General features: G+C 61.4%; 210 protein-coding genes, 1 rRNA gene and 3 pseudogenes (1 of these 214 only partly in view). 102 read left to right on the top strand and 112 right to left on the bottom strand.

The genetic code is table 11. The features are described 5' to 3' along the window. The 11 genes from hemE to ACQKEK_RS15125 all read right to left on the bottom strand — a co-directional run. Nucleotides 1-532, bottom strand: the start of a protein-coding gene (hemE, locus tag ACQKEK_RS15175; RefSeq protein WP_127838322.1) for a uroporphyrinogen decarboxylase. It extends 533 nt beyond the left edge of the window; the window shows 532 of its 1,065 coding nt (coding positions 1-532); its start codon is at nt 530-532; its stop codon lies beyond the left edge, outside the window. 162 nt (nt 533-694) lie between these two features. Further along, on the bottom strand, nt 695-2,113 hold the full coding sequence (locus ACQKEK_RS15170; protein ID WP_046162902.1) for an FAD-dependent oxidoreductase: 1,419 nt from the start codon (nt 2,111-2,113) through the stop codon (nt 695-697). A 111-nt stretch (nt 2,114-2,224) separates the two neighbouring features. Next, nucleotides 2,225-6,673, bottom strand: coding sequence for a glutamate synthase large subunit (gltB, locus tag ACQKEK_RS15165; protein ID WP_499143638.1), 4,449 nt, complete (start codon nt 6,671-6,673; stop codon nt 2,225-2,227). Between the two features lie 171 nt (nt 6,674-6,844). After that, nucleotides 6,845-8,338 carry an AAA family ATPase gene (locus ACQKEK_RS15160; protein WP_499143637.1) on the bottom strand — a complete coding sequence of 498 codons (1,494 nt, stop codon included), beginning with the start codon at nt 8,336-8,338 and terminating at the stop codon, nt 6,845-6,847. A gap of 20 nt (nt 8,339-8,358) precedes the next feature. Next, nucleotides 8,359-9,450, bottom strand: a complete 1,092-nt coding sequence (gene aroB / locus ACQKEK_RS15155; RefSeq protein ID WP_499143636.1) for a 3-dehydroquinate synthase — start codon at nt 9,448-9,450, stop codon at nt 8,359-8,361. Nucleotides 9,451-9,473: 23 nt separating this feature from the next. Then, nucleotides 9,474-10,019 carry a shikimate kinase AroK gene (gene aroK, locus ACQKEK_RS15150; protein ID WP_499143635.1) on the bottom strand — a complete coding sequence of 182 codons (546 nt, stop codon included), beginning with the start codon at nt 10,017-10,019 and terminating at the stop codon, nt 9,474-9,476. An 8-nt stretch (nt 10,020-10,027) separates the two neighbouring features. After that, on the bottom strand, nt 10,028-12,145 hold the full coding sequence (locus ACQKEK_RS15145; protein WP_499143634.1) for a type IV pilus secretin PilQ: 2,118 nt from the start codon (nt 12,143-12,145) through the stop codon (nt 10,028-10,030). A 51-nt stretch (nt 12,146-12,196) separates the two neighbouring features. Beyond that, nucleotides 12,197-12,724: a type 4a pilus biogenesis lipoprotein PilP gene (gene pilP / locus ACQKEK_RS15140; protein WP_128120281.1), complete on the bottom strand. Its 528-nt coding sequence runs from the start codon at nt 12,722-12,724 to the stop codon at nt 12,197-12,199. Further along, nucleotides 12,721-13,344 carry a type 4a pilus biogenesis protein PilO gene (gene pilO / locus ACQKEK_RS15135; protein WP_046162909.1) on the bottom strand — a complete coding sequence of 208 codons (624 nt, stop codon included), beginning with the start codon at nt 13,342-13,344 and terminating at the stop codon, nt 12,721-12,723. Before pilO ends, pilP begins: the two co-directional genes overlap by 4 nt. Continuing rightward, nucleotides 13,341-13,913, bottom strand: coding sequence for a type 4a pilus biogenesis protein PilN (gene pilN / locus ACQKEK_RS15130; RefSeq protein ID WP_499143633.1), 573 nt, complete (start codon nt 13,911-13,913; stop codon nt 13,341-13,343). Before pilN ends, pilO begins: the two co-directional genes overlap by 4 nt. Then, nucleotides 13,913-14,977, bottom strand: a complete 1,065-nt coding sequence (locus tag ACQKEK_RS15125; protein ID WP_045430802.1) for a pilus assembly protein PilM — start codon at nt 14,975-14,977, stop codon at nt 13,913-13,915. Before ACQKEK_RS15125 ends, pilN begins: the two co-directional genes overlap by 1 nt. A 184-nt stretch (nt 14,978-15,161) precedes the next feature. Here ACQKEK_RS15125 and ACQKEK_RS15120 point away from each other — a divergent pair, with 184 nt between their 5' ends. Further along, entirely contained in the window at nt 15,162-17,615 is a 2,454-nt protein-coding gene (locus ACQKEK_RS15120) for a penicillin-binding protein 1A (RefSeq protein ID WP_499143632.1), read from the top strand. A gap of 132 nt (nt 17,616-17,747) precedes the next feature. Here ACQKEK_RS15120 and ACQKEK_RS15115 read toward each other — a convergent pair whose 3' ends face one another. From ACQKEK_RS15115 to rpmE, 3 genes are all read right to left on the bottom strand, one after another. Then, complete coding sequence (locus ACQKEK_RS15115; protein WP_128120278.1) at nt 17,748-19,016, bottom strand: malic enzyme-like NAD(P)-binding protein; 1,269 nt, start codon at nt 19,014-19,016, stop codon at nt 17,748-17,750. A 126-nt stretch (nt 19,017-19,142) separates the two neighbouring features. Continuing rightward, nucleotides 19,143-19,937 carry a thermonuclease family protein gene (locus ACQKEK_RS15110; RefSeq protein WP_499143631.1) on the bottom strand — a complete coding sequence of 265 codons (795 nt, stop codon included), beginning with the start codon at nt 19,935-19,937 and terminating at the stop codon, nt 19,143-19,145. A gap of 26 nt (nt 19,938-19,963) precedes the next feature. Beyond that, the gene (gene rpmE / locus ACQKEK_RS15105) at nt 19,964-20,176 is read right to left on the bottom strand and encodes a 50S ribosomal protein L31 (RefSeq protein ID WP_019341291.1); all 213 of its coding nucleotides are present in this window, start codon (nt 20,174-20,176) and stop codon (nt 19,964-19,966) included. A 204-nt stretch (nt 20,177-20,380) separates the two neighbouring features. Here rpmE and ACQKEK_RS15100 point away from each other — a divergent pair, with 204 nt between their 5' ends. The 3 genes from ACQKEK_RS15100 to ACQKEK_RS15090 all read left to right on the top strand — a co-directional run bounded on the left by ACQKEK_RS15100 (nt 20,381) and on the right by ACQKEK_RS15090 (nt 25,121). After that, a complete protein-coding gene (locus tag ACQKEK_RS15100; protein WP_499143630.1) occupies nt 20,381-22,603 on the top strand; it encodes a primosomal protein N' in 2,223 nt (740 codons plus the stop codon). Nucleotides 22,604-22,718: 115 nt separating this feature from the next. After that, nucleotides 22,719-24,461, top strand: a complete 1,743-nt coding sequence (gene argS, locus ACQKEK_RS15095; RefSeq protein ID WP_499143629.1) for an arginine--tRNA ligase — start codon at nt 22,719-22,721, stop codon at nt 24,459-24,461. Continuing rightward, nucleotides 24,462-25,121: an SPOR domain-containing protein gene (locus ACQKEK_RS15090; protein WP_499143628.1), complete on the top strand. Its 660-nt coding sequence runs from the start codon at nt 24,462-24,464 to the stop codon at nt 25,119-25,121. It abuts the gene before it with no gap. 84 nt (nt 25,122-25,205) lie between these two features. On the opposite strand, the gene ACQKEK_RS15085 is transcribed toward ACQKEK_RS15090, so the two are convergent. From ACQKEK_RS15085 to trxA, 4 genes are all read right to left on the bottom strand, one after another. Beyond that, nucleotides 25,206-26,177 (bottom strand): CDP-6-deoxy-delta-3,4-glucoseen reductase, encoded by a 972-nt coding sequence (locus ACQKEK_RS15085; RefSeq protein WP_499143627.1) that lies wholly within the window; start codon nt 26,175-26,177, stop codon nt 25,206-25,208. A 33-nt stretch (nt 26,178-26,210) separates the two neighbouring features. Further along, nucleotides 26,211-27,677 carry a 4-hydroxy-3-polyprenylbenzoate decarboxylase gene (ubiD, locus tag ACQKEK_RS15080; protein WP_128120273.1) on the bottom strand — a complete coding sequence of 489 codons (1,467 nt, stop codon included), beginning with the start codon at nt 27,675-27,677 and terminating at the stop codon, nt 26,211-26,213. A gap of 124 nt (nt 27,678-27,801) precedes the next feature. Beyond that, complete coding sequence (gene rho, locus ACQKEK_RS15075) at nt 27,802-29,061, bottom strand: transcription termination factor Rho (RefSeq protein ID WP_045430829.1); 1,260 nt, start codon at nt 29,059-29,061, stop codon at nt 27,802-27,804. 229 nt (nt 29,062-29,290) lie between these two features. Further along, nucleotides 29,291-29,617, bottom strand: a complete 327-nt coding sequence (gene trxA / locus ACQKEK_RS15070) for a thioredoxin TrxA (protein ID WP_019341284.1) — start codon at nt 29,615-29,617, stop codon at nt 29,291-29,293. A 200-nt stretch (nt 29,618-29,817) separates the two neighbouring features. On the opposite strand from trxA, the gene ppx reads away from it, so the two are divergent. Further along, nucleotides 29,818-31,320 (top strand): exopolyphosphatase, encoded by a 1,503-nt coding sequence (gene ppx, locus ACQKEK_RS15065; protein WP_499143626.1) that lies wholly within the window; start codon nt 29,818-29,820, stop codon nt 31,318-31,320. 46 nt (nt 31,321-31,366) lie between these two features. On the opposite strand, the gene ppk1 is transcribed toward ppx, so the two are convergent. Together ppk1 and hemB are read right to left on the bottom strand one after the other, a co-directional pair. Beyond that, nucleotides 31,367-33,571 (bottom strand): polyphosphate kinase 1, encoded by a 2,205-nt coding sequence (gene ppk1 / locus ACQKEK_RS15060; protein ID WP_499143625.1) that lies wholly within the window; start codon nt 33,569-33,571, stop codon nt 31,367-31,369. 19 nt (nt 33,572-33,590) lie between these two features. Then, entirely contained in the window at nt 33,591-34,604 is a 1,014-nt protein-coding gene (hemB, locus tag ACQKEK_RS15055; RefSeq protein WP_499143624.1) for a porphobilinogen synthase, read from the bottom strand. Nucleotides 34,605-34,919: 315 nt separating this feature from the next. On the opposite strand from hemB, the gene elbB reads away from it, so the two are divergent. Together elbB and ACQKEK_RS15045 are read left to right on the top strand one after the other, a co-directional pair. Then, nucleotides 34,920-35,582, top strand: a complete 663-nt coding sequence (gene elbB / locus ACQKEK_RS15050; protein ID WP_499143623.1) for an isoprenoid biosynthesis glyoxalase ElbB — start codon at nt 34,920-34,922, stop codon at nt 35,580-35,582. Between the two features lie 156 nt (nt 35,583-35,738). Continuing rightward, nucleotides 35,739-36,206 carry a thioesterase family protein gene (locus tag ACQKEK_RS15045; RefSeq protein WP_499143622.1) on the top strand — a complete coding sequence of 156 codons (468 nt, stop codon included), beginning with the start codon at nt 35,739-35,741 and terminating at the stop codon, nt 36,204-36,206. Between the two features lie 48 nt (nt 36,207-36,254). Here the strand turns inward: ACQKEK_RS15045 and ACQKEK_RS15040 are convergent, their stop codons facing one another. From ACQKEK_RS15040 to ACQKEK_RS15020, 5 genes are read right to left on the bottom strand one after another with little or no spacing between them, the layout of a single operon-like run. Continuing rightward, on the bottom strand, nt 36,255-36,734 hold the full coding sequence (locus ACQKEK_RS15040) for a YaiI/YqxD family protein (protein WP_499143621.1): 480 nt from the start codon (nt 36,732-36,734) through the stop codon (nt 36,255-36,257). Further along, on the bottom strand, nt 36,731-37,363 hold the full coding sequence (locus ACQKEK_RS15035; RefSeq protein ID WP_128120267.1) for a LysE family transporter: 633 nt from the start codon (nt 37,361-37,363) through the stop codon (nt 36,731-36,733). Before ACQKEK_RS15035 ends, ACQKEK_RS15040 begins: the two co-directional genes overlap by 4 nt. 52 nt (nt 37,364-37,415) lie before the next feature. Further along, on the bottom strand, nt 37,416-38,177 hold the full coding sequence (locus ACQKEK_RS15030) for a TerC family protein (RefSeq protein ID WP_128120266.1): 762 nt from the start codon (nt 38,175-38,177) through the stop codon (nt 37,416-37,418). A gap of 5 nt (nt 38,178-38,182) precedes the next feature. Then, nucleotides 38,183-38,764, bottom strand: coding sequence for a mechanosensitive ion channel family protein (locus ACQKEK_RS15025; RefSeq protein ID WP_128120265.1), 582 nt, complete (start codon nt 38,762-38,764; stop codon nt 38,183-38,185). Further along, complete coding sequence (locus ACQKEK_RS15020; protein WP_128120264.1) at nt 38,761-40,671, bottom strand: ATP-binding cassette domain-containing protein; 1,911 nt, start codon at nt 40,669-40,671, stop codon at nt 38,761-38,763. Before ACQKEK_RS15020 ends, ACQKEK_RS15025 begins: the two co-directional genes overlap by 4 nt. Before the next feature lie 68 nt (nt 40,672-40,739). On the opposite strand from ACQKEK_RS15020, the gene ACQKEK_RS15015 reads away from it, so the two are divergent. After that, a complete protein-coding gene (locus tag ACQKEK_RS15015) occupies nt 40,740-41,219 on the top strand; it encodes a TIGR02444 family protein (protein ID WP_499143620.1) in 480 nt (159 codons plus the stop codon). Here ACQKEK_RS15015 and ACQKEK_RS15010 read toward each other — a convergent pair. The 9 genes from ACQKEK_RS15010 to ACQKEK_RS14970 form a co-directional block, all read right to left on the bottom strand. Continuing rightward, nucleotides 41,192-41,977 carry an AlgP family protein gene (locus ACQKEK_RS15010; protein WP_499143619.1) on the bottom strand — a complete coding sequence of 262 codons (786 nt, stop codon included), beginning with the start codon at nt 41,975-41,977 and terminating at the stop codon, nt 41,192-41,194. The two genes, ACQKEK_RS15015 and ACQKEK_RS15010, sit on opposite strands and share 28 nt — an antisense overlap. Before the next feature lie 115 nt (nt 41,978-42,092). Continuing rightward, nucleotides 42,093-42,557 carry a sigma D regulator gene (rsd, locus tag ACQKEK_RS15005; RefSeq protein WP_499143618.1) on the bottom strand — a complete coding sequence of 155 codons (465 nt, stop codon included), beginning with the start codon at nt 42,555-42,557 and terminating at the stop codon, nt 42,093-42,095. Nucleotides 42,558-42,809: 252 nt separating this feature from the next. After that, nucleotides 42,810-43,301, bottom strand: coding sequence for a disulfide bond formation protein B (locus tag ACQKEK_RS15000; protein ID WP_045430867.1), 492 nt, complete (start codon nt 43,299-43,301; stop codon nt 42,810-42,812). A gap of 129 nt (nt 43,302-43,430) precedes the next feature. Continuing rightward, on the bottom strand, nt 43,431-44,669 hold the full coding sequence (locus tag ACQKEK_RS14995; RefSeq protein ID WP_499143617.1) for a heme biosynthesis HemY N-terminal domain-containing protein: 1,239 nt from the start codon (nt 44,667-44,669) through the stop codon (nt 43,431-43,433). Continuing rightward, the gene (locus ACQKEK_RS14990) at nt 44,666-45,943 is read right to left on the bottom strand and encodes a uroporphyrinogen-III C-methyltransferase (protein WP_499143616.1); all 1,278 of its coding nucleotides are present in this window, start codon (nt 45,941-45,943) and stop codon (nt 44,666-44,668) included. The genes ACQKEK_RS14995 and ACQKEK_RS14990 overlap by 4 nt, the downstream gene beginning before the upstream one ends. 16 nt (nt 45,944-45,959) lie before the next feature. Continuing rightward, nucleotides 45,960-46,730: a uroporphyrinogen-III synthase gene (locus ACQKEK_RS14985; protein WP_128120258.1), complete on the bottom strand. Its 771-nt coding sequence runs from the start codon at nt 46,728-46,730 to the stop codon at nt 45,960-45,962. After that, entirely contained in the window at nt 46,727-47,665 is a 939-nt protein-coding gene (hemC, locus tag ACQKEK_RS14980; protein ID WP_128120257.1) for a hydroxymethylbilane synthase, read from the bottom strand. Before hemC ends, ACQKEK_RS14985 begins: the two co-directional genes overlap by 4 nt. Nucleotides 47,666-47,799: 134 nt before the next feature. Next, nucleotides 47,800-48,546, bottom strand: coding sequence for a LytR/AlgR family response regulator transcription factor (locus ACQKEK_RS14975; protein ID WP_045430882.1), 747 nt, complete (start codon nt 48,544-48,546; stop codon nt 47,800-47,802). Further along, on the bottom strand, nt 48,543-49,625 hold the full coding sequence (locus ACQKEK_RS14970) for a sensor histidine kinase (RefSeq protein WP_128120256.1): 1,083 nt from the start codon (nt 49,623-49,625) through the stop codon (nt 48,543-48,545). Before ACQKEK_RS14970 ends, ACQKEK_RS14975 begins: the two co-directional genes overlap by 4 nt. Before the next feature lie 501 nt (nt 49,626-50,126). On the opposite strand from ACQKEK_RS14970, the pseudogene ACQKEK_RS14965 reads away from it, so the two are divergent. From ACQKEK_RS14965 to ACQKEK_RS14945, 5 genes and pseudogenes are all read left to right on the top strand, one after another. Beyond that, nucleotides 50,127-50,969, top strand: a pseudogene (locus tag ACQKEK_RS14965) (HAMP domain-containing protein); the annotation flags it as partial. Continuing rightward, complete coding sequence (locus tag ACQKEK_RS14960; RefSeq protein ID WP_499143686.1) at nt 50,943-51,827, top strand: methyl-accepting chemotaxis protein; 885 nt, start codon at nt 50,943-50,945, stop codon at nt 51,825-51,827. The pseudogene ACQKEK_RS14965 and the gene ACQKEK_RS14960, both read left to right, overlap by 27 nt. A gap of 98 nt (nt 51,828-51,925) precedes the next feature. Next, on the top strand, nt 51,926-53,320 hold the full coding sequence (gene argH / locus ACQKEK_RS14955) for an argininosuccinate lyase (RefSeq protein WP_128120254.1): 1,395 nt from the start codon (nt 51,926-51,928) through the stop codon (nt 53,318-53,320). 56 nt (nt 53,321-53,376) lie between these two features. Then, on the top strand, nt 53,377-53,859 hold the full coding sequence (locus ACQKEK_RS14950) for a GNAT family N-acetyltransferase (RefSeq protein WP_499143615.1): 483 nt from the start codon (nt 53,377-53,379) through the stop codon (nt 53,857-53,859). Nucleotides 53,860-53,930: 71 nt separating this feature from the next. Then, nucleotides 53,931-54,458 (top strand): hypothetical protein, encoded by a 528-nt coding sequence (locus ACQKEK_RS14945; RefSeq protein WP_128120252.1) that lies wholly within the window; start codon nt 53,931-53,933, stop codon nt 54,456-54,458. Here ACQKEK_RS14945 and ACQKEK_RS14940 read toward each other — a convergent pair whose 3' ends face one another. Continuing rightward, nucleotides 54,459-55,424 carry a magnesium transporter CorA family protein gene (locus ACQKEK_RS14940; RefSeq protein ID WP_216706991.1) on the bottom strand — a complete coding sequence of 322 codons (966 nt, stop codon included), beginning with the start codon at nt 55,422-55,424 and terminating at the stop codon, nt 54,459-54,461. A 155-nt stretch (nt 55,425-55,579) separates the two neighbouring features. Between ACQKEK_RS14940 and ACQKEK_RS14935 the strand changes: the two are divergent. The 3 genes and pseudogenes from ACQKEK_RS14935 to ACQKEK_RS14925 all read left to right on the top strand — a co-directional run. Then, nucleotides 55,580-55,837, top strand: a pseudogene (locus tag ACQKEK_RS14935) (hypothetical protein); the annotation flags it as partial. Nucleotides 55,838-55,915: 78 nt separating this feature from the next. After that, on the top strand, nt 55,916-56,161 hold the full coding sequence (locus ACQKEK_RS14930) for a TIGR02647 family protein (RefSeq protein ID WP_499143614.1): 246 nt from the start codon (nt 55,916-55,918) through the stop codon (nt 56,159-56,161). A 173-nt stretch (nt 56,162-56,334) separates the two neighbouring features. Beyond that, nucleotides 56,335-59,166 carry a class I adenylate cyclase gene (locus tag ACQKEK_RS14925; RefSeq protein WP_499143613.1) on the top strand — a complete coding sequence of 944 codons (2,832 nt, stop codon included), beginning with the start codon at nt 56,335-56,337 and terminating at the stop codon, nt 59,164-59,166. Between the two features lie 33 nt (nt 59,167-59,199). Here the strand turns inward: ACQKEK_RS14925 and rnk are convergent, their stop codons facing one another. Beyond that, nucleotides 59,200-59,607: a nucleoside diphosphate kinase regulator gene (gene rnk / locus ACQKEK_RS14920; RefSeq protein ID WP_128120249.1), complete on the bottom strand. Its 408-nt coding sequence runs from the start codon at nt 59,605-59,607 to the stop codon at nt 59,200-59,202. A 151-nt stretch (nt 59,608-59,758) separates the two neighbouring features. Beyond that, complete coding sequence (gene cyaY / locus ACQKEK_RS14915; RefSeq protein ID WP_128120248.1) at nt 59,759-60,091, bottom strand: iron donor protein CyaY; 333 nt, start codon at nt 60,089-60,091, stop codon at nt 59,759-59,761. Nucleotides 60,092-60,291: 200 nt separating this feature from the next. On the opposite strand from cyaY, the gene lptM reads away from it, so the two are divergent. The 6 genes from lptM (at nt 60,292) to ACQKEK_RS14885 (ending at nt 64,896) form a co-directional block, all read left to right on the top strand. Continuing rightward, a complete protein-coding gene (gene lptM, locus ACQKEK_RS14910; protein WP_019341253.1) occupies nt 60,292-60,432 on the top strand; it encodes an LPS translocon maturation chaperone LptM in 141 nt (46 codons plus the stop codon). Between the two features lie 10 nt (nt 60,433-60,442). Further along, nucleotides 60,443-61,690 carry a diaminopimelate decarboxylase gene (gene lysA / locus ACQKEK_RS14905; protein WP_499143612.1) on the top strand — a complete coding sequence of 416 codons (1,248 nt, stop codon included), beginning with the start codon at nt 60,443-60,445 and terminating at the stop codon, nt 61,688-61,690. A 10-nt stretch (nt 61,691-61,700) separates the two neighbouring features. Continuing rightward, on the top strand, nt 61,701-62,531 hold the full coding sequence (gene dapF / locus ACQKEK_RS14900; protein ID WP_499143611.1) for a diaminopimelate epimerase: 831 nt from the start codon (nt 61,701-61,703) through the stop codon (nt 62,529-62,531). After that, nucleotides 62,528-63,223, top strand: coding sequence for a DUF484 family protein (locus ACQKEK_RS14895; protein ID WP_499143610.1), 696 nt, complete (start codon nt 62,528-62,530; stop codon nt 63,221-63,223). Before dapF ends, ACQKEK_RS14895 begins: the two co-directional genes overlap by 4 nt. A gap of 81 nt (nt 63,224-63,304) precedes the next feature. Further along, complete coding sequence (gene xerC, locus ACQKEK_RS14890; protein WP_499143609.1) at nt 63,305-64,204, top strand: tyrosine recombinase XerC; 900 nt, start codon at nt 63,305-63,307, stop codon at nt 64,202-64,204. Then, nucleotides 64,201-64,896, top strand: coding sequence for an HAD family hydrolase (locus ACQKEK_RS14885; protein WP_499143608.1), 696 nt, complete (start codon nt 64,201-64,203; stop codon nt 64,894-64,896). The genes xerC and ACQKEK_RS14885 overlap by 4 nt, the downstream gene beginning before the upstream one ends. Before the next feature lie 110 nt (nt 64,897-65,006). Here the strand turns inward: ACQKEK_RS14885 and sutA are convergent, their stop codons facing one another. The 5 genes from sutA to glnK form a co-directional block, all read right to left on the bottom strand. Then, the gene (sutA, locus tag ACQKEK_RS14880; RefSeq protein WP_045430936.1) at nt 65,007-65,342 is read right to left on the bottom strand and encodes a dormancy-specific transcriptional regulator SutA; all 336 of its coding nucleotides are present in this window, start codon (nt 65,340-65,342) and stop codon (nt 65,007-65,009) included. A 73-nt stretch (nt 65,343-65,415) separates the two neighbouring features. Next, nucleotides 65,416-65,841, bottom strand: coding sequence for a secondary thiamine-phosphate synthase enzyme YjbQ (locus tag ACQKEK_RS14875; protein ID WP_064481346.1), 426 nt, complete (start codon nt 65,839-65,841; stop codon nt 65,416-65,418). Nucleotides 65,842-65,938: 97 nt separating this feature from the next. Beyond that, complete coding sequence (locus ACQKEK_RS14870; RefSeq protein WP_045430941.1) at nt 65,939-67,192, bottom strand: ammonium transporter; 1,254 nt, start codon at nt 67,190-67,192, stop codon at nt 65,939-65,941. Between the two features lie 81 nt (nt 67,193-67,273). Then, nucleotides 67,274-68,590 (bottom strand): ammonium transporter, encoded by a 1,317-nt coding sequence (locus ACQKEK_RS14865; RefSeq protein WP_499143607.1) that lies wholly within the window; start codon nt 68,588-68,590, stop codon nt 67,274-67,276. Nucleotides 68,591-68,715: 125 nt separating this feature from the next. Continuing rightward, complete coding sequence (glnK, locus tag ACQKEK_RS14860; protein ID WP_003096476.1) at nt 68,716-69,054, bottom strand: P-II family nitrogen regulator; 339 nt, start codon at nt 69,052-69,054, stop codon at nt 68,716-68,718. A gap of 395 nt (nt 69,055-69,449) precedes the next feature. Here glnK and ACQKEK_RS14855 point away from each other — a divergent pair, with 395 nt between their 5' ends. From ACQKEK_RS14855 to ACQKEK_RS14845, 3 genes are all read left to right on the top strand, one after another. Next, on the top strand, nt 69,450-69,713 hold the full coding sequence (locus ACQKEK_RS14855; protein WP_499143606.1) for an accessory factor UbiK family protein: 264 nt from the start codon (nt 69,450-69,452) through the stop codon (nt 69,711-69,713). 33 nt (nt 69,714-69,746) lie between these two features. Next, complete coding sequence (locus ACQKEK_RS14850; RefSeq protein WP_499143605.1) at nt 69,747-71,246, top strand: YifB family Mg chelatase-like AAA ATPase; 1,500 nt, start codon at nt 69,747-69,749, stop codon at nt 71,244-71,246. Between the two features lie 224 nt (nt 71,247-71,470). Next, nucleotides 71,471-73,441 carry a BCCT family transporter gene (locus tag ACQKEK_RS14845; RefSeq protein ID WP_046162946.1) on the top strand — a complete coding sequence of 657 codons (1,971 nt, stop codon included), beginning with the start codon at nt 71,471-71,473 and terminating at the stop codon, nt 73,439-73,441. Nucleotides 73,442-73,478: 37 nt separating this feature from the next. Here ACQKEK_RS14845 and ACQKEK_RS14840 read toward each other — a convergent pair whose 3' ends face one another. Beyond that, nucleotides 73,479-75,119, bottom strand: coding sequence for a putative bifunctional diguanylate cyclase/phosphodiesterase (locus tag ACQKEK_RS14840; protein WP_499143685.1), 1,641 nt, complete (start codon nt 75,117-75,119; stop codon nt 73,479-73,481). Between the two features lie 265 nt (nt 75,120-75,384). On the opposite strand from ACQKEK_RS14840, the gene rep reads away from it, so the two are divergent. Beyond that, nucleotides 75,385-77,394: a DNA helicase Rep gene (rep, locus tag ACQKEK_RS14835; protein ID WP_128120239.1), complete on the top strand. Its 2,010-nt coding sequence runs from the start codon at nt 75,385-75,387 to the stop codon at nt 77,392-77,394. A gap of 340 nt (nt 77,395-77,734) precedes the next feature. Here rep and ACQKEK_RS14830 read toward each other — a convergent pair whose 3' ends face one another. The 5 genes from ACQKEK_RS14830 to gap all read right to left on the bottom strand — a co-directional run bounded on the left by ACQKEK_RS14830 (nt 77,735) and on the right by gap (nt 83,467). Beyond that, a complete protein-coding gene (locus ACQKEK_RS14830; protein WP_499143604.1) occupies nt 77,735-78,499 on the bottom strand; it encodes an IclR family transcriptional regulator in 765 nt (254 codons plus the stop codon). A gap of 240 nt (nt 78,500-78,739) precedes the next feature. Continuing rightward, nucleotides 78,740-80,242 (bottom strand): CoA-acylating methylmalonate-semialdehyde dehydrogenase, encoded by a 1,503-nt coding sequence (locus ACQKEK_RS14825; protein WP_499143603.1) that lies wholly within the window; start codon nt 80,240-80,242, stop codon nt 78,740-78,742. Nucleotides 80,243-80,245: 3 nt separating this feature from the next. Then, nucleotides 80,246-81,412: an iron-containing alcohol dehydrogenase gene (locus ACQKEK_RS14820; RefSeq protein ID WP_499143602.1), complete on the bottom strand. Its 1,167-nt coding sequence runs from the start codon at nt 81,410-81,412 to the stop codon at nt 80,246-80,248. 414 nt (nt 81,413-81,826) lie between these two features. After that, entirely contained in the window at nt 81,827-82,435 is a 609-nt protein-coding gene (locus tag ACQKEK_RS14815; protein WP_499143601.1) for a cyclodeaminase/cyclohydrolase family protein, read from the bottom strand. 12 nt (nt 82,436-82,447) lie between these two features. After that, a complete protein-coding gene (gap, locus tag ACQKEK_RS14810; RefSeq protein ID WP_499143600.1) occupies nt 82,448-83,467 on the bottom strand; it encodes a type I glyceraldehyde-3-phosphate dehydrogenase in 1,020 nt (339 codons plus the stop codon). A 176-nt stretch (nt 83,468-83,643) separates the two neighbouring features. Between gap and ACQKEK_RS14805 the strand changes: the two genes are divergently transcribed. The 4 genes from ACQKEK_RS14805 to ACQKEK_RS14790 all read left to right on the top strand — a co-directional run bounded on the left by ACQKEK_RS14805 (nt 83,644) and on the right by ACQKEK_RS14790 (nt 88,160). Then, nucleotides 83,644-85,179, top strand: a complete 1,536-nt coding sequence (locus ACQKEK_RS14805; protein WP_499143599.1) for an alpha-amylase family glycosyl hydrolase — start codon at nt 83,644-83,646, stop codon at nt 85,177-85,179. A 2-nt stretch (nt 85,180-85,181) separates the two neighbouring features. Continuing rightward, nucleotides 85,182-86,801 carry an alpha-amylase family protein gene (locus ACQKEK_RS14800; RefSeq protein ID WP_499143598.1) on the top strand — a complete coding sequence of 540 codons (1,620 nt, stop codon included), beginning with the start codon at nt 85,182-85,184 and terminating at the stop codon, nt 86,799-86,801. 5 nt (nt 86,802-86,806) lie between these two features. Continuing rightward, complete coding sequence (locus ACQKEK_RS14795; protein WP_499143597.1) at nt 86,807-87,397, top strand: 3-keto-disaccharide hydrolase; 591 nt, start codon at nt 86,807-86,809, stop codon at nt 87,395-87,397. 190 nt (nt 87,398-87,587) lie between these two features. Further along, the gene (locus ACQKEK_RS14790; protein WP_045431064.1) at nt 87,588-88,160 is read left to right on the top strand and encodes a xanthine phosphoribosyltransferase; all 573 of its coding nucleotides are present in this window, start codon (nt 87,588-87,590) and stop codon (nt 88,158-88,160) included. 24 nt (nt 88,161-88,184) lie between these two features. On the opposite strand, the gene ACQKEK_RS14785 is transcribed toward ACQKEK_RS14790, so the two are convergent. From ACQKEK_RS14785 to dadA, 5 genes are all read right to left on the bottom strand, one after another. Beyond that, nucleotides 88,185-88,703 (bottom strand): cupin domain-containing protein, encoded by a 519-nt coding sequence (locus ACQKEK_RS14785; protein ID WP_499143596.1) that lies wholly within the window; start codon nt 88,701-88,703, stop codon nt 88,185-88,187. Nucleotides 88,704-88,847: 144 nt separating this feature from the next. Continuing rightward, nucleotides 88,848-89,270: a c-type cytochrome gene (locus ACQKEK_RS14780; protein ID WP_499143595.1), complete on the bottom strand. Its 423-nt coding sequence runs from the start codon at nt 89,268-89,270 to the stop codon at nt 88,848-88,850. 163 nt (nt 89,271-89,433) lie between these two features. Further along, nucleotides 89,434-89,982, bottom strand: a complete 549-nt coding sequence (locus ACQKEK_RS14775) for a cupin domain-containing protein (RefSeq protein ID WP_046162958.1) — start codon at nt 89,980-89,982, stop codon at nt 89,434-89,436. A gap of 110 nt (nt 89,983-90,092) precedes the next feature. After that, nucleotides 90,093-90,449 carry a RidA family protein gene (locus ACQKEK_RS14770; protein ID WP_045431075.1) on the bottom strand — a complete coding sequence of 119 codons (357 nt, stop codon included), beginning with the start codon at nt 90,447-90,449 and terminating at the stop codon, nt 90,093-90,095. Next, nucleotides 90,424-91,722, bottom strand: coding sequence for a D-amino acid dehydrogenase (gene dadA, locus ACQKEK_RS14765; protein WP_499143594.1), 1,299 nt, complete (start codon nt 91,720-91,722; stop codon nt 90,424-90,426). Before dadA ends, ACQKEK_RS14770 begins: the two co-directional genes overlap by 26 nt. 147 nt (nt 91,723-91,869) lie before the next feature. Here dadA and ACQKEK_RS14760 point away from each other — a divergent pair, with 147 nt between their 5' ends. From ACQKEK_RS14760 to ACQKEK_RS14745, 4 genes are all read left to right on the top strand, one after another. Continuing rightward, nucleotides 91,870-92,358 carry an Lrp/AsnC ligand binding domain-containing protein gene (locus ACQKEK_RS14760; RefSeq protein ID WP_045431082.1) on the top strand — a complete coding sequence of 163 codons (489 nt, stop codon included), beginning with the start codon at nt 91,870-91,872 and terminating at the stop codon, nt 92,356-92,358. A 198-nt stretch (nt 92,359-92,556) separates the two neighbouring features. Beyond that, nucleotides 92,557-93,867, top strand: a complete 1,311-nt coding sequence (locus ACQKEK_RS14755; protein ID WP_499143593.1) for an NAD(P)/FAD-dependent oxidoreductase — start codon at nt 92,557-92,559, stop codon at nt 93,865-93,867. Nucleotides 93,868-93,927: 60 nt separating this feature from the next. Continuing rightward, complete coding sequence (locus ACQKEK_RS14750) at nt 93,928-95,478, top strand: phospholipase D family protein (protein ID WP_499143592.1); 1,551 nt, start codon at nt 93,928-93,930, stop codon at nt 95,476-95,478. 188 nt (nt 95,479-95,666) lie between these two features. Further along, nucleotides 95,667-96,416: a hypothetical protein gene (locus ACQKEK_RS14745; protein ID WP_499143591.1), complete on the top strand. Its 750-nt coding sequence runs from the start codon at nt 95,667-95,669 to the stop codon at nt 96,414-96,416. Nucleotides 96,417-96,427: 11 nt separating this feature from the next. Here ACQKEK_RS14745 and ACQKEK_RS14740 read toward each other — a convergent pair whose 3' ends face one another. From ACQKEK_RS14740 to ACQKEK_RS14730, 3 genes are all read right to left on the bottom strand, one after another. Continuing rightward, entirely contained in the window at nt 96,428-96,952 is a 525-nt protein-coding gene (locus ACQKEK_RS14740; protein WP_499143590.1) for an Mpo1 family 2-hydroxy fatty acid dioxygenase, read from the bottom strand. 117 nt (nt 96,953-97,069) lie between these two features. Then, nucleotides 97,070-98,287 (bottom strand): methyl-accepting chemotaxis protein, encoded by a 1,218-nt coding sequence (locus ACQKEK_RS14735; protein WP_499143684.1) that lies wholly within the window; start codon nt 98,285-98,287, stop codon nt 97,070-97,072. 559 nt (nt 98,288-98,846) lie between these two features. Further along, on the bottom strand, nt 98,847-100,364 hold the full coding sequence (locus ACQKEK_RS14730) for a 3-hydroxyacyl-CoA dehydrogenase (protein ID WP_499143589.1): 1,518 nt from the start codon (nt 100,362-100,364) through the stop codon (nt 98,847-98,849). Between the two features lie 140 nt (nt 100,365-100,504). On the opposite strand from ACQKEK_RS14730, the gene ACQKEK_RS14725 reads away from it, so the two are divergent. Both ACQKEK_RS14725 and ACQKEK_RS14720 read left to right on the top strand, forming a co-directional pair. Next, the gene (locus ACQKEK_RS14725) at nt 100,505-100,951 is read left to right on the top strand and encodes a PaaI family thioesterase (RefSeq protein ID WP_499137330.1); all 447 of its coding nucleotides are present in this window, start codon (nt 100,505-100,507) and stop codon (nt 100,949-100,951) included. Next, on the top strand, nt 100,952-102,292 hold the full coding sequence (locus ACQKEK_RS14720; RefSeq protein WP_128120222.1) for a hypothetical protein: 1,341 nt from the start codon (nt 100,952-100,954) through the stop codon (nt 102,290-102,292). An 11-nt stretch (nt 102,293-102,303) separates the two neighbouring features. Here ACQKEK_RS14720 and radC read toward each other — a convergent pair whose 3' ends face one another. Next, on the bottom strand, nt 102,304-102,978 hold the full coding sequence (radC, locus tag ACQKEK_RS14715) for a RadC family protein (RefSeq protein ID WP_499143588.1): 675 nt from the start codon (nt 102,976-102,978) through the stop codon (nt 102,304-102,306). 121 nt (nt 102,979-103,099) lie between these two features. On the opposite strand from radC, the gene coaBC reads away from it, so the two are divergent. The 4 genes from coaBC to argB all read left to right on the top strand — a co-directional run bounded on the left by coaBC (nt 103,100) and on the right by argB (nt 108,321). After that, nucleotides 103,100-104,308 carry a bifunctional phosphopantothenoylcysteine decarboxylase/phosphopantothenate--cysteine ligase CoaBC gene (gene coaBC / locus ACQKEK_RS14710; RefSeq protein ID WP_046162970.1) on the top strand — a complete coding sequence of 403 codons (1,209 nt, stop codon included), beginning with the start codon at nt 103,100-103,102 and terminating at the stop codon, nt 104,306-104,308. A 2-nt stretch (nt 104,309-104,310) separates the two neighbouring features. Beyond that, nucleotides 104,311-104,766: a dUTP diphosphatase gene (gene dut / locus ACQKEK_RS14705; RefSeq protein WP_128120220.1), complete on the top strand. Its 456-nt coding sequence runs from the start codon at nt 104,311-104,313 to the stop codon at nt 104,764-104,766. Nucleotides 104,767-105,999: 1,233 nt separating this feature from the next. Continuing rightward, a complete protein-coding gene (algC, locus tag ACQKEK_RS14700) occupies nt 106,000-107,391 on the top strand; it encodes a phosphomannomutase/phosphoglucomutase (protein ID WP_196766751.1) in 1,392 nt (463 codons plus the stop codon). 15 nt (nt 107,392-107,406) lie between these two features. After that, nucleotides 107,407-108,321 carry an acetylglutamate kinase gene (gene argB / locus ACQKEK_RS14695; RefSeq protein WP_128120219.1) on the top strand — a complete coding sequence of 305 codons (915 nt, stop codon included), beginning with the start codon at nt 107,407-107,409 and terminating at the stop codon, nt 108,319-108,321. A gap of 64 nt (nt 108,322-108,385) precedes the next feature. Here argB and ACQKEK_RS14690 read toward each other — a convergent pair whose 3' ends face one another. Next, complete coding sequence (locus tag ACQKEK_RS14690) at nt 108,386-108,970, bottom strand: DUF4124 domain-containing protein (protein ID WP_499143587.1); 585 nt, start codon at nt 108,968-108,970, stop codon at nt 108,386-108,388. 398 nt (nt 108,971-109,368) lie between these two features. Next, complete coding sequence (pyrE, locus tag ACQKEK_RS14685) at nt 109,369-110,010, bottom strand: orotate phosphoribosyltransferase (RefSeq protein WP_499143586.1); 642 nt, start codon at nt 110,008-110,010, stop codon at nt 109,369-109,371. Between the two features lie 84 nt (nt 110,011-110,094). Here pyrE and crc point away from each other — a divergent pair, with 84 nt between their 5' ends. Beyond that, nucleotides 110,095-110,874 (top strand): catabolite repression control protein Crc, encoded by a 780-nt coding sequence (gene crc, locus ACQKEK_RS14680; RefSeq protein ID WP_045431125.1) that lies wholly within the window; start codon nt 110,095-110,097, stop codon nt 110,872-110,874. A gap of 60 nt (nt 110,875-110,934) precedes the next feature. Here crc and ACQKEK_RS14675 read toward each other — a convergent pair whose 3' ends face one another. Further along, complete coding sequence (locus tag ACQKEK_RS14675; protein ID WP_499143585.1) at nt 110,935-111,303, bottom strand: DUF4870 domain-containing protein; 369 nt, start codon at nt 111,301-111,303, stop codon at nt 110,935-110,937. Nucleotides 111,304-111,319: 16 nt separating this feature from the next. Beyond that, a complete protein-coding gene (rph, locus tag ACQKEK_RS14670; protein ID WP_499143584.1) occupies nt 111,320-112,042 on the bottom strand; it encodes a ribonuclease PH in 723 nt (240 codons plus the stop codon). 215 nt (nt 112,043-112,257) lie between these two features. Here rph and ACQKEK_RS14665 point away from each other — a divergent pair, with 215 nt between their 5' ends. The 6 genes from ACQKEK_RS14665 (at nt 112,258) to ACQKEK_RS14640 (ending at nt 119,050) form a co-directional block, all read left to right on the top strand. Beyond that, entirely contained in the window at nt 112,258-113,121 is an 864-nt protein-coding gene (locus ACQKEK_RS14665; protein ID WP_499143583.1) for a YicC/YloC family endoribonuclease, read from the top strand. A gap of 71 nt (nt 113,122-113,192) precedes the next feature. After that, nucleotides 113,193-113,813: a guanylate kinase gene (gmk, locus tag ACQKEK_RS14660; RefSeq protein ID WP_045431134.1), complete on the top strand. Its 621-nt coding sequence runs from the start codon at nt 113,193-113,195 to the stop codon at nt 113,811-113,813. A gap of 196 nt (nt 113,814-114,009) precedes the next feature. Continuing rightward, nucleotides 114,010-114,273, top strand: a complete 264-nt coding sequence (gene rpoZ, locus ACQKEK_RS14655; RefSeq protein WP_045431137.1) for a DNA-directed RNA polymerase subunit omega — start codon at nt 114,010-114,012, stop codon at nt 114,271-114,273. A gap of 60 nt (nt 114,274-114,333) precedes the next feature. Further along, nucleotides 114,334-116,442 carry a bifunctional GTP diphosphokinase/guanosine-3',5'-bis pyrophosphate 3'-pyrophosphohydrolase gene (gene spoT, locus ACQKEK_RS14650; protein WP_128120215.1) on the top strand — a complete coding sequence of 703 codons (2,109 nt, stop codon included), beginning with the start codon at nt 114,334-114,336 and terminating at the stop codon, nt 116,440-116,442. Between the two features lie 84 nt (nt 116,443-116,526). Then, nucleotides 116,527-116,907, top strand: a complete 381-nt coding sequence (locus ACQKEK_RS14645; protein ID WP_045431142.1) for a RidA family protein — start codon at nt 116,527-116,529, stop codon at nt 116,905-116,907. 40 nt (nt 116,908-116,947) lie between these two features. Continuing rightward, entirely contained in the window at nt 116,948-119,050 is a 2,103-nt protein-coding gene (locus ACQKEK_RS14640) for a CHASE2 domain-containing protein (protein ID WP_499143582.1), read from the top strand. A gap of 6 nt (nt 119,051-119,056) precedes the next feature. Here ACQKEK_RS14640 and ACQKEK_RS14635 read toward each other — a convergent pair whose 3' ends face one another. Both ACQKEK_RS14635 and ACQKEK_RS14630 read right to left on the bottom strand, forming a co-directional pair. Then, nucleotides 119,057-119,647 carry an OmpA family protein gene (locus ACQKEK_RS14635; protein ID WP_499143581.1) on the bottom strand — a complete coding sequence of 197 codons (591 nt, stop codon included), beginning with the start codon at nt 119,645-119,647 and terminating at the stop codon, nt 119,057-119,059. A 5-nt stretch (nt 119,648-119,652) separates the two neighbouring features. Further along, nucleotides 119,653-120,126, bottom strand: coding sequence for a FecR family protein (locus ACQKEK_RS14630; RefSeq protein ID WP_499143580.1), 474 nt, complete (start codon nt 120,124-120,126; stop codon nt 119,653-119,655). Between the two features lie 116 nt (nt 120,127-120,242). Between ACQKEK_RS14630 and ACQKEK_RS14625 the strand changes: the two genes are divergently transcribed. Continuing rightward, complete coding sequence (locus ACQKEK_RS14625) at nt 120,243-122,336, top strand: HD domain-containing phosphohydrolase (protein WP_499143579.1); 2,094 nt, start codon at nt 120,243-120,245, stop codon at nt 122,334-122,336. A 17-nt stretch (nt 122,337-122,353) separates the two neighbouring features. Here the strand turns inward: ACQKEK_RS14625 and ACQKEK_RS14620 are convergent, their stop codons facing one another. After that, nucleotides 122,354-122,551: a hypothetical protein gene (locus tag ACQKEK_RS14620; RefSeq protein WP_128120209.1), complete on the bottom strand. Its 198-nt coding sequence runs from the start codon at nt 122,549-122,551 to the stop codon at nt 122,354-122,356. A 215-nt stretch (nt 122,552-122,766) separates the two neighbouring features. Between ACQKEK_RS14620 and ACQKEK_RS14615 the strand changes: the two genes are divergently transcribed. The 4 genes from ACQKEK_RS14615 to ACQKEK_RS14600 all read left to right on the top strand — a co-directional run bounded on the left by ACQKEK_RS14615 (nt 122,767) and on the right by ACQKEK_RS14600 (nt 129,057). Further along, on the top strand, nt 122,767-123,219 hold the full coding sequence (locus ACQKEK_RS14615) for a (2Fe-2S)-binding protein (protein ID WP_499143578.1): 453 nt from the start codon (nt 122,767-122,769) through the stop codon (nt 123,217-123,219). Between the two features lie 11 nt (nt 123,220-123,230). Then, complete coding sequence (locus tag ACQKEK_RS14610; RefSeq protein ID WP_499143577.1) at nt 123,231-125,429, top strand: xanthine dehydrogenase family protein molybdopterin-binding subunit; 2,199 nt, start codon at nt 123,231-123,233, stop codon at nt 125,427-125,429. A 10-nt stretch (nt 125,430-125,439) separates the two neighbouring features. Continuing rightward, nucleotides 125,440-126,681: a c-type cytochrome gene (locus ACQKEK_RS14605; RefSeq protein ID WP_499167643.1), complete on the top strand. Its 1,242-nt coding sequence runs from the start codon at nt 125,440-125,442 to the stop codon at nt 126,679-126,681. Nucleotides 126,682-127,089: 408 nt separating this feature from the next. Then, nucleotides 127,090-129,057 (top strand): AAA family ATPase, encoded by a 1,968-nt coding sequence (locus ACQKEK_RS14600; protein WP_499143575.1) that lies wholly within the window; start codon nt 127,090-127,092, stop codon nt 129,055-129,057. A 277-nt stretch (nt 129,058-129,334) separates the two neighbouring features. On the opposite strand, the gene ACQKEK_RS14595 is transcribed toward ACQKEK_RS14600, so the two are convergent. The 5 genes from ACQKEK_RS14595 to ACQKEK_RS14575 form a co-directional block, all read right to left on the bottom strand. Continuing rightward, nucleotides 129,335-129,952 carry a TPM domain-containing protein gene (locus ACQKEK_RS14595; protein ID WP_128120205.1) on the bottom strand — a complete coding sequence of 206 codons (618 nt, stop codon included), beginning with the start codon at nt 129,950-129,952 and terminating at the stop codon, nt 129,335-129,337. A gap of 93 nt (nt 129,953-130,045) precedes the next feature. Beyond that, nucleotides 130,046-130,804: a TPM domain-containing protein gene (locus tag ACQKEK_RS14590; RefSeq protein ID WP_128120204.1), complete on the bottom strand. Its 759-nt coding sequence runs from the start codon at nt 130,802-130,804 to the stop codon at nt 130,046-130,048. Beyond that, nucleotides 130,801-131,424: a LemA family protein gene (locus ACQKEK_RS14585; RefSeq protein ID WP_499143574.1), complete on the bottom strand. Its 624-nt coding sequence runs from the start codon at nt 131,422-131,424 to the stop codon at nt 130,801-130,803. The genes ACQKEK_RS14590 and ACQKEK_RS14585 overlap by 4 nt, the downstream gene beginning before the upstream one ends. A gap of 64 nt (nt 131,425-131,488) precedes the next feature. Further along, complete coding sequence (locus ACQKEK_RS14580) at nt 131,489-132,712, bottom strand: CaiB/BaiF CoA transferase family protein (RefSeq protein WP_499143573.1); 1,224 nt, start codon at nt 132,710-132,712, stop codon at nt 131,489-131,491. A 175-nt stretch (nt 132,713-132,887) separates the two neighbouring features. Then, nucleotides 132,888-134,069 carry an acyl-CoA dehydrogenase gene (locus tag ACQKEK_RS14575; protein WP_025240097.1) on the bottom strand — a complete coding sequence of 394 codons (1,182 nt, stop codon included), beginning with the start codon at nt 134,067-134,069 and terminating at the stop codon, nt 132,888-132,890. Nucleotides 134,070-134,253: 184 nt separating this feature from the next. Between ACQKEK_RS14575 and ACQKEK_RS14570 the strand changes: the two genes are divergently transcribed. The 3 genes from ACQKEK_RS14570 (at nt 134,254) to ACQKEK_RS14560 (ending at nt 137,556) form a co-directional block, all read left to right on the top strand. Further along, nucleotides 134,254-135,174 (top strand): LysR family transcriptional regulator, encoded by a 921-nt coding sequence (locus tag ACQKEK_RS14570; RefSeq protein WP_499143572.1) that lies wholly within the window; start codon nt 134,254-134,256, stop codon nt 135,172-135,174. A gap of 172 nt (nt 135,175-135,346) precedes the next feature. Continuing rightward, entirely contained in the window at nt 135,347-136,897 is a 1,551-nt protein-coding gene (locus tag ACQKEK_RS14565) for a T6SS phospholipase effector Tle1-like catalytic domain-containing protein (protein ID WP_499143571.1), read from the top strand. Beyond that, on the top strand, nt 136,894-137,556 hold the full coding sequence (locus ACQKEK_RS14560) for a DUF2931 family protein (RefSeq protein ID WP_499143570.1): 663 nt from the start codon (nt 136,894-136,896) through the stop codon (nt 137,554-137,556). Before ACQKEK_RS14565 ends, ACQKEK_RS14560 begins: the two co-directional genes overlap by 4 nt. Before the next feature lie 45 nt (nt 137,557-137,601). Here the strand turns inward: ACQKEK_RS14560 and ACQKEK_RS14555 are convergent, their stop codons facing one another. From ACQKEK_RS14555 to glcD, 10 genes are all read right to left on the bottom strand, one after another. Then, nucleotides 137,602-137,988: a helicase gene (locus tag ACQKEK_RS14555; RefSeq protein ID WP_499143569.1), complete on the bottom strand. Its 387-nt coding sequence runs from the start codon at nt 137,986-137,988 to the stop codon at nt 137,602-137,604. 136 nt (nt 137,989-138,124) lie between these two features. Next, complete coding sequence (locus ACQKEK_RS14550) at nt 138,125-138,397, bottom strand: HU family DNA-binding protein (RefSeq protein WP_045431184.1); 273 nt, start codon at nt 138,395-138,397, stop codon at nt 138,125-138,127. A gap of 153 nt (nt 138,398-138,550) precedes the next feature. Next, nucleotides 138,551-139,747, bottom strand: a complete 1,197-nt coding sequence (locus ACQKEK_RS14545; RefSeq protein WP_499143568.1) for an NAD(P)/FAD-dependent oxidoreductase — start codon at nt 139,745-139,747, stop codon at nt 138,551-138,553. Nucleotide 139,748: 1 nt separating this feature from the next. After that, complete coding sequence (locus ACQKEK_RS14540) at nt 139,749-139,916, bottom strand: rubredoxin (RefSeq protein WP_046162989.1); 168 nt, start codon at nt 139,914-139,916, stop codon at nt 139,749-139,751. Between the two features lie 160 nt (nt 139,917-140,076). Next, complete coding sequence (locus ACQKEK_RS14535) at nt 140,077-141,786, bottom strand: L-lactate permease (protein WP_499143567.1); 1,710 nt, start codon at nt 141,784-141,786, stop codon at nt 140,077-140,079. A 222-nt stretch (nt 141,787-142,008) separates the two neighbouring features. Further along, a complete protein-coding gene (locus ACQKEK_RS14530) occupies nt 142,009-144,189 on the bottom strand; it encodes a malate synthase G (protein WP_499143566.1) in 2,181 nt (726 codons plus the stop codon). An 18-nt stretch (nt 144,190-144,207) separates the two neighbouring features. Then, a complete protein-coding gene (locus ACQKEK_RS14525; RefSeq protein ID WP_045160358.1) occupies nt 144,208-144,612 on the bottom strand; it encodes a heme-binding protein in 405 nt (134 codons plus the stop codon). A 157-nt stretch (nt 144,613-144,769) separates the two neighbouring features. Continuing rightward, nucleotides 144,770-145,987 (bottom strand): glycolate oxidase subunit GlcF, encoded by a 1,218-nt coding sequence (gene glcF, locus ACQKEK_RS14520; protein WP_045431197.1) that lies wholly within the window; start codon nt 145,985-145,987, stop codon nt 144,770-144,772. An 8-nt stretch (nt 145,988-145,995) separates the two neighbouring features. Next, on the bottom strand, nt 145,996-147,054 hold the full coding sequence (gene glcE, locus ACQKEK_RS14515) for a glycolate oxidase subunit GlcE (protein WP_499143565.1): 1,059 nt from the start codon (nt 147,052-147,054) through the stop codon (nt 145,996-145,998). Then, entirely contained in the window at nt 147,054-148,553 is a 1,500-nt protein-coding gene (glcD, locus tag ACQKEK_RS14510; RefSeq protein ID WP_499143564.1) for a glycolate oxidase subunit GlcD, read from the bottom strand. The genes glcE and glcD overlap by 1 nt, the downstream gene beginning before the upstream one ends. 234 nt (nt 148,554-148,787) lie before the next feature. On the opposite strand from glcD, the gene glcC reads away from it, so the two are divergent. From glcC to ACQKEK_RS14470, 8 genes are all read left to right on the top strand, one after another. Next, nucleotides 148,788-149,558 carry a transcriptional regulator GlcC gene (gene glcC, locus ACQKEK_RS14505; protein WP_045431204.1) on the top strand — a complete coding sequence of 257 codons (771 nt, stop codon included), beginning with the start codon at nt 148,788-148,790 and terminating at the stop codon, nt 149,556-149,558. Between the two features lie 292 nt (nt 149,559-149,850). Beyond that, a complete protein-coding gene (locus ACQKEK_RS14500; protein WP_128120193.1) occupies nt 149,851-150,069 on the top strand; it encodes a hypothetical protein in 219 nt (72 codons plus the stop codon). Nucleotides 150,070-150,224: 155 nt separating this feature from the next. Further along, nucleotides 150,225-150,962 (top strand): hypothetical protein, encoded by a 738-nt coding sequence (locus ACQKEK_RS14495; RefSeq protein WP_499143563.1) that lies wholly within the window; start codon nt 150,225-150,227, stop codon nt 150,960-150,962. A 246-nt stretch (nt 150,963-151,208) separates the two neighbouring features. Beyond that, the gene (locus ACQKEK_RS14490; protein WP_499143562.1) at nt 151,209-151,748 is read left to right on the top strand and encodes a chorismate--pyruvate lyase family protein; all 540 of its coding nucleotides are present in this window, start codon (nt 151,209-151,211) and stop codon (nt 151,746-151,748) included. A gap of 50 nt (nt 151,749-151,798) precedes the next feature. Beyond that, nucleotides 151,799-152,695, top strand: a complete 897-nt coding sequence (ubiA, locus tag ACQKEK_RS14485) for a 4-hydroxybenzoate octaprenyltransferase (RefSeq protein ID WP_128120191.1) — start codon at nt 151,799-151,801, stop codon at nt 152,693-152,695. Nucleotides 152,696-152,858: 163 nt separating this feature from the next. Then, nucleotides 152,859-153,548 carry a phosphate regulon transcriptional regulator PhoB gene (phoB, locus tag ACQKEK_RS14480; protein WP_046162997.1) on the top strand — a complete coding sequence of 230 codons (690 nt, stop codon included), beginning with the start codon at nt 152,859-152,861 and terminating at the stop codon, nt 153,546-153,548. An 80-nt stretch (nt 153,549-153,628) separates the two neighbouring features. Beyond that, complete coding sequence (gene phoR, locus ACQKEK_RS14475) at nt 153,629-154,930, top strand: phosphate regulon sensor histidine kinase PhoR (RefSeq protein WP_499143561.1); 1,302 nt, start codon at nt 153,629-153,631, stop codon at nt 154,928-154,930. A gap of 99 nt (nt 154,931-155,029) precedes the next feature. Next, nucleotides 155,030-156,373, top strand: a complete 1,344-nt coding sequence (locus tag ACQKEK_RS14470; RefSeq protein ID WP_045431221.1) for a hemolysin family protein — start codon at nt 155,030-155,032, stop codon at nt 156,371-156,373. Between the two features lie 83 nt (nt 156,374-156,456). Here ACQKEK_RS14470 and ACQKEK_RS14465 read toward each other — a convergent pair whose 3' ends face one another. Beyond that, nucleotides 156,457-157,353 (bottom strand): peptidoglycan DD-metalloendopeptidase family protein, encoded by an 897-nt coding sequence (locus ACQKEK_RS14465; RefSeq protein ID WP_499143560.1) that lies wholly within the window; start codon nt 157,351-157,353, stop codon nt 156,457-156,459. 165 nt (nt 157,354-157,518) lie between these two features. Next, nucleotides 157,519-158,430: a response regulator gene (locus ACQKEK_RS14460; RefSeq protein ID WP_499143559.1), complete on the bottom strand. Its 912-nt coding sequence runs from the start codon at nt 158,428-158,430 to the stop codon at nt 157,519-157,521. A 183-nt stretch (nt 158,431-158,613) separates the two neighbouring features. On the opposite strand from ACQKEK_RS14460, the gene ACQKEK_RS14455 reads away from it, so the two are divergent. Further along, a complete protein-coding gene (locus tag ACQKEK_RS14455; RefSeq protein WP_499143558.1) occupies nt 158,614-159,408 on the top strand; it encodes a universal stress protein in 795 nt (264 codons plus the stop codon). Between the two features lie 181 nt (nt 159,409-159,589). Here the strand turns inward: ACQKEK_RS14455 and ACQKEK_RS14450 are convergent, their stop codons facing one another. Continuing rightward, nucleotides 159,590-160,363: a ParA family protein gene (locus ACQKEK_RS14450; protein ID WP_499143557.1), complete on the bottom strand. Its 774-nt coding sequence runs from the start codon at nt 160,361-160,363 to the stop codon at nt 159,590-159,592. 140 nt (nt 160,364-160,503) lie between these two features. On the opposite strand from ACQKEK_RS14450, the gene ACQKEK_RS14445 reads away from it, so the two are divergent. After that, nucleotides 160,504-161,568 carry a transporter substrate-binding domain-containing protein gene (locus ACQKEK_RS14445; protein ID WP_499143556.1) on the top strand — a complete coding sequence of 355 codons (1,065 nt, stop codon included), beginning with the start codon at nt 160,504-160,506 and terminating at the stop codon, nt 161,566-161,568. A gap of 36 nt (nt 161,569-161,604) precedes the next feature. On the opposite strand, the gene ACQKEK_RS14440 is transcribed toward ACQKEK_RS14445, so the two are convergent. From ACQKEK_RS14440 to ACQKEK_RS14430, 3 genes are all read right to left on the bottom strand, one after another. Continuing rightward, nucleotides 161,605-162,399, bottom strand: a complete 795-nt coding sequence (locus tag ACQKEK_RS14440) for a thymidylate synthase (protein ID WP_045431233.1) — start codon at nt 162,397-162,399, stop codon at nt 161,605-161,607. 106 nt (nt 162,400-162,505) lie between these two features. After that, nucleotides 162,506-163,306, bottom strand: coding sequence for a prolipoprotein diacylglyceryl transferase (gene lgt, locus ACQKEK_RS14435; protein ID WP_127838251.1), 801 nt, complete (start codon nt 163,304-163,306; stop codon nt 162,506-162,508). 10 nt (nt 163,307-163,316) lie between these two features. Beyond that, nucleotides 163,317-164,099 carry a sulfite exporter TauE/SafE family protein gene (locus ACQKEK_RS14430; RefSeq protein WP_499143555.1) on the bottom strand — a complete coding sequence of 261 codons (783 nt, stop codon included), beginning with the start codon at nt 164,097-164,099 and terminating at the stop codon, nt 163,317-163,319. A 125-nt stretch (nt 164,100-164,224) separates the two neighbouring features. Here ACQKEK_RS14430 and ACQKEK_RS14425 point away from each other — a divergent pair, with 125 nt between their 5' ends. Beyond that, nucleotides 164,225-165,004 (top strand): NRDE family protein, encoded by a 780-nt coding sequence (locus ACQKEK_RS14425; RefSeq protein ID WP_499143554.1) that lies wholly within the window; start codon nt 164,225-164,227, stop codon nt 165,002-165,004. Here ACQKEK_RS14425 and ptsP read toward each other — a convergent pair. Beyond that, entirely contained in the window at nt 165,001-167,274 is a 2,274-nt protein-coding gene (gene ptsP, locus ACQKEK_RS14420; protein WP_499143553.1) for a phosphoenolpyruvate--protein phosphotransferase, read from the bottom strand. The two genes, ACQKEK_RS14425 and ptsP, sit on opposite strands and share 4 nt — an antisense overlap. A gap of 19 nt (nt 167,275-167,293) precedes the next feature. Then, nucleotides 167,294-167,773, bottom strand: coding sequence for an RNA pyrophosphohydrolase (locus tag ACQKEK_RS14415; RefSeq protein ID WP_045432287.1), 480 nt, complete (start codon nt 167,771-167,773; stop codon nt 167,294-167,296). Between the two features lie 178 nt (nt 167,774-167,951). Between ACQKEK_RS14415 and ACQKEK_RS14410 the strand changes: the two genes are divergently transcribed. Then, nucleotides 167,952-168,605, top strand: a complete 654-nt coding sequence (locus ACQKEK_RS14410) for a histidinol-phosphatase (protein ID WP_499143552.1) — start codon at nt 167,952-167,954, stop codon at nt 168,603-168,605. Nucleotides 168,606-168,629: 24 nt separating this feature from the next. Here the strand turns inward: ACQKEK_RS14410 and ACQKEK_RS14405 are convergent, their stop codons facing one another. Beyond that, entirely contained in the window at nt 168,630-169,070 is a 441-nt protein-coding gene (locus ACQKEK_RS14405; RefSeq protein WP_128120182.1) for a DUF2269 family protein, read from the bottom strand. Nucleotides 169,071-169,091: 21 nt separating this feature from the next. Continuing rightward, on the bottom strand, nt 169,092-170,606 hold the full coding sequence (gene ilvA / locus ACQKEK_RS14400; RefSeq protein WP_499143551.1) for a threonine ammonia-lyase, biosynthetic: 1,515 nt from the start codon (nt 170,604-170,606) through the stop codon (nt 169,092-169,094). Between the two features lie 174 nt (nt 170,607-170,780). Here ilvA and rpiA point away from each other — a divergent pair, with 174 nt between their 5' ends. Then, nucleotides 170,781-171,452, top strand: a complete 672-nt coding sequence (rpiA, locus tag ACQKEK_RS14395) for a ribose-5-phosphate isomerase RpiA (RefSeq protein ID WP_127838246.1) — start codon at nt 170,781-170,783, stop codon at nt 171,450-171,452. Nucleotides 171,453-171,482: 30 nt separating this feature from the next. Here rpiA and ACQKEK_RS14390 read toward each other — a convergent pair whose 3' ends face one another. The 4 genes from ACQKEK_RS14390 to ACQKEK_RS14375 form a co-directional block, all read right to left on the bottom strand. After that, nucleotides 171,483-172,397, bottom strand: coding sequence for an SdiA-regulated domain-containing protein (locus ACQKEK_RS14390; RefSeq protein ID WP_499143550.1), 915 nt, complete (start codon nt 172,395-172,397; stop codon nt 171,483-171,485). Nucleotides 172,398-172,504: 107 nt separating this feature from the next. Then, the gene (locus tag ACQKEK_RS14385; protein WP_499143549.1) at nt 172,505-173,416 is read right to left on the bottom strand and encodes an SdiA-regulated domain-containing protein; all 912 of its coding nucleotides are present in this window, start codon (nt 173,414-173,416) and stop codon (nt 172,505-172,507) included. Between the two features lie 101 nt (nt 173,417-173,517). Then, the gene (locus ACQKEK_RS14380; RefSeq protein WP_046163012.1) at nt 173,518-174,183 is read right to left on the bottom strand and encodes a fumarylacetoacetate hydrolase family protein; all 666 of its coding nucleotides are present in this window, start codon (nt 174,181-174,183) and stop codon (nt 173,518-173,520) included. A 17-nt stretch (nt 174,184-174,200) separates the two neighbouring features. Next, nucleotides 174,201-175,595 (bottom strand): D-2-hydroxyglutarate dehydrogenase, encoded by a 1,395-nt coding sequence (locus ACQKEK_RS14375; RefSeq protein ID WP_045432291.1) that lies wholly within the window; start codon nt 175,593-175,595, stop codon nt 174,201-174,203. A 197-nt stretch (nt 175,596-175,792) separates the two neighbouring features. Between ACQKEK_RS14375 and serA the strand changes: the two genes are divergently transcribed. Continuing rightward, nucleotides 175,793-177,022, top strand: a complete 1,230-nt coding sequence (gene serA / locus ACQKEK_RS14370) for a phosphoglycerate dehydrogenase (RefSeq protein ID WP_128120179.1) — start codon at nt 175,793-175,795, stop codon at nt 177,020-177,022. An 84-nt stretch (nt 177,023-177,106) separates the two neighbouring features. Here the strand turns inward: serA and ACQKEK_RS14365 are convergent, their stop codons facing one another. The 3 genes from ACQKEK_RS14365 to ACQKEK_RS14355 all read right to left on the bottom strand — a co-directional run bounded on the left by ACQKEK_RS14365 (nt 177,107) and on the right by ACQKEK_RS14355 (nt 179,762). Continuing rightward, a complete protein-coding gene (locus ACQKEK_RS14365; protein WP_499143548.1) occupies nt 177,107-177,397 on the bottom strand; it encodes a hypothetical protein in 291 nt (96 codons plus the stop codon). Nucleotides 177,398-177,521: 124 nt separating this feature from the next. After that, entirely contained in the window at nt 177,522-177,854 is a 333-nt protein-coding gene (locus tag ACQKEK_RS14360) for a hypothetical protein (protein WP_052724748.1), read from the bottom strand. A gap of 207 nt (nt 177,855-178,061) precedes the next feature. Then, entirely contained in the window at nt 178,062-179,762 is a 1,701-nt protein-coding gene (locus ACQKEK_RS14355; protein WP_499143547.1) for an OPT/YSL family transporter, read from the bottom strand. Nucleotides 179,763-180,042: 280 nt separating this feature from the next. On the opposite strand from ACQKEK_RS14355, the gene ACQKEK_RS14350 reads away from it, so the two are divergent. The 5 genes from ACQKEK_RS14350 (at nt 180,043) to csgH (ending at nt 183,035) form a co-directional block, all read left to right on the top strand. Further along, nucleotides 180,043-180,627, top strand: a complete 585-nt coding sequence (locus ACQKEK_RS14350) for a helix-turn-helix transcriptional regulator (RefSeq protein ID WP_045432296.1) — start codon at nt 180,043-180,045, stop codon at nt 180,625-180,627. Further along, nucleotides 180,615-181,025 (top strand): CsgE family curli-type amyloid fiber assembly protein, encoded by a 411-nt coding sequence (locus tag ACQKEK_RS14345; protein ID WP_499143546.1) that lies wholly within the window; start codon nt 180,615-180,617, stop codon nt 181,023-181,025. The genes ACQKEK_RS14350 and ACQKEK_RS14345 overlap by 13 nt, the downstream gene beginning before the upstream one ends. A gap of 116 nt (nt 181,026-181,141) precedes the next feature. Then, nucleotides 181,142-181,627 carry a curli production assembly protein CsgB gene (locus tag ACQKEK_RS14340; RefSeq protein ID WP_499143545.1) on the top strand — a complete coding sequence of 162 codons (486 nt, stop codon included), beginning with the start codon at nt 181,142-181,144 and terminating at the stop codon, nt 181,625-181,627. A 31-nt stretch (nt 181,628-181,658) separates the two neighbouring features. Further along, nucleotides 181,659-182,588, top strand: a complete 930-nt coding sequence (locus tag ACQKEK_RS14335) for a hypothetical protein (RefSeq protein WP_499143544.1) — start codon at nt 181,659-181,661, stop codon at nt 182,586-182,588. Nucleotides 182,589-182,609: 21 nt separating this feature from the next. Further along, nucleotides 182,610-183,035 (top strand): curli-like amyloid fiber formation chaperone CsgH, encoded by a 426-nt coding sequence (gene csgH / locus ACQKEK_RS14330; RefSeq protein ID WP_499143543.1) that lies wholly within the window; start codon nt 182,610-182,612, stop codon nt 183,033-183,035. On the opposite strand, the gene ACQKEK_RS14325 is transcribed toward csgH, so the two are convergent. Beyond that, nucleotides 183,021-183,296: a hypothetical protein gene (locus tag ACQKEK_RS14325; protein ID WP_499143542.1), complete on the bottom strand. Its 276-nt coding sequence runs from the start codon at nt 183,294-183,296 to the stop codon at nt 183,021-183,023. The two genes, csgH and ACQKEK_RS14325, sit on opposite strands and share 15 nt — an antisense overlap. Nucleotides 183,297-183,386: 90 nt before the next feature. On the opposite strand from ACQKEK_RS14325, the gene ACQKEK_RS14320 reads away from it, so the two are divergent. From ACQKEK_RS14320 to ACQKEK_RS14285, 8 genes are all read left to right on the top strand, one after another. Then, nucleotides 183,387-184,397, top strand: a complete 1,011-nt coding sequence (locus tag ACQKEK_RS14320) for an SDR family oxidoreductase (protein WP_499143541.1) — start codon at nt 183,387-183,389, stop codon at nt 184,395-184,397. Nucleotides 184,398-184,533: 136 nt separating this feature from the next. Next, on the top strand, nt 184,534-185,139 hold the full coding sequence (locus ACQKEK_RS14315; protein ID WP_128121901.1) for an outer membrane protein: 606 nt from the start codon (nt 184,534-184,536) through the stop codon (nt 185,137-185,139). A gap of 69 nt (nt 185,140-185,208) precedes the next feature. Beyond that, complete coding sequence (locus ACQKEK_RS14310; protein ID WP_045431287.1) at nt 185,209-185,886, top strand: response regulator; 678 nt, start codon at nt 185,209-185,211, stop codon at nt 185,884-185,886. Then, nucleotides 185,883-187,280 (top strand): ATP-binding protein, encoded by a 1,398-nt coding sequence (locus ACQKEK_RS14305; RefSeq protein WP_499143540.1) that lies wholly within the window; start codon nt 185,883-185,885, stop codon nt 187,278-187,280. The genes ACQKEK_RS14310 and ACQKEK_RS14305 overlap by 4 nt, the downstream gene beginning before the upstream one ends. Before the next feature lie 85 nt (nt 187,281-187,365). Continuing rightward, nucleotides 187,366-187,809 (top strand): ketosteroid isomerase-related protein, encoded by a 444-nt coding sequence (locus ACQKEK_RS14300; RefSeq protein ID WP_499143539.1) that lies wholly within the window; start codon nt 187,366-187,368, stop codon nt 187,807-187,809. A gap of 106 nt (nt 187,810-187,915) precedes the next feature. Beyond that, the gene (locus ACQKEK_RS14295; RefSeq protein WP_499143538.1) at nt 187,916-188,569 is read left to right on the top strand and encodes a DUF2238 domain-containing protein; all 654 of its coding nucleotides are present in this window, start codon (nt 187,916-187,918) and stop codon (nt 188,567-188,569) included. Between the two features lie 181 nt (nt 188,570-188,750). Continuing rightward, nucleotides 188,751-189,146 carry a hypothetical protein gene (locus tag ACQKEK_RS14290; protein ID WP_499143537.1) on the top strand — a complete coding sequence of 132 codons (396 nt, stop codon included), beginning with the start codon at nt 188,751-188,753 and terminating at the stop codon, nt 189,144-189,146. Nucleotides 189,147-189,443: 297 nt separating this feature from the next. Then, on the top strand, nt 189,444-191,087 hold the full coding sequence (locus tag ACQKEK_RS14285) for a methyl-accepting chemotaxis protein (protein ID WP_499143536.1): 1,644 nt from the start codon (nt 189,444-189,446) through the stop codon (nt 191,085-191,087). Nucleotides 191,088-191,242: 155 nt separating this feature from the next. On the opposite strand, the gene ACQKEK_RS14280 is transcribed toward ACQKEK_RS14285, so the two are convergent. The 10 genes from ACQKEK_RS14280 to ACQKEK_RS14235 all read right to left on the bottom strand — a co-directional run bounded on the left by ACQKEK_RS14280 (nt 191,243) and on the right by ACQKEK_RS14235 (nt 201,493). After that, entirely contained in the window at nt 191,243-192,898 is a 1,656-nt protein-coding gene (locus ACQKEK_RS14280) for a complex I subunit 5 family protein (protein ID WP_499143535.1), read from the bottom strand. Beyond that, a complete protein-coding gene (locus ACQKEK_RS14275) occupies nt 192,895-194,391 on the bottom strand; it encodes a complex I subunit 5 family protein (protein ID WP_127838231.1) in 1,497 nt (498 codons plus the stop codon). The genes ACQKEK_RS14280 and ACQKEK_RS14275 overlap by 4 nt, the downstream gene beginning before the upstream one ends. Further along, entirely contained in the window at nt 194,388-195,812 is a 1,425-nt protein-coding gene (locus ACQKEK_RS14270) for a complex I subunit 5 family protein (RefSeq protein WP_499143534.1), read from the bottom strand. The genes ACQKEK_RS14275 and ACQKEK_RS14270 overlap by 4 nt, the downstream gene beginning before the upstream one ends. Continuing rightward, nucleotides 195,809-196,108 (bottom strand): NADH-quinone oxidoreductase subunit K, encoded by a 300-nt coding sequence (locus ACQKEK_RS14265; RefSeq protein ID WP_499143533.1) that lies wholly within the window; start codon nt 196,106-196,108, stop codon nt 195,809-195,811. Before ACQKEK_RS14265 ends, ACQKEK_RS14270 begins: the two co-directional genes overlap by 4 nt. After that, nucleotides 196,105-197,016 (bottom strand): hydrogenase subunit MbhD domain-containing protein, encoded by a 912-nt coding sequence (locus ACQKEK_RS14260; RefSeq protein ID WP_499143532.1) that lies wholly within the window; start codon nt 197,014-197,016, stop codon nt 196,105-196,107. Before ACQKEK_RS14260 ends, ACQKEK_RS14265 begins: the two co-directional genes overlap by 4 nt. Further along, a complete protein-coding gene (locus tag ACQKEK_RS14255) occupies nt 197,009-197,305 on the bottom strand; it encodes a cation:proton antiporter (RefSeq protein WP_045431315.1) in 297 nt (98 codons plus the stop codon). The genes ACQKEK_RS14260 and ACQKEK_RS14255 overlap by 8 nt, the downstream gene beginning before the upstream one ends. Continuing rightward, the gene (locus tag ACQKEK_RS14250) at nt 197,298-197,549 is read right to left on the bottom strand and encodes an MrpF/PhaF family protein (protein ID WP_025240033.1); all 252 of its coding nucleotides are present in this window, start codon (nt 197,547-197,549) and stop codon (nt 197,298-197,300) included. The genes ACQKEK_RS14255 and ACQKEK_RS14250 overlap by 8 nt, the downstream gene beginning before the upstream one ends. Continuing rightward, a complete protein-coding gene (locus ACQKEK_RS14245; RefSeq protein WP_064481283.1) occupies nt 197,549-198,040 on the bottom strand; it encodes a Na+/H+ antiporter subunit E in 492 nt (163 codons plus the stop codon). Before ACQKEK_RS14245 ends, ACQKEK_RS14250 begins: the two co-directional genes overlap by 1 nt. Before the next feature lie 83 nt (nt 198,041-198,123). Beyond that, a complete protein-coding gene (locus ACQKEK_RS14240) occupies nt 198,124-200,541 on the bottom strand; it encodes a glycoside hydrolase family 65 protein (RefSeq protein ID WP_499143531.1) in 2,418 nt (805 codons plus the stop codon). Beyond that, nucleotides 200,534-201,493, bottom strand: a complete 960-nt coding sequence (locus ACQKEK_RS14235; protein WP_499143530.1) for a PfkB family carbohydrate kinase — start codon at nt 201,491-201,493, stop codon at nt 200,534-200,536. The genes ACQKEK_RS14240 and ACQKEK_RS14235 overlap by 8 nt, the downstream gene beginning before the upstream one ends. A gap of 488 nt (nt 201,494-201,981) precedes the next feature. Here ACQKEK_RS14235 and ACQKEK_RS14230 point away from each other — a divergent pair, with 488 nt between their 5' ends. From ACQKEK_RS14230 to ACQKEK_RS14205, 6 genes are all read left to right on the top strand, one after another. Continuing rightward, nucleotides 201,982-202,650 carry a CsgG/HfaB family protein gene (locus tag ACQKEK_RS14230; RefSeq protein ID WP_046163034.1) on the top strand — a complete coding sequence of 223 codons (669 nt, stop codon included), beginning with the start codon at nt 201,982-201,984 and terminating at the stop codon, nt 202,648-202,650. A gap of 17 nt (nt 202,651-202,667) precedes the next feature. Beyond that, nucleotides 202,668-203,030, top strand: a complete 363-nt coding sequence (locus ACQKEK_RS14225) for a DUF4810 domain-containing protein (protein ID WP_046163035.1) — start codon at nt 202,668-202,670, stop codon at nt 203,028-203,030. 9 nt (nt 203,031-203,039) lie between these two features. Then, a complete protein-coding gene (locus ACQKEK_RS14220) occupies nt 203,040-203,717 on the top strand; it encodes a DUF799 domain-containing protein (protein ID WP_499143683.1) in 678 nt (225 codons plus the stop codon). A 243-nt stretch (nt 203,718-203,960) separates the two neighbouring features. After that, a complete protein-coding gene (locus ACQKEK_RS14215; protein ID WP_046163036.1) occupies nt 203,961-204,536 on the top strand; it encodes an antibiotic biosynthesis monooxygenase in 576 nt (191 codons plus the stop codon). A 228-nt stretch (nt 204,537-204,764) separates the two neighbouring features. Continuing rightward, nucleotides 204,765-205,841, top strand: a complete 1,077-nt coding sequence (locus tag ACQKEK_RS14210) for an ABC transporter substrate-binding protein (RefSeq protein ID WP_499143529.1) — start codon at nt 204,765-204,767, stop codon at nt 205,839-205,841. Next, the gene (locus ACQKEK_RS14205; RefSeq protein ID WP_499143528.1) at nt 205,828-208,200 is read left to right on the top strand and encodes a putative bifunctional diguanylate cyclase/phosphodiesterase; all 2,373 of its coding nucleotides are present in this window, start codon (nt 205,828-205,830) and stop codon (nt 208,198-208,200) included. The genes ACQKEK_RS14210 and ACQKEK_RS14205 overlap by 14 nt, the downstream gene beginning before the upstream one ends. 123 nt (nt 208,201-208,323) lie before the next feature. Here ACQKEK_RS14205 and ACQKEK_RS14200 read toward each other — a convergent pair whose 3' ends face one another. Both ACQKEK_RS14200 and ACQKEK_RS14195 read right to left on the bottom strand, forming a co-directional pair. Next, nucleotides 208,324-209,727, bottom strand: coding sequence for a sigma-54-dependent transcriptional regulator (locus ACQKEK_RS14200; protein ID WP_499143527.1), 1,404 nt, complete (start codon nt 209,725-209,727; stop codon nt 208,324-208,326). Then, nucleotides 209,714-211,201, bottom strand: a complete 1,488-nt coding sequence (locus ACQKEK_RS14195) for an ATP-binding protein (RefSeq protein WP_499143526.1) — start codon at nt 211,199-211,201, stop codon at nt 209,714-209,716. The genes ACQKEK_RS14200 and ACQKEK_RS14195 overlap by 14 nt, the downstream gene beginning before the upstream one ends. 151 nt (nt 211,202-211,352) lie before the next feature. Here ACQKEK_RS14195 and ACQKEK_RS14190 point away from each other — a divergent pair, with 151 nt between their 5' ends. After that, nucleotides 211,353-211,745 (top strand): DUF4168 domain-containing protein, encoded by a 393-nt coding sequence (locus tag ACQKEK_RS14190; protein WP_045431339.1) that lies wholly within the window; start codon nt 211,353-211,355, stop codon nt 211,743-211,745. 73 nt (nt 211,746-211,818) lie between these two features. Here the strand turns inward: ACQKEK_RS14190 and ACQKEK_RS14185 are convergent, their stop codons facing one another. Next, complete coding sequence (locus ACQKEK_RS14185) at nt 211,819-212,277, bottom strand: YehS family protein (RefSeq protein ID WP_128121886.1); 459 nt, start codon at nt 212,275-212,277, stop codon at nt 211,819-211,821. A 290-nt stretch (nt 212,278-212,567) separates the two neighbouring features. Here ACQKEK_RS14185 and ACQKEK_RS14180 point away from each other — a divergent pair, with 290 nt between their 5' ends. From ACQKEK_RS14180 to ACQKEK_RS14170, 3 genes are all read left to right on the top strand, one after another. Then, nucleotides 212,568-213,296: a carbonic anhydrase gene (locus ACQKEK_RS14180; RefSeq protein ID WP_499143525.1), complete on the top strand. Its 729-nt coding sequence runs from the start codon at nt 212,568-212,570 to the stop codon at nt 213,294-213,296. A gap of 164 nt (nt 213,297-213,460) precedes the next feature. Beyond that, entirely contained in the window at nt 213,461-215,080 is a 1,620-nt protein-coding gene (locus ACQKEK_RS14175; RefSeq protein ID WP_499143524.1) for an NAD(P)/FAD-dependent oxidoreductase, read from the top strand. A gap of 240 nt (nt 215,081-215,320) precedes the next feature. Then, nucleotides 215,321-218,137, top strand: coding sequence for an AsmA family protein (locus tag ACQKEK_RS14170; protein ID WP_499143523.1), 2,817 nt, complete (start codon nt 215,321-215,323; stop codon nt 218,135-218,137). 449 nt (nt 218,138-218,586) lie between these two features. Here ACQKEK_RS14170 and ACQKEK_RS14165 read toward each other — a convergent pair whose 3' ends face one another. Further along, nucleotides 218,587-219,555, bottom strand: coding sequence for a helix-turn-helix transcriptional regulator (locus tag ACQKEK_RS14165; protein WP_499143522.1), 969 nt, complete (start codon nt 219,553-219,555; stop codon nt 218,587-218,589). Nucleotides 219,556-219,727: 172 nt separating this feature from the next. Here ACQKEK_RS14165 and ACQKEK_RS14160 point away from each other — a divergent pair, with 172 nt between their 5' ends. The 10 genes and pseudogenes from ACQKEK_RS14160 (at nt 219,728) to ACQKEK_RS14115 (ending at nt 227,122) form a co-directional block, all read left to right on the top strand. Further along, nucleotides 219,728-221,866, top strand: a complete 2,139-nt coding sequence (locus ACQKEK_RS14160) for a TonB-dependent siderophore receptor (RefSeq protein ID WP_499143521.1) — start codon at nt 219,728-219,730, stop codon at nt 221,864-221,866. Between the two features lie 54 nt (nt 221,867-221,920). Further along, nucleotides 221,921-222,238, top strand: coding sequence for a DUF2218 domain-containing protein (locus tag ACQKEK_RS14155; RefSeq protein ID WP_499143520.1), 318 nt, complete (start codon nt 221,921-221,923; stop codon nt 222,236-222,238). Further along, nucleotides 222,235-223,185: an alpha/beta hydrolase gene (locus ACQKEK_RS14150; RefSeq protein WP_499143519.1), complete on the top strand. Its 951-nt coding sequence runs from the start codon at nt 222,235-222,237 to the stop codon at nt 223,183-223,185. Before ACQKEK_RS14155 ends, ACQKEK_RS14150 begins: the two co-directional genes overlap by 4 nt. 104 nt (nt 223,186-223,289) lie before the next feature. After that, a complete protein-coding gene (locus ACQKEK_RS14145; protein ID WP_499143518.1) occupies nt 223,290-223,736 on the top strand; it encodes a DUF2147 domain-containing protein in 447 nt (148 codons plus the stop codon). A gap of 79 nt (nt 223,737-223,815) precedes the next feature. Continuing rightward, nucleotides 223,816-224,862 (top strand): serine hydrolase domain-containing protein, encoded by a 1,047-nt coding sequence (locus ACQKEK_RS14140; protein ID WP_499143517.1) that lies wholly within the window; start codon nt 223,816-223,818, stop codon nt 224,860-224,862. Between the two features lie 258 nt (nt 224,863-225,120). Next, on the top strand, nt 225,121-225,516 hold the full coding sequence (gene tnpB / locus ACQKEK_RS14135) for an IS66 family insertion sequence element accessory protein TnpB (RefSeq protein WP_499143516.1): 396 nt from the start codon (nt 225,121-225,123) through the stop codon (nt 225,514-225,516). A gap of 20 nt (nt 225,517-225,536) precedes the next feature. Further along, the gene (locus ACQKEK_RS14130) at nt 225,537-225,755 is read left to right on the top strand and encodes a hypothetical protein (protein WP_499167639.1); all 219 of its coding nucleotides are present in this window, start codon (nt 225,537-225,539) and stop codon (nt 225,753-225,755) included. Then, nucleotides 225,731-225,889, top strand: coding sequence for a hypothetical protein (locus tag ACQKEK_RS14125; RefSeq protein ID WP_499143515.1), 159 nt, complete (start codon nt 225,731-225,733; stop codon nt 225,887-225,889). Before ACQKEK_RS14130 ends, ACQKEK_RS14125 begins: the two co-directional genes overlap by 25 nt. 123 nt (nt 225,890-226,012) lie before the next feature. After that, nucleotides 226,013-226,831, top strand: a pseudogene (gene tnpC / locus ACQKEK_RS14120) (IS66 family transposase); the annotation flags it as partial. 12 nt (nt 226,832-226,843) lie between these two features. Beyond that, on the top strand, nt 226,844-227,122 hold the full coding sequence (locus ACQKEK_RS14115) for a transposase domain-containing protein (RefSeq protein WP_499143682.1): 279 nt from the start codon (nt 226,844-226,846) through the stop codon (nt 227,120-227,122). A 123-nt stretch (nt 227,123-227,245) separates the two neighbouring features. Here ACQKEK_RS14115 and rrf read toward each other — a convergent pair. Beyond that, a 5S ribosomal RNA gene (gene rrf / locus ACQKEK_RS14110) occupies nt 227,246-227,319 on the bottom strand; the annotation flags it as partial.

Below are 227,319 nucleotides of genomic sequence, written 5' to 3'. Positions count from 1 at the left end.
TCGCTTGGGGATTTTCGTAGAGCATGGCTTTGGACTTGCGGAAGTCCTTCGACGAACCGCCCTCGACCATATAGGTTGCCAAGGTCCAAGGGCTTCCGGAAAAGCCGATCAGCGGTACGCGGCCGTTAAGCTCGCGGCGAATGGTGCGTACCGCGTCCATCACGTAACCCAGGTCTTTCTCGGGATCCGGAACCGGCAACGCTTCGATATCGGCCATGTTGCTGACGACTTTCTTGAACCGTGGCCCTTCGCCTGTCTCGAAGTACAGCCCCAGACCCATCGCGTCCGGCACGGTGAGGATGTCGGAGAACAGGATCGCCGCATCCAGCGGGTAGCGCTCGAGCGGCTGAAGGGTGACTTCACAGGCCAGTTCGGGATTCATGCACAGGCTCATGAAGTCGCCCGCCTTGCTGCGGCTAGCCCGGTATTCCGGGAGGTAGCGCCCGGCCTGTCGCATCATCCACACCGGGGTGACGTCGACAGGTTGCTTGAGCAAGGCGCGGAGAAAGCGATCATTCTTCAAGGCAGTCATGTCTGGGTTCCAGCGAAAAAGTGGCGGCATTGTCGCAAAGCAGAAAACAAAAGGCACGGCGAGCGCCGTGCCTTTTATCTATGGGCTTGATTCTGGTCAGGCTTTTCCGGCGTAGCGGCGCGCCCGTTCGGCGGGTCAGAGAAGCATGACCCGCCTTCCAAATCAAACTTCGAGATAGTCGAGGATGCCTTCTGCAGCCTGACGGCCTTCGAAGATCGCCGTCACCACCAGATCGGAGCCGCGCACCATATCGCCACCTGCAAAGATTTTTGGATTGCTGGTCTGGTGTTTGAACTGCCCCATCTCCGGTGCTACGACGCGGCCCTGGTTGTCGGTCTGGATGGCCTGCCCTTCGAACCAGTCGGCCGGGCTCGGACGGAAGCCGAACGCAATCACTACGGCATCGGCAGGCAGCACTTCCTCGGAACCGGGAATCGGCTCGGGGCTGCGACGGCCACGGGCATCCGGCGCGCCAAGACGCGTCTCGACGACCTTGACACCTTCAACTTTGCCTTCGCCGACAATGGCGATGGGTTGCCGGTTGAAGAGGAACTTAACGCCCTCCTCCTTGGCGTTCTTCACTTCCTTGCGCGAGCCTGGCATGTTCGCCGCGTCACGACGGTAAGCGCAGGTCACGCTCTTGGCGCCTTGGCGAATGGAGGTGCGGTTGCAGTCCATGGCCGTGTCGCCACCGCCCAGAACCACGACTCTCTTGCCTTTCATGTCGACGAAGTCTTCCGGCGACTTCTCGAACCCGAGGTTGCGGTTGACGTTCGCGATCAGGAAGTCCAGCGCATCGTGGACGCCAGGAAGGTCTTCACCGGGGAAGCCTCCCTTCATGTAGGTGTAGGTGCCCATGCCCATGAACACGGCGTCGTAGTCGGCGAGCAACTGGTCGATGGTCACGTCCTTGCCCACTTCGGTGTTCAGGCGGAACTCGATCCCCATCCCGGTGAAGATTTCACGGCGACGGCTGAGGACCGTCTTCTCCAGCTTGAACTCCGGAATACCAAAGGTCAGCAATCCGCCGATTTCCGGATTCTTGTCGAACACCACCGGGGCCACGCCGCTGCGCACCAGTACGTCAGCACAGCCCAGACCGGCAGGGCCAGCCCCGATGATGGCGACTTTTTTGCCGGTCGGCTTGACCTTGGACATGTCTGGACGCCAGCCCATGGCGAAGGCGGTGTCGGCGATGTACTTTTCCACCGAGCCAATGGTGACCGCGCCGAAACCGTCATTCAGCGTACAGGCACCCTCGCACAGGCGATCCTGCGGGCAGACGCGCCCGCAGACTTCCGGCAGGGTATTGGTCTGGTGCGCCAGTTCGGCCGCGGCGAGGATGTTGCCTTCCGAAACCAGCTTTAGCCAGTTGGGAATGTAGTTGTGAACCGGGCACTTCCACTCGCAGTAGGGGTTGCCGCAACCCAGGCAGCGGTGGGCCTGCTCGCAGGCCTGCTGCGGCTTGAACGGTTCATAGATCTCGACGAACTCTTTCTTGCGCTGTCGCAGCAGCTTTTTCTTCGGATCCTTGCGCCCGACTTCGATGAACTGGAAGTCGTTATTCAGACGTTCAGTCATTTCAAAACCTCTTAGCGGCAGCCGCAAGCCCAAGGCTGCAGACTGCGTGACAATCACGGAGCGGGGCAAGCCTCGGGCATCTTGCCGAGGCTTGCCGCTTGAACCTGCTTTTTATTGGGGGTTGGCCCGAGTGCTCGACAGCAGTGACGCCAGGTTGGCCGCCTTTGGCTTCACCAGCCAGAAACGACGCAGATAGTCGTCGAGGTTTTCCAGGAGTTTCGCGCCCCATGCGCTGCCGGTTTCGGCGACATATTCGCGCAGCACTTCCTGTAGATGGCTACGGTGGGCTTCCATGGCCTCACCTGTGATCCGCTGCAGGTTGACCAGCTCGTTGTTCACCCGGTCGACGAAGCTGTTGTCCATGTCCAGAACATAGGCGAAACCGCCGGTCATACCGGAGCCGAAGTTATAGCCGGTCTTGCCGAGGACACAGACAAAACCGCCGGTCATGTACTCACAGCAATGATCGCCGGTGCCTTCCACAACCGCATGGGCGCCAGAGTTACGCACGGCAAAACGCTCACCCGCGGTACCCGCAGCGAACAACTTGCCGCCCGTGGCGCCATACAGACAGGTATTGCCAACGATGGCCGAATGCTGCGATTCGAAAACGCTGCTCTTGGGCTGGGTAACCACTAGTTTGCCACCGGTCATGCCTTTACCGACGTAATCGTTGGCATCCCCTTCCAGATACAGATGCAAGCCGCCCGCGTTCCAGACGCCGAAGCTCTGACCGGCGGTGCCCTTGAAGCGGAAGGTGATCGGCGCGTCCTTCATGCCCTGGTTGCCATGCACCTGGGCGATCTCGCCGGAGACACGGGCGCCGATGGAGCGATCGCAATTGCAGATGTCCAGTTCGAACTCACCGCCGCTCTTGGCATCAATGGCAGCACGAGCGAGTTTGACCATTTCCTCGGCCAGCAACCCCTGATCGAACGGTGGGTTCTTCTCTACCTCACAGAACTGCGGCTTGTCGGCCGGAATGTGATCGCTGCCGAGCAACGGCGACAGATCCAGATGGTTCTGCTTGGCAGTTTCACCTGGCAGCAGCTCGAGCAGATCGGTACGCCCGATCAGTTCCTGCAGGGTGCGCACACCAAGCCGAGCCAGCCACTCGCGGGTTTCCTCGGCGACGAAGGTGAAGAAGTTGACCACCATGTCGACCGTGCCGATGAAATGGTCTTTGCGTAGCTGATCGTTCTGCGTGGCGATACCGGTGGCGCAGTTGTTCAGATGGCAAATACGCAGGTACTTGCAACCCAGCGCAATCATCGGGGCGGTGCCGAAACCGAAGCTCTCGGCGCCGAGAATAGCGGCTTTGACCACGTCCAGGCCGGTCTTCAGCCCGCCGTCGGTCTGTACGCGAACCTTACCCCGCAGGTCGTTGCCACGCAGGGTCTGGTGCGTTTCGGCCAGACCGAGTTCCCAGGGGGAGCCGGCATAACGAATGGAGGTCAACGGCGAGGCGCCTGTGCCACCGTCGTAGCCGGAGATGGTGATCAGGTCGGCGTAGGCCTTGGCAACGCCAGCGGCAATGGTGCCGACCCCAGGTTCGGCCACCAGCTTGACCGAAACCAGCGCCTTGGGATTGACCTGCTTGAGGTCGAAGATCAGCTGGGCCAGATCCTCGATCGAATAAATGTCGTGGTGCGGCGGTGGCGAAATAAGCGTGACGCCCGGCACCGCGTAACGCAGCTTGGCGATCAGGCCGTTGACCTTACCACCCGGCAGCTGGCCACCTTCGCCGGGCTTGGCACCCTGCGCGACTTTGATCTGCAGCACTTCGGCGTTGACCAGGTATTCAGGCGTGACACCGAAGCGGCCAGTGGCCACCTGTTTGATCTTCGAGCTGCGCTCGGTGCGATAACGCGCGGGATCTTCGCCGCCCTCACCGGAATTTGAGCGTGCGCCAATGCGATTCATCGCCGCGGCAATCGCCTCGTGCGCTTCCGGGGACAGCGCGCCGAGCGAAATGCCGGCGGAGTCGAAACGCTTGAGGATCTTCTCGAGCGGCTCGACTTCTTCAAGCGCCAGTGGCTGACCAGACACCTTCAGTTTGAGCAGGTCGCGCAGCATCGCGGCCGGACGCTGGTCGACCAGTGCGGTGTATTCCTTGAAGCGGCTGTAGTCACCTTCCTGCACGGCGACCTGCAACGCCGCTACGACGTCGGGGTTGTAGGCGTGGTATTCACCACCGTAGACGAACTTCAGCAAGCCGCCCTGCTGGATCGGCTTGCGTGCACTCCAGGCCTCGGTCGCTAGAGCCTTCTGCTCGGCTTCCAGATCAGCATACCGAGCGCCCTTGATACGGCTGGCGACCCCACGGAAACTGACATCGACAATCTCGTCCGCCAGACCCACGGCCTCGAACAGCTGGGCGCCACGGTACGAGGTGATGGTCGAGATGCCCATCTTCGAGATGATTTTCAGCAGGCCCTTGGAGATCCCCTTGCGATAGTGCTTGAACACCTCGTAGAGATCACCGAGCACTTCGCCAGTACGGATCAGGTCGCCAAGCACTTCGAACGCCAGGAACGGATAGACTGCAGTCGCACCGAAACCGATCAGAACGGCAAAATGATGTGGGTCGCGTGCAGTGGCGGTTTCCACCAGAATATTGCAGTCGCAGCGCAGGCCTGTTTCGATCAGGCGGTGGTGCACCGCACCTACGGCCAGCGATGCATGCACCGGCAGCTTGCCCGGCTGGATATTGCGGTCGCTGAGGATCAGCATGACCTTGCCGCTGCGCACGGCCTCTTCAGCTTGGTCAGCGATATTGCGAACCGCAGCTTCCAGGCCGAAGGACTCTTCGTAGTTGAGGTCGATCAGATGGCGCTCGAAACCTGGACGATCGAGTTCCATGATTGTCCGCCACTTGGCCGGAGAGATTACTGGCGTGGTCAGGATCGCGCGATTGGCATGATCGGCGGTTTCTTCGAAGACGTTACGCTCTGCGCCGAGGCAGGTTTCCAGTGACATCACGATCGACTCGCGCAGCGGGTCAATCGGCGGGTTGGTGACCTGCGCGAATTGCTGACGGAAGTAGTCGAACGGTGAGCGAACTCGGCGCGACAGCACGGCCATGGGGGTGTCGTCGCCCATGGAGCCGACAGCTTCCTGACCCTGCTCCGCAAGAGGACGCAGAACCTGATCACGCTCTTCGAAGGTGACCTGGAACATCTTCATGTATTGCTTAAGCTGGTCGGCATCGTAAAACGCCGAGCCATGGTCGTTATCGTCCAGGGTCGACTGGATACGCAACGCGTTCTGGCGTAACCAAGTCTTGTACGGATGCTGAGACTTCAGACGGTTATCGATGTCATCGGTATGCAATACCTGTCCGGTTTCGGTATCCACCGCCAGGATCTGCCCCGGCCCGACACGACCCTTGGCGATCACGTCTTCCGGCTTGTAATCCCAGACACCCACTTCGGAAGCCAGAGTGATGTAGCCGTTCGTTGTCGTAACCCAGCGCGCAGGGCGCAGACCATTGCGGTCGAGCAGGCAGATCGCATGGCGGCCATCGGTGAGCACTACGCCCGCAGGACCGTCCCAAGGCTCCATGTGCATGGAGTTGAATTCATAGAAGGCGCGCAGATCGGGATCCATCGTCTCGACGTTCTGCCAGGCCGGAGGAATGATCATGCGCAGGCCACGGAACAAATCCATACCGCCGGTGACCAACAGCTCCAGCATATTGTCCATGCTTGAGGAGTCGGAGCCCGTACGGTTGACCAGCGGATCGAGGGCTTCCAGGTCCGGAAGCAGCTCATTGGCAAACTTCAGTCGGCGCGCCTGCGCCCAGTTGCGGTTACCGGTGATGGTGTTGATCTCGCCGTTATGAGCGAGGAAACGGAACGGTTGAGCCAACGGCCATTGCGGCATCGTGTTGGTGGAGAAGCGCTGATGGAACACGCAGATGGCCGTGGCCAGACGCTCATCGCCGAGATCGGGATAGAACTGCGCCAGGTCCGCCGGCATCATCAAACCTTTGTAGATGATGTCTTTATCGGAGAGGCTGCAGACGTAGAATTCCTTGTCATCTGCGAGGGCAACTTCGGCACGGCGACGAGCGAAGAACAGCTTGATGCCGAAATCTCGCTCAGACAGGCCTTCCGCAGCGACGAATACCTGTTCGATGCGCGGCAGGCGCTCCAAGGCGAGACGGCCCAAAACGGTGGTATCGACTGGAACCTCACGCCAGCCAACCAGGGTCAGTCCCTGGGCAGCAATCTGTTCGTTGAGGCTGGTCCGGGCCGTTTCCGCCTTGGCCGCATCCTGGCTGAGGAAGATCATCCCGACGGCGTAATGCGCCGGCAGATCGGCATCGAAATGCTGCTTGGCCATGGCGCGAAGAAACGCGTCAGGCTTCTGCATCAGCAGGCCGCAACCATCGCCGGTCTTACCGTCAGCGTTGATGCCGCCCCGGTGAGTCATGCAGGTGAGTGATTGAATTGCGGTCTGAAGCAGGTGATGGCTTGCCTCGCCTTGCATGTGGGCGATCAGACCGAAGCCGCAGTTATCCTTGAACTCTTCAGGACGAAACAGACCTGCTCTCATAGGCACTCCACCAGCTAAATGCGTTGTAAATCAACCCCTTATTGACGGCGCACAGAATCGCCCCGTCATACACGTGGGCAAAAGGGGGAGCAGTTTACAAAGCCCGGTAGAGCGACACAATTTTATTTTTGCAAGCCCCAAAATGGGGCATTGCGCACTATTTTGGAGCGCTCACTGGCGAGTCGGCGATATTTCCTGTTGGACGCTCGTGAAACTCCGCACCCAGGGCTTACCAGCCTGCAGCGAGGGCGGCAATTTCTTGATGGCCTCCAACGCAGCATTGCGACTGGGGAAACTGCCGTAGGTCACAACATACAGAGGCCTACCCTCATGCTGCTTGACGAAATAACGGAAATCGTCACCTTGCTGTTTAACCAATGCCTCAGCGTTCGCTTGGGTCCGCGTACCCAGCACCTGAACCAAATAGTTGGTTTTGGGCTGGCTGGCGTACCAGTTCGCAGGGGCGGGAGGCGCATCCGCAACAACTTGACGCACAGGCTCCTGCGGCACCTCGGCTACACGATTGGGCTGAGCGGCTGGAGGCTCCACTGCCACCGGGGCGGCGATTTCTGCAGGCGCTTGGATAGTGTCGTCAGCCAGTTCCTTAACAGGCGCCGGCTCCTCGATAGCCTGTGTCGATGAATCATCCGCCTCGGCACTACCAGCAGCAGCAAGTGGCTCTCGGATAACCGGTTGAGCAGGCGGCACCGGGACGATCTCCGACGCCGTATCGGCCTCCTCGTCAAGCGCCTCGGTTACCGGGGCCGTCCCCAGCGGCAATGTGGTGGTAACAGGCGTTGCTGACGAGTCATTCGAGTCACGCATCAGCAAGGTGATCAAGACGATAAAAAAAACGACGACGACCAGCGCCAGCACGTGCTTCATGGGTAGCGGCAAACTCCATCCAGCCGACTTCCGACGCCCTTTCGACTGCTGCATCGCCTCAAGAAGCTCCTCTCTAGCGGTCTGGTTTATAGCCCCCGGCCAACCGCCGGAATCGACATGAATTCGCTCGACCTGCTCTTCAGTGAAACAATCCAGCCCAGACCCAGCCCCTTCGAGGCGCAGCGCGAGATACTCCCGAGTTTCATCTTGCTCGTACGGTTGAAGCGCAATCACATGGAAGCGCTCTTCACCTTCTACCAACGCCTCCAGACGCGCCACCAGCGCATGCTCACCGAAGAGAAAAACGTGCGGCCGCCCTTCAGGGCTACCCTGAGCGAGTCGCAGCAAGGTTTCGACGGCCGCCCCCGTAAGCCGTTCGGCATCATCGACCAGCAGATACACTTCCTGACCGGTCAACGCCAATTGAATAATCTGCGCCATGATCGAGTCGAAGTCGGCGCGCTGACTGCCAAGCGCTTGAGCGATCTGCTGCAAAAGAATGTTCGAATCGAGCGTTTCCTGGGGCGAGATGACCACGCTCTGAACCGCCTGCTTGTTGCTGCTGGCCACAAGGGCCTGACGCACCAGTGTTTTGCCGCTACCCTCGGGGCCCGTCACTACCAGCAGCAACTGGCTGTAGCGAGCAAGGTGATGCAACTGCCCAAGCACTGGCTTGCGCTGAGCTGGGAAGAACTTGAAGCCGGGTACGCGTGCAGCAAAGGGATCATGACTGAACCCGTAATGATTCAGATACGAATCGTCGGCAGACAAACTGGACATGGATATCTCTTAGGTTCTGACTATTGCGTAAGCGCGTCGTAGTTGACGCTCAATGTGGCCTCTAGCACCTCACGGGGGAAGTCGCCAGTCACCACGGCTTCGCCCAGGCGCTTGAGCAGCACCAATCGCAACTGGCCGTTAAGCACTTTCTTGTCGACTGCCATGTGCTTTAGGAAATCCTCAGCATTCATGTCGGCTGGAGGCACGACTGGCAAACCGGCACGCGACAGCAAGCGTACTGCGCGGTCTCGCTCAGCGGCACTAATCCACCCCAGCCGGCTCGACATTTCGAGGGCCATGACCGTGCCCGCCGAGACCGCCTCGCCGTGCAGCCATACTCCATAGCCCTGATGGGTCTCGATGGCATGGCCGAACGTATGACCAAGATTGAGCGTGGCACGAATGCCTGCCTCTCGCTCGTCCGCCCCAACCACCTTGGCCTTCGCCTCACAGGAACGTTTTATTGCCTCGGTAAGGGCGGCTTGATCCAACGCTCGAAGCCTGTCGACATTCTCCTCAAGCCAGCCGAGAAACGGCTCATCACAGATCAATCCGTATTTGATGACCTCGGCTAGTCCGGCGGACAACTCGCGCGCCGGCAGAGTGACCAAAGTGGAAGTGTCGATCAGCACTGCCTGCGGTTGGTAGAACGCACCGATCATGTTCTTGCCGAGCGGATGGTTGATACCCGTCTTGCCGCCCACCGAGGAATCGACTTGAGATAGCAGAGTTGTCGGAACCTGAATGAAGTCGACGCCTCGCTGGTAGCTGGCCGCTGCGAAACCGGCCATATCGCCGATCACGCCGCCACCCAGCGCGACGATCGTGGTGTTGCGATCATGCCTAGCCGAGAGCAACGCATCAAAGATCAACTGCAGGGTCTGCCAGTTCTTTTGCGCCTCTCCGTCGGGGAGCACGATCGGAGTCAGCCTGAACTCGCCGAGGCTGCGCGAAAGGCGCTCGAGATAGAGCGGCGCAACGGTGTCATTGGTAACGATTGCTACCTGCTTGCCACGGATATGGCGGGCCAACAGCTCACCCTGATCGATGAGCTGCGCACCAATCATGATCGGGTAGCTTCGCTCGCCGAGATCGACCTGTAGAGTTTGCATGGGGCCCCCATGATTAAAGGGGACTAGGATAGCGCAGATCGGCCCAAGCTTTCACGAGGCCCAGGAGACTGGAGCTGACTGAGGATCTCCTGCACCACTATGCGCGGAGGGCGCTCGTCCGTCTGAATAATGATGTCGGCAATTTCGCGATACAACGGGTCCCGCACAGCCATCAAACCGGTCAGCACCTCGCGGGGGTTCGAAGCTCGCAGCAACGGTCGATTGCGATCCCGGGAGGTACGGTCAAGCTGCTGATCGACCGAAGTGCACAGGTAGATAACGTGCCCCCCTGTGCGCAACACCTCGCGATTGTCCTTTCTAAGCACCGCACCGCCACCCGTTGCCAGCACGACCCCGTGCATTTGGCATAGCTCCTGAATGGCGACGTGTTCCCTCTCCCGAAAACCCTCCTCACCTTCAACATCGAATATCAGCGGAATGCTGGCACCGGTGCGCTGCTCGATCTCCTTGTCGGAGTCCCGAAAGGGGAGACGAAGCTCCTTGGCAAGCAGGCGTCCGATGGTGCTTTTTCCAGCCCCCATCGGACCCACGAGAATGATATTCGGCATCAACTATTTTAACGACTGGCTTGAATCGCCTGATTATTCATGATCCGTGGAGTTATGAATACCAGTAGCTCGGACTTTCTGTCCTGTACTAGATCACGGCGAAATACACGACCCACGAAGGGCAAATCACCTAGAAACGGAACCTTATCGACCGACTTGCTCTGCGTATTGGAGAACACACCACCAATGACAATCGTCTCCCCATCGGTCACCAACACCTTGGCATTGACCTCATTCTTGCGAATTGACGGGATACCGCCAGTGCTAGCGGCTTGAGAGAAGTCCGGCTCGTCCTTGGTGACCTTGACCTCCATGATGATGCGGTTGTCAGGAGTAATCTGCGGCGTGACCTCCAAGGACAACGCGGCCTCCTTGAAAGAGGTGCTGGTGGCGCCGCTGGAGCTTGCTTCCTGGTAAGGAACCTCAGAACCTTTAAGAATTTTGGCAGTTTCCTTATCAGCGGTAACGACTTTCGGCTGGGAAACCACCTCACCATTGCCCGTCTTTTCCATAGCTGAGAGCTGGAGGTCGAGGATGGCGTTGTTCGTGACAAAGCCTAGACCGATGCCAGATGTAGCACCGATGGCTCCCATATCAACGAATGGCAAGTTAAGCGGCGTCTCGCGTATACCCGGGTAGCGGCCGACCTGCCCCTCGTCCCCATCCTCTACGCCCAGTTTGCCGCCTTTGCCCCAAGCGTTCCACTTGTCGCCGGCCCAAAGATTTCCACCCCAACGAACACCGAGGCTCTTGTCATAATCGACATTAGCTTCGACGATCCGAGCCTCGATCATCACTTGGCGCACCGGAATGTCGAGCTGAGCAACGATACGGCGCAGCTCGTCAAGACGCTCCTGGGTCTGGTAGGCGATGATGTTGTTGGTGCGGTCGTCAACCGCAATCGAACCACGATCCTCGCTGTCGCCACCTTTATCGGTGACCGACTGGAATAAGCGCGCGATGTCTGAAGCCTTGGCATAGTTCACCTGTACGACCTCGCGACGCAGCGGTGCGAGTTCGGCGATCTGGCGCTGCGACTCCAACTCTTGACGCTCCCGCGCGGCAATCTCGTCTGCCGGCGCCACCAGCAGAACATTCCCCACCTGGCGCTTGTCGAGACCTTTGGTTTTCAGCACCAGGTCCAGCGCCTGATCCCAGGGTACGTTCTGCAAACGTAGAGTGATATTGCCCTGTACGGTATCGCTAGCCACTAGGTTTAGGTCAGTAAAATCTGCAATCAACTGCAGAACAGAACGAACGTCAATGTCCTGGAAATTCAGAGACAGCTTCTCACCGGAATAGGTGAAATGTTCGGCCTTGCGTTGCTCGGCATCTGCCTCGCTAAGCGGCTTGACGCTAATGGTCAGCTTGTCGTCGGTCTGGTACGCCAGGTAGTCGTATCGACCGCTGGGCTCGATAGCAATACTGGCGCCATCGGCCTTGCTGCTCGAATCGACAAACTTAACTGGCGTGGCAAAGTCTTGGACATCCAGCCGAACACGCAGCGATTCCGGCAACTGCGTCTTGGCGAAGGAAACTCGAATTTTACCGCCTTGCTCTTCAATACTTGGACTGATCGAAGGGTCAGACAAGGTGATGACTACATTGCCGGCCCCGTCGTCCCCACGGCGAAAATCGATATTGCTGATGGATTTTCCAATAGGCAAGGAAGCGTTTGGTGCGACCGGTTTCGTCGAGACCGCAGGAGCAGCTGAAGCAGCAGCTGAAGCAGCAGCTGGGGCACTAGCGGATTCGCCGAGCACAACGAACAGATTGTTGCCGTCAACACGGGTCGAGTACGGAACCAGAGAAGTGAGATTCACGATGAGTCGGGTCCGCCCCTGCGCCTCCACCACGGTCACGCTTCGCGCATTACCGACACCCAGCTCATGATTTTTCGACCCCAGCTTGCTGGATACGCCTGGCAGATCCAGAGCGATGCGGGCTGGCTGGTCGAGCGTATAGCCACGAGGAGTGGGAACCGGTTCGTCGAAAGCCAGCTTCAGCTCAACGCGGTCACCGGGCAACGATGCGACATCAAGAGAATTCAAATTTGCTGCCAGCAATGCAGGCGAAATGAGCGCTGCCAGCAACGACAAACCGAGACGAGTGAGAGTGGTATTCATAAAAGGCTTCCGTTGTGCAGACCGGTAAAGGTTTTCCATTTTTGCCATGACTCAAGAGCGCTCTTTCAAGGTCAGGCTACGCGGGCGCTCAAGCCACCCACCCTCTCCGTCCGGAACGATTTCAAGCACACCCACCTCGGCTTCGCTGATCTCAACGATACGGCCATGGTTGCGCCCCAGATAGTCACCGACCTTGACTCGGTGAACCCCGTCACCACCTTTGATCAAGGCGTAGTTACCTGCGCCATTGGCCAGCGTGCCAACCATGACGAAGTTTTCAATGTTGAATTCCTCAAGAAACTGCTTGATGCGGCTTTCATCGGGCTTTATGTCCTTTGTCCCTTTCTGCCGCTGAGTCAGATCAATCTTCATAGGCGGCTGGAAGGGATGGCGCAACGACGCCGCGCTGTAGGTAAACGCCTCGTACGGCAGAAACGCTGGAAGGGGCTCGATCGAACCTTTCGGCTTGGCACGCACTTCATTCATGTAACTGCGCAGATCTTCGAAATCGCCGCTAACACCGCACCCAGCCAGCACCACCATGCCCAGGCCCATCGCCACAAGTCGGGCTCCTTTCATTTCTGCAGCCCCTTGTCGTTATAGCGATAGGTCTTTGCCAGGATGCTCATGTGCAGCTTGGAAGACGAATCCTTACTGTTCGGCTTAATCTCGAAATCATGCAGAGTAACGATGCGTGGCAAGCTCGATACGCCGCTGACGAAAGTGGCGAGGTCGTGATAAGCGCCAACGACTTTGATCTGTATCGGCAACTCAATATAGAACTGCTGTGTCACTTCTGGCTGCAGCTTGATTTCTTCGAATTCGAGCCCGCTGCCCAGGCCAGTGCGGGTGATATCCTCAAGCAAACCCGGCACCTCGGTATCACTCGGCAACTGGCGCAGCAGAGCACCAAAAGACGCTTCCATCTCAAGCATCTGCGCCTTGTACGCCTCCAGGTTCGCCGCCTGAAATGCTTTCGTGGAGAACTGTTGCTTGAGCCTATCTTCCTCTGCCACTTGCTGGTCTAGGCTGGCCTGCAAATCACTGAGATAGAAGTAGTAACCACCGCCGAGAATCAGGGCCATCAGCAATATCGCAGCGATGACTTTTACCGCTGCGGGCCAGGACCCCAGGTTGTTCATGTCCAGATCAGACAGATCGACGCTACGGAGACTCTCCATCGAGCTAGCCAAACTCATGGTTTTTCTCCTTCGGCAGCAGCAGCCGGTTGTGTCTGTTGTACCGTTAACTGGAACACGTTCTCCTGGTCGACCGCCCCTGCGGTGACGGCCTTCACTTCGTTCAGGTTCGGTGCATCCAGCCAATCAGAGCCATCCAAATTACGCATCAGGTTAGAGACTCGGTTGTTTGACTCAGCGGCACCAACGATGGCGATGTTCTTCCCGGTCATCTTCAACCCGGTGAAGTAAACGCCATCGGGAAGCGTGCGAACCAGTTGGTCGAATACTCGACCGATGATCGGCCGATTACCCTGCAGGTCCTGGATGATCTTCATCCGCTCGAGCAGTTGTTGCCGACGCTCTCTCAACTCCTTGATTTCTGCGATTCGGGTATCCAGAACAGCAATTTCCTTGCGAACGAAATCATTACGCGCGTTCTGTTGCTCGATTGCATGGGTGAAGTACTGGTCTGCAAGAAACAATAAACCCACTGCCACAACGGCCACCCCGGCCAGCGACACCAGGAAACGCTGTTTACGCTCTTCGCGTAGCTGCTCGCGCCAAGGTAAAAGGTTAATCCGGGCCATCAGTCGAAACTCCTCAAGGCCAACCCACAAGCGATCATCAGGGACGGCGCATCACTGGCGAGAGCGCCAGCGTTGACCTTGCTGCTCAATGCCATATCGGCGAACGGGTTGGCGACTAAAGTCTGGGTTCCGATTTTCTGCTGAATCAGCCGATCCAACCCTGGGATCGATGCCGTGCCGCCTGCCAGGAGAATGTAATCCACATCGTGGAACTGCCCGGCCGCGAAGAAGAACTGCAGAGAGCGCGAAACCTGTTGAACGACCGCCTCCTTGAACGGCTGCAACACTTCGCTGTCGAAGTCGTCTGGGAGGCCTCCCTGTTTCTTGGCCAGGCCCGCCTCTTCCATTGACAACCCATAACGCCGTTGTATTTCCTCGGTGAGCTGACGACCACCGAACAGTTGTTCTCGCGTATAAATAGTACGGCCGTTGTGCAATACGCTAAGTGTGGTCATGGTCGCACCGATGTCGACGAGCGCGACGGTCAGCTCGTCATGTCCAGCACCCAACTGGGGCGCCAGCAAGCCATAGGAGCGCTCCAACGCATAGGCTTCGACATCAACGACCTTTGCCGTCAGCCCCGCCAAGGCGAGCGCCGCTTCACGTATTTCCACGTTTTCCTTGCGGCACGCTGCCAGTAACACTTCAACCCGACCAGGCGAACGAGGGGCAGGACCCTGCACCTCGAAGTCGATGGCGACCTCTTCGAGAGGGTAGGGAATGTACTGGTCAGCTTCGATCTTCAACTGGTTTTCCAGCTCTTCGTCGCTGAGCCCGGCTTCCATCTCGATGCTTTTAGTGATGACCGCCGAACCAGATACCGCTACAGCAGCCGACTTGACGCCAGTTTTTGCCTTGCCTAACAGTCGGGAAAGCGCCTGCCCCACGCCCTCCAGCTCAGCGATGTTTTTTTCAACCACAGCATTTGGCGGGAGTGGCTCAACCGCATAGGACTCAACCCGATACCGGGAACCTGAGCGGCTTAATTCCAGTAGCTTGACGGACGTCGAACTGATGTCGATCCCAAGCAGCGTGTTCGCTTTCTTAGTGAATAGCCCTAGCACGGCTGATTTCCTATCTCTATCCGCTACTTACGGATTAATTATGTATGTCAGCATTAGATAACAGCCTTGACAGAAGCGCAAATGGCTCCCCTACAGAAAAACCGCTTATAATGTGAACGGTTTTTCCTTTCGGCACCGTCTGCGGCATACACCTCATTCCCCATCCTGGATTCAACGAAACCCGATGCGTTTTCTGAAGTTTTTCCTATGGTCGTGCTTGGCTATTTTCTGCGGACTTTTGCTCAGTCTCAGTGGCGCGTTTCTCTATCTCAGCCCCAACCTGCCATCTGTCGACTCACTACGCAGCATACAGCTCCAGATTCCGCTGCGTGTCTACAGCCACGATGACAAGCTGATCGCCGAATATGGCGAAATGCGTCGTTCCCCTATCAGCTTCGATGAAATACCCAAGGATTTCATCGCCGCTTTGCTGTCGGCAGAAGACGATAACTTCGCGAATCATTATGGCGTCGATGTTTCCAGCCTGATGCGCGCTGCCACGCAATTATTGAAAACCGGCCATATTCAGACCGGCGGCAGCACCATCACCATGCAGGTGGCGAAGAATTACTTCCTTACCAGCGAGCGCAGCTTCTCGCGCAAGATCAATGAAATACTCCTCGCTCTTCAGATTGAACGAGAACTGAGCAAGGATGAGATTCTTGAGCTGTACGTTAACAAGATCTACCTAGGCAACCGCGCGTACGGAATAGAAGCTGCAGCGCAGGTGTACTACGGCAAATCAATCAGCGAGCTGAGCTTGGCGCAGATGGCGATGATAGCCGGCCTGCCCAAGGCACCTTCAGCCTTCAATCCGCTCGCTAACAAGGAACGCGCCAAGGAGCGACGGGACTGGATTCTCGGACGAATGTATCGCCTCGGAAAACTAGACGAGACCCGCTATCACCAAGCATTGGCTGAACTCGTCGATGCGTCCTATCATGGCTCCTCGCCCGAACTTGACGCACCTTATATTGCCGAAATGGCACGCGCCGAAATGGTCGGCCGCTTCGGCAGCGCTGCATACACTGACGGATTTCGCGTCTATACCACCGTCAGCAGCGAACGTCAGATCGCCGCCAACCAAGCCCTTACCCAGGGTCTGATCGAATACGACCAGCGCCACGGCTATCGTGGACCGGAAGCTCACCTGCCCGGAACCGATGAAGCAGACTGGCTGAGACAGCTCGGTGACTATCGCAGCCAGTCCGGGATGCACCCGGCAGTCGTCAGTAGTACCTCAAAAGAATCCGTCCAGGCGCTACTTCGAGACGGCAGCGAACACAGCATCGCCTGGGAAAGTATGAAGTGGGCCCGCCCATTCATTAATACCAACAGCCTGGGGCCACAACCGAAGGCACCGTCCGACGTGGTTAAACCGGGAGATGTCATTCGGATCCGTATTGTCGAAGGCGAAGCGCTATTCAGCCAGATACCCCAGGCACAGGGCGCACTGGTATCTCTTGATCCGCTTGATGGATCCATCGAAGCGCTGACCGGAGGGTTTTCCTTTGGGCAAAGCAATTACAACCGCGCCATTCAGGCCAAGCGCCAGCCCGGCTCGAGCTTCAAACCCTTCGTTTATAGCGCCGCACTGGATGCAGGGTTCACCCCTGCCACGCTTGTTAACGACGCCCCCATAGTATTCGTCGAAGAAGGCCTAGACCGCGTTTGGCGACCCAAGAACGACAACAACACCTTCCTCGGCCCGATCCGCTTGCGAGAGGCGCTGTACAAATCACGCAACCTAGTGTCGATTCGCCTGCTGCAAACACTCGGCATCCCGCAGACCATCGACTACATCACACGCTTTGGATTCAAGCCCGAAGACCTGCCAGCGAACTTGTCGCTTGCGCTTGGCACAGCAACCTTGACACCAATGGAAATCGCTACCGGCTGGACAGCATTTGCCAATGGCGGCTACAAGATAGAGCCCTATTTGATAGAGCGGATCGAGGAGAGGGACGGGAAGGTGATATTCAGCGCAGATCCTGTTCGCGTGCCAGAACGCAACACTGCTGATCCAACCTCTGTAGCCGCGCCCGAGGCGACAGTCATTGCCTACGCACAGAACGACTCGTTCATTGCAGACGACCGCTCAGAGCTGCCCCCCCAGCCCCCCAGGCACGCCGAACAGATCATTGATGATCGGACCGCTTACATCATGACCAGCATGCTGCAAGACGTCATCAAACGAGGCACAGGCAGAAAAGCCTTGGCGATGGGCCGCGGCGATATTGCGGGAAAGACCGGGACCACGAACGAATCAAAAGACAGCTGGTTCTCGGGCTATAACGCCGACATCGTCACCACCGTCTGGACCGGGTTCGATCAGCCTCAGAGTTTAGGTCGCCGTGAGTACGGCGGCACTGTGGCCCTGCCCATATGGATGAAATACATGAGCGCTGTGCTTGAGGGCAAACCTGAACATGCCCCCGCTGAGCCTGAAGGCATCCTGACCCTGCGCATCGACCCTGACAGCGGCCGCGCAGCGGCACCAGGGACACCAGATGCCTATTTCGAAATATTCCGAAGCGAAGATTCGCCGCCTGGCATGAACGATGAGCTGATGCAAGGCGCAACCATCCCCGGTAGTCCGCTACCAGCCAGCGAAACGGCACCTATGGATCTTTTCTAAAAGTCGAGTATTACGTGAGAGCGTAGCCGAGCTCCGCTGAGTGTTCTGCGGGATTTAGATGACAAAAAAAACCGGCCATTGGCCGGTTTTTTCTAACTACAGCCCCGTCAAAGCGGAGCCACAGACAACCATTCAACCACCGAAGACGTCGTCGACAGACTTAAGTGGGTAGTTCGAGGGGTAGGGCAGGGTCGCCACGCCACTTTCTATGGCAGCCTTGGCGACCGCATCGGAAACCAGCGTGATCAGACGCCGATCCATAGGCTTCGGAATGATGTACTCCCGACCGAACTCCAGACTGTCAACGCCATAGGCGGCCGCCACCTCGGCCGGCACCGGCAGCTTGGCAAGGTCACGCAGCGCCAGCGCGGCTGCTATCTTCATTTCCTCGTTGATGCGCTTGGCCCGGACATCCAGCGCACCGCGGAAAATGAACGGGAAGCCCAGCACGTTGTTGACCTGATTCGGATAATCCGAACGGCCGGTTGCCATGATTACATCGGAGCGCGTCGCGTGTGCCAGCTCCGGACTGATCTCAGGGTCCGGGTTGGAGCAGGCAAATACGACAGGATTAGCCGCCATACGTTTGAGACCTTCGGCACTCAGCAGATTGGCGCCTGACAGGCCCACGAAGACATCGGCACCGTCTAGCGCGTCATCCAGGGTGCGCTTGTCTGTCTCATGTGCAAACACTGCCTTGTACTGGTTTAGATCGTCACGACCCGCATGGATAACACCCTTGCGATCGATCATGAAGATGTTCTCGATTTTCGCGCCCATGCTAATTAGCAACTTCATGCAGGAAGTTGCAGCGGCGCCGGCGCCGAGGCAGACGATCTTTGCCTGTTCCAAAGACTTGCCGGCAATTTCCAGCGCATTGAGCATGCCTGCTGCAGTGACGATAGCCGTGCCGTGCTGATCGTCATGAAACACGGGAATGTCGCATTGTTCGATCAAGGTCCGTTCGATTTCGAAGCACTCAGGCGCCTTGATGTCCTCCAGATTTATCCCGCCAAAGGTGATGGAGATACGCTTGACCGTATCGATGAAGGCCTGCGGACTCTCCGCATCGACTTCGATATCAAACACATCAACCCCAGCGAATCGCTTGAACAGTACACCCTTGCCTTCCATAACCGGCTTGGATGCCAATGGCCCAAGGTTGCCAAGACCAAGAATCGCAGTGCCATCGGAAATCACCGCAACCAGATTGCCTTTGCCGGTGTAACGATAAGCCAACTCAGGATCTCGGGCGATCTCCCGGACCGGTTCCGCCACACCAGGACTGTAGGCCAGCGAAAGATCGCGAGCGGTGGACGTGGGCTTGGTCAGCTCGACGCTCAACTTTCCCGGACGGGGCTGGGAATGGTAGTCGAGAGCGGCAGTTTTCAGGTCAGTCATGGGGGCAATTCCGCTTATTTTACTGGGACAGACAGGTGGTCGAGGATACGCCAAGACCGAGCGCCGTCACAAGGGAACGGAAAACCTGACTGTCAAGGTCTGGCCGTACGACTTTTGGCGACGGCTTCAGGACAAAGGCATGAGCATCGACGGGTGGCTTAGCTTCAACAACCAACGCGCCCGCCGCGACCGATCACCACGACTCTTTCGGTCGATAACCCAGCCCCTGACCTCGACATCCTTGCCAGACACCCCCTTCAACGCATCATCGAAAGCGGCAACGACCTGAGGAGGGATCTGCACCACAAGCGAACCACCCAGTTCCAACCAAACACCTCCCCGGTTGGTCTCCATGCGCTCGACACGGGCCCTGACAATCGCAAATCCACCGCCACGCACGCGGTCCGCCGCGATCACAGGAGATTGCCGCCAAACCCCTTTGCCAGCAGAACGCGCCTGCAGCTCCGCCGCTCGCTGGCATTCGGCCAACAACACGTTCGGCGCGATGGCGACAAAGAAGCCCAATCCTTCGGCAAGTATTTGCGCTTCCAGATTTTCGCCATGTTTGTCGAAGGCGTGAGCAAGAACGCGTCCGTAGTGATCCCTGGATTGCCGACCAATCCTCATGCCGACATAACCATCATCGGTGCTCACCAACGATTGCAGCCGATTTCGTGCAGCCTCTGCAAACGGCTCGGCACTGCGCCCTTTACGGCCCATTTCGGTGGCATTCAACCCAATGAGTCGCACACTGCGACCATCGACCAGCCGCAGCGTATCGCCATCAATAACTGTCGCGACCTTCACGTGCGAGAGCGGCTCGCTGGCCGGGCAAAGCGCCGCGGCCTGCAAGCTGAAGAAGATAGAAACGAAAAAGGCGCCCCCCAGGGACGCCTTTTTCAGTTGCTCGGAGAATCTCATCGGATTCCCGTAGCGGCAACAGCTTGTTACTTGGCGCCAAACACACCAAAGCGCTGCTTGAAGCGGTCGATACGGCCGCCGGTATCCAGCACTTTCTGCTTACCGGTGTAGAACGGATGGCACTCGGAGCAAACGTCAATGCTCAGGTTCTTCGCCAGCGTAGAGCGAGTTTTGATGACGTTGCCGCAGCTGCAAGTGGCGTCGATTTCTACGTAATTAGGATGGATATCGGCTTTCATGGAAAAATCCTCGAGGACTTGTGCCGCCACCCGACCCTATGTCGAGTACCGCACGGAAGGGCGCGAATAATAACAGAGCAAGAAGGCGATGCAAGGGCTGCTGATCGGACAGATATTCGCCTAACCCCACAGCCCGAGACTACAGGCCAGCCTGCTACCCCGCCGGATCGTTTAAGATCGGCATTCGCCGCCAAGGACTTTCGTGTGCCCCGATCCATACTCCGCCTCGCGCTGCCCTCGCCATTGCGCAGACTCTTCGATTACCTCGCACCTGCTGGCGTCTCAAGCGCCGGACTGCAGCCGGGTATGCGCTTGCGCGTGCCGTTTGGCCGACGCGAAATCATCGGGATACTGGTAGAGGTCGTCAGTCACAGCGAAGTCCCCGACGCCAAGCTCAAACCGGCTCTGGAGTTGCTCGATGCGCGACCGCCCCTACCGTCACCGCTGTTCAAACTATGCCTGTGGACTGCCCAGTACTACCAGCACAGCCTCGGCGACACGCTCAGCTGGGCGCTGCCAGTCCTGCTGCGCCAGGGCGAACCCGCCGAGGCGAGACAGGAGCGCTTCTGGCATGTGGTCAACGGCGCGCGGCCCGAAGACCCGAGACTGAGCCGGGCGCCACGCCAACGTGAAGCACTGAAGACCATCGCTCAGCATCCTCACGGCGTAGCGCATGCCCTGCTTTCGCAGCTGCAGCTGAGCAAAGACAGCCTCGATTTGCTTTTGCAAAAAGGCCTGCTGCGCGTCGAGACCCGGCGCTGCCACCAGACTCCGCGGCACCAGGGCAGCTGGCTGCTGCAGGCGGAACTCCCACTTAACCAGCAGCAGCGCGCCGCCTTCGAAGCCATTCGCTCCGGCCTGGACGGTTTTCAGGCATACCTGCTCGCCGGCGTCACCGGGAGCGGCAAGACCGAGGTCTACCTGCAGCTGATCCATCAGGTGTTGGAGGCTGGCAAGCAGGCTCTGGTGCTGATTCCCGAGATCAACCTCGGGCCACAGACCCTGGCGCGCTTCGAAAAACGCTTCAATGCCCGCATCGCCCTGCTCCACTCCAATGTCAACGACCGCGAACGTTTAGATGCCTGGCTTGCGGCGCGGGACGGCGAGGCCGACATCATCATCGGCACCCGCTCAGCATTGTTTACCCCGATGAAAAACCCGGGATTGATCATTCTCGATGAAGAGCATGATGCCTCTTATAAACAGCAGGAAGGCCTGCGCTATCACGCACGCGACCTCGCCGTGGTCAGAGCGCGCCAAGAGAACGTCCCGATTTTGCTGGGGTCGGCGACGCCGTCGCTGGAAAGCCTGCACAACGCGCATAGCGGGCGCTACGGGCTATTGAAGCTGACCGAGCGTGCCGGAGGGGCCCAAGCGCCACGCTTCCTGCGCTTGGACATAAAGAGCCGCCCGCTCGACTCCGGTATTTCCGGCCCGTTGCAGCAGGCAATGGCGCAGACACTTGCCGCCGGACAGCAGGTGCTGGTGTTCCTCAACCGGCGCGGCTTCGCCCCCTCGCTGCTGTGCCACGATTGCGGTTGGATCGGCCAGTGTCCTCGCTGTGACGCCAGGATGACGCTGCATCAGCGCCATAACGAGCTGCGCTGCCACCACTGCGGGCATGCCGAACGCCCGCCGCATAGCTGTCCAGACTGCAACAAGCTCGACCTGAGGCCCGTAGGCGCGGGCACCGAGCGAGCGGAGGAGCGACTCGCAACGCTCTTTCCCGACTACCCGGTGCTGCGCATTGATCGTGACAGCACCTCTCGCAAAGGCTCGATGGAGCAGCTGTTGGCTACCATCAACCGTGGCGAGCCATGCGTGCTGGTGGGCACTCAAATGCTCGCTAAGGGCCACCACTTCCCGCGCGTGACCTTGGTCGCCATTCTTGATGCGGATGGTGGCTTGTTCTCGGCCGATTTCCGCGCCAGCGAACGAATGGCTCAGCTGATCGTGCAGGTTGCCGGCCGCGCTGGGCGGGCCGAGGAGCCCGGCAAAGTGATCATCCAGACCCACCTGGCTGACCACCCGCTGTTGGTTCAGCTGACCGAGCAGGGCTACTTCGCCTTCGCTGAACAGGCGCTGAGCGAGCGTCGCGCGGCTGGCTTGCCACCGTTCAGCCATCTTGCGCTGTTGCGGGCCGAGGCGGTGAAACCCGGCCAGGCCGAAGACTTCCTCGATCAAGCCTGTATCCAGGCCGAACAGCTGATAGCGCAACTCGGCCTGACGGGTGTCGAGCTGCTGGGACCAGTGCCCGCTCCGATGGAGCGACGAGCCGGGCGCTTTCGTGCGCAGCTACTGCTACAAGCTAACGCCCGCGCACCACTGCATAACCTGATGAACGCCTGGATGCCGCAGGTAGAGGCACTGCCGGGTAGCCGCACCGTGCGCTGGTCGTTGGATGTTGACCCAATCGACCTGTTCTGATGTTGGTCAATCGCACGACTCCAGCGCAACTAGCGCCTTAAGCCTTGAAGGTTCGGCCTCTGGACACCGATAATGCCCAGTTTTCGACCAAAGCCTTCGGCCGACCGAGCACATCATGAAAGACAGCATTCGCCATCTGATCCAGCAAGCCCTGGCCCGTCTCACCGCTGAAGGCGTGCTGCCGGAGGGGTCGAACCCGACCATTCAGGTGGAGAACACCCGCGACAAGACCCACGGCGACTTTGCCAGCAACGTCGCGATGATGCTGGCAAAGCCCGCAGGGATGAAGCCGCGCGATCTGGCGCAAAAGCTCATCGAAGCATTGCCAGCAGACCCCAGCGTCAGCAAGGTTGAGATCGCCGGCCCGGGCTTTCTCAATTTCTTCCAGAACAGCGCTGCGTTGGCGCAGCGGCTGGACGCCGCCCTTGCCGACCCTCATCTCAGCGTCAGCAAAACGGGCTCCAAGCAACGCGTTGTGGTCGACCTTTCCTCACCGAACCTGGCGAAGGAAATGCACGTCGGCCACCTGCGCTCGACCATCATCGGCGACGCCGTGGCGCGCGTGCTCGAGTTCCTCGGTGACGAGGTTATCCGGCAGAACCACGTCGGCGATTGGGGCACCCAGTTCGGCATGCTGCTGGCTTACGTGAAGGAACAACCGAAAGGTTTCGACTCACCGGAGCTGGCAGACCTGGAAGGCTTCTACCGCGCAGCGAAGCAACGGTTCGACGAATCGGCAGAGTTTGCCGAACGCGCGCGCAAGCTAGTCGTGGAGCTGCAAGCAGGCGATGCCGAATGCCTGCGGCTGTGGAAGCAATTCAATGAACTCTCACTCAGCCATGCGCAAGAAGTCTACGACCGCCTCAATGTCATGCTCACCCCGGACGACGTAAAAGGCGAAAGCGCCTACAACGCCGAACTTGCTGACATAGTCGCATCGCTCAAGGTCAAAGGACTGCTGAGTGAGAGCAATGGAGCCCAATGCGTCTTTCTCGATGAATTCAAGAACGCCGAAGGCAACCCGCTCCCGGTGATTGTGCAGAAAGCCGGTGGCGGCTACCTCTACGCCACCACTGACCTGGCCTCCATGCGCTACCGCAGTCAGCAGCTAAAGGCTGATCGCGCGCTGTATTTTGTCGATCAGCGCCAAGCGCTGCATTTCCAAATGACCTTCGAGGTGGCTCGGCGCGCCGGCTTCGTCCGCAGCGACATGCAGCTCGAGCACATGGGTTTCGGCACCATGAACGGCGCTGATGGCCGCCCCTTCAAGACCCGTGATGGGGGCACGGTGAAGCTGGTCGACCTGCTCGACGAAGCCGAACAGCGCGCCTATAGCTTGGTTAAAGGTAAGAACCCCGATCTTGACGAAGGGGAGCTGCGGCAAATCGCCCACGCTGTCGGCATCGGCGCGGTGAAATACGCAGACCTGTCCAAGCATCGCACCAGCGATTACAGCTTCAACTTTGAGCAAATGCTCAGCTTCGAGGGCAACACCGCCCCTTACCTGCTCTACGCCTACACCCGAGTGGCCAGCGTGTTTCGCAAGCTGGGTACCGGCATGGACGGACTCGGCGGCGAGATCAACCTGGAAGCCGAACAAGAGCAAGCGCTAGGCGCGAAGCTGGCTCAGTTCGCAGAGGTGCTTAACGGTGTCGGTGAGAAGGGTGTTCCCCACCTACTGTGCAGCTATCTCTATGATCTGGCGGGGCTGTTCTCCAGCTTCTACGAGCATTGCCCGATACTCACCGCTGAGAGCGAGACGGTTAAACAGAGCCGCCTGCGCCTCGCCGCCCTGACCGGCAAAACGCTGAAACAGGGCCTTGCCCTGCTTGGCCTGGAAACGCTGGAGCGGATGTAAGTGGCAGCCAGGAAAAAACCCGCCCCGAAACGTGGCGCGAGCCGCTACCAGGCCCCCGCCAAGAAGCCAGTACCTGGCTGGGTCTGGCTCCTGTGTGGCCTGGTTATTGGGGGTTTTATCGTGTTCCTGATGAACCTCGAACCCGGCGGCGAAGAGATCAAGCGCAGCAAGGACACAGCCAAGTCCAAGGAGCTGCCGAAGCGTTCGCCTCCCGCTACGGGCCAGCCAGCGAAACCGAAGTACGACTTCTATACGCTGCTGCCTGAGTCGGAAGTGATCCTACCGCCAGAAGCATCAAAGCCCGAACCGCCCAAGCCGGTTACACCGGAAGAGGCTGCCAAGATCGATGCAGCGCGTGCCGAAGCCGCTCTGAATGGCCAGGTACCACCGCCTCCGCCTACAGTAGCCAAGGCACCGGTGACTCAGTTTTTCTTGCAGGCCGGCTCATTCCGCAAGAAGCCGGAGGCGGAAAAGGTCAGAGCGCAGATCATTCTGCTCGGACAGGATGTCCGGGTGGAGAACGTGACCGTGCGTGACGAGGACTGGTATCGAGTGTTGGTCGGGCCATTTGCCGACCGGGAAAAACTTGGTCAGGCCCAGAAGGCGTTATCAGCGAGTGGCTACAACAACCTGCTACTTCAACAGCGCCAAGCGCGCTGAACCGAGCCTTTACTCAAGCGCAGGGGCGGTGTTGTAAACCGCGCCGCTCTGCTACTAACCGTTAGGACAGCGCGAACCTCTGCCCTAACGCTCCCGTGGCGCATAGGCGAAAACATCTGCACGCATCTGCTTCGCATCCATCCCGGCCTCCACCAACGCATCCAACGTACCGTAGACCATTGCGGGAGACCCGCTGGCGTAGACGTGAACCGGCTGCAGATCGGTGAAGTCCTCGCAGACTGCTTCATGCAACATGCCGCGCCGCCCCGCCCATTCACAAGCATCACTGACAATCTGATGCAGAAACAGATTGGGCATCTGTTGCCATTCCTGCCAATGCGTCAACTGATAGAAGTCTTCCGGGCGCCGCACCCCCCAATACAGATGCACCGGATAGGCGAAGCCCTCGGCTCGGCAATGCTCGATCAAACTGTGCATCTGCGCCATCCCGGTGCCTGCAGCAATCAACACCAACGGTCCCTCTGGCAGCTCGGCGAGGTGGGTATCGCCGAACGGCATCTGCACGCGAGCCGTCCCGGTGCGCCTGATTTGCTGCAGCAGGTCGATCGCTGAGGATTCACGCGCCAGCACATGGAGCTCCAGCTCACGTCCGCGTCCTGGCGCGGACGCTAGCGAAAAGGCGCTGTATTCGCCATCCTCCCGCTCCAGCAACAAGTACTGCCCAGCGTGGTAGCGCGGCAGTTTTCCGGCCGGCGTACGGAGTAGCAGGCGAAACACGTCGCCCCCCACCTCTTCACAGCTGACGAGCTGGCAACTCAGCGTACGCACCGGTAGCTCCCCCGGCGCGAGCACACCATCCCACAGCAGGACGCAATCTTCCTCTGGCTCAGCCAGGCAGGCGAAAACTTCGCCATGATCATGGCTTTCACCACGCTGACGCACCCGGCCGTCAACCAGCAGTGCAGCGCATATCAGGCAATTACCGTTGCGGCATGCTTGCGGACAGTCGTAGCCCAACCGGCGCGCGGCATCGAGGATCAACTCACCACGCTCGACGTCGAGCACTGCCCCGGAGGGTTGCAGGGTTACTTTCATCAATTCAAAACCTGAGTAAATGCGCGGCTGTCATCAGTCGATGCCAAGCTCGGTCCAGAGTTCGTCGACCCTACGCTTCACCGCCTCATCCTGCACGATGGCGCGCCCCCATTCACGAGTAGTCTCGCCGGGCCACTTATGAGTGGCATCGAGGCCCATCTTGCTGCCGAGACCGGACACCGGCGAGGCAAAGTCGAGATAGTCGATTGGTGTGTTCTCGATCAGCACCGTATCGCGTTTGGGATCCATGCGCGTGGTAATGGCCCAGATAACGTCATTCCAATCCCGAGCGTTGATATCGTCGTCGGTAACGATGACGAACTTTGTGTACATGAACTGCCGTAGAAAGCTCCATACGCCCAGCATCACGCGCTTGGCGTGGCCGGGGTATTGTTTTTTCATGGTTACCACCGCCATGCGATAGGAACAGCCTTCCGGCGGCAAATAGAAATCAGTGATCTCGGGAAACTGCTTCTGCAGGATCGGTACGAAAACCTCGTTGAGCGCGACACCAAGTATCGCCGGCTCATCTGGCGGTCGCCCAGTGTAGGTGCTGTGATAAATAGCGTCGCGACGTCGTGTGATGCGCTCCACGGTGAACACCGGGAACCGATCGACTTCGTTGTAGTAGCCGGTGTGATCACCGTACGGCCCTTCATCGGCCATCTCGCCAGGCTGTATGTAACCCTCCAGAACAATTTCGGCACCGGCCGGCACCTGCAAATCGCTGCCCCTGCATTTGACCAGCTCGGTACGGCTGCCGCGCAACAAGCCAGCAAAGGCATATTCGGAGAGCGAGTCCGGAACCGGTGTAACAGCGCCGAGGATCGTGGCCGGATCAGCGCCGAGTGCCACCGCCACTGGGTAGGGTCGGTCGGGGTACTTCTCGCACCACTCACGAAAGTCCAGCGCACCGCCTCGATGGCTGAGCCAGCGCATGATCACCTTGTTGCGACCAATCACCTGCTGACGATAGATACCGAGGTTCTGCCGCTCCTTGTTAGGGCCCTTGGTGATTGTCAGCCCCCAGGTGATCAGTGGCCCAGCATCGCCTGGCCAGCAGGTCTGAACCGGAAGCAGAGACAGATCAACATCGTCACCTTCGACGACCAGCTCCTGACAGGGCGCATCCTTGAGCACCTTGGGCGCCATGCTGATGACCTTCTTGTAGATCGGTAGCTTGCTCCAGGCATCCTTCAGCCCTTTGGGCGGCTCCGGCTCCTTGAGAAAGGCCAAGAGCTTGCCGATCTCACGTAGCTCGGACACTTCCTCTGCCCCCATACCCAGGGCAACGCGCTTGGGTGTGCCGAAGAGATTTCCGAGAACCGGCATATCGAAGCCGGTCGGATTCTCGAAGAGCAGCGCCGGCCCCTGCTTGCGCAGGGTTCGATCGCATATCTCGGTCATTTCCAGAACTGGAGAAACGGCGGCTGAAACGCGCTTGAGTTCACCGCGCTGTTCCAGGCCTCGGATAAAGTCGCGCAGATCGCGATACTGCATTGCTTGAGCCTCGCAGGGGCCGGCGGGTGTCCGGGCGGAAAGTGTAGCCTTGGCGCAGGTCGATACAAAACCTGCAGACAGACAAAGGCCGGGTTTCCCCGGCCTCGGCAGCAACGACCAAACCTTATTTGCGCTTCATTGACATGAAGAACTCTTCGTTGGTCTTGGTGTCCTTCAGCTTGTCGAGCAGAAACTCGATCGCAGCGCTTTCGTCCATCGGATGCAGCAGCTTGCGCAGAATCCAGATGCGCTGCAGCTCTTCCTCGCTGGTCAGCAATTCTTCGCGACGAGTCCCCGAGCGGTTGATGTTGATCGCGGGGAATACCCGCTTCTCGGCGATACGGCGATCAAGCTGCAACTCGAGGTTACCAGTGCCCTTGAACTCCTCGTAGATCACTTCATCCATCTTGGAGCCGGTTTCCACCAGTGCGGTGGCGATAATAGTCAGCGAACCGCCTTCCTCGATGTTCCGCGCGGCGCCGAAGAAACGCTTGGGCTTTTCCAGGGCATGGGCGTCGACACCGCCAGTCAGTACCTTGCCGGAGCTAGGAATCACCGTGTTATAGGCACGGGCCAGACGGGTAATGGAATCCAGCAGGATGACCACATCCTTCTTGTGCTCGACCAGGCGCTTGGCCTTCTCGATGACCATCTCAGCGACCTGCACGTGGCGGGTCGGTGGCTCGTCGAAGGTAGACGCGACCACTTCGCCGCGCACGGTGCGCTGCATTTCGGTCACTTCTTCCGGGCGCTCATCGATCAGCAGAACGATCAGGTGGCATTCGGGGTTGTTACGGGTGATGTTGCTCGCAATGTTCTGCAGCATGATCGTCTTGCCCGCTTTCGGCGGTGCGACGATCAGACCGCGCTGACCTTTACCGATCGGGGCGCAAAGGTCGATCACCCGGCCGGTGAGATCTTCCGTGGAGCCGTTACCGGCTTCCATCGTGAGTCGCTTGTTGGCGAACAGCGGAGTCAGGTTCTCGAACAGTATTTTGTTCTTCGCGTTTTCCGGGCGATCGAAGTTGATCGTATCAACCTTGAGCAGCGCGAAATAACGCTCGCCTTCTTTAGGCGGGCGAATCTTGCCGACGATCGTATCGCCGGTGCGCAAATTGAAGCGGCGGATCTGGCTCGGCGAGACATAGATGTCATCCGGGCCGGCGAGATAGGACGAATCCGCGGAGCGCAAGAAGCCGAAGCCGTCTTGCAGAATCTCCAGCACGCCATCACCGGAGATTTCCTCACCGCTTTTCGCGTGCTTTTTCAGCAGGGAGAAAATCACGTCCTGCTTGCGCGAACGGGCCATGTTGTCGATGCCCATCTGTTCGGCCATTTCCAGCAGTTCGGTGATGGGCTTTTGCTTAAGTTCGGTCAGATTCATAGAAAGAGTCAGAAGGGATGAAGAAAGCGATTAGCTTGAGAAGCCGCGCAGCAGGAGACGAACAGGTTCGTTGTGCTTTATCAGGCTGAAGTGCGTCGGCGACGGCATGCAGAGGGCGACGGAGAAGCGTCGCAGGGCCGAATTTAGCACCGTGCAGGCGAAGCGTCCACCCTGCAGTTATAAAAAACCCCCGCATTTGCGGGGGCTTTTTGAAAGCAGCAACCGTGAATCAGATATTGCTATCGAGGAACGCTGCCAGCTGCGATTTCGACAGAGCGCCCACCTTGGTGGCCTCGACATTGCCGTTCTTGAACAGCATCAGCGTCGGAATGCCGCGTACGCCGTACTTCGGCGGAGTTTCCTGGTTCTCGTCGATGTTCAGTTTGCAGACTTTGAGCTTGCCTTCGTATTCCTTGGCGATCTCATCGAGCACTGGAGCAATCATCTTGCACGGGCCACACCACTCGGCCCAGTAATCGACCAGAACAGGACCATCGGCCTGGAGCACGTCCTGCTCGAAGCTGCTGTCGCTGACATTGTTGATGTATTCGCTCATGGAGTTTCTCCAGGGTCAAAATCAGAAGTGACGCCATCATAGCCCGGCTTGGTTCGGATCGAAAGTCGCAGCCTGTCGCTTGGGCAATAGACCATGGAAGGCACAATGGATCGATGACGGCGCGCTATGGCGCAGCGCTGCGCGTTGGCGGATGAAGGCGATCATGTCAGGATGTCGGGGTTTTGCACAGAGACTGCCCCATGCGCCCAACAGCCGCCGAACCCTTTCCGATGATCGCCGCCCTTGATCTCGGCTCGAACAGCTTCCACATGGTGCTGGCCCGCACCAGCAACGGCGAGATGCGCATCCTCGAGCGACTCGGCGAAAAGGTCCAGCTGGCCGCCGGCATTGATGAGAGCAGACAGCTCGACGAAGCTGCCATGCAGCGCGGCCTGGACTGCATTCGCCGCTTCGCTCAGCTGGTCAATCATCTCCCCCAGGGCGCGGTGCGCGTGGTCGGCACCAATGCCCTGCGAGAGGCGCGCAACCGCGCCCAGTTCATTCGCCAAGCTGAGACGATCATCCAGCATCAGGTCGAGGTGATTTCCGGCCGAGAGGAAGCGCGACTCATCTACCTTGGCGTATCGCATACCTTTCCCGCATCTAGCGGCAAGCGGCTAGTCGTTGACATTGGCGGTGGCAGCACCGAATTCATCATCGGGGAAGGCTTCGATTCGCTGTTGCGTGAAAGCTTGCAAATGGGTTGCGTGAGCTTTACTCAGCGGTTTTTTCAGGACGGCAAAATTACGCCGGCCCGCTACGCGCAGGCCTATACCGCCGCGAGGCTGGAGCTGATGAGTGTCGAGCACGGCCTGCACCGGCTCGGCTGGCAGGATGCGGTGGGTGCGTCCGGCACCATTCGCGCCGTCGGTCTCGCGATCAAGAGCGCCGGGCTTAGCAACGGCGAAGTCACGGCCGATGGCATCGGCTGGCTCAAGCGCAAGCTGTTCAAGCTGGGCGATGTCGAAAAGCTCGACTTGGACGGTATCAAGCCGGACCGTAAGGGCATCTTCCCTGCGGGCTTGGCCATTCTCGAAGCGATCTTCGACGCCCTGGAGCTGACCAGCATGGCGCACTCCGAAGGCGCACTGCGCGAAGGCGTGCTCTACGATCTGATCGGCCGACACCACCAGGAAGACATCCGCGATCGCACACTGAGCTTTCTGATGGAGCGCTACCACGTCGACACTGACCAGGCCGCTCGGGTCGAAAGCAAGGCGCTGGAAGCCTTCGATCAGGTCGCTTCCGATTGGACATTAGATGAAGAATGGCTGCGAGAACTGCTCAGCTGGGCGGCGCGGATACATGAAGTCGGACTGGACATCGCGCACTACCACTACCATAAGCACGGCGCCTACTTGATCGAGCACTCCGACCTCCCCGGCTTCTCACGTCAGGATCAACAGATGCTGGCGTTGCTGGTTCGCGGCCACCGCCGCAATATACCCAAGCAGAAATTCGAGGAAATGAGCGAGGACGGCGTGAAGCTGACCAGACTCTGTGTATTGCTGCGCTTCGCGATTCTTTTCCACCACATCCGTGGGCCGCAGCAAGCGCCAGCGTTTCAGCTCAAGGCCGGCGATAACAGTCTGGACGTGGCTTTTCCTGAAGGCTGGCTGGCTCAAAACCCGCTGACACAAGCCGATTTTGCCCTGGAGGCGGATTGGCTCAAGCGGATCGACTTCACCTTCAGCGTGCGCTGAGTTTGGCAGCGGTGGACGAACCGCCGCCATCCCGATAACCGGACGTTTATCGCGCAGTCGGGCTTCCTAGACGCTCCAGCAACGTGTTCTGCACGTTGCGTGGATTCTGATTGCCGCTTGGGCTGTTACGCAGATAACTGCCGTCAGACTGCAGCACCCAGCTCTGAGTGTTGTCGGTCAGGAAGCCCTCCAGCTCCTTCTTCACCCGTGTCACCAGCTTCTTGCCCTCGACCGGGAAGCAGGTCTCGACCCGCCGATCCAGGTTGCGCTCCATCCAGTCGGCACTGGACAGGTAGAGCTTCTCATCACCGCCGTTGAGGAAATAGAACACTCGACTGTGCTCGAGGAAGCGGCCAATGATCGAGCGCACCTGAATGTTGTGTGAAACCCCGAGAATGCCTGGACGCAGGCAGCACATGCCGCGGACGATGAGATCGATGCGCACGCCGGTCTGGCTGGCCTTGTACAACGCCCGGATCATTTTCGCGTCGGTCAGCGAATTGACCTTGAGAATGATATGCGCCGGCTTGCCTTCGCTGGCGTGTTGCGTCTCCTGCGTGATCATGTCCAGCAACGCCTTCTTTAGGGTGAAGGGCGCGTGCAGCAGCTTTTTCATACGCATGGTCTTGCCCATGCCTATCAGCTGGCTGAACAACTTCGACACGTCCTCACAAAGCGCATCATCGGAAGTAAGCAGGCTGTAATCAGTGTAGAGCTTCGCATTGCCGGCATGGTAGTTGCCGGTACCCAGATGAGCGTAACGCCGAAGTTCACCATTCTCGCGTCGCAGGATCAGCATCATTTTGGCGTGCGTCTTATAGCCCACCACGCCATAGATCACCACGGCGCCGGCCTGCTGCAGGCGGCTGGCCAGCTGCAGATTGGATTCCTCATCGAAGCGCGCTCGTAGCTCGATCACCGCCGTAACCTCTTTGCCGTTACGCGCCGCTTCCACGAGGGCATCGACTATCTCGGAGTTGGCGCCTGAGCGGTACAGCGTCTGTTTGACGGCGAGAACGCAGGGATCCTTCGCCGCTTCGCGCAACAGATCGACCACCGGTGTGAACGACTCGTAGGGATGCAGCAGCAAGATGTCTTGCCGGCCAACGACATTGAAAATGTTTTCGCTGTTCTGCAACAACTTGGGAATTGCAGGCGTAAAAGGGGTGTATTGCAGTTCCGGGTGGCTTTCCAGCCCCGTGATACTGAACAGCCGAGTCAAGTTGACCGGCCCATTGACACGGTATAACTCGCTCTCGCTTAAAGTGAACTGCTTGAGTAAGAAGTCGGCCAGGTGCTTCGGACAGGTATCCACCACCTCTAGCCGTACCGCGTCGCCATAGCGGCGCGAAATCAGCTCGCCACGAAGCGCACGCGCCAAGTCTTCGACGTCCTCGGTATCGACCGATAGATCGGCATTACGCGTCAGACGGAACTGGTAACAACCCTTTACCTTCATGCCATGGAAAAGATCATCGGCGTGGGCATGAATCATCGAGGACAGGAACACATGGTTCGCCCCTGCCCCACCGACTTCTTCTGGCACCCGTATGACCCGCGGCAACAACCGAGGCGCCGGGATGATTGCCAACCCGGAATCACGGCCGAAGGCGTCGATACCTTCCAGCTCAACGATGAAGTTGAGGCTTTTATTGACCAGCAACGGGAACGGATGGGTGGGGTCCAGACCGATCGGCGTAATGATCGGAAGGATTTCGTCACGGAAGTAACGGCGCACCCAGGCCTTGATCTTGGTTGTCCAGTTTCGCCGACGAATGAAGCGCACCTGATGCTTGGCCAGTTCCGGCAGCACGATCTCGTTGAGGATCGAATACTGCCGGCTGACCTGCTCGTGGACCAGTTCGGAAATACGCGCCAGCGCCTGGTGCGGCTGCAGACCGTCTGCACCTGCCTGCTCACGCGCGAACGTGACTTGCTTCTTCAGCCCCGCAACGCGAATTTCGAAAAACTCATCGAGGTTGCTGGAAAAGATCAGCAGGAATTTGAGCCGTTCCAGTAGCGGATAGGACTCGTCCAGCGCCTGTTCCAACACGCGAATGTTGAATTGCAGCTGTGACAGCTCGCGGTGGATGTAGAGGCTGTTGTCGTCCAGATTCGGCGGGGGAGCCGGTGGCGCTGGCGCTTCCTCTGTCTTCTCTACCTCAGGCGCTGACGGGGCCATTTCCTCTAGGGGATGTACTTCAATGGCAGCAGCCTGCATTTCGCTTTCGCTAAGTCCCTGATTAGTCATCGATCTGCCTCGGGAGGGCTCATTGCCCCTGTTTTAATTGTTGTGCCGCCTGCTTGGCGAAATAGGTGAGGATGCCATCGGCACCTGCGCGCTTGAAGGCGGTCAGCGATTCGAGAATCACGGCATCGGTCAGCCAGCCGTTCTGAATTGCTGCCATGTGCATCGCATACTCGCCGCTGACCTGGTAGACGAAGGTCGGCACCCGAAAGGCATCGTTAACCCGCCAGAGAATGTCCAGATAGGGCATGCCCGGTTTGACCATGACCATGTCAGCGCCCTCTGAAAGGTCGGCGCCGACTTCGTGCAAGGCCTCGTCACCATTGGCCGGGTCCATCTGATAAGTGTTCTTGCTGCCCTTACCCAGATTCGCCGCCGAACCTACCGCATCGCGGAACGGCCCGTAGTAGGCACTGGCGTACTTGGCCGAATAAGCCATGATCCGCACATTGTGATGTTCAGCCACCTCCAGCGCCTCGCGTATCGCCTGGATGCGCCCATCCATCATGTCCGATGGCGCAACCACCTGCGCGCCCGCCTCAGCGTGGGACAGGGCCTGACGGACCAGCGCGTCGACCGTGACATCGTTTTGCACATAGCCATGCTCGTCAAGAATCCCGTCCTGGCCATGAGTGGTGAAGGGGTCCAGCGCAACGTCAGTGATGATGCCGAGCTCCGGGAAGCGCTCGCGCAGGGCCCGGGTGGCGCGCTGGGCGATGCCCTCAGGATTCCAGGCTTCCGCCGCATCGAGGGATTTCTTCTCCAGCGGCGTGACCGGGAACAGCGCCAACGCAGGAATACCCAGCGCGACCAGTTCCGCGGCTTCTTCCAACAACAAATCGATGGAAAGACGCTCCACGCCGGGCATCGACGGCACCTGCTCGCGGCGATTTTCGCCATCGAGAACAAACACGGGCAGGATCAGGTCATCCACGCTCAATCGATGCTCACGTACCAGTCGACGGGAAAAATCATCACGACGATTGCGGCGCAGCCGTGTAGCGGGGAACAAGCGATTGGCAGGAACGAAACTCACAACGAACTCCTGGCCCGCAGAACGGGCGAATATGACGTTTATAAGCCGACATCGTGACAGCTTGATGACATGCAATCAGCGCCGGCCCGAGATTGCGCTCATTGTCGCCACCAAGCGCGGGCACTGCCAGTGCTTTGAGCAGTGTATCGCCGAGCTGAAGTGCCTAGGCCAGACGCGCGCACAGTTGAACACCCGTCGCGATAAGGCATCCAACCCTTATCGCGATGGACTTACCTTGGGCTCCACCAAGGGCTAGCATCGAAGGCTGTCGCCTGGCGCAGTTGCCAGGCTGCTGAACTGACCAGGAGTATCTCAATGAACAGAAAAGTCGCCGTGATTCTTTCCGGCTGTGGCGTATACGACGGCTCGGAAATCTACGAGAGCGTGATCACGCTGTTGCGCCTGGATCAGCGTGGCGCCAAGGTCCAGTGCTTTGCGCCGAATATTGACCAGATGCATGTAATCAATCACCTAACCGGTGAAGAAATGCCGGAAAACCGCAACGTGCTGATCGAATCCGCGCGCTTGGCGCGGGGAGAGATTAAGGATCTTCGCGAAGCCAATGCCGAGGAGTTCGACGCGCTGATCGTGCCAGGCGGCTTTGGCGCTGCGAAAAACTTGTCCGACTTCGCCACCCAGGGCGCCAGCTGCAAGGTGCTTCCCGAAGTGTTAGCGCTGGCCCAAGCCTTTGCCGCGGCCGGCAAGCCGGTCGGCATGATGTGCATCGCGCCTACCATGGCGGCCCAGATCTTTGGCCGCGGCGTGGTCTGCACCCTGGGCAATGACGACGACCCGGCTGCAGCGGCGGCACGGGAGATGGGCGCCGAACATCAACCATGCGAAGTCACTGAGATTGTCGAGGACTCGCGGCATAACCTGGTGACCACTCCTGCCTATATGTTGGCCCAATCCATCAGCGACGCGGCTACGGGCATCTACAAGCTGGTCGATAGGGTGCTGGCCCTGACCGGCAAATAGCGCCTCGGCCAGCCTTGCCCCAGCTTTCAAGCCAAAGCGTGAGAGCTGAGGCATCGGCGTGGCGATACCGCCAATCTTACCGGCGCTCCCGCCGCGCCACTGGTCAATCCCCCCTCCCTCCGGCAGCTTAGTTCGCTCTGCTGGAGAGCCGCACGCATGAACGACCCGATCAATACCATCGAAGAACAACAACACGCGGTGCGCCAGCTGTTCGAGCGCATTCCGTTCAATGAATACCTGGGTATCGAACTGGATGAGGTGTCCCGCCAGCGCGTGGTGATGCACCTGCCAATGAAACGAGAGCTGGTCGGGAATTTCTTTCACGGCATTCTGCATGGCGGCGTGATCGCGTCGCTTCTCGACGTTGTCGGCGGCGCCATGGCTATGATCGGAGCCTTCGAGAAACATCAGCACCTGACCACCGAAGAGCGCGCCCTGCGCCTCTCGCGCCTCGGCACCATCGATCTGCGAATCGACTACCTACGCCCAGGACGCGGCAAACGCTTCAGTGCCGGCGCTACCTTATTGCGCTCCGGCAACAAGGTAGCGGTGGTTCGCTCCGAACTGCACAACGAAGAAGGGGTGCTGATCGCAGTAGGGACAGGCACCTATCTTTGCGGCTGATCCGAAGCGACCTTAAACGGAACAGCACCTCGCGCCAGTCGTGTTTGCTTAGCGGACGCCGGCTCGAGCCAGCTGCGTCAGCAGGCGGTCCAGCGCGTTGGCAAACGCTTGCCGATCACGGTCGCCGTAGGCACCCTGCCCACCGCCTACCTGACCCTGCTCACGCAAGTCAGTGAACAGGTTGCGCACCGCTAGACGATCGCCCATGTTGCGCTCGTCGAATTCACGACCGCGCGGATCGAGGGCCGCCACGCCTTTTTTCACCAGTCGATCGGCCAGCGGCACATCGCTGCAAATCACCAGTTCGCCAGGCTGCGCATGCTCGACCAGATAGTCATCTGCCGCGTCCGGGCCGCTCGGCACGACGATGAGACGAATACAGGTGAAGGCCGGCTTGATCTGGCTCTGGCCCGCCACTAGCAGCACCTCGAACTTGCGCTTCAGGGCGAACTTGATCAGCTGTTCTTTGGCTGCCTTGGGACAGGCATCAGCGTCAACCCATACCCGAAGCGGTGCAGCCCCCGTCATGCCACAGCCCGCCGCACCGTAGCCAGCAAAGCGGCAGCACCGGCGAACATAGCGGCGAAACTACGGTTGACCAGGCGCTGCTGACGCGGCGTGCGCAGCAAGCGCAAAACCCGGGAAGCCAATCCTGTATAGCCCGCCATGACGATCAGGTCGACCACCACCATCGTCGTTCCCATATGCAGGTACTGCAGTACCAGATCGCGCTGTGGATCGAGAAACTGCGGCAGCACAGCGAGAATGAACACAATGGCTTTAGGATTGCTGGCATTGACCAGAAAACCGCGGAACACCAAGGCTAACGGGCGGCCGATCGGTCGCGGCGCAGCGCTGTCGTCAAGCATCGATGGCACCGCCTGCCACTGCTTAAGCGCCAGCCACAACAGATAGATGACCCCGAACCATTTGATCAGGCTGAAGGCGAGCGACGAGGTCGCCAGCACCGCGCCGACACCGGCGGCCACTACGGCTATCTGCATCGCCAGCGCAATCTGCAAACCGATCGCGTTCCAATAACCGCGCCAGAAGCCGTACTGCAATCCACACGACATCGAGGCGATCGCACCCGCCCCTGGAGACAGGCTGATGACCCAACAGGCAACAAGAAAGGCAAGCCAGGTTTCGAGCGTCATGATTGATCCCCCAAGAAGCTGCGCCTGACAGGCGCAGCTTTCAGCACAGCCCTTAGTCCGGTATGTCTTTGCCGAGCTTGACCGGCTCCTTCAGCTTGCGATTCATCGCTTTGCGCATACGAATGTTGATCGCCTCAACCCCTAGCGAGAACGCCATGGCGAAGTACACGTAGCCCTTGGGCACATGCGCGCCGAAGGCTTCCGCCACCAGCAGGGTGCCGACCACAATCAGGAACGACAGCGCGAGGATTTTCAGCGTCGGATGCTTCTCGATGAAGTCGCTGATGGTGCCAGCGGCGAGCATCATTACCCCGACGGCAATCACGATTGCGGCCACCATCACCTGCACGTTGTCCACCAGGCCCACTGCGGTGATCACCGAGTCCAGCGAGAAGACGATATCGATCACTGCGATCTGCAGGATGATGCCAACGAAGCCTGCCTTGACCGCACCTCCCGTGGTGCCGCCCGACTCTTCTTCCCCTTCAACGCTATGCCAGATTTCCATGGTGCTCTTGAACAGCAGGAACAAGCCGCCGAAAAACAGGATCAGGTCACGCCCGGACACACCGTGCTCGAATACGGTGAACAAATCATTGGTCAGGCGCATGACCCAGGCGATCGATAGCAACAAGAGAATCCGCGTGCCCATTGCCAAGGCCAGGCCGAAGAAACGCGCCTTGGGTTGCTGTTCCTTCGGCAAACGCCCGACGAGGATGGAAATGAAGATAATGTTGTCGATACCCAGGACGATTTCCAGGGCGGTCAGGGTCAAAAAGGCGACCCATATTTCGGGGCTGCTAAGCCATTCCATGCGTGCTACTCGTGTGCGTTGTGATGAGGGGGCTGGATCTCGGTGCCACGCCAGCGGCGCAACACCTTCTGGAAGAACAGACTGTTAGGAACCTGAACGATTGCACCGGTTCCGCTATCGGCTGACTCCTCCAGCGTGGTGTAAAGCAGGTTTATGTCGATGACTCGGCCCTTGACGATGGGCTTGTCGAAACTCTCCACTAGTTCCACCATGTCGCCCAACCGAAACGGCCCAACGGTCATGATGAGCACAGCGCAGAGCAGGTTGGAGAGCACGCTCCAGATCGCAAAGAAGGCCACGGCTGCGACTGCCACGAACCCAGAGAAGGCGGTCCAAATGACGGTGGCCGAAACTCCGACGCGCTCGAGCACCATGATCAGCGCACCGCCAATAATGAACCAGCGAATCCCGCCACGCAGCGGCAAAAGCAGTTCAGGCGGAAGCGGATAGCGACTGCCGAGCCGTGAAAGCCCACGTACGACGAGCCGCTGAAGAATATAGGCGACCAGCAGAATCAACAGTATCTGCAATCCGAGCAGTAACTGATCGCTCCATCTTTGCGAAAAAATCAACCACCGCTCGCTCACAGGCTCGCCTCAAGTTGGCTTTGTAGAACTTCAAGCGATTCGAGCGCCTCCAGCCAAGCCTCTTCCAGTTCGCCTTCGCGCACCTTCAGTTCAGCCTGCTTGGCCAGCAGCTCGCGCAGCTCATCCTTGCGAGCCGACTCGTATACGTCTGAATCAGCGAGACGCGCCTCCAGCGGCGCGAGCTTTTCGTGAATATCAGCCAAAGACTTTTCGAGCTTTTCGGCTTGCCGTTTCAACGGAGCCAATTGCTGACGCAAGGTAGCCGCAGCCTGGCGGGCGGCGCGTTTATCAGTCTTTTCACCCGTGGCCTCCACTGGGCTCAGCGGCTGCTGGCGGGAACGGTAGTCGACCAGCCAGCGAGCGTAGTCCTCAAGGTCACCTTCGAACTCCACTACCCGGCCTTCTGCAACCAGCAGGAATTCATCGGTCGTGCTTTTCAGCAAGTGCCGGTCGTGGGACACGACGAGCACGGCCCCCTCGAAGTCCTGCAAGGCCAGCGTCAACGCCAGCCGCATCTCGAGATCGAGGTGGTTGGTCGGCTCGTCGAGCAGCAACAGATTGGGTTTGCCCCAGGCGATCAGCGCTAGCGCGAGCCTCGCCTTTTCACCGCCGGAGAAATTAAGGACCGGTTCATCGCAGCGATTGCCGCGGAAATCGAAACCCCCGAGAAAGTCACGCAGTACCTGCTCCCGCTCGCCAGGGGCGATACGCTGCAGATGTAATAGCGGGCTGGCCTTGGCGTCCAGAGCGTCTAGCTGATGCTGGGCAAAATAGCCGATGACAAGATTCTCGCCGCGCTGCAGGCGTCCACCCAAGGGCTGCAGCTCGTTGGCCAGCGTCTTGATCAGCGTAGATTTCCCCGCTCCGTTGGGGCCAAGCAAACCGATACGGGCGCCAGGCACCAGCTGCAGCTTGACCTTGTCCAGCACAATCTTGTCACCGTAACCAAGGCTTCCTTGTTCCAGATCCAGCAGCGGGCTGGAGACCTTATCCGCCTCGCGAAAAACGAAGTCGAACGGCGAATCGATATGCGCCGGGGCCAACTCCTCAAGCTTTTCCAGGGCCTTGATCCGGCTCTGCGCCTGTCGCGCTTTGCTCGCCTTGGCCTTGAAGCGCCGAATAAAGTCCTCCATGTGCTCGCGCTGTGCCTGTTGCTTTTCGAACGCCTGCTGCTGCTGCGCCAGGCGCTCGGCCCGGGCCCGTTCAAAGGCCGAATAGCCCCCGCGATAGAGCGTCAGCTTGCGCTGCTCGACATGCACCACATGACCGACCACCTCGTCGAGGAAGTCGCGATCATGGGAAATCAGCATCAGTGTGCCCGGATAGCTCTTAAGCCAGGCTTCCAGCCAGAGAATGGCATCCAGATCGAGGTGGTTGGTGGGTTCGTCGAGCAGCAACAGATCAGACGGACACATCAGCGCCTGCGCCAGATTCAGACGCATCCGCCAACCTCCCGAGAAGCTGCTTACTGGCAGATCCATTTGCTCATTGGCAAAACCCAGGCCGGCCAACAACTTGCGTGCCCGTGCGTCAGCGGTATAGCCGTCGGCGTTATCGAGCTCGGTATGCAAGCGAGCCAGTGCCCCGCCGTCAGAGGCTGCTTCAGCTTCGATCAACGCACCCTGAATACGGCGCAGCTCGGTATCGCCGTCCAGCACGTAATCGACCGCCAACCGATCGAGCGTATCGACCTCCTGGCGCATGTGTGCAATGCGCCAGTCGGGCGGCAGCTGGCAGTCGCCCTCGTCGGGGGTGAATTCGCCGCGTAGCAAGGCGAACAGGCTGGACTTACCGGCGCCATTGGCGCCAACCAGCCCGACCTTATGGCCAGGATGAAGGGTCAGCTCGGCGCCTTCCAGCAAACGCTGCGGGCCGCGCTGTAGAGTCAGGTTCTGAAGTCGGATCATAATGGCGGCGGAGTTTATCAGGTCGCCCGGAAATCCATCCGGCTGCTCATGAAAAAAACCAATTACAGATGAACAACGACGAACTCTGGAATTTTGCCCTCGCCTGTTACGCAGAGCCCGGCGTGGAAAAGGCGTGTCTTGAGTTGCAGGCGCTCGGGGTGGACGTTTGCTTGCTGCTCACCTGCGTCTGGTTGGAAATTCGGGGCGTCCACCAAAATGCGCAGCGATTGGAAGAACTGAAACAGCTCAGCAAGGACTGGCAGAGCACAGTGGTATTGCCCCTGCGAAATCTGCGTCAGGCTTGGCGTGAGCAGGCAGCCATCGACACCGAACTCGCCAGCTTGCGCCAGCGCGTCAAAACGCTGGAGCTAGACGCCGAACGAACTCAGCTCGATCGCCTGCAGCAGGCAACGCAGCATTGGTTGCGGGAGGACGGATCTAACAACTGGCTGAACCAGCTATGCACGGGGATCGACGGCGACCCCGATGCATTGCTGATCGTGCTGCGCCGTGCAGCTTCTCAGCTGGATGCAGGCGGGGCGGACTGATCCGCACTGCCGGCCTTGGTTGATGCGGGCTTGCGTGTGGCAGCAGGCTTGCGCGGTGCAGCGGGCTTGGCAGAGCTGGATGACTTGGTGGGAGCAGGTTTTGGCTTCGCACGGCTATTGGCAGGCCTAGCGGGCCGTTTCGGAGCGCCACTTTCGGCTGCGCCCAAGCCGCTGGGCGCATTAGCCGTGGAGGACTTGCTATCCGCAACTTTTGAGGCTGCTGTTCGGGCGCGGGTTGTGGCTGGCTTGCTCGCTGCCGGGCTCGAGCTGGTGGAAGATTGCTTGGCAGGAGCTGGCTTGGTTGACGATGGCGCAGCCTTGCGTTGCGCTGAAGCCGAACGTGACGGCGTGGCCTTGCTGCGCGATGCCAGTGCTTGCGCCGCAGCCTTTTCAACCTGAGCGACACCTTGCGCCAGGTTCAAGCTCTGCTCGGCGTCGCGTTTGAGGTCAGCCAGGTAACTCAAGGTCTCGTTCTGCCGTGACTGCAGCAAGGCAAGCATGTCATCCAGTTCGGCCAGTTTGGACCGAGCCTTGCTTTGCGCCTTCGACTTTCCAGCATTGCCGGCCTCGTCGAGCTTGGCGCGCGCTTTGATCAATTTTTCCTGCGTCTTGCCACGCTGCTTTTCAAGCTTGGCCAGGAGGATCTCTGCTTCCTTCTGTGCATCAGTGCAGGCTTTTTCCAGATGCACGACCAGACTTTTCGATAGCTGCTGAAGCAAGTGCAGCGGGGTAGTGACCGCGTTTTTCTTTGCTGGCATGGAAGCGCCTCCTGGCGGAAATGGTGCAGCCATACTAGACGGGCCGCAGCGATCCGCCAACCGATCAGCGAAGCGTGCTACAAGCGATCCTTCGCTCGCAGCTGACCGGCATCGGTCAGGCGGTAGCAGCAGGCTCTTTATGCGCGGTGTGCAGCACTTCGATCAGGCAGTCTTCAAGTTCGAAGCGCTCGTGCAGCAACTGGCCCAGACGCTTCAGCTCTTCTGGAAGACCGGGGCTTTCGAGACAGTCGCCTTTGTCGCACCGGTCATTGAAAGCAACCGCCACCTGGGTAATCGCCTCGATACGAGGATAAATCTGACGCGCCAGATCCAGCCCTCGCTTGTCACCAAAGGCTTCTGCTTCGTTAAGCAGTTGCTCGTAGATCTCGAAATGACCAGCCGACACATAGTCGAGCAAGATTTCGCAGAATTTTTGCAAGGCCGGGCGAGTAGCCGCTTCGGCACCCTCATGCAACCCTTCGAATGCGTTGATCAATGCATGGCGTTCCTGCAGCCAGCGGTCGATCAGCAGGTGCACACCTCCCCAGCGTTCCTGGGCGTTCCGACAGCTCTCGAGCATGATGACCTCACTTTCCCTAATCGATGATGCCTGTTGCGCCTTCCGAGACGGTTTTTTGTCTTGGGATATCGGCCTTGGGTGAGTGACAGCGAAATTGGCAGAAAACCGACGCCGCCAGGGCAGACTAAGCTGCGCGGAACGAAGCATCAAGCAGCAAGGATGAAATTCAACCGGCATCACTGAGCATGACCGCTTCGCCCTGCTCATTGACCATCAGGCGGGGCGATCATTCGCCCTGCCTCGACAAAAAGCCTAGTCGCGGCGCAGCAACTGCCAGAAACAGAACAGGGCCATTGCAATGAATGCGAGCAGCGTCCACTCCGGAATACTCATTCCGAGCAGTGTCCAGGTAACTTCGGCACACTCGGCGGTACCGTGAAGCACCAAGCGGGCAATTTCCTGGAACGGCAACGCATCCATCATGTATTCGAGACTGGGCAGGCAGCTCGGCAGCTGGTCGGCAGGCATGTTCTGCAGCCATATCTGGCGTATCGCCGTGCCCCCACCAGCAACGGCGAACAGCAATGCCATGACCGAATAAACACGGCGACCGGTCTTGCGTGGGCCATGCAGCGCAGCGACCAGACAGACCAGGCCGAAGCCGATAACGCAGATTCGCTGAACGATGCAAAGCGGGCAGGGAACCAGCCCGACAACGTGCTCGAGATACAGGGCAGCGACCATCATCAACGCGCAGCCGATGAAGGCCAGAAGAAACAGCGAACGTGGGCTGGCCAGGTTCATGGCAACTCCGCAGACAGGAAAAGTTCGCTACGGTAGTGCGGCAGGCGGCGAGCTGCAAGCCATACGCAAATCGCCGCGGCGGCGCGGGACGGGCGTCACTACCCGGGCTGCCGCGCCGACTGCCAACCGCTAACTGCTGCTGGTGGTTTGTATCCGGTTGGCGCTGGATTGATCGAGGAGCCCCAACCCTTCTTGGAACAGCCGGTTGCTGCGCTCGTTGTCCCCTAGCTGGGCCAGCAACCGGGCCAGCTCGGCGCAGGTTTCCGGACGGTGTTCGAAGCGCAGGCTGGCCTCAAGATAATCGCGTGCCTTGCCCCAAAGCGCGTTGCGCATGCTCAGCCGGCCAAGCGCAAGCAGCAGCTCTGCGTTCTCCGGATTAGCCTTGAGCCAGCCTTCAGCATTCGCCAGCTGACGCGCCGGGTCTTGACCGCGCACCCGGCCGTAGCGCTCGACCAAGCGATCATCGTACTGTCGCTTGAGCGCTGCGTAGAGCACCTCTTCGGCTTTAGCATCCGCCCCCAAGCGGGACAGACCGTCAGCGTAGGCCCGCACCAGCAGCGACTCACTGCGCAACCCCGACGGTACGGTTTGCCACTTCTGATTGAGGGCCTGCAACGCGTCCTCATTACTGGCTGCCGGGGCTTGACCACTTTGCTCAATCGCCGCTGTCCAAGCCAGCAATTCAAGCTCACTCAGGCGAGCCGGTGGCAACACGCGGTGCTTGCGCAGCTCGGGTAGCAAACTGCACAAAGCCGACCAGTCTTCGAGCTGAACGTACAGCTGCTGCAACAAGGTCAACACGTAGGGATGACGGGGATGGTCGCTGTGCAGCGCGTTGAGTGTTTCCCGCGCCTCGCCATATTGGCCCCTCGCAATTTGCAGCTGAGCGTGGGTCAGGCCAACCGCAAGGCCTGACTCGGGGTCGCGCTCCCTTGCTTTGCGGAGCAGCTCGTCGCTTTGCTCGTGCTCGCCCAGTTCATTGGCGGCACGTGCGGCGCCAAGGTAATGCACCAACGGCTGGTGGTCGTGCTCGGCAGCGGAGCGCAAATGACCCAAGGCTTGATTCCATTGTCCCTCGGCCAACTCGCGTAAACCGCTGCGTGATGCCTTGCTGACACGACGCTCACGGTGACGACGCGACCACGGATTGACCAGTGCGCCAGACGTGTGCAACAGACCGAGCAACCAGTGCACCACCATCGCCAACAACCAGAGGCATGCGATCAAACCAAGAAAGATCCAGAAGCTCGACTCGTAACGGAAGCGGTCATAGCTGATCAGGACATAGCCCGGGTCCTGTGCGATAGCCCAGCCGAGGAACCCGACAACCGCGATAAACAGGATCAGGACAAAGGCGAATCGCTTCATGCGCGCTGCCCCTCTTCCGCTGGCGGCTCATCGGAAGCTGGCTCATCGGCTGTCGGCTGGTCAGGTTCCGGGGTCGCTTTGTCTGTGGGCTGTGCTGGGCCGCTGTCAGCAGGCGACCCAGCGCTTTCGGACGACTCACGTTTCTGCACATAGGTCTGCAATGCGCGGAGCGCCGGTGAGAGGTCCGGCAGGCTGACCGACACTTGGCGCTTTTTCAGTTCTTCGATACGGTCGCGCAGCCCTCGGCTCTGACCGTTTTCCTCGCTGAAGTGATCCTTGATCAGCTGCCCCGCCTGATCCAACGATTGCTGGTAGACCTTTTCGTTGCCATTGAGCACGGCCCACTGCGCCTGCTCGATGGCCAGCGACAACGCCAACCGCACCTGCGCCAGGCTCTGACCGGCAAGCAGCGGCTTGGCGCTATTGCCAGCGTCGAAATCAATACGGACATAACGTGTCAGCTCATTTAGCCAACGCTGCCAGCCGCTATCGGCCTGGCCACCTGTGGCGCCTTGACCCTCCTCGAATTCAGGAGCCAGGCCGTTGAGCTGATTGGCCTGACCGCGCAACGCACCAAGCTGGAGAAACAATCCGGTCCGGTCCAGCTCCGGCAGACTGCGCAACGCTTCAAGCCCTTCGAGCAATTGCTGTCGAGCGGCGTACGCCCCCGGATCATCCTGTTTACGCAAGATAAGATCCGCCTCGGCGAGCAGCGATTCGGCGCTGTTCACGTCTTGCATCGCCGACAGACGCAACATCGCCATGCGCAACAGATGCTCGGCTTCAGCGAGGCGCCACTGCTCACGACTGGCCCCAAGGACCTGCTCGACACGCCCCGCCAGGCGCTGCTGATCGCTTTGCAGCTCTGTAAGCAAGCGGCGACGTTCCTCAAGCTGGTCGGCCGAGGGCAGTTGCTCGAGCTTGCCGAGGCGGCTGGCCAGTTGCTCGCTGCGCTCGCTCAACTGTCGGGTTTGTTCGCTCGTAGTCTGTGCCGACTGTTGCTGTTGCTGCTCCTGATCGGCCAGCTGCTGAGTCTGCCAGACGCTGTAGCCCCCTGCTGCCAGACCCGCCAAGCCGAACAGCAGGGCCAGACCGGCCAATCCTTTGCCGCTGCCACGCGCATCGGCGGAGGAACCGGCCGGCGTTTTCGGTGGTGGCGCCTTGGGCGCCTCTTTCGAATCCTTCTGCGGCTCTTTCTTCACAGGATTTTGAGCGGCGACAGAGTCGTTGCCCTTCGGTTGCTGCGGTGCCTTGTCGGAGTCTACTTCGCTCACGTTTCCATCCTTTGCATCAGGAAGCGGGCCCGGGATTGTCCCGTAGCGCCGCCAGCAAAGCCGCGGTTCCAGCACCACGGCAGTCCACGATTCTTTTGGCGCCCAACGCCTCGGCCATCTCGGCCACACGAGGGCTGGGTACGAACAAGGGTAGTTCACGCAGCGTTGACCAATCGAATCCTGCCAACTCGCGTAACGACTGCAAACCCTGCCCACTGCTGACCACCATGGCATTCAGCCGTTCCGAACGAACCAGTTCGATCAACATGTTGCATGGGTAATCAGGCAGGTATCTCCGGTACAGCTCGAGGCTGTCGACCTGAACGCCACGGCAGCGAAGCGTATCGGCAAGATATTCACGCCCCCCCTCTCCGCGCAGAATGAGCGCTTTCGGAGCTGCCACCTCGAGCGTCTCGGCCAGTCGCGGCAGCGCCAGCAGCGCTTCGCTATCGTCGCCACTGGCGGGCCAGGACACATCCAGGCCGTATTCTTCAAGAATGGCGCCAGTCGCTGCGCCCACGCTGAACCAAACTGGCCCAGCAGGGGGCACTCTCCAATAACGACTGAGCCGCTCCAGGCCCAAACGGGCAGCCGGTTTGCTCACCACCACCACGGCAGCATAACGATCCAGCTCCAGCATGACCTCGCGCTGTTCGGGCGTTTCGTCGAGTGCCTCGATAGCGAGCAGGGGCAGGCTGGCACTGTGGATGCCCTGACCCGCCAAGATGGCCGCCAGGGCGGCGCATTCTTCTGCGGGCCGCGTCAGCAAGAGACGCCAGCCGTTCACGCCTTGCCGGCCTCACCATAAATATCCTGAAGGATCTTGCCAGCGCCTTGCTGCAACAATTCTTCTGCGATGCGCACACCAAGCGCTTCGGCTTCGGCATTGGGCGCACGGCCTTCAGCGCGTAGGAGCAAGGCACCATCGGGCTGACCGACGAGCCCACGCAACCAAAGCTGATCGCCTTCGAGTACGGCATAACAGGCGATCGGCACCTGACAGCCCCCATTGAGGTGGCGGTTCAGGGCACGCTCGGCGCTCACGCGAATGGCGGTATGGGGATCGTTCATGCATTGAAGCAGCTGATGCAGCTCGGTATCGCCGGTCCGGCACTCGATCCCGACCGCGCCCTGACCGCCCGCGGGCAGGCTGTCCTCGACACTGATGCTGGCGCGGATGCGGTCACCGAAACCAAGACGGATCAGGCCGGCCGCCGCCAGGATGATTGCGTCGTACTCACCTGCGTCAAGCTTGGCCAGGCGAGTGTTGACGTTACCGCGCAGGAACTGGATCTTCAGATCGGGGCGGCGCGCCAGCAGCTGCGCCTGGCGCCGGAGACTGGAGGTGCCTACGATCGCGCCGGCAGGCAACGCATCAAAATTCTCATAGTGATTGGAGACGAACGCATCGCGCGGGTCTTCCCGCTCACAGATGCAATACAGGCCGAGCCCCTCGGGGAATTCCATGGGCACGTCCTTCATGGAGTGCACGGCGATATCCGCTTCGTTCTCCATCAGGGCTGTTTCCAGCTCTTTGACGAAAAGACCCTTGCCGCCGATCTTTGCCAGCGGTGCATCGAGCAGCTTGTCGCCCCGACTGACCATCGGCACCAGGCTCACCGTCACATGCGGATGAGCGGCTTCCAGGCGCGCCTTGACGTATTCGGCCTGCCACAGGGCCAGGGCACTCTTGCGGGTGGCGATGCGAATTTCGCGGGACATGAACAATTCCAGACAGATGAACTGCCGGCGATGATAACAGGCCAGGAACAGCGATCGGGTTGGCGGGGATCAAGGAAAGCCGTCCGGGGACGGTTGAGCTGGAACGGGCGCCGGTCCTTAGCGCCAGGCTCGAATCAGAGGTTTTGCATCAGCTTGCGAACGCCGGCGACATGGCGGCGGCTTACGGTAAGCGGCTCGCCCTCAAGCCCCTTGAGAAACAGCTGGAAATGTCCAAGTGGGGTGCGCTGCAATCGCTCGATACGGTCGCGATAGACCAGCGCATTGCGGTGAATGCGGACGAAACGCTCGCCGAACTCATCTTCGAGCGCCTTCAACGGCTCATCTAGCAGAACCTCGCCGCCCTCATGGCGCAGGGTGACGTATTTGTGGTCAGCGATGAAATAGATCACCTGAGGTAAGGGGATAAGTTCGATGCCCTTGCGGGTCCTTGCGCTGATATGGCTGCGCGGGCCGGTGCCGCTCACCGCCGCAGGACGCGTCAGCGCCGCGAGTTGAACACGATTGGGCCGCTCGGCTTTCTTCAACGCTTCGGCGAGGTGTTCGGGCCGTACCGGCTTGACCAGATAACCGACCGCGCTCACCTGGAAGGCGTCCAGCGCAAACTCGTCGTGGGCGGTGCAGAAAATTACCGCAGGGGGAGCGTCGCGCTCGCACAGCTTGGCTGCAACCTGGAGGCCATCAAGCCCCGGCATACGGATATCCAGCAACACAACATCGGGACGCAGTTCCTCGATCAGGGACAGCGCCTCTTCGCCATTGGAGGCGGAAGGTTCCAGGACACGATAGCCGTCAAGGTCACCTACCAGTCGGCTGAGGCGCTCGCGGGCTAGAGGTTCGTCATCGACAATCAGCACATTCATACAGTTCTGGCTTCCTGCTTTTGTGTCGCACACGGATAGCGTAGACAGGTGTAGTAACGGGCATTACGCCGCTCCACGCTGAGACTCGCCGCGGGACCGAAAAGTGCCGTTAGTCGTGCGTCTATATTGAGCAGCGCTTGCTGAGTCCCTCTAGATGGCAGTTTTGGCGCCGTCTCATCAAAGGGGTTACTAACCTGCAAATGGAACACGCCATCAGCATAGTACGCCGCCACGCTGACCACCCCGCCCTCGATTCTTGGCTGAATTCCGTGAATAAGCGCGTTTTCCAGAAGCGGCTGCAGGGTCAGCTGGGGAATCGGCAAATCATCCGGCACGGTATCGACCTGCCATTCAACTTTCAGCCGCTCGCCGAGCCGGTACTGCTCGATTGAAAGGTATCGGCGTGACAATTCCAGCTCTTCGCGCCAAGGCACCAGGGTGCCGGGGCGCGCCAGGCTGGCACGGAACAGATCGGACAGGTCGAGCACCGCTTGCTCGGCCTTGGCTGGATCGGTAACCACCAGGCTCGCGATGCTGTTCAGGCTGTTGAACAGGAAATGCGGTCGGATGCGCGCCTGCAATGACTCGATGCGAGCGCGAAGCTCGGCCTGCTCCTGCCGCCGCCATTGGCTCTGCAGATAGAAATAGCGCAGCAGCAGGCCGGACATGATCAGGCTGATCAATGCATGGCGCAGATACAGATTCACCTCGCCGACGCGCGTCAGCGGACCGCCAAGCTGATAGATATCGGCAACCGCCGTGCACGCCAGCGTCAGCCCGACCACCATCGCACAGCAAGCAAGCCCTGCCAGCCAAGCCGGCAATCGCGCCAGCAGCGGTCGCAGCTGACAAGTCAAACCGGCCGACAGCAACATTACCCACTGCACGAACAACGACGCCAGCGCCAGGCGCATCCAGTTGAAACCTGGTTGCATCGGCTCGGCGAGCACCAGCACGAGCACCATCAACTCGGCGAGTAGCACCAGGCCGAGCAACGCGTCGGGCTGGCAGAGCTCAGGCACGAAGAAGTCATCGACAGGGGCCGCCGGCCGCGTTCGATCGAGTTTATGTGTTCGCATCAATTGAGTTTCCGCGCCGCAGGAGCGCAAAGCAAGGCGAGCCCGGCAAGGCGGCCACTGCCGTTGCGCAGTGGGAGCCGAGTCTATCGACTTGGAACGTTGCAATGATGACGAACGGTCGCCAGTTCCACGCCTCGGCAGTCATGAATGCGGCTGTATCGGCCGATACAAGGTGTTCTACGAGCGATTCGTTTTGGCGCATGATGGCGCAATGCTTGCATCCCATTATCGACCCGCCAATTGTTTCCGCTGCCCCAGGAGTATTGAACCGTGCTGCTGCTTTCCTCTCTGCGTAGCCGCTTGCTACGCCCGGTATTCCTGACGCTGTGCGGCGCCGTTCTGGTGCAAGTACTGGTTGCTCTCGCATTGACCCGGGGCACCATCGACGGGCTCGAACAAGACATCGAGCAAAGCCTGGGCGAAGATTCGGCGCGCCTGCTGCAAGCGCTGCGCTCGGCAGATGCCGAAGTCAGGGGCGGGCTTACCAACCTGGCCGAACGCATGACCAGCGATCTGTCCCAGGGACTGACGCAGCAATTGACCGAAGAGCAGAATCAGCTGAAAGACGTGCTTGAGCGTCACCTCAAGCAGTCTGGAGACGACCTCGCCACACTGCTTGCCGGCGTTGCGCCAGCTGCGATCTGGGACAACGACGTACCGGCGCTGACCGAGTTCGTCAGAATGGCTCACCGCAACCCGGCGGTCGTCTTCGTCGTTTATTTCGATGCCAATGGCAACCAGCTCACCCGTCACTTGAACCGCCAGGACCCCCGAGTCAAAGCACTGCTGGACAAGGGCACCGGACGCACCGCGTTCGACAAGGTACTGTCCGCCGCCGACAACGACCCGACGCTTTATCTCGCCAAGACATCGATCAACCCCAAGGGGGCGGACATCGGCCAGGTGATCCTCGGCTTCTCCACCTCAGCGGTGAGCACGGAGCTGGCGGCGTTCGACAGCCGATTCCAGACACTGGTCGCCAGCGGAGCGAAGCTGGTGGAAGCCGGTCTCGCAACCACCGCCAGCGACAGCGCAAAAATCATGGCGTCAGGCCTGGCCGCGGCGACGGATGTGGCACAAAGCATCGAGTCCAATAGCCAGAAGGCAGTGGCGCGCTCTGCGTCGGCGCTGCTTTGGAAAATCAGCGTTGGCCTTGCCGTCATCGGAACACTGCTCCTGCTCGCTGTCACGCTAGTGCTCGGCCGCCAGGTACTGCGCCGGCTGGGCCTGCTCAGCAGCGCGCTGCGCGACCTTTCGGCCGGCCACGGCGACCTCACCCAGCGCGTGAAGATTCACAGCGCAGACGAGGTGGGCGAGATGGCTGACGCGGTCAATCTGTTCCTGGCCAAGCTCCAGCCGATCGTCCAGGAAGCACGCGCTATCGCCGTACAGACCGGGGCGGAAATCGACACACTGGGCAACCGCAGCCGCTCCGCTGCAGCCGCTGCCGAGCGCCAACGTGACGAGGTCGCCCGCAGCCTGCAAGCGTTGGCCGACATGACCCAGCACGCGCAGAATGAAAGCCGCGCCATGCAGACTGCACTTGATCAGGTTGCCTCGATTCGCAAGTCCGCGGTAGATAACGAGGCGATTTCCGAGCAGGTGGGCCGTACGATCGAAGCGCTTGGCAGTGGCGTACAGACAAGCGCCTCGGTGATCGAAAAACTGGCCAAGCAGAGCGAACAGATCGAGGTGGTACTGACCGTGATTAAGGGCATCGCCGAGCAAACGAATCTGCTTGCGCTGAACGCTGCCATCGAAGCCGCTCGCGCCGGGGAGAGTGGTCGTGGATTCGCTGTGGTGGCCGATGAAGTGCGAGCGCTCGCCAGCAAGACTCAGCAGTCCACCGGCGATATCCAGACGCATATCGAAAGCCTACAACAGGGTGCACGTGACGCCGTCTTGGCGATCAATACGGCTGGCAAGCAAGCCGAAAGCGGCGCGGCCTCACTAGGCAGTAGCCGCGAGCTACAGCGCGCCTTGCAGACTGCCGTCGAGCAAGTGCACCAGGTTGTAAGGGAGGCAACCAAAGGCGCAGAACACCAAGCCAGCACCGCAACGGCCGTGCGCGAGCGGGTCGAAGTCATCTTGACCGAAGCCGAACGATCCGCCGACGCGGTGACTGCAACCGCGGCCAGCGGTAAGGAACTGGGCGTGCTTGCGCAGAGGCTCGAAGCCAGTCTCGGCCAGTTCAAGGCCTGATAAAGCCGCTCGCTGCGGAGCGCCAGCACGGAAGCCGCGCGTAACCCTGTTATTATTCGGGCCCTCCAATTTGCCCATCCGATTCAGCGAGCGCATTCATGAGCACCGACAAGACCAACCAGTCCTGGGGCGGCCGATTCAGCGAGCCCGTCGACGCCTTCGTCGCCCGATTCACCGCCTCCGTCGAGTTCGACAAGCGCCTCTACCGCCACGACATCATGGGCTCGATCGCCCACGCGACGATGCTGGCCAAGGCCGGCGTGCTGACCGATGCCGAACGCGACCAGATCATCGCCAATCTGAAAGAAATCCAGAGCGAAATCGAAGCCGGCACCTTTGACTGGCGCGTCGATCTCGAAGACGTGCACATGAACATCGAAGCGCGCCTGACCGACCGTATCGGCGTCACCGGCAAGAAGCTGCACACCGGCCGCTCGCGCAACGACCAGGTCGCCACCGACATCCGCCTGTGGCTGCGCGATGAAATCGACCTGATCCTCGGCGAAATCACACGACTGCAAGAGGGCCTGCTGGGCCTGGCCGAAGCCGAAGCGGACACCATCATGCCCGGCTTCACGCACCTGCAGACCGCGCAGCCGGTGACCTTCGGCCATCACCTGTTGGCCTGGTTCGAGATGCTGTCGCGCGACTACGAGCGGCTGGTTGATTGCCGCAAGCGCACCAATCGCATGCCGCTGGGCTCGGCCGCGCTGGCCGGCACGACGTATCCCATTCAGCGCGAGATCACCTGCGAACTGCTGGGTTTCGAGGCCATCTCCGGTAACTCGCTGGACGGCGTCTCGGATCGCGACTTCGCTATCGAATTTTGCGCCGCCGCCTCGGTGGCGATGATGCACCTGTCGCGCTTCTCTGAAGAGCTGGTGCTCTGGACCAGCGCACAGTTCCAGTTCATCGACCTGCCGGACCGCTTCTGCACCGGTTCCTCGATCATGCCGCAGAAGAAGAATCCGGACGTGCCCGAGCTGGTGCGCGGCAAGACCGGCCGGGTATTCGGCGCGCTCGCCGGTTTGCTGGTGCTGATGAAGGGCCAGCCACTGGCCTACAACAAGGACAATCAGGAAGACAAGGAACCGTTGTTCGACGCCGCCGACACCCTGCGCGACTCGCTGCGCGCCTTTGCCGATATGGTTCCGGCGATCAAACCCAAACGCGAAATCATGCGTGAAGCCGCGCTGCGTGGTTTCTCCACAGCAACCGATCTGGCCGACTACTTGGTGCGCAAGGGCCTGCCCTTCCGTGATTGCCACGAGATCGTTGGCCATGCGGTGAAGTACGGACTGGAGAGCGGCAAGGACCTGGCTGAAATGAGCCTCGCCGAGCTGCGCCAATTCAGCGACCAGATCGGTGAGGACGTGTTCGCCGTGCTGACCCTGGAAGGGTCGGTGAATGCCCGCGATCACATCGGCGGTACGGCACCCAGGCAGGTTCGCGCAGCCGTTCAGCGCGGCCGTGAATTACTGGTCACTCGCTGAGCCAAGTCACTGGGCAGGCGCGAGGCGGCTCGTGCCTGTCAGACCGGAGAGTTTTCATGTCGTTGAACATTCGTCCCGCCAGCCGCGATGATGCCGCGCTGATCCTGCGCTTCGTCACCGAGCTGGCAATCTATGAGCGCGCCGAGCATGAAGTGAAAACCGATGTCGCGGGCATCGAGTCCAGCCTGTTCGCCGAAGATGCCAGCGCCAGTGCGCTGATCTGCGAGCGCGACGGCCAGCCGATCGGCTATGCGGTGTATTTCTTCAATTACTCGACATGGCTTGGCCGCAATGGCCTTTATCTCGAAGATCTTTACGTCACACCCGAGGCCCGGGGCACCGGTGCAGGCAAGGCGTTGCTCCAATATCTGGCGCGCTTGGCAGTGTCGCGTGGTTGCGGGCGCTTCGAGTGGTCGGTGTTGGACTGGAACGAACCGGCCATTCAGTTTTACGAATCACTGGGTGCGCGTCCCCAGGATGAATGGACCACCTATCGCCTGACCGGTGAAGCGCTACAGGCGTTGGCGGAGCAGGCCTGAGATTGACACGAGCGGGAACTCGACCGGTCGGATGGCGCCAAACGCCTTGACGCCCGAGATTGCTCCCTCTTATGCCCGACCTCAAAACGTTGCTGCTCAATCAGGACACCCAAGGTGCCGAAGTATTCGACTCACCTAAGGAGCGCCTGAACTTCTATCGCTCGGAAATCCACTTCGAGTCGACGCTGCTGGCCAGCCGCACCAGCGGCTACCTGTCTTCGCAGTCGTTTCTGATGATCGCCTTCGCCTCGTCCATGGCCAACACTAATCCAGACTGGGGAAGCCTGTTCAGGCTGGTGGTGCCGAGCGTCCTGGCGCTGCTTGGGCTGCTCACTTCGCTGCATGCAATCCCCGGCATTCGCGCGAGCTTCGACGTGATCGAGCGCTGGCATCGCAAGCAAGCCGAGCTGCTGCAGACCGAAGGCAATGTCGGCCTGCTGCCCAACCACGATTCCGCTCTGTTCGGTGAAGGCAATAGCCCGCCGGGCGGGAAGCGCTACAAACGTACACTGCTGTTCTCGCTGCGCACGCCCATCATTTTTGGCGCCGTATGGGCGCTATTGGGCGCGTTCTGCATCGTTCTGTATTTCTTCGGCTGATCAAAGCCAGTCGCGGAACTTGAACCAGGCGTAGGGGATGATGGCTGAAATCACCATCATCCCAAGGGCCATCGGATAGCCAAACGACCAACTGAGCTCGGGCATGCTCTCGAAGTTCATGCCATATACCGTGCCCACCAGCGTTGGCGGCAGGAACAGTACCGCCGCAATGGAAAACACCTTGATGATGGCGTTCTGTTCGATATTGATCAGGCCCAGCGTGGCGTCGAGCAGAAAAGCGATATCGCCCAACAGCCGCGCCTGATGCTCCCCGAGCGAACGCACGTCACGCTCCAGCGCCTTCAGCAGGCCCTTGGCGGCACCCTGCCTGGGCTCGTTAGCATGCAGGCGATAAAACGCCAACAAACGGGTTGAGCTGAACAAGCTTTCGCCCAGCTGCGACAGGAGCGAACGGTGCTGCCCAAGCTGCTGGATGATCTGCTGCAGGTCCGTGCGCTGCTCCTTTCGCACGTCGAAGATGCACCTGGATAAAGCCTGGAGCTCGACCTGAACGCTTTCCAGCACGTCGGCAATGCGATCAACCACAGCGTCCGCCAGGGCGAGAAAGATCTGATGACTGGAGGAATAGGTCGACGGCTGCCGAGAACTCTTCGTCTCGAACTGCCGGAACGCACTGAGCTCGGTATAGCGAACGGTCACCAGGCAACGCTTGGTCAGGACAAAGGTGACTTCGGCATTTTCCGGTCGCCGATCGGCGATCCCCATCACCACCGTTGTGGTCATGAAGATGGCGCCATCCTCATCGTAGAAGCGCGACGAGTCTTCGATTTCGGCGAGTTCTTCGCGGGTCGGAATGTCCAGCCCCAACGACGATTCGATAAAACGCTCTTCCTGCGAATCAGGCGACAGCAGATCGGCCCACAGCATATTGTCAGGGAGCGTCTGCAGATTTTCGGCAACGCGCCGCACCAGCGCGCCGTTTTCAAGACAGTGAAAGATGATCATTGCTGTAGTCGTGTTCTCGATAAGTCATAGTAAGAGTAGAAACCGACCCAAGCGAAGCGTTCAGCCGGCCTTTCCGCCTGAAGCCAGCTTGCCGGTAGTCACCTCAACACGCTATCGAGAACTTCCCTGACGAGAGTTGCGACATGAACGATGCCACGTCCGATGATGATGAAACCTTTGCCGAGGAAACGCTGATCCAGGCAATCGAAAACCAGCTTGAAGCCGGTGAACCCGCCGCTACCCAGGCTACGCTGAACAAACTGACACTGGTCGGCTACGAGCGCGACGAGATCCTCAAGCTGATGGCGCTCGTGCTCGCCAGGGAGATCCGGCAGATGCTCGAGCAAGACCGCCCGTTCGATATCGAAGGGTACGAAACGCAGCTGCGCAACCTACCCGACCTAGCCGAATAGTCTTAGACGGCGGCAGGCGCGCATGTAGCATCTACACTTCCGCAAACAGGGCCAACGCCCACCATCCGAGGAGCAGACATGTCCTACACCCCAGAAGTGGTAGCCGAGCTGGAAATTCTTCGCCTGTTCAACCTCGACAACTCACTCGAAGGCCTGAAAGTCCACCACGACGCCGGCGACACGGCGATCGCTGCCGCAAAGCGTCTGCATAGCAAAGGTCTGACAACCCTACCCGACGGCGGCTACCTGACGAGCCTTGGACGCGATGCCGCTGAGCATGCCCAAGTGCTGCTAACAATTCTCACTGAGCCCGTTCCGGCTTAAGCTTGAGGCGACCAAAGCCTAGCCGAGCACGCCATTTACCGGTTTGACCACCGCACAGGCGCTCGGCTATCACCCGTTTCTTGCAGCTGCGGCTTTCACTGACCCGTGCTAGTTTTCGCCTTTCGCCTCGATCAACATGTCGGACAACATCGTTTGCCTGAACCAATCGCCACATGACGCGCCACCAGGAAATCCGCCCAATCCTTGAAGAAGGAATCGATCGCAAGGTGCTCGCGGCGCTTCGTGCTCGCTTTATTTCATTGAATGCCGCACGCCTGGAACGCACCCGGCTCGTCATGTCGTCCCGCCAACAGGCGGTGCTCACACTGTTACCGCTGCTTTTCCACGTAAACCATCCGATTCTGCCGGGTTACGTTTCCAGCACTACACCAGCCGGACTGGCAGGGTTCGAGCCCGACGCCGAAACATTGGCTGAAGCTCAGCGCCTGAGCCGCTCGTTCACCTATAAGCCACTGCGCGGTAAGCCGCCGCAGCCGATTCTCGGCCTGTTTCTCATGGGCAGTCTTGGCACCGTTGCGCAGGACGACCAAAGCGACCTGGATGTCTGGGTTTGCCATGATCCGGACCTGTCTGCACAGCAACTCAGCGAACTGCAACGCAAATGCGAGCTGCTACAGGGATGGGCCGCGACTCAAGGCAGCGAGGCGCATTTTTTCCTGGTCGATCCGGTCCGCTTCACTCAGGGCGCCCGCGAAGCCAAGCTGACCTCCGATGATTGCGGGACCACTCAACACTATCTGCTGCTTGATGAGTTTTACCGCACCGCGATCTGGTTGGGCGGACGCACCCCGCTCTGGTGGCTGGTGCCCGATTACGAAGAGCACCGCTACCGCGACTACGTGCGCACGCTGCTGGACAAACGCTTCGTGCGCAGCGACGAGGTGCTGGATCTAGGCAGTCTCGCCAGCATCCCGCCCGGCGAATACCTCGGGGCCGGCTTGTGGCAGCTGTACAAGGCCATTGAGGCGCCCTACAAGTCGCTGTTCAAGCTGCTGCTGATCGAGGTCTACGCCAGCGAGCATCCTCAGGTGCGCTGCCTCAGCCTTGACTTCAAGCAAGCTGTCTATGCCAATCGATTCGATCTGGACGAGCTCGATCCCTACATCGTCGCCTACCGCAGGATCGAGCACTACCTCGACAGCCGCGGCGATCAGGAACGCCTCGCATTGCTGCGGCGCTGTCTATACCTGAAGGTCAACAAGCCCCTCAGCCAGCCCTTCAACGGCCGAAACAAAAGCTGGAAAAGGCGGTTGCTTGAGCGCCTGGTGGCGGAATGGAAATGGGATGATCGACAGTTTGCCCAACTCGACGCACGTAGCCAGTGGAAGGTTCGGCGAGTCGTCGAGGAACGCCGAGCACTGGTCAACGAACTGACCTACGGCTACCGATTCCTCAGTGAATTCGCCCGGCGCCTGCAGATCACCAGCAGCATCAACGGACGGGATTTCGGCGTGCTTGGCAGACGCCTGCATGCCGCGATCGAACGCAAGGCGGGCAAGGTTGAAGCCATCAACCTGGGCATCGCGCCCGACCTGGCAGAGCACAGCCTGACCCTCATGCAGGGCTATGACGCCGCGGACGATGTCTACTGGGCGCTTTACGAAGGCAACCTGAATGCCCAACAGCTCAGCAATTTTTCGCCGCTCAAGCGCTCCCGCGAGCTTGTTCCACTTTTAGCCTGGTGCCATCGCAACGGCATTATCGATACGGCCACGCATGTCGCCCTGCATCCCGGCGACAGCGGCCTGACGGAAGCCGAGCTGTTCGCGCTGTTGACCGATATCCGCCAGGCATTCCCAATGCCGCCTCAGGCTCTGGCTGACGAAGCGCTGTTGGTCGCGGCGAGCCCCGTCAAGGTCCTGCTGCTAGTCAACGTCGGTCTTGACCCGCTAAACCCACAGCAACCCCTATCGTTCGACGAGCTAACCGAATCGCTGCGGCATGCCGTTACCCGAGACAATCTGGTGCTGAGCGTCGACCAACTGACACTCAACAGCTGGAGCGAACTGATCGCGACGCGCTATGAAGGCACATCCCCGTTGCCGGACTGCCTGCGTGATTTCCTTCAAGAGCTGCCGATTCGTGGCGAGCGGCCCGATCTGCAAATACGCTGCTTCAGCCGAAATGCCGGCATGGCACTCGCGCGACGTATCAACACCGTTTTTACCGACGCCCAAACGTTGCTCGACGAGCCGGGTGAGAGCCGCTACCTGCTGCAGGTGCGCCAGCACTACCACCTGCTCGATCTGGTGAGCGGAAATGTCCGGCACATCACATTGAGCGACATGCCCGCACTGCTGGAACATCTCGGTGAGGCTCATCACAGCGTGCGGCCCATCCGCGTGGAGCGACACGCGCTCGAAGGGACCGACCTGCCGTTGATTCTTGGACAAGCCAGGGCACACTGCCTGCAAGTTTTCTATCGCGTTCAGAGAAGCCTGGCGGAAATCACCGTTCTGGATGAATTCAACGCGCTCTGGCGCCAGCAACAGCCCTATCGAGACGAGCAGAGTCTGCTGACACCCTTGCTGCGGTTTTTGCAGTCGGTGAGTTACCGGCGCAACACCCAGCTTCCATTCGAAGAGAGCCGGCTGGCAGCGATGGATATCCTGTTCTACCGGCTCATGACACCGGCAGCGGGCGAGACAGTGAACATCGAGCGGAGACCGCCGCCACGGGAAAACATCGGCGATCCTTACTATGACGTGCAGGCAATCGTCGAACACAGCGAACGAGGCCGCTCACGGGTGACCCTGTACTGCAACCATCAGGAGTTTTCGAGCCTGGAATATGGCGCCGAGCTGTTCGCCGCAGTCGCGCATTTCATTCTTGCGCAGCGACGCGGCGCCGAGCGCTACCCCTGTTATATAACCGACCTCGACATGTCCGGCCTGCACGGCACTGGCCGCGCCCAAACTGTTCAGCATCTGCGCTACAAAGCGCACCTGGAGGCGGCACTCAACCAGGCGCTGAAGTCACTCTGAACAGTAGTGCGAACGCGCTTCCTTCTAAACTTCTCAGAGATTGACGTCGCCCGCCGCTTCCGGCTGATATTCCACAGCCAGCAGGGTCAGCTTGAGCACCTTGCCGCTGGGCGTCGGCCAATCAATGTGCTGCCCCACCGTCATGCCTAACAGCGCTGTGCCTACCGGTGCCAGGACCGAGACAGTACCCTCCTTGCCGGCATCCTGAGGAAACACCAATGTCAGATGGTAGTCCTTGCCGACACCCTCCTCGCGACAATGGACGCGGGAATTCATAGACACCACGCCAGCGGGCAGCTCGCTGCGCTCGACCACCTGGGCGCGGGACAACTCTTCCTCGAGTGCCTCGGCGGCCGGACCGTAGTCAGCCAGGCCGTCAAGCAAACGCTCGAGCCGCTGGAGATCGGGTTGAGTGATGATGATGGGCGGTGCGCTGGTCATGGGTGCGGGTAAGCTCCTGGAAAATTAAACAGACAAAAAAACAAAACCCCGCCCGAAGGCGGGGTTATTTAACCTGCAACCGACCCTATCACAGCTCATTAAATAAGCAAGGGTGCCGGAATCATGGCTTGGGCCTGCCGCCCGCCACCCTTTACAGGTCTTCGAATTCCAGCGCCTCGCCGCCCTGCTCCTGAGTAACCCGGGACAAAAGCTCACCGAGACGCTCATCGTTGGCATCGCAGATCCACAACGAGCTGGACTCGTCATAGTCGAAATGAAAGCCACCGGAACGCGCCGCCACCCACAATTGGCGCAGCGGGGGCTGACGGCTGAAAATCAACTGGGTGCCATTCTCGAAACGCACGGTCAGCACGCCACCGGAATTCTCCAGGTCGACGTCCATTCCGCTGTGATCGAACACGTCCTCGATTTCCTCCTGCGCAGCGTCAACAAGATCGTGAAAGCGGGCTTCGCTCAGGCTCATGAATCGATTTCCTCGGTACGGGTTGCATGGCGGCAACGGGGCCGCCGACGATGCTGGCGAGCTTAGCAGGCCACCGCCGCGTCTAGCGAGCGGCTGTCCGGGCAGACTTCCAAGGTGGGACCGGCGAGCGCGGCCACATAGGCAATCCGACGGGTGCTGGGTATACTCCGGCCCATCGATTTTTCTAGGATTGCACCCCAATGAAGCGTCTGCTGCTTCCACTCATCGCACTGGCGGTTCTCGCTTCCGCGCTAACCGGCTGCGGCCAGAAAGGCCCGCTCTACCTTCCGGACGACGAGGCAACTGCCAAAGAACGTTCCAAAGACCGATTCGAACTGTAAGGAGGCATTCATGGAGGCCTTCTCGTACCGCGACGGTCAGCTCTTCGCGGAGGGCGTGGCGTTGCCCGCTCTCGCGCAACGCTTCGGCACCCCCACCTACGTCTATTCTCGGGCTCACATCGAGGCGCAGTACCGCGCCTATGCCGACGCGCTGCAAGGCATGCCGCATCTGGTCTGTTTTGCGGTCAAAGCAAACTCCAACCTTGGCGTGCTTAACGTACTGGCCCGCCTGGGTGCCGGCTTCGACATCGTTTCGCGTGGCGAACTGGAGCGCGTACTGGCGGCCGGTGGTCAGCCTGACCGCATCGTGTTCTCGGGCGTAGGCAAGACCCGCGACGACATGCGCCGCGCGCTGGAAGTCGGTGTGCACTGCTTCAACGTCGAGTCCACCGAGGAGCTCGAACGGCTGCAGCAGGTTGCCGCCGAGCTGGGCGCAGTGGCACCGGTTTCGCTACGGGTCAATCCGGACGTCGATGCCGGAACCCACCCGTACATCTCCACGGGCCTCAAGGAAAACAAGTTCGGCATCGCCATTGCCGACGCCGAGGAGGTCTATGCCCGCGCTCACGAGTTGAGCAACTTGGAGGTTGTTGGCGTCGATTGTCACATCGGCTCGCAGCTCACCACGCTGCCGCCGTTCCTCGATGCGCTCGACCGGCTACTGGCCTTGATCGACCGCCTCGCCGTTCGCGGCATCCGAATCAAACATCTGGATCTGGGCGGCGGGCTGGGGGTGCGCTATCGCGAGGAGCAGCCCCCTCTGGCCGGCGACTACATCCAGGCCGTGCGCAAGCGCATCGACGGACGCGACTTGGCGCTGGTGTTCGAGCCCGGCCGCTCGATCGTCGCCAACGCCGGCCTGCTGCTGACCCGTGTTGAATACCTCAAGCACACCGAGCACAAGGATTTCGCCATCGTCGATGCGGCGATGAACGACCTGATCCGCCCGGCGTTGTACCAAGCCTGGATGGATGTCGTACCGGTGCAGCCGCGCGAGGGCGAGGCGCGTCACTACGACATCGTCGGCCCGATCTGCGAAACCGGAGACTTTCTCGCTAAGGAGCGCCCGCTGGTGCTGGCTGAAGGTGACCTGTTGGCGGTCCGTTCCGCCGGTGCCTATGGTTTCGTCATGAGCTCGAACTACAACACCCGCGGCCGCGCAGCCGAGGTGCTGGTCGACGGCGACGAAGCCTACGAAGTGCGCCGCCGCGAAAGCGTGCAGGAGCTCTATGCCGGCGAAAGCCTGCTGCCTGCCTGAGGCCAAGACGATGCTTTTGCGTTTTACCAAGATGCACGGCCTGGGCAATGATTTCATGGTCATCGACCTGATCAGCCAGCACGCGCACATCCAACCCAAGCACGCCAAGCAATGGGGCGACCGGCATACCGGCGTTGGCTTCGATCAGCTGCTGCTGGTCGAGCCGCCGCACAACCCCGATGTGGATTTCCGCTATCGCATCTTCAACTCCGACGGATCGGAAGTGGAGCAATGCGGTAACGGTGCGCGCTGCTTTGCCCGCTTCGTGCTGGACAAGCGCCTGACCATGAAAAGGCAAATCCGCGTCGAGACCAAGGGCGGCATTATCGAGCTGATCGTGCGGCCCGACGGGCAGATCAGCGTCGACATGGGCCCGCCTCGCCTGATCCCGACTGAGATCCCCTTCCAGGCCGACCAACAAGCCTTGAGTTATCCGCTTCAGGTCGATGATCAGCAGCTGGACATCGCGGCCGTATCCATGGGCAACCCCCATGCAGTGCTGCGCGTAGAGGATGTCGATAACGCTCCGGTGCACCAGCTCGGGCCGAAGATCGAGCACCATTCGCGCTTTCCTCAGCGGGTCAATGCCGGTTTCATTCAGGTGGTCGATCGTCAGCACGCCAAGCTGCGTGTTTGGGAACGTGGCGCAGGCGAAACCCAGGCCTGCGGGACCGGCGCCTGCGCCGCGGCGGTCGCTGCCATCCAACAAGGCTGGATGGATTCTCCGGTGCAGCTCGATCTGCCAGGTGGCCGTCTGTCCATTGAATGGGCAGGCGCTGGACACCCCGTTATGATGACCGGCCCCGCTGTTCGCGTATTCGAAGGACAGGTTCGCCTATGACCGAGCAAAACCAGGACAAGCCACAGCTGCCCGACGCAGAAGCCGTCGCGGCCTATCTGCGAGCCCATCCGGAATTCTTTGTCGATCACGACGAGTTGATTCCCGAACTGCGCATCCCTCACCTGCCCGGCGGCGCCGTGTCGCTGGTCGAGCGGCAAGTTAAGCTGCTGCGCGAGCGCAACATCGAAATGCGCCATCGCTTGTCGCATCTGATGGACGTGGCCCGTGACAACGATCGGCTGTTCGACAAGACGCGCCGGCTGGTGCTCGATCTGCTGGATGCCAACAGCCTGGAAGAAGTCATCGGCGCGGTGGATGAAAGCCTGCGGCACGCGTTCCAGGTGCCCTTCGTGAGCCTGATCCTGTTCAGTGAAACGCCGCTGCCAGTCGGCCGCAGCGTCACCAGCGCCGAAGCCCAACAAGCCATCAGTGGGTTGCTTGGCAGCGGCAAGACAGTCTGTGGTGTCCTTCGACCGCACGAACTCGCCTTCCTCTTTGGAGAAGAAGAAAGTCGCAGCATCGGCTCAGCAGCGGTGGTCGCCCTGAACCAGCAGCAGGGCATCCTCGCGATTGGGAGCGAGGACCCACAGCACTATAAGAGCTCACTGGGCACCTTGTTCCTCGGCTACATCGCCGAAGTGCTAACGCGCGTACTGCCCTCCTATTCCACGCCGCTGCGCTCGGTGCGTTGAGAACACAGACCACCCGCTACGGGCCAAAACCTGAGTGCCAGGCCCAGCCTTAGGCGAGCCGGCACTCCTAGGAAGCCGCTCATGCAAACCGAACTAGACGCCTACTTCGAACACCTGCGCACCGAGCGACAGGTATCGCCGCATACCCTCGACGGCTATCGTCGCGACCTGGTCAAAGTGCTCTTCTTCTGCGAAAAGCAGCGGCTGGCCGAATGGGGGCAACTCAAAAGCCCGCACGTGCGTCAGCTTATTGCCGAGCAGCATCGCCACGGCCAGTCCGGACGCAGCCTCGCTCGGCTGTTGTCGTCGCTACGCGGGCTGTATCGGTACCTCAACCAGGAGGGCCGCTGCGCCCATGATCCGGCTGCCGGCATTTCCGCACCCAAGGGCGAGCGGCGCCTGCCGCGCTTACTAGATACCGACCGAGCCATGCAGCTACTCGATGGCGGCGTTGAAGACGATTTCATCGGCCATCGTGATCAGGCGATGCTGGAGCTGTTCTATTCCTCAGGGTTGCGCCTGGCCGAGCTGGTCGGGCTGAACCTCGACCAGCTGGACCTGCCCGCGGGACTGGTTCAGGTCCAAGGCAAGGGCAACAAGGCACGGGTGCTGCCCGTGGGCCGTAAAGCGCGCGAAGCCCTCGAAGCGTGGCTGCCAATGCGTGCGCTGAGCAATCCGCCGGATGGCGCCGTGTTCGTCAGCCAGCAGGGCCGCCGGCTGGGTCCGCGAGCGGTGCAGCTACGGGTGCGCCAGGCAGGCGTGCGTGAACTGGGTCAGCACTTACACCCGCACATGCTCAGGCACAGCTTTGCCAGTCACATGCTGGAGTCCTCCCAGGATCTGCGCTCGGTGCAGGAGCTGCTCGGCCATGCCGACATCGGTACCACCCAGATCTACACCCACCTGGACTTCCAGCACCTGGCCAAGGTCTATGACCAGGCGCACCCACGCGCCAAACGCAAGCAAGGCAGCGACCAATGAGCATTCGCCTGATCACCTTTGACCTCGACGACACGCTGTGGGATGTCGGCCCAGTCATCCACAGTGCAGAAAACACTCTGCGCGACTGGCTCGGCGAGCACGCACCTCGGCTGGGGGGCTTTCCAGTGGAATCGCTCGCCGCGATCCGCCGCATGCTGATCGAATCCGAACCAGCGCTGAAGCACCGCATCAGCGAGCTGCGTCGACGCATCCTTTTCCACGCCTTGCATGACGCCGGCTACCCGGAGGGCGAGGCAAGAGACCTTGCCGGCCGGGCGTTCGATGTCTTTCTCGAAGCGCGGCACGCCATCGACCTGTTTCCTGACGTTCACCCAACGCTGGAGCATCTGGCCAATCACTACACCCTCGGCGTGCTGACCAACGGCAACGCGGACGTCCGACGACTGGGGTTGGCCGACTATTTTCAGTTCACGCTGTGTGCAGAAGACCTGGGCATTGGCAAGCCGGACCCAAGGCCGTTTCAGGAAGCGCTCGAGCGAGCGGGCGTAGCCGCTGAACACGCGGTCCACATCGGTGACCATCCCGACGACGATATTGGCGGGGCGCAGCGCGCCGGCGTTCGTGCCATCTGGTTCAATCCGGGCGGAAAAGCCTGGCAGCACGAAGGCCAGCCCGACGCCGAGGCTCGCAGCCTGGCGGAGCTCCCCGCTCTGCTCGCACGGTGGCGATAGCCGCTTAACGACAGCGCAGATGCGACAAAGCCCAACACCACTGTGTTGGGCTTTGTTGCGGTCACGCCTTCGCGATTCGCGGGGGTTGTCCGATCCCGGTCACTGCGACCTTAGATAGGACGACTGCCGTATTTGCTGTCGGGCTTCTTGGGCGGATCCGCGACCACATTGGGCTCGACTTCCTGTACGCGTCCCCCGCGTGCCAGAAACTCTTCCATTGCCCGAGCCAACTCGTCACGTTCCTTCTGCTTGGCTTCCAGGCTCGGCAGCTCTTCTACCACAACCGCCTTGGCCTTCTTTTTACTGGTCGGCGCTGCACGGTCGCTGTCGGTGCTTTCGTCGTCGGCGCTGTTATCTGCTTCGCCGTCATCGGCAGCAGGCAGCTCCTCCCCTTCGTCCTCGTCGTTCGTGTCCAGATCGTCTTGTTCTAATTCTTCGTCGCTCATGTTCAACCTCGTACCTTGCCAAAGCGGAAGTTATAGCCCAGCGATGTGCTTTGTTCGCCATCGCCAAAAAAATTCAACTTGCCATCCCGTGCAACGTGGCCAGAACCTGCCTGGCGCCACCTTGATCCCGGTGCTCACCCAGGTAGATACCCTGCCAGGTCCCCAATGCCAGCCGCCCCTCGCTGACGGGCAAACTTACCTGGCAACCCAGCAGGCTCGCCTTGAAATGCGCCGGTAGATCGTCCGGTCCTTCGTAATCGTGTTCGTAGCCAGCTTGGCCCTGCGGTACCAGACGGTTGAAAAACCGTTCGAAATCGCGCCGGACTGCGCCGTCGGCATTCTCGTTAACCGTCAATGAAGCCGAGGTATGACGCAGCCACAGGTGTAACAGACCGGTCTCGCATTGTTGCAGTTCCGGCAGTTGTGCAAGCAGCTCGTCGGTTATCAGATGGAAGCCTCGCGGCCTCGGGCGCAGCGTGATGAGTGTCTGTCGCCACATTCTCAAAAACCCCTTCGGCTCCTGAACGCGCGCATTCTAGCGCGGCGCCAGAAAAAACAAAGGGCGCCCTGAGGCGCCCTTGTCGACAGCGGAGAAATCAACGCTTGTTGGTGAACTCGGGGTAGGCCTCGAGGCCGCACTCGACAACGTCGACGCCCTCGTACTCTTCCTCTTCGCTCACACGCAGCCCCATGACCGCTTTGAGGATGCCCCACACGATCAGGCTGGCAATGAACACCCAGGCAAAGATCGATACCAGGCCTAGCAATTGCGCGCCGAATGTCGCGTCCGCATTGGTCAGCGGCACCGCCAGCAGCCCCCACATACCCACAACGCCATGCACCGAAATGGCGCCGACCGGATCATCAAGCTTGAGTTTGTCCAGGCCAAGGATGCTGAACACGACCAGTACGCCGCCCACACCGCCGATCAATACGGACTGCAGCGCGCTCGGGGTTAAGGGTTCAGCGGTAATGGCAACCAGACCGGCAAGTGCGCCGTTGAGGACCATGGTCAGGTCGGACTTGCCGAACAGCAGACGGGCAGTGATCAATGCCGCGACCAGGCCACCAGCGGCCGCCATGTTGGTATTGGTGAACACCTGAGCGACGGCGTTGGCGTCTTCGATAGTGCTCATCTTCAGCTGCGAACCGCCGTTGAAGCCGAACCAGCCCATCCACAGGATGAACGCACCCAAAGTCGCCAGCGGCAGGTTGGCGCCAGGGATCGCATTGATCTGACCGTTCGGACCGTACTTGCCCTTACGCGGGCCCAGCAGCAGGACGCCTGCCAGGGCCGCCGAAGCACCAGCCATGTGCACCAGGCCAGAGCCGGCGAAGTCCAGGAAACCGGCAGCATCGAGGAAGCCGCCACCCCATTTCCAAAAACCCTGCACTGGGTAGATCACACCCGTCATTACCACCGCGAAGGCGATGAACGCCCAGAGCTTCATCCGCTCAGCCACCGCGCCGGAGACCACCGACATGCAGGTGGCGGCGAATACCACTTGGAAGAAGAAGTCGGCACGGGTCGAGTAGTACGGTGCGTCTTCACCACCAGCAGCAACCACGTCCACCGCGTTCTCATCACCGATCAGAAAGCCCAGGCTCGGCAGGATGCCGCCGTCCGGACTGGAGTACATGATGTAGTAACCGATCAGCAGGTACATGATCGACGCCACGGCGTAGAGCACGATATTTTTGGTCAGGATCTCGGCGGTGTTCTTCGCCCGAACCAGACCGGCTTCGAGCATGGAGAAACCGGCCGCCATCCACATCACCAGCGCACCGCAGATGAGGAAGTAGAAGGTATCGAGTCCGTACTGGACGGGTATCAAAGCTGTGCTATCCATTTTTTTATCACCTTTTGCCGAGCGCCTCGCAGCGCTGTTCGGTTAAGGCGCCCGGGTTGGCTCCGGGCGCACTCCGTGTGCTTACAGGTTGTAGCCGCGCTCGTTGTGCAGGCTGAGATCCAGGCCTATGGCTTCTTCTTCTTCGGTGACCCGCAGCCCCATCACCACATCGATCACCTTGAGGATCACGAAGGTGACGATCGCGGTGTAGACGACGGTGAAGAGCACGCCCTTGAACTGGATCCACAGCTGCAGTGCGATGTTTTCCACCTCACCAAAGCCGCCCAGTGCCGGGGCCGCGAACACGCCAGTCAGCAACGCACCCACGATGCCGCCGACTCCGTGCACGCCAAAAGCGTCCAGAGAGTCGTCGTAACCGAGCTTGCGTTTCAGGCTGGTGGCACAGAAGAAGCAGATGACGCCGGAGGCCAGACCGATAATCAGCGCGCCCATCGGGCCGACCGTACCGGCGGCGGGTGTGATGGCGACCAGACCGGCCACGACGCCCGAAGCAATGCCCAGGGCGCTGGGTTTGCCGTGAGTGAGCCACTCCGCGAACATCCAGCTCAGCGCAGCCGCAGCGGTTGCGATCTGGGTCACTAACATGGCCATTCCGGCTGTGCCGTTAGCAGCCAGCGAGGAGCCGGCGTTAAAACCGAACCAGCCGATCCAGAGCATCGCCGCGCCGACCAGGGTGAGGCCAAGGTTGTGCGGCGCCATCGGCGTGGTGGGGAAGCCTTTGCGCTTACCGAGCACGATGCACGCCACCAGGCCAGCGATACCGGCATTGATGTGCACCACAGTGCCACCCGCAAAATCAAGCACGCCCCAGTCCCACATCAGGCCGCCATCGCCGCCCCAGACCATGTGCGCGATCGGTGCGTAGACCAGCGTGAACCAGACGCCCATGAACACCAGCATCGCGGAGAACTTCATGCGCTCGGCGAACGCACCGACGATCAGCGCCGGGGTGATGATGGCGAAGGTCATCTGAAAGGTAATGAATACACTCTCCGGTACGGTACCGGTGAGGCTGTCAGGCGTCAGGCCGCTGAGGAAGGCGCGACCCAGGCCTCCAACGAAGGAATTGAGGTTGGTGACGCCTGCTTCCATGCCGGTGGTATCGAACGCCAGGCTGTAGCCGTAGACCATCCAGAGGATGCTCATCAGCCCGGTGATGGCGAAGCACTGCATCATCACCGACAAGATGTTCTTGGAGCGGACCATGCCGCCGTAGAACAGCGCCAGGCCCGGAATCGTCATGAACAGCACCAGCGCGGTGGCCGTAAGCATCCATGCCGTATCGCCGGAATCAAGCGTTGCCTCCTGCGCCATGGCGATGCCTGGGCTTATCAGAGACAAAAGGGCTCCTAGCCCTGCGAATTTTCGCAGAGTCATGGTTTTACTCCTGGGGCGTGGGGGTTCGTAGGCCTGCTAGGCAGGCAATCGCAAAATGCTCGGGCGGTGCGTGGCGACGTGTCGGGCGTTGCCGCCCGCTCAAACGCGCGCTACGCGTCGGGCCGTCAGATTGCGTCGGTATCGGTTTCGCCTGTGCGGATGCGAATGGCCTGTTCCAGATTCACGACGAAGATCTTGCCGTCGCCGATTTTTCCGGTGTTGGCCGCCTTGGTGATCGCCTCGATCACGCGGTCGAGTTGGTCATCGGCGATTGCTACGTCGATCTTCACCTTCGGCAGAAAATCGACCACGTATTCAGCCCCGCGATAGAGCTCGGTATGGCCTTTCTGGCGACCGAAGCCCTTGACCTCGGTGACCGTGATGCCCTGGACGCCAATCTCGGACAGCGACTCGCGTACGTCGTCCAGCTTGAACGGCTTGATGATGGCAGTGACTAGTTTCATGAAACTTCTCCCGTTTAGGTGGACTTGCCCCAGAAGTACGAACCCGGCTCAAGTCTAAGCGCAGTGTCTGGCTCTTGTAACGCGCCGGCGTTGCCGAGCGACCATCCGACACCATCAACCGATCCGACGAAACGTCCCGAATCGCCTTTGCACCGCTACCTGCTGGTGCATGCGTCATGAGGAGCTAAGCAGAATCGATGCCAGCTTTTTGCAATGCCCGGCGTGAGGCGCTCCGCAAAGGGCGTACGCGGCCACATCACAGCTCGCTCGTGCTAATAGCGCACCATGCCAGTGCACGACACCGCAACGGCATGCCCGCAAACGTGCACGCGCGTCGGCAGGACGGTCGAATAGCCCGTGTTACACTGCGCGTCGCTCAGAAACAGGTAATGCTCATGTTCCCACCCAAAGCTTTTCTCGACGCCGTCGGCGCCCAGGCCTCGCGGCTATTCAGCGGTGAAACCCCCCTGCCCCGCGCGGAAGTCGAAGCCCAGCTCAAAGGCATCGTGCAAGGTGCGCTGAGCAAGCTCGATGTGGTCAGCCGTGAAGAATTCGACAGCCAGATGATCGTGCTTGCACGAACCCGGGCGAGGCTTGAAGCCCTCGAAGCCAAGGTCGCCGAGCTGGAAGAGAAAATCGCGCCACCCGCGTCCGAATAGGCCGGCTGGCGTCACGATCAAAGGAGTGATCGGATGTCCCTCGCAATCGTCCACAGCCGCGCCCAGGTCGGCGTGGAAGCGCCTACCGTCACGGTGGAGGCGCACCTTGCCAATGGCCTGCCTTCGCTGGCCTTGGTCGGCCTGCCGGAAACGGCAGTCAAGGAAAGCAAGGACCGCGTGCGCAGCGCGATCCTGACGTCCGGCTTCGACTTCCCGGCCCGACGAATCACGCTCAATCTTGCGCCAGCCGATTTGCCTAAAGATGGTGGCCGCTTTGATCTGGCCATCGCGCTGGGCATATTGGCGGCGAGTGGCCAGATCCCTGCGGACCGGCTGGACACGCTCGAATGTCTGGGCGAGCTGGCACTTTCCGGCACACTGCGGCCGGTACAGGGCGTGTTGCCCGCCGCGCTCGCGGCGCGCCAGGCCGGGCGCGCCCTACTGGTGCCACGAGCCAATGCCGAGGAGGCCAGCCTGGCGTCGGGATTGGTGGTCTATGCCGCCGACCACCTGCTGGAAGTCGCTGCGCACTTCAACGGCGTGACTCCCATCGAACCTTTTCAAGCCCAAGGCCTGTTGCGCCAGGTGCTGCCCTACCCTGATCTCGCAGATGTGCAGGGCCAGGCTGCCGCCAAGCGTGGGCTGCTGGTGGCCGCCGCGGGTGGCCACAACCTGTTGTTATCCGGCCCGCCTGGTACCGGCAAGACATTGCTTGCCAGCCGGCTACCCGGCCTGCTTCCACCTCTGGAAGAACAGGAAGCGCTGGAAGTCGCAGCAATTCAGTCTGTCGCCAGCCAGTCTCCCTTGGCGCACTGGCCACAGCGCCCTTTTCGACAGCCCCATCACAGTGCATCGGGGCCAGCCCTGGTTGGCGGCGGCAGTCGGCCAAGGCCGGGGGAAATCACTTTGGCGCATCAAGGTGTACTGTTTCTCGATGAGCTGCCGGAATTCGACCGCAAGGTCCTGGAAGTGCTCCGCGAGCCCCTGGAGTCAGGCTGTATTGTCATCGCCCGCGCGCGCGACAAGGTGCGCTTCCCAGCACGTTTCCAGTTGGTCGCGGCGATGAACCCCTGCCCCTGTGGCTACCTGGGCGACTCCAGCGGTCGCTGCCGCTGTTCGCCAGACCAGATTCAACGCTACCGCGGCAAGCTCTCCGGGCCGCTGCTCGACCGCATCGACCTGCATCTGACGGTCGCTCGCGAAGCCACTGCGCTGAACGCACCACTGGCTGGCAACGAAACCACGCAGCGGGTCGCAGCGCAGGTGGCCGAAGCGCGGCGTATTCAACTCAAGCGACAGGGCTGCGCCAATGCCTTCCTCGATCTTGCCGGTTTGCGCAGCCATTGCTCATTGCAGCCGGGGGATCAGCAATGGCTCGAACGCGCCTGCGAACGCCTGGGACTGTCGCTACGCGCTGCGCATCGGATCCTGAAGGTCGCACGCACACTGGCGGATCTTCAGCCGGCCGACGCCATTGGTCGCGCGCACCTGGCCGAGGCATTGCAATACCGACCCGGCAACCAGACGGGCTGAAACCCGAACAGCTTCCTGCCCGGCGCAACGGGCGTCGGCAGGGCTCGAACAGCCTCCCGACAAGGTGAGAAAAATACGCCGAAACTTGCTGCTTGGTGCGGTCACAACCAAGGGTCCAACCCCATCGCCGCGGAGCTGGCCCGGTCGAAAGCTGACCAGTATGTTAGATTGCGGCCTCTTCGCCACAGGCGGCCACTCCCCAATCGGTTATCAAGGAGCGCAGCATGGAGGCCAACAAGTCTTCCTCTCCCACCCTCAATCCCCCGGTGTTCTACGGTTCTGCCGTGCTCATCCTGTTGCTAGTGATCTACAGCGTCGCCACTCCGGAACATGCTCAAGGCATGTTCAGCGACGTCCAGGCCTGGATCATCGCCAATGTCAGCTGGCTCTACATTCTTGCAGTCGCCGTCATCCTGCTGATGGTTGTATTGCTGGCGCTCAGCCGTTATGGCGAGATCAAGCTGGGCCCTGACCACAGCGAGCCGGACTACAGCTATCTGACCTGGTTTTCGATGCTGTTCTCGGCAGGCATGGGCATCGGCCTGATGTTCTTTGGCGTCGCCGAGCCGGTCATGCACTTCCTCTCGCCGCCGGTTGGCGAAGGCGGCACCGTCGCGGCTGCGCGCGAGGCCATGAAGATCACCTTCTTCCACTGGGGCCTGCATGCCTGGGCCATCTACGCGATCGTCGCGATGATTCTGGCCTACTTCAGCTATCGCCAGGGCTTGCCACTGACGCTGCGCTCCGCCCTGTACCCGCTGATTGGCGAACGCATCTACGGGCCGATAGGCCATGCGGTAGACATCTTCGCCATTATCGGCACCGTCCTCGGCGTCGCCACTTCGCTGGGGCTGGGTGTCACGCAGATCAACACTGGATTGAATCACCTGTATGGCGTGCCCATTTCCGTCCCGGTGCAGATCGCACTGATTGCGGGCACCACCGTACTGGCGACGATCTCGGTGGTGACTGGCCTGGACAAGGGCGTACGGAGACTCTCGGAACTGAACCTGACGCTGGCCGTTCTGTTGCTGTTGCTGGTGCTGATCGCCGGGCCGACCGTGTTCATCCTGCAGACATTCGTGCAGAACACCGGTAACTACTTCTCACAGATCGTCACCGCGACCTTCAACCTCTACGCCTACGAGCCGAACGACTGGATCGGCGGCTGGACGCTGTTCTACTGGGGCTGGTGGCTGGCCTGGTCGCCCTTCGTTGGGCTGTTCATCGCGCGCATTTCGCGAGGCCGCACCATCCGTGAATTCGTCACCGGCGTGCTGCTGGTCCCGACAGCCTTCACCCTGCTGTGGATGACGGTGTTCGGCGATACAGCGATCCACATGATCCTCTGGGAACACGTCACCAGCCTGGGCGAAGCCATCGAGCGAGACAGCTCACTGGCACTGTTCGCCTTCCTCGAGTACTTCCCCTTCGCCTCGCTGCTCTCGCTGATCGCAATCATCATGGTGGTGGTGTTCTTCGTCACCTCGGCGGACTCCGGTGCGCTGGTCGTGGACATGCTCGCCTCCGGCGGTCAGGGCCAGACACCTGTGTGGCAGCGCGTGTTCTGGGCCGGCTCCATGGGAGCGGTCGCCATCGCCCTGCTGCTCGCGGACGGCCTGACCGCGCTGCAGACCGCAACCATTGCCAGTGCCTTGCCCTTCACCATCGTGCTGCTCTGCGCCATGTGGGGTTTGCTCAAGGCGTTGCGCGTGGATGCCACCAAACAAGGCTTGCGATATCAGACGGTCAGCACCACGCCCACAGCGCCGCAGTCTGAAGGTGGCTGGCGCCGTCGGGTGCAGAACCTGACCAAGTACCCACGCCGTCGCGACGTCGAGCGCTTCATCGTCGCAATCGCAGCGCCCGCGTGCGCTGAAGTGGCGGAAGAACTGCGCAAGCAGGGGTACGCCGTGGAGCTTACAGGCGGTGAAGACAACCGCACCGGGCTGCAGATCACCCATGAGGGCGCACCTGATTTCATCTATCAGATCCGCCCGCGCGGCTATCCGATGCCGAGTTTTGTCGCCACCGAAGAGGGCGATTCTGACGAGGCGACCTACTTCCGCGCCGAGGTTCACCTCAGGGAAGGCGGGCAGAACTATGACGTGATGGGCTGGAGCCGTGATGGCGTGATCGGCGACATCCTGGACCAGTACGAGAAGCACATGCACTTCCTGCACATGGTTCGCTAAGCAACAACGCGCCGGACTCTAAGCCCGGCGCTTCGTTTCAGCAACTGGCTTCGGCCGTCCGGCCACGATTGAGAAAGGGCCTGAGCTCCGCAAGCGGCAGCGGCTTGCTGATCAGATAGCCTTGAACCTGATCGGCTCCGAAGCGACGCAGCTGACCGAGCTGAGCGGCGCCCTCCACCCCTTCGGCTACCACCTCCAGACCCAGGTCATGCGCGAGGCTGATCATCGCGCGCACCAGTCGCCCATTCTGAGGGCGCGCCGCCATCTGACCGACAAAACTTTTGTCGATCTTGAGCAGACTGATCGGCAGTCGACTCAGGTGCACGAACGAGGAGAAACCGGTACCAAAATCATCCAGCGAGAAGCGCACACCTAGCGCTGCCAGGGCGTTCATGGTGCCGCGAACCTGATCGCTGCGGCGCATCACTGCGGTTTCGGTGAGTTCGAACTCCAGCCAATGCGGATCCACGCCGCGTTCCTCGATCAGCCGCTTCAGGGTTGCCAGCAACTGGCTGTCCTGAAACTGGCGGAACGATAGATTGACAGCCATGTGCAGCTCGCCTGCACCGCTTTCGCGTAGGCTTTGCATGTCGCGCAGCGCCCTTGCGATCACCCAGTAGCCGAGCGGCACAATCAAGCCGCTTTCTTCGGCCATGGGGATGAACTCGTCTGGCCCGAGAAGACCACGCTCGGCATGCGGCCAGCGAACCAGCGCCTCCATACCAACGATGCGGCCGGTGTCGATGCAAAGTCGCGGCTGATAGTGCAGCTCAAGGTCATCGCGCCGCAGCGCACGGCGCAACTCGCCTTCCAGATCAGCAAGGTGACTGGCGCTGCGGTTGACCCGCTCGTCGTACAGATACCAGGAACAGCCTTGACTCGCCTTGGCTTGACGCATGGCCACCTGCGCCAGCCAGAGCAGTTGGTCGGGGCCCGTATCGGCCTTCGCATTCGCCAGCCCAAGACTGCAGCCGAGCATCAGGGTGTCGCCGTCAATCCAGTAGGGCTCGGCCAGTGCCTCGACAATACGGTCAGCGATCCGATCAGCGCGATCAGGCTGCCGCTCGGTATCGAGCAACAATGCAAACTCGTCGCCACCCAGGCGGGCCAGGGTGTCACCCACCTCCAGCTGTGCCTTCAGGCGCGCCACGACTTGCAAAATCAGACGGTCGCCAGCCTGATGCCCCAAGGCATCGTTGACCCGGCGAAAGTTATCCAGATCCAGGCACCCAAGCGTCAGTCCTTCTCCTTCGTGCTCGGCCAGGCGCGATGCAAGCAAGGCCTGAAAGCCTTGGCGATTGGCAATGCCTGTCAGCGGGTCCTGCACGGCCAGCCTTTGCAGGGCCCCCTCCAAGTTGCACCGTTCGCGGGCATAGCGCACACAACGCCGCAGCATGTCGGTACTCAAACGGGGGCCGGGAAGCCAGTCGATGACACCTTCCGGCAGCTCTGCGGGTTCGTCTTCGAGCAACAGAACGGTAGGCCAGGGGAAGTGCGCCGACGCGGGCCGACAGCCCGGCGTGGCAATCAACAAGGCGTGACCGGACTCGGCAAGCAGATCAATGGCGGCCGACCAGTCTTCAGCCACGCTCAGCCGATGGCGGCCGCGCACGGACGACAGGGCAACCTGAAGCTCTTCGGTCCACGTGGGCACATCGGCCAGCAGAACCAGACGCATGGGTTGTATAGAAGATGTCACGGTGTTTCCCCGGTTCGTACGGAGCAGAAGGTGGCAATGCCACCTCGACGGATACACCTCCCTGTGTGAAGCGGGGCGGCAAGCTGAGCAGCCTAAAGCGGGCGCCGCGGCGCATAGACTAGAGCATTGCAATGGATAACCCAGCCTCGCTGGCGACGACCGGTAGCCGCAGCCGGTCGACAGCACCATTTCACCGCTATAGCCCTGCTAAACTCTCGCCCCCGTTTCGATAGACCAAACGACGATGTCCCGACTCAATCCCCGGCAGCAGGAAGCCGTGAACTACGTCGGCGGCCCCATGCTGGTGCTCGCCGGCGCCGGCTCCGGCAAGACCAGCGTGATCACTCGCAAGATCGCCTACCTGATCCAGCAATGCGGCATTCGCGCTCAGTACATCGTCGCCGTGACCTTCACCAACAAGGCCGCCCGCGAGATGAAGGAGCGCGTCAGCAGCCTGCTACGCGGCGGAGAAGGCCGCGGCCTGACGGTTTCGACCTTCCACAACCTCGGCCTGAACATCATTCGCAAGGAATACGCCAAGTTGGGTTACAAGCCCGGCTTTTCAATCTTCGACGAAGGTGACATCAAGGCGCTGCTGACCGACATCATGCAGAAGGAATACGCCGGCGATGACGGCGTGGACGAGATCAAGGGCTACATCGGCAGCTGGAAGAATGACCTGATCATTCCCGAAGAAGCGTTGGCCAACGCGCGCAACCCGAAGGAACAAACCGCCGCCATCGTCTACACCCACTACCAGCGCACGCTCAAAGCCTACAACGCGGTGGACTTCGACGACCTCATCATGCAGCCGGTGAAGCTGTTCCAGAACCACCCCGAGGTGCTGGAGAAGTGGCGCAACAAGGTCCGCTACATGCTGGTCGATGAATACCAGGACACCAACGCCAGCCAGTATTTGCTGGTGAAGCTGCTGGTGCAGGAGCGCGCCCACTTTACGGTGGTGGGCGACGACGACCAGTCGATCTACGCCTGGCGCGGCGCGCGGCCGGAAAACCTGATGCAGCTGAAGGACGACTTCCCCTCGCTGAAGGTGGTGATGCTCGAGCAGAACTACCGCTCCACCAGCCGAATCCTTAAATGCGCGAACGTGCTGATCGCCAACAACCCGCACGCCTTCGAGAAACAGCTTTGGTCGGAGATGGGGCATGGCGACGCGATCCGGGTGATTCGCTGCCGCAACGAGGAAGCCGAGGCCGAGCGCGTGGCGATGGAAATTCTCACCCTGCACCTGAAGACCCAGCGGCCCTACAGTGATTTCGCGATTCTCTACCGCGGCAACTACCAGGCCAAGCTGATCGAGCTGAAGTTGCAGCACCACCAGATCCCCTATCGATTGTCGGGCGGCACCAGCTTCTTTGCCCGCCAGGAAGTAAAGGACCTGATGAGCTACTTCCGCTTGCTGGTCAATCCGGACGATGACAACGCCTTCCTGCGGGTGATTAACGTGCCGCGCCGGGAAATCGGTTCGACCACTCTGGAAAAACTCGGCAACTACGCCACCACGCGCAAGATTTCCATGTACACCGCCTGCGACGAGCTGGGTCTTGGTGAACACCTCGACAGCCGCTTCACCGACCGGCTGTCCCGCTTCAAGCGCTACATGGACAACCTGCGCATGCAGTGCGCGCAGAACGACCCAATCGCCGCGCTGCGCAGCATGGTCATGGACATCGATTACGAGACCTGGGTGCGCCAGCAGACCTCCAGCGACAAGGCCGCGGACTTCCGCATGGGCAATGTCTGGTTCCTCATCGATGCGCTGAAAAACACGCTGGAGAAAGACGAAGAAGGCGAGATGACCATCGAGGAAGCCATCGCCAAACTGGTGCTGCGCGACATGCTCGAACGTCAGCAGGAAGAGGAGGAAGGCGCTGACGGCGTGCAGATGATGACCCTGCACGCGTCCAAAGGACTTGAATTCCCCTATGTCTTCATCCTTGGCATGGAGGAAGAAATCCTCCCGCACCGCTCCAGCATCGAAGCCGACACCATCGAGGAAGAGCGCCGCCTGGCCTATGTGGGCATCACTCGCGCACGGCAGAACCTGGCCATGACCTTTGCCGCCAAGCGCAAACAGTACGGCGAGATCATCGAGTGCATGCCCAGCCGCTTCCTCGACGAGCTGCCCCAGGAAGACCTGGAATGGGAAGGCCAGGAAGACGCGCCGGTAGAGGTGAAAGCCGCCCGCGGCAACGACGCGCTGGCGGCGATGCGGGCGATGTTGAAGAAGTAACGGCACCACCTGCACGACTCAAGCAAACGTTGGGTGGATCACGCTTCACCGATCCACTGGGAACGATATACCGGATGGCGATCCACCGGGTGGCGATCCACCGGGTGGCGCTTTACCCATTCGTGGAGTGGCGCTCCACCGAGCGGGATCACGGTGGATGAAAAGAGCGTCATCCAACCTACCTGCTGGCGACACCCGCAACATCGAACGGCGCTGCTGCGCTTTATGTAGGAGCGAGCTTGCTCGCGATCATGGCATTCGCGGGGCCGCGGATCGCCAGCAAGCTGGCTCCTACAGTCAGTTTGGGGCCGTCTTGTCGTTTGGCATACCGCGCGGGCTATCAGCCGGAGACGATCGCCTCGAGCTCCTTCGCCGCCGCACGCAGGCGCGGTACGAAGCTGAGCAGTGATTCCATCGAACAACGAATCACCGGTGCATGGGTAAACAAACAGGCGCTCAATTCGCCGCGGGCATCGCTCACTGGGACGGCGCAGGCGACCATGCCGTCGATGAACTCCTCCGAATCGGTGGCCAGACCCTCTTCACGTATCCGCACCAGGTCGTCACGCAAGGCACTCAAATCGGTGACTGTGTTGCGCGCCATCTGCCGGATCGGCAGCCTGGGCAGGATGCGCTCCAGTTGATCGTCCGGCAGCGAGGCCAGGTAAAGCTTGCCGCTGGCCGTGCACCAGAGCGGCGTGTGGCTACCGATGGGCAGGTTGATCTGCAGCGGCCAATTGGTCTGCACGCGATCAAAATAGAGCATGTCCAGGCCATCCGGCACCGACAAGCCGCAGGTTTCCCCGATCTCATCGGACAACTGCCGCAGGATCGCCTGGCGCAACGCCTTGTGACGACCACTGCCGAGGATATTCACCGCCGTCGCATGCAACCGATCGCCCGGCAGCAGGCCGCCTTTGAGGCCGAACTGCAGGAAGCCCTCCTTCTCCAGAGTCTGCACCAAGCGGTGGGCGCTCGGCTTGGGGATGTCCAGCTTGTCCGCCAATGCACTTGGGGTCAGCGGCTCCGCGGCGCTGGCTACGGCTTCGATGATCTCGAGCACGCGGGTAATGGATGAACCTTTTTCACGGGGGGTACTGCGCATGGTCAATCCCGTTGCAGTAGAAGAAAACAGCCGCCCGAAGGGCGGCAAAGTCTAAAGGATAGATCGCGGACCAGCACGGAGCGCGGGGCCCGCAGCGTAATCGGTAGGGTGGGCTTCAGCCCACCAGCCGCAAAAACCATGCGCGTCGGCACGCGAATCAGAACGAGCACGCTTCGTCAGCAGTTACGCCTTGCCGCTGCCGATCGGTGGGCTGAAGCCCACCCTACGACGCCGCGATGTCTACTTCATAGTCGGCATCGAAAAATCCGCACCCGCACGGATACCGGTCGGCCAGCGCCGAGTCACGGTCTTCATCCGAGTGAAGAAACGCACACCGTCAGGGCCATGCATGTTCAGCGGGCCGAAGATCGAGCGCTTCCAACCACCGAAGCAATGGAAGGCCATTGGCACCGGGATTGGCACGTTGACGCCCACCATTCCGACCTTGACCTCCTCCTCGTACTGACGCGCGGTGTCGCCGTCACGGGTGAAGATCGAGGTGCCGTTGCCGAACTCGTGGTCATTGACCAGCTTCAACGCTTCGTCGAAGGTGTTGACGCGTACGACCGCCAAGACCGGACCGAAGATTTCCTCCTTGTAGATACGCATCTGCGGTGTCACCCGGTCGAACAGTGTCGGGCCGACATAAAAGCCGTTCTCGTAACCCTCGACCGTCAGCCCACGCCCGTCACAGACCAGGGTCGCGCCTTCTTCCACCCCCAGATCGATGTAGCCGGACACCTTCTGCTGATGTTCGCGTGTGACCAGTGGCCCCATGTGCGGCTCGGGTTCGACGCCCGTGCCCGGGCCGGTGCGCATCTGGCTAATTTCGCCTTTGAGCATCTCGACCAGGTTGTCCGCCACCTCATCACCGACACAGACCGCGACCGAGATCGCCATGCAGCGCTCGCCTGCCGAGCCATAGGCGGCACCCATCAACGAGCCGACCACTTGCTGCGGATCGGCGTCAGGCATGATCACCATGTGGTTCTTCGCGCCGCCCAGCGCCTGGCAGCGTTTGCCGTGGGCCGACGCAGTGCTGTAGATGTATTCGGCGATGGGCGTCGAGCCGACGAAGCTCACCGATTGCACGCGCTCATCCGTCAGCAGCACGTCCACGGCCTCCTTGTCGCCATTGACAATATTCAGCACGCCTGCGGGCAGCCCGGCTTCGGCCAGCAATTCACCGAGCAGCATGGTTGCGCTCGGGTCCTTCTCCGACGGCTTGAGGACGAAGGTGTTACCGCAGGCGATGGCCACCGGCAGCATCCACAGCGGCACCATGGCCGGGAAGTTGAAAGGCGTGATGCCGACACAGACGCCCAGCGGCTGCATCAGCGAGTTGGAATCGATATCGCGCCCAACGTTGGGCGAGAACTCGCCCTTGAGCAGGTGCGGAATGCCGCAGGCGAACTCCACCACTTCGAGGCCGCGGGTCACTTCGCCCTGGGCATCGGAGAACACCTTGCCGTGCTCCAGCGAGATCAGCCGGGCGACGTCGTCGCGCCGTTCTTCGAGCAGCGCCTTGAAGCGAAACATCACGCGAGCCCGGACCAGCGGGGGCGTCTTGGACCAGCCTTCGAACGCAGCTTGGGCGGCAGCGATGGCTTCACGGGTTTCGTCGGCCGAGGACAGCGAGACGTAAAGACGTGGCTCACCGGTAGCGGGGTTGTAAACGGTCGAATGGCGTTCGGAACGGCCAGCGACCGCCTCGTTGTTGATCAGATTACCGAGGGTCTGCATGGGTCACTCCTGGTTCCAGACGATTTCGTAGAGGTCGATGATTTCAGCTTCCGTGGGCACCCGCGGGTTGTTGCCGGGCGAACCCGAGGCCAGCGCCTGCTTTGCCATGGTTTCGCGCAGTTCGAAGAAGCGCTCACGGGTGATGCCGAACTGCTCGGGGCTGGGCACCTGCAGTTCCTTGTTGATTGCGCGCAACTCGGTCAGCAGCTTTTCGTTGGCTGCCTCGACGCTGTCGCCCTCGTCCGCCACGCCCATGGCACGCGCGCAGTCGGCATAACGCTCCGGCGCGGAGGGAATCGAGAACGCGGTGATCGCCGGCAGCAGCATGGCGTTGGACAGCCCGTGCGGCACATGGAAAAACGCACCGATGGGCCGGCTCATGCCATGCACCAGCGCCACCGATGCATTGGAGAAGGCAATGCCAGCCAGGGTCGCACCCAACATCATTGCCTCGCGGGCCTGGCGGTTGCTCGGCTCGTGATAGGCCGCACGCAGATTCGGCGCCAGCAAGCGCATGGCCTGCAGGGCCTGGGCATCGCTGTAGAGGCTTGCCTTGCGGCTGACGTAAGCCTCGATGGCGTGGGTCAGCGCGTCGATGCCAGTATCGGCAGTAACCCGCGGCGGCAGCGACAGGGTCAGCTCGTAATCGATCAGCGCGGCGACCGGCATGAAACCGAGGCCGGCGCAGAGCATTTTCTCGTCGCTGGTCTCGTCGGTGATGATGGTGAAACGGGTCGCTTCCGAGCCGGTGCCCGCTGTAGTCGGAATAGCGATCAGCGGCAGACCTGCCTCGCTGACGTCACGCGGGAAACGGTAGTCGCGCATCTCGCCACCGAATTTGCCAAGAATGCCGATGGCCTTGGCCGAATCGATGGGGCTCCCGCCACCGAGGGCGATGATCGAATCGTAATCACCCTGACGCACCATCTCGACGCCGGCACGAATCGATGCCGCAGTCGGCTCCGGCAGCGTGTCGGCAAAGCAGTCGCTGGGAATATCCGCGTTGGCCAGGATCTCGCTGATTCGGGCGACATAGCCCAGCTCGACCATCATCCGGTCGGTCACGATCAGTGGTCGTTTGCAGCCAAGGTTATGCAGCACAGAGACGATCTGCTGACTGGCGCCGGCGCCGACTTCCATCAGGCGCGGCAGGACGATGCGATGGCTCATTGGCTTCTCCGATTAGGTTTCGCGCTGCGCTCGGACAGGTCTAAAGGCCAGCCAGATGAGGCGCTATATGAACGGATTGCATAAGAAAACTTCAGGTCTCGATTGAGAAAGTTCGTCTCAGTTGCCCTCGAGACTAGAAACAATGACGACAAGCGTCAAGCTAAAACGAGACGTTTATTCTCGTTATCGGAGGTGGTGGTATGCCAGGGCCGTATGGATACTTGATGAACGTGACGAGGGAGCGGGCCCGGATCGCCAGCAAGCTGGCTCCTACAGGAATGTGGGGTTTGTTATGCCACTGCCGCATAACCCCCTGCCTTTTCCGAGCGTAGTTAGATCGACAGCAAGGGGACGCCTACAAGACCGTGCATGACAGCTGACACAGGCTTTTCGTAGGAGCCAGCTTGCTGGCGATCATCTGCACTGCGAACGGGACAGCGCCTGACCGAGCAGACGCTGCAACAGGTCGTCGCCCTCAGCCTGCAAGCGCGTGCGAGTCTGCGCGGCCTGATCACGGGTGGCGGCGTCTTCGATACTTGCCATATCCGCATCGACATTAATCAAGGCTGCGCTGAGCCCGGCATGAATGAGCACGGCGCCGGCCTGGGCATCGCTTTGCACGTTCGGGTCGGTACATGGCCAAGCATCAACCGCCAGCTCGAGCGCCTCCAGGCAGCAGTGCGCCAAAGCCAGCGGCACGGCACAAGCCTGACGAGACGCGGCCTGCTTCTGTTCGGGTTCACCGTTCCGAGCAGCATTGAGGTAGTCCCCGAAAGCCTGGACGTCATCATCCGCGAACGTGCCGGGCCTGCCCGACAGTGCTTCCGCCGCTTGCAACAGCGCGCGGCGAGTCGGATCGGACCCGTGGGCCTCGCTGATACGCAGACCCTTGAGCACCAACGCAAGCCCGATATCGGCCGTAACAGCAGCGGCCGCACCGCAACCGGGCGTTGGCTGGTTGGCCGCCGTAGCCGCCCGGAAATCGGCCAGCCGTTGCGTCCAGATGCTCGCCTCATCGCTCATCCGGTCGATCCGTCAGCTAGCCTGCGCATTACCGTCGCCCCAATGGAGCAGCACGTCGAGCATGCGGTTGGAGAAGGCCCATTCGTTGTCGTACCAGGCCAGCACTTTGACCAGGTCGCCCTGTACGCGCGTGTGGCTGAGGTCGGCTACGCACGAGGTCGGGTGACCGAAGAAATCGCGCGAGACCAGCGGCAGGTCGTTGCACTCCATGACGCCGAGCGGCATTTTCTGGGCGCCGTCACGGAGAATCTGGTTGATCGCCTCGACGCTTCCCGGTGCACGCTCGGCGGTGAAGGTGAGGTCGACCAGCGACACGTTCGGTGTCGGCACCCGAACCGCCAGCCCGTCCAGACGCCCGGCCAGCTCGGGCAACACCAGACCGATAGCCTTGGCCGCACCGGTGGTCGACGGAATAATCGATTCGGCTGCGGCACGGGCGCGGTAGAGATCCTTGTGCGCCTTGTCGAGCAGGCTCTGGTCATTCGTGTAGGAGTGCACCGTGTTCAGCAGGCCCTGGCGGATCCCCACTGACTCATGTAGCACCTTGGCCAGCGGCGCCAGGCAATTGGTGGTGCAGGAGGCGTTGGAGATCACACGATGGCTGCTGTCGAGCAGCTCATGGTTGACGCCGTAGACGACCGTCAGATCAGCGCCGTCCAGTGGGTGCGAGGCGAACACCCGCTGGGCACCGGCTTGCAGGTGCTGATCGATCAGGTCGCGCTTCTTGAATTTCCCCGAGCACTCCAGCACCACGTCGACACCCAACTGTTTCCATGGCAGCTGCGTCGGATCGCGTTCCTGGAGCAGGCGGATCGACTGGCCACGGATCTGCATCACGTCATCGCGCAAATCGACCTGGCCGTGGAAACGGCCGAAGGTGGTATCGAAGCGCGTCAGATGCGCCATCGCCGAGCGCTCGCTGAGGTCGTTGATCGCTTCGATGTGAATCTGGTTTTCCAGGTTTCGCTCGAACAGGGCTCGCAGTACAGCTCGGCCGATACGGCCATAACCATTGATAGCAACTCGCAACATGGTGCTCTCCTGGGTCGTTGAGGCTGGTGAAGGTTAGTCGGAGTATCCGCGGTGGCGTTCAGTACCGTCCGACGGAGATCAATGAACCGGGGAAACCCAGGCACCGCTCGTCAGTCGTAACTCTCACAGGCCCGTTGCGCCGGGCTTGCCGCATTCCGGAAAAGGGTTCACGAGCAATGAGCGAGTCATCCCCAGCACCCTGGTGGAAAGGCGCCACCATTTATCAGATCTATCCAAGGTCCTTCGCTGACAGCAACGGCGACGGCATTGGCGACCTCAACGGCGTACTGCGGCATCTCGACCATCTGCAGCAGCTCGGCGTCGACGCACTGTGGCTGTCGCCGATCTTCCGCTCGCCAATGGCCGACGCCGGCTACGACATCAGCGATTACTGCGACATCGACCCCCTGTTCGGTTCGCTGAGCGATATCGACCGGCTGATCGCCGAGGCCCATGCGCGCGACATCCGGGTGTTGCTGGACTTCGTGCCCAATCACACTTCCGACGAGCATCCCTGGTTCGTCGAGTCGCGCAGTTCGCGGGACAACCCGAAGCGTGACTGGTACATCTGGCGTGACGAGCCCAACAACTGGCGTGCCGCGCTGGGCGCCGGCAGCGCCTGGACCTGGGATGAGCAGACCCAGCAGTACTACCTGCACCTGTTCCTCGCCAAGCAGCCGGATCTGAACTGGCGCAACCCCGAAGTGGTGGAGGCGATGCACGACGTGCTGCGCTTCTGGCTTGATCGCGGCATCGACGGTTTTCGCATCGACGTCATCCATTGCACCGGTAAGGACCCGAGCTTCGCCGACGACCCGCGCTGCCAGGCTGGCCAACCGCTGTCAGATTTCAATGACCAGCCCTACAGCCACGAAGTGCTGCGCGGCTTGCGCAAGCTGGTCGACAGCTACCCCGGCGACCGCATGCTGGTGGGCGAGGTGAATATCCGTTCCACCGAACGCGTGCTGCAGTACTACGGCGCCGGCGACGAGCTGCACCTGGCCTTCAACTTCAACCCGCTCGACGCGCCCTGGGACCCTGTGCTGTTTCGCACCTGCATCCGCGATGTGCAGCTCTGGCTGCAACCGGCCGGCGCCTGGCCCACCTGGGTCCTGTCCAACCACGACAATGTGCGCCAGCGCAGCCGCTATCAAGGCTCCGAACGGGCCTCCCGTGCCGCCGCAGTGCTGCTGCTGACCTTGCGTGGCACACCCTTCATCTATCAGGGCGAGGAGCTGGGGCTGGAAGACGCGGTGATCACTGCCGAGACCCGTGTCGATCCGGGCGGCCGTGATGGTTGCCGGGCGCCGATTCCCTGGCAGGCTGAGCCGCCGCATGGCTGGGATGGCGCTGCAGCCTGGCTGCCCTTCCCACCCGAGGCCGACGAACTGGCGGCCGAGCGCCAGACCGGCGCGGTGAATTCGATGTTTGCGCTCTACCAGCGCCTGCTCGCCGCGCGCAAGGCCAGCCCGGCGCTGCACCACGGCGATTTCGCAGAGCTGCCATCGCACCCTGATGTACTGGCCTACCACCGACAGCAGGGCGACGACTGCCGCCTGGTCTGCATCAATTTTGCCGATCACCCACACGCGTTTCCCCAAAGCGCTAATTGGCTGGTGGAAATCGCCAGCGATGGCGTCGGTGAAGGCGAACCCTTCAATGGCAATTTGTCAGCCGGGCAGGCGCTGGTCCTGCGCCCGGCGGAGAGCTGAGCATGCGTCCACTCTGGTATCGCAACGCGGTGATCTATCAGGTCGATCCCGCCCTCTTCCGTGACAGCAACGGCGACGGCTGCGGCGACCTGCGCGGCATCACCGAACGGCTGGACTACATCCGCGGCCTGGGTGCCACCGCCGTCTGGATCATGCCCTGCTACGCTTCGCCGTTCCTCGACGCCGGCTACGACGTCACCGACCACCTGCAGATCGCCCCGCAATTCGGTGATCTGGCTGACATGGTGGCGCTGCTGGAAAAGGCCGAGGAGCTCGGCCTGCACGTGATCGTCGAACTGCTGGTGCAACACACCTCCAGCGAGCACAAATGGTTCCAAGAGGCGCGCCGCGACCGAAATTCGCCGTACCGCGACTACTACATCTGGGCAGATGAGCCGGACAGTTCGATGGCGCCGATCTTTCCGACGGTCGAAGACAGTATCTGGACCTGGGATGAGGAAGCGGGCCAGTACTACCGCCACCTGTTCTACAAGCACGAGCCGGACCTGGACCTCGCCAACCCGCGGGTCATTCACGAAATCGAGCGGATCATGTCGTTCTGGCTGCGCCTGGGTGTGTCCGGCTTTCGCATCGATGCGGCGGTACACATGGTGCGCCAGGCCGGCGGCGGCGATCTGAAGAAGGGCTACTGGCTGCTGGAACACATGCGCGACTTCGTCACCATGCGCCGCCCGGAAACCGTACTGCTCGGCGAGATCGACACCGACCCGGAAAAGTATGTCGAGTACTTCGGGGACGAGGCGGACCGCGTCACTCTGCTGCTGGATTTTTGGACCAACAACCACCTCTTCCTGGCGCTGGCCCGGCAACAGGCCGAACCGCTGGTCCGCGCCTTGAACAGCCAACCGCTGCCACCCAGCCATTCGCAGTACGCACTGTGGATTCGCAACCATGACGAGCTGAGCCTGGATCGGCTGAAAGAAGATGAGCGCAACGAGGTGATGGACACCTTCGCCCCTGATCCGAAGATGCGCGCGTATAACCGCGGCATTCGGCGGCGGCTCGCGCCGATGCTCGATGGCGATGAGCGCCGAATCGCCGCCACGCATGCGTTACTGTTTTCGCTGCCGGGCACACCGATCATCCGCTATGGCGAGGAAATCGGCATGGGCGACGACATGGAGCGCCCTGAGCGCCAGGCTGTGCGCACGCCGATGCAGTGGTCCAACGAGCCCAACGCCGGGTTTTCCTGCACCGCCGGCGAGCTGGCGGCGCCGCTGATCGATGAAGGCCCCTTCGCCTACGACAAGATCAATGTATTCGCCCAGACCCTGCGCAGCGATTCACTGATGGCCCGCACCGGCAACATGATCCGCACGCGGGTCGGGCTGCGTGAAATCGGTATCGGCAAGCGGCAGACGGTGGAAGTCGAGGATCCGGCGGTGTTCGCCATCCGCCACGACAACGGCTCCAGCGTGCTTATGCTGGTCAACCTGGCCGACAAGGAAACCACAGTGGAAATCACCGCCGACGATCTGCAGGACATGGTCGATGTGCTCGCCGACAGCAACTACGATCAGCCCGAAGGCTCGCCGCTGAAAATCCGCCTCGGGCCGTACGGCTACCGTTGGCTGCGGCGCAAACAGCAACTGTTCGGGTAATCCAGATGCCCCACCAGCTCGATGCTTCCCAATGGCGCGCCTGGCATGGAGACGACTTTCCTCACGATTGCTGGCGTGTGGCAGGCGACGAGCTCTGCGCCGTGGCCGGTTCGCGGCGCGTCGATCTGATATCCCGGCAACGCTACCGGAATTTCATCCTGCGCTTCGAATTCGCCCTGCCCTTTGCCGGCAATTCCGGTGTGTTCTGTTGCGTCGATGAAGGGGCTGATCTCAGTTGGCACAGCGGCCCGGAAATGCAGCTGCTCGATGACCGCGGCCATCCCGATGGCCGCGAACCCACGACCCGCAACGGCGCGCTCTACGGCTTGCTGCGACCTGAACTCGAAACGCAGATTGAGCCCGAACAGTTCATCGAAGCGGCGTTGAGCCTTCGCAACGGCGAAGTCGAGCACTGGCTGGGCGGGCAACGGGTGCTGCGCTACCGGCTCGATGAGCCGGCGCTGCGGGAACGCATCACCCAGAGTAAATTCGTTGGCTATCCTCGCTTTGCCCAATCCTTCGAAGGCCACGTGGTGCTTCAACACCACGGCGAAGCGGCGCGTTTCCGCCGCCTGTCGATCGAGACACCGGACTGAACGGTCCACTTGGACCTGCGAGCAGAATTGAGCGAGAATGCGCGGCTTTCCAGGCTGCGGTACGCAGTGACGGACGGATGCAGAATCGAAACGAGCTGGGCGCTCGCCTCCATGGCGCAGCGCCCAACTGGTTTTCAGCGCCCCGATTCGTCAGGCAAACCCGGCCGCTCACGCTTGAGGTAGCGCGTTCGTGGAACAGCTGAAACAGAAGATCCGCAATGAAGGCATCGTACTCTCCGACCGCGTACTGAAGGTCGATGCTTTCCTGAATCATCAGATCGACCCTGTGCTGATGCAGCAGATCGGCCAGGAATTCGCGCGCCGGTTCCGCGACGAGAAGATCACCAAGATCGTCACCATCGAAGCCTCGGGCATCGCGCCAGCGATCATGGCTGGCCTGGAATTGGGCGTGCCGGTCATTTTTGCCCGCAAGCATCAGTCGCTGACCCTGACCGATCACCTGTTGACGGCCTCGGTGTACTCCTTCACCAAGCAGGTCGAGAGCACCATCGCGATTTCCACCAACCACCTTTCGCCAAACGACCGGGTGTTGGTCATCGACGATTTCCTGGCTAACGGTAAAGCGGCCAAGGGACTGATTTCGATCATTCAGCAGGCCGGCGCGAGCATCGCCGGGCTTGGCATCGTCATCGAGAAGTCCTTCCAGGCCGGCCGGCAGGAACTGGAAGAAGCGGGCTTCCGGGTTGAATCCCTGGCTCGCGTGGCCGCCCTCAGCGACGGCCAGGTCGTGTTCGTCGAGTAAGCGCCCCGCGCCACTCCCTGCGGCTTATTCCTTACGCCACAGATCAACCAACGCGCCCTGTGTGCCGGCAACCGGATCGCTCACCGGTACGCTGACCCGCTGAGCACGCGCCTTTGCCTCATCATGGCTGGCTTCATCCGGGCGCAGCAGATCGTACTGCTGCTCGACCGGGTAACCGCCCACCACTTCGAAATCATTGCTGGCGCTGAGCTGGCAATGACCGGTGCCGGCCGGCAGCACCAGCGCGTCGCCAGCGCGCACCTCAACTTCCTGCCCCTGCTCGCCACCGAGCATCAGCCGCGCCGCCCCCCGCGAAACGCCGAGCACCTCATGAGCGGTCGAATGAAAGTGGTGATAGTCGTACACACCCGCACGCCATTGGGCCGGCCACAGGTGGCTATTGAACAGATTCTCGAACGCACCGGCATAGTCGCTATCAGCCAGCGGCAACTGCCGGTACACCAGCACCGGATGCGAGCTGTTCGGCGTACGACCGTCGCTGGAAAAATGCAATTGCTCGGGCTGCGGGGCAGAACTGGGCATGGGCACCTCATCTTCGTGCGGAGGCCTGATGTCGGTGCAGGCCCCGGGAATGGGTTTGAAGTTTCGACCCGATGCAGCGCCGCTTTTCTCCCCGCCAGACACGACAAAGCCGCCCGAAGGCGGCTTTGTCTGACCGGTTGAAGCTTAGAGCCCGGACATCTGCTTGATTGCAGCCATCAGCTCGTCATCCGAGCAGCTGGCGCAAGTGCCTTTGGGCGGCATGGCGTTGATGCCGGTGATGGCGTTGGCCAACAGCACATCGAGACCACCCTTCTCATCAACACGCGCTTGCCAGGCAGCTGTATCGCCGACCTTCGGCGAGTTCAGCAGACCGGTGCCGTGGCAGGCGTTGCAGAACTTGCCGACGACTTCTTCACCGCTAAGCGCGCCGCCACCAGCGGCAGCAGCTGCCGGACCGGCTGCGGCGCATTCTTCACCTTGAATACACACTTCGCCTACCGGCTTGAGGCGCTCGGCGATGTCGTCGTTGGTCGCAGCCTGAGCGCTCACTGCCCACAGGGCCAATACGGCAGTCTGTGCTACCAGGATCTTCTTAATCAGGTTCACCTTATACCCTCATGTGGCTAGACACGCCCGCGGCCACGGTATCGCGAGCGGCGGTCAGTATAACGGCAAGCCATGCCCGCCGAAACAATACGAAAGGCCCTGTCATCCTCAGCGACGCTTTGTCGCAGCGGCACCCGTCCGTCGCTTGGGCCAGCCGCACAGGTCAGAAGTTGGCCGGCGTGGTCGCGCTGATCAGCTTGGCCGGCGCATCAAACGGATTACGAAAGCGATGCGGCTTGCTGCTCTCGAAGTAGTAACTGTCGCCTGTTTCCAGCAAATAGGTCTGGCCGCTCACCGTCAGCTCCAGGCGTCCCTCGACCAGCATGCCAGCCTCTTCGCCCTGGTGCGCCAGCATGTCGGTGCCGGTATCGGAGCCAGGCGGATAGGTTTCGGCGAGAAATGCGATGGCGCGCCCCGGATGCGCTTTGCCGACAAGCTTCATGCTCACTGCGCCGTCGGAAATATCGATCAGCTCGCCGGCCTTGTAGACCACCTGGGTATCGCTGTCCTGCTCGAAATCAGGCGAGAAAAACTCGACCAATGACATTGGAATCCCGCTCAGGACCTTCTTCAACGAACTGATCGACGGGCTGACGCTGTTCTTCTCGATCATGGAGATCGTGCTGTTGGTGACGCCCGCACGTTTGGCGAGTTCGCGTTGGGACAGGCCCTTGAGTTTGCGGATGGTTTGCAGTCGAACGCCAACGTCCAATACGGGAGCCCCCAATAAGAGCGATTGCTGAGGTCGCTATGATGGCGAGGGCGTTCAGTATTTTCAACACAACGGGACGAAATGACAGATCGCCCCGGATGGCGATCGGGCTACGCCGGTAATGCGGCCACAACCGACAGTTCAACCAGGATCTCAGGCTCGCAAAGCTTGGCCTCCACCGTGGCACGCGCCGGCGCGACGCCTTCCGGCAGCCACTGATCCCAGACCGCATTCATGCCGGCGAAATCGGCATCGATGTCCTTCAGATAAATGGTCACCGAAAGGATGTGCTGCTTATCGGTACCGGCCTGCCGCAGGAGGCGTTCGATATTGTCGAGCGTCTCACGGGTCTGTTGTTCGATCCCCGCATTCATGTCCTCGCCTACCTGGCCGGCCAGATAAACCGTGTTGCCGTGGATGACGATCTGGCTCATGCGAGCGTTAGTGTGCAGGCGCTGTATGGGCATGCTTGTGCGATTCCTTTTGGGTGCCATAGCGGGAAATATCGAGGCCGTCGGTACTGATCTGCGTGCGCTTTTTCGCCAGCATGTCGGCCAGCAAGCGACCAGAACCACAGGCCATGGTCCAGCCCAGGGTACCGTGCCCGGTGTTCAGATACAGGTTGCGATAGCGTGTGCCGCCAATGATCGGCGTTCCATCCGGCGTGGCCGGCCGCAGGCCGGTCCAGAGTTCGGCCGTACTCGGATCGCCACCCTGCGGAAACAGATCGCCGACGACCATTTCCAGCGTTTCTCGCCGGCGCGTATTGAGCGAGAGGTCATGGCCTGCAATTTCGGCCATGCCGCCCACCCGGATGCGCTGATCGAAACGGGTAATGGCGACCTTGTAGGTCTCGTCGAGCACGGTGGAAACCGGCGCCATCGCGGGGTCGCTGATCGGCACGGTCAATGAATAGCCCTTGAGCGGGTACACCGGCGCGCGGATGCCGAGCGGCTTGAGCATCTGCGGGCTGTAGCTGCCCAGCGCCAGCACGTAGCGATCGGCCTTTTCCAGCTTGCCGTTGACCCAGACGCCTTCGAGCTGGTCACCCGCTAACTGCAGCCGCTGGATGTCCTGGTTGAAACGGAACTCGACGCCCAGCTCGCGGGCCATGTCAGCGAGCTTGGTGGTGAACATCTGGCAATCGCCGGTCTGGTCATTGGGCAAACGAAGCGCGCCACTAAGCTTGTCCGAGACCTTCGCCAGCGCCGGCTCGGCGTGTGCGATACCGGCGCGATCGAGCAATTCATAGGGCACGCCGGAAGCATCCAGTACGGCGATGTCCTTGGCGGCGTTATCGAGCTGTGCCTGGGTGCGGAACAGTTGGGTCGTGCCGCATTGCCGGCCTTCATAATCGATACCAGTTTCAAAGCGCAGCTCATCAAGGCAATCGCGACTGTATTCGGACAGCCGCACCATGCGTTCCTTGTTCACCGCGTAGCGCGCTGCCGTGCAGTTGCGCAGCATCTGAGCCATCCACAGGTATTGCTGAATGTCGCCGGTGAGCTTGATGGCAAGCGGCGCATGGCGTTGCATCAGCCATTTCATGGCCTTCAAGGGTACGCCAGGCGCGGCCCAGGGCGACGCGTAACCGGGGGAAACCTGGCCGGCATTGGCGAAGCTCGTCTCCATCGCCACGGCTGGCTGACGGTCAACCACCACGACCTCGAAGCCAGCCCGCGCCAGATAGTAGGCACCGGTGGTACCGATTACGCCGCTTCCCATTACCAGAACACGCATCGCCGTCTCCCACCCGTGCTACCGGGCTTTTCCGAGTCACTGTTAATGCGGAGTATAGAAAGCGTCTTGTAGTGGTTTTCGCTATATAACAGGCTATATTTGCGATTTATTCACGCCTGAAACTGCATATATAGAGGCGATACGCCTATGCGCACTAAGCATCAAACCCGCCGCGAGCTGGACAAGATCGACCGCCAGATCCTTCGCCTGTTGCAGGCCGAAGGACGCATGCCATTTACCGAGCTGGGCGAGCGCATCGGCCTGTCGACCACGCCGTGTACGGAGCGCGTTCGACGTCTGGAGCGCGAAGGCATCATCATGGGTTACACGGCGAGGCTGAACCCGCAGCATCTGAAAGGCGGGTTGCTGGTATTCGTCGAGATCAGCCTGGCCTACAAGTCAGGCGATATCTTTGAAGAGTTTCGCCGTGCCGTGCTCAAGCTGCCTCATGTGCTGGAGTGCCATCTGGTTTCGGGGGACTTTGACTACCTGATCAAGGCGCGGATCTCTGAAATGGCCTCCTACCGCAAGTTGCTCGGCGACATTCTGCTCAAGTTGCCGCATGTACGTGAGTCGAAAAGCTACATCGTGATGGAGGAAGTGAAGGAATCGCTGGAACTGCCGGTGCCGGAGTAGGAGCCGGAAGCCAAGCAGAGTTCGCTGCCAGATCAGCCCCAATCCCGGTGCATCAAAAAGCCGAGCCGAACGAGTCTTTGGAGTCAGCCGTTAGCCAACCGAGAACCGTAAGGTTTTGCTTCAGCCTCGCGCGGCTTTTGCTCTGCAATAAACATCCGGTCTACCCTTCGGTCCATGCAAACCGTCCAAGGCTCGACCATGACCACCCCGCAATCAGCTGCTCACGCGCAGCACCACGCGTCGTCCTACTACGCGGCCACCACCAATCGCACCCTTGATCTCAAGCACTTGCAAGGCGAGCTGGAGGCGGACGTCTGCATCGTCGGGGGCGGCTTCAGCGGCCTCAACACGGCTATCGAACTGGCCGAGCGCGGCCTGTCCGTGGTGCTGCTGGAAGCCCACCTGATCGGTTGGGGTGCTAGCGGGCGCAACGGCGGACAGCTGATTCGTGGAGTGGGACATGACGTCGAGCAGTTTCAGCCGGTGCTGGGTAACGAGGGCGTGGACAGCCTCAAACGTATGGGTTTCGAAGCGGTGGACATCGTGCGCGAGCGCATCGAGCGCTACGCCATCGATTGCGACCTGACCTGGGGTTACTGCGATCTGGCAACGAAACAACGGCACGTCGAAGGCTTCGAAGCGGACTACGCCGATCTCCAGCGTCTGGGCTATCCACATTCATTGAGGCTCCTGCCAAGAGACGCGATGGGCGAAGTCATCGGTTCTGATCGCTACGTGGGCGGCCTGATCGATATGGGCTCGGGCCATCTTCATCCACTCAACCTGGCATTGGGCGAAGCAGCAGCAGCCCTATCGCTAGGCGTGCAGCTGTACGAGCGATCCGCTGTCGAACGGATCGATTACGGTCAGCAGGTTCGGGTGCACACCGCGCAGGGCTGCGTGCGTGCCCGTCAGCTCGTGCTGGCCGGCAATGCTTACCTGGGTTCTCTGAACAAATCACTGGCGGGCAAGGTGCTACCGGCCGGCAGTTACATCATTGCCACCGAGCCGCTTCCCGAGGACGTCAGACAGGAATTGCTGCCGCAGAACATGGCGGTCTGCGATCAGCGAGTGGCGCTGGACTACTTCCGCCTGTCGGCCGATGGCCGGCTGCTGTTCGGCGGTGCGTGCCACTACTCCGGACGCGACCCGAAGGACATCGCCGCCTACATGCAACCGAAGATGCTCGAGGTGTTCCCCCGCCTACGAAACACCCGAATCGATTACCAATGGGGCGGCATGATTGGCATCGGCGCCAACCGGCTGCCACAAATTGGACGACTGCCAGACCAGCCCAACGTCTACTACGCCCAGGCCTATGCCGGACACGGCCTGAACGCCACGCACCTGGCAGGACGCCTGCTCGGCGAGGCCATTAGCGGGCAGCTTGAGGGACGCTTCGACCTGTTCTCCCGTGTACCACACCCGACCTTCCCTGGCGGTCAGCGTCTGCGCTCGCCGCTGCTGGCCCTCGGCATGCTCTGGCACCGGCTTAAAGACCAGTTCTGAATTTCGCCGTTGCGCTGGCGTCCAAACTGTCGAGGAACATAACAATCGACAGGAGTGACCTTGCACCTGCACCTGCTCCTTGTGGCAGTGCTATTCCTGGTTGGCTGTGCCGGCCAGATTACACCCGCCCCAACATCTTACGCGCTGCCCAACCAGAACTCGGCACTGACCCAGCAAGTCGAGGCGCTGGCGGCAAAGCAGCCTGCGGGCACCTCCGGATTTCGCCTGCTGTCCGACAGTGCCGAAGCCTTTTCGGCGCGTATACAGATGATTCGCCAGGCCAGGACGAGCCTCGACGTGCAGTACTACATCGTCCACGATGGCTTGAGCACCCGCGCGCTCATAGAAGAGGTGGTGCGTGCGGCGGACCGCGGCGTCAGGGTACGGCTGCTGCTCGATGACACCACGAGCGACGGTAGCGACTACCAGATCGCCACTCTGGCGGCACACCCGAACATCCTGATCCACGTCTTCAACCCCCTGCATATCGGCCGCAGCACTGTGATTACCCGTTCGCTCGGGCGGCTGCTCAACCTATCCCAACAACACCGCCGCATGCACAACAAGCTGATGCTGGCTGACAGCAGCCTGGCCATCGTCGGCGGACGCAACCTGGGCGATGAATACTTCGATGCCGATCAGAGTTTCAACTTCACTGACATCGACCTACTCGCCGCCGGCCCGGTCGCCGAGCAATTGGCGGTCAGCTTCGACCAGTACTGGAACCACACGCTGAGCGTGCCAATCCAACAGTTCTTGCGTCACCCGCCCAACAAGGACGAGCTTGAACTGGCGCGCCGCGATATCACCCGCTACCTCCAAGCCGAACGACAAAAGGACGAGCGCCGCTATCAGCATTTGATGGGCGGGCCGCAGAAGCCTTCACCGCGCGACTGGCTGGCCGACCTGATTTGGGCGCCTGGCGAAGCGCTTTGGGATCACCCCGACAAGATCGAAGCAGCCGGCATTCCAGATGAAAGCCTGCTGCTGACCACTCAACTGCAGCCGAACATGGACCGCGTGCGACGATCCCTGACGCTGATCTCCGCTTATTTCGTGCCAACTGAACAAGGTGCTGAATACCTCGCCGGACACGCCAGGAACGGCGTTGCGGTACAGGTCTTGACCAATTCTCTGGAGGCCACCGACGTGCCGGCCGTGCATGGCGGCTATGCGCCCTATCGGGCCGATCTGCTGAAAGCGGGGGTGAGATTGTTCGAGTTGCGCCGACAACCGGACCAGGAGACCCGCTTCAGTATCAGTGGCGATTCCGAATCCAGCCTGCACAGCAAGGCAGCGGTGTTCGACCAGGAGCGGGTCTTTCTCGGCTCGCTGAACTTCGACCCTCGCTCAGTCCTGTGGAACACCGAAGTCGGCATCCTTATCGACAGTCCGGAATTGGCTCGCGAGGTGCACAAACTCTCGCAGGAGGGCACTTCGCCCGCCGTCAGCTATGAAGTGCGACTGATCGAGCGCAACGGCGTGCGGCGGTTGATCTGGATCGCCGAGGATGACGGGCAGCGAAAGGTCTTGCTGCACGAACCGGGCGGTGCTTGGCGACGGTTCAATGCCTGGTTCAGCCGGGTGATTGGCCTCGAACGGATGCTCTGAGCGACTTCAACTAGCGCAAGGTGTTTCGTGTCACTTCGGCCAATCTTGCCGCGCAAACGGCCGCCGATCTAAAAATAGCTCTTTTGTGTGATACCAGAGCGCCACCTCTTGGCTAGGCTGCCGAGCTGATGCCGTGCTGGTCCAACCGCCTGGCACTTTGCTTCTATAAAAATAAAAAGGAGCGCGACATGAATCATCGCAAATGGCTATGGATGGTGGTTTTGCTGGCGTGCTGGTTTCCAGCTCTGCTCAATCCTGCCCATGCTCAAACCTATACTGCGCTGGAAAGCATGCAAATCCACGCCAACCGAGCGACCAGCAGCCTATTGCTCTATCGAGGCGAAGGTTTCCAGAAGGCGCACCTGGCCCGAATGGAAAGCGACCTCAAAGCGCTAGCCGACAGGGTCGACAGCTTTCCCGGCGCCCGCAACGATCTGCACCCATTGCATCAAGCCTTACAGACAACGCTTCGCGAAGGCGCAAGCTTCGGCCGCGAGGAAGACGACATGCCTTGGGGCTGGCCGCTGCAGATGAGCAAAGCGCTGCGCGATTTCCTAACGGCTGTGCGCAGCCAGCAAGGCGCCAACGTTCGCGCCGAGCTGCCCGCCAAGGTGGAATACCTCACTGTGCAGTACCTCAGCCGCGCCTATGTAGGCTCATTCGAAACCGCCCGCGAACAACCGGATACCTACCTCGGCCAGGACGAGCGCCGCCTCGTACCGTCGATCGACGAGCAACTGGCTGCGCTGGATGGCAAATCGAACGTGGCCATTGCCAAGCTCAAAACACGTTGGGAGTTCCTCAAGGTGGCGCTCGAAGACATGAACAGCGGCAACAACAGCTTCAACACTGCGTCAGGCCGCGCGTTCGCCCCGATCATGGTTGATCGCCACGCGCGCAGCCTCAGCGATCAATGGATGGCGCTCGCCCCTGACTGAGCGCCCTCCTGTCAGGCATCGGCCGGCTGCTGGCGCAGTTGAACCGGGCCGACACGCGCTTCGATCGCGTGGCGCAGGGGTTCGCGCAGCCCGAAGATGAAGCCCAGCTCAGCAGCAATGAACAGTGGCCCGATGATCAGCCCAGTCAGATCGTCGACAAACGCAGGCTTGCGTCCTTCAAAGTAGTGACCGATGAACTGGATAATCCAGCCAACTACGAACAAACCGCCACCGGCGCTCAGCCATAGCGCTGTTGATTGCTGCGCAAGGGCTGCACCGACCCAGACGCAGAGCAACAGCACCGCGCCCATGAGCACGCCGAAGCGCACATCCAGCCGAAGATAGAACAGCGTCGAGATCAACGCGACCAGTGCAACCGGGCTCAGCCATAGCCCGAACGCCTCCACACCTGGACGCGACAGCAGCACGGCGACAGCCAGCACGATCATGGGAATGCCGATGAAATGGCTGAGCAGATTGCGCGGGTCCCGGTGATAGGCCGCGTATTGGGCGAGGTGATCGGTGAGTGTTTTCATGGGACGAGCTCCGAATAGCCTGACTGGCAAGCTTAGCCAGCTCGGCAAGGTGCCGCGCGGTGTCGAGTGGTGGTTGAGCGCCAAAGGTCATGGCGCTTGCGCCAATCAGCGGCTCAGCTAGGGCTCCGGACGATAGCCCAATCGCAGGCCACCCCAGTGACGGCTGTTCACCATGATCGGCACCGACAGGTCATGCATCAGCTCTCCGGTATCGCGGCTGTAGGTCTGCAACAGCACCTTGCGTTCGTGGCTGCCACAGCGCGCGCCGGTACGGTCATTGAACAAGCGCTTGCTGCGGCTCTTGACCTTGTCGATCTCCGGGTCGCCGACCGGGGGCTGGCTGAAGGCACGGTTGTGGGTCGGCACGTAGCCATCCGGCGTAGTCGCGATGGCATAAATTAACGCATCGTTGCGCGCGAGCAGGGGTTCCTGGATCGCCGGCAGCACCTCGTCGGCGTAACGATCGAAACGGGTGTTGTAGCGGATCGGATTGGTGCCCGGCTGCGCCCGGTAATTGCGATCAAACAGATCGTCGACACCCAGGCGCCCGGCCTTCAGATCCGCCTCGAAACGCGCCCCGATGGCAGCCGCCGCTTCGCGCGCGAGGTCGTATACATCCTGGTGGTAGGCATCGAGCTGTACCTCGGCGAGCTGTTCGCTGACGGTTTCCGCCTGCCCTACCAGCTTCTCTGCGGCCTGCTCCAATTGGCGGGTCTGGGTCTCGCTCTCCAGAGCGTCTCCACGCAACTGCTCTACCGCGACGAACAACTGCGCGAGTCGCTCATGATTGCTTGCCGTGCCGGCAGCGATTTCCGCCACCTGGGTTTCGACATTGCCAGCCAACTCGGCAATTCCACTGAGCTGAACTCCTGTTCCTGCGATCTGTGCGGCGGCTTCGTCCAGTTCGCTGGCTTGCTTCTGGATATGGCTGACCACTGCGCCACTTTGCTCACGAATATCGCTAACCATCCGACCTACCTCTTCGGTAGCACTGCTGGTGCGACCGGCCAGGTTTCGCACCTCATCAGCCACCACGGCAAAGCCCCGCCCGGCCTCACCGGCGCGTGCCGCCTCGATCGCCGCGTTGAGTGCGAGCAGGTTGGTCTGGCTGGCAATGGACTGAATCACATCGGTGATCTGACGGATTTCTTCGGTGCGCGCCGAGAGTCCGTCGAGCAGTTCGCGGCTGGCCTTGGTCTGTGCGCTGAGCTGCTGCATGCGTTCGATAGCGTGTTGGAGTTCGACACGCCCACTATCGCTGCTACGCCGCACGGCTTCGGCCGCTTCTAACGCCTGCCGTGCTCGGGCAGCGCTGTCCTGTTCGGTCGCCGTCATCGCCTCGGCGCCATTGGCGATCTCGCTGACCGCAACCAGCTGTGACTGCAACCGTGCCGCCAGTTGCTCAGCGCTGAACGACACTTGAGCTGCCGACAGGGCGTTATGACAGGTGTGCCGGGAGAGGCTCTTGCTCAGCGCAGCGGAACTCAGCTCGCCGGCGTCCTCTGCAACCGGGATGCCCGCCTCGCTGCGCCAAGGGCCGAACCAGGGCCATAGGGCAAGCAACAGGATCGAGATCGCGGTCAGATAGAACGGCAACTCCATCCAGCCATGAAACAACAGCAGGCCCAGCAGGGCCGCTGCGTGCAACAGACAGGCCTTGGGGTGAAGGCGGAAGGTAGGGCGCATCGGTGGCCTCTTGTTTTCGTCCGGTAAAAAGGCGTTGTACCACCTCTGCCAACAAAGAACATTGTCCCTTGGTGGCACATGGCCTTGCCGGACTGGAAACGATTACACACCCGTCGCCGCCCGGCATGCCCGAGTTACCGGGTTAGCGGCTGGACGCGGCCAACCTTAAGCGGCCCTCAAGCCTGACCGTACGTCAGGCCACCGCTTTTTAGCGAGCCTGATCCGGAGCCGTAAGTGGCAGACCGAGCTGAACACGGCGGCGTAGCCAAGGGCTCGGACGATAGCGCGGTTCGTGACCATAGCAGCGCTGCATGCCCTCCAGGATAGTCAGGATTCGAGCCGGGTTGTAATGCGCGGCGAACCCCAGCGGTCCCTTTGGATAGCCAAGGGCCACCGTGACCGCACGGTCGAGCGTCTCTGGAGAAGCGATGCCCTTCTGGGCGATCTCACAGCCAAGGTTGACGATGCTGGCCACGATGCGTTGGCTGACGAATCCCGGAGAGTCGTTGATCACCTCGACCGGCACGCCGTCAGCTCCCAACGCCTGGCGTGCCTGAGCCTCCAATGCTGGGTCGAGCGCTGGTTGACGCATCAGCACGCGGCGTTTTTCAAGGTCACTGAAGAGGTCCAGCGCCACAGTACGCACGCCGGGCAGCCCCAGGCGCTCGATACAGCTACTCGCATCTTCTCCTAGCGGCGTGATCAGACAGATTGCTTGGTCCGAAGGCTCGGCACCCTCCTCGAGAATCGCACCGGCCTGCTGCAATACCGATCTGATGGAGCTGCGCAGGTCGGGCTCGATACTGTCGAGCCAAAATGGCCGATCGATGCTTACCGGCTCGAAGCGGGGCTCAGGCGTGCGGATCTGCTGGCCGTCTTCGTAGCGATAGAAGCCCTGGCCGGTTTTGCGACCGAGCAATCCGGCCGCCACCCGCTGCGCGGCGAGGTAAGACGGTGTGTAGCGCGGATCGTAGTAGAACTGGTCATGCACCGACTCCATCACCGCGTGGGAAATATCCAACCCGGTCAGGTCGAACAATTCGAACGGGCCCATTCGAAACCCGGGCCCGTCCCGCAAAATACGATCGATCTGTTCCGGCGTGGCGATGCCCTCGCTAAGGATGCGCTGCGCCTCGGTGCCATAGGCACGACCGGCGTGATTGACCAGAAACCCGGGAGTATCCGGCGTAATCGCAGGGAAGTGCCCCGCGTGCTCGGCCAGTTGCACCAAGCGCTCAATGACCATCGGGTCGGTGCGCTCGCCGCGCACCACTTCGACAAGTTTCATCAGCGTCACAGGATTGAAGAAGTGATACCCAGCCACCCGCTCAGGCCGCGCGCAGGCACTGGCAATGCGGGTCACGGACAACGAGGAAGTATTGGTCGCAAGGACGGCGTCGGCCGCAACCAGACCTTCAAGCTCAACAAACAGGCTCTGCTTGGCTTCCAGGTTTTCGACGATGGCTTCGATCAGCAGATCGCAGCCGGACAACTCGGCCAGCTGATGGGCTGGCTGCATGCGCTCCAGAATCGCCGGCAGCTCATCGGCGCCCAAACGTCCCTTGGCCACACTGCGCTCAAGCAGTTCACGGTTGAACTGCAGGGCTTGATCGATGGTTTCGGGCCGAGCGTCATACAACCAGACCTGCTGACCGGCGCTGGCAAATAGCTGTGCGATGCCGCGCCCCATGGCGCCGGCGCCGATAATGCCGATACGGGAAAACATGGGAACCTCCTCAGTGGATGGCGTTGCAATTCTGAAATATGATCAACCAATATTCCGCAGTGCGAAACCATGTTCCATCTATTTGAACCTGAGCCTAAAGACTGCCAGACTCCATAGCAAGCCATCCGTGATCGAGCGCCATGTCCGCTTCCGACTATTCGTCCGCCCAACTCCAGCAAGTCCACGCCTCCGTTACCGGTTTCTTTCAAGACATCGGCTGCGAGCTGCTCGCTTACGGTCCGGAGCACGCCACGCTCGCCCTGACGCTGCTGCCGCGCCATCTGAACAATGCTAGCAACATGCACGGCGGCGTCATGGCGACCTTGATGGATGTTGCGATGGGCTTATGCGGCACTTGGGAAGCCGACCCGACAGACCGTCGTGTCGCGATGACGCTGTCGATGAATATCAACTTCAGCGCAGTTGCTGCAGCGGGAAGTCGCATCAGAGCGCAGGCTCGTTGCCGCTCATCCGGACACAAAGTGTTTATGGCCAGCTGCGACTTGCTAGATGAGCAGGATCGATTAATCGCGTTCGGCGAGGGCGTGTTCAAGCGCGGCTCGCTTCGACGGGAGCTCCCGGCCTAGATGACCGCGCTGCTGCCACTGGCTCTGTTCTTTGAGCTTCTGGCTCTAATCACCCGAATTCAGCCGATGAGCGTCATCAGCGGCGCCCTGCTGAGCCTGTTCTTCATCTGGCATTGGCGCTCGCTGATGCCCTATCCACGGCGACTCGGAATCGTCACCGCTGCACTCCTCGGCTACTGGCTGCTGTCTGGCGAAGCAACCTGGCAGCAAGGCGCGCGAATGTTGTCGTCAGCCGCCTATTACGCAGCCTTTATTGGCGCGCTGGGTCTGATGCACTGCCTGGTCAAGCGTCTGCAGCAACTCAGCGAGCTGCATCGCCTCCTGCTGGCCGGCCCTCGCACATGGCTCTACCCGGGCTATCTGCTGAGCACATTCGCGATCAGCTCGGTGCTCAGTTTCGGCATGCTCAACCTGATATGTGGCTCGCTGGAAAATCATCTTGCACGCCGTCCATACAGCGATCATCAGCGCCGCGAAGGCCGCCGCGGCGTGATGGTTACCGCTCTGCGAGGGTTCGCCCTGGTGCCTTTGCTGGCGCCGACGAGCGTTGCGGTGGCGATCCTCACCCGCGAGCTCGGCATTAGCTGGAGCACGTTATTACCCTTCGGCCTGCTAGGCGGCTTGATCCTGCTGTTGTTCGGCTGGCCGGTAGAGAACCGTCGCTTGCAGCAGCTGGCGGACTACCCGGTCGTCGATGCCGGCTTGGACACCCAGCAAGCCGGTGGCCGCCTGAATGGCCTGTTGTTGGGCAGCCTGATCGGCATCGCGCTGATCGCCCTGCTGGCCGCCTTTACCTGGCTCTCCGCCACCCAGGCCGCGATGCTGACGGTGCCGACCGCCGTGATCGCTGTCCTGCTCTGGCAGCGGACTGCGCCGCGCCAGGTGCTCAGTGAGGTCAGCGAAACATTGATCGGCATGCGCAACGAGACATTCATTTTTGCCAGCTCGGCATTACTGGCCGGGTTGGTTGCAGCCGTCTTGCCGGTGCATCATCTTGCGGATCAGCTCGGAAGCACGCCGATGGCACTGTTCGGGCTGGGTGCGGTCGGCGCGTTGGCGGTCATGGCATTGGCGTTGCTTGGCGTCGCGCCGCTGATCTCGTTGAATCTCTGCGCCGCGCTACTGGCGCAACTGGCGAGCCAGGGCCTGACGGTGACGCAACCGGCTGTGGCGCTGTTGTTCGGGTTTTCACTAGCCATGCTGCTCTCGCCCTACGGCCCCTCAGCCGTACTCTTGGCCCGCCACGCCCAGCTGTCACCCTGGCGCATCGCTGTCGGCTGGAATGGGCGTTTCGTCCTCAGCGTACTGATTCCTCTGCTGCTGATACCCCTGCTGGCATGAGGATCCTCGGCTCACATCCAGCCGTATTCGGCCATCGACAATGGTTCGCCATCCCCAACAATGAAATGATCGAGCACCCGTACATCGATCAGTGCCAGGGCATCGCTGAGCTTGCGGGTCAGCTGACGGTCAGCCTGACTCGGCTCGGCGACACCGGATGGATGATTGTGGGTCAGGATGACGGCAGCGGCATTCTGCGCCAGCGCGCGCTTGACCACTTGGCGGGGGTAGACGCTGGCTCCGTCGATGGTGCCGTGGAACAGCACCTCGAAGGCCAACACCCGGTGTTTGGAATCAAGGAAGAGACAGGCAAAGAGCTCGTGCGGCTCGTGCCGCAGACACGCCTTGAGATAGTCACGCACTGCCTGCGGGCTTTCCAGCGCTGAGTCACGGCGGATGCGCTCAGCCAGATGCCGTCTTGCCATTTCCAACACGGCTTGCAGTTGAGCGAACTTGGCCGGCCCTAGCCCCAAGTGTGCGCTGAATTGTTCGCGGTCGCTTTCCAGCAGCGCACGCAGACTGCCGAATTCATTGAGCAGGTAGCGCGCCAGATCCACCGCGCTTTTCCCGGCCACGCCGGTGCGCAAAAAAATCGCCAACAGCTCCGCATCGGACAGCGCCGATGCGCCCTGCTCCAATAGCTTTTCCCGCGGCCGTTCCGCCGCCGGCCAGTCACGAATGCTCATGCCACCTCCATGTCGAGCGTGCCCCTCGTCCTCTGAGGGCGCTGTGCTATCTTAGCGGCCTTTTATCCATGGCAACCGGTCCTCATCGGAACCAGTTCTCACCCCGTAACAAGGCAGGCCTATGCAGCGGCTTTATCGTAAACGCATCGTCCTGGGCGTCGGCGGCGGCATCGCCGCTTACAAGAGCGCGGAGCTGGTGCGCCGGCTACGCGACCAGGGCGCCGAAGTGCGCGTCGTGATGACCAGCGGCGGCCGTGAATTCATCACGCCGCTAACCCTCCAGGCCCTGTCCGGCCATCCGGTTCACCTCGATCTGCTGGACCCTGCGGCAGAAGCCGCGATGGGCCATATCGAGCTGGCACGGTGGGCCGACTTGGTACTGGTCGCGCCAGCTACGGCCGATCTGATGGCACGCCTGGCCCAGGGCGTCGCCAACGACCTGTTGACCACGCTCGTCCTGGCGACCAACGCACCGGTTGCACTGGCTCCAGCCATGAATCAGGCCATGTGGGCAGATCCCGCCACCCAAGCCAACCGCGCGCTACTGGAGCAGCGAGGGATCCGCCTGTTCGGCCCGGCTTCCGGTAGCCAGGCCTGTGGCGATGTGGGGCTTGGCCGTATGCTCGAAGCGGATGACCTGGCTCAGGCCGCTGCTGACTGTTTCGAACGCAGCCTGTTAACCGGAAAGCACCTGTTGATCACCGCGGGGCCGACCCAGGAAAACATCGATCCGGTGCGGTACATCACCAATCACAGTTCCGGGAAGATGGGATTTGCCCTTGCCGAAGCCGCCGCCGAGGCCGGTGCGCGCGTGACCCTGGTCGCCGGGCCGGTGTTCCTGCCTACGCCCGACCGCGTTCAGCGCATCGATGTGGTCAGCGCCCGGGACATGCTCGCTGCGTGTGAAGCGGCGATGCCTTGCGACCTGTTCATTGCCGCTGCAGCGGTTGCCGACTACCGCCCTGAAGTCGTTGCGCCGCATAAATTGAAGAAAGACCCCGCCAAGGGCGACGGCCTGCTGCTGCAGATGGTTCGCAACCCCGACATCCTCGCCACGCTAGCCGGACGGCCGGATCGGCCGTTCAGCGTCGGCTTCGCCGCCGAAACCGAAAACCTGCTGGAGTACGCCACGCGCAAGCTGCGGGACAAGAATCTCGACCTGATCGTGGCCAATGACGTCGCCAACCCGAGCATTGGCTTCAACAGCGAAGAAAACGCCGTCACGGTGATCGACCGCCAGCAGTACGAAACCCGTTTCAGCCAGGCCAGCAAAGGGCACATTGCTCGTCAGCTGATTGCCTTCATCGCCGACCGTTACCATCAGGCCTGACCATGCACAAACTTCAAGCAAAAATTCTCGACCCCCGTCTTGGCACGGATTTCCCGCTGCCCGCGTACGCCACCAGCGGCTCCGCCGGGCTCGACCTGCGCGCCATGCTGCAAGCCGATACGACGCTGGAACCGGGGCAGACACTGTTGATACCTACCGGCCTGTCCATCCATATCGCCGACCCGAACCTGGCGGCGCTAGTCCTGCCGCGCTCTGGCTTGGGGCACAAGCACGGCATCGTGCTGGGCAACTTGGTCGGGCTGATCGACTCGGATTATCAGGGCGAGTTGATGGTGTCCTGCTGGAACCGCGGCCAGACCAGCTTCAACATCGCCATAGGGGAGCGCATCGCCCAGCTAATGCTTGTCCCGGTGATCCAAGCGCAGTTCGAACTGGTGAACGAGTTCGACAGCAGTGAGCGTGGCGCCGGCGGCTTCGGCCACTCTGGCAGTCACTGAGATATTTCTCGCCTTTTTCAGGACGAACCGAGGAGCTCCATGAAACTCTTCAAGCGCACCGCCAAGGACGACGGCGTTCTCAACCCCGCCGATACCGCCCCCTCCCGCCCGCGCCGTAGCGTCGGCCTGAAGACGCTCACACCCGGACTGATCCCTGGGCTGCTGGGGCTCGTGGTCGCTGGCGCGTTGCTCTGGACCGCCCAGCAGAGCAGTCAACAGCAGCAAGCCGGCGAACTCGCCCACGCGTGGGGTCAGAGCCAAGCTTCGGCGATCAATCAGGCGCTCCGCCAACTGGCCGAAGACACGCGCGCTGCCGCCAGCGATCCGCAACTGCTCGAAGCACTGCGTAGCGAGCAGCCGCAACAGATACGTGCCGTCGAACGTGAGCTCGGCTACCGGGACGGCGTCATCGATGCGCATCTCAGTCTGCGCGGCCAGGCGCGAACGGATGCCAGCCGGCCCGGACCGCTGAATTTTTCCGCACTGGATATGCTGCAGCGCGCCGAGAACGGGCAAACGCCTGCAACCGAAGCGTTCAAGGTCGGCAACCGCTGGTTGCTCTACAGCGCGGCGCCGTTGCGCATGGCTCCCGAGCAGCCGATTCAGGGCACCCTCCTGTTGGTAACCAGCCTGGAGCGCTTCCTGGCCACCCTGCCGCAGTTGCCGACCGAAGCCGGGCAATTGCGGCTGGTGCAACAATTCAACGGAGCTCCGACACAGCTGTTGGTTCAGCGTGGCGGGGCCGGCCTGGATCAGGCGTCAATAGAGCTGCCAAGCAACAACCCGAACTGGAAGATCAGTTTCTTGCCTGCATCGGAGCTTGGCACTGCGGGCCACTCGCCATTACCGATACTGGGGGCGGCCCTGGCGGCCCTCTGCGGACTGCTGCTCGGCCTGCAGGCAGTGCTTAGCGCACAGCAAAGAAGGCTCCGTGAAGATGTCTTGCATCTGGGCCAGATGGTTCAGGAACTCTCCAACGGCAAGACCATCAAAACACCGACCTTGAGCCTGCCGGCGCTCGACGCACTGGCCAAGAGTCTGGTCCGACTGCCGCTCCGCACCGCCGGGATGTCATCGACCAAAGCCCCGACTGCAGAGCAGCCCGCGGTTCGGCAAGCCCCATCTACCGAATATGTCGACCCTCTTTTCCAGGACACCGACATTCTCGACATCGACATTCTCGACGAGGACCAGGATTGGCTTGGCCTCGATACCAAGGAGCGAGAAAACGCAATGAGCGCCCCTAAAGCCCCGCAACTGCCCGCGAGCATCTTTCGCGCCTATGACATCCGCGGCGTTGTCGGCGACAGCCTGACCACCGAAACCGCTTATTGGATAGGCCGAGCAGTAGGCTCCGAAAGCCTGGCCCAAGGTGAGCCGAACGTGTCGGTCGGCCGCGATGGCCGACTGTCCGGACCTGAATTGGTCCAGCATCTGATCCAAGGATTGGTGGACAGCGGTTGCAGCGTCAGCGACGTCGGCATGGTGCCGACCCCGGTGCTCTACTACGCCGCCAACGTCCTGGCAGGCAAATCCGGCGTGATGCTCACCGGTAGCCACAACCCGCCGGACTACAATGGCTTCAAAATCGTGATCGCGGGCGACACCCTCGCCAACGAGCAGATCCAAGCGCTACGCCAGCGCATCGAAACCGGCAATCTCAGCGAAGGCGTTGGCCAAGCGGAGCAGGTCGACGTGCTGGAAAGTTACTTCAAGCGCATCCGTGACGACATCGCCGTGGCCAAGCCGATGAAGGTGGTGGTGGACTGCGGCAACGGCGTCGCTGGCGTGATCGCGCCGCAACTGATCGAAGCACTGGGCTGCAAGGTCATACCATTGTTCTGCGACGTTGATGGCAACTTTCCCAACCATCACCCCGACCCGGGCAAGCTGGAAAATCTCGAGGACCTGATCGCCAAGGTCAAATCCGAAAATGCCGACCTGGGCTTGGCCTTCGACGGCGACGGCGACCGCGTCGGTGTGGTGACCAATGCGGGAACTGTGGTCTATCCAGACCGTCTGCTCATGCTGTTCGCGAAGGACGTAGTCTCGCGCAACCCAGGCGCCGACATCATCTTCGACGTCAAATGTACCCGACGCCTGACACCGTTGATCAGTGGCTACGGTGGCCGTCCGGTGATGTGGAAGACGGGTCATTCGCTGATCAAGAAAAAAATGAAAGAGACCGGTGCGCTGCTCGCAGGCGAGATGAGTGGCCACATCTTTTTCAAGGAGCGCTGGTACGGCTTCGATGACGGCATCTACAGCGCCGTGCGCCTGCTGGAGATCCTCAGCCAGGACAAGCGCAACGTGGAACAGGTCTTCTCGGCTTTCCCTAACGACATCTCGACGCCCGAAATCAATATTCAGGTCACCGAGGAGAGCAAGTTCACTATCATCGAGTCGCTGCATCGCGACGCCCATTGGGGCGACGCCAACATCACCACCCTCGATGGTGTGCGGGTCGATTACCCGAAAGGCTGGGGCCTGGTACGCGCCTCGAATACCACACCGGTGCTGGTGCTGCGTTTCGAAGCCGAAACCGAGGAAGAGCTCAAGCGCATACAGGAAGTCTTCCGCGCGCAGCTTTATACTGTCGCGCCTGACCTCACCCTGCCGTTCTGACTTGCGGAGCCTTGCATGACCCTCAGCCGTGAAGCCGCCACACAATTCGCCCAGGTTCTGTCCGAGGCACTGCCCTATATCCGCCGGTTCGTCGGTAAGACGCTGGTCATCAAATACGGCGGTAATGCGATGGAAAGCGAGGAGCTGAAAACCGGCTTCGCTCGCGACATCGTGCTGATGAAGGCAGTGGGTATCAATCCGGTGGTGGTCCACGGTGGCGGCCCGCAGATTGGCGACCTGCTCAAGCGCCTGAACATCGAAAGCCACTTCATCGATGGCATGCGGGTCACCGACAGCCAGACAATGGACGTGGTGGAAATGGTCCTTGGCGGCCAGGTCAACAAAAGCATCGTGAGCCTGATCAACCAGCACGGCGGCGCGGCCATTGGCCTGACCGGCAAAGATGCCAATCTGATCCGGGCGAAAAAGCTCAAAGCCACACGCCAAACGCCAGAGATGACATCTCCCGAAATCATCGACATCGGCCAGGTTGGCGAGGTCACCGGCGTCAATACCGAGCTGCTGGAAATGCTGGTGCGCGGCAACTTCATCCCGGTCATTGCGCCAATCGGCGTAGGCCCGGACGGCGAATCCTACAACATCAACGCTGATCTGGTCGCAGGCAAGGTCGCCGAGGCGCTGAAGTCAGAAAAGCTGATGCTGCTGACCAACATCGCCGGCCTCATGGACAAGCAGGGCCAGGTACTGACCGGGCTGACCACCTCACAGGTCGACGAACTGATCGCCGATGGCACCATCTATGGCGGCATGCTGCCGAAGATTCGCTGCGCCCTCGAAGCCGTCCAGGGCGGCGTGCACAGCGCGCATATCATTGACGGCCGTGTACCGAATGCCGTGTTGCTGGAAATCTTTACCGACATCGGCGTCGGCACGCTGATCACCAATCGCAAAACGTCCGTTTCTCACTGATACGGTCATGAAAAAGCCCGGCCTCTATAATGAGAGCCGGGCTTTTTTTCGCCTTGTTCAAGCGCTATTCGGACTGACCAAGCAACTCGGCCACTCGCTCACGCTCTCGGCCATAGCTGACTTCGGCCTGTTTGCGGGTCTGCCTGTAACGCTCGACGTCCCGTTTCAGGCTGGCCTGCTCTTTGGCCAGATTGTCGATCTGTACCAGCAGCTGCTCAGGCACCGTCCGTCCGGCGCGCTCATGGTTTGCCGCCTGGCTCTGAAGATTCGCCTGCTGTGTCCGCAACGATTGCAGGTTGCCGCGAGTGATACCGATAATGCTGTCGAGCTCTGATAGCCTGCGCGCCTTGGCGCGCTCGACATCAGCAACACTGGCATACAGCCGCAGCAGTTGAGCATCGGTCTCAGCTCGGGCCTTGGCTTCCAGCAGAAGTTGGCGCTCTTGCGCAGTTGGCGCAGGCGGCACTACGTGCGTCACACGGCCTTGGTCGTTGAGGACTTCATAACCGCGTCCAATGAACTGCGGTGGCACACCGTGCCGGTCGAGGACCACTACACCCTTGTCATCGACATACCGATACAGCTCAGCTTGCGCTACCGTCGCGCCCAGTAAACCCAACAGCAACAGCGCGCTGCTCCCTATTCGCATACTTCAGCCTCTTCCGTATTCGGTGCTTGCGGCACTGCCCGTCGAAATGCCTGATTGTTCTTGCCCGAAGGGTCTCAGCTTATACAAACCCCATCACAGTTGTGCAGCAATAAGTACACCAACTGCGAGAATGAACCGCTTGATCATGACTGATTCAAGCGACACGCCGCGACTCGCAAGGGTTTAGATTGGCAGCGCCCGAGCGAAACAACCCGGATAGCGGAGTTCAGAAGAACCGGACGGCTGCCGGTAGCAGCATGCCACCGACGCACCTCCTGACGCTGAACCGTCACAATTCGTCAGTTGCTGACAAAACGCACAACAGCTGACGCAGCCATGGTCAGCGGTGAATTATCGCGAGACCTGCACCGGCCGATGAGTCGCCAGACGAGCCGGTCTTAGATGCCGTATTGATCCCGGTAGGCCTCGACAGCGGGCAAGTGGCACTTGAGCTGCTCATCCTGGCCAAGGAACTCCAATACCTGAGCCAGTGAAACGATGCTCACCACGGGCATGCCGTAGTCCTGTTCCACTTCTTGAATGGCGGACAGCTGACCCTGACCCCGCTCCTGCCTATTCAGCGCAATCAGCACACCGGCAGCTTGCGCGCCCTGTGCCCGGATGATCTGCATGACTTCGCGGATCGCGGTTCCGGCAGTGATCACGTCATCGACAATCAGCACGCGACCTCTGAGCGGCGCACCGACCAACGTACCGCCTTCGCCATGGTCCTTCGCTTCCTTGCGGTTGAAGCACCAGGGCAGGTCACGCTGATGGTGTTCGGCCAGAGAGATCGCCGTCGCAGCAGCGAGAGGAATGCCCTTGTAGGCGGGGCCGAAAATCACGTCGAAATCGATACCACTATCGGCGACTGCGGCCGCGTAGAAGCGCCCCAACTGAGCCAGCGCCGATCCGCTGTTGAACAACCCGGCATTGAAAAAGTAGGGGCTGGTGCGCCCAGACTTCAGAGTGAACTCACCGAAGCGCAAAACCCCGCGCTCGATGGCGAAGCGAATGAACTCGCGCTGGTACGCCTGCATGAAGGATATTCCCGGAAGACACTGACTTAGCTAATTGCGAAGAGCTTGGGTTATCATACACGCACGTGTTTTTAGGGGCCATTTATGCGGATCATCAGCGTCAACGTGAATGGCATTCAAGCGGCGGCGCAGCGGGGTTTGCTCAGCTGGCTGCAAGCGCAGAATGCCGATGTCATCTGCCTGCAGGATACCCGCGCCTCCGTAGTAGAACTCGACGATCCGGCCTACCAGCTCGACGGCTATTTCCTCTATACCGTTGATGCCGAACTTCCCGAACAAGGCGGTGTTGCCTTGTACTCCAGGCTGCAGCCAAAGGCTGTCATCATGGGTCTTGGGTTCGAAACCGCCGACCGCTACGGCCGTTATTTGCAAGCGGATTTCGACAAGGTCAGCATTGCCACGCTGCTGCTGCCAACCGGGCGCGGCGGGGACGAAGACCTGAACCAGAAATTCAAGTTCATGGACGATTTCGCTCATTATCTTGATAAGCAGCGCCGCAAGCGTCGCGAATACATCTACTGCGGCTCGCTATATGTCGCTCACCAAAAACTGGACGTCAAAAACTGGCGCGATTGCCAGCAGACGACCGGCTTTCTGGCCCCGGAGCGCGCCTGGCTCGATGAGATCTTCGGCAACATGGGCTACATCGATGCCCTACGCGAAGTTACTCGTGAGGGCGATCTGTACAGCTGGTGGCCCGACACCGAACAGGCCCAGATGCTGAACCTGGGCTGGCGATTCGACTATCAGATCCTCACGTCCGGCATGCGTCGCTTTGTCCGCAACGCGCGCCTGCCGCGCCAGCCACGTTTCTCTCAACATGCGCCGCTGGTCGTGGATTACGACTGGACACTTAGCCTCTGAGCTATCCGCTAGAACAGCCCTAAGCGGGCATGTTCTTGCCGTGCCGACCTGAGCTAGATGCTACTTAACAATGCGCCAGCAAAACGGATAGCGATAGGGTTTTCCCTCGTTGGCACGGATGCCCGCGATCACCACCAGCACCAATGCCACCACGCTGATAAGCGCCATTAAGGGAAATCCGATCAGAACCCAGGCAAGCACCCCGCAAATCATCAGCAGGATGCTAAAGGTGAGCTGGAAGTTCAGCGCTTCCTTGCCCTGCTCGTCGACGAAGGGATCCATGTCCTTTTTCAACTGCCAGACGATCAACGGGCCCAGTACATTCCCGATCATTGGCACCAGAAACCAGAAGAACGCCGAGTAATGACAGAACATGGCCCACTGCCGCGCTTGCGGAGAGGGCTGCGGAACCAATTCCTGATCAGACATGACGCTCTCCTCCGGATTAATCAGCCAGCGCGGCAACCTGCAGAGCGAATAGCTCCTGCATACCGGCCTGCGCTAACGCAAGCATGGCATTCAACTCATCTGGTTGGAACGGCGCACCTTCTGCGGTGCCTTGCACCTCAATGAAGCCGCCAGCGCTGGTCATCACTACATTCAGGTCAGTCTCGGCCGCCGAGTCTTCAAGATAATCAAGATCGAGGACCGATTCGCCCTGGTAAATACCTACCGACACAGCCGCGACCATTTGCTTGAGTGGATCGCCGCTCTTCAACCCGCCGCGTTTCTTCAGCAATTTCAGCGCATCGACCAGCGCCACCATCGCCCCGGTGATCGACGCAGTGCGAGTACCGCCATCGGCCTGGATCACATCACAATCGATGTAAATGGTGTTTTCGCCCAACTTGCTCATGTCCAGCGAGGCACGCAACGAACGACCTATCAACCGCTGGATTTCCAGCGTACGTCCACCCTGCTTGCCCCGGCTGGCTTCGCGCTGGTTACGATCGCCGGTCGCTCGCGGCAGCATGCCGTACTCGGCGGTCAACCAGCCCTGCCCTTGCCCTTTGAGGAAGCGCGGCACGCCATTTTCGATACTGGCGGTGCAGATCACCTTGGTATCGCCGAACTCCACCAAAACTGAGCCCTCGGCGTGCTTGGTGTAATTGCGAGTAATGCGGATCGATCGCAGCTGATCGGCGGCGCGGCCACTGGGACGCTTCATGAGGCTTATCCTGGTCTGAGTGAATTGACGGCCATTATAGAGGCCTGACCTACGCTAAGGGCCACCGTCGAGCCACTCGGATCAGTAGTCAGCCATGCCAATCGAGCACCTGATTCGCCAAACGACGCCACTACAGAAGACGACGCACCGGCGTCACTGGCGGCATTTTCCTTTACAATCCTCCGCCTTTCGTCATCGCACCGAGAGGTTTCCCCATGATTCACAGCATGACCGCTTTCGCCCGCGCCGAGCAGGCCGGCGAGCACGGCACCCTCATCTGGGAGATCCGCTCGGTCAACCATCGCTACCTTGAACCGCACCTGCGCTTACCCGAGGCTTTCCGCGATCTCGAAGGCGCGGTCAGGGAGGCGCTGCGCAAGGGGCTGTCGCGCGGCAAGGTCGAGTGCACCCTGCGCTTCGCTGAAGAGGCTGCTGGACGATCGATGCAAGTCGACCCGGAGCGGGCTCGCCAGCTGATCAGCGCGGCTGAAAAGGTTGCGGCATTGATTAAGCAGCCAGCACCGCTCAACCCGCTGGAGATCCTCGCCTGGCCAGGCGTGCTGGTCGGCGACTCGACGGACCCACAAGCACTCAACAACGCCGCACTGCAGTTGTTTCATCAGGCCTTGGAACAGATGAAGGCTGGCCGTCTACGCGAAGGCGAAGAGCTTGCCCACCTGATCAACGAACGCCTTGATGCCATCGGTACGGAAACTGCCACGCTTCGCAGTCAGGTGCCGCAGATGCTCGCGGCACAGCGCCAGAAACTCATCGACCGCTGCGCTGAGATGCGTGTCGAACTGGACCCTCAGCGCCTCGAGCAGGAGCTGGTAATGCTGGCGCAGAAGAGCGATGTCGCCGAAGAGCTCGATCGTCTTGGAACCCACGTCACCGAGGTGCGCCGGGTGTTGAAGTCCGGCGGAGCGGCCGGGCGGCGCCTGGATTTTCTCATGCAGGAACTAAACCGCGAGGCCAACACGCTCGGCTCCAAGGCGTTCGACACGCGCAGCACCCAGGCGGCGGTCAATCTCAAGGTGCTGATCGAACAGATGCGCGAGCAGGTCCAGAACATCGAATAGCAACTAAGCTTGGCCTGACTTGACGGGCCAATCCGCCAGATCCTAAGTCAGCAATCCGCTAAGAGAATTACATGGCAGCCTCCACCGGTACGCTCTACATCGTTTCCGCGCCTTCCGGGGCCGGCAAGACCAGCCTGGTCAAGGCCCTGCTCGATGCGCAACCGCAGGTTCGGGTTTCGGTTTCACACACAACCCGGCCGATGCGTCCAGGCGAGGTGGATGGCGTGAACTACCACTTCGTCAGCCGTGAGGAGTTTCTGCAACGCCTGGAGCATGACGAATTCCTCGAGCACGCCGAGGTCTTCGGCAACCTGTACGGCACCTCGCAGCGCTGGCTTGAGCAGACCCTGAACGAAGGCTTCGATCTAATCCTCGAGATCGACTGGCAAGGCGCACAGCAGGTTCGCCGCTTGATGCCGCAGGCCAAGTCGATCTTCATTCTGCCGCCAACTCAGGAAGCCCTGCGCCAGCGCCTGACCAACCGCGGCCAGGACAGCGACGATGTGATCGAAACACGCATGCGTGAAGCGGTCAGCGAAATGACCCATTATGTCGAATACGATTATCTGGTGATCAACGACGACTTCGCCCACGCGTTGATTGACCTGCAGGCAATCTTCCGTGCTAACCAGCTTCTGCAGGCCGCTCAGCAACAACGCTTCGAAGGGTTGCTCGGGCAATTGCTGGCCTGAAACAGCTGCGAAGCCGCCCTCGATGGACGGGACGGCTGGCACCGAAACGCAGGAAAGCTTTGCTGCGTCTACTTCCGGGTTGGTAGCCTGAAGCTGCTTTCCTGTTTTACCGCTTCCCTATTGGCTGGTGATTTTTTAGACTATCCCGTCCGCTCGCCCATTCGGGCACGCTTTACCGTTATTGATGAGGAACACCATGGCCCGCGTTACCGTTGAAGACTGCCTGGACAACGTAGATAACCGCTTCGAGCTGGTCATGCTCGCTACCAAGCGTTCGCGCCAACTTGCCACCGGTGGCAAAGAGCCCAAGGTAGCCTGGGAAAATGACAAGCCGACCGTCGTGGCCCTGCGTGAAATCGCCTCCGGCCTGGTGGATTACGATGTAATCGCTCAGGACGAAATTGTCGATGACGAGCCACTGTTCGTTCAGTACGAGGAAGAGCCCAACGAGGCCCTCTGATTAAATGCCAGGTCGAAGTCGAACCGCAGCCATAGCGCCCCGCCGGCAAGGAGCAATCCCTTGCCAGCCATAGACGCTCTTGCTGATCGCCTGTCGACCTATCTCGGCGCTGACCAGGTCAATCTGGTCCGTCGTGCCTATTTCTACGCCGAGCAGGCCCATGACGGCCAGCGTCGGCGCAGCGGTGAAGCTTACGTCACCCACCCCCTCGCGGTAGCCAACATTCTCGCTGACATGCACATGGACCATCAGAGCCTGATGGCCGCCATGTTGCATGACGTCATCGAGGACACCGGTATCGCCAAGGAGGCACTCACCGCGCAATTTGGCGAAACTGTCGCTGAGTTGGTGGATGGGGTCAGCAAACTGACCCAGATGAAGTTCGAAACCAAGGCCGAAGCCCAGGCGGAAAACTTTCAGAAGATGGCCATGGCCATGGCGCGCGACATTCGCGTGATTCTGGTCAAGCTCGCTGACCGCTTGCACAACATGCGCACCCTCGAGGTCTTGGCCGGTGAAAAGCGCCGGCGCATCGCCAAGGAAACCCTGGAAATCTACGCACCCATTGCCAACCGGCTGGGCATGCACGCGATGCGCGTGGAATTCGAAGATCTGGGTTTCAAGGCCATGCACCCGATGCGCTCGGAGCGGATACGCGCTGCGGTACGTCGCGCGCGCGGCAATCGCAACGAAATCGTCGAAAAGATCGAGCAGTCGCTGATTCACTGCCTCGAACGCGACGGCCTGGAAGGCGAAGTAGTAGGCCGCGAGAAGCACCTCTATAGCATCTACAAAAAGATGCGCGGCAAGCGAAAGGCGTTCAACGAGATCATGGACGTCTATGCGTTCCGGATCGTCGTCGACAAAGTCGATACCTGCTATCGCGTACTCGGCGCGGTACACAGTCTCTACAAGCCCCTGCCCGGTCGCTTCAAGGATTACATCGCGATCCCCAAGGCCAACGGTTACCAGTCCCTGCATACCACGCTGTTCGGCATGCACGGGGTGCCCATCGAGATCCAGATCCGCACCCGCGAGATGGAAGAGATGGCTAACAACGGTATCGCGGCGCACTGGTTGTACAAGTCCAACGGGGAAGAAACCGCGAAAGGCACCCACGCCCGCGCACGGCAGTGGCTCAAAGGCGTGCTGGAACTGCAGGAACGCGCTGGCAATTCCCTTGAGTTCATCGAAAGCGTGAAGATCGATCTGTTCCCGGACGAGGTCTATGTCTTCACGCCCAAGGGCAGCATCATGGAACTGCCGAAGGGCTCCACCGCGGTGGACTTCGCCTACGCCGTGCACACCGACGTCGGCAACACTTGCATTGCCTGCCGCGTCAATAGGCGCCTGGCGCCGCTCTCGCAGGCGCTGGAAAGCGGTTGTACCGTTGAGATCGTTACCGCTCCGGGCGCGCGCCCCAACCCGGCCTGGCTGAACTTCGTGGTCACAGGAAAGGCGCGAACGCACATCCGCCATGCACTGAAACTGCAGCGTCGCTCGGAGTCGATCAACCTCGGCGAGCGCCTGCTAAACAAGGCATTGGCGGGTTTCGAAACCAGCCTGGAAGGCGTTGCCCCGGAGCGCATCCGCACGGTGCTCAATGAGTACCACATGGAAGTCATCGAGGATTTGCTCGAGGATATCGGCCTTGGCAATCGCATGGCCTATGTCATTGCCCGACGTCTGCTGGCCAGTGAAGGCGAACAAGCACCAAGCGCTGAAGGGCCACTGGCTATCCGTGGCACCGAAGGTCTGGTGCTCAACTACGCCAAGTGTTGCACGCCGATTCCTGGCGATCCTATCGTCGGCCACCTGTCCGCGGGCAAGGGTATGGTGGTGCACCTCGACACCTGTCGCAACATCGCGGACGTGCGGCACAACCCGGATAAATGTATCCAGCTGTCCTGGTCCAAGGACGTCACTGGAGAGTTCAACGTCGAGCTACGCGTTGAGTTGGAGCACCAGCGCGGCCTGATCGCTCTGTTGGCTGGCAGCGTCAATGCGGCGGACGGCAACATAGAAAAGATCGGCATGGACGAGCGCGACGGCCGCATTAGCGTCGTTCAGCTGGTGGTCAGTGTGCATGACCGCGTACATCTGGCGCGCGTGATCAAGAAGCTTCGTGCGATCAAGGGCGTCATGCGCATCACGCGCATGAAAGCCTAGGTCCACACGGCAACGCACCGGGGCTTTTGCCCGCTCGCTTCTGCCCGTATCCTCTGGGGCCGCACTCTTCTATCGGAGCACCCCATGAGCAAGACCGTGATCCACAGCGACAACGCACCCGCCGCCATTGGCACCTATTCCCAAGCGATCAAGGCTGGCAATACCGTCTACATGTCCGGTCAGATTCCGTTGGACCCGAAGACCATGGAACTGGTGGAAGGCTTCGAAGCACAGACCGTACAGGTCTTCGAAAACCTCAAGGCCGTCGCCGAAGCTGCTGGCGGTTCGCTCAAGGACATCGTCAAGCTGAACATCTTTCTCACCGACCTCGGCAACTTTGCCACCGTCAACGAGGTCATGAGCCGCTATTTCCAGCAGCCCTACCCCGCCCGTGCAGCCATTGGCATCGCCGCGCTACCCAAGGCTGCACAAGTTGAAATGGACGCCATCATGGTGCTCGAGTGATACCCAGCTAGCCAATCAGCGGTCGCAGGGAACGCTACTGATGAATCCGCCCGGGCGCGTGGCACTACGCCTCCTCCTTGCCTGCAGCGGCCTGCTGGCAGCATGTGCGCTCTACCTCACCGAGCCAATGCTGCTGCAGACGCTGCGCAACAGCCTGTTCGACCAGTACCAGCGCTGGCAGCCGCGGCCCGAACCGGCACAGACCAAGGTGCTGGTGGTTGATATCGACGAGGACAGCCTCACACGTATCGGACAGTGGCCCTGGCCTCGCGATCTGTTGGCGCAGCTGACGGATCGACTGCGTGAGGCCGGTGCCGCTGTTGTGGTGTTCGATGTGTTGTTCGCCGAACCGGACCGCAACTCTCCAACGCAACTGCTCGGCCAGCTTGCCCCCGAGCTGGCAGCGCAACTGCAGCCGTTACCTGACCACGACCAGCTGTTCGCCAACGCGCTAGAGCGCCAGCCCAGCGTCCTTGGTTTTGCAGCAACCCGCGAACCCAGTCAAAACACTCCCGTGAGCCGCTTTGCCGTGCGGTTGCGGGCCGATACAGAAACGCCGGAGTTTCCCGCCTATGCCGGGACCGCCACTGCGCTGCCGCTGCTCGACAGCGCTGCGGCCGGGAGCGGCGCGATGACCTTCCAGCCAGATGGGGACGGCGTGGTACGGCGCGTGCCGCTGATGATCAGGGTGGGCGACCACCTGCTGCCATCGCTGTCAGCCGAAGCCATACGTGTTTACCTGAAACAAGCGCTCTACCGCATCGATACCAATGCGCGCAGCGCCGTTGAGCAGCTCCATATTGGCCGTATAGGCCTTCCAACAAACCGCCACGGCGAATTCTGGGTGCATTACCGATCAGACATGAGCGCACAAAGCCTGCCCGCCTGGCAGCTGTTCGAGGAACGGCCAGACGCCAGGTTGCAAGACGCGATCGTGCTGGTCGGAAGCTCGGCGCAAGGGCTGCAGGACCTGCGCTTCAGCCCGCTTGGCGGCATGATGCCCGGGGTCGAGGTGCATGCGCAGGCAGTCGAGCAAGCGTTGTTCGGCACACCGCTGCAACGCCCATACTGGGCCAGCCCGCTCGAGGCACTGACGCTTCTGCTCGCTGCGCTGCTGCTGTGCGGCGTAACGCTTAGCACCGGTGCACTTATGGGCGCTCTGGTTTCCGGCGGATTGTTGCTCGCCCTGAATCTGATTGCCTGGTGGGCCTTTTCGCGCCACGGATTACTGTTCGATGCGATCAGCCCCAGTATTGGCCTGGCCATTACCTACCTGGGCGCCAGCGTTGCGCGCCATCGCGCCAGTGAACGGCAGCAGCGCTGGGTGCGCGCGGCTTTTTCTCGCTACATCTCACCGAATTTGGTCGAACACCTGGTCCGCAACCCTACGCAGTTGCGGCTGGGTGGCGAACGTCGGCCCTGCAGTTTTGTGTTCACCGACCTGACCGACTCTACTGCGCTAATGGAGGCACAATCACCCGAACAGCTAGTCAGTATGTTCAACCAGTACCTCGAGGGCATCATCCAGATCGCTTTTCGCCATGAAGGGACGCTCGAGCGGATCATGGGCGATGGCCTGGCAATTCTATTCTCCGCACCGCTGATTCAAAGCGACCACCAGAACCGCGCCCTCGCCTGCGCCCTGGAAATTCGCCAGTTTACACGCCAGCACGCGAACACCCAGCGAGCGGCAGGCGTCGACTTTGGGCGGACCCGCATCGGTGTGCATAGCGGCGAAGTGGTGGTGGGTAACTTTGGCGGCTCCACACTGTTTGACTACCGCGCCCTGGGAGACGCGGTCAATGTCGCCGCGCGGCTCGAAGGCCTGAACCGCTATCTGGGTACCGAGCTCTGCGTGTCGGAGACGATACGCAAAGCCAACCCGCAGAGCCCTATGCGCCCTGTCGGTAACGTACTACTCAAAGGCAAGGAGCAGCCTATCCGGCTCTACGAGCCCTGCGAAACGGAGGCGGACGATCCGTATGAGGCGGCTTATACGTTGATGTCCGATGGGGACGAAGGCGCCCTTGCGAGTTTCGAACAGTTGCACGCGCAACGGCCCGACGATGCGCTGGTGCGCTTTCAGTTAACGCGGCTGCGCAGCGGAGAGCGCGGTGAGCATATCGTGATGACTGATAAATAAGGCGTCTCAGCGCACGCTGATCTCGACTCGTCGATTGCGCGGCTCCGAAACGCCGTCAGGCGTCTTGATCAGCAGGTTGCGTTCGCCATGGGACGAGACCCTAAGATCGATCACCTCGATATGGCGCTTTCGCAACATCTCGGCCACAGCCTTGGCTCGGATTAGCCCTAGCTGCTCGTTCCAGCGCTGGCCACTGAGGGTGTCGGTGTGACCTATGACCGATACCGCCGAAGGTCCACGTTGGCGGATCGTTTCGAATGCATCCTCGATAGCCTGCTCCGACTCTTCGGTGAGTTCGGCGCTGCCAATCTTGAAATACAGCTGGAAACGTTGCGGCAACGCTGGCTGCGCGGCCAGGGCGGCCGAGAAGTCACGTGCGATGCGCAGGTTGCCAACCTCGAACGGCCCCGAGCCGAAGCCCCTTGAACCGATCACGGCGCCCTGATGTTTGCGATCAAGACGCGTCTGGCCCTGTGCATCTTCGATGACCACCGCACCCGTGGTGCCATCGGGGCTTTCCAATAACACGACGTAATTACCCGTCGCACACCCGGTCAGCAGGGCGAAACACAACAGCGCAAAGGTTTTTTGTAGCATTCGCCTCACTCGCTAACCTTCACCAGAAAATGCGTACCGCGCACGCCGATCGTACCGGTTGGGGTTTTCAGTTCGACTGCCTCGGGCTTGAGCTTGGCAATCACGCCCGAGATAAAGTTCAGCGTGCCTCGACTGATGCGGGCGCTCAGTTTCAGCTCCTCGTGGGCCGGCTCGAACTGATACTCGTCCAAGGTGAACTCGCTGTTGGGACCGAAAGACAACACCGTGTTGTCGCTCAGAGTGACCCCCATCGCCCCCTGGGCACCAGTGCGCAGCGTCGCACCAATGATCACAGCCTGGCCCACCCGCGCATCGATGGTCTGTCCACGGCTGGTCATAGTCGCCTCGCCCTGCACTTTCATGATGTAACCAATGGGCTCGCTGATTTCGGCTGCGGCTACCAATCCTGAGGCCGTCAAAAAGCCAAGGACCAGCACAGTTCGGGCAATTTTTGCTACTGGGGCGATTCTAGTCACCATGATCAATGTAACCTCCGTGGCTGGCCAATGGCCTGCGAATCGGTGCACAGCGCCTCTGGCTTCGGCCACCGATGTTTTCCTGGCATTCCCGTCAAGTAATCGCCGCAGGATGCAGTATGACCTCTAGCAAATACAAGCTCAGCTACGAGACCTGGGCCGCAGCACTGGTGACGATGTTTATTCTCGTACCCACCGTACCGGTACTTCTCCTGGCCGGATTCGAGTGGCTCGGCCTGCGCGAAATCTTGCTCGCTGAGCTGCTGTTCATGTTTGTCTGCCTACCCCTGCTCTTCGTATGCCTAACGAGCATTCGTCGCTCATTAGGCGCTCTGGCAGAAGACACCCGTCGCATCCGGGAGCTCGATTTCAGCCCACGCAACAGCCCCCGCTCGCCCATCCGCGAGCTCGACGACCTGCACCGTCAGCATGACATCATGCGACGGTCAATACGCGCACAGAACCAGGCACTGGAAACGGCCCAAGAGAAACTGGCAGGTCTGGTCGAAAACGGCATGCTGTTGTCTTCCGAGCGCGATAAGCACCGCCTGCTCCAGCACATCCTGATGCAAGGCAAGCGGATCTGTAACGCAGATGCCGCCACGCTCTACCTGATGACCGATCACGACAGCCTGCGCTTCACCCTGCGCTCGAAGGCTGACCAATTACCTGCATTCGAACTGCCGTTGCATGACCCGGAAACCGGCACGCCCAACGAGCGGCACGTGTCGACCTATGTGGCCCTGCGCCGGGAAACCGTGATCATCGATGACGTCTACCGCGAGACGCGCTTCGACCTCTCGGGAACACGGCGCTTCGATATGGAGTCCGGCTACCGCACGGTCTCGATGCTCTGCGTGCCGCTAGTAGCACACAGCGGCGAAGTGCTCGGCGTCCTGCAATTCATGAACGCGATCGACCCCGCTAGCGGCGACGTCACCAGTTTCAGCAGGCAGAACCTCCGCTTCGTCGAAGCGCTGGCATCCCAGTCGGCCGTTGCGCTGGAGAACCACAACCTGATCGACTCGCAGACCGCCTTGATCGACTCGATGATCGAAATTCTGGCCGGCGCCATCGATGCCAAGAGCGCTTATACAGGCGGGCATTGCGCCCGCGTTCCTGAACTTGCACTGATGCTGGCCGAACAAGCCAGTGCAGCTGTAGAAGGACCGCTGGCGGAGTTCAGTTTCGAAACGGAGGAGCAGTGGCGGGAGTTTCGCATCGGCGCCTGGCTGCACGATTGCGGCAAGATCACCACACCCGAGCACATCGTCGACAAGGCGACCAAGCTGGAAACGGTCTACAACCGCATCCATGAGATCCGCATGCGTTTCGAGGTACTGCTCCGCGACGCCATGATCGAGCGTCTCGAAGCCCTGGCTGCCGGTGCGCCATCGGCAGCCGTCGAGGCTCGCCATGCCGCTACAGTGGCGCGTTTGCACGAAGAATTTGCCTTTGTCGCTGAGTGCAACATTGGCGGCGAACTGATGGCACCAGAGCGGATCGAACGTTTGCAGCGCGTCTCCGAGCAACGCTGGATGCGCCACTTCGATGACCGATTGGGCTTGTCTCACGAGGAAGTGACACGCTTGGAAGGCTTCCCGGCCAGACACTTGCCGGTGTCCGAGAAACTTTTGGACGACAAGCCCGAACACCTGATGCCGCGCGTCGAGACCAAGGCACTGGATCCCAAGTACGGCTTCAAGATGAGCGTGCCCGAGCATCAGTTCAACTTTGGCGAGCTTTACAACCTCAGCGTCAGCCGCGGCACGCTAACTGCCGAGGAGCGGTTCAAGGTCAACGAACACATCGTGCAGACCATCGTCATGCTGGAGAATTTGCCGTTTCCCAAGAACCTTCAGCGAGTTCCGGAATACGCCGGAACCCATCATGAAACCTTGCTTGGCACCGGCTATCCGCGACAACTGGGGCCCGATCAGCTGTCGATACCCGCGCGAATAATGGCTATCGCCGACATCTTCGAGGCACTGACCGCGTGTGATCGCCCCTACAAGAAGGCCAAACCGCTGAGCGAGTCGATCCGCATCCTGGCGAGGCTGCGCGACCGTGGCCATATCGATGCCGACCTTTTCGCGCTGTTCCTCTCATCAGGACTGCACCTCAGCTATGGCGACCGACATCTCAGGCCCGAGCAACTCGACCAGGTAGATATCACCGAATTTCTGCAGCACCCGATTGCAACCGGGACCTGACAGCCGCCAGCGTTTTATCAACTGGCGACGCGACCATCCCATAGATCCTTGTCGTCGAGCTGGCAGGATTCCACGTAACGCGGCATGCCGCCGATCTCCTCCAGCTCCGTCATGCCTGCGAGCTGGCTGACGATGCGGTAACGCTTGCCTGCGGTCTTGTCTTGCAATGGATAGAGCGCGGCAATCTGCTGCGCCAACTCGGTCAAGGTGGACATGGTGCGGGTAATGCTCTGGGTGCGAAAAGCCAGGCTATTTACTACGAATAGGCGCTCATTGCGCGAAGCGGCCGACGCTTAGCAGGCCGCTCATCGGATCGGTGAATTTCAGGCTTGTTTGGCAACTTTCGTTCCGCCTGTTGTCTCGTTCTAGAGCGCGCATCAAACCAACCATAAGCGCGCCGCTTTAACGCCTGACGTGAGGTTCTTGTTCCATGCTGACACTCTCAATCAACGGCGCCGACCTTGAGGTCGACGTTCCCGAGGACATGCCCCTGCTCTGGGTTCTACGCGACGTGCTGGCGCTGACGGGCAGCAAATACGGTTGCGGCATCGCCCAGTGCGGCGCCTGCACCGTCCATCTCGACGGCGAGGCGGCGCGCTCGTGCGTGTTGCCGGTCGGCGAAGTGAAGGGTCGCAAGGTCGTGACCATCGAGAGCATCGGCAACACCGACCTCGGCCAGCAGGTACAACAGGCCTGGCTGGAAGACGAAGTGGTGCAGTGTGGTTACTGCCAGTGCGGACAGATCATGTCAGCCGTCGCGCTGTTGGAGAAAACCCCGCAGCCCGATGACCAGAGCATTGATCAGGGCATGGCCGGCAACCTCTGCCGCTGCTGCACGTACACCCGCATTCGGAGCGCCATCAAGCGCGTCGCCCAAGCATGAGGAGTCGCGAAATGGCGCACCCAGACACGACTCTGGAATCCCGCTCACGGCGCAATCTGCTGAAGGTCGGCAGCTTGGCCCTTGGTGGGCTGGTGATCGGCTTTTCGCTGCCCTTCCCGGGTCGCAGCTTCGCCGAACAGGTGCTCAGCGAAGGACCGGAAGACCAGCCGATGTCCAACGCCACGGCACTGGACGCTTTTATCGGCATCGATCGCGATGGAAAGGTGATCTTCACCGTGCCGAAGATCGAAATGGGCCAGGGCGCGCAGAGCGGCCTGGCGGTGATGATTGCCGAGGAGCTGGAAATTGGCCTCGATCAGATCACCCTCAAGGAGGCGCCGCCGAACGAGGCGATCTACAACGATAAACTGCTGAATTTCCAGGCGACCGGCGGCTCGACCTCTATCCGCAGTAATTGGGAGCCGTTGCGCCAGGCCGGCGCGGCCGCACGATTGCTGCTGATACAGGCGGCCGCCCAACGCTGGCAGGTCGGCGCCGATCAGTTGCGTGCCGAGAACGGCCGCGTGCTGGGCCCCAATGGTCAGAGTTTCGGCTATGGCGAGCTGGTCGATGACGCCTCCAAGCTGCCGGTGCCGGAAAATATTCCGCTCAAGCCTGCCGAGCAGTTCAAGCTGATCGGCAAACCCACCCGGCGGTTGGACACACCGGCGAAGGTCAACGGCACGGCGCGATTCACCATCGACCTCGTGGTGCCCGGCATGAAGTACGCATCAGCACGCGCCTGTCCGGTGCTTGGCGGCACCGTTCGCAGTGTCGATGACCGCGCTGCCCGGAAAGTGCCCGGCGTCATCGACGTGATTCGCCTTGGCGATGCCGTTGCAGTCATAGGCGAGCACACCTGGGCTACGTTTGCCGGTGTGCGCGCGCTGGAAATCGAATGGGACTACGGCGACAACGCCAATATCGACTCCGCGCAGATGGAGCGTGAGATCAAGGAAGCACTGGACAAACCCGGCGCCCTCGCCAACGAACAGGGCGACATTGACAAGGCACTGAAGGACGCTGCGAAAACCTTCGAAGCCGAGTATCAGATGCCCTTTCTGGCCCACGCAGCGCTTGAGCCCATGACCTGTGTGGCCCAGGTTCGCCCTGACGCCGTGGAGCTCTGGGTCGGGACGCAGGTGCCGGTACGCGCGCAGACGGCTGCTGCCGAAGCCTCGGGCCGCCCGGCAGAGCAGATCATCGTCAACAATCAGCTCATTGGCGGCGCCTTTGGACGTCGGCTGGAGGTGGATTTCATCCATCAAGCCGTGGCCATCGCAGCGAAGGTCGATTACCCGATCAAGCTGACCTGGCTGCGCGAAGAAGACACCACTCATGACATGTACCGCCCGCATTACATCGACCGCTTCGCCGCGGCGATGGATGCCGAGGGCCGTCTTCTAGGATGGCGTCACACCATTGCCGGTGCGTCGGTGCTGGCCCGCTTTGCTCCAGCCGCGGTTCCCGATAGCGGGCTGGATGGTGACGCGGTAGAGGTCGCGATTCATCCGATCTATGCGATGCGGAATCTGCGGGTGAATTATGTACCGGTGCCACCCAAAGCCCTGCGTCAATCCTGGTGGCGCGGAGTGGGACCACTGCGCAGTACCTACATGCTCGAAAGTTTCATTGACGAAGTGGCACGTAGCGTCGACCGCGACCCGGTGGAGTACCGCATGGAGTTGCTCGGCAGCCACCCGCGTGCCCAGGCCGTACTGCGCCTCGCCGCTGAGCAGGCTGGCTGGGGCGAGCCTCTCGAGGCCGGGCATGGCCGCGGCGTCGCGGTGCAGGAAGTCTTCGGCAGTTTCCTAGCAACCGTGGTCGAGCTACAGGTCACCGAAGACAAAGGCATCAAGCTCAAGCGCCTGGTGGTGGCCATCGATTGCGGTCAGGTGATGAACCCGGTGTCCGTCAAATCGCAGATCGAAGGCGGCACGCTATTCGGCCTTTCGGCTGCATTGTTCAACGAGATCACCGTCAGCAAAGGCCGTGTCGAGCAGAGCAACTTCCACGATTACCGCCAGCTACGGATCAGCGAAGCGCCGCCGGTGGAGACCTTCATCGTCGAAAGTCGCGAGGCGCCTGGCGGGGTAGGTGAGGCCGGGACGGCGATGATCGCCCCCGCGTTGGTCAACGCCCTGGCTTCAGCCAATGGCACGCGAATCCGCCGTCTGCCGCTGGCACGTGCCGGTTATTACGTGATTTGAGGAGCCCAGTATGATGACTCGACTTTCTCTCGGCAGCCTGCTGGGCGCTGCGCTTGCGCTTCACGCTGGCGCAACCCCCGCGCAACCTGCCGATAGCGCACTGCTCGAACGCGGCGAATACCTGACCCACGCGGCCGACTGCCTGGCGTGCCACGTAGCCGAAGGCGGCAAGCCTTACGCAGGCGGCCTTCCGGTGAAAATGCCGTTCGGCACGCTGTATTCCACCAACATCACACCGGACAACGAGACCGGCATCGGCACCTGGAGCGACGATGACTTCGTCGAGGCCATGCAGCAGGGCGTAGGGCCAGATGGCAAGCATTACTATCCGGCGTTCCCCTACACCTCCTACACGCTGATGCCACGTGAGGACATCCTGGCGATCAAGGCCTATCTGTTCAGCCTGGAGCCGGTGAACCAGCCGAACAAGGAGAACGACATCGGTTTCCCGTTCAACCAACGCTGGGGCATTGCTCTGTGGAACCTGCTGTTCCTTGATGACGAACGATTCGAGCCCGACCCGGAGCAGTCCGAGCAGTGGAATCGTGGCGCCTATCTCGTTCAGGGGCCAGGGCACTGCGGTGAGTGCCACACACCGCGAAATCTGATGCAGGCGAAGAACGGCTCCGAGCACTTGGCGGGCGCGACGATCCAGGGCTGGAGTGCCTGGAATATCACGTCCGACGAGCAGGCTGGGATCGGTGGCTGGCCGGATGACGCCTTGGCGCGCTACCTCGCCCAAGGCGTAGCGCCCGGCTACGGCGTCGCCGGCGGGCCAATGGCCGACGTCGTCAATTACAGCCTGCGGCACCTGACGCCCGAGGATATCCAGGCCATGGTGACCTACCTCAAATCGGTTCCGGCGCGCCCGGCCGACGTGATTCGGCCATCGGCGCAGCAACTGGCGAGCGGGCCACCGACCGACAGCACCTATCCGCTGGGGCAAAAGCTGTTTGCGGAAACCTGTGCCAGCTGCCATCAGTGGGACGGCAGCGGTCGTCAGAGTGACTATGCCTCGCTGCGCGGCCTGCGCACGTTGAACGATCCGCAAGGGCTGAATCTGGTCCAGGTGATCCTCAACGGTGATGCCTTGCACGGACCAAACGGACATCACCTGATGCCAGCCTTCAACCGCCACTTCAATGACCGTGAGGTGTCGGCTCTGGGTAACTTCATGCTCAGCCATTTCGGCTCGCAGCGTGGCGAACTGACGCCGGAGACCATCGCCGAGCGACGTAACGGCGGGCACTGACCTAAGGGCGGGCTGAGCCGCGACGCCCTTCGCATAGGCGAAGGGCGTTGATGGGCAGCGTTGAACCGTCGCGGCGCCAGCCCATTCGTATCCTGCGTCGAAGCGATGCTGCGTCAAGGCTCGAAATCACGAACGCCGTACGCCGTTTCGGTTCCACGACCAAACGGTCATTCGTCGCAAACCGCCCCGCCATTCGTCGCGTTGCCACTCGTATGGTGGCACTTGCCGTATTCTCGCCGGCTATCGGAGTTCAGCAACCCGATTCGCAGTCCGGCATATAAATCGCATCCAACGAGCCCGTACTGTGTCGCGCCATGTGATTGGCGCCGCGGGGCTTCCCCGCGAACAACTGTGGTCCGCCCTTCGGCGGTTGTTTGTCGAACATCGGGCTTCCCGATTGGATGTGAAATGAAAACACCACGTCTGCTACAAGGTCGCCGCGGCCCTGTGCTCTCCGTTTTCCTGCTGCTACTGGTTGCCGCTTGCGTTGCGTTCTGGCAGTTGTGGCCAGCCGCACCGTCAACGCCCGCGACGGGGCCGGCGGCCAGCATGCTCGAAGCCCTGCAGGAGTCGACCGCCCCCTGGCAAGCCAATCGCCGTGATCTTTCTGTGCTGATGGGCGACTTGCGGGGCGACGCCATCGTCAGCGCCGCGCTGGGCAAAGATGCGGTCTACATCAGCCTGCACGACGGGCTGCGATATTGGGTGCCCGATCAGTCCGGGCGCGTTGCCCAGCTCCTGCTCGATCAGTACGCCAGCAGCGAAGGTCAGCTTTTCCCGCTGACATTGTTCGAGACAGACGCCGAGGCGCCCTGGTACAAGAGTGCGTTGCCCTACGCGCCGTTCATACTGCTGCTGGTGGGTGCCTTGTCCTATCTGGCAATCAAGAGCCAGGCGTTTCAGGTGCATCGCAAGGGCAGCGGCATCAGCTTTGCCGACGTCATCGGTGCCAGCGAAGCCAAGCAGGCCTTGAGCGACGTCACTGCCTATCTGCGTGACCCCTCCGCCTATGCCGCCTTGGGTGCCCGTCCTCCCAAGGGCGTGCTGCTCACCGGCGAGCCCGGCACCGGTAAGACCCAGCTGGCGAAGGCCCTGGCTACCGAGTCCAACGCCAGCTTCATTCAGGTCACCGGTAGCGACTTCTCATCGATGTACTTCGGCGTCGGCATCCAGAAGGTCAAGGCGCTGTTCCGTACCGCGCGCAAACAGGCGCCGTGCATCATCTTCATCGACGAGATCGATGGCATCGGCAAGCGCGCCGAACAGCAGCGCTCCAGCGATGCCGAAAGCAACCGCATCATCAACCAGTTCCTCGCTGAAATGGATGGCTTCGACGGTGCAAGCGGCGTGCTGGTACTGGGTGCCACCAACTTCCCAAACTCGCTGGACCCCGCTCTGGTCCGTGAGGGCCGCTTCGATCGCTCGATCGCCGTCGGCCTGCCGGGGCTGAACGACCGCGAGGCGCTGTTCCGCCTGTACGCCGACAAAGTCCGGTCCGAGCAGGATCTGGATTTCGCCCAGCTGGCGCGTAACACCGTGGGCCTGACGCCCGCCGCTATTGCCTATATCGCCAACCATGCCGCCCTGCTTGCTGCACGTGGCGCAGCGAAGACGGTGACCATGGCGCATTTCGTCGACGCGGTGGAAACCTGCCGCATCGGCGAGCAGCCGTCGGGTGCGACGCCCATGTCGCCCACTGACCGCAAACGCATCGCCGTGCACGAGGCCGGCCACGCGCTGGTCGCCGCCGCGCTGAAAACCGGTCGGGTAGAGAAAGTCACCATCCTGCCGCGCGGCCAGGCCCTGGGCGTGACGCTGGTAACACCGGTCGAAGACAAGCGTCTACACATGGAGTCCGAGCTGCGCAACCGCATCCAGATGCTGCTGGCCGGCCGTGGTGCCGAGCAGCTGTACTTCCATGAAGTCTCCTCCGGTGCCGGTCAGGACCTGCAGGAAGCCTCGAAGATCGCGCTGTCGATGGTTGGCGCACTGGGGATGGGCCCGAACGGTTCGCTGCTGAGTTTGCAGGCGGTACGCGACGCGCACATCGAGTTCGATTCCGGCGAATCCATCCGTGCGGCCGACACTCTGCTCAAACAGCTCGACCGTGAATGCATGGCCCTGCTGCAGCGGCTTAAACCGGCACTGGATGAGATCGCTGACCAGCTGCTGGCCGAGGAAACCGTGCCCGGAGAGGACGTCCTCGCAGCCATCGAGCGCTTGCCTGAGCATCATCACCAGGCCAGCGTCAGCTCGATCATCGGCCATGCCATGAGCACCATCGACCGGGTGGCCGCCAGCGCCATGGAAAACGCGCCGTTCCTCGAACTGGCTCCGGTGGAGCAACCCGAGGACGAAGGCCCCGGAATGGCCTGACCCAGGCCATGACGCAAAACGGCGGAGGCATTGCGATGGTGAATCGCGTTGCCCCGCCGTTCTGTTTTCTGCAGCCCAAGGCCGCGGCACTGAGATCGTGATCGAGCTGAAAAACGCATACTAGGGTGGTCGCGGTTTCAGCTGGCTTTGCTACTGCAGCCACATAGGGTGGGCACAACCCTTGCCGTCCGTGGCTAACGCTGTGTCGGTTTACACCCACGCCAGGCTCCATCCCTTTCTGGGTTCAGCCGCCCAGCCTTATGCGCTCTTCCCATGGTCACTCAAGAACTACGAGATGGTTCGGCAACTCGTTGCGCTCATGGGTTGCCGGCACATGCTGCTTGAGCAGCGAACCGCAGGTTTCGATACAGCTTAGAAAGCCTTCCAGCACCTGACCGCTGCGCACGTCTTCGGTAAAGGTATCGACGATCGACTGCCAGACACTGTCATCGATGCGGCTGGAAATCCCCTGATCCACCAGGATCTCCACATAGCGCTCGGCTTCGGAGACGAAGATCAGCATGCCCGTCCCACCGACGGTGTGGTGCAAATTCAGCTCGATGAACTGACGCCGCGCCAGATTGCAGGCGCGCCAGTGCCGAACCGAGCGTGGAATCAGCCGACTGGTCACGCTCGGAATGCGAAACACCACCGCCAGCACGACAAAGGTCAGCCACTGCACCAGCAGCAATTGCCAAGCAGCCAGCCATCCGGTGAAGAACAGCAACGCGCCAGGCAATATCAGCGCCAGCAGGCTCGCCCAGAGCAGCGGAATGTAGCGGTAGTCGTCTGCCTGGGCGGCAAGGACGGTCACCAGCTCAGCATCGGTATCCCGCTCGATTAGGTCGATCGCATCGGATACCTGTTTCAGCTCGTTTTCGGACAGTAGGGTCATTGCGTACTCATCTTCGCTGAAGGCTCTCGTTGTGCTGATTGGATCGGCTGGAGGCTCGGACTGCTCCACCCAAATGGCGATGTGATCAATCGGTTACCAGCCACCGGAAGCACCACCGCCGCCGAAGCCGCCACCGCCACCGCCGAAACCACCGCCACCAAATCCGCCGCCACCGCCGCCGCGACCCATGCCACCGAGCAATGCGCCCAGCAGCAGCGCTCGCCCGGCGCCACGACCGCCGCCACGACCGCCTCGCCCCCCGCCGATCACGAAGATGGCGACCAGCATCAGGAAGAAGCCGAGAATGCCGAGGCCGCCGGGTTCCTGCGCACCCATGGGCATCGCCGGCTGCATGCCGGCGGTACGCAAGGGGTCTCCGCCAAGCACCTGGATTATCGCGGCGGTGCCTTCGGTGATCCCGCGAGTGAAGTCACCTTCACGGAAGGCAGGCGTGATGATTCGATTGATGATGACCGACGATTGCGCATCGGTTAGCCGGCCTTCCAAGCCGTAGCCAACCTCAATACGCACCAGGCGATCGTCGCGAGCGACGATCAGCAGCGCGCCGGTGTCTTCGTCTTTCTGCCCGATGCCCCACTCGCGGCCAAGGTCGACGCCATATTCCTCAATGCTTCGCCCCTGAAGGTCCGGCACGGTGACGACGACAACCTGCTCCCCGCTCGCTTGCTCATGGGCGGCGAGCATGCTGGTCAGGCGTGCTTCGGCCTGGGTGTCGAGCAACTCGGCCTGATCAACCACCCTGCCGGTCAACGCCGGCAACTCGACTTCCTGGGCGACAACGCCGCTCGCCCAGAAAAGCAGCGCCAGGATCAGTGAGAGCGGACGAGTCATTGAAACTGCACTTGTGGCGCCTGATCGGCGTTCTCGGTGGTCGCCTCGAAGCTCTCGCGGATCGGCATGTCGCTGTACATCAGGGTGTGCCAGATGCGGCCAGGAAAGGTGCGGATCTCGGTGTTGTAACGCTCGACCGACGTGATGAAGTCGCGGCGCGCAACGGCGATGCGGTTCTCGGTGCCCTCAAGCTGGGATTGCAACGCGAGGAAGTTCTGGTTGGATTTCAGGTCCGGATAACGCTCGGAGACGGCCATCAATCGGCTCAAAGCGCCCGTCAGCTGATTCTGTGCCTGCTGGAAGCGCTGCATTTTTTCGGGGTCGTCCAAATCCTCTGCGCTGATCTGAATGGAGGTGGCCTTTGAGCGAGCCTCAGTGACAGCGGTCAGGGTTTCCTGCTCCTGGCGGGCGAAGCCTTTGACCGTCTCGACCAGGTTAGGAATGAGATCGGCACGGCGCTGGTACTGGTTTTCCACCTGAGACCAGGCGGACTTTACCTGCTCGTCGTATTGGGGAATGTTGTTGATACCGCAACCGGCCAGCAGCCAGGACATGAACAAGACAACCGAAAGCTGCCAGGTGATACGTAAACGCTGCGTCTGCATGATTTGCTCGTCCATCCAAAAAACCAGGGTACAGGAATAAGGATAGCCAAGCGGCTCGAGAGTTCAGGCCACTCCCAGCTCAGACCACCCCGGACTGCCGCAGGGAAAGGATCTTTTCGAAACTCAGCCCCACCAGTTGCTGCAGCACGGCTTCACTGTGTTCGCCAAGCAGGGGAGGCGCCTTGCGGTATTCGACTGGCGTTTCGGAAAGCCGGATCGGGCTTGCGACCTGCGGCACGCTGCCGGCCAAGGGATGCGACATGTCCACGCGTAGCCCTCGCGCCTGAACATGCGGATCTGCAAAGACCTGGGCAAGATCATTGATGGGGCCGCAAGGTACTCCGGCCTGCTCCAGCACGGCGACCCACTCAGCCGTAGTGCGGAAGACCGTGACCTGGCGGATCATCGGCACCAGCTCCTTGCGATGCGCCACGCGCGCCTTGTTGCTGGCGAAACGGGGCTCAGTCGCCCACTCGGGGTGGCCAGCCACCTCGGCGAATTTGCGGAATTGCCCGTCGTTGCCGATGGTGAGGATGATGTCGCCGTCGGCGGTGGGGAAATCCTGATAGGGCACGATATTGGGGTGTGCGTTGCCCATGCGCTTGGGCGCGACGCCTGTGGTCAAGTAGTTCATCGCCTGGTTAGCCAGACAGGCCACCTGCACGTCCAGCAGCGCCAGTTCGACATGCTGGCCAATTCCGCTCTGCTCGCGATGATTGAGCGCAGCAAGCACGCCAACCGTGGCGTAAAGACCGGTAAGGATATCCGTCAGCGCCACGCCGACCTTGACCGGACCGGCGCCCTCTTCGTCTTCGGCACGACCGGTCAGGCTCATCAGGCCGCCAAGCCCCTGGATCATGAAGTCGTAACCGGCACGCTGGGCATAGGGACCATCGCTGCCGAAACCGGTGATCGAGCAATAGATGAGCTTGGGGTTGATTGCTTTGAGGCTTTCGTAATCGAGTCCGTAGGCCGCCAACCCTCCCACCTTGAAGTTCTCCAGCAGCACATCACACCGCGATACCAACTCACGGATAATCCGCTGACCCTCAGGCTGGGTGAAATCCAGGGTCAGAGACTGCTTGTTGCGGTTGGCAGACAGGTAATACGCCGCTTCCGAAGTACTCTCGCCCTCCTGATCTTTCAGGTACGGCGGGCCCCAATGACGGGTGTCGTCTCCGGTGCCGGGCCGCTCGACCTTGATCACCTCGGCGCCAAGATCACCAAGAATCTGCCCGCTCCACGGGCCAGCGAGCACACGCGACAGGTCCAGGACGCGGATATGGGAAAGGGCGCCGGGCATGAATGAAGCCTCAAGAGATTATCGCCACCGCGGGAAATGAGCCTGCAGCTGTGCGAGGAAAACGTAGGGTGGATCGGGGCGCGTAGCTGACGCGTTACCCATCCACCAAGCGGAGCTGAAGTTGTCGGCGTAGCCGAAGGTGGATGAAGTAGCGCCATCCACCCTACGGCACCGCTTAGAAGAACGCCTGAATGCCGGTCTGCGCGCGGCCAAGGATCAGCGCATGCACGTCGTGGGTGCCTTCGTAGGTGTTGACCACTTCGAGGTTGACCAGATGCCGCGCCACGCCGAACTCGTCGCTGATGCCGTTGCCGCCGAGCATGTCCCGAGCCAGGCGGGCTACGTCCAGCGCCTTGCCGCAGCTGTTGCGCTTCATGATCGAGGTAATTTCCACCGCAGCGGTGCCTTCGTCCTTCATCCGGCCAAGGCGCAGGCAGCCTTGCAGGGCCAGGGTGATCTCCGTCTGCATGTCGGCCAGCTTCTTCTGGATCAGCTGGTTGGCCGCAAGCGGGCGGCCGAATTGCTGGCGGTCCAGCGTGTATTGGCGGGCGGTGTGCCAGCAGAACTCGGCGGCGCCCAGCGCGCCCCAGCTGATGCCGTAACGGGCCGAATCCAGGCAGGTGAACGGACCGCGCAGGCCGCGCACATCGGGGAAAGCGTTCTCTTCCGGGCAGAACACATTGTCCATGACGATCTCGCCGGTGATCGATGCGCGCAGGCCGACCTTGCCGTGAATCGCCGGAGCGCTCAGCCCTTCCCAGCCCTTCTCCAGCACGAACCCGCGGATCGCGCCCTCGTCGTCCTTCGCCCAGACCACGAACACGTCGGCGATCGGGCTGTTGGTGATCCACATCTTCGCCCCGGACAGGCGGTAGCCACCGTCGACCTTCTTTGCGCGAGTGACCATCGAACCCGGATCGGAGCCGTGATTCGGTTCGGTCAGACCGAAGCAGCCGATGTACTCGCCGCTGGCCAGTTTGGGCAGGTACTTCTGCTTGGTTTCTTCGTTACCGAACTCGTTGATCGGCACCATCACCAGCGACGACTGCACGCTCATCATCGAGCGGTAACCGGAATCGATGCGCTCGACCTCACGAGCGATCAGGCCGTAGCACACGTAATTCAAACCACTGCCGCCGTACGCTTCAGGAATGGTCGCGCCGAGCAAGCCGGTGTCGCCCATCTCACGGAAGATTGCCGCATCGGTGCGCTCGTGACGGAAGGCTTCAAGCACCCGCGGCGCCAGCTTGTCATCAGCGAACTGCTGAGCGCTGTCACGCACCATGCGCTCTTCATCGGTGAGCTGCTGATCGAGCAGCAGTGGGTCGATCCAGTTGAAGCTTGCTTTGCCAGCCATGGGTGGTCCTCTTGTCGTAGACGGTGAACCGGACTCATCGCCCGGTGCAGCATTCGGATGCATTGATCCTAGAAGCTGTGACGCCAGCCGGCAAACGAGTAATTCGCAATGATCTGTGCGATTTACTCACTCCAGACTATGCTAAATGTACTAAATACCCGATCATTAGTGAGGCAGCCGCATAATGCGCCGCAAGATCCCCAGCACAGCCGCGCTTGTCGCTTTCGAAGCGGCCGCGCGTCACCAGAGCTTTACCCGTGCTGCCGAAGAGCTGGCCCTGACCCAGAGCGCGATCTGCCGACAGATCGGCGGGCTGGAAGAATTCCTCGGGCTGGAGCTGTTCCGCCGCTCCCGCCGCGGCGTGAAACTGACTGAGGCCGGGCAGTCCTATGCACGGCGGGTCGCCACGCAGCTCGATGCGGTGGAGCGCGATACGCTTTCGGTAATGGGCCAGCAAGGCGCGCAGACCATCGAGCTGGCGCTGGTGCCGACCTTTGGCACGCAATGGCTGCTGCCACGGCTGCGGCAGTTCCAGGCGTTGCACCCGGAAATCACCGTCAACCTGACCAACCGCACCCGTCCCTTTCTATTCGCCGATACCGAGTTCGATGCGGCAATCTACTTCGGCGACGGCGACTGGTCCGGCACGGTCGCCTATTCACTGATGCCGGAGCAGTCGGTGCCAGTGTGCAGCCCGGCCCTGCTGGACGGTGCGAATGCACTGGCGCCACAGACCATTGGCGAGATGCCATTGCTGCAACAGACCACACGCCCCTATGCCTGGCGCCAGTGGTTCGATTCGCTGGGCATGAAGGTCGCCCGGGATATGACTGGCCCCCGCCTGGAGCTGTTCTCTATGCTCGCCCAGGCCGCCGAGCACCAGATGGGCGTGGCGCTGATTCCGCCGTTCCTGATCCAGCGCGAACTGGCCGAGGGACGCCTGGTGATTGCGCACCCACACTCGTTCCGGCGCGAGAACCAGGCCTATCACCTGATGATCCCGGAACGTCGCGTAGAGTCGGCGGCCTTGAACGCCTTTCGTGACTGGCTGCTCGAGGAAGCCCGCGCATGGCTGGCGCAGCAGGGTGCGATTGCATCGCACTGAAATGCCATTGCCACCCCGAAACCACCAGGCCGACCGTGCGCTTTGTGAACCGGCTGCTTGAATCATCCCTAACGGTGGTTCCTACTGACGCCCGCGCCGTGACCAACAGGATGTAGCTCAACGGCGTGTCAACCCAGATCATCCAGCCTCACTTGCCAGGGAAGGTAGAAGCATGAGCGGTTACGTCCCCAACATTCCTCAAGCCAAGCGCGAAGCCGAGCTGCGCAACGTCGAACCGGTCGATATACACGCCGAGCGCTGGTCCGAATACGAACGCCACGCCAGGGAACCCGTCAAGCCTGCCGAGAAGATCAAGCTGGCTCTACGCATCGGCGTGTTCTTCGACGGCACAGGCAACAACGCCACCAACACCGCACTCGGCCTGGCCTGCGGCGCGCAGCACCCCATCCAGAAAGAAGACCTGGACGCCAGCTGTAAGCCCTATATGGCCAAACCGGATAGCAGTTATGGGAATGACATAACGAATATCAAAAAGCTCAGCGAGCTTTACTCCGCTCCACCGATACCGGAAGGACCCGGCCCGTATAAACGTCTCTCAAGTAAGTTGTATGTGGATGGTGTCGGCACCGAAGCCGGACAAGAAGACCGTTTTGCAGGTGCCGGAGCTGGCCGAGGGGCCAGCGGAGTCTCAAGCAAGGTGCAAGAAGCGTTTAGTCGAATCAAAGACTTGATCGACGACGTGTTTAAACAGAACCCAGACTGTCAAATCCAGTCGGTGATCTTTGACTGTTTCGGCTTTAGCCGTGGCGCCGCCGCCGCGCGACATTTTGCTAACGAAGTAGTACGAGGTGACCAAGGCCCCCTGAGGGCAGCCTTGCATGACAACCCAAAAGCGTTCTGCTCATCGTTCGTGCCACGCTACCAACACGGCGTCGATGTTCGATTCATCGGGCTATTTGACACCGTTGCTTCTGTCGGAGGGCTAGCAAACCTGGGAAATATCAGAAGTTCGATCACCCCGGGACTCAATCTTCATCTGCCGCGAAAGTATTTCAGTAACGTCGTCCAACTGGTGGCCCGTGACGAGGTGCGCGCGAACTTCCCCCTGAGTACAGTGAAGCCAGACCATACCGAAATCACTCTGCCTGGCGCTCACTCTGATATCGGCGGAGGGTATCTGAGCGAAGTAGAAGAATGTGTCTTGGTCACACCGATGCAGGCACTGGTGGTAGCCAAGGGCGTCGACGTGAAGACGACCTCCATTTACCGGGACGCTGAGCAAGCCAAACGGCGGTTGGTCACTGAAGACTGGCCTCCGTCCATGCTTGAAGTTGTCACGCCTGACCCTCAGCTGGTACCTGTCGACCCAGCCGATCGACTGGCACCAAGGCAAACACGCGTGTACGCCGGACTGCAGCTGACACGGCGAGTCAGAGGGGAGCTTTCAGGCGTCTATTTACGCGTCATGTATATGCTAGCGAAGAAAGCGGGAGCGCCTATGGATGACATTCCTGCGGAACCGCAGTACTTACTCCCTGCGGAACTCGAACCGCTCGTCAACCGTTTCGCTACGGGCGACTACAGCACCACCTCCGCCGAGGAGGAATTGTTAAAGCAGCGTTATATACACGTCTCGGCCCACTGGAACCACCCAGTTAAGACTCGCTCGGCCGGTGGCATGAAGCTTGTCTACATCAACGCGCCAAGCCCTGACGGAATCCGGCGTCGACATCCACATGTACCTGACTGGACTCTACTGTGACCAAGCCATTCTTCTCGCTGTTGGCCGTACTTGTTCTATGCGGTTGTCAGGCTCACGACCCCCTTTCAGCCATGAAGGACCCCAAAGCGCGCTGGTGGAGCCTTGAGTTTATCGGACCGAATTATATGACCGGTTGGGTAGAGTCCAGCGTCGTTCAGGACATCGATGGACGGCTGATTGATCATGGCGGCGGCGGGGTTATTGGTAACGGAAACCCAGGCTACGCAACCGAAACAGCTAAAGGCTGGGTGGGTGGAGTGGGCAGCAATACCCGGGGCGTCGTGGGGGCGGATCTGCCGAAACGTATATATGTTCGCTGGCAGTCGATAGTCGAGCCGCAAACCTATCGCGCATGGGTGGATATCCCAGAGCAGGCTCGGGAACTCATGCTTGCCTCCGTGCAACGCCGCTGCCCTGATACGCCTGCCCGAACAGCACGCTATATGGCTTCGATGTACTTTGGCTTGGCCCCAGGAGGGATCGTCCAAGTCTGGGTTGTAGACAGCTGTGGTTACCCAGTGAAGGTTGCTCGTACGGAAGCTGAAGTGGAGCCAATGGGTCCGTCGCAGGGCAAGACCAACGGGCGTTACGCTTACACAATCAACGATAAAACCCGTCGCTACATCATCAAATACGGCATCCCATACGGAAGTTGGTAAAGCGCCCAAACATTCCTGAGCATGTCGCAGCGACAAGCTAACGAATCAAGCCGCTTCCGGCTTTTTCTTCCGAGGCTTGAGGTACTTCGTCAGGCCCTGAAACCACATCACCAGCGCTGGATTGCCCTGGATCTGGATGTCTTTGTTCTGAATACCTTGCATGAACGCAAGCTGCTTGTTCTTCGCGTTCATGGTGGCGAAGCCGTAGGCGCTGTCCTTGAAGCCGATGGCTAATGCTGGCTCGTTTGCTGGACCGCCGTGACTGGTGACGCGCTGATCCTTGACCCTGTAATGCCGAGCCACACTGCCGTCCAGCGTGTGCAGCTGGAAGGTCAGGTCTTTGTCACCGAGTTGCTTCTGGAAATCGGGGTTGTTGCGGCTGGCCTTGGTCATCAGGCGACCCAGCATCCAGAGAAGAAAGCGAAATTTCATGATTGGCCGACCATTGGCAAGAAAAGCGGCATTGTAGCGGCTGGTCTGAGCGGGGAAAGCAGGAGAACAGAAGGGTCTGGAGTGGACTGTTCAGTCAGGCTGACCCGGAGCCTGGGCGGCCCCGGGCGGCGCGATTTTAATTGATCGCGTCTTTCAGCATCTTTCCCGGCTTGAAAGCCACGGTGTTGCTGGCCTTGATGGTGACGGGTTCGCCCGTTTGCGGGTTCTTGCCCGTACGGGCCCCGCGGTGACGTTGTACGAAGGTGCCGAAACCCACCAGGGTCACGCTGTCCTTTCGGTTGAGTGCGCTGGTAATTTCATCCAGCACGGCGTTGAGTACACGATTGGCCTGATCCTTGGTTAGATCGGCCTTATCGGCGATAGCGGCTGCGAGTTCCGGTTTGCGCATAGGTAGCCTCTAAGACTTTCTTGTTGTTGTGATCCGCTGTTCTCCGAACAGCGTCCGAAGCGCTGCAACAGCTCTAGGCTGCGGCAGCGGCCTCTAGGAGCATGGCACGCTGCTAGCACTCGCGCCAGTCCTCGCCAGCGCTTTGCCGAATCATTACGAAGACTTTAACGACAGAACCTGAGGCAGTTCCGCCAACACAGGTGGCAACTGCTTGTTCAGCGCCAGACGCTCTTGCACAGCCGTTCCGGTGAGTGCGTAGCCAAGCAGCTTGCCGTCCGGGCCACGGAAGGTTGCCTTGAGGTTGTTGCCCTCGCCTTCGACGTTCCAGCTGCCGTGACTACCGGCAGCTGGAGGGGACACCACCAGGGGGCATACCGGTGTTTTCACAGTGATAGGCATCGGCCCGTAGGTGACCGGCGTCGGTTGGCCAACGAGCGTTCTGGCCAGCGCACGGACGCCGCTCATCAACGGCATCACATAGAGCAGGTTGAGCCCGTCGACCTCAGCACAATCGCCCAATGCATACACATGCTCGGTCGATGTCTGCAGCAGGCGGTCCACTTCAATGCCGCGATTGACCTTCAAGCCTGCCGCCTCGGCCAGCTCGATACGCGGACGCAATCCCACCGCGCTGACCACCAGATCGCACTCCAGGCGCTGGCCGTCTGATAGCTGCGCCTGGAGGACGTCACCGTTACGTTCCAGCCGCTCGAGCACCGGCCCCAGGTGAAACCGCGCCCCCAGAGACTCAAGCCCTCGGCGGACCGCAGCTGCGGGTTCGGGCGGTAGCAGTGACGGCATTAGCTGCTCGCACGGCGCGACCAGATCGACCTCATAGCCGCCTTGCAGCAAGTCATTTGCAAATTCGCAGCCGATCAACCCGGCCCCGAGGATCAACACGCGCCGCTTACCGTGTGCGGCCTCGCGGAAGCGCCCGTAATCGAGCAGATCGTTGATCGGGAAGATGGCGTCCTGTGCATCGCCGTCGACCGGCACTTGAATGGTCTGCGCCCCCCAGGCGATCACCAGATCGCGGTAGGGCACGGGCTCGTTGCCAATCCAAACACGACGGTTGGCCGGATCGAGACGCGTCACTCGAGTATGGGTGCGAATCTCGGCGTTGAGCTGGATGGCCATCGGGCCGGCCACCGTCATGCCGAGCGCATCGGCATCCTTGTTCATGGCGAAGCCGGTCGAGAGCATAGGCTTGGAGTAGGAGCGGCCGTCGTCAGCGGTAATCAGCAACAGCGGCGTTTCACTGTCCAGCTTGCGGAATTCCCGGGCGAGGTTGTAGCCCGCCAGTCCGGTGCCAATGATGACCAGCGGTGCGTTTGGGTTCGAGTCGTTCATATCAGCCGATCGCGATCATTTCAAAGTCCATCTTGCCGACGCCACAGTCAGGGCACAGCCAGTCCTCGGGCACGTCTTCCCAGGCGGTGCCTGGCGCGATGCCGTCGTCCGGCCAGCCCTCGGCTTCGTCATAGATGAGCCCACACACCACGCATTGCCACTTTTTCATTATTCACCTCGATCAGTCTCGGTTGCGCTGCACGCTATACCAGAACGCGATGAGCGCCAAACCCTGGCGCCTCGGTGATAGACCCCGTACCTGCGAAAGATTTCAGGGCAAAACAAAACGGGCGGCCTAGGCCGCCCGTCCGGGTTCACGTACGCAGCTGTTAACTAGCGGTCGCGATGCCCACCAGCGGATCGCTGATACCCATCACATAGAAGCCGATCAGGCCGATGGTGCCAGCCAGTACGAGGTAGTACAGCGTCGGCAGCATGGTCTTGCGCAGCGTAATGCCCTCACGGCCCAGCAGGCCGACCGTGGCCGAAGCCGCGACGACGTTGTGGATGGCGATCATGTTGCCAGCCGCGGCGCCCACTGATTGCAGCGCTACCATCAGCGCGCCGGAGATACCCAGCAGCCCAGCGGTGTTGTACTGGAACTGCGACAGCATCAGGTTCGACACAGTGTTGGAGCCGGCAATGAAAGCACCCAGTGCGCCAACCGCAGGCGAGAAGAACGGGTAGACCCCACCTACACTGTTGGCCACCAGCTGTGCCATGGCCACTGGCATGGAGACCAGATCCGAACCGTTGACGCCGGAGTTGATCAAGATCCGCACCATCGGAATGGTGAAGATCAGCACGAAGCCAGCGCCCAGCAGCGTTTTGCTCGATTCGGCGATGGCAGCGCCCAGCTGAGCGGCTTTCATCCGATGCAGGAAGAAGGTCACCAGCACCACCATGCAGAGAATTCCGCCTGGCAGATACAGTGGCTCCAGGGTGCCGGACACACCGGTTTCACCGAGGATGTCCCTCCAACCGAAGCTCACCGACATCAGCGCCGCCTTGAGGTCCGGGAAGATCCGCGACATCACCAGGAAGACCGCCAACAGCAGGTAAGGCGCCCAGGCCATCGGCACGGAGATCGGTGTACGCCCAGCGACGTCATCGATCTTCATCTCGATCTTGCCCATCCACTCAACCGGCCACTCGCTGGCCGGGGCGAAATCCCAGCTGGTCTTGGGCAGCAGGAAGCCCGCCTTCGCCGCCGGAACCACAATAGCCAGACCGACCAGGGCGCCGATCATCGAAGGGAATTCCGGACCGAGGAACACACCCGCCGCAGCGTACGGAATCACGAACGCAAGACCGGTGAAAATGGCAAACGGCGCCATCGCCAGCCCTTCGCCCCAGGAGCGGTTGCGACCGAAGAAGCGCGTCATGATGCAGATCATGATCAGCGGCATGAGGATGCCGCACAGCGCATGGATGATCGCCACACGGGAGTAGATCAGCTGGAAGAACACTTCCCAGTTGCTGCCCACGGTTGCCAGCTGACCGCCGAGCGTGGCCTGGTCCAGACCACCCGCGACACCCACCAGAATTGGCGTACCCACCGCACCGAAGGACACCGGTGTGGATTGCACCATCATCCCAAGCACCACCGCCGTCAGCGCCGGAAAGCCCAGTGCGACGAGCAGCGGCGCAGCGACCGCTGCTGGGGTACCAAAGCCCGAGGCGCCCTCGATGAAGCAGCCGAACAGCCAGGCCACGATCAACACCTGGACGCGCTTGTCCGGGCTCACATTGGCGAAGCCCCGACGAATCGACGCGATACCCCCGGAGTGTTTAAGCGTGTTCAGAAGAAGGATGGCGCCAAAGATGATCCAGAGGATCGCGGCGGTGAGAATCAAGCCTTGCAGCGTGGAAGCCAGGACCCGGTTGAAGGTCATGTCCCAGGCCAGCAGGCCGATCAACGCAGTGAGCACGAAAACCAGCGGCATTGCGTACTTGGCCGGCCAGCGAAAGCCGATCAGCAGTACCCCCGCCAGCACCAGCGGCACGAAGGCCAGTATGGACAGCAGTGTCTGACTCATTGTTGGGTTCCTTGTTTTTTGTTGTGAACCGCTTACATCCGGGAAAGCCCGGTCCCACGCATGGCTGAAATGAAGAATCACCTCAGCCCGAGAAGCTGACTAGCAAGTCACATTAGCCCGCCCCTCTTGCTCGAAAGCCCCGGACGCTGGAAGCGCCCGGGGCTCATCAAATCGCGTCGGCGATCAGCTCATGCTGACCGCCGACTGTCTTGCTGATGCCGCTCAACCGACCTGCTGCTTGAAGCGCTGACGCCAGGCATGCAGCAGCGGCTCGGTATAACCGCTGGGCTGCTCGCGACCCTTGAACACCAGGTCACAGGCCGCCTGGAAAGCAGCAGAACCCGCATAGTCGGCAGCCATCGGGCGATAGGCCGGATCGCCGGCGTTCTGCTGATCGACCACCTTGGCCATGCGTTCCAGGGTCTCGCGCACCTGCGCTTCATCGACCACACCGTGATGCAGCCAGTTGGCCAGGTGCTGACTGGAGATACGCAGCGTGGCGCGGTCTTCCATCAGGCCCACATCGTGGATGTCCGGCACCTTGGAGCAACCAACGCCCTGCTCGACCCAACGCACCACGTAGCCGAGGATGCCCTGGCAGTTGTTGTCCAGCTCCTGCTGAATCTCGTCGGCGGACCAGTTGCGCTGCGGCGCGACCGGAATGGTCAGCAGATCGTTGGTCAGCTTGTCGCGCTCGGCGGCGAGATCGACCTTTTCCAGCTCAGCCTGAACGGCCTGCACATCGACCTGGTGGTAGTGCAGCGCATGCAGCGTCGCACCCGTCGGCGACGGCACCCAGGCGGTGTTGGCACCAGCCTTGGGATGACCAATCTTCTGCTCGAGCATGGCGGCCATCAGGTCCGGCATGGCCCACATACCCTTGCCGATCTGCGCCTTGCCACGCAGCCCGCAGTTCAGACCGACCAACACGTTGTTTCGCTCGTAGGCCTGGATCCAGGCGGTGCTCTTCATGTCGCCCTTACGCAGCACAGCGCCGGCTTCCATGATGGTGTGCATCTCATCGCCCGTGCGGTCGAGGAAGCCAGTGTTGATGAAGGCCACGCGGTTTTTCGCCGCGCCGATACAGGCCTTGAGGTTGACGCTGGTACGGCGCTCCTCGTCCATGATGCCGACCTTCAGCGTGTGACGCGGCAGGCCGATCAGGTCTTCGACGCGACCGAACAGCTCATCGGTGAAGGCGACCTCGGCAGGCCCGTGCATCTTCGGCTTGACGATGTACATCGAGCCGGTGCGCGAATTGCCCTTGCGCTGCTGGTCATGTTTGGCAATCAGGCTAGTGACCACGCCATCCATGATGCCTTCGGGGATCTCGTGGCCTTCGCCATCGATGATCGCCGGGTTGGTCATTAGGTGACCGACGTTACGGATGAACAGCAGCGAGCGGCCATGCAGCTTCAGGTCGGAGCCATCAGCGGCGGTGTACTCGCGATCTTCGTTCAGGCGGCGGGTGATGCGCTTGCCGCCCTTCTCCATATCTTCGACCAGATCGCCCTTCATCAGGCCCAGCCAGTTGCGGTAGACCAAAACCTTGTCGTCGGCATCGACCGCGGCGGTTGAGTCTTCGCAATCCATGATGGTGGTGACGGCTGCTTCTAGCAGCAGATCCTTAACCCCAGCGGCATCGGTCTGGCCGATGGGGCTGTTCGGATCGATCTGGATTTCGACGTGCAGCCCGTTGTTCTTCAGCAGAATCGCAGTCGGCTCGACTGCTTCGCCCTGGAAGCCAACAAACTTCTCGGGTTGCTTAAGCCCGGTGACACTGCCGTTTTCCAGGGTGACCTTGAGCTCGCCGTCCTGCACACGGTAGCTGACCGAATCCGCATGACTGCCTTCGGCCAGCGGCGCGGCCTGATCGAGGAAGTTGCGCGCGAAGGCGATGACCTTGGCACCACGTACTTCGTTGTAGCCGGGGCCTTTCTGCGCGCCGTTCTCTTCACTGATGGCGTCGGTGCCGTAGAGCGCGTCATACAGCGAGCCCCAGCGGGCGTTGGCGGCGTTCAGTGCATAGCGCGCATTGCCGATCGGCACCACCAACTGCGGGCCGGCCTGGGTGGCGATCTCGCTGTCGACGTTGCTGGTGCTAATCTTCACCTCGCCCGGCTCGGGCTGCAGGTAGCCGATGGACTCGAGAAAACTGCGGTAGGCCGGCATGTCGCTGATCGGGCCGGGATTGCTGCGGTGCCAGTTGTCCAGCTCGACTTGCAGGCGATCACGCTCGGCAAGCAGGGCACGGTTCTTCGGCGCCAGGTCATGCACCAGCTGGTCGAAACCACTCCAGAAAGCGGCCGCCTCGACGCCGGTGCCCGGCAATACTTCGTCTTCGATAAAGCGTTGCAGGTTGGCCGCGACTTGCAGACGGCCCAGGGTTACACGCTCGGTCATGTTGTTCTCCTATCCGAATCAGTTGGCGACAGCGGCAACGCCGGCCTTGGCGACCTGTGCATCCTGGGCAGCGGTCACGCCGGAAACGCCGACCGAACCGATTACCTGCCCATCGACAATCACCGGCACGCCACCTTCCAGCGAGCAGACCACCGGCGCGGACAGGAAGGCATTGCGGCCGCCGTTGACCATGTCCTCGTAGCCCTTGGTTTCGCGACGGCCCACCGCGGCGCTGCGCGCTTTCTCAGTGGCGATGTAGGAGGCGATCGGTGCACAGCCGTCCAGACGTTCCAGCGCCAACGGATGGCCGCCGTCGTCAGCAACCACAATGGTCACGGCCCAGCCGTTGTTCTGCGCTTCGCTGCGCGCGGCGGCCAGGATGGCGGTCACTTCGGTCTGGGTCAGCATGGCTTTGGTTTTCATGGTTTCTCCTGTCTTCAGATTCGGTTGTTCGTTTGGGCCGCGGCAAGAGCTGCCAAGTTGATTCGTAGGGTGGGCCGGGCGGCGTGTGATCAGCTATTGGTGGGCTGAAGCCCACCCTACTTCGACTTCGGCGATTTCAATCTAGCCTTCGACGTTGTCACCCCATCGCCTCCTCGACGATTTCGATCCAGTGCCGCACCGGTGTCCGCCCGGCGCCATCGAGGTGCGTCTGGCAGCCGATGTTGGCGGTGACGATGACTTCCGGCTTGCCGCTTTCCAACGCGTTGAGCTTGTTGTCGCGCAGCTGGTGAGAGATCTCCGGCTGGGTGATCGAATAGCTGCCTGCAGAACCGCAGCACAGATGCGCATCCGGTACCGCGGTGAGATGGAAGCCGAGCCGGGTGAGCACGTCTTCGACCGCGCCGCCGAGTTTCTGTGCGTGCTGCAGGGTGCAAGGGCAATGAAAGGCCATGCGCTTGTCGGTCTCGACCTTGAGCCGTTCCAGCTCGGCGCTGCGCATCACTTCCACCAGATCTTTGGCCAGCTCGCTGACCCGCGCGGCCTTGGTCGCGTACGCCGGATCGCCTCGCAGCAGATGACCATAGTCCTTAATGAAGGCACCGCAACCACTGGCGGTCTGAACGATGGCTTCGGCGCCGCCTTCGATGGCGGGCCACCAGGCGTCGATGTTGCGACGCGCGCGGTCGAGGCCGGCTTCCTGGGCGTTCAGGTGATAGTCCACGGCACCGCAGCAGCCGGCTTCACGCGCTGTCGTCACGCTGATGCCGAGGCGATCAAGCACGCGCGCCGTGGCGGCATTGGTGTTCGGCGACAGGCTCGGCTGCACGCAGCCTTCAAGGATCAGCACGCGGCGTGCGTGCAACACCTGGGGCCGCGGCTTGGCCGGGGTGACCTGGCGTGGCATGTGCGCCTTGAGCGTCGCCGGCATCAACGGACGCAGCGTGTTACCGGCACCCAGCAGCGCCTTGAACAGACCTGGGCGCGGAATCACGGTGCGCAGGCCGGTGCGCAGCAGGCGTTCGCCCGCCGAGCGCGGCACCTGCTGTTCCATGAAGTCACGACCGATGTCCAGCAGGTTGTGGTACTGCACGCCGGAGGGGCAGGTGGTTTCGCAGTTGCGGCAGGTCAGGCAACGGTCCAGATGGGTCTGGGTGGCCTCGGTAACTTCGCCGCCTTCGAACATCTGCTTCATCAAATAGATGCGCCCACGCGGGCCATCCAGCTCATCGCCAAGCAACTGGTAGGTCGGGCAAGTGGCGTTGCAGAAGCCACAATGCACACAGGAACGGAGGATGCTTTCGGCCTCCTCCGCCCGTGGCAGCTTCTTCGCGGCCTCACTCAGATTCGTTTGCATAGTTAGGTCTAGACCTCGGAATACATGCGGCCGGGATTGAAAACCCCCTGCGGGTCGAGCGCCGTTTTGAGCTGGCGGTGGTAACGCAGCAGCGGCTCACCCAATGGCTGAAACGGGCTGGTGGTCGCGCCACCGGTAAAGCAGATCGCATGCCCCCCGACTTCACTGACGATGGCGCGAATGGTTTGCGCATCGGCATCGGATTTCAGCCAGCGCTGGGCGCCGGCCCAGTCAATCAGCTGCTCGCCGGGTAGCGCCAGCACCGGGGTATCGGTAGGCAGCGACAGACGCCACAGCGGACGGGCGTCACCGAAGAAGCCCAGGCGCTGTTCGCGCAGTTCATTCCAGTAGCCAACGTCCAGCGTCTCGCCACCGATACGGTCGCAAGCGGCGTTAACCGAGCCTTCGCCGCCTTCGAGACGCAGATGCAGCGCCTGTCCGTCATGGCTCGCCGCCGTGATCGGCACCGGTTGCTGTCCCCACTCGGCGAGCTTGAGCAGTGCACGCTCGACCGGCATCTCCACGCGCAAGCTGCGGCACAGACGCGGCTTGGGCAGCACCTTCAGCGAGACTTCAGTGATCACGCCAAGACAGCCGAAGCTGCCAGCCATCAAGCGCGACAGGTCATAGCCGGCGACGTTCTTCATCACTTCGCCGCCGAAACGCAAGTGTTTACCGAGGCCAGTGATTACGCGCGTGCCGAGCACAAAGTCTCGCACCGAGCCGCTCCAGGGCCGGCGCGGACCGGACAAGCCAGCGGCGATCATCCCGCCAACTGTGGCGCCTTCGCCCAGATGCGGCGGTTCGCACGGCAGCATCTGGTTGGCCTCGTCGAGCGCGGCTTCCAGCTCCGCCAAGGGGGTGCCGGCGCGAACGCTAACCACCAGTTCGGTAGGGTCATAGGTGACGATGCCGCGATGGGCGCGGGTGTCGAGCAGCGTGCCCTGCACCTCGCGGCCGAGAAACGCCTTGCTACCGCCGCCCTGAATGCGCAGCGGGGTATTGCTGGCCAACGCCTGGTTGACCTGGTCGAGCAGCTGCTGGCTGTCGTCGAAGGAAACCGTCATCAGAAGCGCTCCAGTTCAGGGAAGGGCAATTGCCCGCCATGCACGTGCATGCCGCCGAATTCGGCGCAGCGATGCAGTGTCGGGATGTTCTTACCGGGGTTGAGCAGACCGCTGGGGTCGAACGCCGCTTTCACGGCGTGGAACAGGGTCAGCTCGTCAGCGTTGAACTGGGCGCACATCTGGTTGATCTTCTCGCGACCGACACCGTGTTCGCCGGTAATCGAACCACCCACCTTGACGCAGAGTTCCAGAATCTTGCCGCCCAGCGCCTCGGCGCGCTCCAGCTCGCCTTCGGTGTTGGCATCGAACAGGATCAGCGGGTGCATGTTGCCGTCACCGGCGTGGAACACGTTGGCCACACGCAGGCCGTATTCGTCGGACAGATCACTGATGCCCCTGAGCACGCCCGGCAGCTCACGGCGCGGGATGGTGCCGTCCATGCAGTAGTAGTCTGGCGAAATCCGCCCGACCGCCGGGAAGGCGTTCTTGCGCCCGGCCCAGAACTTGACCCGCTCGGCCTCGTCCCTGGCCAGCCGCACTTCGGTGGCGCCGGCCAGCTTGAGCACCTCGCCCACGCGGGCGCAGTCGTCGTGAACATCGGCTTCGACACCATCCAGCTCGCAGAGCAGGATCGCCTCGGCGTCCACCGGATAGCCGGCGTGGATAAAGTCTTCGGCGGCGCGGATCGACAGGTTGTCCATCATTTCCAGGCCACCGGGGATGATGCCGGCGGCGATGATGTCGCCGACCGCTCGGCCGGCCTTTTCCACCGAATCGAATGCCGCCAGCAGCACCTTGGCCACCTGCGGCTTGGGCAGCAGCTTGACCGTGACCTCGGTGACGATGCCGAGCATGCCTTCGGAGCCGGTGAACAGCGCCAGCAGGTCGAAACCCGGCGAATCCAGCGCGTCGGAGCCCAGCACCATGCGCTCGCCCTCGACGGTGAGGATCTCGACCTTGAGCAGGTTATGCACCGTCAGCCCGTATTTCAGGCAGTGCACACCACCGGCGTTCTCGGCGACGTTGCCGCCAATGGAGCAGGCGATCTGTGACGAGGGATCCGGGGCGTAATAAAGGTCATAGGGCGCCGCCGCTTGGGAAATCGCCAGATTACGCACGCCGGGCTGGACGCGAGCGAAGCGACCGGCCGGGTCGACTTCGAGAATCTTGTTGAAGCGCGCCATGACCAGAAGGATGCCCTGCTCCAGCGGCAACGCACCGCCCGACAACCCGGTTCCCGCGCCTCGCGCCACAACCGGCACGCCGCGCTTATGAGCGATTTTCAGTAGGGTTTCGACCTGCTCGATGCGCTCGGGCAGCACCACCAGCATCGGCGTGGTGCGGTAAGCGGAAAGGCCATCGCACTCGTAAGGCTTGAGGTCTTCGCCGCGATGGAGAATGTCCATGTCGGGCAATTGCGCCTTGAGCTCGGCAAGCAATGCCGCTTTGTCGACCTTGGGCAGCTCACCATCGACGCGTTCGTCGTAGAGGATATTCATGGCAGTCGGTGCTCTCATTGTTCACCGCGCGCACGGCCAGCTGCGGTGGTTTGACGCATCATTAGCCCGACACCTTCCTGCCGTCCACACTAAAAACCACTGGTCCTACCAGTTTCTTTCATTAGCCTTTCAGCGGGAATGGCCACAAGCACCGGATATACGGGCCTTTAGCGGAGCGTTTCAAAGTTGTTGTAAGATCCGGCCAAACTGGTCCTACCAGTAACGGAGCCCACCATGCTGATTGAAAACACCCAGGATCGCCGCCAGCTGTCGGACGTAGTAGCCGAGCGTATAGAGCGCCTGATCGTCGACGGCGTGCTCAAGGTTGGGCAGGCGCTACCATCGGAACGGCGCCTGTGCGAAAAGCTGGGCATTTCGCGCTCGGCACTTCGCGAAGGGCTGCGGGTGCTGCGCAGCCGCGGGATCATCGAGACCGCCCAAGGGCGAGGCTCCCATGTGGCAAAGCTGTCCGGTGAGCAGGACGCGAGCCCACTGATGCACCTGTTCAACTCGCAGCCGCGCACCCTCTACGACCTACTTGAGGTCCGCGCCTTGCTCGAAGGCGAATCGGCCCGCCTGGCCGCGCTGCGCGGCACCGATGCCGACTTCATCCTGCTGCGCCGTCGCTACGAGGAAATGCTCGCCGCGCACACCACTGAAGAGGCCGACCCGCGCGAGCATGCACGCCTCGACCACGCCTTTCACCTGGCCGTCAGCGAGGCGTCGCACAACCCGGTGCTGGTGCATACGCTGCAGTCGCTGACCGATCTGATGCTCTCCACCGTGTTCGCCTCGGTGAACAATCTCTATCACCGCCCGATGCAGAAGCGGCAGATCGACCGGCAGCACTCGCGGCTGTTTCACGCCATTACCGAGCGCTTGCCGGATCAGGCCCAGCGCGCCGCGAGAGACCATATCCACGGCATTCGCGACAACCTCAAGGAGATCGAACAAGAGGAGCAGCGGCTGGTGCGGGCGACCATGCGCCTGGAAGGCTGGGGCTGACGACCACCCCGGCAGAAACAATTGAGTCCTCAAAGCACGCTACCAGACGCCAGGAAATATCCGCCGACCCTGCCCATCCCTCCGATGCATGAATCCCTGCGCTGCTCCCAAGGGCTGTCAGCCCTGTAGTCCAGCGCGCGCACCGGTCGTGGCTGGCTCCGACTAATTGCTGAACTGTGAAAGACGCTCCCTGTCGACTTTATTAAGCGCGGACGAACCGTCACAGGTTGCGCATATGCGCTGCCGCTTCGGCAATTCCGCGTCTTTAGCCAGTCATTCGGAGGAATGTTGCATGAACAGATCAGCCAAATTTGCACTCGGCAGCAGCCTGCTTGCGCTCATGCTCGGAGTAGGTGGTTGCACCATCGAGAAGGAAGAATCCGGTCAGTTGCCCGACGTAGATGTGCAGGGCGGCAACATGCCTGAGTACGACGTTAAAGACGCTGACGTCGATGTGGGTATCAAAGAACGATCCGTGCCACTTCCTAACGTGGACGTCGACACCGAGTGATAGCCCCTGGAAGCACCGGGCTTGATAGCGCCCTTACCGAGGAGGACCCGTGCGAAACAATCACCCCCGTCTCGCCAGCCGGAGCGATCAGGCGCCTGACGACTAAACCGTGATTGCTCAGCAAAACCCCAACCATTACCTGTGAGGAATGAACAATGAACGCATTGAACAAGAAGCCACTAGCACTCGCCACCGCCCTGATGGCCGCCAGCCTAGCGCTGCCCGCCGCCGCCCAAGAGACGCAAAAGGGCATGCAGACTCAGCAGGCAGGCACCTCCATCCGAGTAGGTCACAACGTCGTGGATGCCGTTGACGATGTACGCGAAAATGTCGCCGATCTGATCGGCTCGCTGCGCCAGTCTGGTGCCTCCATGGGTGTGTCCAATTGGCAGCAGAGCGACGGCAAGCTGGCAGAAATGGAACAACAGCTCAATCAACAGATGGAGCACAGGCTGGACGAAAAAGCCGAGCGTACTGACGATAAGTGGACCGCCTGGATCCGAGGCGAGGACTACAAGGTCAGCGTAAGCAAACAGGTCAACGAGCTGGCCAGCAACCTGGACGAAGTGGCGAAAATGCTCAGCGGCGCATCAAGTCAGAAGATGCAGGAAATCGACAGCGCCGACGTCGTGAACCAGGTGGATGACCTGCAGGAAACCGTCGAGGACCTGGTTCAGGCACTGCAAGACATGGACGGCATGAACGTCAACAAGCAGAACCTGCAGCAGGCTCAGCAGCGCCTGGACACCCTAGAGAAGGAGCTGGACCGCCTAAATGATATGGCAGAGGCGGAATGGCGCACCTACGCCCTTGGCGAGCAGTTCAATCCCGGCGTTCATAAAAACATATCCGAGCTCGCGCAGATCTTGCGGAGCCTGTTCCAGCAAAGCTAACCCCGTCCTAGGACTCGGTTCGTACCAAGCCCCGCCGGCGCCAAAGAGTCGTATGGCGGGGCTCGCCCCACTCATGCAACCACGGCATGCCCTCAGACGCCGGCGCTTCGGTCGAGAAGGCGTTCTACCTCGAGCACTCACCTCGCAGTGCTAAACGGTTTGGTGCCCAAGGCAAACCCTACGCCTTTAAGCCTGCTAATAGCCCCATGCTAGACTGGCCGCCTCTTTTCGCTACCTGTACTGCCCGTGCCCGATTCTCAAGCCTGGCTACCTGCCGACCGCCTTTGCGCCCCACCCGCACCTGATCTGCACGACTGGCTTTACCTCGACAAGGGGTCGCTCACCCGTCGCCTGACCGAGCTGGCCGACGGCGCGTTCAGCGTCGAGCCCCTGAATGAAGGCTGGCAGGTCATGCGCGCTGACGAATGCGCCGCGCTGGACGTAGCCGAAGGGAGTGAAGGCTGGGTTCGCGAGGTCTATCTACGTGGCCACCATGAGCCCTGGGTATTCGCACGCAGTGTCGCCGCCCGCTACGCCCTGGAACAGTCCGGACTGGATCTGCCACACCTGGGTAGCCGCTCGCTCGGCGAACTGCTGTTCAGCGACCCGGCGTTCAGCCGCGGCCCACTGCAAGCTCGACGCTACCCGGCCGCCTGGTTGCCGCAGGATGTTCGCCAATCGCAGCTGTGGGCGCGCCGTTCCTGTTTCAGCCAGGACAAGCTGCGCGTGCTGGTGACCGAAGTGTTTCTGCCAGCACTGTGGCAGGCCGCACGGATCACCACCTGAACGCGGCACAGACTGCCCGTAACCGCCGCTCACCGACCGGAGCCCCGCCGATGTATCAAAAGCTTCTGCAATCGAGCAATCGCCTTCATCCGCGCGCCTGGGACTTTATCCAGCTGATGCGCCTGGATCGCCCGATTGGCACCTATCTACTGCTGTGGCCAACGCTCTGGGCGCTGTGGATCGCTGGCGAGGGGTCGCCCAGCGTGAAAAACGTCGCAATCTTTGTGCTTGGCGTGATCCTCATGCGTGCCGCCGGCTGCGTAATCAATGATTTCGCCGACCGCAACCTGGACGGGCACGTCAGCCGTACCAAGGGCCGTCCGCTCGCGACGGGCAGGGTCACCTCGAAGGAGGCCTGGATCCTCTTTGCCGTCCTTGTCGCACTGAGCTTCGGCCTCGTCCTGCTGACCAACGCGACCACCGTCTGGCTATCGTTTGGCGCGCTCGGTGTCGCATCGCTCTACCCATTCATGAAGCGTTACACCTACTACCCACAGGTTGTGCTCGGCGCGGCGTTCTCCTGGGGCATGCTGATGGCCTTTACCGCCGAGCGAGGCGAGCTGCCCCCCGAAGCCTGGCTGCTGTTCATCGCCAATGTGCTGTGGACGGTCGGCTACGACACCTACTACGCCATGGCCGACCGCGAAGACGACCTAAAAATAGGCATCAAATCTACGGCAATCCTGTTTGGCGAGGCTGATCGGGTCATCATCGGCACGCTACAGGGCCTCGCCCTGTTCTGCCTGATTCTCGCTGGCGTGCGCTTCGAGCTCGGGCAGTGGTTTCATCTTGGGCTGACCATCGCCGCGGCCTGCTTTGCCTGGGAGTTCTGGAAAACTCGCTCGCGCAAGCCACAGGTGTGCTTCCAGGCCTTTTTGCATAACCACTGGGCAGGGCTGGCGATTCTTGCGGGGATCATGCTCGACTACGCTACAAGAGCGGGCTAGTGCGCCCCAGCACGCAGCATGACCGAACCCGGCAGCTTCGAGACGCTCGCTAGACGGGGTTGGGCGGCAGTCATTGTGGCGCAGAGGCGCCAATTCCTGTCACATGGCTGCAACATTTCCGTTATCTAATGCCGAGCGACAATAAAACGGACCGAGAGCGGACATGAACGGTAAATGCATACTGATCGTCGATGACGAAGCGCCGATTCGGGAAATGATCGTGGTGGCGCTGGAGATGGCCGGCTACGAATGCCTTGAAGCGGAAAACGTCCAGCAGGCCCATGCGCTGATCATCGATCGCCAACCGGATCTGATCCTACTCGACTGGATGCTGCCCGGCACATCCGGCATCGAGCTGGCTCGGCGCCTCAAGCGCGACGAGATGACAGCCAACACACCGATCATCATGCTCACCGCCAAGGATGCCGAGGACAACAAGATCCAGGGCCTGGAAGTGGGCGCCGATGACTACATCACCAAACCCTTCTCGCCTCGTGAACTGGTGGCACGCCTCAAGGCTGTGCTGCGCCGCGCCGGAACCAGCGACAACGAAACACCTATCGAGATCGGCGGTCTGCTACTGGACCCCATCAGCCACCGGGTGACTATCGACGGCACACCCGCAGACATGGGCCCGACCGAGTACCGCTTGCTGCAGTTCTTCATGACCCATCAGGAGCGTGCCTACACCCGAGGACAGTTGCTCGATCAGGTCTGGGGCGGCAATGTGTATGTCGAGGAACGCACGGTGGATGTCCATATCCGCCGCCTGCGCAAAGCACTGGGCGAAACCTATGAAAACCTGGTGCAAACCGTGCGTGGCACTGGTTACCGTTTTTCCACCAAGAGCTGAACAAGCCGCAACCGCCGAGCATGAGCTGGCGTTGTAGATGATTTCCGGCCGGCCTCAAGCTGCCTCAAGGAGCGTTAGCGGTGAATCAAGACTGGCAAGGCGCTCTGGCGCGCCGCCTGCTGTTGATACTGGCTGGATGCCTGCTGGTGGGCCTGGTCACGGGCGAATATGCCTGGGCACTGGTGATTGGCCTTACCGGTTACCTGGGCTGGACGCTGCGCCAGATCCGGCGCCTGTTGCTGTGGCTGAAGAGCGATCAAACCGATCAGCCTCCGCCGGACAGTCATGGCATCTGGGGAGAGATTTTCGACAACCTGTACCAGCTCCAGCGCCGCGATCTGCGTCTACGAGCCCAGCTGCAATCGGTGATCGACCGGGTGCAAGGCTCGACCACCGCGCTTCGAGATGCGGTGATTATGCTCGACAGCGATGCCAATCTTGAATGGTGGAACCCGGCCGCGGAGCGCTTGCTGGGCCTGAAGAAACCGCAGGATACCGGCCATCCAGTGACCAACCTGGTGCGTCATCCGAGTTTCAAAGAATATTTCGACAAAGGTCGTCACGAGGAACCGCTGGAGCTGTCGTCGCCAGTCAACGATCGCCTCTGGCTGCAGATCACCATTACCCGCTACGGCAACAGCGAGCATCTGATGGTGGTACGCGACATCACCCGCCTGCATCTGCTGGAGCAGATGCGCAAGGACTTCGTTGCCAATGTGTCCCACGAGCTGCGCACGCCGTTAACGGTGATCGCTGGCTATCTGGAAACGATGCTCGAACATACCGACGAAATGCCTCCGCGCTGGCCTCGGGCGTTGAACCAGATGAGCCAGCAGGCCAGCCGCATGCAGCTCCTGCTCAACGATCTTCTGCTACTGGCCAAGCTCGAAGCGACCAACCCACCGACCAATACCCAGCCGGTGGCCATCGCCAAACTGCTGCAGTCCATCAAGAGCGATGCCTTGGCGCTGTCGGCCGAGCGCAACCACCAGATCACCCTGGAAGCGGACCCTACCCTGCTGCTCAAGGGCAGCGAGAGTGAGCTGCGCAGCGCATTCTCCAATCTGGTATTCAATGCGGTGAAATACACGCCGGACAATGGCGAGGTTCATATCCGCTGGTGGTGCAACGAACATGGTGCACACCTGGCCGTGCAGGACTCGGGCATCGGCATCGAACCCAAGCATCTGCCGCGTCTGACCGAACGCTTCTACCGGGTCGATTCCAGCCGCGCGAGCAGTACCGGCGGCACCGGCCTCGGCCTGGCCATCGTCAAGCACGTATTACTGCGGCATCAGGGCCGTCTGGATATCAACAGCACGCCCGGCAAGGGCAGCACCTTCACCTGCCATTTCCCGCTGACCCAGGCCACGGTGCCGTGACCGCTGTGCAACCGCCCGGCAGCTGACGCCTCAACGGCTCCTTGAAATAACCCCGAGCCGGCCCCATCCTTGGGCCGTCTTTGACTTCCCGACACCCTAATGGACCCTTCCCCCGCTAGTTACGCCGCTTCATCCTACTTCGCCGATTTCGGCATGATTCTGTTTGCACTTTTCCTGGTCTTGCTCAACGGCTTCTTTGTGGCGGCCGAGTTCGCCATGGTCAAGCTGCGCTCCACCAAGGTCGAGGCGATCGCCAAGCAGCACGGCTGGCGCGGGCATATCCTGCGCAAGGTACACAGCCAGCTGGACGCCTACCTATCGGCTTGTCAGTTGGGTATCACCCTGGCATCGCTAGGCCTCGGCTGGGTCGGTGAGCCGGCCTTTGCCCACCTGCTGGAGCCGGTACTGGCCGCCGCAGGCGTGCAATCCCAGGCGGTCGTACATGGCATCGCCTTTTTCACCGCTTTTTTCATCATTTCCTATCTGCACATCGTCATCGGCGAGCTGGCCCCCAAATCCTGGGCGATTCGTAAACCCGAGCTGCTGTCGCTTTGGACGGCCGCGCCGCTCTACCTGTTCTACTGGGCGATGTATCCCGCGATCTACCTGCTCAACGCCAGTGCCAACGCCATTCTGCGGGTGGCTGGCCAGGGCGAGCCGGGGAGCCACCACGAACACCACTACAGCCGCGACGAGCTCAAGCTGATCCTGCATTCGAACCGGGCGCTGGATCCGGCCAACCAGGACATCAAGGTGCTCGCTTCGGCGGTCGAAATGAGCGAACTGGAGGTTGCCGACTGGGCCAACTCCCGTGAAGACTTGCTGCAACTGGAACACAACGCTTCGCTGGCCGACATCCTCGACCTGATTCGGCGCCACAAGTACAGCCGCTACCCGGTCTATGACAGCGAGCAGGGTGACTACATTGGCCTGTTGCATATCAAGGATCTGCTACTGGCGATTGCAGGCGACGAGCAGCTGGCTGAGCATTTCGTGCTCAGCGACATACTGCGGCCGCTGGAGCGGGTGCCACGCTATCTGCCGCTGAACGTACTGCTGGACCAGTTCCGCCAAGGTGGTGCGCATTTCGTGCTGGTTGAAGAAGGCGACCACAAGGTGGTGGGCTTCCTGACCATGGAGGATGTGCTGGAAGTGCTGGTGGGTGACATTCAGGACGAGCACCGCAAAACCGAGCGCGGCATTCTTGCCTATCAGCCAGGCAAACTGCTGGTACGGGGAGACACGCCACTGTTCAAACTCGAGCGCCTGCTTGGCATCGACCTGGACCACATCGAGGCCGACACGCTGGCGGGACTGATCTACGAGACGCTGAAGCGCGTCCCGGAAGAAAACGAAGAGCTGCTGGTGGATGATCTACAGATCGTGGTCAAGAAGATGCGCGGACCGAAGATCGTTCTGGCCAAGGTATTGAAGCAGGAATAAGTCCGCATGGAGCCGTCATGCGGCAGAGAGCGATGGCGTCGAGCGTTTGCTTTCAGTTGATGGGCTAGGGCTTGCAGCTGCCCTTAGTCTCCACCCACCGCAAAATTGGGCAAGCTGTTGACCGGCTGAGCGAAATCGAAGGGAATCGATTCGACGGCTAAACCAACGTTACGCTGGACCACGAAATGCAAATGCGGGCCGGTGCTGTTGCCAGTGTTTCCGGAGCGGGCCAGCAAGCTGCCGGCTTCGATGTGCTGGCCTTCGCGTACGCTCACCGAACCTTTCATCAGGTGCAAGTAGACGCCCATGGTGCCGTCATCATGCAGGACCCTAACGAAATTGCCGGCCGGGTTGTTGCCCCGCCCACTCTGCGCGTTCTCGACTTTTACCACCATGCCGCCGCGCGCCGCCACGATGGGCGTGCCTTCCGGCATGGCGATATCGGCGGCGTAGCGACCTTTAGGCGTGAAGTGACTGTACTTGCCGTTGGCGCCCTGAGTCAGGCGGAACGGACCGCCACGCCACGGCAACGGATACCGGTAGGGTTTGGGCAGCAGACGCGGATCGCCCAGCGCATGACGTAGCTTGGGTGTGTACTTGAGCGGCTTTGATGGGTCGAGCGGCGCGAGTGTTGCCAATCGGATCTGGCTACGCGGCGGCAGTACCCAACGGATCGGTTTATCCGGTGCGCCGACGGCATTCTGTACGCCGGTCAGCTTGAGTTCGATATCCACCGGTGCAAACAGATCGTTGCGAACCAGCAACGTCTCGCCCGCGGCATGCTTGCGGGTTTCCAACTTTACCTGGTTGTCGAGCTTCTCGACCATGCGATCGCTGAAGGTGAATACCCTCGCGCCTGGTGCAGCCTGGTCGCTGTAAGTGACCACGCCGTTGGCGTCAGTGTATTTGTAGATGGTCAGGGCCGACGCGGACGAGGCCAGCCAGAACGACCCGAGAACGAGAATGATGCGCCACGACATAACGGCAGACTTCATAGGGTTATGTAGTAAGAGGGCTGCAGACTAGCAGCGCAACGGTGCGCACGCGAGCCACCGGCCGTCGGCCTGTGAAATTGTTCCGGCGGCATTGCAAATTTCAGATGACCGGAGCTTCTATTTGCAGACCTAAGCGGTGCTCTTCTCTATTCAGGCGCCTGGGACGAAGTGCCGTTGTGCTGTCCCGCGGGCGATGAGGCGTGACAGATAATCGAGCTTCTGCGGATCACGATCGACGAAGCGGAAGGTCAGCTGCAACCATTCACTGTCCGGCTTCGGCTCCAACGCCGCGACGGCGTGAAGGTAACCGTTGAGACGGGCCACCTCGCCGCCTTCGCCCTGCTCCAGATCAAGCACGGCACTTTCCAGCACTTGCGGCAGCGTCTCGCCGCGCTTGACCACCAGCAGCCCCTCTTTGAGGCTGAGGGCCTTGATTACACAGGCAAGCGTTCCGCTCGGCAAACGCAACTGGCCCTGGCCGCGGCCGCCGCTGGCCGCAGTCGGTTTGGCTGCTCCCGGCTGAGCGAGCGGCGCGGCGAACCCGGGTGCCGGCGAGGCGGCCGGCGCAGAAGCCGGTTTGACAACTTCAGCTTTACCGCCCGTCAGCGCAGCCAGGGAATCGTTCGCCATTCCGGTATTGGTCGGCCGTGCCGGTGCGCTGGCGGCCAACGCGTCGAGCTTGCCGGCCCGTCCGAGCGCCTTGCGTACCTTGGTAGTCAACTGTTCGTTGGAGAATGGCTTGCCTATGAAATCGGACACACCTGATTGGATCGCCTGGACCACGTTCTCCTTGTCGCCACGGCTGGTGACCATGATGAACGGGGTGGTCTTGAGCTTTTCCTGGGCACGGCACCAGGTCAGCAGTTCAAGGCCGGACATTTCCGGCATTTCCCAATCACAAAGAATGAGGTCGAACGAATCACGATCGAGCATCTGCTGGGCCTTGCGCCCGTTCACAGCGTCTTCGATACGAATCCCCGGGAAGTGGCTGCGCAACCCCTTCTTGATCAAATCCCGAATGAAGGGCGCGTCATCGACCACCAGCACACTGACCTTGCTCATCACTCGCTCCTGCTTGAATGGTCGCCAGCATAGCGTTAGCAGCCCGACGAAAAAAGCGTTCCAGATCAAAGCAGCGGCCAGCCTCCTACTGGACGCACGGCTGCTGCCTGCTCCCGATCAGGACAACGCCTGGATCTGGCCGGCATACTGCAGGTATTTCGCCCAGCAAAACGCGAGGCCGTCATGGTTCAGCACATTCTTGTCGCCCACGATCTCAGTCCCGATGCCGACCTGGCCCTGGGCCGCGCCGCACAGTTGGCGCAGCAGACCGGGGCACGACTGAGCGTCTTACACGTTCTGGCCGGTAACCCAGGGGCAGCGGAGCAGCGAAACGCACAGAGCTATCTGCAGACAACGCTTGAGCGCCACGGCCTTGCGCAGCTACAGCCCTGGATTCGTAAGGGCCGCGCCGCTGAAGAAATTCTTACCCAGGCCGCTGGGCTGGAAACCGATCTGCTGGTGATGGGCCGCCACCACCGCCAATCTCCGCAGGGGTTCGCTGGCACCACACTGGAGCAAGTGCTGCAGAACTGCCCCGCACCACTGCTTCTGGCTGTCGCGCCGGCAGCGCCCTATTCACAAGCGCTCGCCGCGCTGGATTACTCCAGCTGCGCCAACCGCGCGCTGCAGGCCGCGTGGCAACTATTGCCGGCTGCCAGCGATCTGACCGCACTGAACATCTACGAAATGCCGGACCTCGATCAGCCGAGCGAGCCTGACTTGGCACTGCAGCGCGAGTTGTTCGATCAGTTGCTCAGTGACCTTCAAGCGGGACTGGACAATTCCGGCGCGCGACTTCATTCGAGCCTTCGCCACGGTGAGCGCAATAGTTGCCTCGATTCGGCCATCGCCGCGCTGCAACCGCAACTACTCGCACTGGGGAGCCACAGCCGTGGCGAAATCAGCAACGCGCTGCTCGGCAGCCTGACTCGGCAATACCTCGACCTGCCGCCCTGCGATGTGTTGATCTCTCATTGACCGGCCCAAGGCGGGCGACATGCGCGCTCCCAGTCCAACCGTCTGCGTGACACGCCAAAAGCTGGGGCGCCACAAGCTGGGGCGCCACCGTCATGTCAGCTAGCCTGAGTGGCGCGCTTTAGGACTTTGCGCTACGCGTATCGTCCGCCGCATCGAGTGAACACGAAGCGCGCTCACTCGATCAGCCCGCATTTTCCAAATAGGTGTGCAGCTCGACGAACTGCTGCGTCAGCTTGTGCCGCGGGTCGAGGTGGATCAGCGGCGTGCAGACCTGATGCGACTCGCGCATCCGTACCGAACTCATCAGGTGCACCGGAAGCACGGGTAGCCCCTCGGCCAGCAGTTCGTCGATCATCTGCTGCGGCAGGGCCGCGCGCGGCTGGAATTGGTTGACGACGATACCTTCGACTCGCAGCGCCTCATTATGGTCTTCCTGCAGCTCTTCGATTTCGCCGAGCAGGCTATACAGCGCCTGACGGGAGAAGCTGTCGCAATCGAACGGAATCAGGCAGCGGTCCGCAGCTATCAAGGCCGATAGGGTAAAGAAGTTGAGGGCCGGTGGCGTATCCAGATAGATACGTTCGTATTCTTCGGAAAGGCTTTCCAGCAGTTTGCGCAGCTTGTTGATCTTGTGCTTGGCTTCGAGCTTGGGTTGCAGATCGGCCAGTTCTGCGGTGGCGGTAATCAGGTGCAGATTTTCGAAACGGGTTTCGGTGATCGGTGGGCGAGCCTTCTTGCCTGCCGGCCCTCCCGCCAGGATCTGCTTGAAGTAATCGGCGATGCCGGTCGGTAGTTCGTCTCCGGCCAGGCCGGTGAGGTAATGGCTGGAATTGGCCTGCGCATCCAGGTCGATCAACAGCGTGCGATAACCTTGCGCTGCGCTGACTGCTGCCAGGTTGCAGGCAATGCTGGACTTGCCAACACCACCCTTTTGGTTGAATACGACCCGTCGCATGCTCCGTCCTCTGATCATGTTTTCACCGGAGTCTATACAACGCAGATGGCACTCTGGCGACTTTTCATGGACCAAAGGCGCCGCAGTCCCACCGTTCAGCTTTGCTACCCTTGGCGCATTACGACAATGAGGAAAGACCTGTGCCGAGGTTTCTGATCGCTTTGCTGTTCGCCTTACTGAGCCAGCAGGCCGCCGCCCAATCACAAGGCGACGTGCTGCGGGTAGGCATCACGGAGGTCCCACCCTTCGTCATCCAGGAGGCCGATGGCAGCTGGAGCGGTATCAGCATTGACTTGTGGGAGGCGATCGCAGAGCAGGAAGGTTATCGCTATGAGCTGCGACCTTTGCCATTCGACCAGCTGCTACCGGGCCTGCAGGACGATCGGCTGGATGTGGTGGTCGGCGCCCTGACCATGACTGCCGAGCGCGAGGCACTGGTGGACTTCACGCACCCGTTCTATCGCACCGGACTGGCAATTGGCGTTCCCCAGGAGCAACAGGGTGCCGGCTGGGGCGCCGTCCGTGCGCTGTTCTCCTGGCAATTCGCAAGCCTGGTGCTGGGCCTGGGCGCGTTGCTGCTACTGGTCGGCGCACTGCTCTGGCTGTTCGAGCGCCAGCGCAACCGCGAACAGTTCGGCGGCAGTTCGGTGGAAGGACTCGGTAACAGCTTCTGGTGGGCGGCGGTCACCATGACCACGGTCGGCTACGGCGACAAGGCACCCGTGACTCTCGGCGGTCGGCTGATTGCAATCGTCTGGATGTTCGCGGCATTGATCATGGTGTCGACCTTCACTGCAGCCGTGACCAGCACCTTGACGGTCGGCAGCCTGCAGAGCGGCCTGCAAGGGCCGGACGATCTGCGCAGTGCACACGTTGCGACAGTGGACGGCACCGTAAGCGCAGGCTACCTGCAAGAGCACCGCATCCGCGCCACCGCGTTCCCTGATGTGAGCCAAGCCATTAAAGCCGTGCTCGAAGGAGAAGCAGAGGCGGTGGTGTATGACCAGCCCATCCTGCAGTTCCGCAACACCGAGTTGCTGGGCAAAGGCTTACGGCTGCTGCCCGGCACCTTCGAACAACAGTCCTACGCCTTTGCGGTGCCCGCTGGCAGCCCCTACCGGGAGCCGCTGAGCCAAGCGATTCTGGACATCACCAACAGTACGCGCTGGCACGACGTGCAGACGCGCTATCTCGGCGAGCAGTAATCGATAGCGCCGCTCGCAAGCCGAGCGGCGACACACTCAGACGGCGACGGGCGCCTTGATGTGCGGATGGGCCTCGTACCCCACCAGCTCGAAATCCTCGAAGCGGAAGGCGAACAGGTCCTTCACGTCGGGATTGAGCTTCATCGTCGGCAGCGGTAGCGGTTCGCGGGTCAGCTGCAGGTCGGCCTGTTCCAGGTGGTTTGCATAGAGATGGCAATCGCCACCGCTCCAGATGAACTCCCCCGGCTGCAGGTCGCAGACCTGAGCCACCATCAGCGTCAGCAGCGCATAGCTGGCGATGTTGAAGGGCACACCGAGGAAGATGTCGGCTGAACGTTGGTACAGCTGGCAGCTGAGCTTGCCGTTCGCAACATAGAACTGGAACAACGCGTGGCACGGTGGCAGGGCCATCTCGTCGACCAGCGCAGGGTTCCAGGCTGAAACGATCAGGCGTCGCGAATCCGGGTTCTTCTTGATCATCTCCACCAGCTTACTGATCTGGTCGACCGACCCGCCGTTGGGTGCCGGCCAGCTGCGCCATTGATAACCGTAGACCGGGCCGAGCTCGCCGTTCTCGTCGGCCCACTCGTCCCAGATACGTACCCCGTTTTCCTGCAGGTACTTGATGTTGGTGTCACCCTGCAGGAACCACAGCAGCTCGTGAATGATGGATTTGAGGTGGCATTTCTTGGTGGTCACCAGCGGAAAGCCTTCGCTCAGGTCGAAGCGCATCTGGTGGCCGAACACGCTGTAGGTGCCGGTGCCGGTGCGATCGCTCTTGAAGGTGCCGTGCTCGCGCACATGGCGCATCAGGTCGAGATACTGTTTCATCGATGGGCTCGAAGCGGGCGCCGTGGCGCTGTGGAAGAGATCCTGCAGATAGTAAAAGTTTGGCGCTCGGCTTGTCGCGCTTATGCGACAAGCCGGGCCTTGCAACTCAGGCTGATGCCTTGGCCGGCTCGTGGCGGTAGCCCCAGGCGATCATGCCGAGGCCGATCAGTATCATCGGCACGCACAGGACCTGCCCCATGGTCAGCCAACCGAACGCCAAGTAGCCGAGCTGCGCATCGGGTACGCGCACAAATTCAACGATGAAACGGAAGATGCCATAGCAGACGGCAAACAGGCCGGAGACTGCCATGGTCGGCCGCGGCTTGCTCGAGTAGATCCAGAGAATGACGAACAATGCCACGCCTTCCAGGGCGAACTGATAGAGCTGCGAGGGATGCCGCGCCAGCTGCTGCGGGTCGGTGGGAAAGACCATTGCCCAGGGCACATCGGTCGCCTTGCCCCACAGTTCAGCATTGATGAAGTTACCGATGCGCCCTGCCCCCAGCCCGATCGGCACGAAAGGCGCGATGAAGTCCATCAGCTCGAAGAACTTCTTGCCATTGCGCCGGGCGAAAATCCAGGTGCACAGCAGCACGCCAAGCAAGCCCCCGTGAAACGACATACCTCCCTTCCAGACCTGGAAGATGAGTGTCGGATCGTTGATATAGGACGCCAGATCGTAGAACAGCACATAACCCAGCCGCCCGCCGACGATCACGCCCATCGCCACCCAGAACACTAGGTCAGAGAGCTTGTCCTTGTCCCAGCTGGGATCGAAGCGGTGCAGGCGGCGGGACGCCAGCAGCCAGGCCCCGCCTATGCCGATCAGGTACATCAGGCCGTACCAGTGGATTTGCAGCGGGCCTAGCGAAACGGCCACAGGGTCTATCTGCGGATAAGGCAGCATCCGGGTTTCCTCAAATCAAGAAATTGATACCAACGCCCAGCAACAACAGCGCAAACAGGCGCCGCAGCATCAGTGCCGACAGCCGATGGGCCAGTTGCGCCCCGATGCGGGCAAAAAACATACTGGTGATCGCGATGCCCAGCACCGCTGGAAAATAGACGAATCCAAAGCTCCAAGCCGGCAGGTGCGGGTCCTGCCAGCCGACCACTGCGAAACTCAACGCGCCGACGATGGCGATCGGCAGGCCGCATGCGGCGGATGTCGCCACCGCCTTTTGGATGGGCACGCTGCGCCAGCTGAGAAAGGGCACCGTTAAAGAACCTCCGCCGATTCCGAAGATCGCCGACGCCCAGCCAACCACGACACCAACCAGCGTGAGCCCCGGCTTACCGGGCACGCCCCGGCTGGCCTTAGGCTGAAGCGAAAACGCCATCTGCACGGACACAGCGATGGCGAAGACACCGATGATTTTCTGCAGTAGCGGCCCTTGAATCGCAGCCGCCGTAAGACTGCCCAAGGCAGCGCCAAACAGAATACCGAAGGTCATCCATAGCACCACGGGCCAGAGCACTGCGCCTTTGAGATGATGAGCTCTGATCGAATTCAGCGAAGTAAAAACGATGCTCGCCAGCGACGTGCCAACCGCCAGATGGGTCAGCACCAACGGATCGAAACCCTGGAGAGTGAAGCTGAAAACAAGCACCGGGACGATGATCATCCCACCGCCTACACCGAACAGCCCGGCCAGCAAGCCAGCAAACCCGCCGAGCACGAGATAAAGCGCGAACTCCATCGGGCCATCCTGACCAAAACAAAGCGGCATGTTAGCGGAAAAACTGCCCGGAAGCTGAAAGCGGGTTGCCGAGCCGGGCGGCTTGGCTTCAAGCTTTCGCCTCTCGCACCCAGCTGAGCCTAACCATGTGCCTGATCGTATTCGCCTGGCGCCCGTGCCACGCATTGCCGCTGATCGTCGCGGCCAACCGAGACGAATTTCATGCGCGTCCCAGTCTGCCGCTGGGTCACTGGGACGACGCGCCAGACATCGTAGCTGGGCGCGACCTCCTGGCGGGCGGGACCTGGATGGGAATCAGTGCAGCGGGACGCTTCGCGGCACTGACCAACATTCGCGCACCGGGTACCCCAGCAGGTGCGCGCTCACGAGGCGAACTGCCCGAGCGCTATCTGCGCAGTGCTCTGTCACCCCAGGCTTACCTCAGCGAATTGACTGGCCACCTCGAGCATTACTCGGGTTTCAACCTGCTGGTCGGGGATGCGCGTGAGCTGTGGTATCTGAATTCAAAGTCCGCCACACCGGAACGGTTGTCGGCTGGTGTCTACGGCTTGTCGAACGCAGCGCTGAATACGCCCTGGCCGAAGCTCGTTCGCGCCCGCGCCGCGTTGCAGGCCAGTATCGACGCACCGGAGGTGGACACCCTGTTGCAGGTGTTGAGCGACCCCCAGCCCGCCGCAGACGGCGATATGCCAAGCACCGGCGTGCCCTACGAATGGGAGAAGAAGCTGTCCAGCGTATTCATATCAAGCGCTGACTACGGCACCCGTGCCAGCACAGTACTGATCCGCCGCGCGGACGGCTCCGCACATATCACCGAGCGCCGCTTCGGACCGGGTGGGGTCTTGGATCAACGCCGCATCGACGTACCTTCATCCAGCCAGGTAAGCCGTCCGGATCCGATCTAGAGCGCCGCCGACGGGTTGAGCATGCGATCCAGCCCCAAGTTGCGCAGGGTCAACTGCACGGTGGCATGGATCACCTGAGGGCTGTCCATGACCATGACCTTGGCCAGCAGCTCGCGCGCCGTGACCGAGCTGATCTGACGCAGCATCCACTTCACCTTCGGCAGGTTGGTGGCATTCATCGACAGGCTGTCAAACCCCATCGCCAACAGCAAGATGGCCGCACCGGGGTCACCTGCCATCTCACCGCAGATGCTGACCGGCTTGCCTTCGCCGTGGGCTTCACGGACGACGCGCTGCAAGGCCTCGAGCACTGCCGGATGCAGGTAGTCATAGAGATCGGCCACACGCGGGTTGTTGCGGTCGACCGCTAGCAGGTATTGCGTCAGGTCATTGGACCCCACCGAGAGGAAGTCCACCTGACGCGCCAGTTCGCGGGTCAGATAGACCGCAGCCGGCACTTCGATCATCACCCCCACCGGCGGCATCTCGACGTCGGTGCCTTCGTCACGCACCTCGCCCCAGGCGCGGTGGATCAGGTGCAGCGCCTCTTCCAGCTCGCGCGTGCCGGAAATCATCGGCAGCAGAATGCGCAGGTTGTTCAGCCCGGCGCTGGCCTTGAGCATGGCGCGGGTCTGCAGCAGGAAAATCTCGGGGTGATCCAAGGTGACGCGGATGCCGCGCCAGCCGAGGAAGGGATTCTCTTCCTTGATCGGGAAGTACGGCAGGCTCTTGTCACCGCCGATATCGAGACTGCGCATGGTCACCGGCAGCGGGTGGAAGGCCTGGAGCTGCTCGCGATAGATCGCCATCTGCTCCTTCTCGCTGGGGAAGCGCTCCTTGATCATAAAGGGCACTTCGGTGCGATACAGGCCGACGCCCTCGGCGCCACGCTCCTGCGCCCGCACCACATCGGCGAGCAGGCCGGTATTCACCCAAAGCGGAATGCGCACACCGTCGGTGGTTTCGCAAGGCAGCTCGCGCAGGATGTCCAGGCCTTCGGATAGCTGCCGCTCCTGCTCGGCCAAGACCAGATACTGCTCGCGCAGCACCTTGGCAGGATTGGTGATGATCTCGCCACGGGTGCCGTCGATGATCAGCTCGATGCCGTCGACCTTCGAGTACGGCAGGTCGACCGCCCCCATCACCGTCGGAATGCCCATTGCCCGGGCCAGGATTGCCACATGCGAGTTGCCCGATCCGAGCACCGACACCATGCCCATCAGCTTGCCTTCAGGCACTTCGCCGAGCATTGCCGGAGACAGTTCTTCGCTGACCAGAATGGTGTTGTCCGGGTAGGTCAGCGTCTGCTGGCGGGCCTGCTGCAGGTAGCTGAGTAGACGCCGGCCGATGTCCTTGACGTCCGAGGCACGCTCACGCAGGTAGGCATCGTCCATCATCTCGAAGCGACCCACATGATCGGCAACGACCTGGCGTAGAGCGCCTTGCGCCCACTGGCCGGTGCGAATGACCTTGGACACCTCGCCACCGAGGGCAGAGTCGTCGAGCATCATCAGGTAGACGTCGAACAGTGCGCGCTCTTCCTTGCGCATCTGCGTCGCTAGCTTGTCGGACAAGGCACGCATGTCGGCACGTACAGCCGCGAGCGCTGCTTCGAACAGCTCAAGCTCGGCTGGAATGTTATCGATGGCTTTGTCGGGTACAACGTCCAGATCAGCAGGAGGCAGCACGACGACTGCCGTGCCTACCGCCGCCCCGGGCGCACCCGGAATACCGATGAAACGGGTTTCTTGAATGCCTTTGCCCTGCCGGCCGAGGCCGCGGATCGAGCCGGTTGCCTCGGCGTGGGCGATTACCCCGGCGAGCTGCGCGCTCATCGTAACCAGGAAGGCTTCCTCGCCTTCGTCGAATAGCCGCTGCTCTTTCTGCTGGATGACCAGTACGCCCATCACCCGCCGGTGGTGGATGATCGGTGCGCCGAGAAAAGAGGCGTAGCGCTCTTCACCGGTCTCGGCAAAGTAGCGATAGCGCGGGTGCTCGGAGGCATGCTCCAGGTTTAGCGGCTCCTCGCGGGTGCCAACCAGACCGACCAGACCCTCGTTGGGCGCCATGCTGACCTTGCCGATGGCTTTCTTGTTCAGGCCTTCGGTGGCCATGAGCACGAAGCGTCCGGATTCCGGATCTAGCAGGTAGACCGAGCAGACCTGGCTTGCCATGGCCTCCCGAACTCTCAGCACGATGATGCCCAACGCCGCCGTGAGGTCCTTGGCGGCATTGACTTCCTGGACGATCTTGCGCAGCGTGCCGAGCATGCTCAGGGGCTTTCTCCCGTCAATCCCGCGCCAGAAGGCGCGGGGCGAGTTCTTTTAAGGCGCGACGGTAAACCTCGCGCTTGAAGGTGACTACCTGGCCTAGCGGGTACCAGTAACTGACCCAGCGCCAACCGTCGAACTCTGGCTTGCCAGTCAGATCCATGCGCACCCGGTCTTCGGCGCCGGTGAGGCGCAGCAGAAACCACTTCTGTTTCTGACCGATGCACAGCGGCTGGCTGTGAGTACGCACCAGGCGCTGCGGCAAGCGATAGCGCAACCAGCCGCGGGTGCAAGCAAGGATTTTCACATCCTGCTGTTCCAAGCCGACTTCTTCGTTGAGTTCGCGGTAGAGGGCCTCTTCCGGCGTCTCGCGTGGATTGATTCCGCCTTGCGGAAATTGCCAGGCATCCTGATTAATCCGCCGAGCCCACAACACCTGCCCGACATCATTGGTCAGGATGATGCCGACATTGGGGCGAAAACCATCGGAGTCGATCACGGCAACAACCTCGCAAACGCATGTCGCGGCATTGTTCCACAAAAACGTGAAAAGCAGAAAGCGCGCATGGGGGCCATTGATCAACCGGAAGCGGCGCTCCATCGAAGTGCTTGGCATCTGCCATATATCGAGCGATCCCGCTATGCTTCGCCCCCCTTCATCGCCCGAGGAACGCAGCGTGCGCCTAGCTCTATTCGATCTCGACAACACCCTCCTGGCCGGCGACAGCGACCACGCCTGGGGCGAATTTCTCTGCCAGCGCGGGCTGGTCGACGCCGAGGCCTATCGCGCCCGCAACGATGCTTTTTATCAGGACTACCTGGCCGGCGCGCTGGATGTGCTGGAGTATCAAAACTTCTGCCAGGAGCTGCTTGGGCGCAGCGAGATGCCGCAGCTTCAGCAATGGCATGCTGAGTTCATGCGCGATCACATCGAGCCCATCGTGCTGGCGAAAGGCGAGGCACTGGTCCGCCAGCATCATGACGCCGGTGATCGGGTGGTGATCATCACCGCAACCAACCGCTTCATTACCGGGCCCATCGCCAAACGGCTGGGCGTCGATACCCTGCTGGCCACCGAATGCGAGATGCAGGAGGGACGCTACACCGGTCGGTTGACTGATGTGCCGTGCTTTCAGGAAGGCAAGGTGACACGGATCGAACGCTGGCTGAGGGAAAATGACCAGAGCCTGGATGACAGCTATTTCTACAGCGACTCGCGCAACGACCTGCCATTGCTCGAGCGGGTCAGCCATCCAGTCGCGGTCGATCCTGACCCGACGTTGAGGGAGATCGCGCAGCAGCGAGGCTGGGAGATCATAAGCCTGCGCTGAACACCAGCCGCCCCACGGGAGCCGCTAGACCGGTTTGGCTCCCATCAGGCCCATGATTGCGACAAGAATCAGCAGGATCAGACCGGCATAGACCAGCGCAAAACGCGGCAGCTTCGCCGGAGCAGGACCGTCACCCACCTGCTGCCAGGCACGCAGGCGGCCGCTGAGCAGCAGCGTGAGCGGTACGAGGATCAGGAACAGCACCGAACTGGCCAGCAGCCACAGCTGGCCGAGCGGAAAGCCTGCCAGATGGGCCAACCACCAACCTGTCACCGGCAGCAGCAATCCCAACACGGCGAGCAAGGGCAGCGACATCAGCCGGGTCCGCCGCAGTTTATTCTGCAATACGGCTGGATCTGCCCGTCGCCAGGCCTTCCACAGCATGGCGATATGGGCGATGAGCCCGAGCGTGAGCAATATCGCCAGCACGGCGTGGGTGATGTTCAGCAGTTGGTAATGTTCCATTGATCCTCACGGTACGGCTGATCAGCCGAGAAACAGTTGGTAGGCCGGATTGTCCGTTTCGTCCCAGTAGCGGTAGCCGATCTTGTCCAGCGCGGCGGGCAACAGGTGACGGTCCTCGGCGGGTACTTGCAAGCCGGCCACTACTCGACCGTCGGCAGCACCATGGTTGCGGTAGTGGAACATCGAAATGTTCCAGCGCCCGCCGAGGTTACTGAGAAAGTTGAACAGCGCCCCTGGACGCTCCGGGAATTCGAAGCGGTAAACCACCTCGTCACTGACACCGGACGCATGTCCGCCGACCATATGACGTGTGTGCAACTTGGCCAGCTCATTGTCGGTGAGATCGAGTACCGGGAAACCCTTGGCGCGCAACCCTTCCACTAACGCCGCACGCGGATCGTTTTCCGGATGGGTCTGCACGCCGACGAAGATGTGCGCTTCGCGGTCCTGGTGGTAGCGGTAGTTGAACTCGGTGATCTGGCGCTTGCCGATGGCCTCGCAGAACGCCTTGAAGCTGCCCGGCTCCTCGGGGATGGTCACGGCGATAATCGCCTCGCGCTTTTCGCCCAGCTCGGCCCGTTCGGCGACGTGGCGAAGGCGGTCGAAATTGACGTTAGCACCCGAGTCGATACCGACCAACACCTGGTTCTCAACCCCGTCACGCTCGACGTAGCGCTTGATCCCGGCCACCGCCAGGGCACCGGCCGGCTCGGTGATCGAGCGGGTGTCGTCGTAGATGTCCTTGATGGCCGCACAGATTTCGTCGGTACTGACCGTGATCACTTCATCGACATGGTGCCGGCAGATATCGAAGGTGTATTGACCGATCTGCGCCACCGCCACCCCATCGGCGAACAACCCCACCTGCGGCAGTACCACGCGCTCGCCAGCGGCCATCGCCTGCTGCAGGCAGTTGGAATCGTCCGGCTCCACACCGATGACCTTGATCTCGGGGCGCAGGTACTTGATGTACGCGGCCACCCCCGAGATCAGTCCACCACCGCCTACCGGCACGAAGATCGCGTCCAGCTGGCCCTGATGCTGGCGAAGAATTTCCATCGCCACGGTGCCCTGCCCGGCAATGACGTGCGGATCATCGTAGGGGTGGATATAGACGTAGCCCTTTTCCTCCACCAGCCGCAGCGAATAGGCCAGCGCCTCGGGAAAAGCATCCCCGTGTAGCACCACCTTGCCGCCGCGAGCTCGCACGCCCTGCACCTTCAGTTCTGGCGTGGTGCGCGGCATGACGATGGTCGCCTTGATACCCAGCTCACGGGCCGCCAAGGCCAGGCCCTGCGCATGGTTGCCGGCCGATGCGGTGACCACGCCGCGCGCCAGCTCCTCGGGTGACAGCTGCGCCAGCTTGTTATAGGCACCGCGAATCTTGAAGGAGAACACCGGCTGCAGATCCTCGCGCTTGAGCAGAATCTGGTTACCCAGCCGCTCGGAAAGCTGGCGGGCAGGCTGCAACGGGGTTTCCACCGCAACGTCATAGACGCGCGAGGTGAGGATCTTCTTGACGTACTGTTCGAGCATCGTGAGCTATCTTGGCGGGCCTTGCGGGGCAGACGAGTCTACTCTGCGAAAAACCCTGCGGCCACCGTCAATCGGCGCGCAAAACAGCAGTACAGCCTTAGCAGGCAAGACCCGCCGATGAGCCCCCGCTATACTCTTGCCCTTCGACTCACTCACCGCCCGGACCTTTACGCCATGACTCAGGATCAACTCAAGCAGGCTGTCGCCCAGGCCGCTGTCGACCTCATCGTGCCGCAGCTCACCGACCGCAGCATCGTCGGCGTTGGCACCGGTTCCACCGCCAATTTCTTCATCGATCTGCTGGCCAAGCACAAAGGCTTCTTCGACGGCGCGGTCGCCAGTTCCGACGCTACCGCCGAGCGCCTGAAAGGCCACGGCATCCCGGTTTACGACCTGAATTCGGTATCGGACCTTGAGTTCTACGTCGACGGTGCCGACGAGACCAACAGCCATCTGGAACTGATCAAGGGCGGCGGCGCAGCCCTGACCCGGGAAAAGATCGTCGCCGCAGTGGCCCGCACCTTCATCTGCATTGCCGACGGCAGCAAGCTGGTCGAGCGCCTCGGCGAGTTTCCCCTGCCGGTCGAAGTGATTCCAATGGCCCGCAGCCACGTGGCGCGTGAACTGGTCAGGCTGGGTGGCGATCCGGTCTACCGTGAAGGCGTGGTGACCGACAATGGCAATGTCATTCTCGACGTGCATAACCTTATGATCGGTTTCGCCCCGGATGTGGAAGCGCAGATCAACAACATTGTCGGCGTGGTCACCAACGGGCTCTTCGCTGCACGCCCGGCCGACATTCTGCTGCTGGGCACCAAAGATGGCGTTCAGACCCTGAAGCGTTGAGCCGAGCCGAGCCAGCCGAGCCAATGCTGGCTAGTCGGCCTTGCGAAATACATAGAACAAATTGGGCTCGCTGACGAGGTAGATTGTGCCGTCCGGGCCCATGGCGATGCCTTCGGCCTGAGGCACATCCGCCTCCAGCCCATGGTCGCCGGCCTTGAGCGACAATGCGCTGATAGCTTTGCCATGGATGTCCAGTTCGACCACCAAGCGAGACTCGTCCGAAAGCGCCAGCAAGTGGCCCGTCTGCTGGTCATATTGCAGGCTGGACAGATCCCGCACGAACAGATCGGCGTCGCGCTCGCGGTCCTCGCTGACGTGTACGCCCAGCGGCTGGTCATCCTCGGCGTAGGGAAAGCCCTCGACCTCATAAATGCGCACCGGATCGCGCTCCTTCGCCACGAACAAGCGCTTGCCGGCCACGTCGTAAGCCAGGCCCTCGAAACCCTTGTTCCCGTTCTGCCCGATTCCCAACGACAATTGTTGACTGGCGGTCGCATCGATCGACTCGGTGCGTTCACTCACCTCAACTCGCAACAGACGCTGCAGGCGCTCATCGCTGATCACATAAACGCCGCGGGAAATGTACTCGATCGCCTCCGGGTCACCGAAGCCCACCAGCGGAATCGCCCGTGACAGCTTGCCATCGAGGCTGAGCTCAAGCAGCTGCGGTTTGCCGTTGGTGATGGCGATTAGGCTGTTGCGGTCGGGATCGAAGGTCAGCGCCGAGAGGTCGTCATCGATCCCTTCGACCACCTGCGCCTGGATGTCCGCGCGATAGCCCGGCAGCCAGAGGGATACCTCCTGCAGCCGATCGGCCTGCCGCCACTGGCTGAAGTGAAACAAGGTTTGCTCGAACAGGTGAAGATGCTGACCGACAGCCACAGCCAGCAGCAATGCCGCACCGGCCAGGGCGGTTGATATCCATTTCAAAACAGGGCGCATCATGCTCACTTCGCAAGGACGGGACTGAAAGTGTGCCCGCCCAGGCTTAGCTGAACCTTAACGGCTGCTGGCGGCGCAGCGCATGCATGGACTGCGCTGGCCCCTGCTTGTTACCGCTTGCGCCTGAACACGTAGAGAAGATTGGGTTCGGCTACGACGTAGATATCGCCGTGCTCGTCCATGGCGACGCCCTCGGCCTGGTCTATTCCCTCAACCAAACCATTGAGGCCGCCGAGCAGCCTGATGAAGCTGAGCGGCCGGCCTCGCTGGTCAAGCTCGACCAGCAGGCGCGATTCATCGGACAGCATCACAGTGTGGCCGGTACGCGGGTCGATGGTCACCGATGAGATATCACGCACCAGCAGCGGCTGCTCGGGCCAGGCCTCAAGGATGCCGGCGGCGCCGTCCTCTCCGGGAAAAGGCAGTTCGAACAATCCCTGCGGATCGCGCTCCTTGGCCAACAGCATGCGTTTGGTGCGCGGATTCCAGGCCAGCCCTTCGAAGCCTTTATTGCCTGCACCGTCGAAACCCAGGTCATAGGTTGCGAGATCATCAAGATCGAGACTTTCCACCCCTGGCGCCAGCCGAAACACTGCAACCAGCCGACGCCGCTCGTCGACGATACCGAGTCGCCCGTCATCCAGCGCTTCGACCGCTTCAGGATCAGAGAATCCGGTCAGGGTGATGCGCCGCAGCACGACGCCGCCAGGGGAAAACTCCACGAGCTGCGGGTTTCGGCCGGTGACAGTAAACAGCGTCCCGGTCGCTGCATTCCAGGTCAGCCCAGAGGTTTCATCGTCTTCCAGGCCAAACAATGTGGTCTCCAACGCCAGCTCATAGTCAGGCAACCAGATGCTCGCCGCGCGCTCTTGAGACTCGACGTATTGCTCGTGCCAGTAGAGTTTCAGCTGGTCGTCCCAATGCAGCATCCAGCCGACCAGCACGGCCATTGCGATGGTTAGGATTAGGGAAACGTACAGAAACAAGCGGAGGCGGGACGGTCGGATGGCGGCGTCAGGCATCTAGGCAAACCCAAGTAGAGTGTGCGATTACAGCATGACCTTTACAGGGAGGATATAGCGCTGCAGGCCGGATACGTCAGACGTACCCGGGCCATGCTGGGTTAAAGCACGCGACTCTCGAAGCGAGACAACCCGACCAGTTCCAGTACCAGCTCGTCACCCTGATGGAGGGGGCCTACACCCACAGGCGTGCCGGTCAGGACCACGTCGCCCGGTTGCAGGCTGAAGTGCCCGGCGATGTGCTGCAGCAGCGGCAGGATGGCGTTGAGCATCTGGTTGCTGTTGCCGTCCTGACGCACCTCACCGTTAATGGTCAGGCGCACGCCGATATCGGTCAGATCCTCCACTGCATCGCCCGGCACGAATGGTGCCAGCACACAGGCACCATCAAAGCTTTTAGCGATTTCCCATGGATGGCCCTTTTCCTTCAGTTTGGCCTGCACGTCGCGCAGGGTCAGGTCGAGGGCTGGGGCGAACCCGGAAATCGCGTCGCGAACCTCTTCTTCGTTCGGCTTGCGCGACAACGGCTTGCCGATCAGCACGGCGATTTCCGCCTCGTAGTGCACGGCACCACGGTCAGAGGGAATGCTGAAGCCGCTGTCCAGCGGCACGGTGCAGCTGCCGGCCTTGATGAACAGCAGGGGCTCGGTCGGCACCGGGTTGTTCAGCTCTTTGGCGTGCTCGGCGTAGTTACGGCCGATGCAGACGACTTTGCCCAACGGGTAATGGATCGTGGTGCCGTCGGTGTACTGGTGCTTGTAGGTCATGGAGAGTTCCTGTCTGCTCAAACAGCGAAAATCTTGCCCGGATTCATGATGCCGTTCGGATCGAAGGCTGCCTTAACTGCCTTCATGTACTCAATTTCCACCGGCGAACGGCTGTACTCGAGGTAGTCACGCTTGGTCATGCCGACGCCATGTTCGGCGGAGATCGAACCGTTGTACTTCTGCACGGTTTCGAACACCCACTTGTTCACCGTCGCGCACTTGCCGAAGAACTCGTCCTTGTCCATCGCATCGGGCTTGAGGATGTTCAGGTGCAGGTTGCCGTCGCCGATGTGGCCGAACCAGACGATCTCGAAGTCCGGATAGTGCTCACCGACGATGGCGTCGATTTCCTTGAGGAAGGCCGGCACCTTGGCAATGGTGACGGAGATGTCGTTCTTGTACGGCGTCCAGTGGCTGATGGTCTCGGAGATGTACTCGCGCAGCTTCCACAGGTTCTGCAGCTGCTGCTCGCTCTGGCTCATCACGCCATCGAGCACCCAGCCCTGCTCAACGCAATGCTCGAACGTCGCCAGCGCCTGATCGGCGCGCTCATCGGTGGTGGCTTCGAATTCCAGCAGCGCGTAGAACGGGCAGCTGGTTTCGAACGGTGCCGGCACGTCGCCGCGGCCGAGCACCTTGGCCAGTGCCTTGTCGGAGAAGAACTCGAAGGCGGTCAGGTCCAGCTTGTCCTGGAAGGCGTGCAGCACCGGCATGATCGAGTCGAAGTCCGGCGTGCCCAGCACCAGCGCAGTCAGATTGGTTGGCTGGCGCTCCAGGCGCATGGTCGCCTCGACGACGAAGCCCAGCGTGCCCTCGGCACCGATGAAGAGCTGGCGCAGGTCATAGCCGGTGGCGTTCTTGATCAGGTCCCTGTTCAGCTCGAGCAGATCGCCCTTGCCAGTGACGACCTTAAGACCCGCCACCCAGTTACGGGTCATGCCATAGCGAATCACCTTGATCCCGCCTGCGTTGGTCCCGATGTTGCCGCCGATCTGGCTGGAGCCTGCGGAAGCGAAGTCCACCGGGTAATACAGGCCCTTGTCTTCGGCGAACTGCTGCAGCTGTGCGGTGACCACGCCCGGCTGGCAGACCGCGGTGCGGTCCATCTCGTTGAATTCGAGAATCTGGTTCATGTAATCGAACGACACCACCACTTCGCCATTGGCCGCCACCGCGGCAGCGGAAAGGCCGGTGCGGCCGCCCGAGGGCACCAGCGCGATCTTTCGCTCGTTCGCCCAGCGCACGATTGCCTGCACCTGCTCGATGGTCTTCGGGAACACGATGGCCGAGGGTGCCGGGGCGTACTGCTTGGTCCAGTCCTTGCCATAGGTGTTCAGCGAATCGGCATCGGTCAGCACCTTGCCAGGCTCGACCAGGGTCTTCAGCTCGTCGATCAGGGCGGGGTCGGTCATCATGGGAACTCTCATTCGATTCATGGTCACCCTGAGTACGCTTCAGCTCAGGACATGGGTGTTTCGAGGGGTGCGTATGCTAGCATACGCACCCTTTTGAAACGTGCCTCGGCAGACTCCCGACACCGCTGATACCGGGTCGGCCAGCCTTCGCTGGACACTTCGTCCTACCCTTCGGCCTTAAGGTTTAAATGCAGATGAGCCAGACCTCTCTCGACAAGAGCAAGATCAAGTTCCTTCTTCTCGAAGGCGTGCACCAGAACGCTGTCGACACCCTCAAGGCCGCCGGCTACTCCAACATCGAGTACCTCAAGACCGCGCTGACCGAGTCGGAGCTGAAAGAGAAGATCGCCGACGTCCATTTCATCGGGATTCGTTCGCGCACTCAGCTCACCGAGGACGTCTTCGAAGCAGCAAAAAAACTGATCGCCGTCGGCTGTTTCTGCATCGGCACCAACCAGGTCGATCTCAATGCCGCCCGTGAGCGCGGCATTGCGGTGTTCAACGCACCCTACTCCAACACTCGCTCGGTGGCCGAGCTGGTGCTCGCCGAAGCCATCCTGCTGCTGCGGGGCATTCCGGAGAAAAACGCGTCCTGCCATCGCGGCGGTTGGATCAAGTCGGCAGCCAACTCCTTCGAAATTCGCGGCAAGAAGCTGGGCATCATCGGCTACGGCTCCATCGGCACGCAGCTGTCGGTGCTCGCCGAAGGCCTCGGCATGCAGGTGTTCTTCTATGACGTGGTGACCAAGCTGCCGCTGGGCAACGCCACTCAGATCGGCTCGCTGTACGAACTGCTGGGCATGTGCGACATCGTCTCCCTGCACGTACCCGAGCTGCCATCCACTCAGTGGATGATCGGTGAGAAGGAAATACGCGCCATGAAGAAAGGCGCAATCCTGATCAACGCCGCCCGCGGCACCGTGGTCGAGCTGGATCACCTCGCCGCTGCGATCAAGGACGAGCATCTGATTGGCGCCGCCATCGACGTATTCCCGGTCGAGCCCAAGTCCAACGACGAGGAATTCGAAAGCCCGCTGCGTGGTCTGGACCGCGTGATCCTGACCCCACACATCGGCGGCTCGACCGCCGAAGCACAGGCCAACATCGGCCTGGAAGTGGCGGAAAAGCTGGTCAAGTACAGCGACAACGGCACCTCGGTATCGTCCGTCAACTTCCCGGAAGTGGCCTTGCCATCGCACCCCGGTAAGCACCGCCTGCTACACGTCCACCAGAACATCCCGGGCGTGATGAGCGAGATCAACAAGGTGTTCGCCGACAACGGCATCAACATCTGCGGCCAGTTCCTACAGACCAACGAGAAAGTCGGCTACGTCGTCATCGATGTAGATAAGGAATATTCCGACCTGGCGCTGGAAAAACTGCTGCAGGTCAACGGCACCATCCGCAGCCGCGTGCTGTTCTAAGCGCTGCACTGGCAGTATCGAACGGGAGGCTTAGGCCTCCCGTTTTCGTTTTGCCGCATGACTGTCACGGTTTCGCACGATTGTTCAGCTGGCTGAAGCTGAATCGCCGCTTTCGCCCGAACGTGGGTCCTGCCGATCCGGCGATGATGGGCGCTCGACAGGCGTAACGGGCGGCACCTCAGGCGGTGCTTCCAGCGTTGGGGGCCTCGGCTGGCCTTGGCTGTCATCTCCGCTCTCGATTACATCCTGCCGCGGCTCGCGCGTGTCCAGTGGATGTTCGCGGGCTTTCTCAGGGTGCGCCGGACCAGTGCCGGCGGCGATTGCCAACGACGCGGCCATCAATGTTGAAACGGCTAACGAAACGCGTATAGCCATGAGCGTCTCCCGATTAGGGGTCATGGGGTTCCGGACGCAATCAGCTGCGACAGCAAGACGCCAACGGTTGCGCAAGAAAAAGCCCCGTCCGAAGCCGGGGCTCTCATCTAGCGGCAAAGGCATATCAGTTGCCAGTAGCACTACTTCCCGTGGCGGTCGTGTTGCCGACACTTGTACCGGTTTCAGTTCCCGGACCTGCCGGCTCACCGTCAACGGTGGTGCCCATACCGGTTGTCAGGCCTTCGCGGTCGGTGTCGTCGGTAGTTTTGCCGTCCATCATGGTGTCGTCATGGGCGCCGCCCATTTTGCCGTCGTGAGTGCCGCTCTTCATCGAGCTGCTATCCGCGTCGTAGCGGCCCTTGTCATGAATGGCTTCGTTGTCCGTTGTGCCTGCGGCAAATACAGCGGTAGACATAAGGCCGGCTAGAGTCAGCGCGGCGAGCTTGGTCGTTTGCATGATCGCTCTCCAGTTTCAAGGGGTTCACATACTCCGGCACTGCCCACGAAAATAAATTTCACCCGCGCGCGTGACAGGATCTTTCAAATCGCCGAAACCTAGACGAGGCGGGCGCTGTAGCCCTGCCGCCATTGGTCGCCGCGTTGGCAGAAGACCGTTCATCGGATGCCCACGCGCCATTCTGCCTCGAGGACGCCTGACCAAAACTCAGCGCAACAACTGCCACAACGAGATCCCGATACCAGCCATGCTTTCACCGGCCACTAACCCGGCGGCGGCAACGATCACAAAACGTTCGGCCAGGCTGCCCCAGCGGGCCGCGAACAGCCAGGCCAACAGGGCGCCGAAAGCCATCATCAGCGAGATCGACGCAGGAATGATGAAAGCCAGCCCCAGCGCCGCGGAGCTGGGTAACCAGCGCAACCGCCAGACCGGCGCCGAGCCTTCGAGCAGGCCGAGCACAACGCCGACCAGTGCACCGATCAACATCGCCCAGCGGATGTCCAGGCTGATCGAGCCGAGCCCGGCGGTGAGCGCCTGCGCCACAGCTTTCCAGGTCGCCACGGCTGGTGCTGGCCACTCGGGTGTGATCAGCATGGCCTGAGGATCAGGAATCAGCAGTTGATAGACGAGCACCCCTACCAGGCTGCCGACCAGAATACCCAGGCACTGAGCGACCACCTGGCGCGAGGGGGCTGCGCCGATTGCATGACCGACCTTGAAGTCGTTGAGCAGATCGGTGCATTGACCCGCAGCACCGCCTGCAGTGTTGGCACTCATCAGGTTGATCGCCACCTGACCAGGCGCAATGGCAGCGAAACTCAGCTGCGACAGCTGCCCGATCGCACCAATCGGCGGTATCCCGGTGGCGCCGACGACACGTGCCGCAACCATGGCCAACAGCAGCGCCAGCGGGATCGACAGCGCGGCCATGAGTGGATGGATATCAAACAGACTCATCTGCAGGGCGATCACCAGGATGGCCGCCAGGCCCAGCCCGAGCGCCGGCAGTGGCGCGGGCCGTGCGAATCGCAGGCGCTGTGCTGCAGCGCCTCGTCGGGCGCGCAAAAAACGCAGGCTGAGTGAAATCAGCGTAGCGCAGACCATCAGGCTAACTCCCGGCCACAGCAGCCACTCGATCAGCACTCCGAATTGCGGCCCGCTGGCGCCCGCCGGCAGCGTTACCAGACCTTCCGTCAACAACCAGGGTGCCAGCACGCCCCAGGCAATCAACGCGCCGAGCAGCAACGACAACCCGACCCGTAAGCCGATGATTCCGCCGAAGCCCAGCAGCAACAGCGACGGCTCGAGGCTGAACGTCAAGCGCTCCAGCTGCGCGCTGGGAGCCCAGCGCGGCACGCTCCACCAGAGACCGTCCAGCAGCTTGGCCAACGCAGCCAGCAGCGCAGCCGAGCCCAGTACCCATAAGCGCCGCGCCGCCTCTGCGCCATGGCTGTAAATCTGCTGCATGGTCGCCAAGGTCGCCATGCCTTCAGGAAAGCGCAACTGCGTTTCGGTAATCAGTGAAGGCCGCAAGTACCAGGCGACCCAGATGCCGAGAAAGCTGACCGAGAACACCCAGGCCACCAGCGGCAAGGTGTCGAACTGCTGGCCGGTGATCAGGGTGTAGGCAGGAATCGGTGCGACCAAACCGCTGGAAATGATCGAAGCCGCGGATGAGGCAGTGGTCTGGTTGATATTGCTTTCGTGCAGCGTCCAGGCGGGCCTTTTCAGCACTCGCGCCAGGCTCTGCCAGAAGGCGAAACCGACCAGCAGCGCGATGATCGACATGTTGAACGACCAGCCGATCTTGAGCCCCGAGTAGATATTCGAAGGTGTCAGCACGGCCCCCAGCAGCAGGCCGGTCAACAGTGCGCGCAAAGTCAGTTCGCGGGAGGGGTCGCTCATGCAGGCTCCATCGAATGGGCGATTGACTCACCTTAGTCCATTAAGTCCACCACAGCGTTTCTTCAACCGTCCGTCGGGATGTCATCCTCAGCGCGCAGATGCCGACCTAATCCCAACGTGAACGCTGAACTTCGTCATTTCTGGCCGGTCGTTTAGTAACTTTTCTATGCAGCATAACGGCACTCCAAACCAAGGATTGAACATGGACGAAGCGGACTTCACCCACCTGGAACGTAACCGGCCTACCGTCACCCTGTTGACCGGCAATGAGCTTCTCGGGCTGTTCTTCAAACACTTTCTTGGTGAACAGGCTCAGCTAGAGGTAGCCCTGGCGCGGCTCGAGAAGATCGTTCCGGGCAGCACCGATCTCTACCTACTCGACTCGGGAAATAGCCAGACTGAGCAATTGTCGACACTGCTCGATCAGCTCGACGAGCAGACGCCCGTTGCGCTGGTCAACATCGCCCCGGAACAGGCTGAGCAGTTGGTCGACAAGCACCCTGCCATTCGCGGCGTGTTTTACAGCCATGCCACTCGTGAGCACCTACTCGACGGCATCCAGGTATTGCTCGAAGGCGGCGACTGGCTGCCGCGGGTCTTGACCGAACGCTTGCTCAGCCAGTGGCGGCGCATGCGCCAACTCGCCGGCAGCAAACCGTCGCTGACCCTGCGTGAGCGGGAAATCCTCAGCCTGGCCGGCAAAGGCCTATCCAACGCCGAAATTGCCGAACAGCTGTGCCTAAGCCCCCATACCATCAAGAGCCATATCCACAACCTGTTGCGCAAGATTGGTGCCTCCAACCGGGCCGAGGCGGCCTTTCTGCTGCGTGGCCGGCTGGATTGGTCCGAGTCGTGTCACGCCTGACGCTGTGCCTGTTGCTGCTGAGCCTGCTCGGCCCGATGCAGGCTCAGGCAGCGCTGGGCCAGGCGGAAGGCGAGGCGGAACTGAGCGGGCTGATCATCGACAACACCATCACTCGCTTCGGTCATGACTTCCACCGCTACCTGAGCTTTCAATTGCAGGACGCCAGCGCGCTTGAGGGCGATCTGGTGGTACGCGAACGTCCTTCCGCGCGCTGGGGCAGCCTGGTCTGGGTGGAATATGGGCAGCGCACGGTCTACCGGCGCTTTCTGCAGCCCAACGTAGCGGAGATCGAAGACATCGCCACCCAAGCCGCGCAGCTGATCTTGGAGGAAGTCAACCGCAGCAAGTTGCAGAACCTACTCCAGGACACCTTCGACATGGACCGAGATGAGCTGTGAATTGCACAAGGATTAATTCGCCCCGTTCATCACGTAGCGCTTGTTTTGCACCGTTCGATGGATGTTCAGCGCCCCGCCTGCAGTCAAGAATCCGAACACTATTCCGAGGTGCCTGCATGGATTGTCTAGCCCTATTCCGCCGCGGCTTGCTCGCCGCCCTTCTGCTCACCGGTCACGCGGTTCATGCGGCCGATCTGATGGACAACGGAGATCTTGCGGCAGGCTCATTGAGCCTCGCTAATCAGTCGGCGGCAGCGTTGCAATTGCCCGACATGCAGGTCGCGCGAGTGCTGCAAACAGGCAGCGACAATCTGGCCGACGTAAGCCAGACCGGCACGGCTCAGCTGGCGAACATCATGCAACAGGGCAGCGACCAGCAGGCCTTCATTCTCCAGCAAGGCGAGAACCAGATCGCCACCATTCTGCAGATTGGCCAGGGCAACCTGGCCGACATCAGCCAGATCGGCAGCGACAACCAGGCCGCGATCGCTCAGATTGGTTCGAACAACGCTGCCAGCATCGAACAGCTCGGCAGCGGCTTGAGCAGCAGTGTCACCCAATACGGCAGCGGCCAACGCGTCCAGATCGTCCAGCATCGCTAATCACCAGCATCGCTAATAAAAAGGTAACTCTATGCGCAGTCTGCATCTCCTCGCGTCAGCCGCTTTGCTGTCTGTCGCCGTTGGCGCCCATGCCGACAACAGCGCCAAACTCGTGCAGACAGGCAATGACAACGACGCCACGATTGACCAGACCGGGCTGCTTAACGAGGCGACAATTCGGCAGAACGGTACGGCGAACAACGGTTCGATCTTTCAGAATGAATTCGCCGAGTCGAACCAGGCGAACCTCGTGCAAATCGGCAGCAGCAATAATGCTGCGGTCTATCAGGCGCCAGACAGTCACTTCTCCACCGCGAGCGTCTATCAGCAGGGCACTGGCAACCGCGCCGAGGTCGAGCAGCACTGGTATACCAATGAGCTGCAAATCAGCAGCATCGGCGACAGCAATTCTATTTCGGCCACTCAAAATGGTTTCGCTCGGGCCGAGGCACGTCAGATTGGCAATGGCAATTCGCTGGTAATGACCCAAGACGGCATTTACCACGGCAATTGGACAGCTGTGTATCAGGTCGGCGACGAGAACAGGGCTAGCATCGAGCAGGGCGATGGCAGCGATATTCAACTGGCCCAGAACGGCAACCTGAACACCGCGACGATCTCGCAGTACAACCTGTTTGGTGAAGTCGAGTTCAATCAGGCAGGCGACGACAACCTGCTGACAATCGAGCAGAGCGGGCGCAGCAATGCATTCCGAGGCTCGTCAACTGGAAATGGCAACAGCGTCGAGTTGGTGCAATGGTTCGATGGCAACCAAGCCAGCGTCGTGCAATCTGGCGATGACAACATCGCCGCCATCAACCAGCTAGCCGGCTACAACGAGGCCCGCATCAACCAGGTCGGCATGGCAAACCTGGCCTCTATCACTCAGAACGCCGAACTCATGAACGCGGTGATTTCGCAGACGGGGACCGGCAACATGGCCACCGTTACCCAACAGTGATCCAGACCTTGGCCACCCCCTATGCTCACCGCGACCCTCGCCGCCATGCTGCTCGCCTCCGCCGGTCCGGTTGATGCTCGCCTGGAGCTGCTGCCCGAAGCCGACCGGTTGAATGTGCGGTTGTGCTTCAGCAGTGCCGAACCCCACCGGCTTAGCTACCAGTTGGAAGTGCGTTCCAAGGGCCACGCCGGTACCAGCCGCAGCCGCCAATCGGGCGAGTTGACCAGCGGGCCTGATACGCAGTGTCCGCTGAACAACAGACTCGGTATCGCACCCGACAGCCAGATCGAGGCGACGGTCACTTGGTCCGTTGACGGCCAGCAGCAAGCGCCTCTGCACCAGAGCTACCCAGCAACCCAACCCACCGATTCGGCGCCCTCGGCGCCAGATTCCACACCTGCTGCAGCGGATCATCTATTCGTCAGGGCCGATTCAAACCGGCGATAGCGGTCTTGGCTGGCAGCGTGCAAGCCGGCGTCCCACCTCAATCCCCTTCAGCTCGACGTAGTGATACGTCAGGTTCGATATCGCCAACACCATGGCCACCTCAAGCAGGTTCAGCAGGTCGCCGACCAAGATGCTGCCGCTGCTGCTGCAGCGAGTGATCTGCTCGCTTCCTGACTGCTGAAGAATGGTGATGTATTCGGTCAGAACCTGCCGCTGTATCTCGGCAGCGCCAGCAGCACCATCCAGCCCAGGATCGATCAACCGTTGCCATCCATCGCCTGCCCGGAACCGGAAGCGCGGCCATGGCTTCTACCGAGCCAATCCACATCGCCGCTATCCGAGGAGTTCCCGATGCGCATTTCTCTCAAACCCTTGCATGAGCAGGTCATCGTCATCACCGGTGCTTCGAGCGGGATCGGCCTGGCGACCGCCCGCCTCGCCATCGAAAGAGGCGCACGCGTGGTGCTGGTGGCGCGCAACGAAGAAGCCCTGCTCGACATCGAGCGTGACCTGAACGCGGGTGACCGGGTCCTTCACGTCATGGCCGATGTCGGCCAGCGCGCGCAGCTGGAACGCGTCGCCAGCGAGACCGTCGCCCGCTTCGGTGGCTTTGACACCTGGATCAACAATGCCGGCAGCTCGGTATGGGGACGCTTCGATGAGGTCAGCGACGAAGACCACTATCAGGTAATGCAGACCAACTTCTGGGGCACTCACTACGGCTCGTCCATCGCCGTTAAGCATCTGCGCGACAAAGGCGGCGCCCTGATCAATATCGGCAGTGTGGAATCGGCCAATGCCCTGCCCTTCCACAGCAGCTACAGCGCCAGCAAGCATGCGATCAAGGCGATGACCGACGTGCTGCGCGTCGAGCTGCAAAAGTCGCACACGCCGGTATCGGTAACCCTGGTACGCCCCTCCTCGACCGACACCCAGTTCATGGATCACTCGAAGAATTACCTGCCCAGCGCGCCGGTGTTTCCGCCGCCGGTCTATGCCCCCGAGGTGGTCGCGCGGGCGATTCTGCATGCCGCCGAGCACCCGCAGCGCGACGTTTACATCGGCAATGCCAAGTTGCTTTCGCGACTCGCGCAGAACGCGCCGCACCTGGCCGACTGGATCAACCGCACCTTTGTCTACGACACCATCACGAGCGGCCGCCCAGACCGACACCCACGCGGCGCGCTCTTCGACAGCGATGTCGGCAGCGCGGGTGACGGCAGCGCCCGTGGCGATTATCCGGGCATGGTGCTGACACGCAGCCTGTATACCCGTGCCACGCAGCATCCGGTCGCGACCACTGCCGCCGTGGCGGTGGGGGCAGCCGCATTGGTCGCCCTGTTGGGGCGTCGCGGGCGCTAGCTGACCACCAGCGCAGCCCAGGCTGCGCTGGCTGCATGATCGTTCAGCTCAGGTTCAGCCAGTGTTCAGGGGCCGTTCAGCGGAGCGTAGGCAGGATGGAGACGTAAATTTCTCCACGCCTGCAAAGGAGCGACACATGAACAAGCTGCATACCCTGGCCATCGCCACCACTCTCAGCGTCTTCACCTTCGGCGCCCAAGCCGCCGACAACTTCGCTGGCCTCACCTGGGGCAAGAGCACCGTCAACATCGACCGTTCCAGCACCCTGAAGCAGAACATGCCGGGCGCGAACCGTTTCGATGACACCATCAAGAACAGCGGCACCTGGGGCATCCGTGCCGGTCAGATGACCGATGAGGCACGCTACTATGCCACCTACGAAAACGTATCCGACGACTACGGTAGCTCGCTCAAGCTGCGTCAGCAGAACCTGTTCGGCAGCTACGACATGTTCCTCCCGGTCGGCGACACTACCCGCCTGTTCGGTGGCGCCAGTGCCGGTCTGACCAAGCTCGAGAATGAGTCCAGCGGTTACCGCCGCGACAGTGACATCGGTTATCTGGTAGGTCTGCAGGCTGGTGTGCTGCAAGACGTCGGCAAGAACACGTCGATCGAAGCGGGTTACCGTTATCTGCGTAGCAACGCCGGTACCGAAGTGGCCGAGCGCGGCGTTGGCAAGGTCGGTTCGATCGACCTGCATAGCAGCAAGCAGGCCTACCTGGGCGTGAACTACAAGTTCTAAGCAGGCACGCTTGCATCGACAGGAACACGGCCGGGATTGTCCCGGCCGTTTGCATGACAGGAGCCGCACATGAAAGTGCTGGTGGTGGAAGACGAGGCGCTGCTGCGCCACCACCTGCTGACTCGCCTGAGCGAAAGCGGGCATGTGGTCGATGCGGTGGCGAATGCCGAAGAGGCGCTTTACCAGACACGCGAATTCAATCATGACCTGGCCGTGGTCGATCTCGGCTTACCGGGCATCTCCGGCCTGGATCTGATTCGCCAGCTGCGCAGCAATGGCGAGCGCTTTCCCATCCTCATCCTCACGGCGCGCGGTAACTGGCAGGACAAGGTCGAAGGATTGGCCGCCGGTGCCGACGACTACGTGGTCAAACCCTTCCAGTTCGAGGAGCTGGAGGCACGGCTCAACGCGTTGCTGCGACGCTCGTCCGGCTTCACCCAGGCGAGCATCGAAGCCGGCCCGCTCAAGCTTGACCTCAACCGCAAACAGGCACTGGTGGACGACGAGCCCCTGCCGCTGACCGCCTTTGAATATCGCATTCTGGAATACCTGATGCGTCACCAGCAGCAGGTGGTCGCCAAGGAACGGCTGATGGAGCAGCTCTACCCGGACGACAACGAACGCGACGCCAACGTCATCGAGGTGCTGGTCGGCCGGCTGCGGCGCAAGCTGGAAGCCCACGGCGGGCTTAAACCCATCGATACCGTTCGCGGCCTGGGTTATCTGTTCACCGAGCGCTGCCGATGAGCCTCAATTGGCGCCGCTGGCGCGTGCTGGCTCGGGCCGCACGCAACGGCACCCTGTCACTGCGCCTGCGCCTGATGCTGGGCGCTACCTGCCTCGCCGTTCTGTTCATGCTTGCCCTGCTCCCGGTGCTGCAGGCTGCGTTCAGCCTCGCCTTCGAGCGGGTCATCGAAGAACGCCTGGCCGCCGATGCCAATACACTGATTACCGCATCGCGCATCGAACAGGGCCGACTGGTGATGCCGGAGCGCTTGCCCGATGAAGAATTCGACCTGCCCGATGCGAAGCTGCTGGGCTACATCTACGACCCGCAAGGCAAACGGCTCTGGCAGTCACGGTCGGCCGAAGACGAATCCATCGACTATCAGCCGCGCCTGCAGGGCGATGTCACCGAATTCCAGCGGATCCGCGATGCCGATGGCGCCGAGTACTTCGTTTACGACGTGGAGCTGCGGCTGAACACCGATCAGCGTCAGGCGTTCAGCTTCGTCACCATGCAACCCACCAGTGAATACCGCAGCCTGTTCGAGGAATTCCGGCAACAGCTGTATCTCTGGCTTGGTGGCGGATTGCTGGTGCTGCTGACGTTGCTTTGGCTGGGCCTGACCTGGGGCTTCCGCTCGCTCAAACGGCTAAGCCTCGAGCTGGATCAGGTCGAGGCGGGGCGGCTGGATCGCCTCAGCGATCGACACCCCCGCGAACTGCTGCGCCTGACCCGCTCGCTGAACCGCTTGCTCGACGGCGAGCGTCGCCAGCGCGAGCAGTACCGCAACTCGCTGGGCGACCTGGCCCACAGCCTGAAGACGCCATTGACGGTGCTGCAGAGCGTAGGCGAGGTGATCAGTACGCAGCCGGACAATCGCGAACAGTCCCGCGTGATGCGCGCGCAGATCGAGCGCATGAGCCAGCAGATCAGTTACCAGCTGCAGCGGGCCTGCCTCGGTCAGAGCGGCCTGGTGCGCCACCGGGTAGCGCTGCAGCCGCTGCTGGTGCGCCTGTGCAGTACGCTGGACAAGGTCTACCAAGACAAGCGCGTGCAGGTCGAGCTGCAGATCCCAGCAAAGGCTACCCTGCCGCTGGAGCAGGGCGCGCTGATGGAACTGCTCGGCAACCTGCTGGAGAACGCCTACCGACTCTGCCTCCATCAGGTGCGCATCAGCCTGCAGCAGGGCGACGAATACCTGACCCTGAGCGTCGAAGATGACGGGCCCGGCGTGCCGGTCAACCAGCGCGCCCGCATCCTGCGTCGTGGTGAACGGCTGGATGCCCAGCACCCCGGCCAAGGCATCGGCCTGGCAGTGGTGAAGGACATCATCGACAGCTACGGCGGCGAGCTCAGGCTCGACGATTCCATGCTTGGCGGCGCTGCGTTTCGGTTGCGCCTGCCGGTGGATTGAGCCGACGAAGGTATCTGTTGATTGATGCCTGTTCCGGGTGGCGGCTGCTACAGTTCGTAGCCCCGCCACTTACCGGACGCGACAAATGTCACTGGACGACAACAAACGGCTGGTCCGCCAGCACATCGATCTGAGCTGGAACCGCGGACACCTGGCCCTTGCCGAGAAGCTGCACAGCAAGGACTTCCTCTACAAGAGCTCCTTCGTCGGCCATCCGATGGCCAGCCCCGAGTTCGCCGCGATGGTGACCCAGATCCGTACTGCCATGCCCGATCTCGAAGTGGTGGTCGAGGAATGCGTTGCCGAGGGCGACAAGGTCGTCACCTGGAGCACCTTGATTGGCACCATCGAAACACCCGCGCTCGGCTACCCACCCAGTGACAAGGTCTTGAGCATTTCAGCGATGGCCTTCTGGACCCTGACGCCGGGGCAGCAGATCCGCGAGATCTGCACCATGTTCGACATCGAAAGCTTCCGTTCCCAGCTCGGACTGGCGACCCGCACCTACGCCGAAAAAGCCTTGCCCTGACGGCTGCTAGCGGCCAGAACGGGAGCGTTTCGCGCTTTCGCAGCAGTCATCGCCCCGGTTTCGTGGTCCATTGCACATGCGCCCGATTCCGAAAAAGGCAGGTTGAATGCACCGACCGCTGTTGCTCAAGACCCTGGTTTGCCTCGTTGTACTGGCCTTGCTGGCCTCCGCCATCAACCCGCACGACCGTACCACCTGGCTGATGGAAGTCCTTCCGGTGGTCATCCTGCTGCCGGCATTGGCTTACACCCATAGACGATTTCCGCTCTCTTCGCTGCTGTACGTGTTGCTGGCTGTCCAGGCCCTGGGGCTGGTTGCGGGCGGCCATTACACCTTCCCCCGTGTCCCGGTCGGTTTCTGGCTGCAGGACTGGCTGGACCTCAGCCGTAACCCTTACGACCGGCTTGGCCATTTTTTCCAGGGCGTTGTGCCTGCGCTGATCGCGCGGGAACTGCTGGTGCGTAATGAGCGCGTTCATGGCAAACACCTGTTGCCGTTTGTCTGCGTAAGCATGGCGATGATGCTCAGCGCTGTTTACGAGCTGGTCGAGTGGGCGGCGGCCCTTTCGCTTGGCCAGGGCGCCAAAGCCTTTCTGGGCATGCAGGGCGATCAGTGGGACACGCAGGCCGACATGTTCTGCGCGTTGCTTGGCAGCCTGACCGCCATGACACTGCTGGTGCATCTACACGACCGCAGCATGGCCGCAATCGGTAAACCTCGGCAAAGCCTAACGGCTGTACAAGGCGAAACCGCCCGATAATTACAGCCAGCTGGTTAACTATCGATTTAATTGAATCAAGTAATTGGCTTGATTAATCAATTAGCGGCAGCGGCACTTAGTATCACAGTTGTCGATTTGTACTATTGATACGCTCGCGTTTGTTCAACCGGCCCTCGCCCGTAGCATGTGTCCCGTACCCACTGATACCGAGGACACACTCATGAAAAAGTTATTAGCAGCTGCCATCCTGGCCAGCATTGCTTCGACGGCCTTTGCGATCCCGCCAAGCCATCCGCAACCAATTCTGGGCGAAGCGCAAAGCGCCTCAACCGTCCAAAAGCAGTTATCAACTGACCGCACCCTGTCTGAAAACGGTTTCGATCGCACGCCATTGAGCGAGCAAATTGCTGAAGACGGGTTCGATCACACTCCCATCAGTGAACAGATCGCTGAAGACGGTTTTGACTCTACGCCGCAAGCGGAGCAATTCGCAGAAGATGGATTTGACCTGACACCTCAAGCCGATCAAGTCGCCGATGACGGTTTCGACCGTACTCCGCTGGGGCAGTTACTGGCGGAAGATGGCAGTGATCGTACCGAGCTCGGCACAGCCTGAACTTAACGCTTCAACTCAAGGCGCCGTTGGCGCCTTTTTTATGTGCAATGAAAAGTTAATGACACTCGCTCCGCGAGTATTTACGGCCGGATAAATCCATCGCGACAAATAACTTTCTGACGGCCCTTAGCCTATCGGGAGGCTCGCTCAGAGAAAACCATACGACCCCTGTACCCAATTGATACCAAAGTACAATGTTTATGATGACGCAGTGCCACTACCCTGACTGAATAGTCATTTCAGGGACGATGGTGCAGTCAGCTCAGGGAAGATCCTCATAAATTGTGCGGAAACCCCATGAACCTAACCGTCAAACTGAAACTCGGCCTGAGCTTTGCAGCACTTACGCTGATCGTTCTGCTCATTTCTTCGTTGGCGATTGCCGAGCTTGCCAAGTTCAACGATGCCTTCTCTGACTATGTCGAAGGTGTTAACGCCCGCGAAGAGCTGGCGTCAGCATTACTCATCGCGGCGCAACGCCGCGCAGTCGCGGCCCGTAACCTGGTGCTGGTGTCCTCGGAAGCTGACCTGAAGCTCGAACATGCAGCAGTCCTCGAAGCACACCGCGACGTTCAGACTCATCTCAGTAATCTCAAGACGGCGGTAGATCGTTTGTCTGGTGCTGAGGCCAAAGAAGAAAAGCAGCTGCTTGCCGAGATAGCCCGCATAGAAAGCCTTTACGGTCCAGTAGCACTGGATATCGTTGAACGCGCGGTAGCCGGGCAGCGCGAAGACGCCATCGTGCGGATCAACCGAGACTGCATTCCACTGCTGCGTCAGCTGCTGGCCGCTGGCGAACGCTATATGCAGCACAGCCGTAGCGTCGCGAAAGCGGAAGTGGTGGCCGAGCGCAACGAATATGAAACCCAACGCAACCTGATGATCGGTGTCTGTTTGATTGCCGTATTGCTCGCGCTCGGTCTGGGTATCGGCATCGTTCGCAGCTTGTTGCGCACCCTGGGCGCCGAGCCGCTCGATCTGTCTGCTGCAGCCCGCCGCGTCGCTGCCGGTGACATGCGCAGCATGCCGGGAATTGAGCACGCGCCGGCTGGCAGCGTCATGGCCTCCCTTGGGGAGATGCAACGCAGCCTCGGCGAGCTGATCGGGCAGGTACGGCGCTCAGCTGAAACGATATCGTCCTCCGCCGAAGAGCTATCGCAGTCTACCGAGCAGGCGAGCCAAGGCGTCATCGCACAAAAACTGGAAGTCGATCAGGTAGCCACGGCAATTCATGAAATGGCTGCGACGGTGCTCGAGGTCGCACGAAACTCCGAGCAAGCGGCCAGCGCAGCGGTTTCAGCCGATCAGCAAGCGCAAGCCGGCGAGGCGACGGCACGTCAGGCGGTGGTACAGATCAAGCGGCTTGCTGATGAGGTGACAAAATCGACCGCTGCGATGGCGCGCCTGAAGAGTGAAAGCGAGCGGATCGGCGGTGTATTGGACGTTATCAAGTCGGTGGCGGACCAGACCAACCTACTCGCGCTGAACGCTGCGATCGAAGCCGCACGCGCCGGCGATGCAGGCCGAGGTTTCGCCGTGGTGGCTGATGAGGTGCGAACACTTGCTCGTCGCACCCAGGACGCGACGGTCGAAATCCAATCACTGATCGAAGGGCTGCAGCGGATTGCCGAGGAGTCCGCCAAAACCATGCAGGGCTGTAGTGATCTGACGGAGGCCACCGTGGCGGGCGTCGATGAGACTGGTGCGGCGGTGGCAGACATCACCTGCATGATCGCCGCTATTCAGCAGATGATGCAGCAGATCGCAACTGCGGCCGAAGAGCAAAGCGCCGTGGCTGAAGAAATCAGCCGCAGCGTGACCCGAGTACGCGATATTGCCGATCAGTCCGCGACGTCCAGTGAGCAGACAGCCGCCTCCAGCGTGGAGCTCGCACGGCTCGGTAGCGCTCTGACTCAGCAGGTTCGGCGGTTCGAGATCTGACGCGGGGCTCCGCCTGATCGAAGAACGCAACGGCAAGCCAAATGGAATCGGCCCTGCGCTATAGGTGCTGTGTGTTTAGGCCGTGCGTGTTCGGCCATCCCTCCCCCGCGCCGTACCCGCAAGCGAGGTGCAACCAGGGTTGCAAGCGCAACGCGTCACCACAACCAACCCAACCACAGCAAAGCGGCCAGCAACCAGGCGCTCATGGTGAGTGTGCCGGTGTTCCAGAAGCGGTTCCAGCAGCGCTCCCGTTGCCGCCAGCGCGAGGTGTTCGGATGGAGGGTTGGAACGGCCATTGGTGGGCGTAATACCAGACGTCGGAGTCGCAGCGAGAGCGTCAGCGCCGGGTTGGGTAGATTCGCCAGGCGTGCCGGAACCTTCCAGCCCCTTTTCAAGGCCACGCCAGCCAAAACCGATGCTAGCAGTAGCGGCCATAGTGCGGCCCAGATGCCCCCAGGATAAAGGCCATGCAGCATCGGCTCGCGCAGGGCGGGCCATAGCCAGGGCAAGAGTAACGAGCTGCTGCTGAGCAACGCCCAGGGCAACAGCTGAGGTAGCGGTGGACGGTTCGCGGGCGCATCGCGCGCATCCTGGCGTAGCAACCACAGCGCGCGAATCAAAAGCAGGGCGGTAGTCAGGCTGCTGAGGCTCAGCCAGACCAGCCAACCTTCGAACTCACCGGCATGCCAGACGTCTTTCAACGCGGTCTTGACTGCCCCGCCGGTGGTCAGCGGCAACCCCACGATCGCCAGGGCCGGCAGTGCCAAAATCGCCCAGCCGATGCGCGGAAGACGACCGGCATGGATCAAGCCCGCCGCGAGAAACAGCGCCCCCTTGGCCAGACCGTGATGGACGCCGTAGAGCATCAGCACGACGGTCATCGCCTGAAGTTGCTCGGGATGTCGCCAAGCCAGCGCCAGCAGCATCACCAGATAGCCCATCTGACTGACCGATGAATAGGCCAGCACCGCTTTGGCTTTTCTTGCCGCGAGCCCGAGCAGTGCGGGGTAAACGGCACCGAAGATGCCCATGGCGAGCAGCACGTCCGCCCAGCTCGACAGCAACGGATCGCTTTCCGGCAAGCATCGCCAAATGCCCAGCAGACCGGCCTTGAGCATCGCGCCGGACAGCACCGCGCTAGCCGGGGCAGGTGCTGCCGGATGGGCCAGGGGCAACCAGACGTGCAGTGGCCAGAAACCGGCCTTGAGCCCCAGTCCCGCCAGCAACAGGACCAGCGTCAGGCCATCCATGGGCAGCGTTTGCCAGGCGGCGAAGGAGAAATCGCCGCCCGCGGCGTGGCTGCGCAGCATCAGCCCAGCGAGCAAAGCCATTTCGCCGCAGATCGCCAGTTGCAGGTACAGCCGTCCGGCGCGACGGGGGCCGGGCCCACGCCGATGCACGATCAACCCATACGCGGCGAGGCTCATGGCGCTGAAACCGAGGTAGAAGCTCAAGGCGTCGGTCGAAATGATCAGCATCAGGTTGCCGGCCAGCGCCAGCAGCCAAAAGGTCCAGAAGCGAAGCCGATGAGCGTCATCCTTCTGGCTGCTGCTGGCGAAGACGCTTGCACAGCCCCACAGCAGCGCGGTGAAGCCCAGCCAGGCACGGCTAAGGTCATCACTGGCACCCCAGCGCACGCCATCCCAGAGCATCGGCAGCTCCAGCAAGGGAACGGGCTGAGCAACCAGCGCCAGCGCCGGAATACAGGCCAGCCATAGCCAGCCGATGGCCCGTTCGCGCCAGATGGCCAGGCAGCCCGCGGCGAGAAGTGGCGCCAGCGGCACCAGCATCCAGAGCCAGGCGCCGCTCATATCTCAAACTCCCGATTGACGATCAGTTGCGCCCAGCCCAGCGGGCTCAGCGCCGTGCCGGCCAGCACGCCCACCAGCACTGACAGAAAAGCAGTGAAGATCGCGGGGAGCAACAACATCCAGTGGGTTTCCCAGCGCTCCTCGCGCCAGTTGTCCTCGTGCCAGTCAGCCGGTTCGGCGAACCAGCCACGCCACAGGAGCGGCAGGAAATAGCCGGCATTGAGCAACGCAGACCCCATCAAGACCAGCAGCACCCAATCCTGCCCGACCTCCAGCGCGCCCATGCCCAGCGCCCACTTGCTGACGAAGCCAGCGATCGGCGGAATGCCGATCATGCCCAGCGCACCGATACTGAACGCCGTCATGGTCAGCGGCATGCGCCGGCCGACACCGTCCATTTCGCGAACACGATGGATGCCAAGGGTTTCGGCGAAATTGCCCGCGCAATAGAACAGCGTGACCTTCATCAGCCCCTGATGGACCAAATGCACCAGCCCACCGACCGCAGCAATCGGCCCGAGCAGCGCAACGCCAAGGGTCACGTAGGACACCTGACTGATGGTCGAGTAGGCCAGGCGCTTCTTCAGCTCCTGCTGCTGCAGCGCGCGCATCGAGCCATAAAGGATCGTTGCCGCGGCCAGCCAGAGCAGCGGCCCGGCCATGTCCAGTTGACCCATCGCCTCGGCGCCATAGACGTCATAGACCACCCGAATAATCCCGAACGCGCCGGCCTTGACCACCGCCACCGCATGCAGCAGAGCACTGACGGGCGCCGGCGCCACCATCGCCTTTGGCAGCCAGCCATGCAGCGGGATCAGCGCCGCCTTGACCCCAAGCCCGGCGACCAGCAGGACGAAGGCGACGCGCAACGCCAGGTCGTGCTCGCCCACCGCCGGCAGCAAATAGCCGCCCGGCTGGAAGTCCTGCCCACCGGCCAGGCCATGCAGCAGCGCCACGCCCATCAATACCAACGCACCACCGCCCACGGTGTAGGCCAGATAGACGCGCCCGGCGCGCAGCGCTTCGGGCGTACCGCGATGCACCACCAGCGGGAACGTCGCCAAGGTCAGCATCTCGTAGAACAACAGAAAGCTGACCAGATTGCCCGCCAGCGCGAGGCCTACGGTGGCGCTCACGCAAAGGCTGAAGTAGCCGAAAAAGCGCGACTGCAACGGAGAATTTTCAAGGTAGCCAATGGCGTAAATGGTAGTCGCCAGCCACAGCACCGACGACAGTGCGACGAACAACAGCGACAGCGCATCGCCCTGCAGCACCAGCGGCGCGCCGGGAAGGAATGGCAGACTGAAACGAAACTCCAGGCCTTTGCTCACGCCATAGATCATCGCCACCACCAGCAACAGCTTGATCACCACGCCACAGAGGTTGAGCGTGACCCGCAACCGATGCTGGTCTTCGTGCAGGGTGAAGATCAGAAGGCCCGGCACCAGCGAGCTGAGCACGATGGCCAGCGGTAGCCAATGGGTCCAGTTCATCGTGCCACCCCACCGAGCCAGAGCAGCAAGGGCTCGCTGATCAGCGCCAGGCTGAGCACCAACAGCGCCGGCAGCATCGCCAGCCATTGCGCAACGGGATCAGGCTTGACGCTGGGTGGGTTGGGCCGCGCACGATCGAAGCCCAGCGCCACCACACGGAACACATAGGCCGCCGACATCAGCGTGCCGAGCAGCACACCAAAAGCCCATGGCCAGTGCTGCGGTTGCTCGAACAGCGGCTGCAGCAACAGCCACTTGGCAAGAAAGCCGCCACTGGGCGGCAGACCAATCAGGCTGCCGCCGGCAACAGCGAAGGTCGCCATGGCCACCGGCATGTTCTGGCTGGCCCCTTTCAACGCGCGTACTCGACGCGTACCCAGCACCCGCTGCAGCTCACCAGCAGCCAGGAACATCGACACCTTGGCCAGCCCATGCGCCAGGATGAACAGCCACAACGCCGCCTCCATTCGCGGTTCCTGCCAATGCAGCAGCAGGCCGAGCGCCAACAGCGCATAGCCCAGCTGCGCAACCGTTGAATAGGCCACCAGCATTTTCAGGCGCGGCGCGCGCAGCGCCGACCAGCCGCCAGATATCAACGCCAGGATGCCGGCCCCGGCGAATAGAAACCCGGCCTGACGCCCGAGCTCCGGTGGCGCGATCTGGCTCCAGATCAGCCACAGGATATAGATCGGTCCCTTGACCACCAGCGCAGAGAGCAAGGCGCTGACCGCGGTCGGTGCGCCGGAATGCGCCGGGGGCAACCACAGGTGCAGCGGCCACAATGCCGCCTTGAGCATCAGTCCGACACTCATCAGCAATAGCGCCAGCCGGGTGGTGTTGTCGGCCTCGGTCAGCTCGGCCAGCACCAGCACATCGAGCACACCGTAGCGGCCATAGAACAACGCCACGCCAAACAGGTAAGCGAGCGACCCGGCCAACGACAGCATCAGGTAGTTGAAGGCCGGTCGATAGGCCTTGCGCCCGGCCAGTGCCACCAGCGCCACGGCACAGAGGCTTAGCAATTCAAGCGTGACGTACAGGTTGAACAGGTCCGCCGATAGCCATAGTGCGACGAGCGAGGCATGCAACAGGCAGGACAACGGCCAATAATCCTCGTTGCCCGTAGCGTGCGGGCTGCGCGCCGCATAGAGCGCGACCAGCAGATGCAGGCCGGCGGTAAAGACCATCAGCAGCGCGGTGAGCGGGGTCAGCTGGAACCGGATCGCCAACGGTGTCTCCCAACCGCCGATCTGCAACAGCTGCGGCCCGAGGCTGATCGCCTGCTGCAAGGCAAACGCCGCGGCGACCAGGCTGGCAGCGCTCATCAGGATCACGCAGACGCCACTGCGAGCCGGCCGCAGTAACACCAGCAGCAGAGCTGCAAGCAGCGGTAGAGACAGGCTCAGCAACGCCGCATTCATTGTCGCGGCTCCTGCTGGCCCTTTGAATGCTCCGGACCTTGCGCCACGCCGGCCAACCGCAACGCCAGGGCGGTGGCGCTGACCGCCACCACCAGACCGGTCACCACCAGCGCGACCAGCAGCGGATCGCTCGGCTGGCTGCGCGCCGCCAGGGCAATCATCACCAGAAACACGCCACTGCCCATCAGGTTGAAGGCGATGATCCGGCGCAGTGCCTGACGCAACGTCAGCAGGCCGTGCAGCCCCAGCAACCAGAGCGTGGCACCGATGATCATCCAGAACAGGCTGCTGGTCATGAGGAGACGTCCTCCCCTTCGCCGACCACCAGCAGGCTGAGACTCGCAGCGATCGACAGGGTCGCTACGCTCTCGATCAGGACGATGAGCAGCTTGGCCGCCCCGCTTGGGTAAGTCAGCCAGCCCTCGCCCAGCCAGGCGGTCATCAACGCAACACCGATAAACACCAGCAGGCCGCCCAGCACCAGCAAGCGCAACGGCGTGAATGACCAGCGCAACCGTGGCACTAAGCCCGACAAGCGCAGTAGCACCACACCCGAGGCCAGTAGCGCCCCAGCCTGAAAGGCGCCACCTGGCGCACTGGCTCCGCGCCAAAGAATGTAGCCGGCAGCCAGCACCAGCAGCGGGGCCAGCACCCGCGCCCAGGCTCGTAGAAGCGGCCAGGGCTCCGCCAGATCCAGCGGTCGCGGCCCCAGTTGCCGAGCACCAAGCAGCGCCAGCAGCAGGACGGCCAGCTCCAGCAGCGTGTCCCAGGCGCGGTAGTTCAGCAGCACGGCGGTTACCGGGTGGCTGACGCCGGTCTCATCCAGATGCCGTGTGATCAGCGCCGGCATACGCGGCTCTATTTCGCTCAGTGGCGCCAGCCCTTGCACCAGCAGGATCAGCATTGGCAGCACCACAGCCGCGGCGCCAAGGCGCAGTCGCGTACCGGTGGCATCAGGCAGATCCGCCGGCCCGGGCTGGCGCGCCAGTGCGGTGAACAGCAGAACGCCCGTCAGCCCAGCGCCAATCGCCGCTTCGGCCAACGCCAGGTCCGCTGCGCCCAGGCGCGCCCAGACCAACGCCAGCGCGAGGCCGAAGGCGATGAACAGCAGCACGCTGGTGTAGAGGTTGCGACCATGCAGCGCGCCAAAGGCGAGCCCCAACAGCAGCAGGCCAAGCACCCCGTCGAACAGCCATTCAGTCATCGCGTGGCTCCTCACCGGCCTGTCGCGCCAGCAACTGGCAGGCGGTGGCGCTGGAGGCCAGCAGCAACAGCCAGATCAGCACCATCTGCCCGACCTCCCATAGGCTGTCGGCACGCAGCGAGAGGCCGGCAATCACCAGCCCGAGGCCCAGAGTGTCCGCCTTGGTTAAGGCATGCAGACGGCTGACGGTGTCGGGAAAGCGCAGCAGGCCGATGCTGCCCGCGACGAAGAACAGCAAACCGCCAATCAGCAGCAGCCAGCTGAGGCCATCCAGCAGCAGCTCAGTCATGCCGGCCCCTGCGCAACAATTGCACCAGCGCGGCGCTTGCGACTGCTGCGAGTAACCCCAGCAGCAGCGCCACGTCACGTAGCGCCGGTTGGTGTTGCCATTGAGCAAGCACCAACAGCAGGGCAGTGCCGGTGGTGCCGAACAGCTGGATCGCCAGCAGCCGATCCACCCGACCCGGCCCCAACACCACGCGGCCGAGCCCGATGATGATGGTTAGCAGCAGCAGGGACGCGTACACCGCCATCAATGCGAGCGCCCCCGCACCAGCAGCTGCTCGAGCCGCTGTTCGAGTTCGCTCACGGTGGGTTTCCACGGCTGGCGCTCATCAAGCACATGCACCCGCATCTGATCGCCCTCCACTCGCGAAGCCAGAGTGCCGGGCAGCAGGCCGACAAGCGCAGAGAGCACCAGCCGCACCTGAGGCGAAGGGCTGGCAATCGGGTAGTCGAGCCACGCGGGCTGCAGCGGTCGGCGTGGATGAACCGCACGCACGGCCACATCCCAGGCGCCAGCGGCCATCCTGCCGAGAAAGAAACCGACAAACCCAGGCAGCGCCCGCAGCGACGGGTGCCAGGGCCGCAACCCTAACCAAACTGAAAGCCCAGCGGCCAACAGGATGGTCGGTACGCCCAGCGACCATCCGCCACCTTCGCTGAAGAGTGCCCAGACCAACGCGTAGATCACCACCCAGCCCAACCCATCCAGCCATCGGCGAGCGCTTCCGACCTCCATCATCACTGCGTCTCCTTGTCTGGCACGTTCTGTTATGGAACGGGCTCTGGACCGGACGTTCCGCTGGATCGACGGGCTGGCTTGTTTCAATGCGTTGCCGAGCGATCCTGCGGCGTCGGGATGGCGATCTCGAGCGACTCGCCTGGCCCCAGCTGGCACCTGCCTTGAGCATAGTGCAGCGGCACCGAACCCGAGTTTTCATGGGCGGCGCGAACCCACAGCGAGCCGTCAGCCAACTGCAGATGCAGGTGTGCCTGCCGGAACACCAGTGACAGCGCTATCTGCTGCAGCTCCGGCGGTGGCGAGGGAAAGATGTACAGGCCATCAAGCTCCAGACGCACCCCGAGGTAATGTCGCTGCATCACGTCGAGCGAGCCACACATAGCGCCGAGGTGGATGCCTTCCTGGGTGCCACTGTTGCCTGGCGAACCCAGATCGGTAGCCAGGGCCTGCTGGTAGTAGGACCAGGACGCCTCGCTGTCGATAGCGGCCAACGCACCGGCGCAGACAACCTTGGACAAACTCGACTCATGGGTGATGCGGGCGAGGTGATAGGCGACGGTGTGGCGTGTGCAGGCACTGTCATGGCGGTAACCCATACGCTCAAGGATCTGCTGCAGTGTCTGCCGGGGTAGCAGGTGATAGGCCATCAGCGCATCGGCCTGTTTGGTCAGCTGGTAGCGATCACAGCTGTCATGCCGCGCTTCGAGCATCCAGTCCAACCGCGGCCGGTCACCGTGCAGCCACTCCTGCGATGGCGCTTCCAGCTTGTCGAAACCTTCGAACTGGCTGAGCAATTGATCGTCGACGAAGGGCAGGTAAAGCCCTTCAGCGACAGCTTGCCAGTGGTCCGGCTCGTTCGGCTCCACCTTCAGTCGTTGCCGTAACGCGGTTGCATCGGGCTCGCTGAGCAACGCCAGCACCTGCCGCGCACGGTCGAGCGTCCACGCCGCCATCAGATTGGTGTAAGTGTTGTTGTTCAACCCCGGCTCTGCCGCGTCCGGGTAGCTGTTGTGATATTCGTCAGGGCCGATCACACCGCAGATCAGGTAGCGCTGCCGCGACGCATCGAACTGCGCCAGGCTGGCCCAGAAACGCGCCACTTCAATAACCAACTCACCGACCGGCCCGGCCAGTAACGCCTCGTCAGCAGTGGCCAGATACAGCTGCCAGGCGTCGTACGCCACGGCAGAACCGATATGCCGCTGCAGGCGGGTGTGGTCGGCCATCCAGCGACCGGACATCGGGTTGCACTGCCACGGCGGCGTTTCTTCTTCGCCCGTGCGTGCGCTGCGCCAGGGGAACATAGCCCCCCGCAGCCCGGCGCGACGGGCCCGTTCGCGCGCCTTGTCGAGGCGCGCATAACGGTAGTCGAGCAGGCTTCTGGCGAGTTCGGGCCAATGGGTCGCGAGTATCGGATAGGCGAACAGCTCGTCCCAGAACACCTGCCCGTAATAGCCTTCCATCCAACCCCGAGGCGGAAAGCCAAGGTCACGCCCAACGCTGAGTGGCGACACAGTCTGCAGCAGGTGAAAGGCATGAAAGTGCAGCGCATGCTGCAGCTGCGGATCGTTCGCAGTGAGCGCGAGCCCCTGCCACAGCCTTTGCCAGGCTTCGGTGCTCGCCTGTTCCAACTGCTCATAACCGTCACATGGCAACTGTCGCTGTGCCTCGACACGCGCATCCTCGTCGGTTGCGGGTCGTTCCTCGTCGACCAGCACCACCGCGCACTTCTCGATGATCAGCCGACCGCTGTCCGCCACGGTGCAGTCCGTCTGCTGGATCAGCCGATGATCATCGAGGGTGGCGCGCCATTGCAGGGGTTGCTCGGGCGTCCTGATCTCTGTCGCCATCGCCAGTCGGCGGCGTTGGTTGTGCAGCCGGGCGCTGAGTGCGGCCGCGCCCTTCTCGTCATGGTCGAAGGCAAGGTGCTGCAAACGCCGTCCTTCATAGGCACGGTTGCGGCGAACCCCGGCGTTGCGTACGCCACCATCCAGCACTGTCCGCAGGCGCAGTTTGAGGCCGGGCGGCAACTGCAGCTCCCAGCGCAGCACGGCGAGATTGGGCGTCGCCATGCTGACCAGACGACGTTCCAGCAACCTCACCCGATATTCAGCCAGATCGAATTCGAGGTGCCGTTCGAGCACGCCAGTGTCCAGGCTCAGCGTTTGCTGATAGTGCTGCAGCTCGACCCTATCGAGGCTGAACCAATCGCCATCATCTAACGCAAAGCTGAGACCGAAGGGGTCCGGCAAGTTGACCAGGGCCGCCATCTGCACCGAGTCACCATTGACCTCGCGCGGCGCCTCGTCATACCACCCCGCGCGGTAGAAACCCGCGTAGTGCTGGCTGTCATCCGCACGGGGCATTACCGAAGCTTCCGGCGCATTGGCCCGCCACGACAAGACTCCGTTGCCCAGCGCGAGCAAGGCTTCGCGCCGTCGCTCATCGCCGCGGTCGTAATGCTCGAAGACGATCTGGCACCGCGTGTCTGGTTCAGCCATCCAGCCTCCTCGCCTTCTCAAGTAGCTTCTGCGCCAGCTCGATCACCTGTTGCCGATCAGCATACGCAGGCTGCGAGCCATAACCTGTGACGGCAAGGTTCGCCGCGGCCACGCCCCAGGCGGCGGCCTCCCGTGGCTCAAGGCCTTCGAGCAAAGCCACGGAAAACACGCCGGTAAAGGCATCGCCAGCGCCGGTGGTATCGATCGGATCTACGTCGCCCGGCGGGATGTGCAGGGTCTGGTCAGCCGTCGTCAGCACGCAGCCGCCATCGCCGAGCTTGATGCACACCAGCGCGGGCCCGTCGCGTTGCAGCTGGCGCGCGGCATCAGCAAGCTTGTCCAGTGAATCGAGCGAGTGGCCGACCAGTCCTTCGGCTTCGGAGACGTTTGGCGTGATCGCCTGCAGCGTGGGCAACAGCGCCTGGTTTACCCGCTCGGGAAAGGATGGATCGAGTACCGCTGGAATCTTATTTCGGGCCGCCACCTCCAGCGCCCGATTCACTACTCGCGCCGGCACTTCGTAATCGAGCACCAGGCAGGCGGGGGTTGCGCAACCGTCGATGGCGGCGGCCATGGCTTCGATAGCCGCGTCGTCCCAGCAGTCGTTGGCATTGGTCGCCAGGACGATGTTCTTCTTCCCATCCGGCGGCACCATGATCATCGACACGCCAGTGGACTGACCCGCGGCGCGCCCGACGTTATCCACCTCAACGCCGGCCTGACGCAGCGGGTCGAGGGCCTGTTCGGCCAGCTCGTCGTCGCCGACGCGGCCGAGTAACAGGCTGCGGTGACCGAAACGCGCACCGAGATACGCCGTATTGCTTGCCTTGCCGCCGGACAGGCGACACAGATCATGGGCCAGCTGGGTTTCGCGACTGCCTGCAGGCTCGTCGACCCGCACCTGGAAGTCAGCGTTGATGCTGCCCAGCGACAGCAAGGTGAGACGTTGCATGGACATGCTCCGGCGGCTCAGGCTCGTCCTTCAACGGACCTGAACCGCCGGCGAGGGTTCGCGTTTCGCTAAGCGCAAGACTCAGCCAAGGCGGAACCGCGCGGTGTTCTGCGCCAGGCGCAACGCCCCGTCCTTGAGCGCCCGACGAAACTTTTATGATGCCGCCCGGCGAGTGGCTGGGCCTGTCTCTGTGTCGGAACTGCTGAACCGACGGATGGCGGTCCCGGCTGATTCAAGTGCGAACCACGACACTGGCACGGTGCCACCCTTGTTTGTAGACTCCGCGCCGTAGTCTGGCTGACCGACGTCTGTCCTCAGCGCGCATTCGGACCAAGGAAACAAGTAGTCATGGACGCTCTGTATCAAACCCTCGCCCCGCCTGCCTTTTTCTTTCCCGTACCGTTCTGGCTCACCCAGCGCGATCGTGCAGCCGCATCCATAACAAGGCCGAAGGCCGACACCCAACACACATCACGAGAAATGATCAGATGAACAAGAAGCTCATGGCCGGCTTGGTCGGCATCAGTCTTCTGCTCGGCGGCTGCGCTACCGAACAGTCGCGTACCCTTGAGGTCGCGAAAGTAACCTCCGCCAGCAGTGCCTACCAAGGGCAGCGCAGCCCGATCGCCGTCGGCAAATTCGATAACCGCTCCAGCTATATGCGCGGGCTATTCTCCGACGGGGTCGACCGCCTCGGCGGCCAGGCCAAGACCATCCTTATCACCCATCTGCAGCAGTCCAATCGGTTCAACGTGCTGGACCGGGACAACATGAACGAGCTGGCCCAGGAAAGTGCGATCTCCAACAAACGCGCTCAACTGCGTGGCGCTGACTTTGTGGTCACCGGCGACGTGACCGAGTTCGGCCGCAAGGAAGTTGGCGATCAACAGCTGTTCGGGATCCTCGGCCGTGGCAAATCGCAAATCGCCTACGCCAAGGTGGCATTGAATATAGTCAACGTGAACACGTCCGAAGTGGTGTTCTCGGCTCAGGGCGCAGGCGAGTACAGCCTATCGAACCGCGAGGTGATCGGCTTTGGTGGCACCGCCAGCTACGACTCCACCCTTAACGGCAAGGTACTGGATCTGGCCATCCGCGAAGCCGTCAATAATCTCGTTTCGGGCGTCGACAGCGGTGCATGGCGCCCTGCGCAATAACCTCAAGGAAGAGCCACATGAAACTGAACCTACGCCATGGCGCGGCCGTCGCCGGCTTGTTGTCGACCTTTTTGCTGACTGGTTGCGCAGGCAACCAGACCCCGCCGCTGTATCACTGGGACGGCTATCAACAGCAGGTCTACGAACACTTCAAACATGAAACCGGCCCGCAAGAGCAAATCGCGGAACTTGAGGCCAGCCTCCAGAAAGCACGGTCTGCAGACCGCTCCCCGCCGCCCGGTTTCCACGCACATCTAGGCATGCTCTATGCCGAGATCGGCAAAGCCGACCAGGTCCGCCAGCAATTCGAAACCGAAAAAGCCCTGTTCCCGGAGTCCGCTGCGTACATGGACTTCCTCATGCGCAACGTAGCGGAGTAAGCAGTCATGATGCGTTTTAATTCATTCAAGACCTTGCTAGTGCTTGCCGCCGTCGCCCTGACAACCGGCTGCGCCACGCAGCAGACCCCATACGATTACAGCGCATTCGAGCGAAACAACCCGTCTTCGATTCTGGTGCTGCCTCCGATCAACAGCTCACCGGACGTCAAGGCCAGCTACAGCGTGCTGTCGCAGGTTACCGCTCCGCTAGCGGAAGCCGGCTACTACGTGTTGCCGGTCGCAGTGGTCGATGAAACCTTCAAGCAGAACGGGCTGATGAACGCCGACGAAATGCACACGGCACCGCCAGCCAAGCTGCGCGAGATCTTCGGCGCGGATGCCGCCCTGTACATCGAAGTCAGCCGTTACGGCAGCAGTTACAAGGTGCTGACCAGCGAAGTAGCGGTTGAGGCCAGCGGCAAGCTGATCGATCTGCGCAGCGGTGACCTGCTCTGGCAAGGCAGTGCGCTTGCCAGCACTGCCGAGAACCAGAACAACTCCGGGGGCGGCCTGGTGGGGATGCTGGTCAGCGCCGCTGTTAACCAAGTGCTAAACAGCCTGACCGATCGCAGCCATGACGTAGCTGGCATTGCCAGCGGTCGCCTCCTCAGCACGCAACGCTACGGCGGAATTCTCAACGGCCCCCGCTCGCCTTTCTACAAGCAAGCCCGACTGGCTAATCGCTGACCAACCCGGCTGCGGCTAACAGGCCGCAGCCGCTTGCACCATCCGCGACGCATACGCCTCTTCCAAGTGCAGTAAATCTCCGTATAGTGCGCCGTCGTCCCGGCTATGCCGACCTCACGCGGTCTGGCGCTGTCTGACGACTAGGGCATGATCCTTGCCTGACTAAGTTCGCAGCCCAACACCCCGGCGCTGCGTTTGCCGAATGCCCTATCCGGGTGGCCGGCCTGATGCTGGAGATACACAATGTCTACGCAACCCGTCACCCTGATGGTGGCCCGCCGCGTGCGCGATGGCCGCTACCACGACCTCCTCGCCTGGCTGCACGAAGGCGAACAGCTGGCCGCGGACTTTCCCGGCTATCTCGGCTCCGGCGTGCTGGCGCCCCCGCCTGGCGACGATGAATTTCAGATCGTCTTCCGCTTCGCCGATGAGCAAACACTCGATTCTTGGGAGCATTCGGCATCGCGCCGAGCGTGGCTGCAGCGCGGCGGCGAGCTCTTCGGTCAACCCCACGAGCAACGCGCCCGAGGTATCGACGCCTGGTTTGGCGGCGCTGACAGCCCTCCACCACCGCGCTGGAAGCAGAGCGTGGCGATCTGGCTGGCATTCTTTCCGGTCTCGCTGCTGTTCAACATGGTTTTTGGCGGGATGCTCGGCGAGCTGAGTCTGGTGATGCGAATACTGCTCAGCACCCTGGCCCTGACGCCGCTGATGACTTACTTGTTCATCCCCCTGTCCACGAAGCTATTAGCACCCTGGCTGCAAAGCTCGTCACGCCCTCGGGTAGCACCAGGGAAACAACCGATCACCGCCCGTTGATCGGAACTGCATGGACGAAATTACAAATTTGTTGCCGTCATTCGCCTGGCGCCATTAAAGTGCCACTACTGGCTGTCGATAAGATGACTGAGTGGTCGCGCTTCAGCGTGCCCGCTCAGCACATCGCATTCTTCCATTACAGCCAGAGACCCAGTCGGGGCGACCTGCAGTAACAGGGGTCACCGCGACGGTCCCGAAAAGGACATGCCGTAGCGGATGGACAGCCTGATGAATAACCACAAAACACCTTTCCGGGCTCGCAGCGCACTGCTGGCGGTGACTTGCCTGTTGTTTCCGTCGACCGCCCCGTATGCGGGGCAAAGCCTGAACCTGCTGAATTGGGAGGAGTACCTCAGCGAATCGGTCATCGAACGTTGGGAAGCCGAAACGGGGATCAAGATCGAGCAGGTGTACTTCGACAGCGGTGACAAGCGCGACGAAGTACTGGCCAAACCCGACCATCTGATCGACATTGCCCTGACCGAGCTGATCAGCTCATCTCGCTTCGGCCAACGTGGGCTGCTCGATCCGATCGACGAGCAAGCAGTCCCCAATCTCAAGCATGTTCCCCAGCGTTGGCGTGACAGCTGCGGTGCGCACAGCATCCCTTATCTATGGGGCACGCTCGGCATCGCCTATCGGACCGACCGCCTGCCCAACGCGCCGCAATCCTGGGCGGATCTGCTCGAGCCGGCCAATCGCGACGAGCCTCACATCATCATGATGGAGGACCATGAAGACATCCTCGCCGGCCCGCTATTGCACCAGGGGCACTCGATCAACACCTCGAATAATGACGAGCTGAAGGCGGCCTTCGAGTTACTGCAAGCACAATCTCCTGCCGTACTGACCTACGAGTACGTGATCACGTCATTACGCAGCCAGCGTTATCTCGACAAGGCCGACATGGCTCTGGCCTACAGCGGTGATCAACAGGTGCTCAATGAAGTCGAAGGTGTCGAGGGCGAACCTTGGCGTTACATGGTGCCCGAGGAAGGCACGCTGCTCTGGGTGGACTGCCTGTCCATCCCGGCCAAGGGTGCGCAGAAAGCATTGGCCTATCGCTTCCTGAATTTCCTCAACAATCCGAAGATTGCCGCGCTGAACAGCGCTGAGCTCGGCGTCGCCACCACAAACGCCGCCGCCAAGGCACTGCTGCCTGAGGAGATACGCCAGGACCCGACCATCTACCCACCCGAAGCGGTGTTGCAGAACAGCCAGGTGTACGAGACGCGGCCATTGGAAGCGACGCAGACACGGCGGCGCATCATCAGCGCCCTGATCAACGCCCATGAGGCTCGGTAAACGCGCGCTGCTGGTGATCTTTCCGGTCATCCTGATCGTCCAGCTGCTCGCCGCCACGACCGCCTACATGACCCAGCGCGCATCGCTGCTGGGTCTGGAGCAGGCGCGTCTGGCGCAGCGACTGTCGGCCTTGAAGTCGGCGTTTCTGGATTACCAGGCATTCAATCGCAGCGCGCTGTATTCGATTACCGATAGCGAAGCGCTGCTGTTGTTCCTGCGCGAGTCGGATACCGCCTACCGCAACGACACCTTGGGCCTGCGCATCCAGCAGAGCATCCGCTCGCTCTCCAGTGCACGTCTGTCGTTCGTCTCCTTCGCGATCGTCGAGCCGGACGGCGAGGTCGCCTATTATTTCGAAAGCAGCCTGTCACCGTTCGCCAGGATGAATGCCACCCAGCAGCGGATCGTAAGAGAGGCCAAGCAGGCCGCCGAAACCGACGAAATGATCTACGTGGAAAACGCCGAAGGCGGGCCGCTGCTGCTGGACACCGATTTCATCCTGCCGGCCTCGGCTACCCGGCCGTTGCCCAGCCAACGCGAGGAAGCTTTTACCCTGCAATTGGCCGTGCGGCCCGAGCAGTTCATCGCCCTGAAGAACCAGCTCGAGGCAGACTACGGCGCTGTGGTGGAGATTGCCCCGACGCCGAGCCCGGCAAGGTCGCGCCTGGCCGCTGAGGTCGAGCTGTCGGGTTCATTGAGGGCGCGGCTGACGCCCCCTCCGCACTACCTTGCCGAGCGCTTGCGCAAACTCAGCCTCGCCTTCCTTATCGGCGGCTCGCTGATCTGCCTGATCACCAGCGGCCTGTTGCTGTTATTGATCCGCCGCTACGTCACCGACCCCATCAGCCATCTCGATAAGCAGCTCACCGACCTGCTGCGGTGCAAGCGTACGGCGCTTGACGAGCCCACCGACGGCGGCGAGATCGGCCGCCTGACGCTGAACATGAAGACGTTGCACGAGCGCAATACCGAGGCCCTGCAGCGCATTCAGGAAATCTCCTGGACCGACAGCCTGACTCACATCAGCAACCGCGCCCACTTCGGCATCTTGGCGGCAGCCATGCATGACAAGTGCGAGCAAGGCGGACAACAGCTGGCCCTGCTGTTCCTCGACCTGGACAACTTCAAGCAGGTCAACGATCAGCACGGCCATGACGCCGGCGATACGCTGTTGCGGATCTTTGCCCTGCGTGTACAGGGCGCACTGGAGCGCCATTGCGAGACCCATCCGGCTACCGAAACAGCCTTTGCCCGGCTGTCCGGTGACGAGTTCGCCGTCCTGCTGTTGTCGCCAGCCGGAAGCGACAGCTTGCCCGAGCTCACTCATGCGTTGCTCGGCCTGTGCCGCGGCGGCTTCAGCGTAGAGGATCGTCTTTACCAGGTCAGCGTCAGCATCGGCACCGCCCGTTATCCCGAGGATGCCGCCTCGATCACCCAGCTGCTGACACGCGCCGACACTGCGATGTATCAGGCCAAGGCCCTGGGCAAGAACTTCGCGGTCGCTTTTTCGGCGGAGCTGGAGCAACGCGACCAGCGCATCCGTGTAATCGAGGAACAGTTACGGACGCTCGACGGCGACGAACAATTCCGCCTGGTGTATATGCCCGCAGTGGATCGTGAAGGCGCAGTGGTGAGCTGCGAGGCACTGCTGCGCTGGCATTCCCCGCTGCTGGGCACGGTCTCGCCCGGCGAATTCATTCCCATCGCCGAGCGTGCAGGCCTGTTTCCGAAAATCGATAGCTGGGTCATCGATCACGCATTGGCCGGTTATCCGCAACTGGTCAGGCTGTTCGGTGAGGATGTCATCCTGGCGATCAACGTGTCATCGGCGCAACTGGACGATGACCGCCTGTGCAGCTACCTGGCTGAGCGCGCCGCACATTACGACATCTGCACCAGCCGCATCGAGATCGAGCTCACCGAGACCTACGCCACCGAACTTTGCAGCAACACCATGGCGGCGGTGCATGCGATCCGGATGGCCGGGTTCCGTGTTGCCATCGACGATTTTGGGGTCGGCTACACCTCGATCCAGCAGCTGCTCGAATACCCGGCCGATACCATCAAGCTGGACATGGCGATCGTCGAGCGGCTGACCCGCCCGGAGATGCAGCAGAGCCTGACGGCGATCGTTGCGTTCTGTCAGGCCCAAGGCAAACGGGTGAATGCCGAGGGTGTCGACAGCCTGGAGAAACAATCCGCACTGTTGCAGGCCGGCTGCGATCTGTTCCAGGGCTACCTGATCTCGCCGCCGCGTTCGGTCACGGCGCTGGCGGAGTGGGTAGCGGTGCGCAATCTGGCCCAGGCCGAACTGCGCCTGGAGCAATTGCCGCCGCGCACCGCTGTACAGCTCAGCTAGTTCGCGCCGTCCACCGATCAACTCGTCTGGTGGCGCGCAAACTGTTCTCGCTCAGGCGCAGTGTCTTTCTGCCGGAGCAGAGGCTGCCGCCACTGCCGCTTTCCGGCACCCGGCCCGGCAGGATCAACCGTTGTCGTCCTGCTCCTGCTCGCCCAGGCGTCGGTAAAGCGTACGCCGGCCGATGCCCAGCAGTGCGGCGGCGCGGCGCTTGTTACCCTCGACCCGCTCCAGCACGTGGCGGATATAGCGCATCTCCAGCTCGTCCAGTGTCGGCAACAGGGGCCCGTCAATCATGGCCCCGAGCAGGTCATCGGAACGTGCCTCGGGTGCGCTCTGCTGGTAACCGGCGATGCGCGTCGGCAAGTGCTCCAGCTCGATGCTGCGGCCATGGCAGAAGGTCACGGCACGCTCCATGGCGTTCTGCAATTCGCGCACGTTGCCGGGAAACGGATAGCGTCTGAGCTGCTCCAGTGCCGCCTGCGACAGGCCCCGCACCGGCCGGCTGTCCCGCGCAGCGAAATGCGCGACGAAGCCGGCGGCGAGCAGTTCGCGGTCTTCTTCGCGATCGCGCAGCGGCGGCACCTGCAGGATGAAGGTCTCCAGACGGAAGAACAGGTCTTCGCGGAAGGACTCGCGGCCGGCAGCGGTTTCCAGGGGCCGGTTGCTGGCAGCGATGATGCGCACGTCAACGCTCAGCTCGCGCTCGCCGCCCACCGGACGGATGGTGCCTTCCTGCAGCACGCGCAGCAGCTTGGCCTGCAGGGGCAGCGGCATTTCGCCGATCTCGTCGAGAAACAGGGTGCCGCCATCGGCTTGCTGGAACAGCCCCTTGTGGGCGCGGCTGGCACCGGTAAAGGCCCCGGCAGCGTGCCCGAAAAATTCGCTTTCCAGCAGCTCGGCGGGCAGCCCGGCACAGTTGATCGCCAGAAACGGCCGCTGTGCCCGCTCGCTCTCGGCGTGAACGGCGCGGGCCACCAGCTCCTTGCCGGTCCCGCTCTCGCCGATGACGAGCACGGGGCCGGCGGCCCGCGCCAGCTGACGGATCTGGTCAAACAGTTCGCGCATCACCCGGCTGCGGCCGAGCATGCCGTGGAAACGGTCGTCGCTGAGCAATTGCTGGAAACGCCGCACCTCGTCCCGCAGGTGCCGAGTTTCCAATGCGCGCGAGACCGAGAGCCCCAGATGATCCAAGTCCAGCGGCTTGGTCAGGAATTCGTCCGCCCCCTCTTTCAGAGCGGCGACCGCCTGCTGAATGCTGCCGAACGCGGTGATCACCAGAAACGCTGGTGCCGCCTGCATGGCCTTGACCCTGCGCAGTAGCGACATGCCATCGGCGCCCGGCAGGCGCAGGTCGCTCACCACCAGGTCCGGCTCCCAGCCCTCCAGCCGCGTCAGGGCCTCTTCCGCTGTTGCCACAGCCTGCACCTGCAGCGCGCGGTCTTCCAGCTCCTCTACCAGCAGCTGGCGCAGGCTGTCGTCATCCTCCACCACCAGAACCCGCTGGGGCGCACTGTCATCCGTCTGCATTGCCCTGCTCCTCATCGGCCAGCGCCAGTGAAATACGAAAAGCCGCACCGCCCAGCGAACCCGAAACCAGTTCGATACGCCCACCACACTCGGCAACGACGCCGTGCGCTACCGCTAGCCCCAGGCCACTGCCCTTGCCCACCGCCTTGGTGGTGAAGAAGGGCTCGAACAAAGCCGCGCGGTGCTCTTCGGCGACGCCCGGACCGTCATCTTCGACCTGAAACAACAGCCTGTCGGCTTCTGCCCACCAGCGCAGAACCACCTGACCGCCCGGGCTGGCCTGAGCCGCGTTGCGCAGCAGATTAGTCAATGCTTGCTCGAACCGCGGCGGATCGACCTCGCAGTGCAGCGGCTCCAGCGGGGCCTGGAGCTGCAGCTGGACATCAAGGGCCGCGAGCTCGTCGGCGACCGCCGCGGCGGCCGAATGGGCCAGCACATCAGCTGGCATGCGGCGTGGCGGCCGCCCCGCCGCGCGACCGAAGTCCAGCAGCTGACGGACGATGCCGCTCAGGCGCTGCACCTGGCTGCGAATCTGCAACAGCGCCTTACGCGGGCCGTCTTCCAAGCTCTCGCTGCGCAACACGCGCTGGGCCTTGCCATCGATCACGCTCAACGGACTACCCAGCTCATGAGCGACGCCCGCCGCCAACCGGCCCACGGCGGCGAGCTGCTGAGAACGTCGCAGGCGCGCCTCGAGTTCCGCCTCGCGGGCCTTCTGCTCGGCCATGCGCTGCTCGGCATCGGCAATGCTGTCGAGCATCTGGTTCAGCGCCCGGCCAAGGACGGCAATTTCCTGCGGGCCGCTGCGCGGGGCACGGTGCTTGCGCTCGCCTGCGGCCACCCGTGCCATGCTCTGCGTCAGTTCGTGCAGATGCCGTCCGATGGCTGACCAGTGACCGAGCAGAACGATGCAGACGGCCGCCAGCGCCAGCACCGCCGCGCAAATGCCCGCAATCATCCGCAACTGCCGGGTGTCACGCTCGAAATCGTTCCAGCGGCGGGTGACCTGCAACAGCCCGTTGATGCGCCCGCCGCTCTGCTCCAACGGCAGGAAATAGGAATAGACCTCACGTCCGCGGATGCGCTGATAGCCGCCACGGCGTTTGCCGTCAGCGGTCAGCCGCTGGATCGAGGTCTGGTCCTGGTCCGGCTCGATGGCACCAGCGAAGGCCACCAGCGCCCCTTGATCGTCGTACAGGTAGGCGCCATAGACACGGCCGACACCGAGTACAGACTCGAGCACCTGTTGTGCGGTCCGGTCGTGCTGCTTTTCCAGGCTGTCGCTGAGTGGCAGCCGCACGGCGCGGGCTACGAGTTCGACCTCCTCCTGCAAACGCCGCTCGCTGTTGCGCTCGACGGTCCACAGCAACAGGTAACTGAAGCCGAGCATGATCGCGACGAGGGGGATCACCACCTTGAGGAGCAACGCCCCGCGCAACGTCGAGGTTCGCTGCCAAACTGCTACATGTGCCATTCTGGCACCATACACAGCGCCCATCTGACCGTCGAGGCGAACGGGACGGATGGTCGAATCGCTATGAAATCAGGCAGTTAGGGACAGTAGCGGTGAGTGGCATGGCTGATGCAAAGGCTTGTTCGTCTTTTCCACTATCAGGACTACCACCATGATCAAGTTCAATACTCGCCTCGTGTCCACCAGCCTGTTTGCCCTGTTCATGGCAGCCGGTGCCTCCCAGGCTTCCGCTCAAGAGGCGAGCCAGCCACAAGCCCCTCAAGCGGCACCGGCGATGCAAGCGTCGGACATCAGCGACAAGAAGCTGGAAAAGTTTGCCGACTCGCTGGGTGAAATTATGGAGATTCGCCAGGACTTTACCGCCAAGCTGGAGAAGACCGGAGACCCGGCCGAAGCCCAACAGCTGCAGCAGCAGGCCAACGAAAAGATGATGGAGACCGTTGAAAACAACAACCTGAGCATTGAGGAATACAACGCCATCAACCAGGCGGTGCAGAACAATCCTCAGCTGCGTGACAAGGTCATCTCGATGATCCAGAGCTAACGCTCAGTGATACGAAAAAGCCCCGTCGATAACGGGGCTTTTTCATGCCTGACGGCTCTACAGGCGAGCTTGCTCAGTTACTGCGCTGCGCCAGCCCCTTGAGAAAGTTACGCAGCAGCTGGTCGCCGCACACCCGGTAGTTGCTGTGTCCGGCCTTGCGGAACAACGCGTTGAGTTCGGGCTTGGATACGGGGAAGTCGACCGACTGGAGAATCGCGTGCATGTCGTCTTCCTTCAATTCGAAGGCCACACGCAGTTTTTTCAGCACCGTGTTGTTGGTCACCGGCAACTCGATGGGTGGAATCGGCCGGCTTTCGTCCTTGCCGCGCTTGTAGATCACGAGGCCATCGAGGAAGTGCGCCATGATCCGATCCGGACAGGGTTTGAAGCCTTCCTCGTCTTCCTTCGCCAGGTAAGACACCGCCTCGCTATCGGGAATCTCGCAACCCGTCAGCCGAGTGATCTCTGCGATCTTGGCGTCATTGACGTTGAGGATGTAGCGCAGGCTGCGCATTACATCGTTATTGATCATGGGGTCGCTCCGGCTTCAATACATATACAAGGCGCGCATGGTGAAGTTCGCCAACCGGAAAGGGAAGCGAAAAGCGCATCGCCCGGCCAGCGCCCAACCGCACCCCGTCGGATGAAAAGAACGCCGCCTGGATTGCGACGACAAAAAACAATGACGCCCGGGTCGCTGGGCCAGCATTCGGAACGCTTGCTCAGCAAGCTTCTTTTTCAACGTGCAACCACACGCCAGGCAGGAGCCGCATAACCAGACGGCAGACATCGCCGTCGCTCTTTGAAGTCGAGGAACTTGTCATGAAATTTGCCCCTTCGCTTGCCACTCTGTTCTTCTGCACCCATGCGCTGGCAGTCACGCCAGGCACGAATTGGGAATACTCGGGTGAAACAGGCCCGGAGAACTGGGCGAAGCTCACGCCTGAGTTCAACGCTTGCAGCGGCAAGAACCAGTCGCCCGTCAACCTGGACGGTTTCGTCGAAGCCGAACTGGAGCCGTTGATGGTCAGTTATGCCGCCGGCGCGAGCGAAGTCGTCAACAGCGGTCATACCGTCCAGGTCGCCTACAAACCCGGAAGCACCCTTACATTGGATGGAAAGACCTTTCAGCTGATCCAGTTTCACTTCCACATGCCCAGTGAAAACCAGATAAAGGGGCAGTCCTACCCGCTGGAAGGCCATCTGGTACATGCCGACGAAACAGGCAACCTGGCGGTGGTGGCCCTGATGTTCAAGGAGGGCGAGCAGAATCCGGTACTGGCGAAACTCTGGGACAGCTTGCCCGCAGAGGGCGACACGCAGCCGATCCCCACTGCGGTGAATATCCGAAACATGTTGCCGGCGGATCTGGATTACTACCGCTTCAGCGGCTCGCTCACCACGCCGCCCTGCTCCGAAGGGGTTCGCTGGCTGGTGCTCAAGCAACCGGTCGTGGCCTCGAGCGCACAGATTCAGGCCCTGACCGATGCTGTGGGCGAGGCCAACAACCGTCCGCTGCAGCCCGTCAATGCGCGGGTAATCCTGCAGTAAACCAACCGAGCCGACCGGCTGCCGCCCGCGATGGCCGGCTCGCTCCCGTCGTTCCAGGCTCATGACAGCCTGCCCCGCCGCGGCTACACTGCGCGCCGCGCGAACCGCCCAGGTTCGCCGCGCCGCCACCTTACCTCTGCCGGGGCTACCGGCCAGGACCTGTCATGATTCGCATCAACGAACTGCAACTGCCGCTCGATCACCCCGCTGAGGCCTTGCGCCAGGCCATCGTCATGCGCCTGAAGATCAGCGACACCGAACTGCTCGACTTCACCGTCTTCAAGCGCAGCTATGACGCGCGTAAGAAGAACAGCGAGATCACCTTCGTCTACATCATCGACGTCAGCGTGGCAGACGAAGCGAAGGTGCTCGAACGTCTGGCTGATGATCGCAACATCCGCGTCTCGCCGGACACCGGTTACTATCCGGTCGGCCAGGCGCCCGAGGGGCTGAGCGAGCGGCCATTGGTGATCGGCTTCGGCCCGTGTGGGCTGTTCGCTGCGCTGACACTGGCGCAGATGGGCTTCCGGCCGATCGTGCTGGAGCGGGGTCGCGACGTGCGCAGCCGCACCAAGGACACCTGGGCGCTGTGGCGCAAAAAGGTGCTGAGCCCGGAATCCAACGTGCAGTTCGGTGAGGGCGGCGCTGGGCTGTTCTCCGATGGCAAGCTCTACAGTCAGATCAAGGACCCGAAGTTCTACGGCCGCAAGGTGATGCACGAGTTCGTCCGCGCCGGCGCGCCGGAAGAGATCATGTTCGTCAGCAAGCCGCACATCGGCACCTTCCGCCTGACCGGCGTTGTCTCGACCATGCGCGAGGAAATCAAGGCGCTGGGCGGTGAGGTGCGTTTCGACAGCCGCGTGGTCGACTTCGTCATCGAAGACGGCCGCATCCAGGGCGTACGTATGGCCGACGGCGAAGAAATCCGCAGCCGCTATGTGGTGCTCGCCCTGGGTCACAGCTCGCGCGACACCTTCCGCATCTTGCATGAGCGCGGCGTCTATATCGAAGCCAAGCCCTTCGCCGTAGGCTTTCGCATCGAGCACCCGCAATCGCTCATCGACAATGCCCGCCTGGGCAAGTACGCCGGGCATCCAGAGCTGGGCGCGGCCGACTACAAACTGGTCTACCACGCCAAGAACGGCCGGGCGGTCTACAGCTTCTGCATGTGCCCGGGCGGCACCGTGGTGGCGGCCACGTCCGAGCCCAACCGGGTGGTCACCAATGGCATGAGCCAGTATTCGCGCAACGAGCGCAACGCCAATGCCGGCATCGTCGTCGGTATCAACCCGGAAGAGGACTTCCCCGGCGGCCCGCTGGCGGGCGTTGAGTTGCAGGAAAGGCTGGAGTCGCACGCCTTCGAACTGGGCGGCAGCGACTATTGCGCGCCTGGCCAATTGGTCGGTGACTTCATTCGCGGTCGTGCGTCCAGCGAATTCGGCGAAGTCGAACCCTCCTACAAGCCGGGCGTGCGGCTGGGCGATCTGGCACCATCGCTGCCCGGCTACGTGATCGAGGCCATTCGCGAAGCCCTACCGGCGTTCGGCAAGCAGATCCGCGGCTTCGACCGCCCCGACGCGATCCTCACCGGCATCGAAACGCGCACCTCTTCACCGGTGCGGATCAAGCGCGACAACGAGAACCTGCAAAGCATCAACACCCGCGGCCTGTACCCCGCTGGCGAGGGCGCCGGATACGCCGGTGGCATCCTCTCGGCGGGTGTCGACGGCATCAAGGTGGCCGAAGCGGTGGCCACGGCGATGCTGGCCGATCTGCAGGGTTAACCTCCGTTCAAGCACGGACGACGGCGATGCCGTTCGTCCGTCTCTGCGGCTTGCCCTCGCGCCTATCTAACCTGTCTTTCGTCGCTTCTGCGGGACTCGCAGCCGTTGCCCGTGGCCGTGCCTGGGAAATTTGCAGTGACCTTTTCCGCCCGGTAAGGGGTCGACACTTTCACAGGGCTGCATCCGACTGCAGCTGACCCTCATGTATCGCGCACGAGCGAAACCGGATCAGGAGGCAACGTGGCGAAGGCAGCGAAAATCTTTGGAATCGTGCTGGCGGGCCTGGTGCTGCTCACGGTGATTGCGGCAGTGCTGGTGCAAACGCAGTGGGCACGGGAAAAGATCGAAGCCCAACTGAGCCAGCGTTTGGATGGTCGCGAGGTAGAGATCGGAACCCTCGACATCGATTGGGGGTTTCCGCTGGGGATCAGCGTAAGCGATGTCGAAATCGCCAACCCCGAGTGGGCCAAACACCCCTATATGCTCAAGCTTGATGCGATGCAGGCAGAGATCGATGTGGGTGCGCTCCTGACTGGCAACCTCAGCCTGCAATTGCTCGAGCTCGAGCAGCCTGAGATTCATCTGGCCCGGCAGGCAGATGGCCGCTCCAACTGGGCCGCCTTGACAAGCGAAGACAGCTCCAGCGACAGCGGCTCGCCAATCCAGCCCGATACCATCCGCATCCAGAACGGGCGACTCACCTATCGCGATGCCGCGCTGGACGCCGAGGTCACCCTTGATATCGCCACCACCGATAACGGCCCGGACCAGCGACAGCTCTCCATCGAAGGCCAGGGCAGCGTGCAGGGCAAACCACTGCAACTGAGCCTGACTGGCGAGCCGCCCTCCCAGGCCTTGGCCAGCGGTGCACCCTATGCGGTGACGCTCGACGCCCAACTGGGCGAGATCCAGGCGCACTTCAACGGTGAAGCCAAGCAACTTCCGCAGCTCGATGCTCTGCAAGGAAAGCTGACGGTGAGCGCGCCGGATTCGGCCGAACTGGTGGCGTTCGATACTCCGGCTATCAACGTTCCGGCATTCGATTTCAACACTCAGCTCAAGCGAGATGGGCAGCGCTGGGCGTTGCAGGACATGGATCTGAAGACAGGCGAAAGCCACCTCACCGGCTCGCTGGTCCTGGAGCGTGGTGAAACGCCCGAACTGAGCGTGAAGATGCAAGGCAACAGGCTTGACCTCAATCGCTGGGGCGTAATGCGCTTGCTTAACGCCGAGCAGGACAGCACTCAATCGCACGCTAAGGGTGACAAATCGCTGCAACAGCGCGCTCAGAATCTGCTGCAGCCTTTGCGCCGTTATCGCGGCGAAGTGGACCTCAGCCTGGAGCAGCTCCTGTATGGCGATGCCGCGCTGAGCGACATCGTGCTCAAGGGCAGCTTGGCCGAGCAGCGTTTGAAGATCGACCAGCTACACGCCGAGCAAGGCGACGGGGCGATCAGCGCCAAAGGCGCCCTCGACCTGACGAAGAAGTCGCTGAGCGGAACGGTCGATCTCTCTGTCGAGGAGCTGGATCTGGGCCGTGCACTTGAGCCACTGGGTTATCCGAAGCTGGGCACGCTGGATGGTGAGTTGCATGCGCAGCTGGCGCAGAACTCAGCCCATCTGAGCGACACGCACCTTACTTATACAAACCCAGCTCGCGACCTGCGGATCGAAGTGGATGCCACCTCCACGGATTCCGGTCTGCTATTGACGGGCGAGGCCTGGCGCAACGAGGTGCCGCTGCAGTTCGAACTTGATGTCGGTGCGCTGGAAGCCTTGTTCGACGATCAACCCTATCCCGTCGAAGGCACGGTGACGTCGCGCGAAAGCAGTCTGAGCGTGAATGGCACCATCACCGATCCGTTGCAGTTGGAGGCGGCGGATCTCGCGATTTCGCTCGAAGGCCCGAACCCGGCGAACCTCAACCCGCTGACCGGCTTGAGCCTGCCTTCGCTGGCAGGCTACCAGCTGCGCGGTCAGCTCCTTTGGGAGAATCAGCAGTTGCGGCTGCAGGATCTGCGTGCGCAATGGGGCGAGAGCGACCTGAGCGGCGACGTTCGCCTCGACCTCAGCGGTCGCCCCATGCTCTGGGCCAATCTGCATTCCGACACCCTCCACACGTCAGACCTGAAAGCCCCCGACACACCGACCGACCCGAACGATGGGCAGGTATTCTCCGACGAATCGCTTGGCCTCGATGCACTGCGCGACCGCGACGCTATCGTCCGCTACGAGGCGGATTACGTGGTAGCCAAGGAAATACCTCTGAATGCGGTCGACTTCAAAGTGGAGCTGGACGAAGGCGTATTGGTAGCCGAACCCTTGAAGCTCGCCATTGGTAAGGGCAAGGCCAATGGCCGGCTGCGCCTGGACATACGGCCACCGCAACCGACGGGTGAACTGCACCTGGATATCACCAGCGTCAATTTGTCCCCTGTCCTGCGCGAAGCTGACCTTCCGCAGGTAGCGCAGGACTCGGCCGGCACCATTGGCGGCCAGTTGGACCTGAACTTCAAAGGTCACTCCCTGGGCGAGATGGCGGCTGCACTCGATGGCAAGCTGGAACTTGCGATGTCTGGCGGTAAGCTGGATATGCTCGCTGTAGAGTTGCTCGGCCTGGATGGCGGGGAAGCTGCGTTGGCCGCGCTCGCTGACGACGATCAGGTGCCAATGAATTGCACCTACCTGCGTTTCGACTCGACAGATGGCATAGCCAAGCTGGAGCAGTTATTTATCAGCACCACCGACAGCAACATCACTGGCGGGGGCACCATCAAGCTCGACAGCGAACGCCTAAACCTGGCATTCGAGGCTCACGCCAAGGACATCAGTCTGTTCTCAGGTAACTCACCTGTGGAACTGCAGGGCACTCTGAGCAACCCGCAGGTCAGCGTGGTAACTGGCGAATTGGCAGCCCGTGCCGTTGCCAGTGTGGCCGGCGCCTTGATAGCGCCGCCATTGGCAATTCTGCCTTGGCTGGAGGCTGGACTCGGAGAAGGCTCTGGGGTCGGCTGCCGTAAGGCGCTGAATGAATTCGAACAGAGCACCGGGCCTTGAGATAACCCGGTGGCACGGATCAGTGATGTCCTGCCATCCACTCGGTCACCGTGCCATCGGTCTGCAGTTGCTCGAACGCGGCCTGGTTGCGTAGCACAACGTCGTCGGTCTGTCGGCTGTAAGCCATATAAGGCTGCGTGGAGGTGTTGGGATTAAAGACGCGCGGGCCCCTTATCCCAAGGTCCGCGGCTTCGCACAGCGGAATCATGCTCGGCCTTTAGTTCTTCATAATTGTGTTCGTACTTATTGCTCGACTGCAGGTAGCGCCCGATGGCGAAGCGTTTGTCTTCAGATACCGCTCGCCGACGTCCTCCTTTACGGTAGCAATCTGATACTTACGCGCTTCTGGAATGTCCGCATGGCTCATCGCGAAGCGCGATGGTCTTATCGTTCTCCATGTCGCTCATGGAGCCGGTACCTCATCGTCGAGCAGGTCGGTTACTAAGCGCTTAAACTCTCGCCCGCACCTGCCGCGGGCTGATGCCGAACTGGCGTTTGAACGCCGTGGCGAAGTTGGCCGGACTGTTGTAGCCGGCGCGCCAAGCCGCCTCGTTGACGCTGGCACCTTCGCGCTCCAAAGCCTCCCGCGCCAGTTGCAGCCGGCGGGCACGCTGGTACTCGAACACGGTCATGCCCTTGAACAGGCGAAACTGCCGCTGCAGCGTGGTGGCATTGACGCCCACCTCCCGGGCGATGCGCTCCAGCGTCCAGTCGTCGGCCTCACCGCTGTCGAGGAGCGCGAGGAGGCGTTGCAGACGGCGATACTCCTGCGGGCGCAGGCCCTGTTCCGCCGGCGCCGAGCCATCACCCAGGCTGATCAGTGCTTCGCAGGCGATGTCCAGCGCCCGACTTTCCAGGTACAGGCCCTGAAGCAGCGGGTCATAGCCGGGCGGGTTGAGCATCTGCTCGGCCAGCGTTAGCAGCCGCGCCGAGGGCTTCCAGATGCGCGGCGCCAGGTGGCTGTCCATGAAGCGGCGGATCGCGCCATCGCTCGAGACGACACCCTCCCCGCGCCCTTCGAACCAGTCCGGCGTCAGGCTCACCACCAGCTTGCGGATATGACTGCCGCGGCGCGCTTGGCGGCGGAACAGCACTGGCTCGTTCATCGAAACCGCCACGCCCTCGGGGGCACGCTGCGACGCCGGCTGACCGAGTGTCAGCGACAGGTCGCCATAACTGACCCGGCTCTGGCCCTGCATAAAGAGCACGAACGACACCCGCGGGCCAACCACGTTTTCGGTGACGAAATCCTGCAGCTCTTCGCAATCTGACCAGTGCAGCGACAGGCCATCACGCAGCTGCGCCCACTTCACTCGGCCGTAGAGCAGGCGGTCGTCATCCTCGTTGGGCAGGCGCAGCCCCGGCCTGCTCATGGCCGGCAACTCATCGCCACGAATGATGTGATCAGCTTGATTCATGCGGCGCTGCGCCTCGATCTGACGGGATTGCAAAGCAAATGTTCGGCCCCGCAAAGGTTCGCGAAGCGGCTGGGTGGCAGACTACGCTCCGACATTCCTTGATGCAAATCGTTATCATTAAGTAGTGCGAACGTTTGCCAACACGTCGCCGCCGCTGCGACAGGAGCCGCCCATGGACAGAATTCTCCGCACCTCAAGCCTAAGGCCATTGCTGCTCGCCGGCCTGCTCGGCCCGTTTCCGTTGAGCGCCCTGGCGCAGAGCGTCGCTGCCCGAGCCGAACCGGTGCAGCTGGAGAGCATCACCGTTGAAGGCAACCGCCTGTATGACATGCCGTCTTCGGAGCAAAGCGGCGGCTACACCGTGCCGGCCGCCACCGTCGGCACCAAGACGCCGGCCGAACTGCGCGACATTCCGCAGTCGATCAGCGTGTACACCAGCGATTACATCCGCGACCGCCAGTTCGTGAACCTGGATGACCTGGCCAAGTACTCCACCGGCCTGCGCACCCTGACCAACGACAGCGGGCGCTCGTCGATCTATGCGCGCGGCTACGAGTACGACGAATTCAACATCGATGGCCTGCCCGCGCCGATGGCCAGCATCAACGGCACGCTGCCGTCGCTGTCGCCGTTCGATCGGGTCGAGGTCATGCGCGGGCCGTCCGGGCTGTTCAACAGCACCAGCGAGATGGGCGGCATCGTCAACATGGTGCGCAAGCGTCCGACCCGCGAATTCCAGGGCAGCCTGACCGGGCGCTACGGCAGCTGGGACACCCATTACCTGGAAGCCGACCTGTCCGGCCCGCTCGACGAACAGGGGCGCGTGCGCGGCCGTACGGTGATCTCCCGCGCCGACACCAACGGCGAGGTCGACTACAACGCCAACACCAGCGAGAGCTTCTACGGCGCGCTGGACATCGACTTGTCCGACGCCACCGCCATGTCTTTCGGCCTGATACACCAGACCAAGGACATCCTTCCGCACAACGGCTATCCGGCCGCCATCGACGGCAACCTGGAAGATTTCAGCCGCTCGACCTATCTGGGCGCCGACTGGGGTGATTTCGACAGCCGCGGCACCGACGTCGTCGCCGAGCTGACCCATCGCTTCGACAATGGCGGCTACGGTCGCGTGGCGGTGCGCGGCTCCAGGCGCGCGACCGATTACCTCTATGCCTTCACCGCACGCAACGTCAACAGCGGCGCGACCAGCCTGGCCTACACCGCCCGTGATCTGGAGCAGGACACCCTCGCCGTCGATGCCAACTACAGCCAGCCATTCGAGCTGCTCGGGGAGGTCAGCGAGTTCGTCATCGGCAGCGATTTCAAGCGCTACGAGACCGAGTACGCGGACGCCCGCGGCAATCTCGGCGCCATCGACGTCGCCAGCTACCAGCCGGGCGACACCAGCAAGCCGAACGTCACCTTCGGCACACCGACCGAAACCGATGAGCGCGAAGCCGGCCTCTACGCCAAGCTGACCTTCCGCCCGATCCAGCGCCTGGCGCTGATCGGTGGCGCGCGGGTCAGCAGCTTCGAAGGCGAGAACAGCAGCGCCACGCAGGATGTGCGCGAGTCCGGCTATGTCACGCCCTACGGCGGCCTGGTGTTCGATCTGGATGACCAGCACTCCCTCTACGCCAGCTACTCGCAGGTATTCAAGCCGCAGAGCGAGGCCGGTGCCGACGGCCGCATCATCGACCCGCGCGAAGGCGAGCAGTACGAGGTGGGCATCAAGGGCAGCTATTTCGGCGGCGACCTCAATGCGCGCGTCACCGCCTTCCAGCTCACCGACGAGAACCGCTCGGCAGGCGCCATCGATGACAGCGGCGCGCCGATCAGCGGCGTCTACGAAGCCACCGGCAAGACCCGCATCCGCGGTGGCGAATTGGAAATCAGCGGCTACCTGACCCCCGACTGGGAAGTGCTGGCCGGCTACACCTACATGAAGACCGAGAACCTGGCCGGTGACAACAACGCGCTCTTCGCGCTGATGCCCCAGCACCAGGCCTCGCTGTGGACCAAGTACACCCTGCCCGGCGGCGCCCTGCGCGGCCTGGGCATCGGCGGCGGCGTGACCGCGATGAGCGACTACTACATCGAACGCGCCGGCAGCCCGCGCCTCAGCGCACCGGGATATGCAGTGGTCGACGCCAAGCTGTCCTACCCGATCACCGACAAGCTGACCGGCACCTTCGACGTGAACAACCTGCTCGACCGCAAGTACTACTCGCGGGTCGGCAGCGTCGGCACCTTCAACTTCTACGGCCCGTCACGCAGCTTCACGGTGGGCGCCCGTTACGAGTTCTGATCCACCTAGCCGCCTGCGTCCGTACGCGTGGGCGGCCGACTTCCGGAGATCACCATGCCCCAGTTTCATGCCCAGGTGGCGACACCCCGCGCGTCACGCAACATGACGCGGCTGTGCAAACACTTCGCGCACAAGGCCGACGTCCAGCTGGATGAACGTCAGGCGCAGGTCGAATTCGCCTTCGGCCAGTGCCGGATGCTTGCCGATGACGAGCGACTACTGATCGACTGCCAGGCCGAGGCCGGCGAGGCGGAAAAGCGCCTGCGCTTCGTCATCGACGACCACCTCCATCGCTTCTCGGGCGAGGAAGCACTGAAGGTGAACTGGCTGGACGGGCCGCTGCCGCCAGGCCACAGGCAGGTCGAGCCATGAAAGGCGCGCTGCTCGTCCTGCTGGCTGGTATGGGGCTTGCCGCCGTACAGGCGCACGCCGGGGAAGAAGCCGGCTGGCAGCCGGTTCGACTGCCGCACAGCAACCAGCGTGACCTGCATTCGCAACGCACCGGCAAGGACTACCGCATCTTCGTCTCTGAGCCGCGACACGCGCCACCGCCGGGTGGCTATCCGGTGCTCTATGTGCTGGATGGAAACGCCCTGTTTCCGGGGCTGGCGATCCAGGCCCAGGCGCTGGAGGACCGACCCGACCCAAGCCTGCGCGATTCGGTACTGGTGGTTGGCATCGGCTACCCCGGCGAGGCCCTGTACGACTTCAAGGCGCGTGCCGAGGATTACACGCCCAAAGCCGACGATCGCCAGCGCCTGCCGGGCCGAGAACCGCCGCCATCGGGCGGTGCCGATGACTTTCTGGCCTTTATCGAGCACGAACTCAAACCCCTGATCGCCAAGCGCTACCCGGTAGACGCCCGACGGCAGACCCTGTTCGGCCACTCCTACGGCGGCCTGCTCACCCTCTACACACTGTTCACCAAGCCGCAGGCATTTCAGGGCTATGTGGCCGCCAGTCCGTCGATCTGGTGGTACCAGGGCTATGTCGAACGCACGCTCGAAGCATTCGAACGGCAGCTCGCGGACCAGCCTGTCGCCGCGCGCCTGCTGGTCACGGCTGGCGGTGCCGAAGAGCCCGCGGCGGATGCCGCCATGGACGACCCGCGCCAGCGCCATATGGCCGAGCGGCGCATGGTCGGCAATGCCCGGGATCTGGTCGACCGCCTGCAGCGGCTGTCCAGCCACGGCCTGCACAGCGAATTTCAGCTGTTCCCGGGAGCCAACCACGGCACCAACGCCGCACACAGCTCGGTCGTGGCACTGGCGTTGGCGGCCGCGATCGGCCGCCAGCCATCCCGCGATAGGGACGACTGAGGATGGCGAAAGCGACGAGAACCGACCAGTCAGCCGGCCAGGGTAAGTGCTGACAAATGCCCGGTGCTAGAGTCGGCGTTGCCTTTTCCATCACTGGAGACACCATGCGTCCTCTTTTCAATGCCCTGCTGCTGGCCCTGCCGCTCTCGCTCTCGTCACTGGCCCTTGCCGCCGAATCGCCTGCCGGCCGCTGGCAGACCATCGACGACGAAACCGGCAAGCCCAAGTCAATCGTCGAAATCCAGCAGGCCGCTGACGGCACGCTGAGCGGCAAGGTCGCCGAAATCCTGAAATCGGATCACGGACCGAACCCGGTCTGCAGCGAATGCGACGGCGAGCGCAAGGATCAGCCCATCACCGGCATGACCATTCTTTGGGACCTCAAGCCGGACGGCGAACAGGCCTGGAGCGACGGCACCATCCTCGACCCGGCCAAGGGCAAGACCTACCGCGCCAAGGCCAAGCTGCTCGAAGGCGGCGACAAGCTGGAGGTCCGCGGCTACATCGGCATCGAGGCGCTAGGCCGAACGCAGACCTGGATTCGCCAGTAAACTCGCTCGGTATCCGAGAGCCGGGCCGCTGCCGGGCTTTCGGATTGCACGGTCGAGTCAGGCCAGGGTCGAACCCTGCATGCACTCACTTGCCCTTCGCCTCCTGCACCCATCGAGAACCCGCCCCCGCTGCGCACTCTGCCTGGCGATACTGTTCCTTCTCTGCCCCCTGGCTGTCGCCGATACCCGGCTGACTGCCGTACTCGCGCAGGCCGAGCGCCTGGAGCAGCTGCAAACCCTGATCATCGCCCAGCGTGGCGAGATCCTTGCCGAGCGCGGTTACCGCGACCATCGCACGACCAGGCCGAGCAACATCAAATCCGCGTCCAAATCGGTGATTTCCGCACTGGTCGGCATCGCCATCGACAAGGGCGTCATCGAGAGCGTCGAGCAGCCCATTGCGGAGCTTCTGCCAGCCGACCTACCCGGCAAGCCCGATCCACGTCTGCATCAGGTGACGGTTGGCAACCTGCTGAGCATGCAGGCCGGGCTCGGATCGACCTCCGGGCGCAACTACGGCGCCTGGGTGGCGAGTCGCAACTGGGTTCGTGCGGCACTGGCACGACCGTTCGAGGCCGACCCCGGCACGGCGATGATCTATTCGACGGGCTCCAGCCATCTGCTCTCGGCAATCCTTACGTGCCGCACCGGCAAATCCACATTGCAGCTGGCGCGACAGTGGCTGGCGCCACTCGACGGCTTCACCATCAGCGCCTGGACGCACGACCCGCAGGGCATCTACCTGGGCGGCAACGAGATGGCGATGACGCCCCGCTCGCTGTTGGCCTTTGGCGAGCTCTACCGCCGCGGCGGGCTCACGGCCTCGGGCGAACGGCTGCTGTCGCAGGACTGGATAGAAGCGTCCTGGACACCCCGCACCCGCTCGCGCTACACCGGTCACGGCTACGGCTATGGCTGGTTCATCACCGAGCTGGGCGGAGAAGCGGTGCGTTATGGCTGGGGCTATGGCGGGCAGATGGTCTACGTAGTTCCGGGCCTCGAGATGACCGTGGTGATGACCTCCAACACCCAGCAGCCCTCCAGCGGCGCCATGGGGCATCGCGACGCGCTGCACCGGCTGCTTGGCGAGATCATCGGCGTGCTGGGTGGCACACAGGTCAGGTAATCTTGACCCTGTTTCACTGCTTGCATGGAAGCGGTATTTATAAATGGCTCTTTACAAACGGACGTACGGAAGCTCGGTACATATACGAATTTACGAGCCCTTGCCGACATAGCTTGTAAAGCTGCTGATGTAAAATAATCGTCCCTGACTCAACCAACGCAGGTCAACACAACCTCTGCGCGTCGTGCGTCAATTGCATCGCCGTCCCATCGTAAGCGCTCCATAAACCCCACCTTCAACTGAGCTATCCATTCCCGGATGCTGGGCTCCCTGTTATTCCCGGTGGAGCCCCGTCATGATGCGTCCCGACGCCAAGGTGCAGAAGGTCTACCTCTATCCAAGCCCGTCGACTTCCGCAAATCTATCAATGGCCTGGCCGCTCTGGTCGCACTGGACATCAAGGTGGAAGTGTTCAACCCGGTGCTGTCCGTGTTCCTCGACCGCACCCGTAGCCAGGTCAAGATCCTCTACTGGGAGCGCAATGGCTTCTGCCTGTGGCTAAAGCGCCTCGAGGCCGAGCGCTTCGAAACCAAGCCCGATGTCAGTGACGAGGCCATCGAACTGACGGTGGACGAGCTGAACTGGCTGCTCGACGGTATCGACCTGTGGCGTAACCGACCGCACCAGGTGCTGACGCCGCGTTTCGTGGCCTGAGCCGGTATAAATCCACGGTCATGATTGCCGTGCCCGAAACACGCCCTGATGACCCTGCCGCGCTCAAGCAGTTGCTGTTAGACGTGCTGCAGGCGCGTCAATTTGATCTGGACAAGATCACTCAGCTCCAAGAACAGGTCGCCCTGCTGCGGCATAAACTCTTCTCGCTCAAGTCCGAGCGCAGCCCTGAGGAGGCGGCGCACCGCAGTTGGCCATGTTCAACGAGGCCGAAGAGCTGATCGACGAGCCGGCCGCCGTTCCAAGCGAAGCCGAAGAAGTCGTCGCGCCGGTCAAGCGTCGCGGCAAGCGCAAGTCGTTGCCAGCAACCTGCCACGTGTGGAAATCATCCACGAACTGCCCGAGCACGAATTGACCTGTGCCTGCGGCGTCTGCAAACAGGTCATCGGCGAGGCAACCAGCGAGCAGCTGGAGATCATTCCGATGCAGTCGTCATGTGCGCAAGACTTACGTCTGCAAGACCTATGAAACCGCGCCAATGACTGCCGACAAGCCGGCCCAGCTGATCGAAAAGAGCCTGGCCAGCCCCAGCGTGCTTGCGATGCTGTTGACCACCAAGTACGCCGACGGCATACCGTTGTACCGCTTCGAGAGGATGCTCAGCCGTCACGGCGTCGACATCCCCCGCCAGCCCCTGGCGCGCAGGGTGATCCAAAAGTGGCGAGCAACTGCAACCGCTGCTCAACCTGATGTGCGACAAGCTGCTGGAGTACTCGGTTGCACAGCGATGAGACGCGTCTACAGGTGCTGCACGAGCCGGGGCGCGCAATCCTGGATGTGGGTGCAAAGCGGTGGGCCGCCGGACAAGCCGGTGATCCTTTTCGACTACACCACCAGCCGCGCGCAGGAGGTGCCGTTGCGCCTGCTCGACGGCTACCGCGGCTACCTGATGACCGACGACTACGCCGGCTACAATGCTGTGGTCGCACGAGAGGGCATCGAACGCCTGGCTTGCTGAGCGCATGCGCAACGCAAGTTCGTCGGAGCCCAAAAGGTACAGCCCAAGGGCAAGACCGGCCGCGCCGACATGGTGCTGAACTTGATCAACAAGCTCTAAGGCGTCGAGCGTGACCTGAAGGACGCTGACAACAGCGAACGCTTCGACGTTCGCCAGCAACGCGGCCAGCCACTGCTCGGCCAACTCAAGGCCTGGCTGAACAAGAGCCAGCCGCAGGTCGCCGGGCAGACAGCCTTTGGCAAGGCGGTGAACTACCTGGCCAGCAACTGGAGCCGTTTGGTGCGCTATGTCGAAGGCGGCCACCTGCCGATCGACAACAACCGTGCCGAGAAGGCCACCCGTCCCTTCGTCATCGGCCGCAAGAATTGGCTGTTCAGCGACACGCCGAAGGGCGCCACTGCCAGCGCGCAGATCTACAGCCTGATCGAAACCGCCAAGGCCAGCGGGCACGGCCTTAATGCCTGGCTGCGCCACATCCTCGAGCGCCTGCCAGCGTCGAGTAGCGTTGACGATTACGAAGCGCTGCTGCCGGGAACTGCCCACCAACGACTGCATCCTGACTGGCTAACCCTGCTGGCGGTAGGAGGGGTTTATGGATCGCTTACGTCCCATCCCGCAATCTGGCGTTAGGCGAAGCCATAAGCTTTCGCCGGTCTGCTGGCTGCTACCGCGCACGCTCAATCGAACGTTAGTTTTTTACGCGCAAAGACAAACCCCCGACCATCTTACGATGATCGGGGGTTTGGTGTAGAAGCTTGACGATGACCTACTCTCACATGGGGAAACCCCACACTACCATCGGCGATGCGTCGTTTCACTACTGAGTT

This window comes from Pseudomonas sp. NPDC077408, from assembly GCF_050269105.1.
In the GTDB taxonomy this organism is placed as follows: Bacteria; Pseudomonadota; Gammaproteobacteria; order Pseudomonadales; family Pseudomonadaceae; genus Stutzerimonas.
Note: the sequence above shows the minus strand (reverse complement) of the source record. Positions and strands in the feature narration are given on the sequence as shown.

Bases quoted from the DNA above. Each gene is read 5' to 3' on its own strand.
- ACQKEK_RS14865 (WP_499143607.1), bottom strand. From the start codon at position 68,590: ATGACTCTGCGAAAATTCGCAGGGCTAGGAGCCCTTTTGTCTCTGATA.
- ACQKEK_RS14455 (WP_499143558.1), top strand. From the start codon at position 158,614: ATGGTTCAGCACATTCTTGTCGCCCACGATCTCAGTCCCGATGCCGAC.
- ACQKEK_RS14230 (WP_046163034.1), top strand. From the start codon at position 201,982: ATGAACAAGAAGCTCATGGCCGGCTTGGTCGGCATCAGTCTTCTGCTC.
- ACQKEK_RS14770 (WP_045431075.1), bottom strand. From the start codon at position 90,449: ATGCCCATACAGCGCCTGCACACTAACGCTCGCATGAGCCAGATCGTC.
- ACQKEK_RS14495 (WP_499143563.1), top strand. From the start codon at position 150,225: ATGAACGCATTGAACAAGAAGCCACTAGCACTCGCCACCGCCCTGATG.
- ACQKEK_RS14130 (WP_499167639.1), top strand. From the start codon at position 225,537: ATGATTGCCGTGCCCGAAACACGCCCTGATGACCCTGCCGCGCTCAAG.
- ACQKEK_RS14310 (WP_045431287.1), top strand. From the start codon at position 185,209: ATGAAAGTGCTGGTGGTGGAAGACGAGGCGCTGCTGCGCCACCACCTG.
- ACQKEK_RS14470 (WP_045431221.1), top strand. From the start codon at position 155,030: ATGGACCCTTCCCCCGCTAGTTACGCCGCTTCATCCTACTTCGCCGAT.
- ACQKEK_RS14820 (WP_499143602.1), bottom strand. From the start codon at position 81,412: ATGAGCCATCGCATCGTCCTGCCGCGCCTGATGGAAGTCGGCGCCGGC.
- ACQKEK_RS15010 (WP_499143619.1), bottom strand. From the start codon at position 41,977: ATGCCAGCAAAGAAAAACGCGGTCACTACCCCGCTGCACTTGCTTCAG.
- ACQKEK_RS14535 (WP_499143567.1), bottom strand. From the start codon at position 141,786: ATGAGTCAGACACTGCTGTCCATACTGGCCTTCGTGCCGCTGGTGCTG.
- ACQKEK_RS14390 (WP_499143550.1), bottom strand. From the start codon at position 172,397: ATGATGCGCCCTGTTTTGAAATGGATATCAACCGCCCTGGCCGGTGCG.
- ACQKEK_RS14205 (WP_499143528.1), top strand. From the start codon at position 205,828: ATGAGGCTCGGTAAACGCGCGCTGCTGGTGATCTTTCCGGTCATCCTG.
- ptsP (WP_499143553.1), bottom strand. From the start codon at position 167,274: ATGCTCGGCACGCTGCGCAAGATCGTCCAGGAAGTCAATGCCGCCAAG.
- ACQKEK_RS14585 (WP_499143574.1), bottom strand. From the start codon at position 131,424: ATGGACGAGCAAATCATGCAGACGCAGCGTTTACGTATCACCTGGCAG.
- ACQKEK_RS15035 (WP_128120267.1), bottom strand. From the start codon at position 37,363: ATGACGCTCGAAACCTGGCTTGCCTTTCTTGTTGCCTGTTGGGTCATC.
- rsd (WP_499143618.1), bottom strand. From the start codon at position 42,557: ATGCTCGAGAGCTGTCGGAACGCCCAGGAACGCTGGGGAGGTGTGCAC.
- radC (WP_499143588.1), bottom strand. From the start codon at position 102,978: ATGAGCATTCGTGACTGGCCGGCGGCGGAACGGCCGCGGGAAAAGCTA.
- ACQKEK_RS14260 (WP_499143532.1), bottom strand. From the start codon at position 197,016: ATGACTGAATGGCTGTTCGACGGGGTGCTTGGCCTGCTGCTGTTGGGG.
- ACQKEK_RS14285 (WP_499143536.1), top strand. From the start codon at position 189,444: ATGAACCTAACCGTCAAACTGAAACTCGGCCTGAGCTTTGCAGCACTT.
- ACQKEK_RS14995 (WP_499143617.1), bottom strand. From the start codon at position 44,669: ATGAAGCGATTCGCCTTTGTCCTGATCCTGTTTATCGCGGTTGTCGGG.
- ACQKEK_RS14275 (WP_127838231.1), bottom strand. From the start codon at position 194,391: ATGAACTGGACCCATTGGCTACCGCTGGCCATCGTGCTCAGCTCGCTG.
- csgH (WP_499143543.1), top strand. From the start codon at position 182,610: ATGCTCACCGCGACCCTCGCCGCCATGCTGCTCGCCTCCGCCGGTCCG.
- ACQKEK_RS14210 (WP_499143529.1), top strand. From the start codon at position 204,765: ATGAATAACCACAAAACACCTTTCCGGGCTCGCAGCGCACTGCTGGCG.
- ACQKEK_RS14785 (WP_499143596.1), bottom strand. From the start codon at position 88,703: ATGCCCAGTTCTGCCCCGCAGCCCGAGCAATTGCATTTTTCCAGCGAC.
- glcE (WP_499143565.1), bottom strand. From the start codon at position 147,054: ATGACGGTTTCCTTCGACGACAGCCAGCAGCTGCTCGACCAGGTCAAC.
- ilvA (WP_499143551.1), bottom strand. From the start codon at position 170,606: ATGCTCGAACAGTACGTCAAGAAGATCCTCACCTCGCGCGTCTATGAC.
- ACQKEK_RS14960 (WP_499143686.1), top strand. From the start codon at position 50,943: ATGGCTGACGCGGTCAATCTGTTCCTGGCCAAGCTCCAGCCGATCGTC.
- dapF (WP_499143611.1), top strand. From the start codon at position 61,701: ATGCTTTTGCGTTTTACCAAGATGCACGGCCTGGGCAATGATTTCATG.
- ACQKEK_RS14570 (WP_499143572.1), top strand. From the start codon at position 134,254: ATGCGCCGCAAGATCCCCAGCACAGCCGCGCTTGTCGCTTTCGAAGCG.
- ACQKEK_RS14830 (WP_499143604.1), bottom strand. From the start codon at position 78,499: ATGCGCAGTACCCCCCGTGAAAAAGGTTCATCCATTACCCGCGTGCTC.
- argB (WP_128120219.1), top strand. From the start codon at position 107,407: ATGACCCTCAGCCGTGAAGCCGCCACACAATTCGCCCAGGTTCTGTCC.
- ACQKEK_RS14295 (WP_499143538.1), top strand. From the start codon at position 187,916: ATGCACCGACCGCTGTTGCTCAAGACCCTGGTTTGCCTCGTTGTACTG.
- ACQKEK_RS14580 (WP_499143573.1), bottom strand. From the start codon at position 132,712: ATGCCCGGCGCCCTTTCCCATATCCGCGTCCTGGACCTGTCGCGTGTG.
- ACQKEK_RS14200 (WP_499143527.1), bottom strand. From the start codon at position 209,727: ATGCAGACGGATGACAGTGCGCCCCAGCGGGTTCTGGTGGTGGAGGAT.
- ACQKEK_RS14150 (WP_499143519.1), top strand. From the start codon at position 222,235: ATGAAAGGCGCGCTGCTCGTCCTGCTGGCTGGTATGGGGCTTGCCGCC.
- ACQKEK_RS14945 (WP_128120252.1), top strand. From the start codon at position 53,931: ATGCCCGACCTCAAAACGTTGCTGCTCAATCAGGACACCCAAGGTGCC.
- glnK (WP_003096476.1), bottom strand. From the start codon at position 69,054: ATGAAACTAGTCACTGCCATCATCAAGCCGTTCAAGCTGGACGACGTA.
- ACQKEK_RS14220 (WP_499143683.1), top strand. From the start codon at position 203,040: ATGCGTTTTAATTCATTCAAGACCTTGCTAGTGCTTGCCGCCGTCGCC.
- aroB (WP_499143636.1), bottom strand. From the start codon at position 9,450: ATGCAAACTCTACAGGTCGATCTCGGCGAGCGAAGCTACCCGATCATG.
- ACQKEK_RS14610 (WP_499143577.1), top strand. From the start codon at position 123,231: ATGGCGCACCCAGACACGACTCTGGAATCCCGCTCACGGCGCAATCTG.
- glcD (WP_499143564.1), bottom strand. From the start codon at position 148,553: ATGAATATCCTCTACGACGAACGCGTCGATGGTGAGCTGCCCAAGGTC.
- ACQKEK_RS14280 (WP_499143535.1), bottom strand. From the start codon at position 192,898: ATGAGCGGCGCCTGGCTCTGGATGCTGGTGCCGCTGGCGCCACTTCTC.
- ubiA (WP_128120191.1), top strand. From the start codon at position 151,799: ATGTATCAAAAGCTTCTGCAATCGAGCAATCGCCTTCATCCGCGCGCC.
- ACQKEK_RS14500 (WP_128120193.1), top strand. From the start codon at position 149,851: ATGAACAGATCAGCCAAATTTGCACTCGGCAGCAGCCTGCTTGCGCTC.
- ACQKEK_RS14140 (WP_499143517.1), top strand. From the start codon at position 223,816: ATGCACTCACTTGCCCTTCGCCTCCTGCACCCATCGAGAACCCGCCCC.
- ACQKEK_RS14175 (WP_499143524.1), top strand. From the start codon at position 213,461: ATGATTCGCATCAACGAACTGCAACTGCCGCTCGATCACCCCGCTGAG.
- ACQKEK_RS14755 (WP_499143593.1), top strand. From the start codon at position 92,557: ATGACCACCCCGCAATCAGCTGCTCACGCGCAGCACCACGCGTCGTCC.
- ACQKEK_RS14815 (WP_499143601.1), bottom strand. From the start codon at position 82,435: ATGAGCGATGAGGCGAGCATCTGGACGCAACGGCTGGCCGATTTCCGG.
- cyaY (WP_128120248.1), bottom strand. From the start codon at position 60,091: ATGAGCCTGAGCGAAGCCCGCTTTCACGATCTTGTTGACGCTGCGCAG.
- rpiA (WP_127838246.1), top strand. From the start codon at position 170,781: ATGACTCAGGATCAACTCAAGCAGGCTGTCGCCCAGGCCGCTGTCGAC.
- ACQKEK_RS14725 (WP_499137330.1), top strand. From the start codon at position 100,505: ATGTCCGCTTCCGACTATTCGTCCGCCCAACTCCAGCAAGTCCACGCC.
- ACQKEK_RS14620 (WP_128120209.1), bottom strand. From the start codon at position 122,551: ATGTCCACCTTGACCGAGTTGGCGCAGCAGATTGCCGCGCTCTATCCA.
- ACQKEK_RS14335 (WP_499143544.1), top strand. From the start codon at position 181,659: ATGCGCAGTCTGCATCTCCTCGCGTCAGCCGCTTTGCTGTCTGTCGCC.
- ACQKEK_RS14845 (WP_046162946.1), top strand. From the start codon at position 71,471: ATGGAGGCCAACAAGTCTTCCTCTCCCACCCTCAATCCCCCGGTGTTC.
- rpoZ (WP_045431137.1), top strand. From the start codon at position 114,010: ATGGCCCGCGTTACCGTTGAAGACTGCCTGGACAACGTAGATAACCGC.
- ACQKEK_RS14530 (WP_499143566.1), bottom strand. From the start codon at position 144,189: ATGACCGAGCGTGTAACCCTGGGCCGTCTGCAAGTCGCGGCCAACCTG.
- hemC (WP_128120257.1), bottom strand. From the start codon at position 47,665: ATGTCCCGCGAAATTCGCATCGCCACCCGCAAGAGTGCCCTGGCCCTG.
- ACQKEK_RS15020 (WP_128120264.1), bottom strand. From the start codon at position 40,671: ATGATCCGACTTCAGAACCTGACTCTACAGCGCGGCCCGCAGCGTTTG.
- ACQKEK_RS14555 (WP_499143569.1), bottom strand. From the start codon at position 137,988: ATGAAATTTCGCTTTCTTCTCTGGATGCTGGGTCGCCTGATGACCAAG.
- ACQKEK_RS14735 (WP_499143684.1), bottom strand. From the start codon at position 98,287: ATGACGGCGACCGAACAGGACAGCGCTGCCCGAGCACGGCAGGCGTTA.
- rpmE (WP_019341291.1), bottom strand. From the start codon at position 20,176: ATGAAAGCCGATATCCATCCTAATTACGTAGAAATCGACGCCACTTGC.
- ACQKEK_RS14760 (WP_045431082.1), top strand. From the start codon at position 91,870: ATGCGCACTAAGCATCAAACCCGCCGCGAGCTGGACAAGATCGACCGC.
- aroK (WP_499143635.1), bottom strand. From the start codon at position 10,019: ATGCCGAATATCATTCTCGTGGGTCCGATGGGGGCTGGAAAAAGCACC.
- argH (WP_128120254.1), top strand. From the start codon at position 51,926: ATGAGCACCGACAAGACCAACCAGTCCTGGGGCGGCCGATTCAGCGAG.
- ACQKEK_RS15045 (WP_499143622.1), top strand. From the start codon at position 35,739: ATGAACGACCCGATCAATACCATCGAAGAACAACAACACGCGGTGCGC.
- gap (WP_499143600.1), bottom strand. From the start codon at position 83,467: ATGTTGCGAGTTGCTATCAATGGTTATGGCCGTATCGGCCGAGCTGTA.
- ACQKEK_RS15040 (WP_499143621.1), bottom strand. From the start codon at position 36,734: ATGACGGGGGCTGCACCGCTTCGGGTATGGGTTGACGCTGATGCCTGT.
- coaBC (WP_046162970.1), top strand. From the start codon at position 103,100: ATGCAGCGGCTTTATCGTAAACGCATCGTCCTGGGCGTCGGCGGCGGC.
- ACQKEK_RS14155 (WP_499143520.1), top strand. From the start codon at position 221,921: ATGCCCCAGTTTCATGCCCAGGTGGCGACACCCCGCGCGTCACGCAAC.
- gltB (WP_499143638.1), bottom strand. From the start codon at position 6,673: ATGAGAGCAGGTCTGTTTCGTCCTGAAGAGTTCAAGGATAACTGCGGC.
- ACQKEK_RS14165 (WP_499143522.1), bottom strand. From the start codon at position 219,555: ATGAATCAAGCTGATCACATCATTCGTGGCGATGAGTTGCCGGCCATG.
- ACQKEK_RS14250 (WP_025240033.1), bottom strand. From the start codon at position 197,549: ATGGCGGTGTACGCGTCCCTGCTGCTGCTAACCATCATCATCGGGCTC.
- pilP (WP_128120281.1), bottom strand. From the start codon at position 12,724: ATGAAAGGAGCCCGACTTGTGGCGATGGGCCTGGGCATGGTGGTGCTG.
- lysA (WP_499143612.1), top strand. From the start codon at position 60,443: ATGGAGGCCTTCTCGTACCGCGACGGTCAGCTCTTCGCGGAGGGCGTG.
- ACQKEK_RS14635 (WP_499143581.1), bottom strand. From the start codon at position 119,647: ATGCTACAAAAAACCTTTGCGCTGTTGTGTTTCGCCCTGCTGACCGGG.
- serA (WP_128120179.1), top strand. From the start codon at position 175,793: ATGAGCCAGACCTCTCTCGACAAGAGCAAGATCAAGTTCCTTCTTCTC.
- lptM (WP_019341253.1), top strand. From the start codon at position 60,292: ATGAAGCGTCTGCTGCTTCCACTCATCGCACTGGCGGTTCTCGCTTCC.
- ACQKEK_RS14300 (WP_499143539.1), top strand. From the start codon at position 187,366: ATGTCACTGGACGACAACAAACGGCTGGTCCGCCAGCACATCGATCTG.
- ppk1 (WP_499143625.1), bottom strand. From the start codon at position 33,571: ATGACTAATCAGGGACTTAGCGAAAGCGAAATGCAGGCTGCTGCCATT.
- ACQKEK_RS14730 (WP_499143589.1), bottom strand. From the start codon at position 100,364: ATGTTTTCCCGTATCGGCATTATCGGCGCCGGCGCCATGGGGCGCGGC.
- ACQKEK_RS14190 (WP_045431339.1), top strand. From the start codon at position 211,353: ATGATCAAGTTCAATACTCGCCTCGTGTCCACCAGCCTGTTTGCCCTG.
- argS (WP_499143629.1), top strand. From the start codon at position 22,719: ATGAAAGACAGCATTCGCCATCTGATCCAGCAAGCCCTGGCCCGTCTC.
- ppx (WP_499143626.1), top strand. From the start codon at position 29,818: ATGCGCCCAACAGCCGCCGAACCCTTTCCGATGATCGCCGCCCTTGAT.
- ACQKEK_RS15110 (WP_499143631.1), bottom strand. From the start codon at position 19,937: ATGAGATTCTCCGAGCAACTGAAAAAGGCGTCCCTGGGGGGCGCCTTT.
- ACQKEK_RS14550 (WP_045431184.1), bottom strand. From the start codon at position 138,397: ATGCGCAAACCGGAACTCGCAGCCGCTATCGCCGATAAGGCCGATCTA.
- ACQKEK_RS14925 (WP_499143613.1), top strand. From the start codon at position 56,335: ATGACGCGCCACCAGGAAATCCGCCCAATCCTTGAAGAAGGAATCGAT.
- ACQKEK_RS14160 (WP_499143521.1), top strand. From the start codon at position 219,728: ATGGACAGAATTCTCCGCACCTCAAGCCTAAGGCCATTGCTGCTCGCC.
- ACQKEK_RS15015 (WP_499143620.1), top strand. From the start codon at position 40,740: ATGAACAACGACGAACTCTGGAATTTTGCCCTCGCCTGTTACGCAGAG.
- ACQKEK_RS14940 (WP_216706991.1), bottom strand. From the start codon at position 55,424: ATGATCATCTTTCACTGTCTTGAAAACGGCGCGCTGGTGCGGCGCGTT.
- ACQKEK_RS14640 (WP_499143582.1), top strand. From the start codon at position 116,948: ATGAATCCGCCCGGGCGCGTGGCACTACGCCTCCTCCTTGCCTGCAGC.
- ACQKEK_RS14315 (WP_128121901.1), top strand. From the start codon at position 184,534: ATGAACAAGCTGCATACCCTGGCCATCGCCACCACTCTCAGCGTCTTC.
- ACQKEK_RS14290 (WP_499143537.1), top strand. From the start codon at position 188,751: ATGAAAAAGTTATTAGCAGCTGCCATCCTGGCCAGCATTGCTTCGACG.
- ACQKEK_RS14895 (WP_499143610.1), top strand. From the start codon at position 62,528: ATGACCGAGCAAAACCAGGACAAGCCACAGCTGCCCGACGCAGAAGCC.
- ACQKEK_RS15085 (WP_499143627.1), bottom strand. From the start codon at position 26,177: ATGAAAGTAACCCTGCAACCCTCCGGGGCAGTGCTCGACGTCGAGCGT.
- ACQKEK_RS15145 (WP_499143634.1), bottom strand. From the start codon at position 12,145: ATGAATACCACTCTCACTCGTCTCGGTTTGTCGTTGCTGGCAGCGCTC.
- ACQKEK_RS14675 (WP_499143585.1), bottom strand. From the start codon at position 111,303: ATGTCTGATCAGGAATTGGTTCCGCAGCCCTCTCCGCAAGCGCGGCAG.
- ACQKEK_RS14615 (WP_499143578.1), top strand. From the start codon at position 122,767: ATGCTGACACTCTCAATCAACGGCGCCGACCTTGAGGTCGACGTTCCC.
- ACQKEK_RS14375 (WP_045432291.1), bottom strand. From the start codon at position 175,595: ATGACCGACCCCGCCCTGATCGACGAGCTGAAGACCCTGGTCGAGCCT.
- ACQKEK_RS14405 (WP_128120182.1), bottom strand. From the start codon at position 169,070: ATGGAACATTACCAACTGCTGAACATCACCCACGCCGTGCTGGCGATA.
- ACQKEK_RS14795 (WP_499143597.1), top strand. From the start codon at position 86,807: ATGCCCCACCAGCTCGATGCTTCCCAATGGCGCGCCTGGCATGGAGAC.
- ACQKEK_RS14245 (WP_064481283.1), bottom strand. From the start codon at position 198,040: ATGATGGAGGTCGGAAGCGCTCGCCGATGGCTGGATGGGTTGGGCTGG.
- ACQKEK_RS14970 (WP_128120256.1), bottom strand. From the start codon at position 49,625: ATGCGAACACATAAACTCGATCGAACGCGGCCGGCGGCCCCTGTCGAT.
- ACQKEK_RS14855 (WP_499143606.1), top strand. From the start codon at position 69,450: ATGTTCCCACCCAAAGCTTTTCTCGACGCCGTCGGCGCCCAGGCCTCG.
- ACQKEK_RS14690 (WP_499143587.1), bottom strand. From the start codon at position 108,970: ATGCGAATAGGGAGCAGCGCGCTGTTGCTGTTGGGTTTACTGGGCGCG.
- ACQKEK_RS14320 (WP_499143541.1), top strand. From the start codon at position 183,387: ATGCGCATTTCTCTCAAACCCTTGCATGAGCAGGTCATCGTCATCACC.
- ACQKEK_RS14875 (WP_064481346.1), bottom strand. From the start codon at position 65,841: ATGTGGCGACAGACACTCATCACGCTGCGCCCGAGGCCGCGAGGCTTC.
- ACQKEK_RS14575 (WP_025240097.1), bottom strand. From the start codon at position 134,069: ATGGCTGGCAAAGCAAGCTTCAACTGGATCGACCCACTGCTGCTCGAT.
- ACQKEK_RS14975 (WP_045430882.1), bottom strand. From the start codon at position 48,546: ATGAATGTGCTGATTGTCGATGACGAACCTCTAGCCCGCGAGCGCCTC.
- ACQKEK_RS15115 (WP_128120278.1), bottom strand. From the start codon at position 19,016: ATGACTGACCTGAAAACTGCCGCTCTCGACTACCATTCCCAGCCCCGT.
- ACQKEK_RS14425 (WP_499143554.1), top strand. From the start codon at position 164,225: ATGTGCCTGATCGTATTCGCCTGGCGCCCGTGCCACGCATTGCCGCTG.
- ACQKEK_RS15170 (WP_046162902.1), bottom strand. From the start codon at position 2,113: ATGACTGAACGTCTGAATAACGACTTCCAGTTCATCGAAGTCGGGCGC.
- algC (WP_196766751.1), top strand. From the start codon at position 106,000: ATGAGCGCCCCTAAAGCCCCGCAACTGCCCGCGAGCATCTTTCGCGCC.
- ACQKEK_RS14360 (WP_052724748.1), bottom strand. From the start codon at position 177,854: ATGCAAACGACCAAGCTCGCCGCGCTGACTCTAGCCGGCCTTATGTCT.
- pyrE (WP_499143586.1), bottom strand. From the start codon at position 110,010: ATGCAGGCGTACCAGCGCGAGTTCATTCGCTTCGCCATCGAGCGCGGG.
- ACQKEK_RS14440 (WP_045431233.1), bottom strand. From the start codon at position 162,399: ATGAAACAGTATCTCGACCTGATGCGCCATGTGCGCGAGCACGGCACC.
- pilN (WP_499143633.1), bottom strand. From the start codon at position 13,913: ATGGCCCGGATTAACCTTTTACCTTGGCGCGAGCAGCTACGCGAAGAG.
- ACQKEK_RS14665 (WP_499143583.1), top strand. From the start codon at position 112,258: ATGATTCACAGCATGACCGCTTTCGCCCGCGCCGAGCAGGCCGGCGAG.
- ACQKEK_RS14385 (WP_499143549.1), bottom strand. From the start codon at position 173,416: ATGCCTGACGCCGCCATCCGACCGTCCCGCCTCCGCTTGTTTCTGTAC.
- ACQKEK_RS14745 (WP_499143591.1), top strand. From the start codon at position 95,667: ATGAATCATCGCAAATGGCTATGGATGGTGGTTTTGCTGGCGTGCTGG.
- xerC (WP_499143609.1), top strand. From the start codon at position 63,305: ATGCAAACCGAACTAGACGCCTACTTCGAACACCTGCGCACCGAGCGA.
- ACQKEK_RS14645 (WP_045431142.1), top strand. From the start codon at position 116,527: ATGAGCAAGACCGTGATCCACAGCGACAACGCACCCGCCGCCATTGGC.
- ACQKEK_RS14545 (WP_499143568.1), bottom strand. From the start codon at position 139,747: ATGAACGACTCGAACCCAAACGCACCGCTGGTCATCATTGGCACCGGA.
- ACQKEK_RS14380 (WP_046163012.1), bottom strand. From the start codon at position 174,183: ATGACCTACAAGCACCAGTACACCGACGGCACCACGATCCATTACCCG.
- ACQKEK_RS14240 (WP_499143531.1), bottom strand. From the start codon at position 200,541: ATGGCTGAACCAGACACGCGGTGCCAGATCGTCTTCGAGCATTACGAC.
- ACQKEK_RS15030 (WP_128120266.1), bottom strand. From the start codon at position 38,177: ATGGAATGGCTTAGCAGCCCCGAAATATGGGTCGCCTTTTTGACCCTG.
- pilO (WP_046162909.1), bottom strand. From the start codon at position 13,344: ATGAGTTTGGCTAGCTCGATGGAGAGTCTCCGTAGCGTCGATCTGTCT.
- ACQKEK_RS15160 (WP_499143637.1), bottom strand. From the start codon at position 8,338: ATGTCCAGTTTGTCTGCCGACGATTCGTATCTGAATCATTACGGGTTC.
- ACQKEK_RS14565 (WP_499143571.1), top strand. From the start codon at position 135,347: ATGAGCGGTTACGTCCCCAACATTCCTCAAGCCAAGCGCGAAGCCGAG.
- ACQKEK_RS15120 (WP_499143632.1), top strand. From the start codon at position 15,162: ATGCGTTTTCTGAAGTTTTTCCTATGGTCGTGCTTGGCTATTTTCTGC.
- trxA (WP_019341284.1), bottom strand. From the start codon at position 29,617: ATGAGCGAATACATCAACAATGTCAGCGACAGCAGCTTCGAGCAGGAC.
- ACQKEK_RS14805 (WP_499143599.1), top strand. From the start codon at position 83,644: ATGAGCGAGTCATCCCCAGCACCCTGGTGGAAAGGCGCCACCATTTAT.
- ACQKEK_RS14255 (WP_045431315.1), bottom strand. From the start codon at position 197,305: ATGACTGAGCTGCTGCTGGATGGCCTCAGCTGGCTGCTGCTGATTGGC.
- ACQKEK_RS14340 (WP_499143545.1), top strand. From the start codon at position 181,142: ATGGATTGTCTAGCCCTATTCCGCCGCGGCTTGCTCGCCGCCCTTCTG.
- ACQKEK_RS14525 (WP_045160358.1), bottom strand. From the start codon at position 144,612: ATGAAAACCAAAGCCATGCTGACCCAGACCGAAGTGACCGCCATCCTG.
- tnpB (WP_499143516.1), top strand. From the start codon at position 225,121: ATGCTGGGCTCCCTGTTATTCCCGGTGGAGCCCCGTCATGATGCGTCC.
- ACQKEK_RS14145 (WP_499143518.1), top strand. From the start codon at position 223,290: ATGCGTCCTCTTTTCAATGCCCTGCTGCTGGCCCTGCCGCTCTCGCTC.
- ACQKEK_RS14850 (WP_499143605.1), top strand. From the start codon at position 69,747: ATGTCCCTCGCAATCGTCCACAGCCGCGCCCAGGTCGGCGTGGAAGCG.
- ACQKEK_RS14460 (WP_499143559.1), bottom strand. From the start codon at position 158,430: ATGAGCAAGGTCAGTGTGCTGGTGGTCGATGACGCGCCCTTCATTCGG.
- rho (WP_045430829.1), bottom strand. From the start codon at position 29,061: ATGAATCTGACCGAACTTAAGCAAAAGCCCATCACCGAACTGCTGGAA.
- ACQKEK_RS14215 (WP_046163036.1), top strand. From the start codon at position 203,961: ATGTCTACGCAACCCGTCACCCTGATGGTGGCCCGCCGCGTGCGCGAT.
- ACQKEK_RS14595 (WP_128120205.1), bottom strand. From the start codon at position 129,952: ATGACCCTACTGTCCGAAAACGAGCTGAAACAGGTATCCGATGCGATC.
- dut (WP_128120220.1), top strand. From the start codon at position 104,311: ATGCACAAACTTCAAGCAAAAATTCTCGACCCCCGTCTTGGCACGGAT.
- ACQKEK_RS14185 (WP_128121886.1), bottom strand. From the start codon at position 212,277: ATGATCAATAACGATGTAATGCGCAGCCTGCGCTACATCCTCAACGTC.
- ACQKEK_RS14235 (WP_499143530.1), bottom strand. From the start codon at position 201,493: ATGCAACGTCTCACCTTGCTGTCGCTGGGCAGCATCAACGCTGACTTC.
- elbB (WP_499143623.1), top strand. From the start codon at position 34,920: ATGAACAGAAAAGTCGCCGTGATTCTTTCCGGCTGTGGCGTATACGAC.
- ACQKEK_RS14630 (WP_499143580.1), bottom strand. From the start codon at position 120,126: ATGGTGACTAGAATCGCCCCAGTAGCAAAAATTGCCCGAACTGTGCTG.
- ACQKEK_RS14225 (WP_046163035.1), top strand. From the start codon at position 202,668: ATGAAACTGAACCTACGCCATGGCGCGGCCGTCGCCGGCTTGTTGTCG.
- ACQKEK_RS14430 (WP_499143555.1), bottom strand. From the start codon at position 164,099: ATGGAGTTCGCGCTTTATCTCGTGCTCGGCGGGTTTGCTGGCTTGCTG.
- ACQKEK_RS14885 (WP_499143608.1), top strand. From the start codon at position 64,201: ATGAGCATTCGCCTGATCACCTTTGACCTCGACGACACGCTGTGGGAT.
- ACQKEK_RS14305 (WP_499143540.1), top strand. From the start codon at position 185,883: ATGAGCCTCAATTGGCGCCGCTGGCGCGTGCTGGCTCGGGCCGCACGC.
- gmk (WP_045431134.1), top strand. From the start codon at position 113,193: ATGGCAGCCTCCACCGGTACGCTCTACATCGTTTCCGCGCCTTCCGGG.
- glcC (WP_045431204.1), top strand. From the start codon at position 148,788: ATGCTGATTGAAAACACCCAGGATCGCCGCCAGCTGTCGGACGTAGTA.
- ACQKEK_RS14195 (WP_499143526.1), bottom strand. From the start codon at position 211,201: ATGGCACATGTAGCAGTTTGGCAGCGAACCTCGACGTTGCGCGGGGCG.
- ACQKEK_RS14825 (WP_499143603.1), bottom strand. From the start codon at position 80,242: ATGCAGACCCTCGGTAATCTGATCAACAACGAGGCGGTCGCTGGCCGT.
- ACQKEK_RS14590 (WP_128120204.1), bottom strand. From the start codon at position 130,804: ATGACTCGTCCGCTCTCACTGATCCTGGCGCTGCTTTTCTGGGCGAGC.
- glcF (WP_045431197.1), bottom strand. From the start codon at position 145,987: ATGCAAACGAATCTGAGTGAGGCCGCGAAGAAGCTGCCACGGGCGGAG.
- ACQKEK_RS14465 (WP_499143560.1), bottom strand. From the start codon at position 157,353: ATGTCGTGGCGCATCATTCTCGTTCTCGGGTCGTTCTGGCTGGCCTCG.
- ACQKEK_RS14450 (WP_499143557.1), bottom strand. From the start codon at position 160,363: ATGCGACGGGTCGTATTCAACCAAAAGGGTGGTGTTGGCAAGTCCAGC.
- rph (WP_499143584.1), bottom strand. From the start codon at position 112,042: ATGAAGCGTCCCAGTGGCCGCGCCGCCGATCAGCTGCGATCGATCCGC.
- ACQKEK_RS14355 (WP_499143547.1), bottom strand. From the start codon at position 179,762: ATGAGCGACCCCTCCCGCGAACTGACTTTGCGCGCACTGTTGACCGGC.
- ACQKEK_RS15000 (WP_045430867.1), bottom strand. From the start codon at position 43,301: ATGAACCTGGCCAGCCCACGTTCGCTGTTTCTTCTGGCCTTCATCGGC.
- ubiD (WP_128120273.1), bottom strand. From the start codon at position 27,677: ATGCAGTATCGCGATCTGCGCGACTTTATCCGAGGCCTGGAACAGCGC.
- ACQKEK_RS14365 (WP_499143548.1), bottom strand. From the start codon at position 177,397: ATGGCTATACGCGTTTCGTTAGCCGTTTCAACATTGATGGCCGCGTCG.
- lgt (WP_127838251.1), bottom strand. From the start codon at position 163,306: ATGCTGCCTTATCCGCAGATAGACCCTGTGGCCGTTTCGCTAGGCCCG.
- ACQKEK_RS14870 (WP_045430941.1), bottom strand. From the start codon at position 67,192: ATGGATAGCACAGCTTTGATACCCGTCCAGTACGGACTCGATACCTTC.
- ACQKEK_RS14180 (WP_499143525.1), top strand. From the start codon at position 212,568: ATGAAATTTGCCCCTTCGCTTGCCACTCTGTTCTTCTGCACCCATGCG.
- ACQKEK_RS14265 (WP_499143533.1), bottom strand. From the start codon at position 196,108: ATGACCAGCAGCCTGTTCTGGATGATCATCGGTGCCACGCTCTGGTTG.
- ACQKEK_RS14540 (WP_046162989.1), bottom strand. From the start codon at position 139,916: ATGAAAAAGTGGCAATGCGTGGTGTGTGGGCTCATCTATGACGAAGCC.
- rep (WP_128120239.1), top strand. From the start codon at position 75,385: ATGTCCCGACTCAATCCCCGGCAGCAGGAAGCCGTGAACTACGTCGGC.
- ACQKEK_RS14125 (WP_499143515.1), top strand. From the start codon at position 225,731: ATGTTCAACGAGGCCGAAGAGCTGATCGACGAGCCGGCCGCCGTTCCA.
- ACQKEK_RS14740 (WP_499143590.1), bottom strand. From the start codon at position 96,952: ATGAAAACACTCACCGATCACCTCGCCCAATACGCGGCCTATCACCGG.
- ACQKEK_RS14270 (WP_499143534.1), bottom strand. From the start codon at position 195,812: ATGAATGCGGCGTTGCTGAGCCTGTCTCTACCGCTGCTTGCAGCTCTG.
- ACQKEK_RS14930 (WP_499143614.1), top strand. From the start codon at position 55,916: ATGTCCTACACCCCAGAAGTGGTAGCCGAGCTGGAAATTCTTCGCCTG.
- ACQKEK_RS14605 (WP_499167643.1), top strand. From the start codon at position 125,440: ATGATGACTCGACTTTCTCTCGGCAGCCTGCTGGGCGCTGCGCTTGCG.
- sutA (WP_045430936.1), bottom strand. From the start codon at position 65,342: ATGAGCGACGAAGAATTAGAACAAGACGATCTGGACACGAACGACGAG.
- crc (WP_045431125.1), top strand. From the start codon at position 110,095: ATGCGGATCATCAGCGTCAACGTGAATGGCATTCAAGCGGCGGCGCAG.
- ACQKEK_RS14800 (WP_499143598.1), top strand. From the start codon at position 85,182: ATGCGTCCACTCTGGTATCGCAACGCGGTGATCTATCAGGTCGATCCC.
- phoB (WP_046162997.1), top strand. From the start codon at position 152,859: ATGAACGGTAAATGCATACTGATCGTCGATGACGAAGCGCCGATTCGG.
- ACQKEK_RS14625 (WP_499143579.1), top strand. From the start codon at position 120,243: ATGACCTCTAGCAAATACAAGCTCAGCTACGAGACCTGGGCCGCAGCA.
- ACQKEK_RS14600 (WP_499143575.1), top strand. From the start codon at position 127,090: ATGAAAACACCACGTCTGCTACAAGGTCGCCGCGGCCCTGTGCTCTCC.
- ACQKEK_RS14840 (WP_499143685.1), bottom strand. From the start codon at position 75,119: ATGCGTCTGGTTCTGCTGGCCGATGTGCCCACGTGGACCGAAGAGCTT.
- ACQKEK_RS14950 (WP_499143615.1), top strand. From the start codon at position 53,377: ATGTCGTTGAACATTCGTCCCGCCAGCCGCGATGATGCCGCGCTGATC.
- dadA (WP_499143594.1), bottom strand. From the start codon at position 91,722: ATGCGTGTTCTGGTAATGGGAAGCGGCGTAATCGGTACCACCGGTGCC.
- ACQKEK_RS14720 (WP_128120222.1), top strand. From the start codon at position 100,952: ATGACCGCGCTGCTGCCACTGGCTCTGTTCTTTGAGCTTCTGGCTCTA.
- rnk (WP_128120249.1), bottom strand. From the start codon at position 59,607: ATGACCAGCGCACCGCCCATCATCATCACTCAACCCGATCTCCAGCGG.